This window comes from Pseudomonas umsongensis (assembly GCF_002236105.1).
GTDB classification, from domain to species: domain Bacteria; phylum Pseudomonadota; class Gammaproteobacteria; order Pseudomonadales; family Pseudomonadaceae; genus Aquipseudomonas; species Aquipseudomonas umsongensis.
The window spans coordinates 1153432-1353286 of sequence record NZ_NIWU01000002.1 but is presented as its reverse complement, the minus strand read 5'-3'; the positions used below and the strand labels follow the sequence as shown (position 1 = coordinate 1353286).

Sequence of the window (199855 nt, the reverse complement as noted above, 5' to 3'; positions counted from 1 at the left end):
TGACCTGATCCTGGTCGTCCGGCGCCACCAGTTGCGGCGGGCTCCAGAAGGCGGTTTCGCGCAGGCCGCCGCTTTCACCTTCCGGCAGCAGGCCCGGCGACCAGTGGGTCGCACCGGCAATCCGATGGAATGGCGCCACCGCCCCGCCATTGACCACAAAAATCTTGCCGCCGGCGAAACGAATATCTTCGGGACTGGCCTGCAACTGCTCGGCGGCAATCGCGGCGAGGCGATCGCGGATCTTCAGCGCGGCCTTGTAGACGGCACCGGCCACAGCGCCGGCGAAGCGGCTGGAATAGTTGCCCGAGGCAATCGACCAGGCGTCCTTCTGGGTGTCCAGTTCGACGTTGACCACGATGGATTCCAGCGCCACCCCCAGCACTTCGGCGACGACCTGAGCGACGGTGGTTTGATGGCCCTGCCCTTGCGGTGCCGAGGACACGTGCACACTGACGTCACCCAATGGGCCGACGTTGATGGTGGCGGTGGCGACAGCGCCGTTTTTCGGACCGGCCTTGCGCCGCTCTTCGGGTGTCATCGCGGTGGTGATGTAGCCCATGTTGGAAATCGAGGGTTCGATGACGGCGGCATAACCGATGCCATAGATTCGGCCTTCGGCACGCGCCTGATCACGACGCTTGAGCAACTCGTCGAGACCGCCATCAGCGACTGCCAAGGCAATGCCTGCCTGGTAATTGCCGGAGTCGAGCAACGCACCGGCGGCCGCGCGATAAGGGAAGGCATCGGCCGGCACCAGGTTGCGGCGGATCACATCCAACGGATCGAGCTGCAACTGCACGGCGATGTGTTGCAGCAGCCGCTCCAGGGCGAAATACACCTGCGGGCCACCAAAACCACGGTTCAGGCCGGAAGGGGTTTTGTTGGTCAGCACCACGCGGTTGCGCACTTGCAAATTGCGGATCGCGTAGGCCCCCGTCAGGTTGCCGTGCATGCGGTAGAACGTTGCAGGTTCGGGCGCTCTCAGGTAGGCACCACAGTCGTCGATCTGGTCATAACGCAACGCGGTGATACGGCCATCGGCTTCTACCGCCGCTTCAATCTCGGTCACCCGATTGGTCGCAGAAGAAGCCCCTTGAAGATGTTCCAGACGGTCCTCGACCCACTTCACCGGTGCGCCGACTTTGCGTGACGCCAGGCCCATCATCACGACGTAAGGGAACACGCCTTGCTTGATGCCAAAGCTGCCGCCGGAATCTTTCGGTGTGCGCAAACGCAAGCGGTTGCCAGGCACATTCAGTGCCCGGGCCATGACCGTGTGCAGCGCATAGGGACCCTGGAAATTGGCCAGCACGTCATAGATGCCAGTGGCGCGCTCGTACTGAGCCAGCACCACATAGCATTCAATGGGTGTGCAGGAACTGCGCGGAAACTTCACTTTGAGCGAGACCTTGTGCGGCGCCTGCTCGAACGCCTGTTCCGGCTCGCCATAGCGAAAGTGCCGTTCGTTGACCACGTTGCTGCCGACCGCTTCGTGCAGGATCGGCGCCTGTTCGGCGGTGGCCAGTTCAGGATCGATGATCGGCGACAGCCGCTCGTATTCAACGCGCACACCTTCGATGGCGTCCTCCGCCAGATAGCGGCTCTCAGCGATCACCACGGCCACCGGCTCTCCGACATAACGCACCTTGTCGACGGCGACGCACCAGTGCTCCATCGGCTGACGTACACCTACCGGGAAAGGCAGCGCCCAGCGTTTGACGTCTTCGCCGACCAGCACGCCGTGCACGCCTTTCATCAGCAGCGCTTTGGAGAAGTCCACCGAGGTGATCCGCGCATGAGCGTGGGGCGAACGGATGATCGCCGCATGCAGCGTACCCGGAGGAATGGCAGCGTCATCGGCATAGCAGCCGAGGCCGCGCAACAATGCGGCGTCCTCGACCCGGGCCTGGCGGGCGCCGATGTGGCCGGTCTGGCTTTCGGTAGCAGGTTGGAAACTAGTCATTTTTTCGCGGCTCTTGTTGTTTTGCAGCGCGATAGCGTTAGAGCCGAGTGTGTGAGAAAGGCGCAGGGAGCGCCTTGCCTGGGGAGATGGAGTTCTGCGCCAGGGTCTGAAAATTTGCCTTAGCGTCTGATTTTCAGGATGGGGACCGGCCAGGCTAGCCGGTCAGGGATAGGCAAGCGGGATGACGCAGGAACGCTTCGATTTCTGCATAGGGCATCGGTTTGGCAAAGTAATACCCCTGGAAGACATCGCAGTGACTGCCCGTCAGGAAATCCACCTGGGACGCCGTTTCCACCCCTTCGGCGACCACCGTCAGGCTCAGGTGGTGTGCCATGGAGATGATGCCCTGAGTGATGGCGGCATCATGACGATCAGTGCTGATTTCCTGAATGAACGAGCGGTCAATCTTGATCTTGTCGATGGGCAAACGCTTGAGGTAGCTGAGGCTGGAAAAACCGGTGCCGAAATCATCCAGCGCAAGGCGCACCCCCAACGCCCTCAGCCGATGCAACGTCTCGATCGCCTGTTCAGCGTTATGCAACAGAAGTGACTCGGTGATCTCCAGCTCCAGCTGCTCACCACGCAGGCCATGTTTCTCCAAGGTGGCTTGGACACACTGGACAAAATGGCCACGCTGAAAATGCATCGGCGAAATATTCACCGCCATCGAGATGCCCGTGATGCCCTGCTCGCTTAGCTGGCGCAGCTGCGCGCAGGCCGTATCGAGCACCCAAAGGCTCAGCGGGATGATCTGACCACTGTCCTCTGCCACCGGCACAAAAACCGCGGGTGAGATAAATCCTTTTTCCGGATGCTCCCAGCGCAGTAACGCTTCGATCCCGACCACCCGTCCCGTGCGCGCGTCTATCTGCGGTTGATAATGCAGCTTGAACGACTGGGTTTCGATAGCCTTTTGCAGGTCATTGCGCAGGCTCGCATGCTCACAAACGCGCTGATTCAGATCGCTGGTGTACCACTGAAAGTTGTTGCGCCCGTGCTGCTTGGCCTTGTACATGGCCATGTCAGCCTGCTGGATCAGCTGCATCGGCTGCTCGATGTAGCCATCGCTCAGGGTGATGCCGACACTTGCACTCACATGCAGGTCAATACCCTGGATGCAGTAGGGTCTGGCAATGCAGGCCATCAAGCGCTCGGCCACCGGTACAACGTCCTCATCACGAAGCAGGTCCGGCAGCAGCACGATAAATTCATCACCGCCCATGCGCACGATGGTATCGCCGGGACGAACCTGCTGGGTCATGCGCTGCACCACCTCGATCAGCACCTGATCGCCGAAGTAGTGCCCGATCGAATCGTTGATGGATTTGAATCCATCCAGATCGATGCACATTACCGCCAGACGACGCTTGCGCCGACGACTGATGTGACAATCCAGAATCAGCCGGTCTTCAAGCGAAACACGATTAAGCAAACCGGTCAGCCGGTCATGGCTGGCGTTGAAGCTCAGTTGGCGCTCGTAATGCTTCTGCTCGCTGATGTCCCGGGCTATGCCAAACACCCCGACGATCTCGCCGTTGACCATGATCGGCAGGTTAGAGATGTCCAGGGTCAGCAGTTTTTCACTCTCGTCGAATACCCGTGCCTCGAAACGTTGAGGTTCTCCGGCGCGGGCTGCGGAAAAATGCTGGGAGACCCGTTGCAGGTCTTCTTCGAGCACCAGATGGGAAAAGTGATGGCCAATGAAATCGGTTGCGGTCTGCGGTTTGAGCTTCAGCCCTGCTGGATTCACACTCTGGATGTTGCCGGCCAGATCGAGGGCGAACACCGGGTTGGGGTTGTAGGTGAACAATGAGCGAAAACGTTGTTCGCTGGCCTCCAGGCGCTGGCCGTCACGCTCATGGCGGATCGCAACGACTGCCAATTGGGCTGCAAAGGCCAGTCGTTGAATCTGCGCCTCGTCCGGCGCATTGACGCGGTTCTGGTACAGGGCAAATGTACCCAACACGTTGCCCTGATGGGAGAGCAAAGGCACCGACCAGCAGGAACGCAGGTTATGCCCCAACGCCAGGCTGCGGAAACGCTCCCAGTTTGGGTCCCGGGCGATGTCTTCGGTGACCACCAACTCGCGCCGGAACGCTGCGGTGCCGCAGGTGCCTTCCCGGGGACCAATGGCCATTCCATGAATCGCCTCGCTGTACTCGACCGGCAGGCCGGGCGCCGCGCCGCTCAGCAAGTGTGTGCCCGCGGCATCAGTGAGCAGGATAGAGCAGAAGGTTTCGGGGGCCTGTGCGTCGAGCATCTGGCAAATGGCGCAGAGGATGTCGCCCAGATGATGGTCGGTCGCGATCATGCCGAGAATGTCACGTTGCGACTCGGCAAGTGTCTTGCTGTGAGAGCTAGGACGAGTATTCACGATTGTTCCTGAAGACTCTCGAGGTCGTCCGTCTTCAGAGAGCCTGAAATAGTGGGCGGCCGATCACTGTCCACTAGTGCGTCGGACGCGCACTCTATAGAGCAGCGACTCGCTAAAAAAAGACTCAGATCCAACATAAAAAACCGTATCAGATGACCGCCGTCTGGCTGACTTCGCTTTCTCGACGTGCGGCACTTTCTCGGCCAAGGCGAGGCCGCTGGCGCCAACGCGCACCAAGCGACAGACGGCCGTCCTGCTTACCATCCTGCGATCCTGTGCATTCCTTTGCGACTCAATGAAGTTGCCGTTGCCTCTGTAGTTCCCGCTTCAACCAGATGCTTGCCGGTTCTACACCTTGCGAACATCGAACCTCATAATTGCGTCCACTTATACTGCTTTTAGTGGCTGCAAGATCAATGAAGTCTTCTGCACTGTTCAACATGTTCTTGCCTTCGAGGTAATCCAGCTTCTTCTCCAGGTGCGCCCGAGCGCGGGGACCTGGGTATTCGCTTCCATTGCGCACAAACTGACACTCACTGCGTTCGACAAAATCCAGCAAGGCCTTTATCTCTCGAGTGGTTTGAGGTGTGACTTGAGCCTGCACACCCGTGACGATTGCGACGAGGCTGATACCCGCAGCCATCATCAATTGGCTGATAAGCCGCGCCGTGCCACCTACCCACATCCGCATGATTCATCCTGGTCACGAAAGTAAAATGAAGGGAGTGACCTCCAGTATTTTCTCGCTATAACATTTTCTCCAGCCCGATATTGCTGCTGAGCCACGAACTGAAGCGTCGCCACCACCCCCCCGGCTCAGTGGTCAACGTATGTTGTTTGCCGTCATCCTCGGTGACCCAGACCAGCTGTGTATTTTCCAGCAGGACATGATAACTGAGAGGGGGTGCCATGCCTTCCAGGGCCAGTTCGCGCACCCGTCCGGCGAGTTGCGGGTTATCCACCAACACCCCGACTTCGGTGTTCCACAATAATGAGCGCGAATCGAAGTTGTACGAACCAATGAAAGCTTTCTGCTGGTCGAAAATCATCGCTTTGCTGTGCAGGCTGGAATCGGAACTATTGGAGGATCCGTTGTGAAAAAGGTGTGGTCCGTTGTCGCTGTCTCCATTGTCGCCGGACTGGCGGCGTAATTCGAACAACTGCACACCATGCTTGAGCAAGGTTTTGCGATAAGGGGCATAGCCACCGTGCGCGGCAGGCACATCGGTGGCTTCCAGTGAATTAGTCAGCAAGCTGATCGACACGCCAGCGTCGGCACGACGGGTCAAGTACACCAACCCCGGTTGGCCGGGCACCATGTAGGCAGAAACCAATATCAGCTCCTTGGTGACCCCGTTAAGCTCAGGTGCCAACTGGGTGGTCAACAGCAAGTGCGGGGCTGGTTCGCCCTTCGACAAAACCTTACTCGGTGCATCCCACATCGCCTGGTTCCAGGCCCAGATCAGCTCGCGGCGCCAGACAGGCAGGCGCGGGTGAGTGGTGTAGGTCATCAACTGCTGGTACAGAGCAGGATTCTGTTTACGCGTTTCCTCGAGGGATTCGTCCAGTCGGGTCCGGGTATTTTTCAGGTCCCTGGTCGTTGGCCGGGTCGAGAGAAACTGCTCGATCGGCTTGCTCAGGGCACTGTTCCAGTACTGGTCAAAACTATGACCCAACTGTTCTGCAACCGGGCCGACACTGAGCATGTCGATGTCGGTGAAATTCTTGTTGGGCTCGGCATCGAAATACTCATCCCCCAAATTGCGCCCTCCGACGATTGCCACGCTGTTGTCCACCACCCACAATTTATTGTGCATGCGCCGGTGTTGCTGCGACAGGTTCAACAGCCGGCCCATTGTTCGCGTCACGACAGTGCTGCGGCCCAAATGCAGTGGATTGAACACGCGGACCTGAATCTGCGGGTGGGCAGCCAGCGTCGCAATGATTCGTTCCAAGTCATCGCTGGTCGTGTCATCGAGCAAAATCCGCACGCGGACTCCCCGGTCGGCGGCGTCGAGCAGCTCGCTCACCAGTATCCGCGTAGTGATACCGTCGTGGACGATGTAATACTGCAAGTCGAGGCTGCTTTGGGCGTTACGGATCAGCTCGGCGCGTGCTGTGAAAGCCTCTGCACTATCGGATAGCAAGCGAAAGCCCGATTGGCCCTGATGGGGGGCTACCTGGGTCTGAATAGAACGACCGAATGCCGAATCCCTCGCAGGCAACGCCTGACTGGGTTCGTGAGGGACATTGAGTGTCGTGCAGCCACCCGATAGCAAGGCGAGTAACAGGAGAGCTGGCAGCGGCTGTTTGATTCTCACGGAACGTACACCGGGTGCTGGCGATCAGGGATGCCGGATCCCGCAGAATGGACAGTGGGTATCCATCAGCATTCGGGTCGTATCGACCTTGCACACTGTTTCTTCGATCTGCAGTGTTGTTTTTGGAGCGTAGTTCATCCGCTGGCAATTGAAGTATTTGCCCCAGGCGAAAAAGATCGCACCGTCAGCAGTCGGTAAGAAAAAAACTGACTGCCAAAGATTATGAAAATGACACCGCGACGCATTTTCGTACTCACTCTCTTCATTCAGAAGCTGGCGTCGAAGCCACAGCAGTGGTTAATCCGACGCTTCAGCCAATAGAGGAAAAAGGCAACGCCTTTGTGTTGAACAGATCGACCCATTGCTTCTTCAGATTGCCTTAAGGCTTGGCAGGCAGGGTACTGGCTCTTTCGAAGCATCCATCTGTCGAGGCCACCATGACACGCCACTCAACGCCACAGCACTACGGACAACTGACGATCACCCTGCACTGGCTAATGCTGCTGTTGTTTGTCGGTGTATACGCTTGTATCGAAATCAAGGGGTTGATGCCGCGCGGTGGCCATTTGAGGAGCTTTTTTCTGGGGCTGCATGGATTGTTCGGCCTGAGCATCTTCGCCCTCGTCTGGGTTCGTCTGCTCGCACGCCGTCTTGCGCCGCGCCCGCCTATCGCACCGGCTTTGCCCGCCTGGCAAACCGGCATGTCACACTTGATGCATTCGATGCTGTACATACTGATGATCGCCACACCCCTATTGGCTTGGCTGCTGCTATCGGCAGAAGGCAAACCGATGCCCTATTTCGGTTTTTTCCTGCCCTCGCCGATAGAAGTTGATCCGTCATTGGCCAAGCAGTTCAAGCACTGGCACGAACTGCTTGGGAGCACCGGTTATTGGTTGATCGGACTGCACGCGGCGACCGGGTTGATTCATCATTACTGGGTGGGTGACAACACGTTGATCCGCATCCTGCCCAGACGTTGATTCAGCGCCAATCCAGATAGCGAAACAGCTCCTCTTCCTGATCAAAATGCATTCGCACAAGCGTATCCAGCCGAATCAACTGGTGCTGAATCTCATCTGCCGATGCCGTTTCGGGGGCGGCACAGAAGTCACGGCTCATGCGCGCCAGCAGATGGATCAGGCGAAAGATCTCCCGGTGTGCGTGGCTCATGGCTGACATGGGATCCTCGCCTGGCATGCTTTGCGTCAGTTGCGGATACAGTGTGTTTTCGTCTTCACGTTCATGGCGTGCCAGGGTTGTTTGCAGCTTGTTGACCAGCGCCTGCAAATCCGACTGTGCTTGTGCCAATGGACGCCGGGCAAAATCAATGGCCAGTTGATGCAGGTCGCTGAGTACTGAAGACAATGCCTTGTGCTCGTCCTGCAGGTGATCGATCTGTTGCGCTGCCAACTTTTGTTGGCGCACTCCGCGCAGTGGCCCCAATGCACGCAAGGCGTTGATGATGATCGCCACATCGATGCCCTCTTGCACCACGGCACCGATAAGCGGCGGCAGATAACCCAGGGCCGCCACCACCATGGCCAGCAACGACATGCCCATGCCGACCAGCACACCCTGGCGGGCGATGTGACGGGTTTGGCGGGCAATGTCCAATGCCTCCACCAGACGATCGAGACGGTCTACCAGCAGCACCACACCCGCGGCTTGTGCAGAAGCCGTGGCACCACTGGCCCCCATGGCCACGCCGACGTTGGCCGCCGCCAACGCGGGGGCATCATTGATGCCATCGCCGACCATCAAGGTACTGGCGCGCAAACACCCTTCCTGCACCGCTCGCACTTTGTCCTCCGGGATCAGCCCTGCTCGCAGCTCGTCAATCCCGGCGGACAGCGCAACCATTTCGGCGGTTTCCAGGCGATCGCCAGTGAGCATGACGATCCTCTCTATGCCCCGGGCGCGCAGGCGGCGCAGGGTTTGTGGTGTTTCTCGACGCACGTTGTCCGAAAACACCAGCAGGCCGGCAAGTTCTCCATCCACGTCAATAAAGCTTCCACTGCACGCCAGGTAATCCATATGGCGCAACATGGCTGCGCCCCAGTCGGACGCAGGTGCGTCGGCATGAGCAAAAGACAACGTGCCGAAACGCACCCGCCTGCCATCGACCACCCCGCAAAGGCCGGCGCCCGGACTCTCATCCACCTGTCGGGGGATGCTCAGAGGCAATTGACGCTGGCGCGCGGCGTCGACAATGGCCTGGCAGATGGGGTGCGTCGAGGCCTGCGCCAGCGAAGCGGCCAGGCCAAGCAAACGCAAGGGGTCGGCAAGTCCATTGACCTCGATTGATTGCAGACGGGCATGGCCGCTGGTCAGTGTTCCGGTCTTGTCGAGAAACACCTGTTTGACACCGGCCAACGCCTCCAGGGTCGCGCCGTCCTTGATCAGTATTCCGCGCCGCGCCGCCCTCGAAATGCCTGACATGATCGAAATCGGTACCGCCAGTATCAACGGGCACGGCGTGGCTACCACCAATACCGCCAGCGCTCGCAAGGGATCGCCACTCAGTTGCCAGGCCGCTGCGGCAATCAGCAAGGTCAACGGGATGAAGAACAACGCATAACGGTCGGCCAAGCGCACGAATGGCGCGCGTGAACGTCGCGCCTCCTCGGCCAGCCGAACGATCCCGGCATAGGTGCTCTGTGCGGCCGTTCGCGTGGCGCTCAACAGGAGGGGTGCACCGACATTGGAAACACCACTGTGCAGTTGCTCGCCTTCTCGACGAGTGACGGGCAACGATTCGCCGCTGAGTGCCGATTCATCCAGTTCGGCGGTGGGGCTCAGCAGGCGCCCGTCGACCGGTACCACCTCCCCCAGGCGCACCAGCAATGTTTGATTGGGCTGGATCTGTTCTACGGGGATCTCGCGCAACCCGCCCGCCTCCTGCAACCAGGCAAAACGTGGCGCCCGGTCGATGAGGGCACGAAGCTCACGTTCGGCGCGTTGGCTGGTAAAAAACTCCAGGGTACGTCCGCTGGCGAGCATCAAGGCAATCACCGCTGCCACCAGTGTCTGCGCAAAGGCCAGGGCGGCGGTGATCGACAGCAACGCGATCATGTCTACACCGGCCTCGCGCCGGGCCAGACGCCTGACGATCTCGACCAACAGTACCAAGGCCATCACCACGCTTCCTGCGGCCCAGCACATCGACGCCCAGTCCGGTCTTTGCCAAAGGTGTGCAACACCCCCCGCCAGCAGCGTCATGGCGCTGAGCAGGAGCAGCGCGGGATCCAGCCATTTACTGAACATGGAGGTGATTTCCTCGAAGGGCAATTCACGTTGTCGAAGCAAAAACGCCCGTGGCCCATTGAGGTAAAGCTTAGGTCTCGATTGTCTATCGTGTCCGTTTTGGTTGATGGACAGAGGCCTTGGCCAGTGACGAGGTGACAGCGGTATCGGAGCAAACCGTTTTTGCCCTCTTTCTGATTTATATCAAGCGAGTTTTGGGCATTCCCATGGACATTAGAGTCAGCGTTCGCACCATCGCATGGGTGAATGACGCTGGCTTTGCAAGGTCAGCGCCGGGTTGTTTTTTTCAGGGCGGACGGGTGTACGGAATGTTTTGAGCCTGCCCTTTAACCAAGAGGAGTCGTGAAAAATGAGCAATTCCGTGAAAAAAATGCCGATCCAGACCGAAGACAAATCAAGCCAGCATCCAGCGACCTCAGACTTTTGGCGGCCCCTGGAAAAACTGCGGCAACAGGTCGATCACCTGTTCGACGAGTTCAATCGCGGTTCTGGGCTATCGCCCTTCAGCCGTGGGTTGTTTGATGTCGAGCCCTTCTGGCGGCGCGAACTGAGCGGCCATGGCCTGCCTGCCGTGGACATCACCGAGAAAGACAAGAGCTTCGAAATCACTGCCGAACTCCCCGGCATGGATCAAAAGAACATCGAGCTCAAACTGTCCAACGGCAACCTGATCATCAAGGGGGAAAAGAAAGAGGACAAGGAAGAGAAAAGTAAGGGCTATCATCTTAGCGAACGTCACTATGGTTCCTTCGAGCGCACGTTCAGCCTGCCCAAAGGGGTCGATGCCGAGAAGATCGAAGCGAGTTTCAGCAAAGGCGTGCTGAGCATCTCGTTGCCGAAAAAGCCCGAAGCCATGAAGGCCGACAAGGTCGTGCCGATCAAGGCCGATTGACCGCGTAGCTGCCCCCCTGCCGGGAAACCGGCCGGGGGGTTGTTCTTCGGTCGCTTGACCACGACCCTTGTACGCCAGTGCATCAGGATTGGCGTAAGCTGAGCGTGAATACACCTTCATCCGGCGGTTGCCTCCGAGGTCACGGTACATGCGCTTTCTTTTCGAAGTTTCAGGTAAGGCGCATTTCATATCCCGCCTCCAAGGAGCCGCTGCATGCTGACCCTGCCCCCGCTTCTTTTTGCCCTCAAAGGCACTGAAATCTACGCCGGCCGCGTCGCTCAACGGCTTGGTTGCCAACTGGCACGCCACGAAGAGCGTGACTACGAAGACGGCGAACATAAATGCCGCCCGCTGGATCCGGTTGGCGGTCGTGACGTCGTGGTGTTCCATTCCTTGTATGGGGATGGCCAACAGAGCGCAAACGATAAGCTGTGTCGCTTGCTGTTCTTCTGCGGTGCGCTCAAGGATGCCGACGCTCGTCATGTGCAAGTGGTGACGCCCTACTTGTGCTACGGGCGCAAGGATCGCCGCAACCAGCCTCAGGACCCGACCATAACGCGTTATGTAGCCGCCCTTATTGAAGCCAGTGGCGTGGATCGCCTGATCGCCCTGGACGTGCACAATCCGGCAGCGTTTGACAACGCCTTCCGCATTCCAACCAGGAACCTGCAGTGCACCGAATTGTTCGCCGGGCATTTCGCCGGGCTGGTCGACGACGCCGAAGTGGTTGCGGTTTCCCCCGACTCAGGGGGTAGCAAGCGCGCCGAGCAGTTTCGTCAAGCCCTGGAACGGCAACTGGGGCGTCCGGTTGGCAGTGCCCTGATGGAAAAGCACCGCGATCACGCCACGCTGACGGGCACTCTCTTGATCGGTGAAGTCTCAGGCAAGACAGCCATTGTTTTCGACGACCTGATCAGCACGGGTGAAACGCTGACGCATGCCGGCCTCGCCTGCCAAACGGCGGGTGCCGCCCGACTGTTCGCAGCCGCTACCCATGGTTTGTTTACCGCAGGCAGTCGGCTGTTCGACCGGCCTCTTTTTGAACACATTGCGATCGCTGACTCCGTGCCGCCGTTTCGCCTGCCACCTGACTGCGCCACGCGTCACCTGCAGATACTCGACAGCACGGCCCTGACCGCCGCCTTGCTGGCGGAAAATGCTGCCTTTGATCCTGCCTGAGCATTCGCCCGCCCCACCAGGCGAGCGGAACCCCGAGACGACTTCAAACCGCCAGTACGCTGCAGGGCACTTGATACAGGATATGTTCGGTCGTACTGCCCAGAGGATGCTCCAGGCCTTGGTACTGGGTTCTGCCCATCACAATCACATCCACATGATTCTGGCTGGCAAATTCACTGAGTGCCGTGACGGGGTGACCCAAGACGAAATGCCGGCGGTCGGCGGGCACCCCGTATTGCCTGGCGAATGCAAGAAACGACTTTTCCAACGCTTTGCGCACCCCTTTACTCAACGCTGACAGCTTCAAGCTATCGCTCAGCTCTTCCAGGTAGTCTTCTGACATTTCATGGGCATAGAGCAGGTGCAATTCGGCATCACACTGGATGGCCAGGCTGGAGGCCTGTTGAATGATGCGGCCATTGAGTTCGCTGTGCCCGGACTCGCCAGCCGACACGTCCACTGCCGCCACCACCTTGCGGGGCAAGGCGTGACCGGCCCCGCCTACCAGATAAACCGGTACTGGACACTGGTGCAGCAGGCGCCAGTCCAGCGAGTTGAAGAGCGCGCGTTTGAGCACGGATTCATGTTGGATTTCCTTGATCAACAGGTCGGGCTGTAATTCTGCGACGTAATCCAGAATGCCTTGCTTCATTTCATCAGCCCAGGCCACCTCGCTGGTCACGTCGATTCCTTTGCCGCGCAGTATTTTTTCCTGATCCTTCAGCCAATCGCGATGGTCCTGCAGGTAACGTTCCCGGGCCTTTTCCCGGTCGCTATCTTCGAGCAGCGACAACAATTTCAACGATGGAACCAGGGCCGCGATATGCAACCTTGCGCCACTGGCCCGGGCCAATGCCGCAGCATGGGTGATGGCCGGAGAATGACCCAAGGCAAGGTGGATGATGAGTAACAACCGTCGATACTGGCTCATGATTCGACTCCGGGTGTGAGGTCGACGCTATCGCGATACTCCGGCACCGACACCGACCACCCAAGTTCCAGGCTGATACGGCGGCGCAGCGCATCCGATGCGTTTGGCTCGCCATGCACCACAAATGTGTGCTTGGGCGGGCGCTTGAAGCCACGCAACCACTGCATGATTTCATCGGCGTCAGCATGCGCCGACAGGGTTTGCATCGGCACCACCTCAGCGTTTATCGGCACCTCCTTGCCATGGATACGCACCGTTCGAGAGCCCGCTACAATTTGTGCCCCCCGAGTGCCACCGGCCTGAAAGCCCGGCATCAACAGCGTGTTAAGCGGATTGGGAGCCAGCGCCTTGAGGTGGTGGACAACGCGCCCGCCGGTCGCCATGCCGCTGGCGGCGATAATGACCGCCGGGGTGCGTTGCTGATCAAGCGCTCTCGAATCCTCGACCGTGCGGACGAATTGCGCCACATGGCACATACCCTCGCAGTCCTCCAGGGATAACCTGTGCTCGCTGCGAAACCGCTGGTACAGGCCCGTGACGTCGGTGGCCATCGGGCTGTTCAGGTAGATGGGAATATCAGGAATCGCACGTTGGCGTTTCAATTGATAAAGGTGGTACATCAGCAATTGGGCGCGTCCCACCGCGAAGGATGGCACCAGCGTAATACCCCGGCGCAACGCGGTACGGTTGATGACCTCAGCCAATTGCTGTTGCGGCGATTCGTCTGGATGTCTACGGTCGCCGTAAGTCGACTCCACCAGCAGGTAATCCGCCTGTTCGACGGTTTGCGCAGCGAACATCAAAGGATCGTCAGGTCTGCCCAAATCCCCTGAAAACACCAAGGTCTGGCCATCGGCAATCACTTCCACCGTCGCTGCCCCCAGAATGTGCCCGGCGCCCCGCAGCTCAATGGTCATGTCAGGGACAATCTGGACACTGTGGTTCAGCTCCACCGGCCGTAACAACTTCAGTGCATGCTCAGCATCTTGCTCGGTGTAAAGCGCCAATGCCGGGCTGTGCTTTGAAAAGCCATGCCGGTTGGCGAACTCAGCCTCTTCTTCCTGCAACCGGCCACTGTCCAGCAGCAGGATTTTCACCAGCTCACAGGTCGCTGGCGTGGCATATACCGGGCCGCGATAACCATTGCGCACCAGTACCGGCAGATAGCCGCTGTGATCAAGATGGGCATGGGTCAGCACAATGGCGTCGAGGTCGTTGACCGGAAGCTGGAACGGGTCGCGGTTGTGTAATCGCAGTTGCTTGTAGCCCTGGAACAGACCGCAATCGATCAACACATGTTGGTTACGATGTTCCAGCAAGTACTTGCTGCCCGTGACCGTGCCCGCGGCACCCAGAAATGTGATTCGCATGGCCGTTTCCTTGCGCTTGCAGGGGAGCGCTATTGATCGCGCCTTTTGCACCCAGGCAAGTTGATTTTTATCAACTGTGAGCGACAGTGCCCCTTTCAGTCCGGTGGGGGTGATGGCTTGACGATCATCAAACTGCACGGGGCCCTGTTCAATACACGCTCAGCAGTACTGCCAATGAACGGGTCTTTGCCGTAGTGATAAACGGTGCCCAACACCACCACGTCGAATGCATTCTGTTGCGCGAAAAGCACGATGACCTTGTGGGGGATACCGGTCAGCGAGTGTCGGCACGTTTCTTTTATGCAATAGCGCTCAGCAAGCGCTTCGAAGGCTTCTTGCTGCGCATCTTCGATCGCGTCCCTCAAACTGTCATCAAGACTGTCTATCGGCACACTCAATGGTGCATCGCTTATTACAGACCAATGGCTGACGTTGAGTACGTGCAGCGCGGCACCACAGCTTGCCGCTAAGGTAGACGCCACATCGAGTATTCGGTCATTGAGGCCCTGCGTCAGCTCTTCCAGATGGGACAGATCGATCGCTGCGAGGATTTTCAACGGCTTGGGGTGCGCGGCACTGGTCACCAGGTGCAAGTGCGCAGGACATGCGCGCAGCAAGTGCCAGTCCAAAGGTCGATGAAAGGCCCGGTCGAGTGTCGGCACGTAATGAGTATCCTTGATCACCAGATCCGGATGAAAGTCATTCACGTACTCAAGCACGTGCGTCAGGCTCGATCTGGCCCAGACTACTTCGGTGGTCACCTGCATGCCGATGCATCGTTTGAAGCGGGCTTGTTGCTCCAGCCACTGCCGATGCACTTGCAGATAACCTTCCCGCGCCTGGGCCATCGCCTCATGGTCGAGCAGACCCGCCACCGCCAGTGCCGGGACATAATCGAACGCGACAATATGCAAAAACGCACCGGTCGCGCAGGCCAGTGCATAGGCACGCTCAAACGCCGGGGTAAGGGTCATTTCGCCGGGGGCTATCAACAGAATGCGTTTGAGTTTGAGCATCACGTGCCTCTCCCTGAAACGTTCACTGCAAATGCAGTGACCCAAGTATCGGGCGGTACACATTGGGAGCACTGATTTTTGTCAAACAAATCGCTGGCCGTACGCCCTTCCCGTGCTCATGGAGAGATTGTTGATTTACCTCAACCATTTTCCTGCGCCCAGGCGTAGAAAAATACTGACCGGCCATCATCGTTCGTCCCTGGTCGATGCCACGACGCAGAGCCACGCCCATGAAAAAGAATCACCAATGGAACCTGTCTTACTTCGCGATAGCGTTTGTCGTGCTGACCCTGGTTCAAATTCTGTTTTTAGAACGCAATGTCGTGCAAAACATTCCGTACAGTCAGTTTGTGCAATTGCTCAGCGAGCAGAAGGTCAGCGATCTACGGGTCGAGAAAGATCAGATCAGCGGCAAACTGCAAGAGCCTATCAACGGGCATAACCAGTTTTCCACGGTGCGGGTGGATCCGGCGTTAGCGGCTGAACTGGGTCGTTCGGGCGTCGGATTCACCGGGGTCAACGAAAACACGTTGCTCAATGGCCTGCTGGGCTTGCTGCTGCCTTTTGTCCTGATCATGGTGATCTGGCATTTCCTGTTTCGCGGGCTGGCGGAAAAGCAAGGTGTCGGAGGATTGATGAGCATCGGCAAGTCCCGGGCCAAGGTATTTGTGCAGCGCGAGACCGGCGTGACCTTTGCCGATGTGGCCGGCATCGATGAGGCCAAGGCCGAACTGGTGGAAATCGTCTCTTTCCTCAAGGACAAAGCCAAATACTCACGCCTGGGGGCGCATATCCCCAAAGGCACTTTGTTGGTCGGCCCTCCGGGAACCGGCAAGACCCTGGTGGCCAAAGCCATCGCCGGTGAAGCCGGCGTGCCTTTTTTCTCGATATCGGGGTCCGAGTTTGTCGAAATGTTCGTGGGCGTAGGCGCCGCCCGAGTGCATGACCTGTTCGAACAGGCGCGCCAGGCGGCACCTTGCATCATCTTCATCGACGAACTGGATGCACTGGGCAAAATGCGCGGCGTCGGTGCGTTTGGTGGCAATGACGAAAAAGAGCAGACCCTTAATCAATTACTGTCAGAACTGGACGGGTTCGATCCCCGTGAGGGCGTCGTGCTGCTGGCCGCGACTAACCGGCCAGAGATTCTCGACCCGGCGCTGCTGCGGGCCGGACGGATCGATCGGCAGGTGCTGATCGATCGCCCCGATCGAAAAGGCCGCCAGGCAATCCTCAAGGTCCATCTGCAAAAAATCACTGTGGAACCCGCGATCAATGCCGAACAGATTGCCGACCTCACCACCGGCTTTACCGGTGCTGACTTGGCCAATCTGGTCAACGAGGCCGCCATCGTCGCCACGCGTCGTGGAGCGCAAGCGGTCGGTCTCGACGACTTCACGGCCGCCGTGGAACGCATCGTTGCAGGGATTGAACGCAAGAGCAGTGTGCTGCGCCCCGAGGAACGCCAGGTGGTGGCGTATCATGAGATGGGGCATGCCCTGGCTGCCAGCAGTCTTCCGGCCATGGATCCGGTGCACAAAGTGTCTATCGTGCCTCGCGCGATTGGCTCGCTGGGCTATACCCTACAGCGTCCAACCGAAGATCACTTCCTGATCAGTTGCCAGATGCTCAAGGACCGGATCGTTGTCCTGATGGCCGGGCGCGCTGCCGAATACCTCGCTTATGGCCAGATTTCCACTGGAGCTGCCGATGACCTGGCCCACGCAACAGATATCGCCCGGCAATTGATCACCCGGTTTGGCATGAGCGCCGAGCTCGGCCAGTCCGTGCTGGAGCGACAAAACACCACGTACCTGGGTGAACGCATGCCGGCGCAGGGTGATAAAGACTATTCGGAACAGACAGCCAGGGAAGTCGACCTGGGTATTCGCGCCCTGCTCGATGAAGCCTATGGACGAGCCAAGGCGTTGCTCGAAAGTCGTCGAGCCGATCTGGACGCCGGTGCCCATCTGTTGCTTGAAAAGGAAACCTTGTCGCCTGAAGACTTTCCAGCGCTCATACCTGTACAGCGTCCTCCCGATTCATCTTAAATACCCCGTAAAAATGGAGTCTTGCCATGCTGGCAGTCACGCTGATCAATACGCTGGTGGTCATCATCGTTGTAGTGATCCATTACGAATGTCTGTTGCGCTTGAACGATTGGCTGCCTCGGCTCAAGTTGTGGAGCCGCTTCAGAATTGTCGTCGGGGTATTTGGTGCCCTGCTGGCCCATGCGATAGAGGTCTGGTGCTTCGCGCTGGTTTATTACCTGATGGTGCACTCCGGCCGATGGGGCGGCCAATGGGGCGGCCTGACGGGCAACTTCGACGGTACGCTGATGGACTGCGTCTACTTTTCCTTCACGACCTACACGACGATCGGCTTCGGCGATATTTCACCGGTGGGCAACCTCAAGTATTTGACCGGCTTGCAGGCCCTGACCGGGTTGGTGCTGATCACGTGGACCGCATCCTTTCTGTTTCTTGAAATGCAGAAGTACTGGAAGCGCAAGTAATGGTTTTGTCGCCGACCTCCAGTCAGTTGGTTACTCTCGGTGTCCATTGCCAGTTGAGGATTTCGGGCATGTCCTGTCCATGCTCAATGAGGTAGAGCTTGTGTTTTTCCAGGATCGACCAATAGCGTGAGCGCGCGTCTCGCAACTGATCGTGCAACCGGGGCACCCGCTCGATGACGTCCAGCGCCAGCCGAAAACGATCCAGGTTGTTGAGCACTGCCATGTCGAACGGCGTCGTGGTCGCGCCCTCCTCAATGAAGCCCCGCACATGAAAACTCTCATGATTGGTGCGCTTGTAAATCAACCGGTGAATCAGCGCGGGATAGCCATGGAAGGCGAAGATGACCGGTTTGTCGACGGTAAACAGTTCGTTGAATGCCGTGTCCGGTAAACCATGGGGATGCTGGAAGGAAGGCTGAAGCACCATCAAGTCGACGACATTGATCACCCTCACCCGCAAATCCGGTACGTACTCACGCAACAAGGTCACGGCGGCCAGGGTTTCCAGGGTTGGCACATCGCCGGCGCAGGCCATGACGACGTCCGGGTCGTCGTCCTCGTGGCAGGCCCAGCCCCATCGGCCGATACCCGCCTGGCAATGGCGCAGGGCAGCGTCGATTTCCAGCCACTGCCATTCCGGTTGTTTACCGGCGACGATGACGTTGATGTAGTCGCGGCTTTTGAGACAGTGGTCAGTCACCGAGAGCAGGCAATTGGCGTCGGGCGGCAGATAGATGCGCACCACGTCCGACTTTTTGTTCGCCACCAGATCGATGAAGCCCGGGTCCTGGTGGGAGAACCCATTATGGTCCTGGCGCCAGACATGGGAGGTCAGCAGCAAATTCAGCGAGGCGATCGGTTTGCGCCATGGCACCTCGGCGGCGGTTTTCAACCATTTGGCATGCTGGTTGACCATCGAATCGACGATGTGGATAAAGGCCTCGTAACAGGACAGCAATCCATGGCGTCCCGTCAGCAGATACCCTTCGAGCCAACCCTCGCACACTTGTTCACTGAGAATTTCCATCACACGACCATCGGCCGCCAGATTGAGGTCCTCAAGCTCCAGCGGGTCCATCCACGCCTTGGCGCTGACGTCATAGACCGCATCGAGTCGGTTCGAGGCGGTTTCATCCGGGCCAAACAACCGAAAGTTGCTGGCGCCCAGGTTGTTTTTCATGACGTCGCGCAGGTAGGTGCCCATGACCCGTGTCGCTTCGGCCCGCAGGGTGCCGGGGGCGTTGCACTTAACCGCATAGTCGGTAAAACGCGGCAGGTTCAAGGGGCGCAACAAGAGGCCGCCATTGGCATGGGGATTGGCGCTCATGCGCCGCTGTCCGGTGGGCGCCAGGGCGGCCAGCTCGGGGAGCAAGGTGCCGTTGGCATCGAACAATTCATCAGGCCGGTAACTGTTGAGCCATTCCTCCAGCTGGCGCAGGTGCAGCGCCTGGCGGAAATCGGCCAGAGGGACCTGATGTGCCCGCCAAGTCCCCTCGACCCGATGACCGTCGACAAACTTCGGCCCGGTCCAGCCCTTGGGCGTGCGCAGTACCAGCATCGGCCAGAGTTGGCGCTCCGATGGCTCATTCTGCGGATGCTGGCGCGCAACGCGCTGAATCTCGGCAATCTTGAGCGTGATCGTGTCCAGTGTCCTGGCCAGCGCCTGATGCACCGCCATGGGGTCATCGCCTTCGACAAAATAGGGATCGTAGCCATAGCCATACATCAGCGCCGACAGCTCGTCCTCGCTGATTCTGGAGAGCACCGTGGGGTTGGCGATTTTGTAGCCGTTCAGATGCAGGATTGGCAGCACCGCGCCGTCACGCGCGGGGTTGAGGAACTTGTTGGAGTGCCAACTGGCCGCCAGCGTCCCCGTTTCGGCCTCGCCATCACCGATCACGCAAGCGACGATCAAGTCGGGGTTATCGAACGCCGCACCGTAGGCATGGGCCAGGCTATATCCCAGTTCGCCGCCCTCATGAATCGACCCTGGGATTTGCGCCGACACATGGCTGGAAATGCCATACGGCCAGGAAAACTGCCGAAACAGACGGACCAGGCCATTACTGTTGCGCTCCACCGAGGGATAGCACTCGGTAAAAGTGCCTTCCAGATAAGTCTGCGCCACCACCGCCGGCCCGCCATGGCCAGGACCGGCGATGAACAAGATGTTCAGGTCGTGCTGGTTGATCAACCGGTTGAGGTGCGTGTAGATCAGGTTCAATCCCGGCGTCGTGCCCCAATGGCCCAGTAACCGTGGCTTGATGTGCGCCAGGGCCAGCGGCTCCTTCAGCAACGGGTTGTCCTTGAGATAAATCTGCCCGACCGCCAGGTAATTGGACGCCCGCCAATAGGCATCCAGCCCTTCCAGTTGCTCGGTACTCAGACAGTCGCTCATCGCAATTCTCCAGTCGTATCCCGTACACCGATCAATAGGTTGATTCTGTGGGTCTGCAAGCGTTCAGACTTGATTTACCTCAAGTTTCAACGCCGCTCTGATTCTTATCTGTAACAAAGCCGGATCAGGGTCCATTCGTCTGATCACTCAGTTCCAGGCGTCTATTCTCAACGCCCAGCGGCAATAGACACTATGCTCAATAGGCTGATATCGAGGGCTTCCATGTGACTGAAACTCGATCGTATCGCGATCAACATCTCAAAACGGCGTGCTCCAGTTGCAGCGTATTGGAGCTGTGCCTGCCGTTAGGCTTGACCGGTGCGGAAATCGAGCGCCTGGACACGCTGATCATTCAACGGCTCAAGGTCAAAAAGGGCTCGGCACTCTACCGCGCAGGCGATCCATTGCGTTCGCTGTATGCCGTGCGATTGGGTTCATTCAAGACCAGCGTGCTTTCAATCGACGGTCGCGAGCAGGTCACCGGGTTTCAGATTCCAGGTGAAATGCTCGGCCTGGACGCCATCAGCACAGAACAGCATACCTGCGATGCGGTTGCCCTGGAGGACAGCGAGGTCTGCCCCATCCATTTTGCCCACCTGGAAAAACTTGCCCGAGAGTTGCCTTCATTGCAGCACAACCTGAACAAAATCCTCAGCCGGGAAATCGTGCGTGATCACGACATGATGATGATGCTGGGCAACATGAACTCGGATGAACGGTTGGCCGCTTTTTTGCTGAATATGTCGCAACGCTTGAACTCCCGTGGTTATTCGTCGCGCAATTTCGTGCTGAAAATGCGCCGGGAGGAAATCGGTTCTTATCTGGGCCTGCGCCTTGAAACCGTCTGTCGGGGCATCGCTCACCTGCGTGACCAAGGTTTGGTGGAAATAACCGGCCGCGACGTCAACATTCAGGACATGGATGGACTCAAGCAACTGATAGTGGGCTGTCATCGTCACCTGAGTTGAAACCTGCCGCCTGGAGTGTGTTCATGCGTGCCATGGTCCTGCATCGCCCCGGCCAGTCACTGCAATTGCAAGAGCGCCCCATTCCCACGCCCGACTCACAGCAGCTGCTGATCAAGGTCCTGGCGTGCGGCGTGTGCCGCACCGATCTGCACCTGGTGGATGGCGAATTGCCCCAAGCGCGGCTGCCACGCGTGCCGGGGCATGAAATTGTCGGCGAAGTCACGGCCGTCGGTGCCGACGTCGCTGCCGAGTGGATCGGCCGGCGGGTAGGCGTGCCCTGGCTGGGCTGGACCTGCGGGCACTGCGTGTTCTGCCGTTCGGGACGAGAAAACCTCTGCGATAAGGCCCGGTTCACCGGCTGCCATCTGGACGGAGGGTATGCCGAGTACACCGTAGCCGACGCACGTTTTTGCTTCCCGATCCCTGAGTCACTTTCCGACACCCAGGCCGCACCGCTGCTGTGCGCCGGACTGATTGGCTTTCGGGCCCTGCAAATGGCCCGAGGCGCCCACCATCTGGGCCTCTATGGTTTTGGCGCGGCAGCACACCTGGCCATTCAGATCGCCCGTGGACGTAAACAGAAGGTGTATGCCTTCACCCGTCCAGACGACAGCGAAGGCCAGGCTTATGCCCGGTCGCTGGGTGCCGAATGGGCCGGGCCCTCGGATCAACCTCCGCCGCATCTGCTCGATGCCAGCCTGATTTTCGCCCCGGTCGGTGCCTTGGTGCCACTGGCACTGGCGGTCACCGTCAAGGGAGGCTGCGTGATTTGCGCCGGCATCCATATGAGTGACATTCCCGCCTTTCCCTATCGGCTGTTGTGGGGCGAGCGCAGCGTTCGATCGGTCGCCAACCTGACCCGTGAGGATGGCACAGCGTTTTTCGAAGCACTGCAGCACACGCCCGTTCACTCTGACGTCACCTGTTTTGCCCTGGACGATGCCAATCAAGCGCTGGAACGGTTGCGGAGCGGGCAGTTCAACGGCGCAATCGTACTCATACCCTGACGCGCTGCCTGACCGCCAGGATGCTCCCTGGCACCGAGTACAGCGCCCGCTCGGTATTGCTGCCGATCAGCCGGTCGATCCCAACCCGATGCACAGTGCCCATCACCACCACGTCAGCCAAATACTCCTCGACGAACTCACTGATCACCGGCACAGGCAACCCCATGACGAAATGGCGTCGTTCCGGCGGCACGCCGTAGCGCTCCGCCAATGTCACGAACGCCTGGTGCAAGGACTGACGCAGCTCCTCGATAACGTCCACGCCCCACCCTCCCCCGGCCAGTGGCGCATCGCTGTTGAAGAGGGGTGACAGGTCATAGGCGTACAGCAGGTGTAACGGCGCGTCGCATTGCAAGGCCAGGGCATTGGCGGTCTGGATGATGGTGTCATTCAAGCCGCTGATTTGAGTCGCTGGATCGAAGGGGTCCACGGCTGCCACGATTCGATGCGGCAAGCTGTAGCGGACATGGTTGACCAAGTGCACGGGGACCGGGCACTCACGCAACAGGTGGCAATCGAGTGGCGTGATGAATACTCGCTTGAGCACCGGTTCAAGGCTGACATCCTTGATCAGCAGGTCGGGCTTCAGATCCTCGACCGTTTTCAGTATGTCCAGCAACGGATGGGTGGTGAAGACGGCTTTGACTGTCACATCCAGCCCCATATCGTTGAGCCGATCGAGCTCTTCGGCCTCCCAGCGGCGGTAGCGACGCATATAGCGTTGATGCTCTGTGTCGTCGACTTTCTCGGCCCACAAATGAACCACTGGCACCGGTTCGGCAAACACCCGTACATCCAGGACTGCGCCGGCGGCCTTGGCCAGCGCGACGGCACGCTGTTCGGCGGGAGAGCGTTGCAGGTTTTGATCGACGATCAGCAGCAACCGTTGATATTGACTCATCACACACCTCCATTCGATCCCGGTCATCACTCGCCGGCATGCTTCAACACTGCGCCCTGATCCCTCTCGCGTGCTTGATGTAAATCAACCCGCACGCACTGACGCGCCTGACGCCTGTCTCTGATCCAGATCAAATTCCAACCTGGACAGCAGGGTAAAAAGAACTCGAGCGCGGATTTTTTGCCGCCCGCACGTCCTTGAAACTGCACTGGAGGAATACCCCATGCTCACTGTCAAAGACCACAATGATCGGGCTGCAGCCGCCTATGCCGCCGTCGATGGCCAATACTGGATTGAAGCACTCAGGGACGGCCGCCACGTGTTGATCCGGCCACTGACGGAACAGGACCGCGACCGTGAATATGACTTCATCAAGCGGCTGTCTCCCGAATCCAGGCACATGCGTTTTCTCGCACAGATCAACGAGCCCGGCACGACGATGCTCAACCAATTGATGGACACCGACAACAAACAGCGCGTGGCCTATATCGCCCTGGTCCACGATAACGGGCAACTGATCGAGGTTGGCATCAGTCGTTATGCGGCCACCGGGGAACATGAATGCGAATGCGCCGTCACGGTCGCCGATCTGTGGACGCACCTGGGCCTGGGCACATTGCTGATGACGCATTTGATCGAGGCCGCCCGCCGCAACGGCTTTCGCCAGATGTATTCCGTGGACGCCGCCAGTAATGCGCCCATGCGCGACCTGGCCAAGGCACTTGGCTTCGAGAGACAGTGTGATCCTGACGACAGCCGCCAGGTCATCCATCGTCTTCACCTGTAGAAAAGTCGCCCCGCGATGTCTCGGCCAACGGCTCATCGCGGGGCGTTCCCCACATCAGGATTGCAGCATTTGTCGCGGCTTGATCGCCAATACACTGCACGGTGCCTGATGCAGCAGGTGCTCGGCCGTGGTGCCCAGCAACTTGCTCAAACCCTTGTGCTGCACCGTGCCCATGACAATGACATCGGTGCGGTGTTCGGCGGCAAACTCACAGATACTGGGCACGGGCGCGCCTTCCCTGAAGAAACGATGCTGCACAGGCACGCCGTGGCGTTCAGCGATGGCCGCAAACGCCTCCTGCTGAGCCGTTCCCAACATTTCATACACCCCGTTAGCCAGTTGCAATGCGCCAAAGCCCATGTCCTGGGCATATACAACCGTCCAGTCATACACATGCAGCAGGTCAAGATCGGCATCGCAGATCGCGGCCAGTTTCGCCGCTGCGTCGATAATGTGGTCGTTGAACACCCGGTCCTGATCCTCATCGCGCATTACATCGATGATGGCCAGCACATGACGCGGCCGCGGATTCAGCGGCGTGGTCACCAGATGCACCGGCACCGGGCAATCACGCAGCAGTTGCCAATCCAGCGGCGTGAAAAACACGCGCTTGAGCGCCGATTCTTCATGGGCGTCCTTGATGATCAGCGTCAGTGGCATCTCGTTGATAAAGTTGAGGATCTCTGCATAAGGATCCTGTACCCACACCACCTCGCTGGTGACCTCGACGCCATGCTTGCTCATCAATCCGGCCTGATCCGCGAGCCATTGCCGATGAGTTTGCAGATAGCCATCCCGGGCCAGGCTGAATTGCTCCGGGGCAAACAACCCGGCTACCGCCAACGCCTGTGAGTAGTCGAACGCCACGATGTGCAACGGCAAATGCATCGCCTGCGCCAACGCCGCGGCCCGGTCGAACGCCGGGGTATGCTTCATGGTTGAAGGGGCGATCAGGAGTAAACGTTGAGTCTGCGACATGGGGCACCTCGGCGCGCGGCCATTTCAATCCGGTAGTAGATGCTCAGATTGATCGATTGTTGTTGCGCCCCCTTGATATTTGTCAGTGATACGCACGATGTCCGTCAGTTCAGGCTCATCCCCGCCCACATTGCCAGTGTCAGCAACACCTGGCCCGGAATCACGTAGGCGGCGAAACGACGTCCGCCGCTGACCCACGCCACCACGCATTTGCTGACTGAGTTGCTGCTGATCGCTATCAACAGGGGCCCGACGATAGCGTCGAACGGTAAACGGCCGGACTTGGCCAACGTGGCAATCGACGCCGTCGAGGAATGTGCATCGGCAAAACCTGAGATCGTGGCGGTGAGCATGACCCCCATCTGGCCAAAATGGCTAAGCATCATGGATGAAACAAAGGTGATACCGGTCATGGCCAACGTGACGATCAGGGCCAGCTTGAGGTTGAACGCACCTCCGACCTTGATCGGCTGGTTGGCGCCGGCCGTCGGCTTGGGGAGCATCAGGCACAAGCCATATAACGCTGCCGCGACAGCACCGCCGATCAGGGGCCCCCACATGTGGCGCAGCAGACCGGTGTCGACCGCCCCCAGGATCAGGCCGACCTGGGTAACGGTGGCCATGTTGGACAGGATCGCGGCCGCGCTCAGGAGCTTTATGTCGTCGGGCTGCCGGGCGACGAGATGGCCCATGGCGGCGATCGTCACGGCGCTGGAGGCAAACCCGGAGGCAATGGCGCTGATGGGGTAACCGTAGCGGATACCCAGGGTACGCACTGCAATATGCCCAATCGCCCCCACTGCCATCAGCAACACGGTCAGTGTGCAAATGGTGCGCAAATTGATCGCAGCATAGGGGCCGATAAAACGATCCGGCGCCAAGGGCAGCACGACCAGCGCAGCGGTCAGCAGGATCAGGCCGTCACCCAGCTCGGCATCGGTCAATTGACTGCGGGCGAAGTAGTGCAATTTCTGTCGATAGGCCAACAATCCCGCGATGGCCACGCCAATGGCAATCGCCAGCGTCGGCCAGGCACCACACAGCCCACCCAGTATCAGGACACTGAGCAGGGCCACTTCACTGGTCACACCGGGATCGTCGCCAACGCTGCGCCAGTACGCTACGGTGAAGAGCACGCCGAGGATGATCGCGACGATGCTTATCAGCAGGTTGCCACCGAGCTGCATCGCCACATAACCCAGCAATGCAGTGATCGCATAGGTGCGCAAACCGGCACACGCACGGTTCTCCTCCTGCCCTTTGTGCCGTTCGCGCTCAAGGCCGATGAGCATGCCAATTCCCAGCGCAGCAGCGGCACCCGCCATCCCGAAGGTTTCATTCATTGGGTTGTCACCTGCACAAGCCCGGCCCCGTGCTGGCCCACGTCCTGCTGACTACACGAGATCGGTGCGAGCCTGCGGTATTCGGCTGGCACGGGCTGCCGAGTCTCGAGCATTCGGCCAGACATGGGGGGCTTCGATACGTGCCTTGAGCTGATCAACGAATGCCTGCGCTTGCGCCAGGCTATTGAAATTCACTTCCAGGGCATCAATGCACACGCCCCAACAATGGCTGGCGGGTTTCTCCGTGATATCAATGAACATAAATACCTCCATCCGACAACGAGAATCACCCCGTGCGCAATCGGGCACAAATTGGCAATGGCGTCCGGCACCAGCACGCAATCCAAAGACTGCACCGCCGTGACAGGAGAAGGATTGATAATGGTCAACTAATTCTTCACTGGACGCGGCTTTGGGCAACCGCACGTCGAGCGATAGCGTCCGTCCCCCTCTCATTTGACAAAGATCAAGTCCACCCTCCCGGCCGCAAGCACCATGATTGCAAGGTTCAACTGCCCAAGGCCTCGGTTATTTGGGGCAAGCCAACGCGCGATTACCGACCGGAGATCCGTCATGTCTGATCAATCACGTTTCATGCTGATCGTTTCACCGTTGATGGAAAACAGCCCTGCCTTCGACCGGGCCGCCGCATTGGCCAAGGCTTCGGACGCGGCACTGCACATCGTAGCGTTCGATTACCTCGAAGGGCTGGCGACGGCTGGAATGGTCAACGAACAGGCGCTGGAACAGATGCGGCTGGGTTATGTCGAGCGCCATCGCCAATGGCTTGAGGACCAGGCTAGACCACTGCGCAAAATTGGCGTTCACGTCACCACGGAAGTGGTCTGGGTGGAGAGGCCCTTGCAGGAAATCCTCATCCATCTCAAGGAACAACCGATGGCCGTATTGATCAAGGCACTCGAACATGAGTCCCTGCTGTCACGCCTGATGTTTACTCCACTGGATATCCACTTGTTGCGTGAATGCAAGGTGCCGCTGCATTTTGTCAGCCATATGCACCATGCTTTGCCGCGCAAAATCGTCGCTGCAGTCGACCCTTTTCATCGTGATGACCAGTATGCAGATTTCAACGACAGGATTTTGCGCGAGGCGTCAAAACTGGCCGCCATTTGCAACGCCGAGCTCGACGTGGTCTACGCCCACGATCTTTCATCGATCAGCGCAGATGAATTTGGCTTCAGTAATGGTTCGGCATTTTTTTCTTCGAGCAAAGCCAAAACCCTTTTCGATGCGCAAGCTGAAGCGTTCCGCGAGCTTTCTCAGCGCAACGGTATTGGGCCGGAGCGCCAGCACATGATCATGGGCAATCCGGCCAAGGTGCTTTCCAGCTATGTCGGGGCCTATGACACTGATGTCATTGTCATGGGGCGCGTCGGCCACGGCGCCATGGAGCGTTTGGTTGGCAGCACTGTGGAACATCTGCTGTACAAGATGCCCTGCAGCGTGTGGGTGATTTCACCCGAAGACATCTGAACGATGGATCTTTGCCGATCAGAAGAAACACCTGACGGGAGAAAGAGGAATGAGCGCTCAACCGATTAAAGCCGCCCACCTGCTTCTTGTCTGCCTGCTTTCCCTGGTATCCGCCGTCGCGGGAGCCGACACGCTTGAACGGGTGCGCAACAGTCACTCGGTAGTGCTGGGGTATGTGCCTGACTTCGCACCGTTCAGTACCCAGGACGGTGATAAGGCCAGCGGATATGCGATCGATCTCTGTCAGGGCATCTTCAACGCACTGAAAACCGAGTTGAACCTGCCTTCACTAAAAGTTCGTTATCAGCCCGTTGGATTGGGCGAAGAAACCAGCGCCGTCAGCACTGGAAAAGTCGACATTCTCTGCACCCCGACGCCGGCAACACTGGAACGTCGGAAAACAGTCAGCTACTCCATTCCTGTCTACACGGCCGGCCTATCGGCCGTGGTCAACAAAAAGGCGCCTAATGCGCTACTCAGGGTGCTGAAAGGCGACGTGGTCAAAACCGGCCCAAGCTGGCGTACAGACGTCAATCGCGCATTGGCCAACATGACGTATGCCACGATTGCTGGCGGCGTCACCGAGCAGTGGATCAATCAACAGATACGATCCCTGGGCGTGGTCGCCACACTCGTCACGGTGCAAGACGCGGCCGCGGGCCTCAAGCGTGTTGCCGATGGCAAGGCAGATGTTTTCTTCGCTGAACGCACAATGCTCAAACATGAGCTCACCGACCAATACGTCACCGGAAATCTCGTATTGCTTGATCGCATCTTTGAGTACTCAACGACCTCGATGATGCTCGATCGTGATGATGAAAACTTCCGACTGTTAGTTGATAGCGCGCTAAGCGAGATGTATCGCAGTGGTGAGATTGAGCGCCAATATGACAAACACCTGGGAGGCGTCAGTGATACCTCCCGAATGTTTTTCAACCTCTATGCCCTTCCTTGATGACGACAGGGGTCAAGGGGAAGCTCACGGCGGCGGGAGCTTTCCAGCCAGCGGGTGTTTAACAGGCGCGTCCAAGCCTCAGACGCGCCAGGTTAACTGTCTACCGCGCCATCGCCGTTACTGCTTCGTCCCCGGCAGCAGTTCAAAGTCCGGGGTGAATGGGGTCATGGCGGCCATCAGTTGGGCGAACGGTTTGCGATCGCCTTCAAAGGTTGCCTTGCCGTCCGCGACGAGCTGATCGAAGCTGGTCTGCCTGGCCATCACGCCTTCAAGCGCCGAGCGATCGAGGGTGAGGGTCAGGTCGGGTTTTTTTGCCTGCTGGCCCTTGATGCTGGTCAGCGTTGAATTGCTCAGCTCCACCACGAATTGTTCGCCATTGTCCGGGGTCTTGAGGTTCAGGACGAAATGCAAGTCCGCAACCTTGCTGCCATCCAGGCTGATGCCGAGATATTCGAGCCACAACTCCGTGCTCATGGCGCGGATAAAGTCCGGCCCGCCAGATCTTGGCGCCCGGCCGTTGGGCATGCCGTTGCGCAACTCATAGGCCGCCGCCAGGAAGCTGTTGCGCACGCCGGCACTTTCCTTCTGATAGCCCACCTGCTCATAGACGTCCGCCAGCAGGTCCTTGGCCTGGGTGTTTTGCGGCTCGGCGTACACCAGCTTATTGAGAATCTCATAGGCTTCACGGTATTTGCCTTGATCGTACAAGGCTTTGCCCTTGGCCATGATCTTTGCAGCCCCGCCCATCATTTCAACGTACAGCGGAGCCGAATCCTTCGGTGACAGCGGCATCAGCGTGGCCGGGTTGGCATCCCAATAACCCAGGTAGCGGTTGATTACCGCGCGGCTGTTGTGTTCTTCCGAGCCGTGATAGCTATGCGTCGCCCAAGTGTTCTTGAGGCTCTCGGGCAACTTGTAGACATTGTGGATCTCGTTGATGGTGACGCCCTGGTTCGCCGCATGCAGGACGGCGTTGTTCAGGTTGGCATAGGCGTCGCGTTGCGCGCGCATCACTTCCTGGATTCGTTCATTGCCCCAGCGCGGCCAATTGTGCGCGGCAAGCATCACATCCGCCTGCTGGCCGTAGCGATACAGGGCGTTGTTGATGTTCTTCGACCACACCAGCGGATCGCGCACCAAGGCACCGCGCAGGGTGTAGATGTTGTGAATGGTGCCGGTGACGTTCTCGGCCGCCCAGAACGCCTTGAACTGCGGGAACCAGGTATTCATTTCCGACGGTGCTTCGGTGCCTGGCGTGTTCTGGAACTCCATTTGCACCCCGTCGATTGTCACGCTTTCGAAATCCTTTTCGATGTATCGATTAGGTTCGATCAAGCCGATGTTGCCGGAGGCGGCGTTTTTGCCGATCGCCATGTCGACATGACCGTAGGGACTGCGTGGCAACAGCAGGCCGTATTGAAAGAACGCGCGTCGATTCATGGCATTGCCGGCGTATACGTTTTCAGCGACCGCATGCTCCATGAAGCCCACGGGGGCGATCAGCGCGACCTTGCCGCTGCGCACGTCCGCTTCCTCGACTACGCCACGGACACCGCCAAAGTGGTCCGCATGGGAGTGAGAAATCACCACGGCCACCACCGGGCGCTTGCCCAGTTTTTCATTGATGAAATCCAGCGCCGCCCTGGCGGTTTCCTTCGAGGTCAGGGTGTCGAAAACGATCCAGCCGGTGTCGCCCTTGATGAACGTGATATTGGCCAGGTCAAAGCCGCGGATCTGATAGATCCTGTCTGGAACCACTTCATACAGACCATAGGCCATGTTGAGCACGGCCTGCCGTTGCAACGAGGGATTGACCGTGTCGAAGTCCTTGCCCGCGAGCAGGAAATCATAGCTGCCCATGTTCCAGGCGACGTTCCCCGCATCGGCCATGATCTTGTTGTAGGCCGGCGCTGCGATGAAGCCTTTCCTGGCTTCTTCAAAATCGCGCTTGTCTGCAAAAGGAAGCGTGTTGCGCACACCTTTCTGAAATTCGACGGTGTAGGTCGAGGGCGGTTTGCCCTTGTTGTCGAAATGGTTATCGACATGCTCAATCGCGGCCGGTACGGCAGTTGTCTGAGCAGCAAAAATGCTGGGGTTGAAGCCCGTGGACAGTGCGATGGCCAGCGCGCAACTGAGGGTCTTGTTGTTCATGAAATGTTCCTTCGCCAGAGTATCGATGCCTTGATGGCGCGGGTTTGCTCTTGTTCGTCTTGACCCGCCTGGCAAGGAATAGCATATTCATTTGATTACGAAAAATTCCGTTTTACTTGATATCGATAACATTAAGGTTATGACATGACCCCGCGCCGCCTACGTCAATTCCTGGCACTGATCGAACATGCCCATTTTGGTCAGGCGGCCAAAGCGTTGGGCGTTTCGCAACCTGCGCTGAGCAAAAGTATCCAGCTGCTGGAACAGGAGCTCGGCGTTACGCTGTTCGATCGGCGCACCGACGGTGTGACCCTGACGGCGTTCGGCCAGGTGCTGCAGGCCAAAAGCCAGCGCTTGTTGATGGCTGAAGAGGACCTTCGGCGGGACATCGCCCTGCTGGCAGTGGGCGACATCGGCACACTCAAGGTGGCCTTGGGGCCGTACCCCAGTGTCATCAGCGGCTATCGCGCCATTGCCCGGTTGCACGCCCGCCATCCCAACCTCAAGGTGACGGCCCATGTTGCCGGTTGGCGAGAAGTTGCGCAGCAGGTCGCCAACGGTGTAGTGGATCTGGGGATCGCTGAAATCAGCGCGTTGCAAGGCGAAAAAGAATTCAAATGCGAGCTATTGGGTGAGCATCAGGGACGCCTGTTTTGCCGACCCGACCATCCGCTGCTTGCGCAACGCTCCCTGAAGCGGGCGCAAGCACTCGATTACCCTTGGGTGGCGTCGCGTATTCCGTCCCGCCTGGCCGGCCTTATACCGCCCGCGACATTAGGCTGCGCCGGTGCCTATGACACAGTGACAGGCGATTTCGTGCCGGCGATTGAAATTGACGTGCCCATGCAGATCGTTCAATTCGTGGTGAACAGCAACGCGCTGGCAATCGGCACGTTGACGGCCTTTGAGCGCGAGTTGCTGGCGGGTGAAATCATACCGCTGCCGCTCCACGATCAGGCGTCGTATATGCATTACGGTTTTATCTCCCTCAAGGAACGCTCGCTGCCTCCCGCCGTCGAGGCTTACATGCGCGAAGTGCGGGCGGTGGAAGAGGACGTCACGCGGCGGGAACGGGAACTGGCCGCGTTGATGATGAGGTAGCGCAAAATCAGTAATTGAAGTCATGCGCCAACTCTTTTTTGCATCCACTGCGCCAAGGCCCACCCCGATCGTTTCCATCAGATGGGTATGGCCCCTGAGGGCTTCGCGCCGCGCCTATGACTTCATCTGCATAGCGATTGCCAAGGAGAACCTCAACGTCAAGATACTTAAGCGTGAAGCCCACATTCGCAAAGTCTGGCATGACAGGATCCAATTCGAGGTCGCGGGTGAAGCTGACAAAACCGTAATCTTCAGCTCAGTCTTCTGAAAGGTCGCCCCCCTTACCCTCTTCATCAAACGTGGCAACATCTCCTGATTGCTCCGTCATCCGACTGACAGGGAACACAGCGTCATGCGACCTGAAACTTCTAGACGAACCTTTGTGAAGGGGCTCGCCGCCACCGGGATTCTCGGCGGCCTCGGGCTATGGCGCACACCTGTCTGGGCGATTACCAGCCCGGGCGAGGCGAATGTCCTGGCCGGTACCGACTTTGACCTGTTCATCGGCGAAACCCCGGTCAACATCACCGGCAACCGGCGCACCGCGATGACCATCAATGGCGGTATTCCCGGCCCCCTGCTGCGCTGGCGCGAAGGCGACACGGTTACGCTGCGGGTGAGGAACAAACTCAATGCCGATACCTCCATTCACTGGCACGGCATCTTGTTGCCGGCCAACATGGACGGCGTACCGGGGCTGAGTTTTCACGGCATCGAACCCGGTGGGATGTATGTCTATCAATTCAAGGTCAGGCAGAACGGCACGTACTGGTATCACAGTCATTCGGGGCTTCAGGAGCAGTCAGGCGTCTACGGCCCGCTGGTGATTGATGCGAAGGAGCCGGAGCCGTTTGAGTACGACCGCGATTATGTGGTGATGCTGACCGACTGGACCGACGAAGATGCGGTCGGCTTGATGAAGACGTTGAAAAAACAGTCGGATTACTACAACTACAACAAGCGCACCGTGGGCGACTTCATCCACGACGTCAGCGAGAAAGGCTGGGGCTCCACCGTCGCAGATCGAAAGATGTGGGCCGAAATGAAGATGAATCCCACAGACCTGGCCGACGTCAGCGGCGCGACTTACACCTATTTGTTGAACGGCCAGGCGCCTGACATGAACTGGACCGGTGTATTCCGTCCCGGAGAGAAACTGCGCCTGCGCTTTATCAACGGCTCCGCCATGACCTACTTCGACGTACGCATTCCCGGCCTGAAAATGACGGTGGTCGCAGCGGACGGCCTGCATGTCAAACCGGTGAGCGTCGACGAGTTTCGCATCGCGGTGGCAGAGACGTTCGATGTGATCGTCGAGCCGACCCAGGATGCCTACACCCTGTTTGCCCAGTCGATGGATCGTACCGGCTACGCCCGCGGCACGCTGGCGGCGAAGGTGGGTTTGTCCGCGCCGATCCCTGCCCTAGACCCGAGACCACTGGTGACCATGGATGACATGGGCATGGGCGGTATGGATCACGGCAGCATGGGCGGCGACATGGCGGGCATGGATCACAGTCAGATGACCGGCATGGACCACAGCTCAATGCAAGGCATGGCCGGCATGGATCACAGCGGCATGACCGGCATGGGCGAAATGCAGTCCCATCCCGCGACCGAAAACAACAATCCGCTGGTGGACATGCAAGCCATGACCACTTCACCCAAACTCGATGACCCTGGCCTCGGCCTGCGTGACAATGGTCGTCGCGTCCTGACCTATTCCGACTTGCGCAGCACCTTCGCAGACCCGGACGGCCGCGACCCCGGCCGCACCGTGGAACTGCACCTCACTGGCCACATGGAAAAGTTCGCCTGGTCGTTCAACGGCGTGAAGTTCTCCGACGCTGAACCGCTGCGCCTCAAGTACGGCGAGCGAATCCGCATCGTATTGGTCAACGACACGATGATGACGCATCCCATTCACCTGCATGGCATGTGGAGCGACCTTGAAGACGCGAACGGCGAGTTCATGGTGCGCAAACACACCATCGACATGCCGCCAGGCTCACGGCGCAGTTATCGGGTGACTGCCGACGCGCTCGGCCGCTGGGCCTATCACTGCCACCTCCTGTACCACATGGAAATGGGCATGTTCCGTGAAGTTCGCGTGGAAGAATGAGGCGCTACCCATGATCAGGATTACTCCGATTTTTCTGGCGCTCGTGACCGCGAGCCTGACACTGTCATCGGCAATGGCCGCCACAAACGATATGCAGGGCATGGATCATAGCCAGATGCAGGGCATGGATCATAGCCAAATGCAGGGCATGGACCACAGCCAGATGCAAAGCATGGACGACGGCCAGATGCAGCCTGCCGCGCCTGCCGAAAGCCGCACGCCGATTCCGGCGTTGACCGATGCCGACCGCGCCGCCGTGTTCGTCAGCCCCCATGGCCATAACGTCCATGACTCCGCACTCAACTATTACTTGCTTGCCGACAAGCTCGAATGGCAGGACGCTGATGATGGCAGCACCCTGGCCTGGGATATCTCGGGTTGGATCGGCGGCGATATCGACCGCCTGTGGCTGCGCTCGGAAGGCGAACGCACCAATGGCAAGACTGAAGATGCGGAGGTCCAGGCACTGTGGGGCCACGCCATCTCCCCGTGGTGGGACGTAGTGGGCGGCGTTCGCCAGGATTTCAAACCCGGCGACCCACAAACCTGGGCGGCGTTCGGCGTGCAAGGCATGGCCCTGTACAACTTCGAGACCGAAGCCACGGCCTTCATCGGTGAAGGTGGCCAAACCGCCGCGCGCCTGGAAGGCGACTACGACATCCTGCTGACCAACCGACTCATTTTGCAGCCAACCGCCGAACTTAATGTCTACGGCAAAAACGACCCGCAACGAGGCATCGGTTCCGGCCTGTCCAACACTGAAGCGGGCCTGCGCCTGCGGTATGAAATCCGCCGGGAGCTTGCCCCTTACATCGGCGTGACCTGGAACCGCACCTACGGCAAGACAGCCGATTATGCCAGGGAAGAAGGCGAGGATCGCAGTGAGGCACGCCTGGTCCTTGGTGTTCGGCTGTGGTTCTAGTACACGTTAACTACAATCAAAAAAATGACCGCTTGAAGCGGTGAGAGGCCTTGTATGCGATTGATCAAAACCAACGCTGTTGCCATCGCACTTTCCAGCGCGCTGCTGATGAGCACCTTCGCTCAGGCGCACCCGAAATTGCTCTCCTCCACCCCGCAGGAAGGCGCGGTCGGCCCGGCCCCCGCCAAGATCGAGCTGCACTTTTCCGAAAACCTCATGACCCAGTTCTCTGGCGCGAAACTGGTCATGACCGAAATGCCGGGCATGGCCCATGCCCCGATGCCCATGAAGGCCAAAGTCTCTGGCGGCAGCGACCCGAAAACCATGGTTATCACGCCGCTCTCTCCATTGCCCGCTGGTAGCTACCAAGTCGATTGGCGCGCGGTGTCGTCGGACACTCATCCGATCACAGGCAACGTTTCGTTCAAAGTGAAATAACTGATGAGCGACTGGGCCAGCATTGCCCTGCGCTTCGGCTTGTACATGGATTTCATGCTGCTCTTTGGCATGGCACTTTTCGGGTTGTACAGCCTTGAAGGACGAAAGCGAGTGTCGGGGGCCGTGTTGCCGTTTCGGTCCATGCTGGCGGGGACGACGGTGCTGGGTGTACTCATGTCTGTCGCCAGCATGGTACTAATGGCGAGCGCCATGAGTGGGGAGTCGGACTTCGCCGAGCTGCACCCGCATATTGAAATGATGGTATTGGAGACGGACGTAGGCTTTGCCTGGGTCGTGCGCATCATCGCGTTGGTTGTTGGCGGTTCAGTGGTGCTGCTCCACCAACGTGCACCTGTCGTTAGCTTGTCAGTCGCAACTATTGCCGGTGGTATAGCCCTGGCCAGTCTCGCCTGGAGCGGTCATGGGGCGATGGATGAGGGCAGTCGTCGTTATTGGCATTTTGCGATGGACATACTGCACCTGCTGGCGGCAGGCGCCTGGCTGGGTGCATTGGTCGCCTTTGCCAGGATGGCAATGCTCGACACGCTGCAAACAGCAGAAAGCATCAAGTTGCTGGCCCGGGTCGTCAACCGATTCGAATCGGTGGGCGCTTTGATCGTAGTCGTGATCACGGTCACAGGCGTCGTGAACTACCTGTTCATCGTGGGTCCAGAACTCGATGCCGTGCTGCTAAGCACCTACGGGACTTTGCTGCTCATCAAAGTGGTGTTGTTTGCCGGGATGTTGGTGCTGGCCGCGTTGAACCGATTTCACCTTGGCCCGCTTTTGCAACGGTCGTTGCGGGAGGGGGAGTATCGAGTGGCGGCTAATGCGTTAAGGCGCAGCGTGTTGGTCGAGTTATCGGCAGCGGTGTTGATTGTGGGGCTGGTGGCCTGGTTGGGAACGTTAAGTCCTGATATGGAGACCGCAGTAACCTGAGCAGGGAGTGAGGCCGGTAAAATGCAGAGGGGCAGGATGTTTTACCCGCCCCTCCCCGGTTGCCTAACCCCGCACGAAAGCAAGCAAATCGGCGTTGATGGTTTCGGCGTTCGTCGTGGGCATGCCATGCGGGAAGCCCGAATAGGTTTTCAGCGTGCTGTTTTGCAACAGCTTGGCTGACAGGAGCCCGGAGTTTTCATAAGGCACGATCTGGTCATCATCACCATGCATCACCAGCACCGGGATCGTGATGCTTTTCAGGTCTTCGGTGAAGTCGGTCTGGGAAAAGGCCACGATCCCGTCATAGTGCGCCTTTGCACAACCCATCATGCCTTGCCGCCACCAGTTGGCGATGGTGCCTTCGGACGGTTTCGCACCCGGGCGGTTATAACCGTAGAAAGGCCCGGCCGGGACGTCGCGATAGAACTGGGCGCGGTTGGCTTTGAGTTGTGCCTGCAAGTCATCGAAAACCGATTTCGGCAGCCCGCCCGGATTGCTTTCAGTCTTGACCATCAGCGGCGGTACGGCGCTGATGATGGCGGCCTTCGACACGCGGTCCTCGCCGTGCCGAGCAATGTAGTGGATGACTTCACCGCCGCCGGTGGAGTGCCCCACATGGACGGCCCCCTGCACGCCAAGATGGTTGACTACGGCTGCGACGTCATCGGCATAGTGATCCATGTCGTGCCCGTCCCAGACCTGGCTGGATCGCCCGTGGCCGCGCCGATCGTGTGCTATGACCCGATAGCCGTTGGCCAGGAAAAACAGCATCTGCGCATCCCAGTCGTCTGCGCTGAGTGGCCATCCGTGATGAAAGAAAATCACTTGGGCGTCCCGTGGACCCCAGTCTTTGTAAAAGATCTCGACACCGTCCTGCGTAGTGACATAACTCATGCTCGCATCTCCTGTGTGGTAGGGAGGCCATGACCAAAAGCATTAAACCTGGGCCGCTTGGCTGCCCAATGACTTTAGGTTTAAAGTCAACTTTAAGGTCAATAGTTTTTTGGGTGGACTATGAGAATAGGCGAACTGGCGAAAATCAGCGGATTGGCGCCTTCACGCATCCGCTTCTACGAAGCGAGCGGCCTGATCAAGTCTGTCGCGCGCAAAGCCAATGGGTATCGCGACTATGCACCGGACACGGAGTGGGTGTCACCGTTGCGCGCGCTGATCCTGCAACAGCTCGCCAATGCCTGTCGCACTCGCCAATATCGCCGCTGGATTGAAAAGCGTTCGACGTGACTCGACGCATGCCTGGGTGATGTCGCATCAATCGCCTGGGGCCTCGACTACGCATAGGCGTATCTGCCGTAGCTCGGTAAACTAGCGAGCAAGCTAGTCGGGGCATTTTTTCAATTCAGGAATCAACGTGGCCAAATCTATTGAGGACAATGCGTCTCTCGAGTCTTTTTCGCTCGAGAGTCCCTCCCCGCTGTATGCGAGGGTCAAGCAAATCATCATGCAGAAGATTCGCTCCGGTGCCTGGTTGCCCAATTCCAAGGTGCCGTCGGAAAGCGAATTGCTGAATTTGTTGGGGGTCAGTCGCATGACCATCAACCGCGCCTTGCGCGAGCTGACCATTGAAGGCTCGCTGGTACGGATGCAAGGGGTTGGCACCTTCGTTGCGGAGCCCAAGGGGCATGCCGCATTGTTCGAGATCCACAACATCGCCGAAGAAATCGAGGCCAGGGGTCATGAACATCGCTGCGAAGTGATCGTGCTCGAAGAGATGCCTGAACGGGCTCGTGCTTCGATGCCCTTCCCCCTCGAAGGGGTCAAGCGCCTGTTCCATTCGGTGGTGGTGCATCACGAGAATGGCGTGCCGGTGCAGATCGAAGAACGCTTCGTCAACGCCGAGGTAGCACCCGCTTACCTGCAGCAGGACTTCACCAAGATCACGCCTTATGCCTACCTGATCCAGTTGGCGCCGTTGACCGAGGGCGAACATGTGGTCGAGTCGATCCATGCCAAATCCGCCGAGTGCAAGCTGTTGCAGATAAAACGCTATGAGCCGTGCCTGTTGATTCGCCGCCGTACCTGGGCAGCCAAAGGCCAGGTCGGCTGCGCGCGACTGGTCTATCCGGGGTCGCGTTATCGACTGGAAGGCAAGTTCGGTAATTGATCCCACGGGTCGAGCGGCCCCCGCTTGCCGCTCGACCTGCCTGTTGTTGCAGATACCCTGCCGACATTGTTACCGCCACCGCCCGGAGTGGCAAAAAGGTGACATTTCGTCGTTCCCCGCCGCACAAAAGTGTTACGGATTGCTCGTCTTCGCATCAGCTTATCGCAAAGTTGCAACAGAATTTTCTTTCCACCTCGCATGAGCCATTTTTTCTTTGATCTCTTAAGTCATTGAATTAATTCATATTATTTGACTTTTAAGTTTTTCCTCAGGTCGTAAATTCAGATTTTGGCCCCTCACTTGCATTCACTTGTACATACAGGTTGATATAAGCGCAGATAGATAAGCTAAACCGCGCCGCCAACCCGCTAACCAGTGAATGAGAGGAGATGACCATGACCGCCAAGACCACCCGCCTGCGTGACGTCGAAATCCGCGCTGCCCGCGGCAACAAGCTGACCGCCAAGAGCTGGCTGACCGAAGCTCCGCTGCGCATGCTGATGAACAACCTCGACCCGGAAGTCGCCGAGAACCCCAAGGAACTGGTGGTGTACGGTGGTATCGGTCGTGCGGCGCGTAACTGGGAGTGCTACGACAAGATCGTCGAGAGCCTGACCCACCTCAACGACGACGAGACCCTGCTGGTGCAATCCGGCAAGCCGGTCGGTGTGTTCAAGACCCACGCCAACGCCCCGCGCGTCCTGATCGCCAACTCCAACCTGGTACCGCACTGGGCGAGCTGGGAGCACTTCAACGAGCTCGACGCCAAAGGCCTGGCCATGTACGGCCAGATGACCGCCGGCAGCTGGATCTACATCGGCAGCCAGGGCATCGTCCAGGGCACCTACGAAACCTTCGTTGAAGCCGGTCGCCAGCACTACAACGATGACCTGAAAGGTCGTTGGGTCCTGACCGCCGGCCTCGGTGGCATGGGTGGCGCTCAGCCTCTGGCTGCCACCCTGGCCGGCGCTTGCTCGCTGAACATCGAATGCCAGCAGAGCCGTATCGACTTCCGTCTGACCAGCCGTTACGTCGACGAGCAAGCCAAAGACCTCGACGACGCTCTGGCGCGCATCGCCAAATACACCAAGGAAGGCAGGGCGATCTCCATCGCCCTGCTGGGTAACGCGGCTGAAATCCTCCCGGAACTGGTCCGTCGCGGCGTGCGCCCGGACATGGTCACCGACCAGACCAGCGCCCACGACCCACTGAACGGCTACCTGCCGGCTGGCTGGACCTGGGAACAGTACCGCGACCGCGCCATTACCGATCCGGCCATGGTGGTCAAGGCCGCCAAACAATCGATGGCCGTGCATGTCCAGGCCATGCTGGATTTTCAAAAGCAAGGCATCCCGACCTTCGACTACGGCAACAACATCCGTCAGATGGCCCAGGAAGAAGGCGTGGAAAACGCATTCGATTTCCCAGGCTTCGTACCGGCCTACATCCGTCCACTGTTCTGCCGTGGCATCGGCCCGTTCCGTTGGGCTGCACTGTCGGGCAACGCTGAAGACATCTACAAGACCGACGCCAAGGTAAAAGAGCTGATCCCGGACGACGCCCACCTGCACAACTGGCTGGACATGGCTCGCGAGCGCATCAGCTTCCAGGGCCTGCCGGCACGTATCTGCTGGGTTGGCTTGGGCCTGCGCGCCAAGCTGGGCCTGGCGTTCAACGAAATGGTGCGCAGCGGTGAGCTGTCGGCGCCCATCGTGATCGGTCGCGACCACCTGGATTCCGGTTCGGTCGCCAGCCCGAACCGCGAAACCGAATCGATGCAGGACGGTTCCGATGCCGTGTCCGACTGGCCACTGCTCAACGCCCTGCTCAACACCGCAAGCGGCGCGACCTGGGTGTCCCTGCACCACGGCGGCGGCGTCGGCATGGGCTTCTCCCAGCACTCGGGCATGGTGATTGTCTGCGACGGTACCGATGAAGCGGCCGAGCGTATCGCACGCGTGCTGCACAACGACCCGGCGACCGGCGTCATGCGTCACGCCGATGCGGGCTATCAGATCGCGATCGACTGCGCGAAGGAGCAGGGGCTGAACCTGCCGATGATTACCGGTAAATAACGCACCCCTGTAGGAACCGGCTTGCTGCGGGCGGCGCTCCGACGATGGCGGTTCGCCTGCCCCACCGGGGTGCCTGCATCGCCAGCAAGCCGGCTCCTACAGAAATCCCCCCATACGAGGAAACTGCCATGAGCAGCAGCCCGTTTACCCAACAACTGCAAGGCGTTCGCGTGCTGGACTTGAGCCGCGTCCTGGCCGGCCCGCATTGCACCGCGATGCTGGCGGACCTTGGCGCCGACGTGATCAAGTTCGAAGTGCCGGGACACGGCGATGACAGCCGTCACCTGGGTCCCTTCAAGGACGGCGAGAGTGTTTACTTTGGCCTGATCAATCGCGGCAAGCGCAGTGTCGAGATGGATTTCAAGTCCACCGAAGACCTGGCCCGCCTGTATGAACTGGTGCGCGACGCCGACGTCGTCGTGGAAAACTTCCGCCCCGGCGTCACCCGTCGCCTGGGCATCGATTTCGATACCCTCAAGCAATACAACCCCAGGCTGATCTACGCGAGCATCTCCGGCTTCGGCCAGCATGGTCCGCTGTCAACCAACCCGGCCTATGACATCGTCGCGCAGGCGATGTCCGGGCTGATGAGCGTCACCGGTTTTGCCAGCACAGGACCGACCCGCAGCGGCGAGGCCATCGGGGACTTGTGTGCCGGGGTCTACGCCGCCTGGGCCATCAGCTCGGCGTTGTTCGCCCGCGAGCGGCACGCGCCGGGCCCGCAATACATCGACGTCGCCATGTTCGATGTGCTGTTCAGCCTGCAAATGACCGGCCTGTCCAATCTCTTTGCCAATGGCGTCGCGCCGGGCCTGGTCGGCAACCGCCATCCGGTGTCGACCCCCTTCGATACCTATCGCGCGGCGGATGGCCAGGTGGTTATTGCGGTCGCCAGCAACAAACTGTTCCAGCGCCTGTGCGAATGCATGGGCAAGCCAGAACTGGCCAGCGACCCACGCTTCGTCGATGACCCGCAACGCACGCAAAACGAGCCGGCCTTGCGCGCCGAAATCGAACACTGGACCGGCCAACTGAGCGTCGACCAGGCCTGCGACACGCTCCTCGATGCCGGCGTACCGTCCTCCCCGGTGTGGAACCTCGCCCAGGCGGCCGACAGCGAACAGGCACAGGTTCGTCAATTGCTGGTTCGCCCCGCGGGCTGCGAGCAGCCACTGGTGCCGCAACCGGTTTTCTTCAATGGCCATAAACCCCACGCCCTCACCCTCGCCCCTCGCCTGGGCGCTGACAACGAGGCATTCGGACTGAAAAAACAGGAGATTTCCCATGAACTTTGAACTGGACCAGGTCGAACTGGCCGTTATCGAAACCGCTGAAAAACTGGCCCGCGAGGTGATCCAGCCGCGCGCCCAGCATTACGACGAAACCGAGACGTTCTGTGCCGAGAGCTTGCAAGCCCTGGCTGAACTGGGTGGCATGGGCATCAACCTGCCCGAAGAATATGGTGGCCTGGGCATCGGCAGTCTGGCGATGAGTCGCGTGGTCGAAGCCGTCGCCGGCGCCTGTGCCTCAACCGCGTCGGCCCTGACCGCGCACTTCCTGGCGACCGACTCGATCCTGATCGGCGGCACCGAAGCGCAAAAGCAGGAATGGCTGCCCCGCGCTGCCAGCGGCGAGTTGCTCGGGGCATTTGCCCTGACCGAACCGGCCGCGGGCTCCAACCCGGCCGACATGCGCTGCCGGGCGCAGGCTGAAAACGGCGGCTGGAGAATCCGTGGCAGCAAGCACTACATCACCAACGCCCGTGAAGCCGGTTTCATCGTGCTCTACGCCAAGACCGACGCCGACGCCGGGCACAAGGGCATCAGCGCCTTCATGATTCCCCAGGGCACTGCGGGCATCAGCTTCTCCAGCCCGGAAAAAACCATGGGCCTGCGCGGCAGCACCATCTATGAACTGGCCCTGGATTGCTGGCTGCCGGCATCGGCACTGCTGGGCAGCGAAGGCGCCGGTTTCAACACCGCCATGGCCGTACTCGATCGCGGCCGCGTCGAAGTCGCCGCCATGTCCCTGGGGGTTGCCAATGCGGCGTTGCAGGCAAGCCTTGCCTGGGTGCGCGAACGGCAGATCGGGCCCAAGCCGCTGGCGGCCTATCAAGGCACCCAATGGCGCATCGCTGACATGTACGCGCAGCTGGAAGCGGCTCGCATGCTCACCTGGAAAGCCGCCGCGCGCCGTGACAGCGGCGAACGCTTCAGCCTGGAATCGGCCACTGCCAAGTTGTTCGCCGCCGAATGCGCCGGCTTCATTACCGATGCCGCACTGCAACTGCACGGCGGCTACGGCTACATCCGCGACCTGCCGCTGGAGCGCTATGTGCGCGACGCACGGATCCTGCGGATTTTCGAGGGCACCTCGGAAGTGCAGAAAATCATCATTTCGCGAAGCGTACTCGACGCCCAGCGCTAACCAGGCAAAAACCGGGGCCTGACTTGCAGGCCTCATCCCGAATGTCCCCACCTGAGAAGGCTGTCGTATTCCACGACACCCGAGAGGAACCGCCATGTCCGCCTCCAAAGAAAGTGCGCAGCGCAAGTCGTATATAGAACGGCGATCCATCGATTACATTCCCGAATCCGAGCGCCATGGACGGCTGCTCAGTCAGTTCACCCTTTGGTTCGGCGCCAACCTGCAAGTCACCGCCATCGTCACCGGAGCCTTGGCCGTGGTGCTGGGCGGCGATGTGTTCTGGTCGCTGATCGGCCTGCTGATCGGTCAACTGCTGGGCGGCGCGATCATGGCCTTGCACGCAGCCCAGGGCCCGCAGCTGGGCCTGCCGCAAATGATCTCCAGCCGTGTGCAGTTCGGTGTCTACGGCGCCGTCATCCCCATCGTTCTGGCCTGCCTGATGTACGTGGGATTCTCCGCCAGCGGCTCGGTGCTCGCCGGCCAGGCTATCAGCCAGTTGCTAAACGTCAGTGATGGCACCGGCATTCTCATTTTCGCGGCGATGATCGTCGTGCTGACCGTGCTGGGCTATCGCACCATCCACTGGATCGGACGGCTGTCGAGCCTGATTGGCGTGGTGTCGTTTTTCTACCTGTTCTACCGCTTGCTGTCGGCCCACGACATCGGCGAACTGCTGGCCAACCGGCACTTTTCCCTGAGCAGTTTTCTGCTGGCGATCTCGCTGTCGGCCTCCTGGCAGATCGCTTTCGGCCCCTACGTCGCCGACTATTCGCGCTATCTGCCGAGAAGCACATCGGCCCTGAAAACCTTTCTCGCCGTTGGGCTGGGATCGGTCATCGGCACCCAGATCTCCATGATCTTCGGTGTGTTCGTCGCCGCGCTGGCGGGGGATCAGTTCGCCGGGCACGAGGTGTCCTACATCGTTGGCCTGGGTGCAAGTGGCTTTGTGGCGTCGCTGCTGTTTTTCAGCATCGTGTTCGGCAAGGTCACCATCACGACCCTCAACGCCTATGGCAGCTTCATGTCACTGGCAACCATCGTCAGCGGTTTTCGCGGCAATCAGGAAATTTCCAGGGTGTCGCGCCTGCTCTACATCCTGGTCATGGTCGGCGCGGCGACAGCACTGGCCTTGATGGGCCGCCACTCGTTCCTGCATGACTTCTCCGCCTTCATCCTGTTCCTGCTGGCGTTTTTCACCCCCTGGAGCGCGATCAACCTGGTGGACTTCTACCTGGTGACCAAAGAGCGCTACGACATTCCGGCCCTGTCGGATCCTGATGGCCGCTACGGACGCTGGAACCTGCCCGGCATCGCGGTGTACACCCTCGGCGTGGTGATCCAGATGCCATTCATTGCCACCAGCTTCTACACCGGCCCGCTGGTAGAAACCCTCGGTGGCACCGATATCTCATGGCTGATCGGCCTGATAGTGCCCGCCTTCATCTACTACTGGGTGGCACGGGGTTCGCACCAGCGCGTGCCTTCGCGGCTGATTCTTCCGCAAGAGTCCAATCCGCTCTGATCCGGCTGCAGGGCGGCGCGCCAGGGCCGCCCTGTCCGTAACCCTGAACAATCACTTTTTCCCTGATGAAACCACCATGCTTGCAATCGACGCCTCCACCCATTCGCCACTCAGCGCTCGCGACCGGCTGGTTCGCGCTGCAGTCGAGCTATTCGCAACACGTGGCTTCCAGGCCATTGGCTTGCGTGACCTGGCAAGTCACGTCGGGTTGCAGGCCGGGTCGCTTTACCACCACATCGAAAATAAACAGTGCCTGTTGTTCGAGCTCATCGAATCCGCTTTGTCCGACTTGCTGATCATCACCAGGCGTCGCATGAAAGGCGCCAAAACCCGCGCCGAACGGGTACGTCGCTTTGTCCAGGCCTTCGTAGGCTTTGCCTTGACCGAAAAGCACCGATTGATCCTGGTGACCCGCGAGTTCGTGAACCTCGACGAGGCCCACAAACACCACGTCGACAAGTTGAAGCACGCGCACCGTGCGATGTTGAGCGACATCATCGCCGATGAACATGCACGCAAAGACAAACCCCATGCCGAGACCTGCCTGATCACCCATGCAGTGATGGGTATGCTCTATGGCCAGTTGCACTGGAACGAATTGGAGATTGCTGAACGGCAGCTGACGGAACTACTCACGGGTTGCGTCCTGCGCATTATCGCAAGAGACGGCCTGAGTGCCGACCTGACTTCAAGTGATCACAATGCGCAGCACTGGTTTGTCGATCCGAAGAGCGCACATGCGCACTTGAACCTCAAGCCATGATGCGAGGCTTGCAGCGGGGCTGTGCAGGCTACGTCAGCTCAAAGCGCTCTAACGCGTAATCCTTGCCGGCCAGGGTCAGTTCAAAAATGGTGGAGCCGAACGTCCCCCTTGTGACTTTTTGCTTCACAAGACGTTTGGCCTGGAGTTGCTTCAGACCGGTTTCGACTTCCAGCGTGCTGAGGGAGACAAGCTTGCAAATCGAGTCCAGATTTGCAACTTTCCTGAAGTTTGCATGATAGGCCAGCGCTTCCATCAACAGCGTCTGGTTTTCCGTGAGCCGTGGAAACTGAGGGTTGTTCTTTTTGTAAATTTTTCGCTCTATCTCGTGTAACTCGCCGTCCGTTCCTTCGGTGATGCGGGCGTAGAAAATCGCGACAGACAGCGTACCGATTAAAATCGCGATAATCATCAGCAGCGACCAATTCGGCATTGGCGTTTCCAGTAAAAGCCAATCCCAAAAAAACAGCAGCCAGCCCGTGGTAACTGTCAGCAACGTCAGGTCGAAGTAAGTGTCGAGCAGCGTCATGGCAACCCCGGCGACCAGGAAAATTCCCGCCGGGTAGGCCATGGCCTTGAACATGAACGGAGAATGCTTGCCTTGTGCTGCCATGCTACTCGTCTCGAGTATGGAAACAGATGTAATCAGCATAGCAGCGCAAAAGTGCTCGTCTGTCTTGCAAGTTCAGTTATCGATCCAGCAAAGGTGCCAGCAGTGCACACATGCCCCGCCAGTGCGAACCCTCCCAGTAAATCCGTTGGCAGCCGTCGCAGCGCAGGAAGTGCGAATAGAGCGCGCCAACCCGTGGCGGCACCTGCAAGCGGGCCAGTTCCGCGCTGATCTCGTGCAGCGGCAGGTTGCAATGAAGGCACAGGCTGAACGGTCGAGCGCTACGCGCCAGGTCCAGGCGTTCGTAGATTTCACGCAGCTGCAACGACGGCTTCAAAGCGTGCACGTAACAGCCGTGGCTGATGATGCGCCGCTTGAGCAGCTCGCGGTCGCGGGTCAGCACGATGCGCCCTTGCGTTGCTGCGATCTCGGCGATCTCGCCATCCTCGAAGCCATTGTCGTAGAGCGTGTCGAAACCGCTCATGCGCAACAGGCTGGCCAGCCCACCCAGGTGCGCATCAGCGACGAAGCGCAACACCCGTAAAGGCTGCGCACGCACCTTCAGCAGCGGGCTGATGTCCAGCGCTTCGAACTTGGGATACACCGCCAGCCGGTCACCATCGATGATCACCCGATCCAGGCCCACCGACTCACCGTTGAGCAGCACCAACTCGACCTCCGTGTGCGGTATCCCGAGCGCCTCGATCATGTGCTTGACCGTCGCCCCTCGCGCGCACTCGCAGGTGAATGACTGCCGCCGCCGCTCGGCCGGCAGGAAATCGTTGAGCTCCTCGTAGAAGCGGAAGGTTGCGCTGGTCATGCTCAACAGTATGGCAGGACTGCAGGGTGAGCGAGTCCAGTGCGAACATTTGCAATACGGCGCGTTTTCATCAGATCGAATAGGGTTTGCCCGGAGGATCTTTAGGTGAAAATCAACTAACTCAAGCGACGGGCTAACTGAACTTTAAACAATATATCCCGCATACTTAGCAATCGAGTTGAGCGGGCAAGAAAACGCAATAAGGCAACTCGATTTACTTCACCAAGTTTGGAGGTATTCCTCTGCGCGTTACATTGGTGCGGACGGAAAGGCGCAGGCAGGCATGGCATTGAACGTGGCAGATGCTCACGCGCTTCATTGCCGGCAACGCAACCACCAGGAACTAACGCAGGTCATTCAACACGCAGTGTATCGGCCGCGTTACAACTTAATATAGATGCCATGGAAGAACAGCGCCAGTGATATGGAGTCAACTTACGCAGTTGCATGAGCGATCAGCAGCCGTTCCAGTAAGTAATGCCAGCGCGATCTAGCGTCAACAATCTGGCTGGCAGGATTCGCAATTAGCTGTCGCGTGCATGAAGTCGGTAAGTGAGCTTCCGGTTGACGGGCGGGTAAGGCCAAGAACGCCCTTGCCGCCGCCCCAATAAAAAACTGTACTCACGCACAGGAAGACTCTCATGCACACCATTCGCAACACCTTGGTGGTGGTGGATTGGCAGCAGTCCAGCGACCTGATCCTGAACCGGGCCAAAATGATTGCCAGCGCTACCCAGTCGCACCTGCACCTGCTGGCTTGCGACAAAGGCAATCAACATTCCTCCTACATGAACGACATGCAAGGCGCCCTGGTAAAGGAGGGTTACAGTGTAAGTACCCAGCAGGCCTGGCAAGGGAGTCCGTACAAGACCATCATCGCCGCCCAGCAAGCGCAAGGCTGCGGCCTGGTGATCAAGCAGCACCTGCCCGACAACCCGCTGATAAAGGCCCTGCTTACCCCCGAGGACTGGAAGCTGCTGCGATACTGCCCCAGCCCGGTGCTTATCGTAAAAACCACAAGGCCCTGGACCGGTGGCGCCATTCTCGCGGCCATCGATGCTGGCAGCAGTGACATGGAACATCGCGTCCTGCATTCCGGCATCGTCAGCCACGGCTATGACATCGCCACACTGGCCGGGGGCACGCTGCACATGTTGAGTGCCCACCCCTACCCCATGCTGTCGGCGGCCGACTCCGTATTCCAGCTCAAGGAAAGTATTCAGGCGCTCTATCGCGAACTGTGCAAGACATTCCAGGCCGAATTCGACGTCAGCGACGAACGCCTGCATATCGAGGAAGGTCCTGCCGAGGTTCTGATCCCGTACATCGCGCACAAGCTCGAAGCGGTGCTCACAGTGATCGGTAGTGTGGCCCGCACCGGACTGTCTGGCGCATTGATCGGCAACACCGCCGAGATGATCCTGGACACCCTGGACAGCGACGTACTGGTGCTCAAACCGGACGACATCATTACCCACCTGGAGGAACTGGCCGCCCCATCACACGGTACATCGGCAGACACTACGACATCCTCCTGGCCGTATCACCACCATAACCATCGGCCACATACTTAAGAGCCCGACAAGCAGTCTAGCCAGCTATCCCACCGACGTCGCCCTTGCAGCCCGCGCCGGTTCACGGGATGTCACCAGGCCGATGAAGGAAATCGCCAACGCCAGGCCGATGGTCGCGCTCACTTCGGTGCGGTGCTCGGGCGTGATCATCATCACCGCCAGCGCCGCACAGATGAACAGGATGACCAACCAGGTCAGCCATGGGAACAACCACATGCGAAAGGCCAGTTCGACCTTCTGCCGACGCAACATGCGTCGCATGCGCAGTTGTGACACGGCAATGGCCAGGTACACCAGCAAGGCGATGGCGCCGGAACTGGCGAGCAGAAACTCGAACAGGCCGGCGGGCATGAAGTAGCTCCAGACAGTGATCGCGGCGCCCAGCACCGTGCTGGCGATGACGGCGGCACGCGGCACGCCTTCGGAGGAGGTCGCCTTGAGCGCCTTCGGTGCGTCACCACGACGGCCCAGCGAGTACAGCATGCGCGAGGCAATGTAGATCGAGGAGTTCATGCAACTGGCCACGGCGATCAGTACCACCACGTCCACCATGAACTTGGCGTGGGGAATGTTCATCAGCTCAAGCGCGCGCTGGTAGGAACCCACGGAAGCCAACAGCGGATCATTCCAGGGCACCACGGAGATCACCACGAAAATCGACAACAGGTAGAACACCCCGATCCGCCAGATCACCGAGCGAGTGGCCTTGGCAATGTTTTGCGCGGGGTTATTCGATTCGGCAGCGGCGATGGTGACCGCCTCCGTACCGATGAAGCTGAACATGATGGTGATGAAAGCGCCGACCACCGCGGACAAGCCGTTGGGGGCAAAGCCGCCGTGCTGGGCCATCAGGCCGCTCAAGCCGCTGACCTGGCGATCGGGAACCCAGCCCATCAGCACGGCAAAACCCACACCGATGAAACCGATGATCGCCACGACCTTGGCCATGGCGAACCAGAATTCGAACTCCCCGTACTTGGACACACTGAACAGATTGGTCACCACCAGGGCGATGATCGAACCCAGGGCGAACAGCCAGGCATCGACCTGGGGAAACCACTGGTGCAGCACATGGCCGGCCGCTAGGGCTTCGATGGGAATCACCAGGACCCAGAACCACCAATAAAGCCAACCGATGGTAAACCCGGCCCAGCGCCCGATGGCCTGGTCGGCATAGGTAGAGAACGATCCGGTATCGGGATTGGCCACCGCCATTTCCCCGAGCATGCGCATGACCAGCACGACCAGCAGGCCGGAGAACAGATAGGCCAGCAAGACGGCCGGGCCAGCGGCGGCAATGGCATGCCCCGACCCGACGAACAGGCCGGCACCAATGATGCCGGCGATGGAAAGCATGGTGACGTGACGAGGCTTGAAGCCCTGCGCCAATTGGCCGTTCGAATCCTTGAAACTGGGGCTTGTCATTGTGGGCACCGCGGCAAAAGATGCGCCACCTTACCCGGCTTTTCCGCCAAATCAATTACCTGATCACGCCACCTCCGTACCTGATCTCGACACGGGACCCGTGTTCGGTCGCAAACAGAACTGATCAGTCATCAACGGCTGGTCCCTTGTCTTCGGCCACAGTCATCGCCGTCGCAGATACCTGGCCTGCCGATTTTCTCTTGCGCCGACCCTACCGCTGCCTGCCTCCAACACTGCCTATGTTCGCTACCGAACAGACTTCGCGCCGCTGAACACCCCACACTCATCACTGGAATGCTGCGCCCGGCGGCGCAACGCCCGCACACCTGGCCTGGCGTAGAACCGCCTTCATTCCATATGCGATCTGCGCTGCGCGGGTCGTACGAAGGATTTCATGCAAAATATCCTGACTCGCACGCTGTCCAGCCTGTGGCGCTCACCGACCATCTGGCTCAGGTGGAGTGCCGCGCGACACAAGTTCGAGTACGAGCCCATCCTGCGTTCCGACCTGTTCAATGCGCAGCAGATGGCAGATCACGGTATCGTACTGGCCCGCCAACATGTGCTTGGGCGTCTTTCAAGAAAGGACGCCTTGCTGGGCCGCCTGACTGACAACCAGCTGCTGCTCGAACGCAGCTGCGCGGCGCTCAAGACCGTACAACTTTCCAGCCGACGCGCCACCCCTGCGGCGGAATGGCTGCTGGACAACTTCTACCTGATCGAAGAAAACATCCGTACCGCCAGGACCCACCTGCCCGACGGCTATAGCCGCGAGCTGCCCCGCCTGGCCGAAGGCCCTTCGACCGGCCTGCCGCGGGTCTACGACATCGCCCTGGAGACCATTGCTCATGGCGATGGCCGGGTCGACGCGCAAAGCCTCAATTGTTTCATCGCCTCTTATCAGACCATCACGCCGTTGGCCCTGGGCGAGCTCTGGGCAATCCCGATCATGCTACGACTGGCGCTGATCGAGAACTTGCGGCGCGTGGCATCCCGGGTAATGGCCAACCGGGAAGACCGCAACCTCGCCGATGACTGGGCCGATCGGTTGATCGAGATTGCCGAGCGCGACGCCAAGAGCGTGGTGTTGACCGTTGCCGACATGGCGCGCTCGGCACCGCCGATGACCCCCTCATTCGTTGCGGAACTGGCCCGCCGCCTGCAAGGGCAAAGCGCCGCGCTGATATTGCCCATGGCATGGATTGAACAAACGCTGAGCGAGTCCGGCTTCACCGTCGAACGCCTGGTGCAGATGGATGCCCAGCAGCAATCCGGTGACCAGGTGTCCATCAGCAACAGCATCGCCAGCCTGCGCTTGCTGGCAGCGACCGATTGGCGCGAGTTCGTCGAGCTGCTCAGTCATGTCGAACAGGTATTGTGCACGGACCCGGCAGGCGTCTACGCGAACATGGACTTCGCCACCCGCGATCGTTACCGCCATGTGGTCGAACGCCTCGCCCGGCATTGCGTGCAGTCAGAAACCATGGTGGCAGAAGCGGCCATCGAACTGGCCGCGACCCCACAGTCCACGGGCCACGTGACCGGGCATGTGGGTTATTACCTGGTGGCTGAAGGGTTGCCCCACCTTGAGCAGGCGCTGCACGCCAGCGTGTCGCTGCTCGAGCGCTGGAAGCGGCTGTTGCAGAGCGCCCCGCTGAAGTTCTACCTGGGCCCTGCACTGCTGCTGACACTGTTGCTGGCCTGGCCATTTCTCAGCAGCGCTTACTACAGCGGCACGCCCATCTGGTGCCTGGTGCTGCTCGCCGTGCCCGCGCTGTTGATGACCAGCCGTCTGGCGATCGGGTTGGTCAACTGGCTGGTGACCCTCACGGTAGCCCCGTCGCTACTGCCGCGCCTGGACTACAGCAAGGGCATACCGGTCGAGGCGCGAACGCTGGTCGTAGTGCCGACGCTGTTTGCCAACGCTGGCGACATCGAGGCCCTCGCGGAAGGCCTCGAAGTGCGGTTTCTGGCCAATCGCGATGCCAATCTGCATTTCGCCCTGCTCAGTGACTTAATGGACGCCCCTGCCCAAGTGATGCCCGAGGACGCCGAGCTGCTTGAACTGGCGCGTCAACTGATCGATGCGCTGAACCACAAGTATGCCGATGGCCAGGACGACCGGTTCTTCCTGCTGCACCGGCCCAGGCAGTGGTGCGCCACCGAGCGGGTATGGATGGGGCATGAACGCAAGCGCGGCAAGCTCGCCGAGCTCAACGCCTTGCTGCGGGGCAAAGGGCAGGAGCGTTTTGCGTTGATCGTCGGGGATATCGCTCCGCTGAGTGCGGTGCGCTTCGTCATCACCCTGGACACCGATACCTTGCTGCCCCGGGATGTCGCGCGTCAGTGCATCGGTACCATGATGCACCCGTTGAACCATCCGGTTTTCGATGAACAAAGCGGCAAGATCGTCAGTGGCTACGCCATCCTCCAACCCCGCGTGGGAATCAGCCTGCCGAGCACGGCACGTTCCACCTATGCCCGCCTGTTTGGCAGCGATGCGGGTATCGACCCCTATACCCGCGCCGTCTCTGATGTTTATCAAGACCTGTTCCGCAACGGTTCCTTCATCGGCAAGGGCATCTATGCCGTCGACGCCTTCGAACAGGCGCTCGAAGGCTGCCTGCCCGACAACCGCATCCTCAGCCATGACTTGATCGAAGGCTGCTACGCCCGCTGCGGGCTGCTCAGCGATGTACAGCTGTATGAGGAGTACCCGTCGCGCTACAGCGCCGATGCCAAACGTCGCCATCGCTGGATTCGCGGAGACTGGCAAGTGCTGTACTGGGCCTTGCCGTGGGCACCCAAACCCCAGGGAGGCTTCGCGCCCAACCGCCTGAGCAACCTTGCCCGCTGGAAGATCTTTGACAACCTGCGCCGCAGCCTGGAACCAGGCGCTTTCCTGACCATGCTGGCCTGGGGCTGGTTGGAAACCAACGAAGCCGCCTCCTGGACATTGGCGGTGGTCATCCTGGTCTTTCTCCAACCCTTGCTGCAATCGGTACTGGCGCTGGTACAGAAACCTGCCGATATTCCATTGGGACAACACCTGAGTGCGGCATTGCGGACCTCGGGCCAGCATTTCATGCGTGCGCTGCTGTCGATTGTCTGGTTGCCCTCCGATGCATTGTTGAGCCTGGATGCGATTGGCCGCTCACTGTGGCGCATGCTGGTCAGCAAACGCCGCCTGCTGCAATGGCAACCTTCTCGTGAAGTGGAGCGCTCCAGTGGCAATACTCTGCCGGGCATGTATAAAAGCATGTGGATTGCCCCGGCGCTGGCGCTGATCCTGTTCGCTGCCCTGCTCCCCTCCGTCGCCGTACTCGCACTGGCGGCACCCCTGCTGCTGGTGTGGTTGGCGAGCCCGGCAATTGCCTGGTGGATCAGCCTGCCGACTACACCGGTCGGCTTTAATCCGTCAGCACAGGACCTGCGATTCCTGCGCATGCTGTCACGCCAGACCTGGGCGTTCTTCGATCGCTATGTAGGCCCCGAGGACAACTGGTTACCGCCGGACAACGTCCAGGAGATCCCCAAGCCGACCATTGCCCATCGAACCTCACCGACCAACATGGGCATGGCCTTGCTCTCTCACCTGGCGGCCCACGATTTCGGCTATTTGAGTACCGGGCTCTTGCTTGAACGCATCACTGCCATGCTTGAAAGCATGACCGGTCTTGAGCGTCACCATGGGCATTTCTACAACTGGTACGACACCCAGACACTGCAGCCGCTGGCGCCTCGGTATGTGTCTACCGTAGACAGCGGCAACCTGGTGGGCCTGTTGCTGACCCTGCGACCGGGGCTGCTGGGGTTGGCCGACACGCCTCTGTTCGATCAGCGCACCCTTGGCGGTCTGGCCGACACCCTGGATGTGCTGCAACAGGCGCTACAAGACGCGAACCTCGACGACCGCACCGTGCTTGAACTGCGCGCGAAGGTGGACTCGGCGATTGTCCAGGACACCCCGGACAGCTTCCTGCAAGTACTCGATCAGGCGGATGCCTTGGCCATCGACACTGCGCCCCCCTCTGCTGAAGAAGTCCACTACTGGCTCCAGGCATTACAGGCACAGTGCACTGAGCTGCGGGCAGAACGACTGCGCTTCACGCTGCCGCCGGCACCTGCCCAGGCCAAGGCAGCGAAACCGACACCGACGACATCAACCAGCAGCCTGCGGCAACTGGCCGAGCTCGATTGCACGCTGTGGCCGCCCGCTGATCAGGCGCAAGTGCAGGTGGTACAACGCCTGGCTCGCGCACGCATCATCCACCTTGAACAACTGGCCGAGTTGTCCGCGTCACTGGCCAGCATGGACTTTACGTTCCTCTACGATGCACAACGCGACCTCTTCTCGATAGGCTACAACGCCGACGAACGCCGGCTGGACAACGGCTACTACGACTTGCTCGCGTCAGAGGTGCGCCTGACCAATTTCGTGGTCATCGCCCAGGGCCAGTTGCCGCAACAGGCCTGGTTCACCCTTGGGCGCTTGCTCAGTAACAATCGAGGCGTGCCGGTACTGCTTTCCTGGTCCGGCTCGATGTTCGAGTACCTCATGCCTAACTTGATCATGCCCAGCTATGAAGGGACGCTGCTGGAGCAGACTTGCCGCGCGGCCGTCGCCTTGCAGATCGAACATGGCCACCAGTTGGGCATCCCCTGGGGCGTGTCCGAGTCGGGTTACAACACCCTCGATGCTCACTTCAATTATCAGTATCGGGCGTTCGGTGTTCCAGGCCTTGGCCTCAAGCGCGGGCTGGCCGAGGACACCGTGATTGCGCCGTACGCCAGCGCCCTGGCGCTGATGGTCGAGCCGCAAGCGGCCTGTCGCAACCTGCAACGCCTGGCGGCCCAGGGGTCGGCCGGCCGCTATGGCCTGTACGAGGCGGTGGACTACACCGAGGCACGTTTGCCACGCGGCCAGCGTTATGCGGTCGTGCGCTCGTTCATGGCGCACCATCAAGGCATGAGCCTGCTGGCCCTCACCAGCCTGTTGCTGGACCGGCCCATGCAGCGACGTTTCGAATCGATCCCGGCCTTCCAGGCGACCGTCCTGCTGCTGCAGGAGCGCGTACCGAAAACCGCCGCGCCGTACCTGCATGCGACCCAGGCGCCTGCCAACGGGGAAAACGGCACGCAGGAAACCCGGCTGCGCGTGTTCGCCGATCCCGGGCGCAAGCGCCCCGCCGTCCAGCTACTCTCCAACGGCCGTTACCACGTCATGCTCAGCAGTGCCGGCGGCGGCTACAGCCGCTGCAACGACATCGCCGTGACCCGCTGGCATGAAGATGCGACCCGCGATAACTGGGGCATGTTCTGCTACCTGCGCGATGTCAGCAGCGGCGCATTCTGGTCTTCGGCCCACCAGCCGACCCTGCACCAGCCAGAAAGCCACGAGGCGATTTTCAGCGATGCCCGGGCGGAGTTTCGTGTGCGCGAGCTCGACTTCGATACGCACACCGAGATCGTCGTGTCTCCCGAAGACGATATCGAACTGCGCAGACTGCACATCACCAACCGCGGCCGCGTACGGCGCAGCGTGGAGATCACCACCTACGCCGAGGTGGTGCTGGCGCCGGCCATCAGTGATGCCATGCACCCTGCCTTCAGCAACCTGTTCGTGCAGACCGAACTGGTGCCGGCGCTGCAGGCCATCGTGTGTACTCGCAGGCGGCGTTCCAGTGAGGAAGCCGTGCCTTGGATGTGCCACCTGCTGGCCGCCCATGGCGTGGACATCGACGCGATTTCCTACGAGACCGATCGAGCCCGGTTCATTGGTCGCGGACGCAACGTTGCCGCACCGGCGGCGCTCGATGGCAATGTCAAGACGTTGTCCGGCAGCGCAGGCTCGGTGCTTGACCCGATCGTGGCCATCCGCTGCCGTATCACCCTGGAACCCGGGCAAACAGCGACCATCGACCTGGTGACCGGCATCGCGGACAGCCGTGAGGGCTGTCTGTACCTGATCAATAAATACCGCGACCGGCACCTCGCCGATCGTGTTTTCGACCTGGCATGGACCCACAGCCAGGTGTTGCTGCGCCAACTCAATGTATCGCAGGAAGACGCCCGCCTGTTTGAACAGATGGCCGCGTCAATCCTTTACGCCAATGCCGCGTTGCGCGCGGAAAACAGCGTATTGATGGCCAATCGACGTAATCAGTCGAGCCTCTGGGGACAGGCGATCTCCGGGGACCTGCCCATCGTCCTGCTGCAGATCGCCACCGTCGAGAACATCGAGCTCGTCCACCAGTTGGTCAAGGCCCATGCCTACTGGCGGCAAAAGGGGCTGATAGTGGATCTGGTGATCTGGAACGAAGACCAGGCCGGCTATCGCCAGCAACTCCAGGACCTGATCATGGGCGTGGTGACATCCGGCAGCGAAGCCTCGCTGATCGACCATCCGGGGGGCATTTTCGTGCGTCCGGCCCAGCAGTTGTCCAATGAGGATCGCACGCTGATCCTGTCGGTGGCGCGCCTGGTGCTGAGTGAAGACAAAGGCGGCATTGCCGAACAGATTCAGCGGCGTCATGCCAGCCCGGTATACCCGGCGCTGGTCCCTCTCCTCAAGCGCCAGGCAAAGGCGGCCGCTGCCTTGCCCGTTGTCGAAGGTTTGCTCCTGGGCAATGCCTATGGCGGCTTCAGTGCCGATGGCAACGAGTACGTCATGACCTTGCAGCCTGGCAGGCCGACGCCAGCGCCATGGGCCAACGTGCTGGCCAACCCGCACTTCGGCACGGTCATTTCCGAAAGTGGTGGCGCTTACACCTGGATGGAAAACGCTCACGAATTTCGCCTGAGCCCCTGGCACAACGACCCGCTCACCGACGCCAGCGGCGAGGCGATCTATGTGCGTGATGAAGAAACCGGGCATTTCTGGTCCGTGACGCCACAGCCTTGTCCCGGCACTGGCGCGTACCGCACTCGACATGGCTTCGGCTACAGCGTCTTCGAGCACGATGAAGACGGTATCCACACCGAGTTGTGGGTGTATGTGGCGCTGGACGCATCGATCAAGTTCTCGCACTTGCAGGTTCGCAATCGCTCGGGCCGCGCCCGACGCCTGTCGACGACGTGTTATGTCGAGTGGGTGCTGGGCGACTTGCGCAGCAAATCGGCGATGCATGTGGTGACGGAAGCCGACCCCACAAGCGGCGCCTTATTCGCCAGGAACGCCTATTCGATCGAGTTTTGCGAACGGGTGGCGTTCCTTGATACCGACTCGACCGACACCACCCTCAGCGGCGATCGCACCGAGTTCATCGGCCGCAACGGCAGCCTCAAGGCCCCTGCCGGACTGCAGCAGGCACGCTTGTCGGGCCGTACCGGTGGCGGCTTCGACCCTTGCGCGGCGATTCAGGTTGCCGTGGACCTGGACAACGGTGACGACCAGGACGTGGTGTTCCGGCTCGGTGCAGCCAGGGACACGGCGTCAGCCTTGCGCCAGGTTCAACAGTACCGCGGCCTGGGAGCGGCAACCGCGCAACTCGAGGCGGTTCGCGAGCATTGGCGTTCGCAGCTGGGCGTGATCCAGGTCCAGACCCCCGACCCGAGCATCAACGTCATGGTCAATGGCTGGCTGATGTACCAGGTGATCGCCTGCCGCTTCCAGGCCCGCAGTGGCTACTATCAGTCCGGCGGGGCCATCGGCTTTCGCGATCAACTGCAAGACAGCATGGCGATGATCCATGCCGATCCCGCCAGCGTGCGCGGCCATTTGTTGCTGTGTGCAGCCCATCAATATGCCGAAGGCGACGTGCAACACTGGTGGCACCCGCCGCTCGATCGGGGCGTGCGCAGCGGCTGTTCGGACGACTATCTGTGGCTGGCGCTGGCGACCAGCCACTATGTCAGCGTCACTGCCGACCTCAGCGTGCTGGCTGAACCGGTGGGTTACCTTGAAGGCCGCCCGCTCAATGCCGGGGAGGAGTCCTATTACGACCTGCCGGGCAAGTCGCACCTCGAAGAAAGCCTTTACCAGCATTGTGTACGCGCCATCGAACACAGCCTGCAGCGCGGCAGCCACGGCCTGCCCTTGATCGGCACGGGCGACTGGAACGACGGGATGAACCGGGTCGGCCATCTGGGCCGTGGGGAAAGCGTGTGGCTGGGCTTCTTCGGCTTCGAGGTGCTGCAACAGTTCGCCATCACGGCGCAACTGCACGGCGACCCTGTTTTCGCACAGCGTTGCACCCAGCAGGCTGCCTTGCTGCAGGCCAGCCTGGAAGAGCATGCCTGGGACGGTTCATGGTACCGGCGCGCCTGGTTTGACGACGGCCAGGTTCTGGGCTCGGCCAACAATGACGAATGCCGCATCGACTCGATCTCGCAAAGCTGGTCGGTACTCTCGGGGGCAGCCTCGCAAACGCGGCGCCGCACGGCCATGGCATCACTGGAGCAGCACTTGGTACGCCCCGACACAGGCGCGGTACTGCTGCTCGATCCGCCCTTCGACGCAGGCGTGCTGGAGCCCGGCTATATCAAGGGCTATGTGCCGGGCGTACGGGAAAATGGTGGCCAGTACACCCACGCCGCAGTCTGGGCCGGCATGGCTTTCGCCGAACTTGGCGACAACACCAGGGCCTGGCGATTGCTCGACATGATCAACCCCGCGGGCCATGAAATCGCCAAGCGGATCGATACCTACAAGGTCGAGCCCTACGTCATGGCGGCCGACGTCTACGGCACCCCGCCACATGCGGGCCGCGGGGGCTGGACCTGGTATACCGGTTCCGCCGGCTGGACGTACCGCTTCATCGTCGAGTCATTGCTCGGTTTGCAGCGGGTCGGGACTTCATTGCATATCGAGCCGTTGCTGGCGCCGGGCTGGGCGGGCTACACGCTGCACTACCGCCATGGGGTGACGACTTACCATATTGAAGTGCGACCCGGCACGACCACCACGCTTGCGATCATGCTGGACGGCGAGCTGCTGGGCCAGGACGCGCTGCAATTGTCAGATGACGGCAGGGACCATCAGGTGCTGGTGACCTGCCCGGTCAAAGCGCATCAGCCGCCATTGCCAGGGTACGACAGAACCGTCGAAACCGATCTGGAGCGCTGAGGTGCCGCGCGCTTGACTCACCCGGGTTCAGGCATCAACGCCTGGGCCCTGATGGCGCGCGCTTTGGAGTAACCTGTCCCCCTCAGGGAATTCTCCCTCGAAGGGTGGCTGATATGTTTGTCGTACCCAAGCCACAACAGAACTACCTCCTGGCAGCCCTTCCGGCGCCAGCGCTGGAACGCCTGCTCCCCCACCTGGAGCCTGTCGAACTGTCACTGGGCGAAGTGCTCTATGAGTCCGGTGGCGCCCTTCAGCATGTCTACTTCCCCACTGATGCCATCGTGTCGCTGTTGTACGTGATGGAGAACGGCGCCTCCGCCGAGATTTCGGTGGTCGGCAACGAAGGCCTGATCGGCGTTGCCGTGTTCATGGGCGGCGAAAGCACACCCAGTCGAGCCGTTGTGCAAAGTGCCGGGCAAGCTTTCCGGCTACCCGGCCAGCAACTCAAGGACGAGTTCAACCGCCATGAAGAAATGCTGCTGCTGATGCTGCGCTACACCCAGGCACTGATCACGCAGATGGCCCAGACGGCGGTGTGCAATCGTCACCACGCCATCGACCAGCAGCTGTGTCGCTGGTTGCTGCTGTCGCTCGACCGCCTGCCGGGCAATGAACTGACCATGACCCAGGAACTGATCGCCAACATGCTTGGCGTACGCCGCGAAGGCGTGACCGACGCCGCCGGCAAGCTACAGCGCCTGGGCGTCATCGAATATACTCGGGGACACATCAAGGTCCTGGACAGGGCTCGTCTGGAGGAGCTGAGTTGCGAATGTTACGCCGTGGTCAAGAGAGAAACCGAACGCTTGCTGCCCTACTTTCCGATACGGCGCGACAAACGAAAGGAGTGAAACCTGTGACGGACACCCTCAATCCAGGCAGATTGAAGATGTTAGCGGTTTGTGCCGCGATGCTGGCGGCAGGCCAGTCGCTCGCGCAGGATCACCTAGAATCGATCGTCAGCGACGCCGTGCGCCCCGTCATGCACGCCCAGGGCATTGCCGGCATGGCCGTCGCCGTCACCGTCAACGGCAAACAGCAATATTTCAACTATGGCATAGCGTCAAAAGAGACCGGCAAGCCGGTGACGCAAGACACCCTGTTCGAGATTGGCTCGGTCAGCAAAACCTACACCGCCACCCTCATCGCCTACGCCCAGGCCACCGGCAAACTGGCCTTGACCGATAAGGCCAGCAAGGTGCTGCCGGCTTTGCGCGGCAGCGCGTTCGACCACATCAGTGTGTTGCAGCTAGCCACCTACACCGCCGGCGGGTTGCCCCTGCAATTTCCTGCCGAGGCGGATTCGGCCGATAAGATGCTCGGCTACTACCAGCAATGGAAACCGGTATATCCCGTCGGCAGCCAACGGCTGTATTCGAATCCCAGCATCGGGTTGTCCGGCTACCTCGCCGCCCAGGCCCTGGGTCAGCCCTTCGATGACGCCATGGAAAACACCCTGCTGCCCCAACTCGGGCTGAAACACACCTGGACCAAGGTGCCGCAGGATCAAATGGCGCTGTATGCCCAGGGCTACGACAAGGCGGACAAAACCGTGCGGGTCGGGCCGGGAGCGCTGGATGCCGAAGCCTACGGGGTGAAAACCAGCGCTGCGGATTTGATTGGTTTTGTTCAGGCCAACCTCAAACCGGCAAGCCTGGACAAACCCTTGCAACAGGCCATCGCCTTGACCCATACCGGTTACTACAGCGTCGGTGATATGACCCAGGGACTGGGGTGGGAGATGTACCGTTACCCGATCACACTGGATCGACTGCTGGCGGGTAACTCGACGCCAATGGCCATGCAGGCGCATCAAGTGCAGTGGCTGAATCCGCCGCAAGCGCCGTCAGGGAATGTGTTACTCAACAAAACCGGGTCGACGGGTGGGTTTGGGGCTTATGTAGCGTATGTGCCCTCGAAGGACATGGGAGTTGTGATTCTGGCCAACAAGAATTATCCGAATGCAGAGCGGGTGAAGATTGCTCATCAGATTCTGAGCGCTTTGGCCCTGTAGGAGCGAGCATGTCGAATCGTCGCACCGTCGCGATGGTCGTGAACGATAACGCGTAAAACCAGATGCTCCGCGTCGCCCTCGAGTTTTTCGCGAGCATGCTCGCTCCTACAGAGGATTAGCGCTATTGCGGGGGGGCGATGTTGTCCAGCGCCTGATTTACCAGTCACTCCCACCCACTGGAAAACCTGTTTCCAGCGCCACCCAGACTAATCATCCGGCATTTCCGGTGGCTTGGCCGGTTTTGCCGGCTTGGCGTTTTTGGCAGCCTTGGCAGCCCCTTTTGGCGGTGGGGTTTCGGCAACCGGTGGTGGGGTTGGCGCTGTGGCTTCCTTCTCGGTCGCCGGCAAGGCATCGATGGTGGCGAAGATTTTCTTCAGGTCGACCGACTTGGATTCTTCCCCTGAGCTTTCAAGTTTCTTCTCGCCGTCCTTGCCCACCAGGATCACTTTGGGCAAGGCGCCGGCCCCTAGTTTCAGCGCACGGATCAACGCCATAGTGTCCTGTTGGCCGAGGTCCTTGCCGTCCAGTTGGCCGGACATGTTCAGCACGCTGTACACCCGGATGTTGCGGTCGGCGACACCCTGCTTGTTGGCGGGATCTTCCAGCGACTTTTTCAGGTTGACCCAGACGGGGTCGGCGGTGCTCGGGGCAATCACGATCAGCGGCCGGGCCCTGCCCTTGTCGATATCCAGAGGTGAATCGCCATCGGCGGCGAACAAGGGGCCAGCAATCGCCAGCAAGGTAGCCAGGGTCAGTGACCTGATGAGCATGCGCATCTCCTTTTGATATCCACGCTCTAATGATTGCGCATCGCGGCGTTCGTTCCGGTGACGCTCGGCAAATGTGTTTCGCCTTGCTCCAAGCTTAGGCGAGGGCGGTCATTGCGCAACAGGCTGGACTAATCTGAAAACATGTCCTGAATCGATGCGAGGGACCGTCATGAGCGCCCGGTTGAACCACACCATTGTCTGGTGCCGCGACAAGCACAGGTCGGCACATTTTCTGGTCGAACTCCTCGGCTTGCCGCCTCCAGAGCCTTTCGGGCCGATGCTGATCGTCAGGCTCGACAACCAGGTATCGCTGGACTTCTACGACAACGATCCGCCGATCGCCTCCCAGCATTACGCGTTCCTGCTCGGCGACGACGATTTCGACCGGGCGTTCATTCGCCTGCAGGTAAACGGGCAGCCATGGTGGGCCGATCCGGGCAAGCGGCGGCCAAATGAAATCAATGACCATGGCGGAGGACGGCGGGTGTATTTCGACGACCCGGATGGGCATCTACTGGAGATCTTCACCCGCGAATGAGGCCCCTTCCCTGGCGGCCACTCAACCCTGCATCAGGAAGGCGCCTGGCGGAACCCGTTTTCGCAGCTTCTTGCAGCTACCGGCGGGGGGCTGGTGGCCCGGTGGGCGATCAGGAAACCAGATGCGGCATTGACCCGGCGGTGGCCAATGGCCGCGTGGAATCGCAATCTCATCGGACACGGGCCCTGGCTCGGCGGCAGCCACCTGAAATTGTCCTTCTGGCCGTGGCGTGGCAGTCGCCGCAGAGTCGGCCACCCGAGCGAAATTGCCGGCAAGCGGCCCCGTGTTCTCCAAGGCTGGTCCAGCCGCGGCGAGTTCTGCTTCGCGGCGACTTTGCGCCTCCTCCTCGCGTGCCTTCTGCAAGGCGAGCAGGTCCTCCTGGGCCTTGGGTGGGGTCCCCGAAGCCTGGGCCTGCTGCGCCGCCTGGATCAGTTGGAAGTTGCGGTTGCGCAACTGGACATTGCCACCAACCCGCATGTTCGAGCGCATCGCCAGGGTTTCAGCTTGCTGATATTGCCCCTGTTGCAGGCGCAGCACACCGAGGTAATGCAGGGTCGCGGGATTGTTCGGCTGGATATGCAGGGCACGCTCCAGCGTGGCTGCGGCCTGGTCCAACTGGCCATTTTCGTACTGGCGAGAGGCGGTTTCGATCAGGGTGGTGGATGCGCTGTTACTTTGCGCGGGCGCTGTTCGCTCGCCAGCCTGCGAGTAAAGCGACGCGATGGCGCAGCACGCCAGGATGAGGCTCGGCAGAAAACGCTTGGTTGGCATCAGGGGCAGACTCAGCTGATCTCGGACGGCACCGCCATGAAAGCAGGCCACCAGCACTGCTCGGAAACTCCGATACAGGGCCCCTGTTGACCCGGTTATCGCCATGAAGTTCCCGAGGCAACGCCCCCTTCACGCCGTGTTCGACTCGTCAATCTTCCAGTCAATCCCTGGACTTATAAAGATCATTAAAATTTCCAGCTTAAAAAAAAATGAACTATACCCAACTGGGCAAGTTTGCCTGCCATGACAGATCGTCAAAACAGACCAGGAGCCACTGGGCATGAATGTTTTGAAAGTTGCTGCAAGCGATGCCGTCCTGAATTGTTTCCATACCTCTCGCCCGATTGTTGCCCTGGATCAGACCGACTTTACCGATGTCGCCGCCGCGGTGCTGACCGTAGACGATGTAATGGGTGGCGCGCTGGATGCCATTCAACGAACAGGCTTCGACATCCCGCTGTTTCTGGTGGTGCCTCGCGGCGGTGCCGGCAATCGGGCACTGGATGTCTACAAGCGCCTGCACGAGGTAATCCTGCTGGTCAACGGTGTGTTCGACCTCTCCAGCTACAACGCCGAGTACTACGGCAACCAACTCGAAACCGCCGCCAAGGCCTACGAAGAAAACTTGTTGCCGCCCTTCTTCGACGCCCTCAAGCACTACACCGAGGCCGCCAATGCGACCTTCGCCTGCCCCGGTCACCAGGGCGGCCAGTTTTTTCGCAAGCACCCCGCCGGCCGCCAGTTCTTCGATTTCTTTGGCGAAACCCTGTTCCGTGCCGACATGTGCAACGCCGACGTCAAGCTCGGCGACCTGCTGATCCACGAAGGCCCGGCCCTGCAGGCGCAGAAGCATGCCGCGACAGTGTTCAACGCGGACAAGACCTACTTCGTGCTCAACGGCACATCGGCGTCGAACAAGGTGGTCACCAATGCCCTGCTGACGCCTGGCGACCTGGTGCTGTTCGATCGCAACAACCATAAATCCAACCACCAGGGCGCATTGATCCAGGCCGGTGCCACGCCGGTGTACCTGGAAACCGCGCGCAACCCCTACGGCTTTATCGGCGGCATCGACGCCCACTGCTTTGAGGAAAACTACCTGCGCGAACTGATCAATGAAGTCGCCCCGGACAAGGCCCGGCTGCCGCGGCCATTTCGCCTGGCGATCATTCAGTTGGGAACCTATGACGGCACCATCTACAACGCTCGCCAGGTGGTCGACCGCATCGGCAAGTTGTGCGACTACATCCTGTTCGACTCGGCGTGGGTGGGCTACGAACAGTTCATCCCGATGATGAAGGATTGCTCGCCCATGCTGCTCGAACTGGGTGAAGACGACCCGGGTATTTTCGTCACTCAATCGGTGCACAAACAGCAGGCCGGCTTCTCCCAGGCCTCGCAGATCCACAAGAAGGACCGCCACATCAAGGGCCAGCCGCGCTACTGCAATCATGCGCGGTTGAACAACGCGTTCATGGCCCAGGCCTCCACCAGCCCGTTCTACCCGCTGTTCGCCTCGCTGGATGTGAACGCGCGTATCCACGCCGGGCGCAGTGGCTTGCGCCTGTGGGAAGACTGCGTGAAGTTCGGCATCAACGCGCGCAAGTTGATCCTGGAAGCCTGCACCCTGGTGCGCCCGTTCGTGCCGGAAACCATCGACGGGCGCCCATGGCAGGATCACCCCACCGACGCCATCGCCAGCGACCTGCGCTTCTTCGAATTCCATCCCAAGGATCGCTGGCACGCCTTCCCCGGCTATGCCGACAAGCAATACTTCATCGACCCTTGCAAGCTGCTGTTTACCACTCCCGGCATTGACCCGATTGACGGCAGCTACACCGACTTCGGCATTCACGCCGGCATCCTCGCCAACTTCCTGCGCCAGAACGGCATCGTTCCGGAAAAGTGCGACCTCAACTCGATCCTGTTCCTGCTCACGCCCGCCGAAGACTGGGCGAAGATGGCCCATCTTGCCGCGCAACTCGCACGCTTCGAACAGTTCATCAGCGATGACGCGCCCATGAGCCGGGTACTGCCGGCCATCTATGCACGCTTTGAAGACCGCTATCGCAACTACACGATTCGCCAGCTCTGCCAGGAAATGCACGATCTCTACCGCAGCCATAACGTGCAGCAATTGCAGAAGGACATGTTCCGCAAGGAGCACTTCCCGAAAAAAGCCATGAACCCGCAACAGGCTCAAATCGAATTCATCCGTGGCAATGTCGAACTGGTCGCGCTGGCCGATGCCGATGGCCGTGTCGCTGCCGAAGGCGCGCTGCCCTACCCGCCCGGCGTGTTGTGCGTGGTGCCGGGGGAAATCTGGGGGGGTGCGGTCCTGAAGTATTTCCTGGCGCTGGAAGAAGGCATCAACGCGTTGCCCGGGTTCACCCCGGAACTGCAAGGCGTGTATCTGCAAGAGCAAAGTGGCCGTACCCGTGCCTATGGGTATGTGCTCAAGACCTGATCCGCGACACTTGAACAGGGCAAGGAGTGTGCGATGGCTGATTCAAGCAAGAAAATGGGCCTGATGGGGCTCACCACGCTGGTCACGGTCAACATGATGGGTTCAGGCATTATCATGCTTCCCACCAACATGGCCCAACTCGGTGCAGTCTCGCTATTGTCGTGGATTTTCACGGCGATCGGTTCGATGGCCATCGCTTATTGCTTCGCCCAGTGCGGGGTGTTCTGCTCACGTTCCGGCGGGTTGTCCGCCTACACCGAGGAAGCCCATGCGAAGTCGGGGTTCTTCCTCTGCTCGTACCTGTACTTCCTGTCCCTGGCAATCGCCAACGTCGCCGTCGCGATCTCGGCGGTGGGCTACATGAGCGCCTTCCTGCCCTGGCTCAGCAGTGGTGCAATCCCGCTGTTCGTCGGCACGGTCGCGCTGATCTGGATCACCATCATCGCCAACTTCGGCGGCCCGAGCATCACCGGCAAGATCGGTGCTTTCACCGTGTGGGGCGTGATCATTCCGGTGGCGGGCCTGAGTATCATCGGCTGGTTCTGGTTCGACGCCAAACTGTTGGAAGCCGCCTGGAACCCCAACAACCTGGCCATCTCCGAAGCCATCGGCAAGGCCATCCCCCTGACCCTGTGGGCATTCCTGGGCATGGAATCGGCAGCCCAGGCCACCGATGCGGTGGAAGACCCCAAGCGCAACGTACCGCTGGCCTGCCTGTTCGGCACCCTGGGCGCCGCCACGGTCTATGTGCTGTCGACCACCGTCATCCAGGGCATCATTCCCAATGCCGAGCTGGCCAATTCCTCGGCACCATTCGCGCTGGTCTACGCCAAGATGTTCAACCCGTTGGTGGGTAACATCGTCATGGCCCTGGCGATCATGGCCTGCATTGGCTCGCTGCTGGGCTGGCAATTCACCCTGGCACAAACGGCGAAGATGACCGCCGACCAGAACCTGTTCCTCAAGCTGTTCAGCAAGGTCAACGCCAGCAACGCACCGGTGATCGGCATGATCGTCTGCGGCGTGTTGCAGACAATCATGGCCGTGTCGACCATCTCACCCGATGCCGCTGCGCAGTTCAGCAAACTGGTCAGCCTGGCGGCGGTGACCAACCTGATCCCCTACATAACGGCGCTGACCGGCTTGCTGGTGATCATGCACAAAGCCCAAGTGGGGCCCGCGGTGTACTCGCGCAACCTGGTGGTGCTGCTGGTGGCGGTGGCCTACTCGTTGTACGCCCTGTATGCCTGCGGCAAGGATGCGGTATTTGGCGGCACACTGGTGCTCGCCTTGGGTTACCTGCTCTATGGTTTCCTCGCCAAGCGTTTCGTCGACGTGCCAGCCGCCGTCCAGGCCAGGACCGGCAATGTTTAGGCATCGCAACCAGGATTGCACCGACATTCCTACACGGGGGAACCGGACATGAACGCACCCTTTGCAAAAACCACACGCCTGCTGCTCGCCCTGGTGTTTACCGCGCTGCCCATGGTGGCGGGTGCCAACACCCTGGAGCGCATACGCGCCAGCAACGCCTTTACCCTGGGCTACGTGCCTGATTTGGCGCCCTTCAGCGTTGCGCAGGGCGACAAGGCCAGCGGCTATGCCATCGACCTGTGCCTGAAGATCGCCGACAAGCTCAAGACCGAACTCGACCTGCCCAACCTGCAGGTGCGCTACCAGCCCGTCACGTCTGCCGAGGAGACCAGCGCGGTGAAACTGGCCAAGGTCGACATCCTCTGCACCCCCACCCCGCCTACCCTCGAACGGCGCAAGACCATCAGTTACTCGATACCGGTATACACCGCCGGCCTCTCGGTGCTGGTGCGCAAGGATGCCGCCGAACCGCTGCTCAACGCGCTCAACGGCAAGGAAGCTATCCCCGGCCCGACCTGGCGGGCGACAATCAACCGCGGCCTGGCCAACCAGACCTTTGCCACCATCGAGGGCGGTGTAGTCGAAGACTGGATTCGCGAACAGATGCGCATGCTCGGCGTGATCGCTTCGCTGGTGACCGTGGCCAATACCGAAGAAGGGGCCGGGCTGGTGGCCGCGCGCAAGGCCGATGCGTTCTTCGCCGAACGCATGTTTCTGAAAAACCAGGTGGAAAAAGGCGGCGCCAACAATGACCTGATGGTCCTGGACCGCATCTTCGAGTACGCCCCGGTAGCCATGATCGTCGAACGCGGTGACGAGGACTTCCGCCTGCTGGTGGATATGGCACTGAGCGAGGCCTATCGTTCCGGCGCCATTGAGCAGGCTTACGACAAGTACTTGGGCGGGATCAACGAGACGATGAAAAAGCTGTTCAAGGTGTATGCACTGCCTTGAACTGCATTTTTTTTGTGGGAGCGAGCCTGCTCGCGATGGAGGTCAACGATGACGCGGGAAGCCTGACACCCCACGTTATCGTTGACGTTTTTCGCGAGCATGCTCGCTCCTACATTATTAGAACGATTAGAACGCCAGTTTGTAGCCGATCAGTACCAGCATCGTCGCCAGGCAAGGGCGCAACCATTCATCGGAGATGCGCCCGGTCAGGTGGCTGCCCAGGTAAATCCCCGGCAACGAACCGACCAGCAAGTAACCGAGCACGTGCCAGTCCATATTGCCCATGCTCGCATGGCCAAGGCCGGCGACCAGGGTCAGGGGCACGGCGTGGGCGATTTCCGTGCCGACCAGGCGGCGGGTCGGCAACAACGGATAGAGGATAAACAACGCCACGGTGCCCAGGGCTCCCGCGCCGATCGAGGTCAGCGCGACCATGGTGCCCAGCACCAGGCCGGTGATTACGGTCAGGACATTCAGGCGCGAGCCGCTGGGCTTGTAGTTGCCTCCGGCGCGCTTGTGGGCGAAGTCGAGCAGGCGCTTTTTGAACAGGATCGCCAGCGCCGTGGCGAACAGGACAAAACCCAAGGCCTGCTTGATGATCGCGTTCATCGCGTCGGGTGCTTCGTTCAGGCTGCTGAGGAACCACAACGTCAACATCACCGCGGGCACGCTGCCGAGGGTCAACCATCCGGTGATCGACCAGTCGATATTGTTGTTCTTCCTGTGGACCAGCACGCCACTGGACTTGGTGATGGCCGCGTACAGCAAATCGGTGCCGACCGCGGTGGCCGGGTTGATGCCGAACCACAGCAGGATGGGCGTCATCAATGAACCGCCACCCACGCCGGTCATGCCGACGATAAAGCCGACCACCAGCCCGGCCACGACCAACCCGATATTCAACAAATCCATTGAAACATCCACAAAAACTGCAGGAAATAACTGGCCCGCAGCATAGCGATATTTCTTATAACCAGTTATATCGATGCGATCTATCTTTATGCCCTGTTCGCATCCCGCCCTGTTTGCATCCTGCATCCCGCCCCTGTAGGAGCTGCCGCAGGCTGCGATCTTTTGATCTTCAAAAACAAGATCAAAAGATCGCAGCCTGCGGCAGCTCCTACAGGTGGTCATTCGTCGCGACGCCGAGCGGAACAGTCATTGCACCGGCAGAAAATTCAGGAACAGCAGGCTCTGGGCATAGTTCAAGCCGATCCGCCGATAGCGCTCGTCGAGCATCTGGGTCAAAAGGTCCAGTCGCGCGACGATCTTGCCAAACTCCACGGCGAAACTCAGGTTGCTGCCCTCCTCCGAGATTTCGTTGGAGAACAGCATGGGCTGGCCGTCCTTGGTCTGCCGCTGGCTGAGAATCCAGGTAGCGATTTCAATGTTGCGCGCGGCGTTGCTGACGAACGTCGGGTTGATCGCGTCCGTCATGTAGAACTCCAGGCGATTGCCGTGGGCGGTGACCAGCATGCTGCCAATGGCATAGATGAACGCACCGACGCGATCGCCGAGAAACTCCGGGCTCATGGCAAACCGCAGCGCTGCCAGGTCCTTCTTGCCCCCAAGCGTAGGCAACGGCTGCTGCTGCTCAATGGCCATGCGCACCTGTTTGCCCGCGGTCCGGGCATCGAGGAAGCCGGATTTCTTCAACTCCTCGGGGTTGCGCAGGTACAGCTTGCTCATCAGCAGGTAAAGGCTGTCGAGGTTGTCGCGCATGGCCAGCGTCGCCATGCGGTCGACACTGGTCTGCAGGAACTCCTGGGGTTTGCCATCGCGTATCTGGGTGAACAGGTCGTTGCCTGGTTGATGACTGCAACCGCTGGCCAGCAACAGCGACAGGCCACCCAGTAGCAGGCCGATTGAGCGAATGATGTGGGGTGAAACTCGAGCCATGGGTGATGAACTTGGCATGGGCCGACGGGGGGATCGCCGTCGGCTGGCAATGGATAGAGCCGCAAGTTGCGCAAAAGTGCGGTGACGAGCGTCGCCAATCGATCACCGGCACCTGTGGGAGCGAGCCTGCTCCGGGCGGCGTTCCGACGATGAACCTGAGAGCGCCGTGGGGGTGTCAGGTTTCCCACGTCATCGTTGACGCCCATCGCGACGGTGCGACGATTCGACATGCTCGCTCCTACAGCCACCCGGATGGAACCCGAGGGGCTATCCTGATGCCAACAGAAATAATGACCAGAAGGAGCAAAGCATGCGTACCCAGCAATTGGCCGGCACCCGGGTACCGGTCATCGGCCAGGGCACCTGGCAAATGGGCGAGGACCCTGCCCGCCATCAAGAGGAGGTCGCCGCACTGCGCCTGGGCATCGACTTGGGCATGACTCTGATCGACACCGCCGAAATGTATGGCGAAGGCGGTGCCGAACTAGTGGTGGGCGACGCCATCGCCGGCCAGCGCGACCAGGTCTTCCTCGTCAGCAAGGTCTACCCGCACAACGCCAGCCGCCAGGGCATTCCCCAGGCGTGCGAGCGCAGCCTGCGACGGCTGAAGACCGACTCCATCGACCTGTACCTGTTGCACTGGCGCGGCCAGTATCCCCTGGAAGAAACGGTAGAAGCCTTCGAACGCCTGCGTGAAGCCGGCAAGATTGGCCGTTGGGGCGTGTCCAACTTTGATCTCGACGACCTGCAAGAGCTCTCGACAGAGGGCTGTGCCACCAATCAAGTGCTCTACAACCTGGAGGAACGTGGCATAGAATTTGATCTATTGCCCTGGTGCAAGGAGCAACGCATGCCGGTCATGGCTTACTGTCCGATCGGCCAGGCAGGGAAAATGCTGGCCAATGCTACGCTCAAACAAGTAGCTGCCCGCCACGACGCCACGCCTGCCCAGGTTTCCCTGGCCTGGCTGCTGCGCCAGGACGGCGTGATCGCCATCCCCAAGGCCGTCCGCCCCGAACACGTGCGGCTCAATGCGCAAGCTGCGCAGTTGAAGCTGGAGGCTGGGGATCTGGAGGCGCTGGACCAAGCGTTTCAGGCGCCCAAACGCAAGCAGCGGTTGGCCATGGTCTAAGCCATCGCGGTGTCAGAGGGCTTCGACATGAGAAGCACCGATCAACCGGACGCCTTTAACCTGCAACGCTTCGTCCAGGCGCAGAACCCGGTGTTCGACCGGGTCCAGGCCGAACTCGAAGCCGGCCACAAGCGCAGTCACTGGATGTGGTTCGTTTTCCCGCAGTTCGCCGGGTTGGGTGACAGCGAAATGTCCCGGCGCTTCGCGATCCGTTCCCGGGAAGAAGCGCAGGCCTACCTAGAACACCCGCTGCTGGGTGTCCGGCTGCGCACGTGTACCCAACAGGTGCTGAACATCCGGCAGCGCTCGGTGGCAGCGATATTCGGCCACCCCGACGACCTGAAATTTCGCTCCTCGATGACCTTGTTCGCCCAGGTCGCGGACGACGACAGTCTCTTTCATCAAGCCTTGAACCAATACTTTCACGGCATTCTGGATGACTGGACCCTGTCGCTGATGGACTCAAAACAAGCCAAGTTGCCCCCCCACCAGGGTTGAGAAATCGTCATCGACAAACGGCAGGATAGCGTCTGCCACCGGTTGCAGTTGCCGGGTGATGTAGTGGTCGTAGTCGATGGGGGCACTGCGGATCTCCAGCGGCTCGGGGCCGGCGACAGTGATGACGTAGCTGATCCAGCCGCCATTCTGGTACTGCCGCGGGCGGCCCTGGCGATCGTTGTAATCGTCGGCAATCCGCGCCGCCCGTACATGGGGCGGGACGTTGCGCTGGTAGTCGTCCAGCGTGCGGCGCAGGCGCTTGCGGTAGATCAGGCGGTCGTCGAACTCACCGGCCAGGGTCTTGCGCACATACTCGCGCACGTAGTCCTGATAGGGTTTGCGGTGGAAGATCAGTGAATACAGCTCCTGCTGGAATTGCCTGGCCAGCAGCGACCAGTCGGTGCGCACGGTTTCCAGGCCCTTGTAGACCATTTCGTCGCTGCCATCGGCGCGCGTGACCAATCCGGCGTATCGCTTCTTGCTGCCCTCCTCCGCGCCGCGAATGGTCGGCATCAGGAAGCGTTTGTAGTGGGTTTCGAACTGCAACTCCAGCACGCTCTCCAGGCCGTACTCTTCACGCACGTGCTCACGCCACCACTGGTTGACGTGGTCGACCAGCGCGCGGCCGATCTGCGCGGCCTCCTGCTGGCCGTGGGCGCGGCGCAGCCAGACGAAGGTCGAGTCGGTGTCGCCGTAGATCACCGTATGGCCCTGGTCTTCGATCAGCTTTCGGGTGCGCAGCATGATCTCGTGGCCACGCAAGGTAATCGATGACGCCAGGCGCGTGTCGAAGAAGCGGCAGCCACTGGAACCGAGCACGCCGTAGAACGCGTTCATGATGATCTTCAGCGCCTGGGACAGCGGCGCATTGTGCTCACGCTTGGCGGTTTCCCGGCCTTCGGCGACCCGGGCGACAATGGCGGGCAGGCAATGCCGGGTGCGGGAAAACCGCGCCCCGCGAAAACCCGGTACCGAGTCCTGGTCATCGGGGTGCTTGAGCCCTTCGATCAAGCCTACCGGGTCGATGAGGAAGGTACGGATGATCGACGGATAGAGGCTCTTGTAGTCGAACACCAGCACCGACTCGTACAACCCCGGTCGCGAGTCCATGACAAATCCGCCAGGGCTCGCTTGTGCCGGCTTGCTGCCCAGGTTTGGCGCAACGAAGCCCTGGCGATGCATCAACGGCATGTAGAGGTGGGTGAACGCCGCCACCGATCCGCCCATGCGATCGGCTGGCAACCCGGTGACACTGGCCCGCTCCAGCAGGAACTTGAGCAGCTCGGTCTTGGCGAAGATCCGCGTGACCAGCTCGCAGTCCTTGAGGTTGTACTTGGCCAGCGCCGGCTTGTCCTCGGCGAACATGCGGTTGATTTCATCCATGCGCTGGTACGGGTTATCAATCGACTTGCCTTCGCCCAGCAGGGTTTGCGCGACGTTTTCCAGGCTGAACGATGGGAAGCTCCAGGTCGCCGAGCGCAGGGACTCGATGCCGTCGATGATCAGCCGGCCGGCGGCGGATGCAAAGTAATGATTGCCGCTGCCGTGTTCGCGCCATTGCATTTCCTCGCCGCCTCGCCCCAGTTTCAGCGGCACGGCCAGGCGCCGGGCGTGTTCATGCAAGACCCGCAGGTCGAACTGCACGACGTTCCAGCCAATGATCGCGTCAGGGTCGTGGCGGGCAAACCATTCATTGAGCTTCTTGAGCAGCAGGGTTCGCGATTCGCAGTATTCGAGCTGGAAATCCACCGCGCCGTGGTCGCCATTGGGCGGGCCGAGCATATACACCTGACGCTCGCCGCAACCTTCAAGAGCAATGGAATACAACTCGGCCTGGGCGGTGGTTTCAATGTCCAGGGACACCAGTTTCAGGCTGGGACGGTAGTCGGGATCGGGTTTCATCTGCGCCTCGAGCAGCAGGCCATCGCCCCCCGGCGTGCCGCCAAAGCGTACTGGCGCGGTGATGAACCGCTCCATCATGTAGCGCTCCGGCGGGCGCACATCGGCCTCGTACACCTCGACGCCCGCCCTGCGCAGTGCGGTTTCCAGGCGCATCAGTTGCCCGTGCTGCTGGCAATACAGGCCGAGTACCGGGCGATGTTCAAAGTCCTGCAGGGCCAGGGGCTTGAGCTCGACGTTTTTTTCGTCGCGCAACAGCGCCTCGGCCTGCCCGCGCTGATCGGCCGGGATAAACGCCACCGACGGCTGATGCGGCAGGCGGATGCGCCGGGGACCGCTATCGGTCGCCAGCCAGAACTCGACTTCGGTGCCCGCCGGCGTGTCGCGCCAATGCCGGGTCAGGACGAAGCCCTGGGGTAAATCCACCACTGCAGACCTCGGGTTTTGTTCAAGCGAGTAATTCTACGCGTCATCCAAACCTGTAGGAGCTGCCGCAGGCTGCGATCTTTTGATTTTGATTTACAGGCGCAAGATCAAAAGATCGCAGCCTGCGGCAGCTCCTACAAAGGCTGCGATTTTTTCGGGTTCGGAAAAAATCCGCCGAATGACGTTTTTTGTGTGCTATCTGCCGCTTTTGCCCTTGCCCTGAACGCCTGGGTCTACGATTCTTCAAGGACAACGACAACACCCGGAAAACCGCCATGAAAACCGTCGCGCAACTGCTCAAGTTGAAAGATCAAAAGAACCAGGAAGTGCACCAGATCAAACCTGATCACATGGTGCTCGAAGCGCTGATGAAGATGGCCGAAAAAAACGTCGGTGCCTTGCTGGTGGTGGAGAATGACGAGGTACTGGGCATCATCAGTGAACGCGACTACGCGCGCAAACTGGTGCTGCATGGCCGCTCCTCTGTGGGCACGCCGGTACGCGACATCATGGTATCGCCCGTCATCACCGTGGACACCCATCAAACCGTCGACACCTGCCTGGGCATCATGTCCGACAGACGCTTGCGTCACCTGCCGGTGGTGGAAAACGGCAAGTTGATCGGCCTGCTGTCGATCGGCGACCTGGTCAAGGAAGCCATCGCCGAACAGGCCGAGTTGATTCGCCAGCTGGAGCAGTACATTCGCGGCGAATAGTACGGGTACACTGCAAATCCCCCCACATTATTAATTTGTGGTGATCAGGCAGGCCAATGCCTGGCAAAGACCGGCGCCAATATCGGATGCCGGTCAATGCGTTCCAGCCAGGCGGAAAAGCCCGGCCGGGTTCGGCGCAAATGCTCGCGGCTGCCGCCCCAGCGTGTGACCACGGCCGCCAGCACATCCAGCGCGCCCGGAGCCTCTTCACCCAGGTACAGCTCAGCGGAAAACTGGTCGGCAAACACTTCCCAGCTCCAATGCAAGCGCTGCCGGGTACCGGCCATGAGGTTTTGCCGCGAGGCTTCATCAGCATTGGCCAGCCAGCGTTCCGGGTAATCGATGATGCCGATGGCCGCATAACAATTGCTGACGATGAACGCCAGGCCCCGAATGGCCTGGTCACGCTCGGCAGGGTCAGCCGGTAACAGGTTCGACTCGGGAAATGTCAGCCCGAGATGAATCAGGATCGCCGCGCTCTCCGTGAGGACACTGCCGTCGGGCAGTTGCAGCGTCGGAATCTGCTTGAGCGGATTGAGCTTCTCCAGTGCCTGGGCCGCCTGCGGGGACGTTTCGACATCAATGAAGCGATAGGCGATCTCACACAGCTCCAGGGCGGCCTCGATCGCAGCCGCGCCCGAGTTCTGGTGTCCGTAGAGTTGATACATACATACCTCCTGGTTGGCCGCGATCAGCACCAGCTATCCAGTGTAGAAGGCGCCATCGACCACGACCCGAGCGTCCGACGACTGCACCATCACGCCCACGAACGGTACCGCACCGCCCCTATCAATAGCGTCGATGTTCACCATCACGTCAATGAAGTTCTCTAAAAAAATCCACGGCGTAACATCAGCTCCATACCAAACAACTACACCCCGGAGCACACGATCATGAAACGCCAAACTCTCCTCAGCATTGCTTTCTCGGTTTTCGCAGTTAACGCTTTTGCCGCTACCTCTGTTCAGCCTGTCGTGGCTGAAGGTGGCTCGGATCGTCTGATTGAAAGCCGGGTGGCCGAGGGTGGTTCGGATCGCTTGATCGAGAATCGCGTGGCTGCCGATGGTTCGGATCGCCTGCAAGGCAACACCGTCGCCGCCGATGGCTCCGACCGCCTGCAAGGCAACACCGTCGCCGCCGATGGCTCCGACCGCCTGCAAGGCAACACCGTCGCCGCCGATGGCTCCGACCGCCTGCAAGGCAACACCGTCGCCGCCGATGGCTCCGACCGCCTGCAAGGCAACACCGTCGCCGCCGATGGCTCCGACCGCCTGCAAGGCAACACCGTCGCCTAACCCCTTCGCTTCACCGCACCCACAAAAAGCCCGGCCTGATCAGCCGGGCTTTTTCATGCCTGTTAAAACTCGAAAGTCATACAGCGTGTGGACGTTCGCCAATATCTTCAGCCTGCCCGCGCCATGCAGCGCTTGTAACGCTCATCGACGCGCTTGGCAAACCAGGCAGTGGTGAGCTTGCGGGTGATTTTCGGGCTTTGCAGCACGATGCCCGGCAGTACCGCGCGCGGCAGGGAACGACCTTCGGCCTGTTCAGCCAAGGCGAAAACCCGCTGATAGAGCTCGCTGTCCTCGAACGCCAGCGTGTTGCCCTCCTCCAGTTGATCCCTGATCGTCGGATTGCGCATGCCCAACTGCTTGCCCAAGGTGCGCACCGCCAGCTCCGTGGTGCCAGGCATGATCGAACCGTAGCGGACCAGGTCGCCATCCAGCGCGAGCGGGATGCCCGAGGCCCGGCTCACGGCGTTCTGGAAGCCAGCATTGCGACTGGCGTACCAACCGGCATTGAAATCGGCGAAGCGGTACAACGGCTGCTTGTAGCTCGCCGGATAACCGAGCAGATGCGCGATGCCGAAGTACATGCCGCCACGGCGGGTAAAGACTTCACGCCGTATCGAGCCTTCCACCGGATACGGATAGCTTTTGGCCTGCTGTTCGGCAAAGTCGATGCTGACCTGCATCGGCCCGCCGGTGTGCACCGGGTTGAAGCCTGCGAACAGGGTCTTGCCCATGGGCACCATGCCAATGAAGTCATCGAAAATCGCGCTCAGTTCCTTTTCGCTGCGGGCGGCGTTCAGCCGGTCGCTGTAGGTTTTACCGTTGGGCGAACTCACCCGCAGTGCACCGCTGACCAACAGTTGGGGGATATGCGCCTTGGCCGCCCGGCGATCGATCTCATCCCGGGCGATCTTGCCCAGCCCTGGCACGCCGGGATCCACCTGGAAAGTCGACTCCTGCTCGGTGACCGCCAGCACCGAACAGAGGTTTTGCGTGGTCGGTGCGATGTTCTGCGCAGCAAACGCGGCGTAGATGTCCGTGGCCCACCCTTGGCGATCGACGGTTTTGGCCGGCAGCAAGCGCACGATTTGCGCCTTGACCTCGGCGGGCTTGCGCGCCGCGGTTTCCTGGGGTCGCTGACTGCTGCAACCGGCCACCACCAGTAACGCGGTGATGCTCATGATCAATCGATGGGCTTGCATGTTGCTCCAGGGCGTTCGTTGAACCGGGTTAACCATACGATCAATGCATGGCGCAGGCTATGACCGTGGCGCGAACCCGGCTGTTCCTCAGGTGCCGATGAAAAACGCTGGCCGCTGCGCAAGGCTGGACCATACTTGCAGCACACGGCAAGAGGACGGGGTCATGCAGCGTAGCGATGTGTTGATCATCGGCGCCGGCCCGACGGGGCTGGTGCTGGCGCTATGGCTGAGCAAACTGGGGGTTCGCGTGCGGATCGTCGACAAGACTTCTGCACCGGGCACCACTTCACGGGCACTGGCGGTGCAGGCGCGCACGCTGGAGCTGTATCGCCAGCTGGACCTGGCCGACGCCATCGTACGCGACGGTCATCAGGTCGCGGCCGCCAATTTCTGGGTAAAAGGCCAGCCCGTGGCGCGCCTGCCGTTGAACCGCGTCGGTGAAGGCCTGACGCCCTACGCCTTCCTCGAAATATTCCCGCAGGACGAACACGAACGGCTGCTGATCGATCGCCTGCAAACCTTCGGCATCACGGTGGAACGCAACACCGAGCTCGAAGGTTTCGAGCAAACCGATGACGGCATCAGCGCCACGCTGCGCTTGCCCGACGGCCAACAGGAAACCTGCCAGGCCTGCTACCTGGCCGGTTGCGACGGCGCCCGTTCGATCGTTCGCAAGACCCTGGACACCGGTTTTCCAGGCGGCACCTACCAGCAGGTTTTCTACGTCGCCGACGTGCACGCCAGCGGCCCGGCGTTCAATGGCGAACTGCATGTGGACCTGGATGAGGCGGATTTCCTCGCGGTATTCCCACTGGCTGGCAGCGGCCGGGCACGCTTGATCGGCACCGTGCGCGACGAACGCGCCGAACAGGCGCAAACCCTGCAATTTGACGACGTGAGCAGTCGGGCCATCGAGCATATGCAGGTCAAGGTCGAACAACTGAACTGGTTCTCGACCTACCGCGTGCATCATCGGGTGGCGGATCACTTTCGCAGCGCACGCGCCTTCCTGTTGGGCGATGCCGCCCACGTGCACAGCCCCGCGGGAGGCCAGGGCATGAACACCGGGATTGGCGATGCCATCAACCTGGCCTGGAAACTCGCGGCGGTACTGAGCGGTGGCGCCGAGGCGAAATTGCTCGACTCCTACGAAACCGAGCGCATCGCCTTCGCCCGCAAGCTGGTGGCCACCACCGACCGGGTGTTCACGTTCGTTACCGCCGAGGGGCCCATGGCGGATGTGTTGCGCACGCGGCTGGCGCCCTTGCTGATTCCGAAAATGGCCTCGTTCGAAACCACCCGCGAATTCCTGTTCCGCACCGTGTCGCAAATCACCCTGAACTATCGCGCCATGCCCTTGAGCACAGGCGTTGCCGGGCAGGTGCATGGTGGCGACCGCCTGCCCTGGGCGCACGACGGTGAAGGTGACAATTTTGAATCGCTCAAATGCCCGACCTGGCAGGTGCATGTGTATGGCGACACCAGCGACGAGATGATCGCCTGGTGCCACGAGCACCATCTGCCGCTGCATGTGTTCAGCTGGCGCCCGGCATTCGAAACGGCCGGCCTTGGGCGCAACGGGTTCTACCTGCTACGGCCGGATACATACGTGGCGATTGCCGAAACCTGTTCGGACCCGAAGGTGATCGAACGGTATTTTCGCGACCGCGGGATCCGACCGTACTTTGGTGCGCCCTGATTTTAGGTTGGGGTATTTGGATTGGGTGTATATCCGTTGCTGCGGTAACGGCCACCTAGGGTTTCGCCCTTACGGCGAGTCACTTGGAAAAACGGAACGCCGCCCGGCCCCAAGTAACCAAGGGCTCTTGCCCCTGGCGTTCGGCCCCTCGCTGGGGCTCGGGGAACCCTCGCTCCGGCCTCTCGATGGGGCAAGAAAATCAAAAGCCAGATCAAGATCAAAAGCCAAAGCGAGGCGGCCTTAAAGCCGACCTGATCGGGAGCCGTGCGCATTGATCGTTCCCACGCTCTGCGTGGGAATGCCGCCAGGGACGCTCCGCGTTCCACTGACGACGCAAGGCTTGAGTCCTGCGCACATGTGACGCGGAGCGTCACAGGATGCATTCCCACGCAGAGCGTGGGAACGATCATTGGCGGTAACCGGAAAAGTCAGGTCTGCTTTAAGGCCGCCTCGCTTTTGATTTTGATCTGGATGCCCCGTTAACCACGATGGCCGAACGCAGGCATTGCGCAGTGGGGAAACCGGCAGGACGCCGGTTTAGCCGCGCTGGGCCAGGGACGGCCCATCGCGGCGACCCACGGAGCAATGCCGGAGTGAGGGCATGCCGAGCCTTAGCGAGGCACCGAGTGGTGGGGCAAAGCCTTTTGGTTCCTTTTTGCTGGGCCGGCACTCCGGCGTTTGAAAAAGTGAGTCGCTGTAAGAGCGAAACCATAGGAGGCCGTAACCGCAGCAATGGATATGTACCCCTAGACCGCGTCATCGTTCTTCGCCGGCAAACCTGGCTCCTACAAGGGTTGTGGTTGTTTTCAGATCCCCGCCAGTGCCAGGTCCATCGCAAAATACGTGAAAATCAGATCAGCCCCGGCCCGCTTGATGGCGCCCAGGCTTTCGCGCACCACGCGATCTTCATCGATAGCCCCGGCCTGTGCGGCGAACTTGATCATCGCGTACTCCCCGCTCACCTGATACGCCGACAAGGGCAGGCGCGAGGCTTCGCGAATGTCGCGGATGATGTCGAGGTACGCTCCGGCCGGCTTGACCATCAGCGCATCGGCGCCTTCCTGTTCGTCCAGCAGCGACTCCCTCACCGCCTCACGACGATTCATCGGGTTCATCTGGTAGCTTTTGCGATCGCCCTTGAGCGCGCTGCCGCCAGCTTCGCGGAACGGTCCGTAGAGCGCCGAGGCGAACTTGGTCGAATAGGCCATGATCGCCGTCTGGGTGAACCCGGCGGCATCGAGCGCCCGGCGAATAGCCTGGACCTGCCCGTCCATGGCGGCCGATGGGGCAATCACGTCAGCACCGGCACGGGCAGCAGCCACCGCCTGTTTGCCGAGGTTGAGCAGGGTCTGGTCGTTATCGACCTCAAGGTTGTGCATCACGCCACAATGCCCGTGGTCGGTGTACTCACAAAAACAGGTATCGGACATCACGATCATTTCCGGCACGGCGTCCTTGGCGATGCGCGACATGCGCGACACCAGGCCATTGTCGTTCCAGGTGTCGCTGCCATTGCTGTCCAGGTGATGGGACACGCCAAAGGTCATCACCGACTTGATCCCGGCACGGGCATATCGCTCGATCTCCCCCGCCAGCTTCGATTCCGGAATGCGCATCACACCGGGCATGCTCTTGATCGGCACGAAATCGTCGATTTCTTCTTCGACGAAAATCGGCAGTACCAAGTCGTTCAAGCTGAACTCGGTTTCCTGGAACAGACTGCGCAGGCTTGCATTGCGGCGCAGACGGCGTGGGCGTGCTTCGGGGAACTGACTGGACATGGAGATGCCTCAAAAAACGAAAAACAAGACGAAAGTCGTAGAGGGGGCAAAGCTTATGCCCTGCAAGGTGCAGGGCACAAATCACCCGGGAGAAATTACCCTTACCGCACCCGCAATAATCGCTCCTGCACAGGTCGGGTCAATCAAAGGGCCAGCGTGCCGTCGATACAGGTCACCACCGCCCCGCCGATCCAGATTTCCTCCCCCACCTGTTCCACCTGGATGCGCCCCGCGCGGCCCATCGTCAATCCCTGGCTGACCACGTAGCGGGCCGGCGCCAGCCCTTCACCGAGCAGCCATTGGGCAATCCCGGCGTTGAGGCTGCCCGTGGCCGGATCCTCGGGCATACCGTCACCGGAGATGAATGCGCGGACTTCAAACTGCGCTTCATCGCCATCGCGTTCCGCATGCCACGGCGCGATGACACCCACGGCGAGGCCGAGCATGTGCGAATGGTCCGGTCGCAAGTCCAGGACTTGCTGGCGATCCGCGAGCATCACCGCCAGCCAGCCCGCACCGTTATCGACCCATTGCGCGCGGACAATCGCCTGCGGCTCCAGCCCCAAGCCCAAGCACACACGCGTCATCAGAGTGGCGTCCACCGGCCCGGTCTTGAGCAGTGGCGGAGCGAGAAACGCCAGCTCCGCGCCCTGCCGACGAACCCGCACCAGGCCGACACCGCACTCCTGGATAATCTCTTCGCCCTTGGGCACACCGCCAGCTTCAAGCCAGGCATGGCAAGTGCCCAGGGTCGGATGTCCGGCGAATGGCAACTCCTTGAGGGTGGTGAATATCCGCACCCGATAATCGGCACGGGGATCCTGCGGTTCCAGGATGAACGTGGTTTCGCTGAGATTGGTCCAGGTCGCGAACGCCGCCATGCGTTCATCGCTCAGCTTGTCGGCAGCAAACACCACCGCCAGCGGATTGCCTTTGAGTGGTACGCGACTGAAGACATCGACTTGCTTGAAATTGAATGAATGCATGGCCGTCCCTGGTCCTGATCAGATCAAATCGTTTGGCTTGGGGATTTCCAGCCCGCGCTTGACCGCCGGCCGTGCCAGGAATTTCTCCAGCACCCGCGTGACGTTGGGGAAGTTCTGGATGCCGACCAGGTCGCCGGCTTCATAGAAACCGATCAGGTTGCGCACCCACGGGAAGGTCGCGATATCGGCGATGGTATAGCGTTCGCCCATGATCCAGTCGCGCCCTTGCAAGCGTGCATCGAGGACACTGAGCAGGCGTCGGCTTTCCTCGACATAGCGGTCACGCGGACGCTTGTCTTCGTAGTCCTTGCCGGCGAATTTATTGAAGAAACCGAGCTGGCCGAACATCGGGCCAATGCCGCCCATCTGAAACATCAGCCACTGAATGGTCTCGTAGCGCGCCGCCGTTTCCTGGGCCAGCAATTGCCCGCTCTTGTCGGCGAGGTAGATCAGGATCGCCCCGGACTCGAACAGCGGCAACGGCTGGTCGTCCGGACCATGGGGATCGAGAATGGCCGGGATCTTGTTGTTCGGGTTCAGCGACAGGAACTCGGGCGACAGCTGGTCGTTGGTGTCGAAGCCGACGCGATGGGGCTCATAGGGCAGGCCGATCTCTTCGAGCATGATCGAAACCTTGACGCCATTGGGGGTCGGCAAGGAATACAGTTGAATCCACTCAGGGTAGCGTGCCGGCCATTTGCGGGTGATGGGGAACGCAGACAAATCGGTCATGGGAGCCTCCACGAGAAATTGAGAATGCCGATCATAAAGGAGATGACCCGGACTGCGGCGCCTGGCGCCATGATTATCGCTGATGGTCAAGATCAAGCGAGATAACTGTGTTTGTCTGACCGCTCGTGTAGGGTGTCCATAATTTCGCAACATCCTGTCGATAACCTTCGCTGCAACCCGCCAAAGGTTACCGGTAAAGTGCTGCGCTCTCGGCCGGAATCGAACCAAACGGGCTTCAGGGGACTCTGAGTAATGTCCCTTTGATACGGAACGGCTCCACGACATGGAAAACACCCGACGCAGGAAAGTCGCGGTGCAAAGGTTTGTCAGCCTTAACCCAATGCGCTGAAGAACCTTTTATTCAATGATCAATCCCTTGAAATTCACCCGACACTTTAAACATCGTGCGTATTTGCTCCTGCCCGCCTTGCTGGCAGCCAGCACGTTGTTTTTGACGCTGGAGTCCAGCGAAAGCCGCGCCCAGCCGGTGGATGGCACCCAGACCCTGGTGTTCCTGCGCCATGCGGAAAAGCCCGAGGGCGGCCTGGGCCAGCTCAATTGCCAGGGCTTGAACCGCGCCATCGACCTGGCCACCCTGCTGCCAGAAAAATTCGGCAAGGCCGACTACGTGTTCGCCGCCAACCCGACGCGCAATGTCGAGGAAGGCGAACTGGACAACTCCTACAGCTACATCCGCCCCTTGATGACCATCAGCCCCAGCGCGATCAAGCTCGGTTTGCCGGTGAACATCAACTTCTCGGCCAACGACACCAGTGACCTCGCCGATGAACTGCTCCACGACAAGTACCACAACTCGGTCATCTATACGGCCTGGTCCCACGGCTATCTGCCAGAACTGATCAACAAGGTCGCCGGTGAAGCCGTCGGCAAGAAACAGAAGATCACCGAGGACTGGGAATCGAGCGACTATGACTCGCTGTACGTGCTGACCCTGACCTGGCACAACGGCAAGGCCAGCTTGCAAAGCCATAGCTACAAGCAGGGGCTGGATAACGGGCAGGAGAGTTGCCCGACCTGATTTTGGGGTGCCTGATAGGACGCCTTCGCGAGCAGGCTCGCTCCCACGGTAAATCTTCGGCGTACACAAATTCGGCGTTTATTGAAGATCTACTGTGGGAGCGAGCCTGCTCGCGAAGGGGCCGGCAAGACCACCCTCACCCGCGCTGAATGCCCCGCTCGCGCAAATACTCCAACACTGCCCCCCGCTCCCCGGCAAACTCGATCCGCGCCCCTTTCTTCTCCCGCTGAAAGGCATACATCGGGTCGTAATACTCAACCAGCAAGCCCTCGATCCAGCCCCGGTGCAAATCCACCGCACCACTGCGCCCTTGCTCGGCCAAAGCCTCTTCCATCAGGATCAGCATGCGCCGGTGCCGCTCGCCGCCCAGTCGCTTTTGCACATTGTCCAGGCTCGCCAGCAAGCGCTCGGAAAACAGCGCAAAACCTTCCTCGCCATGCACCGCGATGAACTCTGCACACAGGTCCACCACGTAATCGCGCAAGATTCGCTCGATCCGCCCCTCCAGGCTGTCTTCGAGCCAGACCATCGGGAACTGCTGCATGCCCTGGTACAGCGGCAGTGGCAGTGCACAACTGCCGACCGCGCGGCTTTCGTCTTCCAGCACGAACTGTTCGAAACCGCGGGCACGCTTTTTCAGCACGTCCACGGCCAGGCGGTTTTCGAAGTCGATGTTCGACGGCTGGGCAGTTACGCGCTTGCCGAAACTGGAACCGCGATGGTTGGCATGTCCCTCAAGGTCCAGGCCGTTGTCCAGTTGCGTGAGCAGCTCGGTTTTACCGGTGCCGGTCATGCCGCCCAACAAGACGAAATCGCATTGGGCCACGGCCTGGTCCAGGGTTTCCAGCAAGAAGGTGCGCATGGCCTTGTAGCCGCCGCCTACCCGCGGATAGTCAATGCCCGCCTCGTCCTTGAGCCATTGCTGGACGATCTGCGAGCGCAGGCCACCACGAAAACAATACAACAGGCCATCAGGATGGGCCCGGGCAAAATCCGCCCAGGCCTGGATGCGCTCGGCCTTGGTGGTGCCGGACACCAACTGATGGCCCAGCTCAACCGCCGCCTGCTGCCCGTGTTGTTTGTAACAGGTACCAATACGCTGCCGTTCGTGATCATTCATCAGCGGCAGGTTGACCACGCCGGGAAACGAGCCCTTGAGAAACTCGACCGGCGCACGAGCGTCCATCATTGGCCGGTCGTTGAGAAAAATGTCGCGGTAATCAGTACAGTCGACGGGCATCACGACACCTCGACCGCGCGGCTCTGTCGCTCGACCAGTTCACCGATTGGCGTCAGGCTCAGCCCCAGTTCGGCGGCAACCGCGAGGAAGCCGGCGTTGCCCTCGGGCGTCACGGCAACCAGCAGGCCACCGCTGGTTTGCGGGTCGCACAGCACCCGCTTGTGCAGTTCCTGGAGACGCCCGAGCTTGTCGGCGTAGCTGTCGTAATTGCGCAATGTGCCACCCGGCACACAGCCCTGGTCGATGTAATACTCGACGCCCGGCAAGCGTGGCACCCGTTCATAGTCGATGCGGGCGGTGAGGCCGCTGCCATCGGCCATTTCCACCAGGTGCCCAAGCAGGCCGAAACCGGTGACATCGGTCATTGCGGTAACGCCGTCCAGCTTGCCAAAACGGCTGCCGGGTTTGTTCAGGGTGCACATCCAGTCGCGGGCCAGGCCCACATCGGCGCTGCGCAATTTGCCCTGCTTTTCGGCCGTGGTGAGCACGCCGATGCCCAGGGGCTTGGTCAGGTACAACAGGCAACCGGCCGTGGCCGTGTCATTGCGCTTCATGTGGCGCTTTTGCACCAAACCGGTGACGGCCAGACCGAAGATCGGCTCCGGTGCGTCGATCGAATGCCCGCCCGCCAAGGGAATCCCGGCCTCATCGCACACCGAGCGCCCGCCGCGAATCACTTCCCGGGCAATCTCTGGCGCCAGCACATTGACCGGCCAGCCAAGGATCGCGATCGCCATCAATGGATCGCCACCCATGGCGTAGATATCGCTGATGGCATTGGTGGCGGCAATGCGGCCGAAATCGAAAGGATCATCGACGATCGGCATGAAAAAGTCGGTGGTCGACACCACGCCACGTTCCTCATCGATGGAGTAAACCGCCGCGTCATCACGCGAGGCATTGCCGACCCACAGTTTCGGATCAAGATTCTGCGCCCCGCTGCCGGCCAGAATCACTTCCAGCACCTGGGGGGAAATCTTGCAGCCACAACCAGCACCATGGCTGTATTGGGTCAGGCGGATCGGCTCGCTCATGGGGGCACCTCTTGGGATCAATGGGGCCGATTCTACCAGAGCCGCCACTGCCCAAGTGGGCGCCGCCTGCCGGAATGCGCGGATGACATGCACCGTCGGACAATCCGAATGAATTTTCCCAGCGCCCAACGATCCCTCTATGTACAACAGGGAGGAACAAAGGCTCTATGAACAACGCAAAACTGTTCGTCATTGAATACACTCTTCATGGCGTCCCCAAGTCGTTCATCATCCGTCTGGACAAAATGGACAACGCGGAGGCCTGGCATTGGGCAAGCTGCGACGCGGGGGTTGGACGCATCCCTCGCTTTGGCCGTGAAAAAGTGCAAAAGACCAGCAAACCGATGGCAGAAAAATTCGGCGTGGAGAACGTCAAGTGGCGCCCGGCCGGCTAGCCGGGCAGCGATCAGGATTGGGGGGAAGAAAATGACTTCGACACTCGTCAGCAGCCCTGCACATCTGGACTACGGTCTGGATACGTTGTTCGGCCGCGTCACCCGCAGCACCGAGTGCCGGGTCGGCCTGGAACAGGTCGAAGGTGATCCGACGCGCTTTGCAGTGAGAGTCCCGGCGCCTTTGCCGGACGATCTGGAGCAGGCCAAGACGGTGGTGGTCAGGGTCGATGGTCGACGCCTGGCGGGCACCGTGCGCCACAGCGAACGGCAGGATGACGACAGCCTGAAACTGGAAGTGGAGCCCGACTAGGCCCCACGTTCCTGTGCACAAGGGTCAGTGCGCACACTTGCAGCCTTGATGGGCGCACTCTTCGCCGTGCTCGTGGTGCTTGGCACAGGCTTCACAGCAGTAATGCTTGCCGTGACGCACGACAGGATGTTCACCGAGCTTGCAGTTGCACTTCGGACAGTCACAGATGCTTTTTTCATCGGTCATGGCGCAGACTCCTTTGGCAGTGGTCGTCGGCGGGCTGGATGAGCAGCCCGTTGTACCAGTGTAGGAGTTGATCAGGAGGCAGGCCGCCTCAAGCGTTCAACCCGTTACCCGACTGCTGCTGCGATACATCAATACCAGGGCCAGGCCCAATAGCACCATCGCCAGCACCCGACTCCCCGACAACTCGATCGCCGGATTGCCCAGCCAGCCGAAATTATCGATCAGCATCCCCATCCCCAGTTGCCCGACGATCACCGCCACCGTCGCCACCGCCGTGCCCACCCGTGGCACCGCCCCCACCATCACCATCATGTAGACCACACCGAACAGCGCCCCGCCGAGCTGCCACTTCGGCACGTCCAGCAGGCTCACGGCGTGAGCCGGTTCGAAAAATACGATCAGTAGCCCGGTCAGCACCGTCCCCACCACGAAAGTGAGCAAACTGCTGCGCAACACGCCAACCGTTTCACCCAGGCGCCCGTTGATCGCCGCCTGCACGCTCAGGATCGCACCGGCCGCCACGACCAGCGCCAACAAAATAATCAGACTCATCATCAACCCCGTGCAATCAGGACAAGTGCCGCGACAATCAGCAGCAAGGCCAGCCAGCGCTCAGCGTTGACTTTCTTGCGGGTGGTACCGAACCAGCCGAAATGGTCGATCAGCACACTTTTGCCGACCTGCCCGGACAGGATCGCGATCATCGTCATCGCAATGCCGATGTGCGGTGTGGCCAGCGTCAGCACCACGACATAGACCGGCCCGAGAAAACCGCCGATCAATTGCCAGCGCGGTAATTGGCTCAGCGCCGGGCCCTGTTGCGGGCCGCTGAGCAGCAACAGGAAAAACAGAATCGCCGAGCCGACGCCAAAAATACTCAAGGTCGCCCATAAATGACCGACCTGAATGCCCAACGGCCCCAGCAACCCGGCCTCCACGGACAGGCCCATGCCCGCCAGGATCACCAGGGGCAGCAGCAACAGGCGCAGCCCTGGCCGAGCGGTCGGCGTTGCAACGGCAGCGACGCTGTCGAGAGAAGAAGACTGCACGGTAAAACTCCGTTCAAGGAAACATGGCGCGCATTATCGATTGTCACTTCTGTGCGATAAATGGGAGCATCTGGACAACACTTTTGCGCAACGCGCACAGCAGGACTAACGATGCACGGCCTCAACGAACTGGGTTTCAAGGCACTCCGGCTATTTGTCGCGGTGCTCGACCACGGCAGCTTTTCCGAAGTAGCCCGCCGCGAGGGCGTGGCGCCCTCTTCGATTTCCCGCCAGATCCAGTTGATGGAACAGGCCCTGAACCAGCAATTGCTTTACCGCCACACGCGCGCCGTCACGCCGACCGAGGCCGGACGGCTGCTGGGAGAACACGCGCGATTGGTACTGGTGCAACTGGAAGAAGCCGAACAGGCCCTGCAGGAACAGCAAAGCGAGCCGAGCGGACTGGTGCGGATCAACGCGCCGGTGGTGTTCGGCCAGCGGCATCTGACCCCGTGGCTGGGGCAGTTGTGCGCCCGTTATCCGAAACTGCAACTGGATATCCAGCAGACCGACAGCTACGTCGCCCCCCTGCAGGAAGGCGCCGACCTGCTGTTTCGCATCGGCCCCCTGCACGACTCCAGCATGCAGGGGCGAATACTGGCACCACAGCGCTTTCAGGTCGCGGCGAGCCCGGCGTACCTGCAACGCTACGGCACGCCGCGACACCCTGACGATCTCGCCGCCCATCAATGCCTGGCCTACAAAGGGGTGGCAGGCCTGCAACGCTGGTTTTTCCGCAAAGGCCAGCTGCCATGGACCCCCTATGCGGTGAAAGGGCCGATCACCGGCAACCACGCCGACACCCTGACCCAGGCCGCCGTGCAGGGCCTGGGGCTGGTGATGTTTCCGTCATGGTTGATCGGCGAGGCGGTGCGCAACGGCACGCTGGTGCCGGTGCTGGGGGACTACCAGGTCTCCAACAGCCTTGAGCCGCAGCAGATCGCCGTGCTCTGGCCCGGCAGCCGCCGCCTGTCGGTGAAAGTCAGGACGGTGATCGACTTCTTTGTCGAATGCTTTGGCGAAGTCCCCTATTGGGACCTGTAGGAGCCGGCTTGCTGGCGAGGCGATGGGTGAAATCAGAGCACCATCGCCGCTATCCAGCCAAACACCAGCAATGGCAGGTTGTAGTGCAGGAAAGTCGGGACCACGGTGTCCCAGATGTGGTGATGCTGACCGTCGATGTTCAGTCCAGAGGTCGGGCCCAGGGTCGAATCCGACGCTGGTGATCCGGCGTCGCCCAATGCACCTGCGGTCCCGATGATAGACACGATGGCAATCGGGCTGAAGCCCAGCTGCACGCACAAGGGCACGAATATCACCGCCAGGATCGGCACGGTGGAAAATGACGAACCAATCCCCATGGTCACCAACAACCCGACCAGCAACATCAGCAAGGCACCGACGGCCTTGCTGTGGCCGATCCACGAGGCCGAGGTCTCGACCAGCGTCTGCACCTGCCCGGTGGCCTTGATCACTTCGCCAAAACCGGAAGCGGCAATCATGATGAAACCGATCATCGCCATCATCTTCATGCCTTCGGTGAACAGGTCATCGGTGTCGCGCCACTTGACGATGCCCGACACCGAAAAAATCAGGAAGCCCACCAACGCGCCAATGATCATCGAATCAAGCAGCAACTGAATGATGAATGCCGCGGCAATCGCCACGCCAGCGACAATCAGGCTCAGGGGGTTGTACTGCACCGCGACCTGCTCGACCTGCTCGATCTTTTCCAGGTCGTAGACGCGCTTCTTGCGGTAACTGACAAACGCGATCAGCAGGCCCACGAACATACCCAGTGCCGGGATACCCATGGCATGGGTCACGTTGATGCCACTGATATCGACGCCACTGCGGGCGACGTTGGCCAGCAGGATTTCATTGAGGAAAATGTTGCCAAAGCCCACCGGCAAGAACATGTACGGGGTGATCAGGCCGAAGGTCATGACGCAGGCGATCAATCGACGATCCAGTTGCAGCCGGGTCAACACATACAGCAGCGGCGGCACCAGCAACGGAATGAACGCGATGTGAATCGGCAGGATGTTCTGGGAAGCGATGGCCACGATCCACAACAGGCCGATCAGCAGCCATTTGACCTGGCCACCGCCACTGGCATGCTGCCGGTCGACCATCGCCAAGGCCCTGTCCGCCAAGGCATGGGCCAGTCCGGATTTGGCAATCGCCACCGCAAACGCGCCGAGCAACGCATAGGACAATGCCACCGTTGCCCCACCGCCCAGGCCGCTGTTGAACGCCTTGAGCGTCGCGTCGATGCCAAGGCCACCGGTCAGCCCCCCAACCAGCGCCCCCACGATCAGAGCGATTACCACATGCACGCGGGACAGGCTGAGTATCAGCATGATGCCGACCGCGGCAATTACTGCATTCATTGTCGTTACCTCTGGGCAAGCGAAAAGAGTCCGGCCGGCAGTCTGCGAGCGCCGTCTACGGATAAAGGAATGGGTTTTATTAGAGGGCGCGCACTTTGCCGGACGGCTGCCGCCTTGTCAAAGCCAACACTGCACCTGTAGGAGCTGCCGAAGGCTGCGATCTTTCGATCTTCAGCGCCTTCAAGGAGGTTGAAAGTCAAAAGATCGCAGCCTTCGGCAGCTCCTACAGGGGATAATTCGATATTTGTGGGGCGGCGTAAAGAAAGGCCGATCGCGGCCGTTACAGAGCAAAGTCGCAGATATTTATCGAATAAGGACGCGTCCATGTCGCTCAGACAACTTTCCATCCAATGGAAAATCACCCTGTTGGCCGGGTTATGCCTGGCGGGCATCGTGACCCTGCTGGTGGGTCTTTCGCTGTATCGCATGGAGCATAGCTCCGCACTGGTGAAAGCCTCGAGCATGGAGATGCTGACCGAAGCCGCCCAGGCCCGGATCGAGTCCCAGGGTGAAAACCAGGCGCTGATGATCCGCCAGCAGTTCATGGACGCTTATCAATATGGCCACGGTTTTTCGCGCCAGGTGCTGTTTCTGCGCGAGCAGGCGGAAAAGCGCTTCCTCGATGCCTTCGACCTGCGCGAAGACCTGACCCGCCAGGTCAAGTCGGCCTTGCAAGCCAACCCCGAGCTGCTGGGCCTATCGCTGGTTTTCGAACCCAACGCACTGGACGGCAAGGACGATCTGTTCAGCGGCCAGGCCGAACTGGGGAGCAACGACAAGGGCCGTTTCGCCCTCTATTGGTCGCAACCGACACCGGGCAAGGTGACGTCCATGGCGCTGCCCGAAAGCGACATCGCCGACACGCGCACCGGCCCCAGCGGCGAACCGGCCAACGCCTGGTTCACCTGCCCGCGCATCCGCCTCGCACCCTGCGTGATCGAGCCGTACTTTTATATGATCGACGGACAGAACGTGCTGATGACCAGCATCGTTTTCCCGCTGATGGTCAATGGCAAGGTCATCGCCTCGCTATCGGTGGACATCAACCTCAACAGCCTGCAGGCGATCAGCCAGAGCGCAAGCCAGAAGCTCTATGACGGCCAGACCAGCGTCAGCATCGTCAGCCCGGCCGGTCTGCTCGCCGGTTACAGCCTGGATGCCAGCAAACTCAGTCAGCGCCTGGAAGCGGTGGACACCACCACCGGCGCCGAACTGATGCACATGCTCACCACCAACAGCAAGACCGCCAGCCTGCACAGCCATCAGCAATTGAAAGTGCTGGCGCCGTTCCAGCCGATTCCCGGCGGCAAAGCCTGGGGCGTGCTGCTCGATGTGCCGGAAAAAGTCCTCGTCGGCCCGGCTGAGGCCCTGAAAAAACAACTGGATGACAGCAACACCGCCGGCACGCTGACCGAACTCGGCCTGGGCATCCTCGCGGCGCTGATCGGCTTGCTGCTGGTTTGGCTGATGGCGCGTAGCGTGACCCGGCCAATTCTCGGCGTGGCGCACATGCTCCAGGACATCGCCAGTGGCGAAGGTGACCTGACCCGCCGCCTGGCCTATGACAAGCAGGATGAGCTGGGGCAATTGGCTGGCTGGTTCAACCGTTTCCTCGACAAGCTGCAACCGATCATTGCCGAGGTCAAGCGCTCGGTACAGGACGCCCGCGGCACGGCGGACCAGTCGTCCGCCATTGCCACCCAGACCAGCGCCGGCATGGAGCAGCAATACCGCCAGGTGGACCAGGTGGCGACCGCCTCCCACGAAATGAGTGCCACCGCCCAGGACGTCGCCCGCAGCGCCGCCCAAGCGGCACAGGCGGCACGGGATGCCGATCAGGCCACCCGCCAGGGCCTGACCGTGATCGACCGCACCACCACCAGCATCGACAACCTCGCCGCCGACATGAGCGCGGCAATGGTCCAGGTCGAAGGCCTGGCGGCCAACAGCGAGAAAATCGGTTCGGTCCTGGAAGTAATTCGCGCCATTGCCGAACAGACCAACCTGCTGGCCCTCAATGCCGCCATCGAAGCCGCCCGTGCCGGTGAAGCCGGGCGCGGTTTTGCCGTGGTGGCCGACGAAGTGCGCAACCTGGCGCGCCGCACCCAGGAATCGGTCGAAGAAACCCGCCTGGTGATCGAACAACTGCAAAGCGGCACCCAGGACGTGGTCGGCTCGATGGGCAACAGCCACCGCCAGGCCCAGGACAGTGTCGAACAGGTTGGCCAGGCCGTGACGGCGCTGCAGCAGATCGGTGACGCGGTCACCGTGATCAGCGACATGAACCTGCAAATCGCCAGCGCCGCCGAAGAGCAAAGCGCCGTGGCCGAGGAAATCAACCACAACGTGGCGACCATCCGCGACGTCACCGAATCGCTGTCGGGGCAAGCCAATGAGTCGGCGCGGGTAAGCCAGTCGCTCAATCGCCTGGCCAATCAACAGCAGAGCCTGATGGACCAGTTCCGCGTCTAACCAACCCCCCCATCAACTGTGGGAGCGAGCCTGCTCGCGAAAGCGGTGTGTCAGCCAACGTATACGTCAGCTGATATAAAGCTTTCGTGAGCAGGCTCGCTCCCACAGGTCTATATGAATCCGCACAACCGGTCAGTTGCCTGGAACCTGCGCGGCGTTTCGGTATCGAATCTACCGATACCGCGCCCCACCATTCAAACAGCCGTTTCGCGGTTGTTGCCACTGGGGCCGTCGATACACCTACATGCCCTTGAGTGGCTGTCAGCGCTCGGGTAATGTCATCAGACCCATAGGACAGAGCACGCCCATGACTTCCAAGCTGGAACAACTCAAACAGATGACCACTGTTGTTGCCGATACCGGCGACTTCGAAGCAATCGCTCGCGTCAAACCCGTGGACGCCACCACCAACCCGTCGCTGCTGCTCAAGGCGGCGTCGATTCCCGCTTATGCCGAATTGCTGAACGCCTGCGTCAGCGACTGCAAGGGCGATGTAGGCCTGGCCAGCGACCGTTTTGGCGTCGCGGTGGGGCAGGAAATCCTCAAGGTGATTCCTGGCCGCATTTCCACCGAAGTGGATGCACGCCTGTCGTTCGACACGGACGCCGTCTTGAAGCGCGCGCATCGTCTGATCGAGCTGTACGAAAACGCCGGCATCGGCCGTGACCGGGTGCTGATCAAGATCGCCTCCACCTGGGAGGGCATCCGCGCTGCCGAGATCCTGGAAAAGGAAGGCATCCAGACCAACCTGACCCTGCTGTTCTCGTTTGCCCAGGCCGCTGCCTGTGCCGACGCCGGGGTATTCCTGATTTCGCCGTTCGTGGGCCGCATCTACGACTGGTACAAGAAAGCCACCGGTAACGACTTCGTCGGCGCGGACGATCCAGGCGTGCAGTCGGTGACCCGCATCTACAACTATTACAAGGCCAATGACTACAAGACAGTGGTCATGGGCGCAAGCTTCCGCAATCTCGGCCAGATCGAGCAACTGGCCGGCTGCGACCGCCTGACCATCAGCCCGGACCTGATCGACAAGCTGGCGGCAGACACCGGCAAGCTGGAGCGCAAACTGGCGCCGGGCAATGCCGGTGAAGCGCGCTTGAACCTCAATGAAGCGCAATTCCGCTGGCTATCCAACGAGGACGCCATGGCGACCGAGAAACTGGCCGAGGGCATTCGCCAGTTCGCCCGTGACCAGGAGAAGCTGGAGGCGTTGTTGCAGGCCAAGCTGTGATCTGAATCGGCGAATTGCAAAAAGGGCGAACCTTGGTGGGTTCGCCCTTTTTTGTGCGTCCTGATTGGATGTGGCGATCTTTCTGACGCCTTCGCGAGCAGGCTCGCTCCCACAATGTCCTTCGTATTACGTAACTCGCTCCCCTGTGGGAGCGAGCCTGCTCGCGAAGGGGCCAGCCCGGCCAACCATCAATGCCGCTCCAGCGCATTCACCAGGTCATGAAAGGCTTCACGATTGGAGTCGTTCAGCCCCATGAGGATCTTGTGCGCTTCCAGCACCTTGATCCGCACCACTTCTTCCGACTGATCCTGATCAGGCAGGTCGTCCAGGCATTCCGGGCATGGCACTGGCTGGTCGACGATGTTGAACACCTGCTCGAACCCCATCGACTGCAACAGACGGGTGATGTCTTCGTGGGTGGTGACCACGGTCGGCAGCAGCCCGACCTTCTGCCGCGACAGGATCGACAATTTGGCCAACAGGCCCAAAGTCGTGCTGTCGATGCTGCGGGTCTCGGTCAGGTCGATCACGATCGCGTTGAAATTCAACGCGGTGAAGATCCGATCAATAGTCGCATCCAACGCCGAACACAGGGTCAGGCGAACTTCACCGACGAATTTCAGGACAAAGGTGCCGTCCTGTTCGGCGAACTGGATTCTACCGGTACTCATCAAAGATTCCTGCTCAACACCAACAGGGCGATATCATCCGGCATCTCCCCTAGCGTGGCCAATCCAAAAACCTGCCGCAGGCCATCCAGGCTGCCGCCCGCCGCCTTGACCCGTTCGGGCAACGCAGCTTCTTTTTCTTTGAGTGTGGGTTCTGGCAAAAGGTCCAGAATGCCATCTGACATCAGCGTCAGGCTGAACGTCGGCGGCAACTCCAGCACGTGATCTTCGTAGGTGGCTTCATTGAAGAGGCCTACCGGCAGACCACGCCCTTGCAGATAACTGACACTGTCGGGTGTGTACAACACAGGCAACGGCAAATGACCACCGATGCTATAGGTCAACAAACCTGTCTCCTCGTCGATGACTCCACCGACCATTGTGACGTGTTTGCCCAGCTTACAACTGATCAGGCCCCGGTTGATATGCCCAAGCACCTCAGACGGCTTGAATTCCGGCAAGGTACCGCTGCGCTTGGACTCGAACAACAGGCGCGTGGTCATGAATTTCAACAGCACAGTGACAAAGGCTGAAGAAGCACCGTGCCCGGAAACATCCGCCAGGTAGAACGCCACGCGGCGCTCGTCGACCCGGAAATAGTCGACAAAATCCCCCGACAGGTACAGCGACGGGATGATCTGGTGGGCAAACTTGAAGTCGTTGATGGCCCAGGGGCTGACCGGCAGCATGTTCATCTGCACCTGGCGACCGGCGTTCTGGTCTTCCTGGAGCAGGTTCAGGCTGGCGGCGAGCTCGCGGTTGGCCTTCTCCAGCTTCTCGCGATAGCGCTGGTTTTCCATCAGCAGGCGCGCACGATCCAGGGCCCGACGCACAGAGTGCTCGAGCACGGCCAGATCTTCGAGAGGCTTGATCAGGTAATCCGCCGCGCCCAGGCGCAAGGCCTCGACCGCATCGTTCATTACGCCGGCGCCCGACACCACGATCACCGGTGTTTGCGGCGAAAGCTCGGTGACCTGGCGGATGAGTTCGAGTCCGCCCATCTGTGGCATGCGCAGATCGCAGATGACCAAGTCGGGCTTGTCTTGCTCGAATACCTGAAGACCCTGCTGACCGTTGCTGGCCTGCAGGACGCTGAAACCACTGTCTTCCAAATAGGCCGCGAGGCTCGCGCGCACTACCTCGTCATCATCGATTATCAGCAGCGTGGCACTGGTTTTTGGCATGTGGGCAAACGGCGCCAGAATTAGGTTGGCGTAGCGGCGCGGATTTTGGCCCGGCTCTGACTACTGGATTCGCTTTCTAGCCTCTCTGGCGCACTGTTTTCGAGCATTTACCCGATCCACACGTACACCAGAGGTGCCCTTCTAAGGCGCAGACGGTACTCCCATCCGCGAGGCGTTTCAAGCTCACGCCGATGGTCGCTTGGCGCCGGCACTTTTGAAATCACCGGGAGTTATAAGAACCGTCCTGACCGAAACCCAATGAAAGGTCCTGGCGAACGACAAAAATGCAGAAGGCGGCTCGATGGCCGCCTTCTTTTTACCGCTGTGGATCAGAAATCGTCTTCGACCTGACCATCCTTCACCTTGAATTCGCGGTTCTGCAGATAGGCGTTGCGGATGAACGTGTACTTGTCGCCCGTAATCAACTTCTCGGAGGACAGCAGGTCCGCCCGGGTATCGACGATGTTCAGGCCGAAGATCGAATTACGCACCGGCACGTCGTTGATGTACGGATAAGGACCGGTGTAGCTATCGACGAACTTGGATGGCGCATCACGCACGGTGCTAGGCCCCAGGAGCGGCAGCATCACATAAGGCCCGCTGCCCATGCCCCAGTAACCGAGGGTCTGGCCAAAGTCTTCGTCGTTGCGGTGCAGCCCCATGTGGGTACCCACGTCGAAGAAGCCCAGCACGCCGAAGGTGGTGTTGAAGATCAGTCGCGCGGTGTCGACACCCGCGGCGGTGGGCTTGGCCTGCAGGATATCGTTGGCGAGGTTGGTCACGTCGCCGACGTTGCGGAACATGTTGTGGATGCCATCTTCAAGAAACTGCGGTGTCACGAACTGATAGCCCTGGGCCAGAGGCTTGAGGGCATAGGTGTCGACGAAGTCGTTGAACTTGAAGATCGGACGGTTGATGCCTTCCCAAGGATCATCTTCCGAGGCTGCCTGCGCAGCAAACGGAATCAGCAGCGCACCGGCGCATACACAAAGCCGAGCGAGAGGATTGCTCCAGCGCATAAAAAAACTCCTTGGACTATACCGTCGCCGGACGCTTGGCCCGGCGCAAAGGCTGCCAGTATAAGACGATTCGGCCACTTTAGGCAGCATGGGGCCCGTCCCCGCGCACGATCTTGGCAGAATGCGAGCAATTCACAACAGTGTCACTCAACTGTCACCGTCGCCCTCTAGCCTTGAGACTATTTCAGGGACGTTGATATGCCGCACGCCGAAACCACCCCGCAAAATGCGCCGAACCTGACTGCCGTGCTGTTCGGGCTGAGTGGCTGCCTGGTGGATTTCGGTGCCCGCACGCGCCTTCAGGGCAACCCAGGCACTGATCACGCACAAGCCACCCCCGGCGCCCTGGACAGTCTGATCAGCCTGCAGCGCCAGCAAATCCCCTGCGCCTGGCTCGATGAGCTCTCCCCCGCCATCAGCCAGGCATTGGCCGGCGGCCTGCCGCAATGGATAAGACCTTCGCAATACGCTGAAACAATCAAACCCTGGCCGGCGCCCGATGCGTGTTGGCAAGCCTTGATGGCGCTGGACATCGAAAGACTCGATGGCTGCGTGCTGGTCAGCGGCGAACCACGACTGCTGCAATCGGGACTCAATGCCGGCTTGTGGACCATCGGCCTGGCGTCCTGTGGCTCGCTCTGCGGGCTTTCGCCCGAGCAATGGCAGGCATTGTCCGCGCAGGAGCGCGACATCAAGCGCAGCAAGGCAACGGTGCAGCTGTTCGGCCTGGGCGTGCATTCGGTAATCGATCACCTTGGTGAACTCGACACTTGCCTGGCCGACATCAGCTTGCGTCGGCTCAAGGGCGAAAAGCCCTGATTCAGATCATGCAGGTTACGCGCGGGTGGATTAATCTAAAGGTAAGCCATAGACCTTTGGCGCGCCGTCGCGGTCTATGCCAGTGCCTATCGATAAAAGGAAGAACGCCATGTCTGCCCGCGAACTGCAAGAACAGCTCAATGCCCTGCGCGAGCAATTGGAACAGAATCCTCCGCTGACCGACGCAGAGCGTGACGACCTGCGCGAACTGATGCAGAAGATCGAATTTGAGCTGGAGCTCGAAACCAAGACACAGGACTCGAGCCTCGCCGATAACGTCAACCTGGCTGTCGATCGCTTCGAACTCGAACACCCGACCCTCGCCAGCACGCTGCGCCAGATTGGCACGGCCCTGCACAGCATGGGAATCTGAACCAAACGCAGAAATCCCCTGCAGGAGCGAGCATGCTCGCGATGGAGGTCAACGATAACGCGGGAAACCTGATGCCCCGCGTTGCCCTCTGGTTTTTCGCGAGCATGCTCGCTCCTACACAATGAATCGTTACTGACGGACCAGGCGATGGTTCGGCAGCTGCACCTCTTCGGTACTGCGATACGGATTGATATCCAGCCCACCCCGCCGCACATAACGCGCATACACCGTCAATTTCTCCGGTTTCAGCAACCGCTGCAGATCAAGGAAAATCCGCTCCACGCACTGCTCATGGAAGTCCGAGTGCTGGCGGAAGCTGACGATGTATTCCAGCAGGCTTGCGTGATCCAGCGCCGCGCCACGGTACTCCACCGCCACGCTGCCCCAGTCCGGCTGACTGGTCACCGGGCAATTGGACTTGAGCAAATGGCTGTGCACGCTCTCCTCGACAATGCGCGACTCATCGCAACGCAGCAGTTCCGGGCGCGGGTGCTCGTAGTTGCTGACGCTGATGTCCAGATCGTCAATGCACACGCCGGGCAACGCCACCACGCCTTCGGCCTCGACCTCTTTCAGGCTGCGGATGCGCACGCCCACAGGCTTGCCGGCCGCGGCCGACAGGTCCTTGGCCAGGGTCGCTTCAAGACTCGCGGTGTCGGCGAACGGCGTCTGGTTCAAGGAGTTGAGGTAGAGCTTGAACGACTTCGACTCGATGATGTTCGGCGAATCCGCCGGGATGCTGAACTCGCCGATCGCCACCACCGGCTTGCCCGATGGCAACAACCACGACAGTTCGAAGCAATTCCAGAAATCCACGCCCTTGTACGGCAGTGTCTGAGCCGTCAGGCCGAGCTCGGCCCACTTCGCGGTACGCGGGATCGGGAACAGCAGGGACGGCGTGTAAGTGGCGATGTATTCGCTGGATTTGCCCAGCGGCGAGTGTTCGGCTGCGGGATGCATGGCGGAAACCTGACTGAAGAATCAGCGGATTCTACCAGCCTTTGCCGCAGCCTTTGAGTGCTTACTGACTGACAGTCAACTTGCCGACCATGCCGGCCTGGTAATGACCGGGGATGTTGCAGGCAAATTCCAGGCGAGTGGCCTTGCTGAAGGTCCAGGTCAGCTCGGCGGTCTTGCCAGGCGCCACCAGCACGCTATTGGGGTCGTCGTGCTGCATGGCATGCCCCATTCCGGCCATGGCGCCGTGGTCCATTGCCTTCATGCCGGTAGGCGTAAGCATGCCGCTCTGTTGCATCTGCAACATTTCCTGTTGGTGCCGGGCATGCATCGCTGCATCGCCGAGGTTGAATTCGTGCAGCAACTGGCCTTTATTCACCAGCACGATACGCACGGTCTCCCCTGCCTTGATCTCGATAGACTTGGGGGTGAATGTCATGTCAGCCATGACCACCTCCACGCTACGGGTCGCCTTGGCTGCCGGGGCCGGTTGACCAAAATCATAGGTAACCTCTGGAGCCGCCCAAACCGGCGAACCCAGTGCCAACAGACAGCTGGCCAGCAACACGGATTTACGCAAAAACATCGAAGTACTCCAACAAGATTAAGGTTCAGCCTGTGGAAAACTCTAAACTGTCACCGCTGCCCTTTACCTGACAGCCAAATTACAACTTTGTCAGCAAGGCCCGCAGCCTCGTCGCCCACGGTATAACGCTGTCGTTCCATTTAGCCCGAGTCGCCCATGAAACTGCTGATCGTCGAAGACCAACCGAAAACCGGCCATTACCTGCGCCAGGGCCTGACCGAGGCCGGGTTCAATACGGAACTGGTGGCCGACGGCAGCACTGGCCAGCAACTGGCCTTGAGTGGCGACTATGCCCTGCTGATTCTCGATGTGATGCTGCCCGGCCGCGACGGCTGGCAGATCCTGCAAGCGGTGCGCAGCGCCGGCCTCGACACGCCAGTGCTGTTCCTGACCGCCCGGGACGCCGTCGAGGACCGGGTTTATGGCCTGGAACTGGGCGCCGACGATTACCTGGTCAAGCCATTCGCCTTCTCCGAATTGCTCGCCCGGGTCCGCAGCCTTTTGCGCCGTGGCAGCAGCACGCCTCAGGAAACCAGCCTGCAACTGGCCGACTTGCGCCTGGACCTGATCCGCCGCCGGGTCGAGCGCGGCGGCCAGCGCATCGACCTGACCGCAAAGGAGTTCGCCCTGCTGGAAATGCTTCTGCGCCGCCAGGGCGAAGTCCTGCCCAAATCGCTGATCGCGTCCCAGGTCTGGGACATGAATTTCGACAGCGACACCAACGTCATCGAAGTCGCGATCCGCCGCTTGCGCTTGAAGATCGACGACGAGTTCCCGAACAAACTGATCCATACCGTGCGCGGCATGGGCTATGTGCTCGAAGAGCGCCAGTGCTGATGCGCCGGCTGTCCTTGAGCGCTCGCCTGGCCCTGTTATTCGCCGCATGCACCGCCGTGGTCTCGCTGTTCGCCGGCGTGCTGTTCAGCCGCGCCAGCGAGGCGCACTTCATCGAGCTTGACCAGCAGTTGCTCGAGGACAAGCTGATTGGCTTGCGACGGGCATTGCCGGACATTCAATCAAGCCAGCGTGACGCCCGGCTGGCCGACGAGTTGAGCCGGCAGGCCGATCTTTCACTGCGCATCAGTGGCAGCGATGGCCGCCGCTGGTATGACAGCTCCTCCAACCTGCCGCAGACCTTGCCGCGCCAACCCGGACTGTCCACGGTGAGCCACGATGGCACCGACTACCGCGTGCTGAACGCACCGCTGTACCCCGACACACCCGATTCGCCGCAATTGAGCTTGCTGCTGGACATCACCCATCACCAGCATTTCCTGCAGCGCATGCAACACCTGATCTGGCTGACCGTCGGCCTGTCCGCCCTGGCCACCGCCCTGCTCGGCGCCTGGGCCGCACGCAGCGGGCTGCGACCGTTACGCCGCATGAGCGCAGTCGCCAGTGGTGTCTCGGCGCAATCGCTCAACGCACGCCTGCCGGAAGAAGACATGCCGCCGGAGCTGGCGGAAATGGCCCACCATTTCAACGCCATGCTCGGGCGTCTCGACGACTCCTTCCAGCGCCTGTCGGCGTTCTCCGCCGACATTGCCCATGAACTTCGCACCCCGCTGTCAAACCTGCTGACCCACACCCAGGTCACCCTCACCCGCCCCCGCCCCCTCGAGGATTACCGCGAAGCGCTGCACAGTAACCTCGAGGAGCTGCAATGGATGGCGCAACTGGTCAACGACATGCTTTACCTGGCCAAGGCCGACCACGGGCTGTTGATGCCCAAGCGCGAACCGTTGGAGCTGGCAGAGGAAGTGGACCTGTTGCTGGAGTTTTTTGCGCCCCTGGCCGAAGACGCGCGAGTGACGTTGAGCCGTGATGGCGATGCCCGCCTGCAAGGCGACCGCAACATGTTGCGCCGGGCGCTGTCCAACTTGCTGGACAATGCGTTGCGCTTTACCCCGGCCGGGGGTGAGGTTCGGGTGCGGATCAACGACCAGGCCAAAAGCTTGAGCCTGTCGGTGGAAAACAGCGGTGAAGGAATTCCGGCAGATCTGCTGCCACGCCTGTTCGATCGCTTCTACCGCGCAGACCCGGCGCGCCATGAAGGCAGCAGCGAGCATGCGGGATTGGGGTTAGCGATTACCCAGTCGATTGTCCGCGCCCATGGTGGGCAGATTCGTTGTGAATCGGAAAATGGGTGGACGCGGTTTGTGATTGAGTTACCAAAGGGAGAATGAGGCCAGCAGTCCTGACCCCCTTCGTCGGAACGCCGCCCGGAGCGAGCTTGCTCCGGGCGGCGTTCCGACGAAGGCGGTGTAACGGCTTACGAATAGCGCAATGCGGTAGCCGGCTCGACCTTCGCCGCCCGCCACGCCGGGTAAACCGTGGCCAAGAAGCTCATGACAAACCCCGCCGTGCAGATCAGGGCCACGTCCGCGCCCTGCAACTCAGAGGGTAGGTTGCTGACGAAATACACGTCGGAACTGAAGATGTGCTGGCCACTGACCCGCTCTACCCAGCCGACCATGGCGCTGACGTTCAACGCCGCAATCACGCCCAACACCCCACCGATCAATGTGCCGACAACCCCGATCACCGTACCCTGCACGATGAAGATCGCCATGATCTGCCGTGGCGTGGCGCCGATGGTGCGCAAAATCGCGATGTCCGCACCCTTGTCGTTCACCACCATGATCAAGGTCGCGATGATGTTGAACGCGGCCACCGCGACAATCATCAGCAGCAACAGGCCAATCATGGTTTTTTCCATCTTCATGGCGCTGAACAGGCTGCCTTGGGTGTGGGTCCAGTCGTCAGCCTTGTAGGCTGCGCCGAGGGCGTTTGCGATGTCGCCCGACACTTGCGGCGCCGCATACATGTCCTTCACCGCCAGGCGCACGCTCTGCACCTGATTCGGCTCCCAGTGCTGCATTTGCGCGGCATCGGCGAGGTGGATCAGCGCCATCGAACCGTCCAGTTCGGCACCGACCTTGAACACGCCGACCACGTTCAGCCGTTGCATGCGCGGGGTGATACCGCCCGGCGCGTTGCTGACTTCCGGCACGATCAGGGTGATCTTGTCGCCCACGTTCAAGCGAAAACGGCGCGCGGTGATTTCGCCGATCACCACACCGAACTCACCCGGTTTCAGGGCATCCAGCCGCCCCTGGACGATGTGCTTGGCGACGATCGACACCTGGCCTTCCAGCGCCGGGTCGACGCCACTGACCTGGATCGGCTGCATGGTGCCCTTGTAGGACAGCATGCCTTCCATCTCGGTGAACGGCACGGCGGCGGTCACTTGCGGATTTTTCATCGCGGCGGCGGCCACCGGCTGCCAATCGTCGATCGGATTAACGCCGACGATGGTCGCATGCGGCACCATGCCGAGGATGCGCGAGCTCATTTCGCGCTGGAAGCCGTTCATCACCGACAGCACCACGATCATCGCCAGCACGCCCAGGGCGAGGCCGATCATCGAGGTCATCGAGATGAAGGAAACGAAGCGATTGCGGCGCTTGGCGCGGGTATAGCGCGTGCCGATAAAGATCGATAACGGTCTGAACATTCGCTGGGGCACCGTATAAAAATAAAAGACCCGACGGACTTTTCAGTGCCGTCGGGTTTCAACCCGTCAGATAGGCGTCAGGCAACCTTCCTGCAAATGCAGGACGCGGTCCATCTGGCGGGCCAGGTTCATGTCGTGGGTTACCACCAGGAACGCCGTGCGCATCGAAGTGCTGAGTTCCAGCATCAAGTCCTGGATACCCTGGGCGGTGTGGGCGTCGAGGTTGCCGGTCGGCTCGTCGAGCATCACCAGGCCGGGGTTGTTCACCAGGGCACGGGCGATGGCCACGCGCTGGCGTTCGCCACCGGACAGCTCGGCAGGCTTGTGCTCCAGGCGATGGCCCAGGCCGACCCGCTCCAGCAACGCCGTGGCACGCTTGCGCGCCTCGGGAATCGCGGTCTTGCCGATCAGCAGCGGCATGCAGACGTTTTCCAGGGCAGTGAATTCCGGCAGCAGGTGGTGAAACTGGTACACGAAGCCCAGGGCACGGTTACGCAACAGGCCGCGCTTCTTTTCGCTCAGCGCCGACAGTTCTTCACCGTCGAGCCAGACGCTGCCCTTGGTCGGCGTATCGAGGCCGCCCAGCAGGTTGAGCAAGGTACTCTTGCCCGAGCCCGACTTGCCGACGATCGCCACACGCTCGCCCGGGTGCAACTCCAGTTGCAGGCCCGCCAACACTTCCACTGACTCCGGGCCTTCCTCGTAGGATTTGCCCAGGCTGCGGCAGCTCAAGATTGCTTTATCACTCATGCGCGACTCACTCATAACGTAGCGCCTCCGCCGGCTGGGTGCGCGCGGCACGCCAGGCGGGATACAGGGTGGCGAGGAAACTCAGGACCAGCGCCGCACAGCAGACCATGACCACGTCCTGGCTCTGCACTTGCGACGGCAGGTAATCGATGAAATACACGTCGGCATTGAGAAACTTGTGGCCGATCAGGCCTTCAAGCGCCGAGATCGCTGCGCTGACGTTGAGCGCGGCGAAAATCCCGACCACCGCGCCGATGGCCGTGCCGACCACGCCGATGACCGTGCCCTGGACCATGAAGGTGCGCATGATCGTGCCCGGCGTGGCGCCGAGGGTGCGCAGGATCGCGATATCGCCCTTCTTGTCGTTCACCACCATCACCAGCGTGGAAATGATGTTGAACGCGGCGACCGCAACGATCAGCAACAACAACAGGCCGATCATGGCTTTTTCCATGCGGATGGCCTGGTACAGGTTGCCGTGGGTGCGGGTCCAGTCGCGGGCGTAGTAGCGGTCTTCGCCCAGCTCGCGGGCGATGCTCCACGCCTCACGCGGCGCCTGGAACAGATCGTCGAACTTCAGCCGCAGGCCCTGGACCTGGTCCGGTTTCCAGCGATGCAAGCGCGCCAGGTCCTGCAGGTTGGTGATGCCCAGGTAACCATCGAGCTCACCGGCGCCGACATGGAAGATGCCGACCACGGTGAAGCGCTTCATGCGCGGGAACATCCCGGCGGGCGTCACAGTGACCTCCGGCGCCACGAACGTCAGCTTGTCGCCCACGGCCGCACCGAGCTTGGCCGCGGCCTTGTCACCGATGACGATGCCGAATTCGCCCGGCGCCAGGTCGTCGAGTTTGCCCTGCAGCATGAAGTTGTCGATGATCGACACCTGGCGTTCCTGCGCCGGGTCGATGGCATTGAGCAGGATCTTGTTGACCTTGCCGTTGTTGGTCAGCAACCCCTGCATTTGCGTGAACGGCGCCACGGCCGCTACCTGCGGGTTCTGCTTGACCTTGGCGGCCAGGCCTTGCCAATCGCTGATCGGCTCGCCGGATTCGATGGTCGCGTGGGGCACCATGCCCAGCACGCGGGTACGCATCTCATGATCGAAGCCGTTCATGACCGACAGCACCACGATCATCACGACCACGCCAAGGGCGAGTCCGATCATCGAGGTCAGGGAAATGAATGACACAAAATGATTGCGACGCTTTGCACGGGTATAACGCGTGCCGATAAATACGAAGAGAGGTCTGAACATGTCGGGGCTTGTTCGGAGGGAAAAGGAACGTCCTTGTGGCGGGGGTCGATAACCAGCTTTACACTCAGACCACCGCCGCTACCATGGGTTCGCCATGTCGACATTAGATGAAGAAGATCGCCGCGAATACTACCGTATCGAGGACATGATCGCACTGGAAATTCGGCCCCTGTCCGCCCTTGAAGCCGCAGGGCAGGAAGTGTTGCAGGATGCTTCCCCGCTATTCAATCTGCTCAGCGAACTGCACCTGAGCGAATTCGAGTCGCAACACCTGCTGCGCCAGATCAGCGAGCGCGACCGCAACCTCGCGGCGTTCCTCAAATCCCAGAACAAGCGCATCGACCTGCTCAGCCAGGTGATCGCCATCACCGTGCTCGGGCAGATCGGCGTCCCCCAGCCGGTGATCATTTCCGAAGGCGGCATCGACTTCCAGCACCCGACCCCCATCGCCGCCGACGCGCGCCTGTCGATCAAGCTGGTGCTGATGCCCCAGGCCCTGGGCCTGTTGCTGCGCGCACGCGTCACCCACTGCGACCGCAAGGGCGAGGGCTACGACGTCGGCACCGAGTTCGAACACTTGACCGATGCCCAGCGACAACTGTTGGCGCGCTACATTTTGCAAAGGCAGGCCCAGGAACGACGCCTGGCCCGCGAACTGAACGAATCAGGCATTTAAATTAAGGAACGATCGTGACCCTCATCTACGGCCACCGCGGCGCCAAGGGCGAAGCACCGGAAAACACCCTGACCAGCTTCCAGCAATGTCTCAAGCACGGCGTGCGCCGTTGTGAACTGGACCTGCACCTGTCCATGGACGGCGAGCTGATGGTCATCCACGATCCGACGCTCAAGCGCACCACCGACCGGCGCGGCAAGGTCGTGGAGCACACGGCGGCAGAGTTGGTGACCTACGACGCGCGCAAGGGCGGACCGGGCTGGATCACGCCGTGCCCGATTCCAACCCTGGAAGAGCTGTTCGAGAAATGCGATTTCGAGCACTGGCAGCTGGAAGTCAAGAGCGCGTCACGCACCCGCGCCGCCACAACGGTGCTGGCGATTCGCGAAATGGCGCAACGACATGGCCTGTTGGACAAGATCACCATCACGTCGAGTTCACGGGAAGTATTGAAGGCGGCGCTGGACCTGGTGCCGGACGTGTCCCGCGGACTGGTGGCCGAATACGCCTGGCTCGACCCGTTGAAGGTTGCGCAAGGCTATGGCTGCGAGATCCTCGCGTTGAACTGGACCCTGTGTACGCCGGAACGCCTGGAGAAGGCGCAGCGCCAGGGGCTGCATGTGTCGGTGTGGACAGTCAACGAACCCGCGCTGATGCGCAGGCTCGCTGATTTCGGCGTTGACAGCCTGATTACAGACTTTCCCGGTTTGGCCACTGCCACGCTCGAGAATTGCTGAAATCGGTCTCCCCGGCCGGCTCAGGCCACCGGCCGGAGCCGCTCAAAAAAGCCGGTTGAGGCCGTCGTACGCGGCAACCCGATAGGCTTCGGCCATGGTCGGGTAGTTGAACGTGGTGTTGACGAAGTACTTCAAGGTGTTGAGCTCGCCGGGCTGGTTCATGATCGCCTGGCCGATGTGCACGATCTCCGACGCCTGGTAACCGAAGCAGTGAACGCCCAGCACTTCCAGGGTTTCACGGTGGAACAGGATCTTGAGCATGCCTTGCGGCTCGCCGGCGATCTGCGCCCGCGCCATGCTCTTGAAGAACGCCTTGCCCACTTCGTACGGCACCTTGGCCTGGGTCAACTCCTGCTCGTTCTTGCCGATCGAACTGATCTCCGGAATGGTATAGATCCCGGTCGGCACGTCATTGACGAAGCGCCAGCTGCCGTTGTCGACAATGCTGCCAGCGGCCGAACGGCCCTGGTCGTGGGCGGCACTGGCCAGGCTCGGCCAGCCGATGACATCGCCCGCGCCATAGATGTTCTGGATGCCGGTGCGGTAGTTCTCGTCGACTTCGATCTGGCCACGACTGTTGACCTTCACGCCGATGTTTTCCAGGCCCAACTGATCGGTGTTGCCCGTGCGGCCGTTGCACCAGAGCAAGGCGTCGGCCTTGATCTTCTTGCCAGACTTGAGGTGCAGGATAACGCCGTTGTCCACGCCTTCGACGCGGTCGTACTCTTCGTTGTGGCGAACGGTGATGTTGTTGTTGCTGAAGTGGTAGCTCAGGGCCTGGGAAATTTCCGAGTCGAGGAAGCTCAGCAACTGACCGCGGTTATCCACCAGCTCGACCAGTACACCCAGGCCACTGAAGATCGATGCGTATTCGCAACCAATCACGCCGGCACCGTAGACGATGAGTTTGCGCGGGGTGTGGCCGAGGCTGAGGATGGTGTCGCTATCGTAGATACGCGGGTGATGGAAATCGATGTCGGCCGGGCGATAAGGGCGCGAACCGGTGGCGATGATGATGTGCTTGGCCACCAGTTTTTCCACCACGCCGTTGGCGCAGACCACTTCGATGGTTTGCTCGTCGGCGAAACTGCCGGTGCCGAAGAACACGTCGACGCGATTACGGGCGTAGTAGCCGGTGCGCGAGGCGACTTGCTTGGAAATCACTTTCTCGGCGCTTTTCAACACGTCCGGGAACGAGAACCAGCGCGGCTCACCAATGGCCCGGAACATCGGGTTGGTGTTGAACTGCATGATCTGCCGGACCGAGTGACGCAGTGCCTTGGACGGGATGGTGCCCAAGTGAGTGCAGTTGCCGCCGACCTGGCGACGGCTATCGACCATCGCGACCTTGCGCCCTGCCTTGGCGGCGTTCATTGCCGCGCCTTCCCCCGCCGGGCCGGAACCCAACACCACCACGTCGTAGTTGTAGACAGCCATGCGTACTCCTCAGAACAGGCCGCGGCACCAGCGGCACCTGCGGCTAAATCACGCCAATCTGTGGCATGAAGGAACAATTTGGGGTCCATGCAGAACCCGGACACAGTCTATAGAAGCGTCAACGCCGCGCACATTAACCCTTGGTCGCGTCGTAGGCTAGTTTTGCCTGCACTACAACGCCAGGTTTCAATGCCCGAATCGCCGCAATCACTCGGTTTTCCTGCCACTCAAACGCTCAAAGGCGTGACTGCTGCGTGTGACGAAACCTGTATCGGCACGCATCACAAAAAATGCGCCGATGTCGTGTTTTTCCGCGTAGTCCCAACCCTGCTCCGGGCCGAGAATCAGCAACAGCGTCGATAAGCCATCGGCCATCAACGCTGAAGGATGAATCACCGTGACAGACGCCAGGTTGTGTGAGACCGGTAAACCTGTGCGCGCATCGAGGGTGTGGGAAAAGCGCTGGCCACCCTGCACGAAATAGTTACGGTAGTCACCCGAAGTCGACAGGCCATAACCGTCGATGGCGATGATGCGCTCGGCCACCTGTTGATCGTCGCGAGGTTCTTCCACAGCGATGCGCCATGCGGTGCCGTCGAGTTTCCTGCCGGCGGCCTTGAGTTCACCGGTGGCTTCGGCAAGATAGTCGTGGATGCCCATGGCCGTGAGCTTCGCGGCAATCGTGTCCAGCGCATAACCGGCGGCGATACTGTTGAAGTCGACTTCCACGGCGGCGTCCTTGCATAGCTGCTCGCCGTCAATGCGCAGATGATCGTGACCGACATGTTGACGCACCTCGGCCAGCGCCTGTGCAGTGGGGATTTTTTCTTCACGGGCCTGTGGGCCGAACCCCCAGAGATTGAGCAGCGGCTCGACCGTCAAATCGAAAGCGCCTGCACTTTGCATGGACAGCTGCTCGCCGACGCGGACCAATTGCAGGACCGACGCAGGCATTACCCGACAGTGGTTGGCCGGTAATGCGTTGAATTGCGCGATGTCCGAGTCGCTGCGATAGGTCGATAAGTGCCGGTCGACCTCCGCCAGGATCTTCTCGACCTCGACCTGGACGTCTGCCGGGGCAGGAAGACCGGCGTGACGCACGTACTTGACCGAATACGTGCTGCCCATGGTTGGACCGCCGAAGCTTTCCAGGGAATCGCCATTGCCGCAGGCGGACAAGGTGCCGATCAGCACCAAAAGACCATACCGTCGCCAGGTCAACAAATCTCCCCCCAATCATTCCCGGACACAACGCCAGGCTCAGCCATTATGCGATACAAATGTGGGAGCGGGCTTGCTCGCGAAGGCGGTGCACCAGATGACAACAATGCCGTCTGACACACCGCCTTCGCGAGCAAGCCCGCTCCCACAAGGGATTTGTGGTGTGAGGGTATCGCGCGCCTCAACGATCCGCCATCTTCAACGATTGGCTCCACCCTCCCCCCAACGCCTTGTACAACGTCACCTGGTTGATCTCCCGCGCCAACTCCAGTTGCGCCCACTTCTGCTGCGCATCAAACAATGAGCGCTGGGCATCCATGGTAGAAAAATAGCTGTCCAGCCCCGACTCGAAACGCAGGCGAGACTGGCGGTAGGCTTCCTGATAATCCCCGACCAGTTTTTTCTGGAACTCGACCTGGGTGAGCATTTCCTGCCGGGCGTTCAAGGCATCGGCCGCTTCTCGAAATGCATTCTGCACCGTGGCTTCATAGGCCGCCGCCTGGCCGGCGAAGCGGGCATGACTGGCGTCCACTTGCGCCCGCCGCGCGCCCCCGTCGATCAAGGGCAACGAGCCGGCCAGCGCCACCGACCAGAACTCGGCCGGACCACTGAGCAATTGGGAAAACTCCCCGGTCAGGCTGCCCAGCGCCGACGTCAGGGAAAAAGTCGGGAAGTACGCCGTACGGGCCGCGCCGATATCCGCGTTGGCTGCACGCAACTGCGCCTCGGCCGACATGATGTCCGGCCGTCGCTCAACCAGCGCCGAAGGCAAACCCGCCGGCACGTCCAGGGTCGCCAACTGCTCACCCAGCGCGCCGGTCGGCAGCAACCCCACCGGTACCGGTTGCCCCACCAGCACCCGCAGCGCGTTCATGTCCTGCGCCACTTGCATGCGATAGGTGTTGACCTGCACCGCCGCCGTGTTGGTTTGTGCATCTGCCTGGTGGACATCGATCCGCGCACTGGAACCGAGGTTATAACTTTTGCGCAACAACTGCCCGTAGCGGTCCTGGGATTGCCAGGTGTTCTGCGCAAGGTCGAGCAAATGCTGATTGGCCTTGAGGCTCAACCAGGTGCTGGCAACTTCGCCGATCAGCGCCAGCCGCGCCGTTTGGTAATCCGCCTCGGACGCTTCGAACCGTGCCCCCGCGGCATTACGCTGGCTGCGGATACGCCCGAACAAGTCCAACTCGTAGGAGGTAAAGCCGGCCGTTGCCTGATAGGTGTTGGCGATGCTGCCCGCCGTATCGCCGCCTCCCGGTGTGCGCACCAATGGCGGTAACTTGCTGCGACCGGCGTAAGTGTCGATGCCGATCGTAGGAAAAAGCCCTGAGCGCGCACTGTCATACCCGGCCCGCGCCTCCTCGACGCTGGCCGCGAACTGTCGCAGGCTGCGGTTGTTGGCCAGGGCCATGTCAATCAACTGGCGCAGGCGCTCGTCGACCACAAAACCGCGCCAATCCTTATCGAACGCCTGCTTGCCGTTACAGCATTCACCGGCCGTGTTCGCCGGCCACTGCTGGTCGATCGGTGCCTCGGGTTTCTCGTAGGTCGGTTCCAGCGAGCAACCGCCAAGCAAAAACAAGGTCATGAAACATGAGGTGGGTAGGCAATGGTTCATGGCGCGCACCTAAAAACGTTGGCCGAGCAAAGCTCGCAAGGGGGAAAGAAGCAACGACCACAGACCCGACCGCTCGACACTGATGTGCGGCACAGCCGGTTTGCGCGAAGGAACACTGATCGGCCGCCAACGAGGCGGCGAGACATGGCTCGGCGTCTTGAGCGGCTTGACGGAACGCGGCGCCAGACTTTTTTCGCCCAGTAGCGAGCGCTGCAGCAAAGTGCCAAAGGCCTGTGCCGGCTCGGCCTTGCTGACGACATTGATGGTCGCGTCGCTGAACAACCGCGCGATCAGGCGCTGGCGCACCCCTTCATCAAGGTCGGCGAAACGCAGGCCCAATTGGTCCTCGCCGTGATTGCGCATGACTTCGACATCGAGCCAACCCAGCTTGTCGATCCAGATCTGACCGCACAGCCCCGGCTTGATCGAGGCAGCGAAGGCGCAATTGAGCGACGCGCCACTAAGGGAAATATCCACCAGGCGCCCCGCCAGGACCTTGCCGCCGAAACGAAACCCGGTGGGTTTATCGAATGGAAAGCGCTCTTCGCCATGCAAGCGTGGGCGGTCGACACAGGCCACCAGGGTCGCGAGGTTGTACACCAGCGCAACCACCGTCCAGCAGAGATTGAACAGCATGTTGCCGTCGAACGAGGCAGCCGTGCTGATGGCGATATAGGCGCCAAACTGCGAAAGCAAGGTCAAGGCCAGGAAGAACCCGAACAGCTTCCAATGCACCATGGTTTTCGTCCGGTCGAGGCCCTTGGCGGTGACTTTGAACGGGCGCCCGAACGGTCGGATCATGGCGCTGGCGATGGTGGCAGTGACCGCCAGCGAGGCAACGATCTGCGTGACCTCGGTGAAAATCGGCAAGGTCCGCCGGTCCGTCACCCAGGTCCCATAGCCCCAGAACGCAATCAGCGCCGGCATGCCGAACGCCAGGAAATCCAGCGGATTGGCGTAGAACCCAGCGATGCCGAAGTACCAGTACAGCACCGGCGACACCAGCATCATCAAGATGAAGGGTTTGGAAAACCAGTGCATCAGCCCATGGATATAGTGCAGCCGGTCATTGAGCGTGTAGCCGCTGCCGCGCAACGGCCCCTCCTTGAGCAATGCCACCTGGATCGTGCCCAGGCACCAGCGCCCACGTTGATTGATGTACTCGGTCAAGCCTTCGGCAGACAAACCAATGGACAGACGCTCATTCAACCAGCGGGTGACATAGCCTTTTTGCAACAAACGGTAAGTGGTGTAGATGTCTTCGCACACCGAGCCTGTAGGAAAACCGCCGATTTCGGTAATCAGATCGCGCCGCACTACGAAGGACGTGCCAACACAAAACGCCGCATCCCAGCCATCCTTCGCCGGCTGGAACACATCGAAGAACACCCGTTGCTCATCCACCCAACAGGCCGACGTGCCGAGGTTGTGCTGGATCGGATCGGGGTTGTAGTAGAACTGTGGCGTCTGCACCAGGCCGACCCTGGGGTCGTCGAACAGCCCCAGGGTGCGCAAGAGGATCGGCTGCTGCGGCGCAAAGTCGGCATCGAGCACGAGGATGTACGGCGCATTGCTGAGGGCCGCCGACTGACGCAGACCGTTGTTGAGGTTGCCGGCCTTGGCGTGGGAGTTGTCGGGGCGCCGCGCGTACTGCACGCCCATTTGCGCACAGTAGTCGCGCAGCCAGTCGCGGCGGGTGTCGTCGAGTACCCAGATGGTGAAGTTCGGGTAGTCGATGGCCTGGGCGGCAATAATGGTTTTTTCGAGGATTTCCAGGCCTTCGTTGTAGGTGGCGATGAAGATGTCCACCGCAGGGACCGCGCTGCCTTGCTCTCTGAGCCGGCGTTCACCGGCATCGGCATCTGTGCGGTGATCCGTCCGACAGAGCATCACGACAATGGAAAACAGCGTGTAACCAATCGCCAGCATCTCGAAGAACAGGAAGGTGTAAGCCCACACCGTAGCGAATCCGGAATGCCCATCGGGCAAGGTGTCGCGAATCCGCCAGGCCGCATAATTGATCAGCAGGAAGGCGGTGATGGCACCGAAACCGACCCGCGCGGCCCATTGATCACGGTGGGTCAGGCAGGTGAACAGAATCACCGCTGCCAGCGTCCAGAAATTGATTTGCAGCAGTTGCAGCGAGTCCAGTGCCTGCATGTCAGTCAGCCTCTCGCAAACCGGTAAAGGGATTGACGCCGGTGGCGGCAATGGCCACCCACGCTGTGGCGCCCAGGTGAGGCAGGTGGTAGTAGAAAAAATCGTTGCTGACCGAGTCCGGGCCTATGGCCAGCCCGGTACTGATGCGTTCTGCCGGTGTTGCGAACAGCCAGCCGTTGCCGGCCTGCTGGGCCAGCAGCACGCTCCACAACGGTTGCGCCTTGTCACTGAGCCCGCTCAAGCGCGCCACGGCAGCGGCCTGGGCGGTGCCCTCGGTCCACAGGCCATCGGGATCGCGATTGAAACCGTAACCTTCGCCGGCACGGTGAGCGCGGTCGATGAAGGCGAAAACGCGCCACCAGTCCTTGGGTGGCTCATGCAGGGCGATCAACGGCCAAATCTGCGCATCCAGCCCCGAGCGCACGCGGTCCGAGGTCTGGCCGTCCGCGCCCGTGCCGATCAGGAAACGCCCTTCCCCGGCGTCCCATTGGCTGGAGACAAACTGCCGGGCAATTTGCGCTTGCTTTGCCGCCTCCTGATTTGGGGCCACCGCGTCGAGTGCCGACCACGCCGCCGCGAGGTCGACATTGTGCTCGGTGGATTTCCAGTTCTGCTGGACCTGCTTGTCAAAGTACCCGTAATAGCCACCACTGAATCCGGCGGGCGCTTGCCCGTCGTAGGTGTTTTGCTGCGACCAGTGCAGGGCTTTTCGCGCGGCTTCCAGGTAGGACGCCTCACCGCTCTGGCGAAATGCTTCCAGCAGCGCCAATGCCGCCCAGGCTTGATTGCCGGTGGCGCTGCTGACTTGATAGGCGTCCTGGTTCCAGGCATTGCGCTCGACACTCCAATAGCCCGGCAACTTCATCGACGGCGCCGCCACCGGGCCGGCGGCGTAGGCGTTGCGCAGGCGTCCGTCCCGGTACTCCGGGTCATGGCCTGTGGCGAACGCCAATGCATCGGCGATCCGCCGCGCCGACCCGGCCTTGCCGCAGGCAAACAAGGCAATGCTCGCCAGTGCGTTGTCGTAGGTGAACGCCACGCCGCGCAACGCCAGGATCGGCGCAGGCTGGCCATCCAGCGGCGGATAACTGGCTACCAGCACCGGCCCCGCCGGCTGCGATGTCACGGCCTGATCCAGCGCCGCACAGGTCATTGCCGCCAGTTGCGGTTGGGCTTGTGCAGCCCATCCGCTTGCCGTGCCGATCATCAACATCAGCCCCACCATCGCTCGCAATACAATGCTCATGGCCGCGACACCTCGGCACTGGCCCACAACCCCGGGTTGCAGGTCATGGCGCGCTGGCTGTCCGTGAGGTCAGCGGCAAAGGTGCCGACCACGTACACGGAATTTTGCTCGGCATAGGGAAACGGCACGCTGTAGGTATTGGCGCGGATATCCGAGGCGCTGGACAACAACTGCACCACACTGGCCTTGAGGGGCTGGTCGAGGCCGCGAATTTTCACGGTGAGCACGCTGTCGCGGTCGATCTTGCTGGCCATGCGCTCGGGGAACACCGCGATCACATAGCTCTGCGCGCAATCGGTGGCCCGCAGCAAGGTCGAACCGGCCTGCACCAGCGTGCCTTGGGGCGCCAGCAGTTCCTGGACAGTACCGGGCGAATACGCCACGACGTCGTAGCCGGCCATCATCCGGACGCGGTTCTGCTCGGTTTCGATCAGTTGGTTGAGATTGTCGAGTTCCTGTTGATAGGTCACCCGGTTGCGCGCCTGATTCTCCAGGCTGAGTTTCAGCGTGGTCATTTGCGCGCTGAGATCGAACATGCGCAGTTGATCGGGATCGAGGTACACCTGTTTATTGGCGGCACTGACGTCACCATCGGTGATCCGCAACTGCGAACGGACCGACTCGGCCGCGCCTTGCAACGAAGCCAGCTGCGCTTTCGACGAAGCCACCACCGCACCACTGACCGCCCCTTGGACGAACAACTCGAGATTGCGCTCGACCGTTTCCTGGGCATCGATCAACCGCGCGCTGGCGGCACTGTTCTCGGCTTTCAAGGCTTTTTGCGTGTAAAGCTGGCGGGTGTGAAACGCGGCCTGGTAACGCTGGCTGGTTTTCTCCAGCTCCTCGTAATAACGCTGATCGTGCTCGGCCTGGCTGGCCGAAGACGACAGCTGTTGCTCCAGGGTCAGGCGCCGGGTTTGCAGGGTCAGCAAGGTTTCCTGGTTCGCCCGCGGATTTTCCACCACGGCAATCTTCTGGCCCTGGCTAAACGTCACCCCGGGCTTGACCGCCAGGGAACTCACCACGCCATCGATCGGCGTGGTCAACAGAATCACCGGCGCATTCAAAATCGCCCGGGTGGCAGAGGCCGACACCAGCGGCATGAGCAAGGTCGAGAGCAACAGCCAGACGATAAACCCCAGCACACCCAATCCCACCAGGCGCGGTAACAGCGATAACAACTTCGAGCGTTCTTGCGCCATGTTCAACTCTCCCGATAGACCAACCGCATAACAGCCAGGCAATAGCAGGCCTGACTGCGAAAACACTTTTGGCAGGGTGAGCAAACGCAATTGATCGCTGGACGGCAATTAAGCCGACGCTGATTGATATGATTTTTATTGTGAGGTGAGCGGGAATGGGATTCCCGTCTTTTTGGAGAGTTGCTGTGGAGCGTGACTATTGTGTTGCCCGAGGCAGAGCGGGCGGTGTCATTGGCGACACTAGATTCAGTGCCTTGGGGTGTCAAGTAAATGAATGGAGCAATTAAATGGCGTCAAATATGTAGCGGCCCGATGATTGGATCCACATAAGCCGTTTCAGCTGAGTTGATTGCCAAGCTGTTATTTTTACTAGTGATTTTTATTTTTTATTGCGAAATGAACTTTGTATCGATTTCTAGATAATTCTTAAATTTTTAGTGGAGAGATTAAAACGATATAAGTCACCCGTGATCGGCTTGTAGAACAACCTGTATTCAGGCGTTGGTGCGTTTAAGGGAATCAAGTACAAATGAAAACGGCACCTTATGGTGCCGTTCACATTTCTGCGCTTATTGGCTTGGCGAACAGATCTCCCCTGGGACACGCCAGATTTTTACTGAAATTTACCTGGGCCGATTCCAGCATGGGATGGCCAAGCATTAAATTACCTAAGCTCCACTAGTGCAAACGCAATCGCTCCCCAAACCACAATGACGCACGTCAGAATGGCCTTCGCTTTTAGCAGTCGCTTCAAGTTCAAAGGAAAGTTACGGAAATCATCAGGATCAAGATCCCCTGCACGAAGTCTCGGCCCAGGCCACATCACCACAAAGGTGATCTTTGCAACTAACATAATCCGACTCAGCCATCCGCCTCGCATCAATCCTGCAGCGCTAATAACGATATCGCGACTACCGCTCAAGGCCTCAACAAGGCGCTCCAAGTGACAGCGACTCAAGTACAGACTGTAAAAAAAGCTCACGTAACTCAGAAGGATTGGGCCAGCCACAAGCCAAAAAGCTAGCCAAGACGCCCAAAATTCTTCGGAGGTCATGGCCAATTTTTCTCATAGAGTATTTCCCCTGCTAGCTCACCTCCTTTACTGCCAACAGTCGTCCCCCCCAACGCGCCAACCCCAACTATTGCTGCGACACAAACGACACCACCTATACCTGTAGAGACTGGAATATCCACCAAGCTCCTTATATTTTTACCAGTAAGCATGCAACCACCAGCCAAATTGCACCACCAACCAGTATCACCGCATCAACTTGCAGAAGTCGTTTTAGATATGGAGGAAAGTTTTCAATATCGACAGGGTCCAGTTCACCGAGGCGGATTGACGTTTTTGGCATCATTACCACTCCGGTAATTTTGGTCACTAAGAGAAAGCACCCAAACCAACCCTGTTTCCGCAGACCTGGCCCCCAAATATAGATACAACGACTGTTCTTCAAAGCCTCCATCATGGCATCCAGGTGACGTCCCAGGTATAGGGCGTACGCGAAACTCACAAATCCCAGCAGTATTGGCCCGCCATTGAAAATCAGAGCCGCCCAGACAGGCCAACTGCTGTTCATGGCTGCATAGCCTCATACAGTGTCTCACCGATGACCTCTCCCCTTTCACCTCCATCGGTCGTACCCACCCAAGCCCCAACACCTATAAGCGTAGCGACGCAGACAACCCCTCCAATACCTGTAGTGACTCCAAGTGCCAGGCAGATTGGACCACTGGCAACCAGGCCTAGCCGTGCGCCCAGAATGCCGCCACCGGTGGACCCTAGAAATTTCCCCCCTTCAGTAAGCTTAACCTTCTCGCAAGCAGCGCCAGAATCCCCGACACAAACCGCCTGTATGGCCAACAATGAAGAAACCCCGCCAATTCCTATACCGATGTATCCACCAGTGCTCATGTACTTGGCAGCCCGACTGACCGCATTCACATGAGTCGCATAACCCGGTATCTGCCCAGGCGCCCCGGCCTTGTCCCAGTGGTGCACCAGGCTACGACTGGAAATGCCGAGGGCAGTCTTCAATTTGGGATGATCACCCAATGTGGTCACCCCACGAAGGCGCGTGGAATTCAGTAGATGGGCTTCCAGCTGGGCGAGCAGGCGCTGGCGCTCGGCGAAGAATTGCGGTGATTTAAGATGGCCGTGTTGGCGATAGGTTGCTTGATGCAGACGTTCCATCGCTTGAAGGGTGTCACGCAGTCGGGAAAGGTGCTTTTCCATCACCGCTGCACTGACACCGAGCCAGGTCGAAGTCTCGCCGGTAAAACTGGCGATTTCGGCGCCGTGGCGAAACATGAATTCCGCTTCTGTTGGCGTCAGGGGATCGAGGGCTGCCTTGACCTGTTGAGCGGTTTGCATGAGTTGGGCTTCCTGGTAGGTACAGGAAGTGTTGCTCGGATCGCTCAGCACGATCATTGAACCGGCTTTGAGGTCGCTTCGATCAGGGTTGAGCGCCTGGAACTTGCTCATGGTCGCGTGTTGGCGCGAGGGGAAAAGCGTGGCTTCCAGTTGTTCGCGGGTCATGCTGTTGGGGACAACGTAGAAGCCGGGTTCCGGTAGGTCTGCTTTGTTGAATGCGGCTGGTGCCGGATGACTGGAAGGAGCGAAACCGGATTGACGTGGCACTGCTGGCTGGGTGCTGGCAGTTGAAGCAGTTGGCTCAGCCGCTCTTCTGGACACCGGCGGTGCAGCGTCCGCTTTCGTGTAAGTTGCCGTGAGCACCGTGGGGATCAGACCGGCTCTACAAGGGCAGTTACTGTAGCTATCCAGCGTGCCAGCCATGGGCCTTCCATGACTGGTCATATACGAGATGCCACCGACGATCCGATAGGTCTTTCTGTCCTTTCCACAGGTGACTCGATCACCATCGCAGGCGTGGGCAACGCCATACATCATGATCCGGGTGTCACCATCAAGAACTGTACCGCCACAGGTGGTTCGGTCATTCAAACCGATGAAATGTCCTTCTCTCATTGAATTTCTTCTCCATGACTTCCGGTAGAGTCCAGAAGGTTTACGCCGAGGGGTTGCGACCGTCAGTTGCGTCAGCATTCAAGCAACGCCGCACTGAGACAGCCTTGGGCAGCGCCAGACTTGATCGCTCAGTCCGCGATAGCTGGCAGAAAATCCTTAACCATCGACTCCCCTTCGCGCGCAACAAACACCAAGCCGTCCTGCGGCGTATTGATGATCTCGTCGCCATTGCTGAGCAAGCTGCCGACCAACGCCACATCATTGTTAACCTGCCCGGCGCCTGTGATGATCTGCGCCGTACTGCCATCGACATACATGACGTAGTCGCCTTTGCGCGCTCCACGCACCGACTGTCCATTTTCCAGCTTGAACTCCTGCAGTCCGGTCCCTTGCTGGATCACTCCGCCGTTACGGGTATGACTGCCCTCGGTGGCAAAGCGGAAGATGGCGATGGCGGGATGTCATCAAGGTATGCCTGCTGTTCGCGAACAGTCGCCTGGGTTTCCTCATCGAATCGCGCAATGTGCTGCTCAGTGAAGTGCGGGGTGTCCAGGCTGCGGAGGTATTCTGGGGAAACAGCATTGCCATACAAGAACTAAAAGGGTGCATTCATTTCAAACTCCTTATCCTTGGAAGGGTGTTCAGAAATAATGCAGCGGACGCTAACAGCGTTGCGAGCCTCACGGCAGGGTCAAAAAGACGATTCAGAAGTTTCGCCGAAAGAAACAATCCTTTTCCTACAAGAGTCTTTCTAAAGAGCATTTATTCCGTAAGAAAAAGTCTTCACGCACAAACAAAAACGCCCCGACCTAAGTCGGGGCGTTTTCACGTGCAGCTAAAGGAGCTTAGCGCGGGAAAGCTGGCGGGTTTACACCGGCCATGTCTTCCATCACGCGAACCACCTGGCAGCTGTAACCGAATTCGTTGTCGTACCAGACGTACAGTACAACGCGGTTATCCTGGGTGATGGTCGCTTCAGCGTCCACGACGCCTGCGTGGCGCGAGCCAACGAAGTCGGTGGAAACCACTTCCTGCGAATTGACGTAGTCGATCTGCTTGTGCAGGTCCGAGTGCATGGCCATCTGGCGCAGGTACTCGTTGATCTCTTCGCGGGTGGTGGCCTTTTCCAGGTTCAGGTTCAGGATGGCCATCGACACGTTTGGCGTAGGAACGCGAATCGCGTTGCCGGTCAGCTTGCCCTTGAGCACTGGCAGTGCCTTGGCGGCTGCGGTGGCGGCACCGGTCTCGGTGATTACCATGTTCAGCGGCGCGGCGCGGCCACGACGGCTGCCCTTGTGGAAGTTGTCGATCAGGTTCTGGTCGTTGGTGAACGAGTGAACGGTTTCGACGTGGCCGTTGACGATGCCGAACTTGTCATTCACAGCCTTCAGCACCGGCACGATGGCGTTGGTGGTGCAGGATGCGGCCGAGATGATCTTGTCGTCAGGGCTGATGTCGCCATGGTTGATGCCGTGCACGATGTTCTTCAGCGCGCCCTTGCCAGGTGCGGTGAGGATCACGCGGGCAGCGCCCGGGCAGGCCAGGTGCTGGCCCAGGCCGTCGGCGTCACGCCATACACCGGTGTTGTCGACGATCAGTGCGTTCTCGATGCCGTACTGGGTGTAGTCGACTTCGGTCGGGCTCTTGGCGTAGATAACCTGGATCAGGTTGCCGTTGGCGGTGATGGTGTTGTTGGCTTCATCAATGGTGATGGTGCCATCGAACGGGCCATGAACCGAGTCGCGACGCAGCAGGCTGGCACGCTTGACCAGGTCGTTCTCGGCGCCCTTGCGCACGACGATGGCGCGCAGGCGCAGGCCGTCGCCGCCACCGGTTTTTTCGATCAGGATGCGCGCCAGCAGACGGCCGATACGACCGAAGCCGTACAGGACAACGTCGGTGCCTTTGCGGGCGGAAGCGTTCTGCTGGCCAACCACGTCTGCCAGCTCTTCACGCACGAACTGCTCGGCAGTACGGCCATTGCCTTCAGCCTTGAACTTGGCTGCCAGCTTGCCCAGGTCTACCGAAGCGGCGCCGAGCTTGAGCTCGCTCATCGCCTTGAGCAGCGGGAATGTTTCGTGGACGGACAGCTCGGTATCGTCGGTTTGACGGTGACGAGCAAAGCGGTGAGCTTTGAGAATCGCAATGACTGAACGATTGATCAGGCTGCGGCCATAGATCGAGCTCACCACATTGTTATTGCGGTAAAGCTGACCGATAAGCGGAATCATCGCTTCTGCGAGTGCTTCACGGTCGATCCATTCACCAAGACACTGGTCGGGCTTCTGAGTCACGGGAACCTTCCACATGTAGGGGCAGAAAAAAGGGGCTACATTATGCCGCCGCGCGCCTCGTGTAGCAATGCGCGCTTGTCGCACCGCCAGTAACAAAATCCCTTTCAAAAAAATCGCGCACCGCTGAAACCCAATGAAACCGGGGCCTCCAGCTTCGTCAATTTTTTGGGTACAGCGCAACCTTGTCCGTAACCATCCGTAACACCGGTTGGTTTTGCCACTACATAATCGCTAATTTCCGGTAAAAAACACCGCGATTTTGTCTTTACCACTACATTTCTCCTTACCCACGTAATAGACACATCAGCGACTGACAGCCGGCACCCGGGACCGCTACAATTACCGACTTTGTCGCAACGCTTGGAGCTCAACCTTCCGTGCCCGTTCTGCGTCTACCGCTTCTCCCTGCCGCGGCAGGTAAACAGCACTGGGGCAACCTGCCCGGTGCCGCCCTGAGCCTGGCCATCGCCGAGGCCGCCAGCGCTGCCAAGCGCTTTACCCTGCTGCTCACAGCCGACAGCCAAAGTGCCGAACGACTGGAACAGGAGCTGGGTTTCTTCGCCCCGGATTTGCCCGTGCTGCATTTCCCCGACTGGGAAACCCTGCCCTACGACCTGTTCTCGCCGCACCAGGACATCATTTCCCAGCGCATTTCGGCGCTTTATCGATTGCCGGAACTGAGTCATGGCGTGCTGGTGGTGCCGATCACCACTGCGCTGCACCGCCTGGCGCCGACCAAATTTTTGCTCGGCAGCAGCCTGGTCCTGGACGTCGGCCAGAAGCTAGACGTCGAGCAAATGCGCACCCGCCTCGAGGCCACAGGCTATCGCTACGTCGATACCGTGTACGAACATGGCGAATTCACCGTGCGCGGCTCCTTGATCGACCTGTTCCCGATGGGCAGCAAGCTGCCTTATCGGATCGACCTGTTCGACGACGAAATCGAAACCCTGCGCACCTTCGACCCGGAAAACCAGCGCTCCATCGACAAGGTCGATTCGGTCAAGCTGCTGCCGGCCAAGGAATTCCCGCTGGAGAAAGAAGCCGTCACCCGCTTCAAGGCACGGTTTCGCGAGCGCTTCGATGTCGACTTCCGGCGCTGCCCGATCTTCCAGGACCTGAACAGCGGGATTACCCCCGCCGGCATCGAGTACTACCTGCCGCTGTTCTTCGAAGAAACCTCGACGCTGTTCGATTACCTGCCTCAGGACACGCAAGTGTTCTCGTTGCCAGGCATCGAGCAGGCCGCGGAAAATTTCTGGAACGACGTGCGCAATCGTTATGAAGAGCGGCGCGTCGATCCTTCGCGTCCTTTATTACCGCCTGCCGAGTTGTTCCTGCCAGTAGAAGACTGCTTCGCCCGCCTGAAAAACTGGCCGCGAGTGGTCGCCAGCCAACAGGATGTGGAGTCCGGCGCTGGCCGCGAGCGCTTCCCCGCAAGGGAATTGCCGAACCTGGCCATCGAAGCCAAGGCCACCCAGCCGCTGGCGGCGCTCTCGGGTTTCCTCGACGAGTTCCCTGGGCGCGTGCTGTTCACCGCCGAATCCGCGGGCCGTCGCGAAGTGCTGCTCGAACTGCTGGAACGCCTGAAGCTGCGACCGAAGACCGTCGACAGCTGGCCGGACTTTGTCGCCAGCAAGGAGCGCCTGGCGATCACCATCGCGCCGCTGGACGAAGGCCTGCTGCTGGATGATCCGGCCCTGGCGCTGGTCGCCGAAAGCCCGTTGTTCGGCCAGCGCGTGATGCAGCGCCGACGCCGTGAGAAGCGCGCCGACGCCAACAACGACGCGGTCATCAAGAACCTCACCGAGCTGCGCGAAGGCGCGCCGGTGGTGCACATCGATCACGGTGTCGGCCGCTACCTGGGGCTGACGATCCTAGAAATCGACAACCAGGCCGCCGAATTCCTCACCCTTGAATACGCGGAAAACGCCAAGCTTTATGTGCCGGTGGCCAACCTGCACCTGATCGCCCGCTACACCGGCAGCGACGACGCCCTCGCCCCGTTGCATCGCCTGGGCTCCGAGACCTGGCAAAAAGCCAAGCGCAAGGCCGCTGAACAGGTGCGCGACGTCGCGGCTGAATTGCTCGATATCTACGCACGCCGCGCCGCTCGTGAAGGGTATGCCTTCGCCGACCCGAAAGCCGATTACGCCACCTTCAGCGCCGGCTTCCCGTTCGAAGAAACGCCAGACCAGCAAACCACCATCGAAGCGGTGCGCGAAGACATGCTCGCGCCCAAGCCGATGGATCGCCTGGTGTGTGGCGACGTCGGCTTCGGCAAGACCGAAGTGGCCATGCGCGCAGCGTTCATTGCGGTGCACGGCGGTCGCCAGGTGGCGATCCTGGTACCGACCACCCTGCTCGCCCAGCAGCACTACAACAGCTTCCGCGACCGCTTCGCCGACTGGCCGGTGAGCGTGGAAGTGATGAGCCGCTTCAAGTCGGCTAAAGAGGTGAACGCGGCGATCGCCGACCTGGCCGAAGGCAAGATCGACATTGTCATCGGCACGCACAAGCTGCTGTCCGACGATGTGAAAATCAAAAACCTGGGCCTGGTGATCATCGACGAAGAACACCGCTTCGGTGTCCGCCAGAAAGAACAGCTCAAGGCGCTGCGCAGCGAAGTCGACATCCTCACCCTGACCGCAACGCCGATTCCGCGCACGCTGAACATGGCCGTGTCGGGCATGCGCGACCTGTCGATCATTGCCACGCCGCCGGCCCGTCGCCTGTCGGTGCGCACCTTCGTCATGGAGCAGAACAAGAGCACGGTTAAAGAGGCCCTGCTACGTGAGCTGCTGCGCGGCGGCCAGGTCTATTACCTGCACAACGACGTCAAGACCATCGAGAAATGCGCCGCCGACCTCGCCGAACTGGTACCGGAAGCGCGGATCGGCATCGGCCACGGGCAGATGCGCGAGCGCGAACTCGAACAGGTGATGAGCGACTTCTACCACAAGCGCTTCAACGTGCTGATCGCCTCGACCATCATCGAGACCGGCATCGACGTGCCGAGCGCCAACACCATCATCATCGAGCGCGCTGACAAGTTCGGCCTGGCGCAGTTGCACCAGTTGCGCGGTCGGGTCGGTCGCAGTCACCACCAGGCCTACGCCTATCTGCTGACGCCACCGCGCCAGCAGATCACCGCGGACGCGGAAAAGCGCCTGGAAGCGATCGCCAACACCCAGGACCTCGGCGCGGGCTTTGTGCTCGCCACCAACGACCTGGAAATCCGCGGCGCCGGCGAATTGCTTGGCGACGGCCAGAGCGGGCAGATCCAGGCGGTCGGTTTCACGCTGTACATGGAAATGCTCGAGCGCGCGGTGAAGTCGATCCGCAAGGGCGAACAGCCCAACCTCGATCAACCGCTGGGCGGTGGTCCGGAAGTCAACCTGCGCGTACCGGCGTTGATTCCCGAAGACTATCTGCCGGACGTCCATGCCCGCCTGATTCTCTACAAGCGCATCGCTTCGGCCACCGACGAGGACGGCCTCAAGGACCTGCAGGTCGAGATGATCGACCGTTTCGGCCTGTTGCCCGAGCCGACCAAGAACCTGATGCGCATCACCGCACTGAAATTGCAGGCCGAATTGCTGGGCATCAAGAAAGTCGACGGCGGCCCGCAGGGTGGTCGAATCGAATTCGCGACACAAACCCCGGTCGACCCCCTGACCCTGATCAAGTTGATCCAGAGCCAGCCCAAGCGCTACAAATTCGAAGGCGCGACGATGTTTAAATTCCAGGTCCCGATGGAGCGCCCGGAAGAACGCTTTAATACTGTAGAGGCGCTGTTTGAGCGTCTTATCCCGAAAACTGCTTGAAGGACGCCGCATGCGCCTGTTTCGCTCACTGACCTTGTTGATAACCCTGGTCGCCCCTTCGGTGTTTGCCGATGACCTGTATCAGATTGAAATGATTCTGGTGCGGCAGAATGCCGTGCCGGCGATTATCAGCCGTGCCGCGCCGGAAGACTGGGCCGCAGGCGCGCAAACCGTCAGCCCTGACAGCCTGCGCACGCCGAGCCTCAACAACGAAGTGGAAAAACTCACCGCCAGCAATGAATACAGCGTGCTGCTGCACAAGGCGTGGCAGCAGACGCTCGGCGAGACACCGGTCAAGGTGGCGGTCAGCGACGGCAAGGAACAGTACGGCCAGTACCCGATCGAAGGCACCCTGAACCTGACGCTGGGACGCTTCACCGATGTAGATGCCGATTTCTGGGTCAACCAGTTCAACGAAGACGGCCTGGTCACCGCCAGCGAACGCCTGAAACAGGAAAGCCATACCAAGAACGGCCAGCTCAATTTCCTCGACAACGGCCACCTGGGCCTGCTGATCAAGATCACCTCATTGACGGCGCCCGCTCCCCGGGAAGCCCCTGAAGTCGTCCCGGACTGATCGAGCCCCCCATGTCCGCGACCCTGAGCAAACCCCTGGCACCTTCCTGGGTCAGCCGATTCAAGGAACAGAGCCTGGAGCGCGGTCGCCGGTATGCCCTGGAGAATCGCGTCAGGATCGTCGAGGTCGGCGACGCGACGATCACCGCGGCGTGCGAAGGCTCTGGCGGTAACGTTTACCGTCAGACCATTCGCCTGCGCGAGTCGGCCAAAGGCACCTTGCTGATGGTCGATGCCACCTGCTCCTGCCCGGTGCACAGCAACTGCAAACATTGCGCAGCGGTGCTCCTGCAAATCCAGGAAACCCTCGACTACCCCGCCGCCGCCAAAGACGCCGAACTCCTGGAAAAACTCCAGGCGGTGCTGGAAAACCGCAGCCCCAAGGCACCACCGCAAGTGCTGGTGGACAACGTGCAACCGGTACCGCGCCTGTGGCTGGCGAGCATTGAGTTCAGCGCCTTCGAACCGCGCAACGGGCGAATGCAGCGTTACATCCAGCATCGCGCGGCGCTGTCTTTCGGTTACCTGGACGAGTACGTTTCAGGCCAGAAGAATGCCGACATCCTGATTCGCCAGGAGACCCAGACACTGCGGATAAAACGCCACCCGGACGTCGAACAGTCCTACCGGGAGCAGCTGCGAATCCTCGGTTTCAAGATCGCCACCCGGCAAAGCAAGGCCCTGCCGGAAAGCGCTGGCGAACTGTTCGAGATGGTCAACGACAGCGCCTGGCTGACCTTCACCCTCAATGAGTTGCCAAAGTTGCGCACCCAGGGTTGGGAGCTGCAGATCAACGAGGACTTCGGCTTCGACCTGACGGCCGTGGACGACTGGTACGCCACGGTCGAACAGGTTCCGGAGCGCGACTGGTTCGACCTGGAGCTGGGGATCATCGTCAATGGCGAGCGGCTGAGCCTGTTGCCGATCCTGTTGAACCTGATGCGCTCCCACACCGAACTGCTCAATCCGGAACGCCTCGCTCGCCGGCGCGACGACGAGCTGATCCTGGTCAACATACCCAGCCGGCCGAACGCCGAGCACGGCCCCCTGCAAGTCGCCCTGCCCTTCGGCCGCCTGAAACCGGTACTGGCGACGCTTGGCGAGTTCTACCTTCAAGAACCTGGCGAAACCACGCTGCGCCTGAGCAAGGCCGACGCCACGCGTCTCAACTCGCTGGAAGACCTGCCACTGCTCTGGGAAGGTGGCGAGCAGATCCGCAGCTTTGCCCAACGCCTGCGCGACATCAAGGACTACACCGCCTCGGCGCCGGACGGGCTGAACGCGACACTGCGCCCCTATCAGCTCGAGGGCCTGAGCTGGATGCAGTCGTTACGCCAACTGGAAGTCGGCGGCATCCTCGCGGACGACATGGGCCTGGGCAAAACCCTGCAGACCCTGGCGCACATCCTCAGCGAGAAAAACGCCGGTCGCCTCGATCGCCCCTGCATGGTGGTGATGCCCACCAGCCTGATTCCCAACTGGCTCGACGAAGCGGCGCACTTCACTCCGCAACTCAAGGTACTGGCACTGTACGGCGCCAGTCGCAAAAAACATTTCGACAACCTCGCCGATTACGACCTGATCCTGACCACCTATGCCTTGCTGCCCAAGGACGTGGAACGCCTGGCGGCGCAGCCCTTGCACGTGCTGGTACTGGACGAAGCGCAATACATCAAGAACCCCAACAGCAAGGCCGCCCAGGCTGCCCGTGAGCTCAATGCCCGCCAGCGCCTGTGCCTGAGCGGCACGCCACTGGAAAACCACCTGGGCGAACTGTGGTCACTGTTTCACTTCCTGCTGCCGGGCTGGCTCGGCAACGTCAAAAGCTTCAACAGTGATTACCGGGTGCCCATCGAAAAGCGCGCCAGCGAAGTCAGGCTTCAACACCTCAACAGCCGGATCAAACCCTTCCTGCTGCGTCGCACCAAGGAACAGGTGGCAACCGAGTTGCCGCCGAAAACCGAGATCATCCACTGGGTCGAACTCAACGAAACCCAGCGCGACCTGTACGAAACCATGCGCCTGGCCATGGACAAGAAAGTCCGCGACGAAATCACCCGCAAGGGCGTGGCGCGCAGTCAGATCATCATCCTCGAGGCGCTGCTCAAGCTGCGCCAGGTGTGTTGCGATCTGCGCCTGGTCAATGAAGCCACCCTTCCGGCGCGGGGCAGCACCTCGGGCAAGCTCGACAGCCTGATGGAAATGCTCGAAGAGCTGTTCGAGGAAGGCCGCAAGATTCTATTGTTCTCGCAGTTCACCTCAATGCTGGCATTGATCGAAGAAGAACTGAACAAGCGCGGCGTGCCCTACGCGCTACTGACCGGACAGACCCGCGACCGTCGTACACCGGTGAAGGAATTCCAGAGCGGCAAGCGTCAGATTTTTCTCATCAGCCTGAAGGCCGGTGGTGTTGGCCTGAACCTGACGGAAGCCGATACCGTGATCCATTACGACCCCTGGTGGAACCCGGCAACGGAAAACCAGGCCACCGACCGCGCCTATCGCATCGGCCAGGAAAAGCCGGTGTTCGTCTACAAACTGATCGCGCGCGGCACGGTGGAAGAGAAGATCCAGCACCTGCAGAAGGAAAAATCCGACCTGGCGGCGGGCGTGCTGGATGGACGACAGGCCGGGGACTGGAAGTTGCAGAGCGATGACATCGAGGCGCTGTTTGCGCCGTTGCCGGATAAGCTGGAGAAGCGTTAAAGTTTGCAGCGCCTGACAAATAGTCTTCGCGAGCAGGCTCGCTCCCACAGGAATGTCACCGAACCTGTGGGAGCGAGCCTGCTCGCGAAGGGAGCGACTCGGTATATCGGCTAGTCAGCCCGGAGCACCCGCGCCAACGTAGACCTCACCCTAACCATCCCCTCTCCTAACGCTCGCTCGATCTCTGTCATGCTGATCACCGATGCCGACTTGCCCGCTGCCGGATTCACCACCAGCGCCAGGCAGGCGTAATCCAGCTGCAGCTCGCGGGCCAGGGCCGCTTCGGGCATCCCGGTCATGCCAACGATGTCGCAACCATCGCGCTCCAGGCGCAGGATCTCGGCGGCGGTTTCCAGCCGCGGACCCTGCATGCAGGCATAGACGCCCCGATCGCTGAAACCCGCGCCTTCGACCACCAGCGCTGCAATCAAGCGCTGGCGTAGCGATTCGCTGTAGGGGTAGGTGAAATCGATATGGGTCACCGGCTCCAGGTCATCGGCAAAGTAGCTGTGCTCGCGGCCACTGGTGTAGTCGATCAATTGATGCGGCACGCAGAAATGCCCGGTACCCATCGCCCCGTTGATGCCGCCCACTGCGTTGACTGCCAGGATGGCCTCGGCACCGGCCTGCTTCAGCGCCCAGAGATTGGCGCGATAATTCACCCGATGCGGCGCAAAACGGTGCGGGTGACCATGACGGGCGAGAAACAGCACTTCGCTGCCGGCATATTCGCCAATCTGCACTTCTGCAGACGGCGCACCGTAGGGAGTGTCCAGCGCCAATGACTGGCGAATCTGCAGGCCTTCCAGCCGGGTCAGGCCGCTGCCGCCGATAATCGCGTAAACCGTCATGGCGCCCCCTTCTCAATCGATAAGTTGTGCATCCCTGAGCGCACCGACGGCCGCCAACCAGCGCGGGTCCTGGCGGTATTCGGTGCTCGCATGCGCCTGGCCGCGCATCCGTGCAATGCGCGCCGACGGCTTGACCTGCAAACGCTGGGCGGCACTCAAGGCCAGTTCGGCGGCTGCGCGGTCGTTGCACACCAGGCCCATGTCGCAGCCGGCGGTCAACGCCGCTTCGATACGGCTGGCGGCATCGCCCACCACGTGGGCACCGGCCATGGACAGGTCGTCGCTGAAAATTACCCCGTCGAACTGCAGTTCGCCCCGCAGGATGTCCTGCAGCCAGCGCCGCGAGAAGCCCGCCGGCTGGGTATCGACCTGTGGATAAATAACGTGGGCAGGCATGACGGCGGCCAGCTGTTTGCTCAACTTGGCGAAAGGCACCAGGTCATGGGCACGAATCTGCTCGAGGCTGCGCTCGTCATTGGGGATCGCGACGTGGGAATCCGCCTCGGCCCAGCCGTGGCCAGGGAAATGCTTGCCGGTGGCGGCCATGCCCGCGCTGTTCATGCCGCGAATGAAAGCACCGGCCAGCAGCGCAGCACGCTGCGGATCCGCTTCGAACGAACGGGTCCCGACCACGGCGCTGCGCTGGTGATCGAGATCCAGCACCGGGGCGAAGCTCAGGTCCAAGCCAACGGCAAGCACCTCGGTGGCCATGATCCAGCCGCACTGTTCGGCCAGGTATTCGGCGTTCGGGTTGTCGGCAATGGCGCGCATCGCCGGCAGGCGCACGAAGCCCTGGCGCAGGCGCTGGACCCGCCCGCCCTCCTGATCCACCGCCAGCAGGAGGTCGGGACGAATGGCGCGGATCGCCGCGCTCAACTCGCGGACCTGGCGCGGATGTTCGATGTTGCGGGCGAAAATGATCAGGCCGCCCACTTCGGGCTGGCGCAACAATTGGCGATCTTCAGCCGTCAGCCAGGTACCGGCGACGTCCACCATCAACGAGCCTTGCAGGCCAGCAGTCATAACAATTCCTTGATAACGATAAACCCGGCTCGCAACGATACGCCGCCCTGGGCTGCACCCGGGAGGTCGGCGATCATCGGTGGGAACGGGTTCAAAACGAGAGTCGGCATGGGCGGCTAGCTTATCGGATGCCAGCTGCCGCGCCCACCCATGAGCGGCTAAACCTTGGCGGCAACCGGTGTCGATTTGCTACGAGGACGCAGTTGCGCGGTGGCCATGGCCGAGTCGGTGACACCGGATTCGGCACGCATGCCGGCTGCCAGGAACGGCACCATCAGGCGCATGACCTGCTCGATGGAGGTATTGACCCCGAAGTCGGTTTCGGCGATGGCGCGCAAGGCCTTGATACCGGACATACTGAACGCGGCCGCACCCAGCATGAAGTGCACGCGCCAGAACAGTTCGATCGGCGGGATGCGCGGGGCAGCCTCGTTGACCAGCAACATGTAGCGGCGAAACACCTTGCCGTACATATCTTCCAGGTAGCGGCGCAAATGCCCCTGGCTCTGGCTGAAGGCCAGTCCGAGCAATCGCATGAAAATGGACAGGTCGTTGCCGCTGCGTGGCTGCACCACCAGGGCTTGCTCGACGAGGATTTCCAGCAATTCCTCGAGCGAAGGCTTGTTATCTGGCTTGGCCTGGCGCCGCTCCAACTCTTTATCGAGGCTGATGCAGAATGGCCCCAGGAAGCGCGAGAAGACGGCCTGGATCAGCGCCTTCTTGGAACCGAAGTGATAGTTCACCGCCGCCAGGTTCACACCCGCTTTGCTGGTGATCAAACGCAACGAGGTTTCGGCGAAACCTTTTTCCGCGAACAACTGCTCGGCAGCATCGAGAATGCGTTCAACGGTTTCCGACTGGGCCATGGCTACTCCGCCTGACAAACACTTGTTTGAAACATACGTTTCAGCCCGTGCGTTGTCAAGTCTGGCAGTTCGTTTCGGGAATGGTCGGTCATGCATTTAACCACACAACCGCAAAGCTTCCATCAGCCGGTTGAGCGACCGTCTGGCGGCGCACAAAAAAAGGGGCATTGCCAAGACCGTTCCACTGTATATAATCCCAGTCACTGTATAAAAAGACAGAGCGATCAATATGCTAAAGCTGACGCCACGCCAAGCCGAGATTCTGGCCTTTATCAAACGCTGCCTGGAAGACAACGGCTACCCGCCGACCCGCGCGGAAATCGCTCAGGAACTGGGTTTCAAATCGCCTAACGCGGCAGAAGAACACCTCAAGGCGCTGGCCCGCAAGGGCGCGATCGAGATGACTCCGGGAGCTTCGCGCGGTATTCGCATTCCCGGTTTCGAGGCCAAGGCCGACGACTCCAGCCTGCCAATCATTGGCCGCGTCGCGGCTGGCGCGCCGATCCTCGCCCAGCAACACGTTGAAGAGTCCTGCAACATCAACCCTGCGTTCTTCCACCCACGCGCCGATTACCTGCTGCGCGTGCACGGCATGAGCATGAAGGATGTGGGTATCTTCGACGGCGACCTGCTGGCCGTCCACACCACCCGCGAAGCCCGCAACGGCCAGATCGTGGTTGCGCGAATCGGCGACGAAGTCACCGTCAAGCGCTTCAAGCGCGACGGTAGCAAAGTCTGGTTGCTGGCTGAAAACCCCGAGTTTGCCCCTATCGAAGTGAACCTGAAAGATCAGGAACTGGTGATCGAAGGCTTGAGCGTCGGCGTCATTCGCCGCTAAAGGAGGCTTTATGCAGTTCCCCTACACATCACAGCAAGCACAACTGCCACTTCAGTTCGAGGCATTCATGGCACAGCCAATGGCGCCAATCCTGAAGGAAGTGGAGTCGCCCTGGAGCGCCGAACCCGAAGTGTTCAGTGAACTGTCTTTGCGTGGTGCAGCCGGGAACTGCCTGAACCTTCTGGCGCCGATCCTGCGCGAGCTCAGCCAGGACCAGGATGCTCGCTGGCTGACCCTGATCGCCCCGCCTGCCAGCCTGACCCAGGCCTGGCTGAGGGATGCCGGACTCAATCGCGAACGCATCCTGCTGCTACAACCCCGTGGCGCCCAAAGCGCCCAGCAACTGACTTGCGAAGCCCTTCGCCTTGGTCGCAGCCACACAGTGGTCAGCTGGCTCAACCCGTTGAGCAAAATCTCACGGCAACAACTGATCAGCGCCGCCCGGACCGGGGACGCTCAAAGCCTGAATATTCGACTGGGTTAACGGCACACGCTGAACGCGAGGGGCTTCTGCAAGGATAGAGAAGCCTATTGAAGGCAGTGCCGGAAAAACCGACAGGCGGAGATCAATGAAGGACCCGCGCCCCCTCTTCCTTCTCGAATTCACCTTCAACCATACGTCCCGCCATCTGCACACCGACGCTCAACATCGCCTTGGCGACTTCCACGTGCTGGCCTTGCAGGAACGCCTTGGCATCCTCGGAGAAATCCAAAGTAACCAGAGAACCCTCGTCCTCTGCCCTGCGCAGTTCGATTCGGCCGTCTGGTAACTCGACAATTTCTAGAAAGGACGTTGGCATAAAGGTCTGTTCTCCACGGAAGGCGAGCATTATATAGGCATCAGCCGAGCTTCGCTCGGGATCTTGACCAGATACCCTTGCAAAAATGACTCGGCAGCCGAGCAAACAACCCCAAGGGTCGCCTGCTGCGCTGTTTAGTTGATCAGCACTCGTTCAAGCCTTCGCGAAAACGGATGGCCAGGCTTTTCAGGTTTTGCCGCCAGCTCTCCAGCTCCTCACGACCCAGCTCCTGAGGTGCCTCTTCTTCATCGAGATTTACCGCCACGATCAACGGCTGCGTCACATCACCTTTAGGCTTGCGCGGCGCTCGAGGCGGCTGGAACAACGCAGCATGGGCAGCCAGCAACTTGGCCAGCCAGGTTTCCGGGTTGTTGGCCAGCTCGACCATCTCGGCCATTTCCGGAATGGCGATACTTTCCAGCACTTCGCGGGTCAGCAACGATTCGGCCCGGGAAGCATTAGCCTGGGGCAAACGATAGAAACCGGCGATTTCGTGACACAAGCCCAACAAGGCTCCGTAGAGATGAAACAACGCCGATTCTCGCTCCGCCTGGATCAGCGCCAAGGCATTCATCGCCCGCCCCTGTTCGGCCTTGGCGAGCGCTTCCAGCGACAGGCCGGCGAAATAAATCTTCTGGTTGGTACGGGTATAGAGTTCGTGGGCCATGACGGCAGCCTCCACAACGAAATAATTGCTTCACGCAGGTCAGACAGTGTCGTGGATCAACTCCTTCTCCCGCAAGCATTGTCTGATCCCGAATGACACTCCCACTCAATAAATTGCCACCATCCTTGTGAATGAAACCGCTCCTTGCAGAAAAAGTGCACCACTCCCGATCAGGGCGGCCGACCCCGCGTCAAAGCCTGTGGGAAATGGTTGTCTGAGTACATATCCATTCCTGCGGTAACGGCCACCTAGGGTTTCGCTCTTACAGCGACTCACTTTTCAAAACCGGAAACACCAAAAAGTAAGCAAAAGGCTTTGCCCCACCACTTGGTGCCTCGCTAGGGCTTTGCTCCGTGGGTCGCCGCGATGGGCCATCCATGGCCCAGCGCGGCTAAACCGGCGTCCTGCCGGTTTAGCCACTGCGCAATGCCTGCGTTCGGCCATCGTGGTTAATGGGGCACCCAGATCAAAAACAAAAGCGAGGCGGCCTTAAAGCCGACCTGACTTTTACGGCTGCACCTAATTCCTTGTGGGAGCCAGCCTGCTGGCGATGGAGGTCAACGATAACGCGCCCTGTCTGGATGAACGCATTGCCTGGTAGTCCATCGCCAGCAGGCTGGCTCCCACAATGGGATCGCGGACAGCCCTGCAATCAGGTCGGCTTTAAGGCCGCCTCGCTTTCGCGGTTGATCTTGATCTGGCTTTTGATTTTCTTGCCCCATCGAGAGGCCGAGTGAAGGTTCTGGGCAGTGGGTAAACCGGCATGGATGCCGGTTTAGCCGCGCTGGGCCAAGGATGGCCCATCACGGCGGGCCCACGGAGCAGGACCGGAGCGAGGGCATGCCGAGCCTTAGCGAGGGGCCGAACGCCAGGGGCAAGAGCCCTTGGTTACTTAGGGCCGGGCGGCGTTCCGTGCTTCCAAGTGACTCGCTGTAAGAGCGAAACCATAAGTGGCCGTTACCGCAGGAATGGATATGTACGCGTCAACAAACAATAGATCGTCTGCCAGGACGCCTTCGCCGGCAAGCCGGGCTCCTACAGTAAATCGGGTATGTCCGCGAGGGATTGGTCGGCTGGCGGGCCGCCTTCGCCGGCAACCCGAAACTCCGCAGACAACGGGCACAAAAAAGCCGCATGAAAACCCGAAGGTTCTCATGCGGCTTTTTCGGTTTGGCGACTTTTACGCCTTCGCAGCCGGCCGCTTGTCCTCGACCTTCCACTTGCCACCGTCGTAGAACGCCTTCCAGCCAGTCGGCTTACCGTCGACTTCGGACTGTACGTATTGCTCCTTGGTCTTGCGGCTGTAACGGATCACGGCAGGCAGGCCATCCGGATCTTTCTTTGGCGCTTCGCACAGGAAGTGGTACTTCGGATCGATCTCATCCTTGTGCGGCACGATCTCGAGCACCAGCGGTGCGCGGGTCTCGCGGTTTTTCGGGAACTGGCTGGCGGCCAGGAACAGGCCCGACGCACCGTCGCGCAGGATGTAGGTGTCGTTGACCTTTTCGCATTTCAGCTCAGGCATCTTCACCGGGTCCATCTTCGGCGGCGCCGCATCACCGCTTTTCAGCAGTTTGCGGGTGTTCTTGCAGGTCGGGTTGGTGCAACCGAAGAACTTGCCGAAACGGCCGGTCTTGAGCTGCATCTCGCTGCCGCACTTGTCGCATTCCAGGCTCGGACCTTCATAGCCCTTGATGCGATAGGTGCCCTCTTCGATTTCATAACCATCGCAATCCGGGTTGTTACCACAGATGTGCAGCTTGCGCTTCTCGTCCAGCAGGTAGGCGTCCATTGCCGTGCTGCAGATCGGGCAGCGGTGCTTGCCACGCAGCACCAGCGATTCCGACTCACCCTCGTCGTCTGCGGCGATTTCATCGCCCGGCACCAGGTTGACGGTCGCCTTGCAGCGTTCTTTCGGTGGCAGGCTGTAGCCCGAGCAACCGAGGAATACGCCGGTCGACGCGGTACGAATCTGCATCGGACGCCCGCAAGTGGTGCACGGAATATCCGTCATCACTGGCTGGTTGGCGCGCATGCCACCGTCCGGACTCTCGGCTACCTCGAGTTTCTTCTTGAAGTCGCCGTAGAACTCATCGAGCACGTTTTTCCAGTCGCGTTCGCCCTGGGCCACGTCGTCGAGGTGCTCTTCCATGCCGGCGGTGAAGCCGTAGTCCATCAGGTTGGAGAAGCTTTCGGCCAGGCGCTCGGTGACGATGTCGCCCATCTTTTCCGAATAGAAGCGACGGTTGTGCAGCGCCACGTAGCCGCGGTCCTGGATGGTCGAAATGATCGCCGCGTAGGTCGAAGGACGACCGATGCCGCGTTTTTCCATTTCCTTGACCAGGCTGGCTTCCGAGTAACGCGCCGGTGGCTTGGTGAAGTGCTGGGTCGGATCAAGCTTGATCAGCTTCATCGCGTCGCCCTGGGCCATGTCCGGCAGTACGTCGTCGTCGCCCGGCTTGGCGATTTGCGGCATGACGCGGGTGTAGCCGTCGAACTTGAGGATACGGCCCTTGGCACGCAGCTCGAAGTCGCCGGCACCGACGGTGACTGTGGTCGACAGGTATTGCGCCGGCAGCATCTGGCAGGCGAGGAACTGGCGCCAGATCAGCTCGTAGAGGCGCTCTGCATCACGCTCCATCCCCGACAGCTTGCTTGGCTCAGTGTTGGCGTCAGACGGACGAATCGCTTCGTGAGCCTCTTGTGCGCCTTCCTTGCTGCTGTAGACGTTCGGGTTTTCCGGCAGGTACTTCTTGCCGAACTCGCTTTCAATATAAGTACGCGCCATCGCCACGGCATCGGCCGAGAGGTTGGTGGAGTCGGTACGCATGTAGGTGATGTAGCCGGCTTCGTACAGACGCTGGGCCATCATCATGGTTTTCTTCACGCCAAAGCCCAGGCGGTTACTCGCGGCCTGCTGCAAGGTGGACGTGATGAACGGTGCCGACGGCTTGCTGCTGGTCGGCTTGTCTTCGCGCTTGACGATGCTGTAGCTGGAAGACTTGAGTTTCTCCAGCGCCGCCATGGCCTGGGCTTCGTTGAGCGGCTTGAAGGCTTCGCCCTTCTCCCGAGCCACGTCGAAACGCACGGTCGCGCCCTTGGCGGTGCCGAGGTCGGCGTGGACTTCCCAGTACTCTTCCGGGATGAACGCGCGGATTTCACGCTCGCGCTCCACCACCAGCTTCACGGCAACCGACTGCACACGACCGGCGGACAGGCCACGGGCGATCTTGGCCCACAGCAGCGGCGACACCATGTAACCCACCACGCGGTCGAGGAAACGACGCGCCTGCTGGGCGTTGACCCGATCGATGTCCAGCTCGCCTGGCTGGGAAAAGGCTTCCTGGATCGCCTTCTTGGTGATTTCGTTGAACACCACGCGCTTGTAGCGGCTGTCGTCACCACCAATGGCTTCGCGCAGGTGCCAGGCAATGGCTTCCCCCTCGCGATCCAAGTCGGTTGCGAGATAGATGGTGTCAGCATCCTTGGCGAGCCGGCGCAGCTCTTCGATGACCTTTTCCTTGCCCGGAAGGATCTCGTACTTGGCTTTCCAGCCGTGATCGGGATCGACACCCATGCGCGCGACCAGCTGCTTGCGCGCCTTTTCCTTCGGCGACAAGGCCGGCGCTTCGCCCGCGGCAGCCTTGCCGCGCTTGGCGGCTGGCTCTTTGCTGGCGCTAGCCGAACCGCTGGTGGGCAGGTCTCGGATATGGCCGATACTCGACTTCACCACGTATTCGTTGCCCAAATACTTGTTGATGGTCTTGGCCTTAGCCGGGGATTCCACAATGACCAGCGATTTGCCCATGGATCAGAAAATTCCTGAATTCTAGAAGTGAAAGGCGGTTGGCGCCTGACGCGGCACCGCTATATATAGTGGCTACAAGGTGAGGTCAAGCGCAGGGTTTTGCGCGCACTCAGCTTATGGCTTGTTAAAAAGGCTTGGCTCGGCTTGCACCAAAGCAAAGCGCGGCACCTGTTCGCCGTCAACCTCGACCGACTCCAGGAACATGCTCAAGGGGCGTACCCAAAAGCCGTAATCGCCATACAGGGCTTGGTAGAAGACCACTTCTTCCTCGGTTTCCGAATGCCGCGCGACACTGAACACACGGTACTGCGGACCTTTGTAATGTTGGTAGAGCCCAGGTTGTATCGGCATGCTTCGGCCCTCACTCAAATCAGCTTTAAATAAAAAATAAAAAAATCCGCAAAAACAAAAACCGGGGCACTTGGCCCCGGCTTCCGTCAACGCAACGCTTAAACGCGTTCGAAGACGGTGGAGATGCCTTGGCCGAGACCAATGCACATGGTGGCTACCCCAAGGTTGCCGCCATTCTGCTTCATCACGTTCAGCAAAGTGCCGGAAATCCGCGCACCGGAGCAACCGAACGGGTGACCCAGGGCGATCGCGCCGCCGTGCAGGTTAACCTTCTCGTTCATCTTGTCGAGCACTTTCAGATCTTTCAACACTGGCAAGGCCTGTGCGGCGAAAGCTTCGTTGAGCTCGAAGTAGTCGATGTCGGAGATACTCAGACCCGCACGCTTCAATGCTTTGTGCGTGGCCGGTACTGGACCATAGCCCATGATCGCCGGGTCCACACCTGCCACTGCCATCGAGCGGATTACCGCCAGAGGCTGGATGCCCAGGTCCTGCGCACGCTGCGCCGACATCACGATCATGCACGAGGCACCGTCGGTGATCTGCGACGAAGTACCAGCGGTCACGGTGCCACCCTTTGGATTGAAAGCAGGCTTGAGAGCCGCCAGGCTTTCCAGGGTAGTTTCCGGACGAATGGTTTCGTCGTAGTCGAAGGTTTTCAGGAAACCGTTCTCGTCGTAGCCCTGCATCGGGATGATTTCGTCCTTGAACTTGCCTTCCACGGTCGCCTTGTGGGCGAGTTGGTGGGAGCGCAAGCCAAAAGCGTCCTGCTGTTCGCGAGTGATGCCGTGCATCTTGCCCAGCATTTCCGCGGTCAGGCCCATCATGCCCGAAGCTTTTGCCGCGTACAGCGACATGTGCGGGTTCGGATCGACACCGTGCATCATGCTCACGTGACCCATATGCTCGACGCCGCCAACCACGAAAACGTCACCGTTACCGGTCATGATCGCTTGCGCAGCCGTGTGCAGGGCACTCATCGACGAGCCACACAGGCGACTGACGGTCTGGCCGGCCGAGGTGTGCGGGATCTGGGTCATCAGCGACGCCATGCGCGCGATGTTCCAGCCCTGCTCCAGGGTCTGGTTCACACAGCCCCAGATCACGTCTTCAACTTCAGCTGGGTCGACCTTGACGTTGCGTTCCAGCAGCTTGCTGATCAGGTGCGCCGACATGTCTTCGGCGCGGGTGTTGCGGTGCATGCCGCCCTTGGAGCGGCCCATCGGAGTACGACCGAAGTCGACAATCACGACGTCTCTTGGATTCAAGCTCATAAAATTTCACTCTCGCTCAAAAGTTGGGACGCTTAACCGAAGAACCGCTGGCCGGTCTTGGCCATTTCACGCAGTTTTGCGGTCGGGTGGTACAGCGCGCCCAAATCAGCGTACTGGTCAGCCAGGGCAACGAACTCTGCAACACCGATCGAATCGATGTAGCGCAGCGCACCGCCACGGAATGGAGGGAAACCGATACCGTAGACCAGGCCCATGTCGGCTTCGGCGGCGGTTTCGACAATGCCGTCTTCCAGGCAACGCACGGTTTCCAGGCACAGTGGGATCATCATCCAGTTGATGATGTCTTCATCGGTGACTTCGCGCTGTTCAAAGACGATTGGCTTGAGCACTTCCAGAACCGATGGGTCGGCGACTTTCTTTTGCTTGCCCTTCTTGTCGGTCTCGTAGGCGTAGAAGCCCTTGCCGTTCTTCTGGCCCAGGCGCTTGGCTTCGTAGAGCACGTCCACGGCCGAGCGAGTGTCGTCCTTCATGCGGTCCGGGAAGCCTTCAGCCATCACGTCGCGACCGTGGTGGCCGGTGTCGATGCCGACCACGTCCATCAGGTACGCCGGGCCCATCGGCCAGCCGAACTTTTCCATGACCTTGTCGATACGGACGAAGTCCACACCGGCGCTGACCAGCTTGGCGAAACCGCCGAAGTAAGGGAACAGCACGCGATTGACCAAAAAGCCCGGGCAATCGTTGACCACGATCGGGTTCTTGCCCATTTTCTTGGCGTAGGCAACGGTAGTGGCCACTGCCAGCTCGCTGGACTTCTCACCACGGATCACTTCCACCAGCGGCATCATGTGCACCGGGTTGAAGAAGTGCATGCCGACAAAGTTTTCCGGACGCTTGAGGGCCTTGGCCAGCAAGGTGATGGAAATGGTCGAGGTGTTGGACGCGAGGATGGTGTCCTCCTTGACCTTGTCTTCGACTTCGGCCAGTACGGCTTGCTTGACCTTCGGGTTCTCGACGACGGCTTCAACCACCAGGTCCACGTGACCGAAATCACCGTAGGACAGGGTCGGACGAATGCCGTTGAGCACTTCAGCCATTTTCGCGGCGGTCATGCGGCCCTTGTCAACGCGGCCAACCAGCAGTTTGGCGGCTTCGGCCAGCCCCTGCTCGATACCGTGCTCGTTGATGTCCTTCATCAGGATCGGCGTGCCTTTGGACGCCGACTGATAGGCGATACCGCCACCCATGATGCCGGCGCCCAATACGGCAGCCTGCTTCACGTCCTTGGCGATTTCGTCGTAGGCCTTGGCTTTTTTCTTCAGCTCCTGATCGTTCAGGAACAGGCCGATCAGGCTCTGTGCAGCGGCGGTCTTGGCCAGCTTGACGAAACCGGCGGCTTCGATTTCCAGGGCCTTGTCACGACCGAAGTTCGCGGCTTTCTGGATGGTCTTGATCGCTTCGACCGGGGCCGGGTAGTTCGGGCCCGCTTGACCGGCCACGAAACCCTTGGCGGTTTCGAACGCCATCATTTGTTCGATTGCGTTCAGCTTGAGCTTTTCAAGCTTCGGCTGGCGCTTGGCCTTGTAGTCGAACTCGCCGGAAATGGCGCGCTTGATCATTTCCAGCGCAGCTTCCTGGAGCTTTTCAGGGGCAACCACGGCATCGACGGCACCGACTTTCAGCGCGTCTTCAGGACGGTTTTCCTTGCCGGCGGCGATCCACTCGATGGCGTTATCGGTACCGATCAGGCGCGGCAGGCGCACGGTACCGCCGAAGCCCGGGTAGATGCCCAGCTTGACTTCCGGCAGGCCGATCTTGGCCTTGGTCGACATGACGCGAAAGTCCGCTGCCAGGCACATTTCCAGACCACCGCCCAACGCGATGCCATTGATCGCGGCGACAGTCGGGACGTTGAGGTCTTCGAAATCGCTGAAAATCTTGTTGGCTTCGAGGTTGCCAGCCACAAGCTCTGCATCCGGCAGCTTGAAGTTGTCGACGAATTCGGTGATGTCGGCGCCGACGATGAACACGTCCTTGCCACTGCTGACGATCACACCCTTGATCGAAGCATCTGCCTTGATGGCGTCCACGGCCTGACGCAGTTCGTTCAGGGTTAGACGGTTGAACTTGTTGACGGACTCACCCTTGAGGTCGAACTTCAGTTCGACGATGCCACTTTCAAGAGCCTTAACCGTGATGGCTTTACCTTCGTAAATCATCAACTGATCTCCACGATATGGAAGCTGAACAGTACACGCCGGACGCAGGCGGATGGCTGGCAGGGACGTCACTCGTCGATGCTACGCCTATCCACCCGGCACACCCGCCAACGCGATAGTCGGGATTCTGTAGGAGCTGTTTGTCGTACAAACGCTCATTTCATACGCCCGTTTGATTTGGGTACGCCACCTTCACGGAAATTCCGACAATTGTCAATCGCCCAAAGTGTGGGTTGAGAGGCGACTTGGCGGTCATTTCTGTAGGACGAAGGCCTGCAACACGAGGTTGCATGAGCAATCATTCATAGAATCAATCTTTAGAAAATTCGCCCTAATTCACTGCAGCCTTTGTTTAACAAGCTACGCTGGCGAAACCTGGGGAAAAAACTGAACGCTTTTGGCGAATGCCCAGCGTAAGATCAGCCCAAACCGAATTACCGGCCTGCCTGGCCAACCCGCCCGATGACGTTGTCGGGCTTTTTATTGCCTGCAAAAAATCACGCGCGCCCTTGTAGGAGCTGCCGCAGGCTGCGATCTTTTGATCTTGCTTTTAAAAAATCGAAAGATCGCAGCCTGCGGCAGCTCCTACAGGGGATGGGGGTGTCTGCGGGGTTCAGGCCAGCGCCTTGAGGGTAGCATCGATATTTTGCAAAACGGCTGCGTCGCCCTTCTCTCCCCAATACAGGGTGATCATCTGCTTGTCAGCCTCGACCTTGTAGACGTTGTCTGGCAATTTTTCGAAATGATTTAGCAGTGCCCGATCCTCGCAGGGTTCCTGCCATTGGTTGACCCACAAACCCGGTGATTTCTGCCAATAACTCCAGCACGCCGGCTGATTGCCCCGCCGTGGTCGGTGGTACTGCGCACAAGGGTTTGGCGGTTCCTGGACGAGCCAGTGCGGCCATTCCTGAGGCGCCAGCTGCATGGCCAGGCCAATGCGTCGCGCCTCCATGCGCAGGGCCATGCGACCACTCTGATGGCGCGAGGGTCGCAGCCATGCCAAGGGGCTCAACACCACCAGCAGGATTGACACCACTATCCAGACCGTCATATCTGTACTCCCGATTCTTGATGAGCGCATTGAGTCACTTTGGAAACACTGCGCTTGAAACCAGCCATACTTACCAATATTGCAACCCTCAGGAGGAGCACCTCATGCCCTACAACCACATTCTGGTCGCTGTAGACCTGACCGAAGAGTGCGACCCTGTCATCCACCGTGCTCGCGAGCTGGCGGTGAGCAACGGGGCGAAATTGTCCCTGGTGCATATCGTCGAGCCCATGGCCATGGCCTTTGGTGGCGATGTGCCAATGGACCTGTCACAACTGCAACAACAGCAGTTCGACCAGGCCAAGGAGCGACTCGATCGCCTGATCGTGAAATACCCTGAGCTCTCCAGGGAATACAGCCACCTGACCTACGGCCAGCCACGCCAGGAAATCCACCACCTGGCCAAGGAGCAAGGGTGCGACATGATCGTGGTCGGCAGTCACGGCCGCCATGGCCTGGCACTGCTGCTGGGCTCTACGGCCAACGACGTGCTGCACGGTGCGCCTTGCGATGTGCTTGCAGTGCGCCTGCAAAGCAAAAGCTGACAACACCGCCCCCTGTAGGAGCGAGCATGCTCCTACAGGGGAGGATTTGCGTTGCATATGAAAAGCCCGGCGTTCACGTGCGTGAAGCCGGGCTTTTTTATTGCCGGATCAATCAGGCATCCAGCTCGGCCCAGCGCTCGACCATGATGTCGAGTTCAGCCTGCAACTGCGCAAGCTGAGCAATCACCGCGGCGGTTTCCGCAGCCGGACGCAGGTAGAAGCCCGCATCGGCCATCTGCCCCTCAACCGCGACGATCTGCTGTTCCATGGCTTCGATCTGCCCAGGCAACGCTTCCAGCTCTCGCTGCACCTTGTAGCTGAGCTTCTTCTTCGCCACTGGCGCCTCGACGGCGGCTGCAACAGGCGCGGGCTCGGCCTTGACCACGGCGGAGTTGAGGTCGGCCTTGCCGGACTTGCTCTCGGTCACGCCCAGCAGGCGCGGCGAACCGCCCTGGCGCAGCCAGTCCTGATAACCGCCAACATACTCGCGAACCTTGCCTTCACCTTCGAAGACCAGGGTGCTGGTAACCACGTTGTCGAGGAATGCCCGGTCGTGGCTGACCATCAACACGGTGCCGTTGAAGGTCAGCAACACTTCTTCGAGCAGTTCGAGGGTTTCAACGTCGAGGTCGTTGGTCGGTTCGTCGAGCACCAGCAGGTTCGCCGGCTTGCTGAACAGCTTGGCCAGCAACAGGCGGGCACGCTCGCCACCGGACAGCGCCTTGACCGGCGTGCGGGCACGCTGTGGGCTGAACAGGAAGTCGCCGAGGTAGCTCAGCACGTGGCGGCTCTGGCCGTCGATATCGATGAAGTCGCGACCTTCGGCGACGTTATCGATCACGGTCTTTTCCAGGTCCAACTGATGGCGCAACTGGTCGAAGTAGGCGACGTCGATCTTGGTGCCTTCTTCCACCTTGCCACTGGTCGGCTGCAGGCCACTGAGCATCAATTTCAGCAGCGTGGTCTTGCCGGTGCCGTTGGCGCCGAGCAGGCCGATACGGTCGCCGCGCTGCAGCACCATGGAGAAGTCCTTGATCAGGAACGGACCACCCGGGTGAGCGAAGCTCACGTTCTCGAGCACCATCACCTGCTTGCCGGACTTGTCGGCCGTTTCCAGCTGGATGTTGGCCTTGCCGGTGCGCTCACGACGCTCGCTGCGCTCGACGCGCAGGGCTTTCAGCGCGCGTACGCGGCCTTCGTTACGGGTACGACGGGCCTTGATGCCCTGGCGAATCCACACTTCTTCCTGGGCCAGGCGCTTGTCGAACAGCGCGTTGGCGGTGGCTTCGGCGGCCAGCTCGGCTTCCTTGTGCACCAGGAAACTGGCGTAGTCGCCGTTCCAGTCGATCAGGCCACCGCGATCCAGTTCCAGGATGCGGGTCGCCAGGTTCTGCAGGAAGGAACGGTCGTGCGTGATGAACAGCACGGCGCCCTGGAAATCCTTCAGCGCCTCTTCCAGCCAGGCGATTGCACCGATATCCAGGTGGTTGGTCGGCTCGTCGAGCAACAGCAGGTCTGGCTCGGACACCAGGGCCTGGGCCAGCAGCACGCGACGACGCCAGCCACCGGACAATTCGGCGAGGGTCTTGTCCGCCGGCAACTGCAGGCGACTCAGGGTGCTGTCGACCAAGGTCTGCAAACGCCAGCCGTCGCGGGCTTCGAGGTCGTGCTGGACGTGCATCAGCTTGTCCAGATCGGCATCGGTGACGCAGTTCTGGCTCAGGTGGTGATACTCGGCGAGCAACGCGCCGACACCGTCCAGGCCTTCGGCAACCACGTCGAACACTGTCCGCTCGTCGGCTACTGGCAATTCTTGCGGCAATTCGCCAATCTTGAGCCCGGATGCGCGCCAAACCGAGCCGTCATCGGGCTTCTGGTCGCCCTTGACGAGCTTCATCATGCTGGATTTGCCAGTGCCGTTGCGGCCGATGATGCACACCCGCTCTCCACGGGCGATCTGCCAGGACACCTTGTCCAACAACGGCATAGCGCCGAAAGCAAGGGACACATCGCTGAATTTGAGCAGGGTCATGAGCTTCTCCAAAAACCGGGCGCGCATTCTACCTGAAACGGGGCTCCAGCAGGCCGGCAATTTCACCTTCGCAGCACTCTGCACAACAAATGTTGCGAACTGATGCAGACCGGTCGGCAAAGCTTTCGCCCGTTGCTGGCAAAAGGCTAAGCTACAGATAATCAGTGCGGGCATTGCCAGCACTTGTCATGTTTTTTCTGTCCGGACGTCTCATGCGCAGTCGCCTTCTCAATTTTTTGTCATGTTTTCTACTTTCTGCCGCTGCCGTTCAATCCGCACAGGCGGTGGACCTGTCTACCCAACGCCAATACTACGATGAAGCCAAGCGCGCCCTGGCGAAGGGCGACACAGGGCCGTATTTCCGCTACAGCCAGGCCCTGGCCGACTATCCGCTGGAGCCGTACCTGGCTTACGACGAGCTGACCGCGCGCTTGAAAACCGCGAGCAATGCCGAGATTGAGAAGTTCCTCGCCGAACACGGTGACCTGCCCCAGGCCAACTGGATGAAGCTGCGCTGGTTGCGCTGGCTGGCGGAACGCGGCGACTGGGCGACCTTCGTCAAGTACTACGACCCCAAGATGAATTTCACCGAACTGGACTGCCTCAACGCGCAGTACCAGATCAGCCACAACCAAAAGACCGAAGGCTACGCCAACGCCAACAAGCTCTGGCTGAGCGGTAAAACGCAACCGGCAGCCTGTGATGCCCTGTTCGGCATGTGGGCCGCCGAAGGCCAGTTGACCGAGCAGAAGCGCTGGGAACGCGCCAAGCTCGCCGCCCAGGCACGCAATTACCCACTGGCCAACAGCCTGGTCAATGGCTTGACCACCCTGGCCCCCCGTGGTCGCCTGCTGGTCGATGTAGCCCAGAATCCCGAGCTGCTCAATTCGCCGTCGCGCTTCGCCCCGGCCGACGAACCGATGTCGGACATTGTCAGCCTCGGCCTGCGCCGCTTAGCCCGTCAGGATCCGGACAGGGCCATGGCCCTGCTCGACGGTTACGCCAGCAGCATGCACTTCTCGCGCGACGAAAAAGTGGCCATCGCCCGGGAAATCGGGCTGACCCTGGCGCGACGTTTCGACAGCCGCGCGCTGGACATGATGACCAAATACGACCCGGAACTGCGCGACAACACGGTGTCTGAGTGGCGCATGCGTTTGTTGCTGCGCCTGGCGCGCTGGGACGATGCCTACCAGTTGACTCGCCGCCTGCCCCAGGACCTGGCCACCACCAACCGCTGGCGCTACTGGCAGGCCCGCAGCCTGGAACTGGCGCAGCCGCAAAACCCCGAGGCACTCAATCTCTATAAGAGCCTGGCCCGCGAGCGCGATTTCTATGGCTTCCTCGCCGCCGACCGTTCGCAGTCGCCGTATTCACTGAACAACAAACCGCTGGTGCTCAGCCAGGCACTGATCAACAAGGTGCGTAACACCCCTGGCATACGCCGCGCCCTGGAGTTTCATGCCCGCGGACAGATCGTCGACGGTCGCCGCGAGTGGTATCACGTCAGCCGCCACTTCAGTCGCGATGAAATGGTTGCCCAGGCGAAACTGGCCTACGACCTGAAATGGTATTTCCCGGCGATTCGCACCATCAGCCAGGCGCAGTACTGGGACGACCTGGACATTCGCTTCCCGATGGCCCACCGCGACACCCTGGTGCGTGAAGCCAAGGTCCGTGGCCTGCACTCAAGCTGGGTATTTGCCATCACCCGCCAGGAAAGCGCCTTCATGGAAGATGCCCGTTCCAGCGTCGGTGCGAGCGGCCTGATGCAATTGATGCCGGGCACCGCCAAGGAAACCGCGCGCAAGTTCAGCATTCCGCTGGCCTCGCCGCAGCAGGTGTTCAACCCGGACAAGAACATCCAGCTGGGCGCGGCTTACCTGAGCCAGGTTCACAGCCAGTTCAACGGCAACCGCGTCCTCGCCTCCGCCGCCTACAACGCCGGCCCCGGCCGCGTGCGCCAATGGCTGCGTGGTGCCGATCACCTGAGCTTCGACGTCTGGGTGGAAAGCATCCCGTTCGACGAAACCCGCCAGTACGTACAGAACGTGCTGTCGTATTCAGTGATCTACGGCCAGAAACTCAACTCGCCGCAACCGCTGGTGGATTGGCATGAGCGGTATTTCGACGATCAGTGAGTTTGATTGAAGCAAGGTCAAAAGATCGCAGTCTGCGGCAGCTCCTACGGGGTGTACACCGTCCCACTGTAGGAGCTGCCGCAGGCTGCGATCTTTTGATTCTGATTCTCAAATCCAAATGGCATCCCACAAGGGATATTCGCCAACCCTGGAAACCAACCCGGCCCGCAACGGATTCATGACGATATACCGCGCAGCTCCCTTGATATCCTCATCACGCCGTAACGCGCGATCGTAATACCCCCGCTGCCACAATCGCCCCTGCTCACCGCGCACCAGATTGATCGAACGGCTGCTTCTGGATTTGATGCGGCACATCAACTCCGCCAGGGACCCATTTTTCAATTCAATCAGCCAATGCAGGTGATCCGGCATTACGACCCAGGCCATGGAAGTGACCGACGCGCTTTCATCAGCGCAGCGCAGTTGATCCACCAAAAGACGACCCAAACGCCAATCAGCAAATACCGGCTGGCGCTGTTGAGTGACTGTTGTCAGCAGATAGAGGCGACCCTGTTCAGCAAATCTGGACTTGCGCAGGCGACACCCATTTGCGGCGATGGGCATTCCGTTGCCCTCCCTGAATATGCGGATTGCACAAGATTAGCCCACTGAGATGAGACCGCTGATATGCGCAATTTCTGCATATTTCAGAGCGCCGTTACCGGGTGAGTTACTGGGTCGGTTACTGGGTCGCTCAACAACTCCATCTCACGAAACCTCGCGTTTATCACTGAACTGCAACGCCGCCAACCGTGCATACAGCGCGTTGCTCGCAATCAGCGACTGGTGCGTGCCCACTGCCACCAACTTGCCCTGGTCCATCACCGCAATGCGATCGGCGTTTTTGACGGTGGCCAGGCGGTGGGCGATGACCAGGGTGGTGCGGTTTTTCATCAGGCTGGGTAATGCCTGCTGGATCAGGTGCTCGCTCTGGGCGTCGAGGGCGCTGGTGGCTTCGTCCAGCAGCAGGATGGGCGCATCCACCAGCAACGCGCGGGCGATGGCCAGGCGCTGGCGCTGGCCGCCGGACAAGCCGAGGCCGCCGTCGCCCAGGTGCGTCTGGTAACCGTTGGGCATGGCTTCGATGAAGTCGTGGGCATAGGCGATTTTTGCCGCCTCGCGGACCTCCTCCGAGGTCGCCGTCGGGTTGCCGTAGCGCAGGTTGTCTTCGATGCTGCCGAAAAACAGCGCCGGGGTTTGCGACACCAGTGCAAAGCAGCGCCGCAGGTCCAGCGGATCGAGTTGGGTCAGGGGCACGCCATCGAGCAGGATGCGCCCTTCGGCGGGGTCGTAAAAGCGCAGCAGCAGGTCATACACCGTCGATTTTCCCGCCCCGGACGGCCCGACCAACGCCAGGGTCTCCCCGGCCTGAATGGTCAGGCTCAGGCCGTCGACGGCGTAGCTTTCAGGGCGCGATGGGTAGCTAAAGCGCACATCCTGCAACACCAGGTCACCCTTCACCCGCTCGGGCAAGGTCACCAGGCCAGTGGACGGCGGCTGGATGATGTTCTGCGCCCGCAGCAATTCGGCGATCCGTTCTGCCGCGCCCGCTGCGCGCTGCAACTCGCCGATCACCTCACTCAAGGTGCCGAACGCACTGCCGACGATCAGGCTGTAGAAGACAAACGCCGCCAGCTCACCCGCGGAAATCCGCCCGGCAATCACGTCCATGCCGCCAACCCAGAGCATCACGCCGACGGCGCCCAACACCAGCACGATCACCAGGGTAATCAGCCAGGCGCGCTGAAAAATACGCTTGCGCGCGGTGTCGAACGCCTCCTCCACGGTGACGGCGAACCGCTGTTCGTCCTGGGCCTGGTGGTTGTAGGCCTGCACGGTCTTGATCTGGCCCAGGGTCTCGGACACGTAGCTGCCGATGTCGGCAATCCGGTCCTGGCTCAGGCGCGACAGGCTGCGCACCCGGCGGCCAAAAATCAGGATCGGCGCGATCACCAACGGCAAGGCGACCACCACGATGCTGGTGAGTTTTGGATTGGTGACAAACAGCAGGACAATCCCGCCAATCACCATCAGCAAGTTGCGCAGAAACAATGACAGGGACGAGCCGATCACCGATTGCAGCAGCGTGGTATCGGCGGTCAGGCGCGACTGGATCTCGGAACTGCGGTTGTCCTCGTAGAAACCCGGGTGCAGGTACACCAAATGGTTGAACACCCGGCGACGGATGTCGGCGACGCAACGCTCGCCGATCCACGACACCAGGTAAAACCTCGCAAAGGTGCCGACCGCCAGGCCGATCACCAACAACATGAACAGAGCGATGGACTGGTTGAGCAAATGCGGGGACTGGGTCATGAAACCCTGGTCCACCAGCAGTCGAATGCCCTGCCCCATGGACAAGGTAATACCCGCCGTGACGACCAGCGCGAACAGGGCGCCCAGTGCCTGCCAGCGGTAAGGTGCGATGAAACGACCGGCCAGGCGGAGCGCACGACGGTGACGAACAGTGAGCATTGGCATCATCCAGAAAGGAGCCATAAACAGGACCAGCGTACACCGACCAACAAGGTGCAATGGCTGAATCAGAATGAGTCAGGTTAATTATGACCATGCAGTCTAGTGCCTAGACAGTATTGGTCTAAAGTTCGGGTAGCCATGTCGGGATATTTCTGGTCGACTGGCGATGCCGTTCAGGAGCGATCGCAGGGAGTTGTCACAGCCTGGTCACCTGACGGTTTTAATCTAGGCACACAACCTGATGAGGAGACAGGCCATGTCCTTGCAACAACGCAGCGATGACAAGATTCAAGTGATCCGCACGCAGCCAGACCAGTCTCTGGGATGCTCGATAATCGATGAACAGGGCCGCGAAGTACCGATCACTGAAAAGATGATCCAGAAAGCGTGCAAAGAACTGGAGAAGCGATTGGTCAAGCCTGCCGAAGAGAAGTGATGTAACCACCGTCTTCATTGACCCGGCCCTTTGAGGGCCGGGTTTTTTATTGGCGGATATTCAAATGACCGTCGCGCCCAGCGCCGCCACGATCTGCTGCAACGCTGGCGCATCCCCGTCGATACGCACCTGCAACCCGTCGATCTCCCGTCGTGACGGGTAGTTCTTGCGCAACACATCGAACGCCGCACGCTGCTCGCTCACACGGCCGACCAGGCTGCGGCGAAAATCCGCATCGTCACGGCGCGGGTCGTACACGCCACGGCACAACATCGCCAGGGCCCACGCCGGGTCGGTATCCCCGCTCAAGGTCACCTGCGACAGCCACGGGGCTGGCAGCAAGTCGCCGAGGCTGACCTGGGGCGCTTGCCCGAGGAACTCGCAGTACGCCTGATAGATCTGCGCCGTGCCGCGCTGCTTGCCATCGAGGCTGTACCCGGCAATGTGCGGCGTGGCCAGCACGCAGAGTTCGGCCAGGGCCACATCGACTTCGGGCTCGCCCTCCCAGACATCGAGCACCGCCTGCAGGTCTTCGCGCTGCAGCAGCACCTCTCGCAAGGCGGTGTTGCCCACTACCGGGCCACGGCTGGCGTTGATCAGCCAGGTGCCGGGCTTGAGTTGGTTCAGGCGGCGTTGATCGAACAGGTGCCAAGTGGGCTGGGCGCCCTTGCGGGTCAGCGGGGTGTGCAAGCTGATGACATCGCACTGCTCGATGATCTGTTCAAGGCTGACGTAGTCGCCACCCTCGGCGGCCTGGCGTGGCGGATCGCAGACCAGCACCTTCCAGCCCAGCCCCTGCAGGACCTTGACCAGTCGTCCCCCGACCTCACCAGCACCCACCACGCCGTAGGTGCGTTGGGTCAGGTCGGCGCCTTCGATTTCAGCCAGGGTCAGCAGGCTGCCGAGTACGTAGTCGACCACGCCCCGGGCGTTGCAGCCCGGCGCGCTGGACCAGGTGATGCCGGTCTGTTGAAAGTACTCCAGGTCCAGGTGATCGGTGCCGATGGTGCAGGTGCCGACAAAACGCACCTTGCTGCCTTCGAGCAATGCACGGTCGACGCGGGTGACCGAACGCACCAGCAGTACATCGGCCTGTTCGACGGTGGCGCGGTCGATGGAACGCCCCGGCACCCGGCGGATTTCACCGAATGTCTGGAAGAAAGCGTCGAGCAGGGGGATATTTTCGTCGGCAACGATCAGCATGTCAGGCTCCTTTGGCGGACCGGCAGTGTAGGCGTAGTTGATGTCTTGCGCCTAGCGCCGATGCCCTCCCCGATCATCGATCACTGATCACCGATCCCTTGTAGGAGCGAGCATGCTCCGGGCGGCGTTCCGACGATGAACCTGAGAGCGCCGCGGGGTGTCAGCTTTCCCACGTCATCGTTGACGTCCATCGTCGGAACGCCGCCCGGAGCATGCTCGCTCCTACAGAGGGAGGGGTGGGATTACAAATCCCCAACACAGTCTTTTCCTGACCGCTGCGTCAACGCGTAGAATGCGCAGCCGCGCATGAACAATCTTTGGACGCTTTGCCCTTGAATTCCGTGACTTCCCACACCGCCAGCCCTTCCCTCTCCCGCCCCGCCCGGGTCCGCCTGGAGCTGAAAAACCTGCTCGGCCTGGCCTTGCCGATCATGATCGCGCAACTGGCCACCACGGCGATGGGTTTTGTCGATGCGGTGATGGCTGGCCGGGTCGGGCCGCGCGACCTGGCGGCGGTGGCGCTGGGCAACTCGATCTGGGTGCCGGTGTTCCTGTTGATGACCGGCACGTTGCTGGCCACCACGCCGAAAGTCGCCCAGCGCTTTGGTGCCGGGACCCACAGCGAGATCGGCCCGATCGTGCGTCAGGCGCTGTGGCTGGCGTTGGTGGTGGGCCTGATCGCGACCGGCCTGCTACTGGGCGCCGAGCCGGTCCTGCGCGTGATGAAGGTCGATCCCGAACTGATCGGCCCCTGCATGCAGTACCTGCACGGCATCGCCAGCGGCCTGCCTGCGGTCGCGATCTACCATGTGCTGCGCTGCTTCAGTGATGGCCTGGGCCGCACTCGCCCGGCGATGGTCCTGGGCCTGTGCGGCCTGGCGCTGAACATTCCGCTGAACTACGTGTTCATCTATGGCCACTTCGGCGTGCCGGCCATGGGCGGCGTCGGTTGCGGCTGGGCCACGGCGATCGTGATGTGGGTGATGGCCCTGGGCATGGCCGGCTGGGAGCGCTGGGCGCCGGCCTATCAATCGAGCCAGCTGTTCAGCCGTTTCGATTGGCCACAATGGTCGGTGATCAAGCGCCTGCTGGGCATCGGCCTGCCTATCGGCATTGCCGTATTCGCCGAGTCGAGCATCTTCGCCGTAATCGCCCTGTTGATCGGCAGCCTCGGCGCCACCGTGGTCGCCGGTCACCAGATCGCCCTCAACTTCAGCTCGCTGGTGTTCATGATCCCCTACTCCCTGGGCATGGCCGTGACCGTGCGGGTCGGCCAGGCGCTGGGGCGCGAGCAACCCCGTGAAGCGCGTTTCGCCGCAGGCGTCGGCATGGGCACGGCGTTGGCGTACGCCTGCCTGTCGGCGAGCATGATGCTATTGCTGCGTGAGCACATCGCGACGATCTACACGGCGGACCCGACGGTGATCAAGGTGGCGGCGATGTTGATCGTGTATTCGGCGCTGTTCCAGTTTTCCGACGCGATCCAGGTCACGGCGGCCGGCGCGTTGCGCGGCTATCAGGACACCCGGGTGACGATGATCCTGACCCTGTTCGCCTACTGGGGCATCGGCCTGCCGGTGGGCTACGCCCTGGGCCTGACCGACTGGCTGGGCACGCCAAGCGGCCCGAGCGGTCTGTGGCAGGGCCTGATCGTCGGCCTGAGCTGCGCGGCGCTGATGCTGTCGATCCGCCTGACGCGCAGTGCACGCAAGCGGATTCGCCTGTAGGAGCGAGCATGCTCCGGGCGGCGTTCCGACGATGGACGTCAACGATTACGCGGGGAGCCTGACACCCCGCGGCGCCCTCGGGTTTTTCGCGAGCATGCTCGCTCCTACAAGGGCTTTGTGGGTCAGTTGGATTTTTTGCGGATCCAGTAGAGGTAGGTGCCCGCGTCTTCATGCTGCCCTACCAGTTCATGGTCGAGAAACACACAGAACTTGGGGATATCGCGGCGGGTCGACGGATCGGTGGCGATCACCTTGAGCAGGCCGCCAGGCACCAGGTCACGGATGTGCTGGTGCAACATCATCACCGGCTCCGGGCAGTTGAGGCCGGTGGCGTCGAGGGTGCCGTCTACCGGCTTATCAAGCATTTCACTCATGATTAACTCCTGAAACTTGCCGGCATTGTACACCGCTGACTGATCGTTCCCACGCTCTGCGTGGGAATGCCGCCAGGGACGCTCCGCGTTCCAGCTCTGGATGTGACGCAGAGCGTCACGGAATGCATTCCCACGCGGAGCGTGGGAACGATCGGTACAGGGAGCCGGGTTGCTAGCGGGATTTCGGTTTCTTTACGTCCAGCCGGCGCAAATGGCAGGTCACTTCCTCACGGTCGTGGTACAGCTGCTTGCAGCCGATCTCCACGCGAATGCCCCGGGCCTTGAAACCCTCGGCAATACGCTCCAGCAAGCGCTTCACCTCGGCGTAACGCTGCTTCATCGGCAGCTTGAGGTTGACCACCGCCTCGCGGCAATGCCCCTCGCCGATCCACTCCTCGAGCATCGCCGCATTACGCGCCGGCTTCTCGACGATGTCGCAGACCATCCAGTCCACCGGCTGCTTGGGCTTGAAGGTGAAACCGTCGGCCATCAAATGCTGCACCAGGCCCGTGTCCATCAAGCTTTCAGCCATCGGGCCATTGTCGATGGCGGTCACCAGCATGCCGCGGTTGACCAGTTGCCAGGTCCAGCCGCCAGGCGCAGCACCCAGGTCGACCCCGGTCATGTCGCTGTGCAGGCGCTCGTCCCATTGGTCGCGCGGAATGAAGTGATGCCAGGCCTCTTCGAGCTTCAAGGTCGAACGACTCGGCGCCTCGCGCGGGAATTTCAAACGCGGAATGCCCATCGGCCACATCGCCGAATTGTTCGACTCCGCCAGGCCGACGAACACTTCACGGCCGCTCTTGAACGTCAGCAACAAGCGCGGCTTGTTCGCGTCGTCCACCAGCTTGCCGGCGCCAATCAGCGCCTTGCGCAACGGGCCTTCGAATTTCTTGCAGAAGTTCGACAGCTCCTTGCCATCATTGGTATCGACCACTTCCAGCCACAGGCTGCCGCAGGTCGGAAAATCCGCCAGGTGCGCGAGAATCACGCTGATGCGATCACTCTCCGGCAGGTCGATGAAAATCCCCCGGGCCCACTGGCGCGGGAAAATCAGGTTGGCAAAACGCTGCCCGCGCATCAGGCGCTCGGCGCCGTCTTCTTCGGTGCAGACAAACTCGGCGCAGGCGCTGGCGGCCTTGGCCTTGGCATAACCGGCCACGTTCAGTTGGGCGGCGAGGTCGGAAATCTCGGAACAGACTTCACCTTCGAAGCCCGGCCGGCAATGCATGAAAAGGGTGTTCATTCTTACTCCTGGGCAGAGGGCGAGACATTCAACCCCTGCGCGATGCCCAGACTTGCGCTAACGCAATGTCTGTCACGAAAACCGGCGCATGATAGCCGACTTCGGAACCTCGGACTTGCCCATAGAGTCCAGTTATTAGCCAGCAACTTCAAACAGGGCTAGGTTTAATGCTCTGCCCGTCCCCTCAGTCCGCCACCGTGCGGACTCAAAGGAGTGATCGTAATGCCGTCCCTCGATAGCCTGAACACCCTTAAAACCCTGCAAGTCGACGACAAGCTCTATCACTATTACAGCCTGCCGGAGGCCGCCAGAAGCCTCGGCGACCTGGACGCGCTGCCCATGTCGCTCAAAGTGCTGCTGGAAAACCTGCTGCGCTGGGAAGACGCCAAGACCGTCACCGGCGCCGACCTCAAGGCCATCGCCGCCTGGCTCAAGGAGCGCCGCTCCGACCGCGAAATCCAGTACCGGCCGGCCCGGGTGCTGATGCAAGACTTCACCGGCGTGCCCGCCGTGGTCGACCTGGCCGCCATGCGCGCGGCGATGGCCAAGGCCGGCGGCGACCCGCAGCGGATCAACCCGCTGTCGCCGGTGGACCTGGTGATCGACCACTCGGTGATGGTCGACAAGTTCGCCACCAGCAGCGCCTTCGAACAGAACGTCGACATCGAAATGCAGCGCAACGGCGAGCGTTACGCCTTCCTGCGCTGGGGCCAGAGCGCCTTCGACAACTTCAGCGTGGTGCCGCCGGGCACCGGCATCTGCCACCAGGTCAACCTCGAATACCTGGGCCGCACCGTCTGGACCAAGGACGAAGACGGCCGCACCTACGCCTTCCCCGACACCTTGGTCGGCACCGACTCCCACACCACCATGATCAACGGCCTCGGCGTACTCGGCTGGGGCGTCGGCGGTATCGAAGCCGAAGCGGCGATGCTCGGCCAACCGGTGTCGATGCTGATTCCCGAAGTGATCGGCTTCAAGCTCACCGGCAAACTCAAGGAAGGCATCACCGCCACCGACCTGGTGCTGACCGTCACCCAGATGCTGCGCAAGAAAGGCGTGGTCGGCAAATTCGTCGAGTTCTACGGCGACGGCCTGGCTGACCTGCCGCTGGCCGACCGCGCGACCATCGCCAACATGGCGCCGGAGTATGGCGCCACCTGCGGCTTCTTCCCGGTGGACGACGTCACCCTCAACTACCTGCGCCTGTCTGGCCGCCCCGACGCCACGGTGAAACTGGTCGAGGCCTACAGCAAGGTGCAAGGCCTGTGGCGCCAGCCAGGCCAGGAACCACAATTCACCGACAGCCTGGCCCTGGACATGACCAGCGTCGAAGCCAGCCTGGCCGGCCCCAAGCGCCCGCAAGACCGTGTGTCGCTGCCGAATGTGGCGCAAGCCTTCAGCGACTTCGTCGGCCTGCATCTCAAACCCACCAGCAAGGAAGAAGGCCGCCTGGAAAGCGAAGGCGGTGGCGGCGTAGCCGTGGGCAACGCGGACATGGCCGGTGAAGTGGACTACGAGTATGAAGGCCAGACCCTTCGCCTGAAAAACGGTGCGGTGGTGATCGCCGCTATCACCTCCTGCACCAACACCTCCAACCCGAGCGTGATGATGGCGGCCGGGCTGGTGGCGAAAAAAGCCGTGGAAAAAGGCCTGCGCCGCAAACCATGGGTAAAAAGCTCCCTGGCCCCGGGCTCGAAAGTGGTCACCGATTATTACAAGGCGGCCGGCTTGACGCAGTACCTCGACACCCTGGGTTTTGCCCTGGTCGGCTACGGCTGCACCACCTGCATCGGCAACTCCGGGCCGCTGGCGGAGCCCATCGAACAAGCCATCCAGAAGGCCGACCTGACCGTGGCCTCGGTGCTGTCGGGCAACCGCAACTTCGAGGGCCGGGTCCATCCGCTGGTGAAAACCAACTGGCTGGCCTCGCCGCCGCTGGTGGTCGCCTACGCCCTGGCCGGCACCGTGCGCATCGACCTCAGCCAAGAGCCCCTGGGCGAAGACCAGAACGGCAAGTTGGTGTACCTGCGCGACATCTGGCCCAGCAGCCAGGAAATCGCCGAAGCGGTCGAACAGGTCAACACCGCCATGTTCCACAAGGAATACGCCGAAGTATTCGCTGGCGACGAACAATGGCAAGCCATCGAAGTACCGCAAGCGGCCACCTACGTCTGGCAGGACGACTCGACCTACATCCAGCATCCGCCGTTCTTCGACGACATCGGCGGCCCGCCACCGGTGGTCAAGGACATCAGCGGCGCACGCATCCTCGCCCTGCTCGGCGACTCGGTGACCACCGACCACATCTCCCCCGCCGGCAACATCAAGGCCGACAGCCCGGCAGGCCACTACCTGCGCGAGAAAGGCGTGGAACCGCGCGACTTCAACTCCTACGGCTCACGCCGCGGCAACCACCAGGTGATGATGCGCGGCACCTTCGCCAACATCCGCATCCGCAACGAAATGCTCCATGGCGAGGAAGGCGGCAACACCTACTACATCCCTACCGGCGAAAAACTGCCGATCTACGACGCCGCCATGCGCTACCAAGCTACCGGCACCCCGCTGGTGGTGATCGCCGGCCAGGAATACGGCACCGGCTCCAGCCGCGACTGGGCCGCCAAGGGCACTAACCTGCTGGGGATCAAGGCGGTCATCGCCGAAAGCTTCGAACGCATCCATCGCTCGAACCTGGTGGGCATGGGCGTACTGCCCCTGCAGTTCAAGCTCGACCAGAACCGCAAGAGCCTGAACCTGACTGGCCGGGAAACCCTGGACATCCTGGGGCTGACGGGCGTTGAGCTGACACCACGGATGAATTTGACCCTGGTCATCACTCGGGAAAACGGTAGCCAGGAAAAAATCGAAGTGCTGTGTCGGATTGATACGCTGAATGAGGTGGAATACTTCAAGTCGGGGGGGATCTTGCATTACGTGTTGCGGCAGTTGATTGCCTCGTAATCGCGTGGCTATAGCTGTTGATGCTTCAGGTGCCGTTCTTCGTTAGCGGCGCCTGACGCCCCCCTTACAACCTGCCCACCACCATGCGGAGCCAGGCTTGAAACGGCGAAGGCATCATCACAGCCAACCAATCTCTCCCGGCCCTACCGGAACAACTGTGGGAGCGAGCCTGATCGCGAAGGCGGCCTGACAGCCAACCCATCTCCCGCGGCCCTCCCCAATCAACTGTGGGAGCGAGCCTGCTCGCGAAGGCGGCCTGACAGCCAACCCATCTCCCGCGGCCCTCCCCAATCAACTGTGGGAGCGAGCCTGCTCGCGAAGGCGTCCTGACAGCCAACCCATCTCCCGCGCCCCTACCCGATCAACTGTGGGAGCGAGCCTGCTCGCGAAGGCGTCCTGACAGCCAACCCATCTCCCGCGGCCCTACCCGATCAACTGTGGGAGCGGGCTTGCTCGCGAAGGCGGCCTGACAGCCAACCCATCTCCCGCGGCCCTCCCCAATCAACTGTGGGAGCGAGCCTGCTCGCGAAGGCGTCCTGACAGCCAACCTGTGGCTTGTTGACCGCGTACATATCCATTCCTGCGGTAACGGCCACTTATGGTTTCGCTTTTACAGCGAGTCACTTGGAAAAGCCCGTAGGAGCCAGGCTTGCCGGCGAAGGCGTGCTGGCAGACGATGATTGTCTTTCAGGTGTACATATCCGTTCCTGCGGTAACGGCCACCTATAGTTTCGCTTTTACAGCGAGTCACTTGGAAGAGCCCCAAGTAACCAAGGGCTCTTGCCCCTGGCGTTCGGTGCCTCGCTAATGCTCGGCATGCCCTCGCTCCGGTCCTGCTCCGTGGGTCGCCGCGATGGGCCATCCTTGGCCCAGCGCGGCTAAACCGGCATCCTTGCCGGTTTACCCACTGCGCAGAACCTCCACTCGGCCTCTCGAGGGGGCAAGAAAATCAAAAGCCAGATCACAATCAAAAGCGAGGCGGCCGACCGGCCGGCCTGATCGGAAGCCATACACATACCCCCTGTGCTGGTTTGTCAGCGATGACGGCCCGACGCCAACCCATCACTTCCGAATACACCCAAATCCACTGTAGGAGCTGGCTTGTCGGGCCGCCGCATCGCAGCGATGGCGGCCTAATAGCCAACCTGGATTTTGTTGACCGCGTACATATCCATTCCTGCGGTAACGGCGCCTAATGGTTTCGCCCTTACGGCGAGTCACTTGGAAGAGCCCTAAGTAACCAAGGGCTCTTGCCCCTGGCGTTCGGTGCCTCGCTGATGCTCGGCATGCCCTCGCTCCGGTCCTGCTCCGTGGCCCGCCGCGATGGGCCATCCTTGGCCCAGCGCGGCTAAACCGGCATCCATGCCGGTTTACCCACTGCGCAGAACCTCCACTCGGCCTCTCGAGGGGGCAAGAAAATCAAAAGCCAGATCACAATCAAAAGCGAGGCGGCCGACCGGCCGGCATGATCGGAAGCCATACGCATCCCCCCCCCCCGCAGGAGCCAGGCTTGCCGGCGAATGCGTACTCACAACCAATGACCGCCTTACAGGTGACACACGAAAAAAGCACCTGCCTGGCTACCTGGAAAGCTTTATAACTGAACCCAAAACAATATTTCGTGGCCCTGCCCCAACCCATAAGCTCAAGAAATGCAAACCCCTGCCGATAATCAGGGCAATACGCTGTGGTAGGGTATTTTAGAAATGTGTCGTTATGGGTTTAGCGTATGAAAGAGATTTATCTATTGATCGAGCACGGCATCGATCAAGGCGAAGTGTATGTTCTTGGTTGGTTCGATGATGAGAAAAGGGCGAAGGAAGTCGCCGAGGAAAAAGAGTGGGAGGCGTATCGCGAAGCCTTGAAAACAGGACACGCCTGGTCAAATCACAAGCCGTTAGCGCCGGATCAAACGGAGTACCGTCGATTCTGGATCAAAGAGGTTTCCAAGTTTGATCGCGTCCCCGTCCCAAGGTCCTCGGCCGTTCATTGAGCCTCGCGCACGTGCTGACGCATCCCAGCAGCATCTGCGATTTGCTTTCCGATAGCCCGCCGTCGCAGCCTGGCCGAGCGGCCACCGGACAACCTGATGTCGAATGCACGCGGCTCCCTGTAGGAGCCAGCGGTGCGGAGATCTGACTTGCCGGCGAAACCTCCCGAAAGTCCAACGCACTACTCAAGCCCGCCATCGCCAGCGCGACAGCCCTATGTCACCCACACTTTATGCGCTGGCTGTTCAGCCCATACTCTCTGAAGGGAACAGCATTACCCACAAAATGCTGACTTTGTGGGGGACCACATCCCTGTGCTCAATACTCGCGTTATAGAAATGACCGGTACTACGTCAAACCGCAACTAATACTCAGTATCACCTTCGATCTTGAAATGCATGACCCACCCCCTTATCGAAGTAACCAGGGCCATCAGAGGCATCAACATCAACAACGTCACAGCGATCACGGGCCAACTTGTCATATGCTTCCCCTTTTTCCAGCAGGATTCGGCAACGCGCCCTTAAACGAACTTCAGCCACCTTTAAACATAGTCACGCACTCTGTTTTACGCACTAAGACACAGCATCACAATTGCAGAAGCACGGCCATATCTGCCTAAATGCCCCACATTAAAGCGAGCTCACCCGAAACAAGGAAACGTTCATGCTCGTCATGCCCTGGCCATACCTGACACTCCTCTCTGCCGGCTATGTCCTGGCCCTCACCTACGGGCAAATTACCGCCCAGGCGAGCATCGCCATCATCCTGTTGCTGCTCACCGGTTTCGCCGCCCGGCAACAACACGCCCGCTACGTCCGCTATCTTGGTCATGCCATATTCATTCTCCTGGCCCTCACCCTCGCTCTGCATTGGTGGCCGGGGTTTCAAAACGCCAGGATGATCGATCAGGAGCGCTTCACCGAGAACGCCGTGCCGTTCTCGATGTATCTCAACCTGGATAAACCGCTGATAGGCTTCTGGCTGTTACTCGTGTGCCCATGGATCATCGGCCGCCACTCATTTATGCAAGCGATAAAAGCAGGCGCCCTGACCCTCAGCCTAACGGCACTCGTTACGCTCGGGGGAGCATCGCTGCTGGGAATCGTAGAATGGTCGCCGAAATGGCCGCCGCAGGCATGGCTGTGGATAAACAACAACCTGCTACTGGTGACGCTAGTAGAAGAAGCGCTATTTCGCGGCTACATACAAGGTGGCCTGAGCCGGCGCTTCCAACACCTGCACTACGGCGAACACCTTGCCCTGTTAATCGCTTCTCTATTATTCGGGCTGGCGCACTGGGGGGCCGGTTGGGAGTGGGTTTTGCTGGCGACCCTGGCGGGCGTCGGTTACGGCCTGGCCTATCGATTCGGCGGACTGGCCGCTGCAATCTCCACACATTTCGGTTTAAATCTGCTGCACTTCGGCTTATTCTCTTATCCAATGATGGCCACATGAGCCATCATCCCTCGCACAACCCCAAGTCCTGACCGACTGGACAAATTTTGTCAAAATGCCCTTCCCGATGGCAAAAACGGCCGATTATCGGTAGGGAACTATGCGACTTGACTCCTGTCCTGCCCAACGTTTAACCTCCCGCCCCACGAATGGAAGCAATCTGCCCTACATTGGCGGATAGTCCTCTGAAAATGAATTCAAGCAACGCGTTTATCGCGCCGTTGTGCTGTGCGGTAAATCATGCTTAAGCCTCGCTCCCCCCTACAGATCAAAAAATCCGTCATTTTTGCCTTGGTGCTGCGTGAAGCGCGGTCGCGTTTCGGCCAACGGCGCATGGGTGCTATTTGGACGCTGATCGAGCCGATTTGCCACCTGTTGATTCTCAGTGTGTTATTCGGCCTGCTTCGCGGACGATCGGTGACCGGCATCGACTTTCCAGTCTTCGTGTTGGTTGGCATGGCGCCTTTTCTGACATTTCGCAACACCGCGTTGCGGCTGATGAATAGCCCTAAAGAAAATCGCTCACTGTTTGCCTATAAACAGATTAAGCCGCTCGATACTTTTATTGCCCGCGTTATAGTGGAGTTCAGTATTTCAGCGTGCGTGTACGCCATTCTGGTGTTTGGCTTCGCTTGGTACGGTTTCGATATGTCCATCAAATCCCCTATTGAATGGATGCTGACCATTCTGCTCGGGGTTTTTTTCTCATTTGGCTTGGGGATGTTGTTATCGCTGATCGCTCATGCCTTGCCCAGCAGCACGCTATTTCTGCGGATGATGTTTTTCCCGCTGTACTTCATTTCGGGCGTGTTCGTCCCTGCTGCTTATCTGCCACACACAATGCTTCCTTTGCTTCTACTCAATCCATTTCTACACTTGCTGGAACTAATTCGCTCCGAAATCTTCCCCCACTACGTTCCGGTTGATGGGGTTTCGGTGCAGTACGTGATTGCCTGTACCCTGATTTTGCTATTTGTTTCCCTTGGCACTTACAGGGTTCGTCGACTGCATTTGATTTCCACCAAGAACGGCTAACGGTAGGCTTCCTGTGTTCGAACTTAGAAATATCACAAAGTCGTACCTGACCCCTAAAGGTCGCCGTCACGTGTTTCGCGACTTGTCGCTGAAGATTCCCGCTGGCAAGAACATCGGACTGATCGGCCGTAACGGTGCCGGCAAGTCAACCTTAATGCGCCTGTTAGGCGGTGCCGACGTGCCAGACTCCGGTACCATTGTAACCGACAAGAGCATCTCCTGGCCCGTCGGATTGTCCGGTGGCTTCCAGGGCAGTATGACCGGTCGCGAGAACATCAAATTCGTCAGTCGAGTCTATGGCGCCGAAGGTGACGCAATGCGTCAAAAGGTCGCGTACGTTCAAGACTTCGCCGAAATCGGTAACTGGATCGATGAGCCGGTCAAAACCTACTCCTCCGGGATGCGCTCGCGCCTGGCCTTTGGCCTAAGCATGGCCTTCGACTTCGACTATTACCTGATCGACGAAGTTATGTCGGTGGGTGATGCCCAGTTCAAGCGCAAATGTGCTGACGTGTTCCAAGAGCGCCTGCAGAAATCCAAAATGGTGCTGGTTTCCCACAACATGTCCGAAATCCAAAAACTCTGTGACGTCGTGTTATTGGTGCGCGATGGAGGAATCCAGATTTACGACGACGTCGCCGAAGGCATCAAGGCTTACCACAGCTGACCCCCCCTTATATCGCAGCACCGTTCCACTTCAAGGATGCATCACATATGAGCAGTACGGGTAAACTCAAGGGCTGGCGCCTGGCAATTGGTTTGGTGGTTCTGCCACTGGCCTTGGCGGCCATCTATTACGGCATGTTCGCTATCGACCGTTATGTCAGCTCCGCTCAGGTGGTAGTCCGCCAGGATGGCGGTAATCAGGGCGCCGCAATGCCCGGGCTGGCCACCTTGCTAACCGGCACTAACCCGGCCTCCCGGGAAGAAACCCTTTACCTGCGCGAATACATCGTGTCGATGGACATGATGTTACTACTGGAAGAACGTCTGCACTGGATCGAGCAATACGCAGCCCAGCGCAACGATATTTTCTTCTGGCTTGACAAAGATGCCGAGCGCGAGGACTTGCTCGAGTACTACCAGCGCATGGTCTCCGCGCATTACGACGAAACTACCGGCCTGCTACGGGTCGAGGTGCAAGCCTTTACCCCTAAACTGTCTGAGCAGATGCTGCGCACCATTCTTGAAGCCAGCGAACACTTCGTCAACGAAGTAAGTCACAGCATTGCCCGTGAGCAAATGAACTTCGCCAAAGGTGAGCTGCAAAACGCGCGCACCAATTACGCCGAACGCAAAACCGAACTGATCGACTTCCAGAATGACAATAAGGTCCTGGATGGCGGCAACACTGCACAAAGCCGCGCCACCATCATTGCCGATCTCGAAGGCCAATACACCAAAGAGCAGGCCGTACTCACCGAAATGCTCTACAAACTGCGGCCTGATTCGCCACAGGTCAAACAGCAAAAACAAAAGGTCAGCGCTATCACCCAGCAACTGGCCAAGGAAAAACGTCTGCTGGTCTCGTCGCCTGACGGCTCCCAGTTGAACGTCGTCGCCTCACGCTTCCAGCAATTGACCCTAGACGCCGGCATCGCTGAAGAAAGCTACAAAACCGCAGTCGCCGCCCTCGACAATGCCCGTATCGAGGCGAGCAAGAAAATCCGCACCCTGGTCACCGTGGTCAGCCCGAATAGCCCACAACTGGCCCTGTACCCCGAGCGTCTTTACAACCTGGCAACCATCTTGCTTGCCCTGCTCATGTTGTACGGCATAACTCGCTTCATCCTGGCTTCGATCGAGGATCACCGTGATTAAATCCCTTGTAATCTCCCACAAGTTCAACCTGACACTGGCAGCATTGACCCTGGCAACCCTGGGTCTCGCCGGATGTGGTGGCACCTTGTCGGGCGCCGGCCCGTACAAGGGCGATATCGAAAGCAAAAACCAGCCGTACAACCTGGTCGAGATCAGCGCTAACACCATTGCCCCGTACATGCGTGGCGCAGTTCGCCCGGTGCAATCGAGCATCGCCAAACCAGTCGCTCCCTCGGCGCGATTGATGGCCGGTGACATCCTCAACGTATTGATCACCGACAACGCACCGGAAGGCTCGGCGCTGTTTGCACCGCTGTCAGCTGGCGGCACGCAGCTCAAGACCCGCATCGACGACCAGGGCATGATCTCCTTGCCCTACGTCGGCCGTCAGTTCGTCGCCGGCATGACGCTCAACGAAGTTGAGAACATGATCCGCAGACAGCTCAAAGGGGTGACCACCGACGTGCAGACCCATGTCGAACTGGTCGGTGATTTGTCGGGCTCGGTACTGGTAGCCGGTGCGGTTAAATCCCCTGGCCGTTTCAGTACCCTGCAAGGCCCACTGACACTGCTTGACGCCGTCAACCAAGCTGGCGGTCCGGTAATGGAGCCACATCTTGTCAACGTCACCGTACGTACAGGCAGCCAGGTTCAGCAGTTCAACTATGAAGACGTTTTAGCCGGTAACAACATGGTGTTGCGCCCAAATTCAGAAGTGGTACTGGACCGCGCGCGCCAGCGCTTTGTTGCCATGGGCGCGGTGGGCGAGCCTGGGTTGAAAGATCTGCCGGCGCAAAATACCAGTTTGCTTGACGCTCTGGGGAGCGTCGGCGGCCTGAGAGAAGCAAATGCCAACCCGGAAGGCGTATTCGTATTTCGTATGGGCGAAGAGGCCAACGCGAAACCAACTGTCCTGCGCTTGGACATGCGCGACCCATCAGCACTGTTCTATGCCCGTCAGATCATGATTAAGCCGGACGACACTATATACGTGACTAACGCAGCGATTTATGAATGGCAAAAAGTCATTTCGCCAATCGTGCAGACCATGTTACTTGGCCGCGCCATTGGCGTAGCAAACTAATTATTAAACTTTCGAATTAGAGAACTTTATGCGCATTGCTTTTTCCAGAATTTCCGGTACTAGCACCCCTCCAATGCAGGCACTCCCTTTCCAGACAGGAGTTCCACTTTCAGCGGGAAATACTCTACGCGAACACCTGAAATTCTCCGATCTTGTTGGCAACAACGGCAATATGATTCACCGTTCCGCCATGATTCAAATGCTTGATTTCAATCGAAGCCAATCAAGTCAAATCGACCTATTCCGCTTCATTAAGTCTTACGGGTCACCAGAGCTGGCAGCCCAAGCGCTCAATGAAAACTTCGATGGCTTGATGATCACGATGTCCAACATCCTGCGTGGTGATGCAACCGAGCCAGGTATTGCGGAGCTCATTGAGAATCTTACGATTAAGGTTTGGTGCGTCGGGATCGGTTTGCAAGATACACTTCCCACCGGCGAACCAGATTCAATCGACATTAGCATTTTGAACCTTCTAAAAGTACTCGACAAGAAGGCCGAACTATTTGGGGTGCGAGGAGAGAACAGCCTTGAGTGGGTAAAAAGCATAGGAATCAAGAATGCTGCCGCTATCGGCTGCCCTAGCATGTTTGCATATCCGAAAAACGTACTATCAATCAAACCCCCGAAAGATCTCAACAAAATCTTGACTGCTGGCCATCTCGCGTTAAGCACCTACAAAAAAAGCCGCGGACATAAGCTAATGCGCGCTTTCCGCAATAAGAGTGCTGATTATGTATTTCAAGGCGAGCTCAAACAGTTCGCGGAAATACTCGACACTCCTGATTCTTTCAACGAAGCACTGCAACAACCTAGCTCCCTACTCATAAACCAACAAATCGAACAAAAAACAGGTGAAACATCACCGTTTGAAAAGTACTACTCGTTTGTTGATTGCGGCTCTTGGAGACAAGCGTGCAGTCAATATGACGTGTACGTAGGCGAGCGCATCCACGGTGGTGTCGCCGCAATTCAAGCAGGCGTACCAGCTCTTATATGCTTCGCGGACGCCCGCATTGAAGAGTTGACCGGCTTTCACGGTATCACCTCATGCTCCCTGGATTATCTGGATAGCGTGGGCGTGGAAGACGCAGTAAGAGAAAAACTGACAGACGAATCTATTGGTATTTTCCATGAGATCTATCGTCATCGTTTGAATAACTTTGAACGAGCAATCAAAGATAGCAACCTAAAACTCAACAACCGAATCTCCTAAACGCACACTTCCTGTGAATAAATTGAATACAATAGCCGAGATACCTAATCCGACCCTGACAGTAATAATCCCGCTACGCCTAACAGAACAGCGCATGGATTTGCTGGACAGAATCAATTACTACCAACTGGACTCCGAACTACCTCCAGAGGTAGATTTTATCGTCATTGATGACGGCTCACCTGACAAGCTCTATCAAGAAATCCAGAAGAAAGCGAGCGATAGAACTACGGTTTACAGGACCGGAGCAAAACCGTTCCAAGATTTCAGCTTGGCGAGAGCGCGAAACTTTGCAGCGCAAAGAGCGAAAGGTCAGTTCTTGATGTTTCTTGATGCAGACTTGGTTCCCTATCCAGGCTTCTTCAAGGATATTCTGAGAGAAATACACGTATCAGACTTGAAAAATCAAGTTGATCAATTTCTCATGTTGCCCGTGATTTACCTCACAGATCTCGGCTTTGATAACATGCAAAAAATGGCGCCCGCTCACTGGCGCCCGTATTTTATTAACTCTATGCTGAAAAACAACAGCGAAGAGATTGAAAAATTTTCTTCGGGTACATCTGTAGTTGTACTCGACCGGCATTATTACCTCTCGCGAGGCGGGCAAGACGAGCAATTCGAAGGCTGGGGTTTCGAGGACTACGAATTTGCAACAAGACTAATTCGAAAGGTCCGAAAATTCCCTCTTCCAAGTAACTGGCTATCTATGGCCGGCAACTTCATGAAAATAAACAAATATGATGGTTGGAAAGCAACGTATCGCTTGTATGGCGATTGGATGGCTGCCAAAGGCATCTATATGTTTCACTCACCTCATCCTATCGAAGTAAAATATCATCGACGCAAAGATATCAACTTGCGATATCTACAGCATCGAATGGCAGACTTTGTTAAAACTGGCGTAGAACACGACCCCTTGCCTGCTCTAGAGCACGGCAAAACCCTGCTCATGCGTAGAAACCCGTTTAGTTGCCAGAGAGAGTTTGCTCCTTTCTTGGGAGAAATTGTCCAAACAACCGAGTTTGAGTTTGAGAATGAAGAGTACTTCAGCGAATTCCTTCAAGACCAAGGCATTGATAGAGTTGTCTTCGGCAATCCGTACAGCAACGAAAAACTGCTAAGCCTCTATCAGTGGTGCAAGAATACTGGATTCCCGTTCATTGTATCCGAACGTGGCGCGTTGCCAGGCGCGGTATACCATGACCGCAGTGGTTTTCTGAATGACAGCGCCAACTACAAAGAAGACCGCTGGAACTTTAATCTAGACAGCAAAGATCACGATGAAATAACCTCTTATATTGAGGAAGTCAAAGAAGGCAAAGAAAATCTTGAGCGTCAATCAGATCGAGTTGATACGTTCGTACTGCGCCAACGCCTAGGTATAAAGCCAGGTCAAAAAGTTCTTTTTGTCCCATTCCAACAACCAAATGACACCGTTATTCGCTATTTTTCCGGCCCAATAGAGAGCTATGAAAATTTCCATGCGAAAATCTGTTCACTCGTGGAAGAGCTCGGACCTGACTGGAAAATCTTATATAAAAAACATCCCGTTGAAGACGATATTTCCGAAATTCCGGGTGCAATAGCAGTTCATGATGTAAACCTTCACGACTTGCTAGATTTATGCCACAGCGTCGCACTGATAAACTCGGGGACTGGTTTGTATGCGATGATGTACGGCAAACCTTTATATGTCTTTGGTAACTCTTGGTACGCAAGCGAAGGACTTTGTGTAACAGTTAGCAACCCCGATGAAGCCGCCAATTTAATAAAAGCAGGCTTTGAAGTGGACTACGAAAAGGTTCTTCGCTTTGTCAAATACTTACGCTTCGACTTTTACTCTTTTGGCGAAATGGTGACACGTCGCGCACGCTATGAAGATGGCACTCCTATCACCGCCACCACAGAAATCAATTATTACGAAATACGTGGCTTTACTGAAAACACCCGAAAACTGCAAAGAAAACCAGCTATAATCCCGACTACTAGCCCTTTGTTCGATAGATACAAAGGTGGAAGTGGTCAAATCATTCATGGCAATACAACTAGCGTCGCGGCCAATACAGCACCAAAGGTTGTGAGTAAAGCCCCTGAATCTAAACCCACTGCACCCAACAGTACGACTGCACCCAACACTACAACTGCACCCAACAGTACGACTGCACCGATTACGCCTATCGCAACAGATGTCGCAGTTGTACGTTCCTATAGCTATGATGAATCCATTAAATATGGCACAGAATGCTATCAAAAAGGAACCTTTGCAGAGTCTGCGAAACACTTTGACCGTGCCGTTGAATTAAATTCTGCTCACCTCAAAACACTTCGAATGGCAGCAGAGGCTCATATATCAGCCGGCAGCAAAGATGTAGCAATCATTTATTTGACTCAGGCATCGAAGATTGCACCAGAAAATAAGAATGTAGCTAAACGCTTAAATGGATTGACGGCTCCAGCATGGCGCCGCACTTTTACTTTCAGTTCTCCATTTCCAGTATCAATGACCTGACAGTAAATTAATTACCCCGCCTCAATCAGTAGGCGGGGTAATATTCAGCTTAGGATTACGCTCTTTAAAATTTCACCCCAGATGCTCTCTATCCCAAGTGACGCCAGATCTGACGATTCGTATTGGATTACCAGAAATATCCCCATTACCTTGTTGGAAGGTCCCAGAAACCACTGACCTAGTACCAACAATGGAATTTTCCCCAATGCGAGCACCTTTCAGAATGGAAACATGCGCAGCCAGCCAGACATGATCATCAATGATACGTCGGCAGCATAGTTAATACGCCCCCATCCAAATCCATGATTGGGTGACTATCCGTACTCCGAATTTCTACACCGTTAGAAAACATGCAATCTTTTCCAATAGCAACCTTTGTACCCTCGTTGCAAATAATCCTCGCACCACCCTGTATTTTCACCAATTACAAAACTATTACAAACCCCTTTCTTTACCAGTACATGACCGAAAAATCGCACCCCAACCTCAAGCCTTATAACGCTATTACTAGATGAGATCTTTATCACTAGACATTTCATAATAACGCCGGATGAAACTTCTATTTTGTTATTGTCGCCAGTGATTACAATTTTATTTTGACTTACAAATCTTGCGCCTTCCGTACAAATGAAACTATCTATATCAGAGTCACATAAAATTAAATCAATCACAACATCCTCTCAAAAGTCAGCTCCATTGAAAGCCAGCATCTGGAAGCGCGCAACGCGTTCAGATCAATCCACTATACATTTTTTCCAGATACACCTACCTGCTGCTTTCACTAGCATCTACTCTCACAGCCACTCACGGCATTAGCCACACCAGAGGTTAAACGCATGAAAAGAATTCTTGTCACCGGCGGTGCCGGCTATATCGGTTCACACACCTGTGTCGAACTTATGAACGCAGGCCATGAAGTTTTCATCTACGACAACTTTTCAAATAGCTCTCCTATTGCAATTGAAAGAGTTGAGAAAATCACTGGGAAAGCCATTAGATTTATTCAAGGTGACATTCTTGACCAATATCTTTTAGAGAATACAATAAAAGCAAGTAATTGCGACACAGTAATACATTTCGCGGGTTTAAAATCCGTAGGAGAATCGGTCAAACAACCGATAAATTACTATGAAAACAATGTAGTCGGAACGCTGACACTATTAAAAGCAATGACTAACTGCAACATAAATAAATTAGTTTTTAGTTCGTCAGCAACTGTTTACGGCAACCCTAAATTTCTTCCGCTTACAGAAGACCACCCTCTATCCGCAACCAACCCTTACGGCAACTCAAAACTGATCATAGAAGACATTCTGCGTGACATACACATCTCATCACCCGATTGGAGCATAACAATACTCCGCTACTTCAATCCCGTTGGCGCGCATTCTAGTGGCTTGATCGGAGAAGACCCAAGAGGCATCCCTAACAACCTGATGCCATATGTTGCACAAGTCGCAATAGGTAGACTCGCAGAACTAACAGTATTCGGAAATGACTATGATACAGCAGATGGTACAGGCGTAAGAGACTACATACACGTCTCAGATCTTGCTAAAGGTCACCTGAAGGCAATTGAGCAAATTGGCATGCCTCAGTGCTCTGAAATCAATTTGGGCACAGGTGTCGGATATAGCGTAATTGACGTAATCAATGCGTTCAAGCGCGCCTCCAATCGAGATATCCCATTCCGTTTCGCAGAGCGACGAAATGGTGACATCGCTACATGTTTTGCAGATCCAAAGCTTGCAAAAGAAATTTTGGGATGGGAAGCCGAACTCGGAATAAAAGAAATGTGTAATGATCACTGGGCGTGGCAGCACAAAAACCCTGAAGGGTACGGCGTGGTTTGATATTGATCCGTACGTGATATCTACATATCTCTTCAGCACTCATTAACTTACTAAACGTAGAAATAATGATTAAAATTAATAATGATATCTCTTGCTCCAACACCGCCCCCTTCGTCCTTTTTGGCGGCATCAACGTCCTCGAGTCCCTCGACTTGGCTCTGACCGCATGCGCCGAGTACGTTCGTGTCACCGAAAAACTGGGCATTCCTTACGTCTTCAAGGCCAGCTTCGACAAAGCCAACCGTTCCTCCATCCACTCCTATCGTGGCCCTGGCATGGAAGAAGGTCTGCGTATTTTCGAAGCAGTCAAGGCTGAATTCGGCGTACCGGTGATTACCGATGTTCACGAGATTTATCAGTGTGCACCTGTCGCCGAAGTGGTCGACGTATTGCAACTGCCTGCATTCCTGGCTCGCCAGACCGACTTGGTAATGGCCTTGGCCAAAACTGGCAAGCCAGTGAACATCAAGAAACCTCAGTTCCTGAGCCCATCGCAAGTGCAGAACATCGTGCACAAGTTCAAGGAAGCCGGTAACGACCAGTTGATCCTGTGCGACCGCGGCACATGCCTGGGTTACGACAACCTGGTAGTGGACATGCTGGGCTTCGGCGTGATGAAGCGTACCTGCGCGAACCTGCCGATCATTTTCGACGTGACGCACGCTCTGCAACAACGTGATCCGTCGGGCGCTGCATCGGGTGGTCGCCGTGAGCAGGTGGTTGAATTGGCCCGCGCCGGCATGGGTGTTGGCCTGGCTGGTCTGTTCCTGGAAGCTCACCCGAACCCGGATCAAGCCAAGTGCGACGGCCCAAGCGCCCTGCCACTGGATCAACTGGAGCCGTTCCTGGCGCAGATCAAGGCACTGGATGACTTGGTCAAATCGTTCCCGCCACTGAACATTGCATGAAGCCAAATCTTTTGAAACAAGGATTGTGAACATGGCAAGTACAGAACAACGGGTCGCGATTGTCATTCCGGCTCGCTACGGCTCGACCCGCCTGCCGGGCAAGCCGCTGGCTGATATTGCCGGCAAACCGATGGTGCAACACGTTTACGAACGCGCCCTGCAAGTAGCCAATTCTCATGTGGTGGTTATCGCCACTGACGACGAACGCGTTGCAAAAGCGGTGCAGGCGTTCGGTGGGGAATGCGTCATGACCTCGCCGGATCACCCATCAGGCACCGACCGCCTGGCAGAAGTCATGGTGCAGATCGATGCGGACATTTACATCAATCTGCAAGGCGATGAACCACTGGTGCGTCCAGCGGACATCGAGGCGCTGGCTGCAGGCATGCTCGCTGATGCAAACGTAAAGGTTGGTACTTTGTGCCACCCGATCGAAGCGCACGAAGCCGGCAACCCCAACACCGTGAAAGTGGTGCTGGCCAATAACGGTAATGCGTTGTACTTCAGCCGTTCGCCGATTCCTTACCCACGGGACGGCGAAGTCGCTCACTACCTCAAGCATGTCGGTGTCTACGGCTACCGTCGCGATGTGCTGGCCGACTACAGCAGCCTGCCACAGCCGATGCTGGAGCATGCGGAGAAGCTGGAGCAACTGAGGCTCATGGCCGCGGGTTACTGCATTCGGGCGTACCAGGTCGAACCAACCGGCCCGGGTGTAGATACACCTGAGTGCCTGGAGCAAGTGCGGGCGCTGATGAGCGGCCAAACTCCTGCCCCACGACCAACTCTCAACGACATTCGCCTGGTGATCACCGATGTGGATGGCGTGCTCACCGACGGCGGCATCTATTACGACGCCACGGGCGAATGCCTGAAACGCTTCCATGTGCGTGATGGCATGGGCATGCGGCTGCTGGAAGAAAACGGCGTGCGGGTGGCTGTGTTGTCCGGGCGTGATTCGGCAACGCTGCGCAAGCGCGTGGCTGATCTGGGCATTACCCTTTGCCAGTTCGGTGTAAAGGACAAGCTGGTGGCCTGTAACCAGTTGATAGCGGAAGCCGGTGTTGCTGCCGCACAAACGGCGTGCATTGGTGACGATTGCATTGATCTCCCGGCCTTTGCAGCGTGCGCCTTGTCGTTTGCCGTAGCGGATGCGCCGGTGTATGTGAAAGCGGCGGCCACCCATGTGCTGAATGCGGTGGGAGGTACCGGCGCGTTCCGTGAAGTGGCGGACAGTATTCTGTTTGCTCAGGGCAAGGATGCGGTACTGGGCACTGCGGCGGGTTATGCGCAGGTAATGGCGAAGATGGCACAATAAGAACAAAAAACGTTTAAAGGATAACGAGACCGAAGTTGGTCCCCGTTGTCCTTTGCTCAGATTAAATGTCATGCAATCGGTACATAAATCCCACATTTGTAGTCATCACTTATCCCCCGATGCTGTTCGCCCGATTCTTTTCCGAAGCCAGCAGCGCATGATACGTTTCAACGCACAAGCCTAAAGATTTTATCTTTACCCCAAACCCATCCACTTCCGAAAATCGACGACCTCGGAGCTCTGGTCGAACTGAACATCATGGCCGCGCCTCTTGACCCGTTGCTTTTCGAGCTCCTCTCAATAATCCCTGAAACCGAGAGAATGTTTTGTCTTAGGAGCGTAACGGCTTTTATCGTTGGCTAAAGCGGCTAAAGCGGCTAAAGCGGCTGAAGCCTGAGCATTTCATAAAATTTCCGGATTGTTCGGATGAAGCCACCGCACTGCCGGTTCAAGAACTCTACTGTTTATTGGACGGTTATCATTTGTTGCACTACTGTCCACATCAAGTTTTGACGCCTCGATTTATCTCGTGCTCCGGTAAAATCTAGGCATAGTTTAATGCCCAAAGCCCTTTCTAACGACTCTGTTTTGCTCAAGCATCTGCCTGAGAAGATGCTGAGCGAGAGCGAGTCGGATAAGGGCAAGATCGTTCATCTGGAAGAAGAAAAAGCGCCGCCTTTCGGGCTAAATCAGAACAGACAGCCGGCCCCACGCCCCCGTAAACTTCCTTATTTAACGAAACTGAATCGTTGCCGAGCCTGTCGAAGAGACTTGAAGACGAGGCCTTAGCGCCGTCCAGGCGATGGGGCAAACGCAAGCATCTTCCCGCCGATCTACCACTAATTCATGATCTGCTCGATCACGAACTGACCTGCAGTTGAAGTCGCAGTCGCAGTTGAGCGAGAGTCAAAAGAAGGGCATTTAGCATCATCACGAAAGCCGACAGTAGAGCATCATGCCGGTATTGGCACAGTCAAATACATGACTGGAGAACACCCAACCTCAGTGACGACTCAAATTACACTGGGCAAAACCATTAGCTACCGGAGTACCATCTGTATAAAGTAGGTGCGCTACACCGAAATCAGTTACTGCCCGATCGACAACAGTGCGACAGAGGGTGCGATAAGCCCCTTCGGTATGGGAAGCTGAAATTAGATACTCAACGACACTTACAATAACGCGATGGCGAGCGCTGAGTTATATCGTTTGGCCGAGACAACTAAAGCCAATGACCAAGAATTCTATGCGTGGTTGCGCCACACATGATCGCCTGCCATAAGTTTCCAGCCTAATTGACTTCGAGGCAAAGCTGCAAACTCAAAAATACTCACAGCCCCCAGATGTAACATGCGAACTCATGGAGCGCTTACTAAATTCTAGTATCAGCGTTATTTAAAACGATGCCTTCGCTAGAGGAATTTTTGGGAGGACTTTAACCATTCAGGCGCTCGCCACTTCAGCCAAAGAGGATAATCGCCCCCGCCAAACGCCATTTACCCATCGACGACAACACACAACTTATAAGCTTTTAGATTCATCGAAGCTGAATTTTTATTACCCACTCAAAGTTAATTCTTCACTACCCCCCAAAAAAAACCAACCAAACAAAGCCACCAACAATACCAAAAAACATAGCAACAAACAGACCATTTCAAATTAACTCAATAATCGAATCTCGAGTTAATCTAATCCTTTTGTACTGTCGCGGAAACAGCATTTTTTTAATTATTTTCTCCTCAATAATATCAATAGCTTCTTCTGGCTTATCGAAAGGCACTCCGGCCAAATCATTAGCATCGAATCGCCACCACTTAATTTTAAGTAACCGCTCGATCAATATTTCGGAGAAGCGATAGCGGATGACCTTGGCTGGAACGCCAGCAACTATAGCATACGGAGGAACATCTTTAGTAATGACTGCACCTGCGGCTAAAATAGCGCCATGGCCAATTTCTACGCCCGGCAAAATTGTAACATTAGCTCCGATCCAGACATCGTGGCCTATACCCACATGAGTTGACTGCTCAGGGGTATATTTGAGAAATCCCTCATCGGGATTCTCTAACCAGCGTTTAGCACTGGCTCCCGCATATTGAAATGGGTGAGTCGAAAGCCAATCAATAGGATGAGTTCCGTCCCCCACCGTTAGGCCAGGAGCGATCGAACAATATCGACCAATCCTCTTCAAACCTCGACCGATTCTTGCTGGCCCCCTTATATACGTATAACACCCGATCTTTCCTGCGAGATCTAGGTGGCAGTTGAACCCTATAGGGGCTTCGATGTCTATTTTCGCACCTCGACCTATGGAGGCATTCTCCCCAAATGAAATTCGATGCGCCTTAAGTTGCCGTAGAAGATCCGCGTCCAAATTGCCACCCCCAATTACATAGCTTCAGTTATAATTTTCTACTGCCATATAAATATTACACGCCTTACAACTTACACTCCTTAACCCTTACGCCTCGCAAGGCTGCAAGATCACAACAACACTAATATTCTTTACAATTAGTACCAAAGTATAGAGAACCATTGAGCACTAACGAGTTTTTTTCCAATCAATTGAGACAGCCTGTTAGCACACAGCCCCCTGCTCGCCCGCTAAATCAGTCGCATACAGCCACCCTGCAACTACTGACAAGCTTTTTTATAGCACCGCTGACGATTGGTGGAGGGAAGGGGGCCAAGCCCCCTAGCCTGATTGAAATTTGAGCACCTTCTTTTATTGGTAATACTAACCCCTAATAACACCAAACAAATACAGAGAGCGCTTCCGTACTCCGTTGACTGAGATTAGCTACTGGATACAGTATTTGAAATATTACTGAAAACGCCTCAGTCAAAAATCTCAACAACTCCCACCACTTCATCACCTTCATCCGCCGTAACCGGCAACGCCCGAATTTTGTGCTCCAACATATAAACCTCTGCCTCGGATAACTGAGTTGAAGCCTTTACGGTGTGTGGATTCGGCGTCAGAAATGTCTCGACGTTTTCATTCACAACACCCGGGTTGTCTAGCAACGCACGGCGCAGGTCGCCGTCGGTGACGATGCCGACAAGTTTGTCGTTGTCCATGACCAAGGCGAGCCCCAGGCGGCTGGAGGTCATGACCAACAAGCAGTCGTGAAATGAAGTGGCGCGGGAGACTTTGGGAATGTTGGTATGCATCACGTCGTTGACGCGAGTGAGAAGTTTGCGGCCGAGGCTGCCACCGGGGTGGTAGCGCGCGAAGTCCATCGGTTTGAAGTCGAGGGCACTGATCAGAGCCACAGCCAAGGCATCGCCCATGGCCATGGTGGCCAACGTGGAGGTAGTGGGTGCCAGGTTGTTCGGGCAAACCTCGCGCTCAACCGAGATGTCGAGCCAGATGTCGGCGTGCTTGGCCAAGGTAGACTGGCCGTTACCGGTCATTGCAATGATCTTATTGCCGAATGACTTCAGACTAGGGATCAGCTTGATGACTTCTTCGGTTTCGCCACTGTAGGAAATCAAGATCAGCACATCGATCGGTTTGAGCATGCCTAGGTCGCCGTGGAAGGCTTCGGCTGGATGCAGGAATAGGCTTGGAGTGCCAGTGGAGGCAAAGGTGGCAACCATTTTCTGGCCGATCAACCCAGATTTACCCATGCCGCATACCGCTGCACGACCTTTGCAACTGAGGATCAGTTCGACCGCACGCTGGAATTCGCCATCCAGGCGCTCCGCCAACTGGCTGATGGCTTGCGCCTGGGCGCTGAGGGCTTCTTTGGCTATTGGAAGGTGATTCATGGGGGGACCTTATCGTTCCTTGATTTTGAAGGCGCGTATGGTAACGGCTCAACACCGGTCAGGGAACGTAGATAGTCTTCCGTATGTAGGAAATTTCCTAGGAACAGGCCGTTGCGCGCCAGATAATTGGCAATCAACGGGCGGAATCCGTACTATCGCGCCTCGTCTGAACCGGGGAGACAAAGGTTCGGGCGTGCTTTCGAGTGGTCGTAGACAGTTGGAAATCATGGATATCGAATCAAAGCGACATGGAATGTTTGACCGCGAAAATGTGTTCTGGTGGGGCCGTGGCACCCTTGAAAAACGCTTGAGCCATGTGCTCGGCCACCCTCTGGATGAATACAGCATCACGACCCGGGACCTTGAGTCCAATGCCTCGTTCGTCGACTACGTACGCCATCATCACCTGACTCACCAACCTAGCGGCGCGACGCTGGAAGTGGTGGAAAAGTCGATCCGCAAGTTGCTGTTCATTTCCAGCCTGGAGTCGCGTTTTTATCGTGAGCGCGGAGCGTTGGCGGGCGGCGTGCACTTCAAGCATCCAGGGTGCCTAGGGGTTATTGAAACTCCCCGAGAAAGCCTGATCTTCACGCGCTTCGTCAAAGGACGGGCGCCGGGGATGGTGAAGATTGCGCCGCAGATTGCCCAGGGCATTGCGGAAATCGAAAAACTGTCCCATCAGTACCTGCAACTTGCCAACTGGCGGCGACAGTATCGGTTCTGGGAAATGGATTATTTTCGGCCTTGGTATCTGCTGCGCTGGCGTTTCAATTTTGTCCGCTACCTGCCCTCTCTCAAGGAATTGCCTGCCGACGATGTGCGATTTCAAGGCCTGGCGGAGCGCTTGCGGCGCTTGCAGCCGGCGCTTCGTCGTGCCCAGTCCCGCGCCCGTGACACCCAGCGTTGTTTTTGCCATATGGATTACCTGGCCAAGAACTTCTTTGTCTCGCCTGAGGGCTTGCAGATGATCGACTGGAGCGAGGTGAAGATCGGCCGGATCGGTTTCGATGGTGGCGCTTACCTGAGTGCGGTCTTCCGTCAAGGTGAAATGGCACGATTTGCCAAGGTTCGCAGCGAATTCTTGAACGCTTATGTCGAGGCGCTGGATGAGCGATTCGACCAGCAGAGCGCGTTGCGCAATGTGGATTACTTTTTCTTACAGAACGCGCTGTGGCATTTCTTGAGGCCCAAGACCATTGCTGACTATCAGCGACGGGGCAAGCTGGATCTGTTGCATGAGAAGTATGAGTACTTGTTGGCGCTGCCTTTGAATTCGGATCGTTAGGCGAGTCGATACACAGGATCTTTGTTTGAGGTGAGGACGCCTCGCTGGCAAGCCAGCTCCTACAGGGGGGGCTTGGTTGATGAGAGGGCGTCTTCATGCCGGAGGATTTGCGAGCGTGATTACTCTTGCGGATCGAGATTATCCAGCGCCCGATTCACCGCCATATCGGCCAGCATGATCACTTGCTGAATACCCAACAACATACTGCGCTGCGGCCCATCCACGAATGTTGCGAAATCACTGGCCATAACACTGGCGGACGCCAGGGATTCGCAAGCGTGTGCCAGCAGCGTTTCGGTGTCGATGCCTGGGGCGATGTAGAACATCGTGCTTGGATTGTGGGGCGCGAGGGATTTGAGGATCGCGGGTTTGAGATGCGGGTCGATTTCTGATTCGGGGGGATTAGGGGAAGGTTTGGGCATTGTGGAACTCCGTTTGGTGATTGGAGCTGCCCCATCCGTTTCCAGACGAAGGGGTGGCAGCTGTACGCAGGCTGGAAACACGGGCAAACGGCAACCCGGTAGACACTGAGGTCTCCCGCGCACAGCCGCCATAACGGAGTGCACACATTAAAAGCGCGCAATCATACGTTATGAGGGGCGCTTTGGCGCCGTTTACACTTCGGGGTTTCCAGTCCCGGCCGCTGATTTGACAGCGGCGGACAAAGGCTAGAGATGCCGCTTCCGAGGGACAACCTGAAAGGGTTGTGGGATGTTTCTTCGCAGGTTGAGTGAATCCAGGCGGTTTGGATTGGCTGGGATGGACGTCTTCGCTGGCAAACCATCTCCTACATCCTAAGGAAAAAAAACCGTCATCTAGGGCTTTTCCCTACAGACAGCCGTTTCTCCAAGTGGCTTAAATTCGCTTACAAGCAAGGACGCATCTCAACCATACACTCGCAGCATTACAAGGCAGCCGAGTACGATGCGTTATCTAATCTTCATCCTCATAGCCATGATCGTTGTCACCCTCGCGGCATCGCTGTATGGGTGGTATTGCCACCTACGAGATGACGAAGACGACCTGTATTACTCGCCCGAAAATCCTGTCGATTCAAATCACCCACGTACGCCTTGCATACAGCCAGCGGCAAGGCCTCGACAGCGTGATCACGCTAGCACGCCGAAGCCTTCGCCTAGCGCTTCAGGCGATCTGTCCGCCCACTGAACCCGCCCTTGATGCACCGAGTGATTGCCTTGGGCCGGCCTTCTATCTTGAACGGTGTCATCGCGTCATTTGGCGGGGACACGAGAACACCGGTATCGGACGTGCCGGGGTCTTCGCTGGCAAGCCAGCTCCTACAGGGTCGGCGGTTGGCTTTTTTTGGTTGTCAACCGCGCGGCAAGCGTTGTGGATGCCACTCATCGGGCCGTTGATTGGCGGGGCTGCAGGTACGATGGGAAATGTCGATTTATGTGAAAAAGTCGTCAGATTCTTCCTACTTTTATGAATGGCTACCCTACGTTTGTATTATCATTCGCGCCAAATTTCATTGAGCATTTCCTCCAGGTACGCGCACTGATGCGCGCCTGAGTGATGATTGCGCCCGATATGGATATCCGCTGTTTTTTATGGACAATGTCGCTCCACCGCGTCGCTCTTTGCTGATTCTGTCTAAAGGTGCGCAACAAATCCCTACCCTCCCCGCGCTGTTGCCTGAGTATCGGCTGCTGTGTGGAACGGTGGGCGACATTGCCCGGGCCGATGATGTGTTGGCGTGGGGGCGCAAGCCCAGTGCGTTGCGTGCCAAGGAAGCAGCCGATGCTGCCGGGTTGCCGCTGATCACGGTCGAAGACGGTTTTTTGCGCTCCGTGGGCCTGGGTGCTGAAGACCCGCCGTTGTCGCTGATCGTCGACCCGCTGGGCATCTACTACGACGCCACCGCCCCTTCTCGCCTGGAACAATTGATTGCGCAGCCGCTGACGCTGGCGCAGTCGGATCGTGCCCGTGCCTTGCAAGCGAGCTGGTGCGAAGAACGCGTTTCGAAGTACAACAGCGCGCGGATCGAAACCTGTGTATTGCCGCAACCTTGCGTGCTGGTCGCTGATCAGACGCGGGGCGACGCTTCGCTGCAAGGCGCCAGCGCTGCTGATTTCGAGCACATGCTCGAAGTCGCGCTGGCCCGTCACCCGCAGTGTACGGTGGTGGTCAAGGTTCACCCGGATGTGGTGGCCGGGCGCAAGCAGGGGCACTTTGATCTGGCGAAGCTGCGCAAGCATCCACGAATTCATCTGATCAGCAAAAACGTGCACCCGGCGGAGCTGCTGTCGGCCGTTCAGGCGGTGTACGTAATGACTTCGCAACTGGGCTTCGATGCCCTGTTGTGGAACGTGCCGGTGCACACTTTTGGCATGCCGTTCTATGCCGGCTGGGGTTTGACCGTTGATGCGCTGCCGGCGCCTGAGCGACGTCAGCCGGTCAGTCTTGAGCAGTTGCTGCATGCCGCGCTGGTGGAATACCCACGCTATGTCGACCCGGAAACGGGCGCGCCGTGCCAGGCCGAGACGGTGCTGGCGTGGTTGGGTTTGCAGCGACGGATGCGCAGTCGCCTGCCCCACAGTTTGCAGATGGTTGGCTTCAGCAAGTGGAAGCAGCCGTTGGTGCAGGACTTTTTCAACGGTTCGTCCATCCGGTTTCTCGGGCGTTTTTCCCGTCGTCGCGTGGCTGCTCCGGTGATCACCTGGGGTTGCCAGCACGATACGCCTCTGTCCGGGAAATTGGGTCGCCACCTCGGCCGCGTCGAAGACGGCTTCCTGCGCTCCGTCGGCCTGGGCGCGAAGAAAACCCGCCCCCTGTCTTGGGTGTTCGACGACCTGGGCATTTACTACGACGCCACCCGCCCTTCGCGCCTGGAACACATATTGCAGAACGAGCCCTGTGCACCGGGCTTGTTGCAGCGGGCGGCGGCCTTGCGGGAAGCGATCTGCGCGGCCGGCGTGACCAAGTACAACCTGCCTGGCACGCCGTGGAAACGCCCGGCCGGTGTTGAGCGGGTGATTCTGGTGCCGGGCCAGGTGGAGTCCGATGCGTCGATTCGTTATGGCGCGCACCGGATCCGCCGCAACCTGGATTTGCTCAAGGCGGTGCGCGAGCGTCATCCGATGGCGTGGCTGTTGTACAAGCCGCACCCCGAAGTACTGGCCGGCACACGCGAGGCCGGCGTAGACGAAGAACGCACCAGCGACTGGTGCAACCAGGTGGTGGGCGATGTGCCTTTCCACTCGCTGTTGTCCGAGGTCGACGAGGTGCATGTGCTGACTTCGCAATCGGGCTTCGAAGCTTTGTTGCGCGGCGTGCCGGTGACCACGTATGGCCAGCCGTTCTATGCCGGCTGGGGATTGACCGAGGATCGCGACCTGAGCCCGGACGTTCAGGCGCGACGAACCCGGCGCCTGAGCCTCGACGAGCTGGTGGCCGCAACGCTGATCCGCTACCCGACTTATGTCAGCCGCATCACCCGAAAATTTACCACTCCTGAACGCACGCTTATCGAGATCCAGAACTGGGATGAAGTACCAACGCAAGGAAGAACTCCAACATGGCGAGAGATGATTCGGCGTTTGCTCCTTACGGTTTTGAAACCACGCCTCAGGCAATCCTGATTCCCAAGCAGCGCTCCCTGCGACCGGTGCCGGTGAAGCCGCGCAACTCGTTCCTGTTCTTGCAGGGCGTCAGTTCGCCGTTTTTCGCGCGCCTGGCGCAAGCCCTGCGAAACGAGGGACAGCAGGTCAAGTCCGTCAGTTTCAACATGGGCGATACCCTGTATGGCAGCGGTGCGCGGGTGTATTACTCGGCGCGCCCCGAGCAGTTGGCGGATTTCTACAGCCACTGCTTCAAGACGGAGCACATCACCGACGTGGTGCTGTTCGGCGATTGCCGGCCGGTGCATCAACCGGCGGTGACGCTGGCCAAGTCGCTGGGGATTCGTGTGCACGTGTTCGAGGAAGGTTACTTCCGGCCGTACTGGATCACCCTTGAGCGCAACGGTGTGAATAATCACTCGCTGCTGCCCCGGGACCCGGAGTGGTATCGCGAGGTGGGCAAGTACATTCCGCGTTATCACAACGGCAACGAGTTTCGCCTGTCGTTTGCCTCCCGGGCGCTACACGATGTGATGTATCACGTCGGTGGCGCGCTGAACAAAGTGGTGTTTCCCCATTACAAGACCCACGCGCCGTTCAACGCGGCGGTGGAGTATGCGGGCTACATTCGCCAGGGCATTCGGCTGTTGAGTGCCAAGGGTCGCGATTCCGAGGTGATCAGTGAGGTGGCGCGCAATCGCTACCGCACCTTCCTGCTGCCCTTGCAGTTGGACAGCGATGCGCAGATCCGCGATCACTCGCCGTTCCGCCACATGAAGGATGTGCTCAAGCACGTGATGGGCTCGTTCGCCCGCCATGCCGGCAGCGATGTGCGGCTGGTGGTGAAGAACCATCCGTTGACGCCCGGTATCGTCAACTATCAGCGCATCACCCGGCGCATTGCCCACAAGCTGGGCATCGAAGACCGCGTGGACTTCCTCGAGAGCGGGCACATGCCGACGCTGCTGTCGCACGTGGCCGGCGTGGTCACGGTCAACAGTACCGTGGGCGGCTCGTCGCTGATGCACAACGTGCCAACCATCGCCCTCAGCGACCCGATCTACAACCTCAAGGGGCTGACCCACCAGGGCGGCCTCGACGCGTTCTGGGACCACCCGGAACCCCCTGACTCCACGCTGTTTCAACGTTTTCGCAGCACGGTCATTCACACCACGCAGGTCAACGGCGGCTTCTATACCCGCTGTGGCATCGACATGGCGGTGAACAACTCCCTGGAAGTGTTGATGGCGAAGACCTCGAAGATCGAACAGTACCTATGACGCTGCACAAGTCTCCACGCTGCATTCTCATCACCGGTGCCACAGGCGGCATCGGTGGTGCCCTGGCGCCTGCGTATGCGGCGCCGGGGGTGACCCTGATCCTGCAAGGCCGGCGCCTGGATCGCCTGGAAGAAATGGCCGCGCAGTGCCGCGCCCTCGGTGCGCGGGTGTTGCTGCAGCCGCTCGACGTCCAGGACCTGGAAGCCTTGCGCCGCTGGATCAGTGAGATCAGCGAGAGCGAGGCGCCGGACCTGATCATCGTCGGCGCCGGGGTCAACACCTCCGCAGGCGACAATGGCGAGGGCGAAGTCTGGGCGCTGTCCCAGGCGCTGATCGAGATCAATGTGTTGGCGGCCCTGGCCACGGTGCAGGCCGCATTGCCGTTCATGCGCGCGCGCAAATCCGGGCAGATCGCCCTGTTCAGTTCGCTGGCCGGCTGGCGCGGGTTGCCCGCCACGCCGAGCTATAGCGCGAGCAAGGCGGCGATCAAGGCCTACGGCGAAGCCATGCGCGACCTGGTGGCGGTGGACGGGGTGAAGATCAACGTGATCATGCCTGGCTACGTCGAATCGAAGATGTGCTTTGAGATGCCCGGGCCCAAACCCTTGCTCTGGGCACCGGACAAAGCCGCGCGCAGGATTCGCCGCGGCCTGGCGGCGAACCAGGCGCGGATCAGTTTTCCGTTCCCGCTGAACCTTGGATGCTGGGCATTGGGAGTCATTCCGCCACGGCTGTCGTCGATCATTTTGCGGTGGCTGGATTACGGTGCCTGATGTGTTGAGTAGTGCGTTTGGCTGGGTGGTTGTGCTCGGTTTTCTGTTGTCGTGCGGGTTCGAAAGACTGTTGGTGCCCTACCCCGGCTGGCGTCGCCCGCTGCGCGCCTGGCTGTTGCACGCCGGTGCCTGGGCGTTCGCCGTCGGCTTGCTGTACCTGATCACCGGCCGCGCCTGGTTCAGCGCGGTGAACGTGTTAGCCCTGTGGCTGTTGATCGTGTTGGTGAGTAACGCCAAATATCATTCGCTGCGCGAGCCCTTCGTGTGCGCCGACTTCGAATACTTCAGCGATGCGGTGCGTTTTCCGCGCCTGTACCTGCCGTTTTTCGGCATCGGCAAGGCGATTGGCCTGGCGTTGCTGTTTGTGGTCTACCTGGGCTGCGGGCTGTATTTCGAGCCGGTCGGCACCAATGCCCACGCCGTGGCGACGGGCACCTTGCTCGGGGGTTTGGCGTTGCTCTGGCTAGGTGGCTTCAAGCCCCTGAAGCCGACCTTTGACGCTGGCCTGGACCTGGGTCGCTGGGGCCTGGCGGCCAGTTTGTGGACGTACTTTTTTGCCGCTCGCCGTCCGGTGGCCCTGGCATCTTTGAACTCGCCGTTCCTTGGCGAGGAAGCACGCCCCATGGCCGATGCCACCCTGGCGGACCTGGTGTCGGTGCAGAGCGAATCGTTTTTCGATGCGCGCAGGCTTTGGCCCGGCGTTCGTGGGCAGGTCCTCGAACAGTTCGATACCTTGCGGGGTGAAGCGCTGGCCCAGGGCCGTTTGCAGGTGGCGGCCTGGGGGGCGAATACGGTGCGGACCGAGTTCGCCTTCCTGACCGGGATCAAGGTCGACCAGCTCGGCGTCCATCGCTTCAATCCCTATCGCCACCTGGCGCGCCAAGGGGTTGCCAGTGTCGCGCTGGAACTCAAGCGCCGAGGGTATCGCACGGTGTGCGTGCACCCTTATGTGGGCAGTTTCTACGGTCGCGACAAGGTGCTGCCGGCGCTGGGCTTCGACGAGTTCATCGACGTGCGCAGCTTCACCGAGCAGCAGAAGGCCGGTCCGTTTATCGGTGACTGCGCCGTGGCCGACAAGATCCGCGAATTGCTCGATGCGCCGGGTCGCACGCAGCCGTTGTACATCCATGCCATCACCATGGAGAACCATGGGCCGTTGCACCTGGAAAACGTCGAGGCGACTGATCTCGCGCAGTGGTTCGACCGTCCTCTGGCTGAAGGCCTGCGCGACCTGGCGCCGTATGTGCGCCACCTGGCAAATGCCGACCGCATGCTCGGCCAGTTGCGCGAGCACTTGCTGGCCCGCGATACGCCGGCCGGGCTGTGTTTCTTCGGTGACCACGTGCCGATCCTGCCCGACGTGTATGGCGCCCTGGGTGAGCCGGACGGCGATACCGAGTATTTCATCTGGTCCAATCGCGTGCGTAGCGCCAGTACTCCGATGGATATGGGGGTCGAGCATTTGGCCAAGGCGTTTATCGATCACCTGGCGTCGGTAGGCGATGCAGCGTGAACCCGTGCAGATCGTCCTGGCTTCCAGCCTTTCGGAGCGCGAGCCTGCGATTGCACGCTGGATCACCTCGGGGCGCGGCTCGCTGGCGTTCATCCTCGGCGATGAAGAATGTCGTCATCGCCTGTTGGCGGACGGGATCAATTGGGATCGGGTGTTGATTGCCTATTGCAGTGAAGGCGCTATCGGTTACGCGGCGTTCAAACACCATCGACGCGGGCCTTTTTCACCTGGCCCCGCGCCCTTCGTGCGTGAGTTCGGCTGGCTGGGGGGCTCGCTGCGCTATGGGTTGTTCATGATCAGCGAGTGTCGCGAGTGGTACTACGGGTTTTACCTGTATGGCTTGCGCGTGCGCAAAGTCGCCCGCCGCCAGGGCGTTGCCAGTGCCTTGCTGCAGGCCGTGTGCGAGCAGGCTTTGGGCTGCGGGCAGGAAAAAGTCGAGCTGGAAGTGCAAGCGAAAAACCTCGCCGCACGGACGTTCTATGCCCACCACGGCTTTGTGTCGATACGCACCATGAGCTGGCTCAGCCGCCTGGTGCCGATTCCCACTGTCATCAATCTGCGTCGCACGTTGTCGCCCCCTTCACGAGTGCCCTCGAAATGAATCGACCCGTCGCCCTTGAGTCCCTGGTTGAAGGCCCCGGCTGGGTGGGCATCATGTCGCAATGGGTGATGTGGAAAGTCTTTCACCTGGGCGAATTTCTCGACCCTGAAGGAACGCCGCAGTGGTTGTGGCGACGCGGTCGACAGCGGCCGGCGGGGTTGAAGGCGATTTCCGGGATCGGCTACAAAAGCTCGTCGGACCACGCCCGGGTGCTGTGCAAGCGCTGGGGGATTCCCTATGTGGCGCTGGAGGACGGCTTCTTGCGTTCTTCGTCGCTGGGGGTGGAAGGCGATACGCCGATGTCGATGGTGGTCGATCCGATCGGCATTCACTACCTGGCCGATCGGCCGTCGCTGCTGGAAAACATCCTGCAGGTGCCGCACACCTTGAGCGATGCAGATTTGGCCACCGCGCGGGAGTTGATTGCGCTGATGCGCAGCAGCGGCATCGGCAAGTACAACAATGCGCCGGACTTGAGCGATGACGATCCGCTGGGGCGTGAGCGGCCGTTGGTGCTGGTGGTGGACCAGACCTACGGCGACTTTTCGATTCCCGGTGGCGGGCTGTGTGAAGCGGACTTTATCCGCATGCTCGACGCGGCGCTGGCGGAAAATCCCGAGGCGGATGTGCGGGTGCGGATTCACCCGGACTGCGTCAACGGCCACAAGAAAAGCTGCCTGCTCGACGCCGCGCGCGAACGCGGCCTGGTGCTGGAAAGTCGCCATGTGTCCTGGGCTTCCCTGGCGCGCCGGGCCCAACGGGTGTATGTGGGCACCAGCCAGGCCGGGCTTGAGGCGTTGATCCAGGGCATCCCGGTGACCTGTTTCGGACTGCCGTTCTATGCCGGCTGGGGCTTGACCGATGACCGCCTGGCCATCCCCCGTCGCCAGGCACGCCCGACCCTGGAGCAGTTGGTGGCGGCGGCGTATATCCGCTATTGCCGTTACGTCGACCCGCTGACCGACCAGCGCTGCGACGTGATGACCGTGGCCCGCCAACTGGCCCGGCAGAAGCAGCAGGACAGCCTGTTTGCCGGTAGCGTGACGGTGGTTGGCGTGCCTCGGCGCGAGCGGTCGGCGCTGCGTGGGTTGCTCAATAGCCGCTGGGGTCGCTTGACGTTCGCACGCGACAACGCCGATCTGATCCCGGCGGTGGCTCGCGAAACGGGGAAGCTGTTGGTGTGGCATGCGCGCGAATCGGGTGAGCTGCAAGCCCGTGCCGAGGCGCATGGCGTGCCGTTGTGGCGTATCCGCCCGGATGCGTTGGAGTTGCCGTGCGGGGATGAACAACCGCTGGCGCAGATACGTGGTTTGCCTTGCAGCCCGCAGCAAGCCCAGGCACACAACGCCCGCCCCAAAGCCGGCTTGCTCGAGAGCTGCGCACGTTATCGACAGATTCGGCGGTACCTCAAGGGGATGTTCGTACGCGGCGAGCACTGTAGGAGCGAGCATGTCGAATCGTCGCACCGTCGCGATGGTCGTCAACGATGACGCGGGGTGCCTGGTAGCCCGCGGGGCTCTCTGGTTCATCGCGAGTATGCTCGCTCCTACATTGGATTGGGTACAGCCGTGAGTGGCTGGTCGGCTATAAGGCCGCCTTCGCCAGCAAGCCGGCTCCTACAGAGGGAAGTGCGTACGGCTCCCGATCGGGACACCTCGCTTTGCCTTTTGATCTTCTTGCCCCCTCGATCGGAGTGCGGCGAGCACTGTAGGCGCGAGCATGCTCCGGGCGGCGTTCCGACGATGGTCGTCAACGATGATACGGGGTGCCTGAAACCCCGTGGTGCCCTCAGGTTTTTCGCGAGCAGGCTCGCTCCTACAGGGGATCGCGGACAAGCCTGCAATCAGGTCGGCTGTCAGGCCGCCTCGCTTTTGATTGTGATCTGGCTTTTGATTTTCTTGCCCCCTCGAGAGGCCGAGTGGAGGTTCTGCGCAGTGGGTAAACCGGCATGGATGCCGGTTTAGCCGCGCTGGGCCAAGGATGGCCCATCGCGGCGACCCACGGAGCAGGACCGGAGCGAGGGCATGCCGAGCATTAGCGAGGCACCGAACGCCAGGGGCAAGAGCCCTTGGTTACTTGGGGCTGTTCCAAGTGACTCGCTGTAAAAGCGAAACCATAAGTGGCCGTTACCGCAGGAACGGATATGTACACCTGAAAGACAATCACCGTCTGCCAGAACGCCTTCGCCGGCAAGCCTGGCTCCTACAGTAAAAGCGAAACCCTAAGTGGCCGTTACCGCAGCAACGGATATGTACACCTGAAAGACAATCATCACCTGCCAGGACGCCTTCGCCGGCAAGCCTGGCTCCTTCAGTAAAAACGAAACCCTAGGTGGCCGTTACCGCAGCAACGGATATGTACACCTGAAAGACAATTATCGCCTGCCAGGACGCCTTCGCCGGCAAGCCCGCGATGGTCGTTAACGATGACGTGGGGCACCTGACACCCCGCGGCGCTCTCAGGCTCATCGCGAGCATGCTCGCTCCTACAGGGGGTAAGCGTATGGCTTCCGATCAGGCCGGCCGGTCGGCCGCCTTGCTTTTGATTGTGATCTGGCTTTTGATTTTCTTGCCCCCTCGAGAGGCCGAGTGGAGGTTCTGCGCAGTGGGTAAACCGGCAGGACGCCTGTTTAGCCACGCTGGGCCAGGGATGGCCCATCGCGGCGACCCACGGAGCAGGACCGGAGCGAGGGCATGCCGAGCCTTAGCGAGGCACCGAACGCCAGGGGCAAGAGCCCTTGGTTACTTGGGGCCGGGCGGCGTTCCGCTCTTCCAAGTGACTCGCTGTAAAAGCGAAACCATAAGTGGCCATTACCGCAGGAACGGATATGTACACCTGAAAGACAATCACCGTCTGCCAGAACGCCTTCGCCGGCAAGCCTGGCTCCTACAGTAAAAGCGAAACCCTAAGTGGCCGTTACCGCAGCAACGGATATGTACACCTGAAAGACAATCATCACCTGCCAGGACGCCTTCGCCGGCAAGCCTGGCTCCTACAGTCAAAACGAAACCCCGGGTGGCCGTTACCGCAGGAATGGATATGTACACCTGAAAGAAATTGGTCGGCTGCCAGGACGCCTTCGCGAGCAGGCTCGCTCCCACAGCAGATCGGGTACAGCCGCGAGCGCAGGGGTGCAGCGTTACAGCTTCTGCAGTTCCTGCGCAACAATGGCCACGGTCTGGGCGATTTGTTCGGGGGTGTGCAGGCAAGAGACGAAGAAACGCACGCGGGCGGCTTTTTCCGGGACGGCCGGGTGCAGGATCGGCTGGGCGTTGATCCCGCGTTTGGCCAGGGCGCTGGACAATTGGGTGGCCTTGACCGAGCTGCCGGTGATCACCGGAATGACTGCAAGCCCGGTACTGGTGCCGGTATCCAGCCCCGCCTCGCGGGCCAGGGCAAGGAACTGCTGGCCGCGGGCCTGCAAGGTTGCCACGCGCTCGGCGTCGTGGGCCATGCAACGTACGGCTGCGAGTGCCGCCGCCGCCACCGAGGCCGGCATGCCAACGCTGTAGAGAAAACCCGGCGCCATGAACTTCAGGTGCTCGACCAGGGCCGACTCGCCGGCAATGTAACCGCCGCAGCTGGCCAGGGTCTTGCTCAGGGTGCCCATCCAGATGTCGACGTCTTTGCCCGCCAGGCCGAAGTGCTCGCGAATACCCTTGCCATTGGCCCCCATGACACCCAGCGAGTGGGCCTCGTCGACCATCAGGAACACCTTGTGCCTGTTCTTCAGCTCGACGAAACGCGGCAGGTCCGGGTAGTCGCCATCCATGCTGTAGATGCCTTCGAGCACCACCAGCACCCGCTCGAAATGCTGGCGCTGATCGCCCAGCAGACGATCGAGGGCTTCGACGTCGTTGTGAGCGAAGCTCAAGCGACGCGCGCCGGACAACTGGATGCCTTGCAGCACACTGTTGTGGATAAGTTCGTCGTGGATCACCAGGTCCCGCGGGCCAAACAGGTAGCCGATGGTGGTGACGTTGGTGGCATGCCCACTGACGAAGGTCACGGCGTCATCCACCTCGTACAAGCGAGCCAGTTCGGCTTCCAGCTCGCGATGGATCGGCCGGTCGCCGGACACCAGGCGGCTGGCCGACACCGACGTGCCGTAGTGATCGATGGCCGCCTTGGCCGCCTCGGCAACCACCGGATGACCGGAGTAACCCAGGTAGTTGTAGCTGGCGAAGTTGACGAAGCGCTGCCCCTGGATCGTCGTTTCGGCGCCCGCCAGGCTTTCATGCAACTTGAAGAACGGATTGGCCAGGCCAAAGCGCGCAGCGCCGTCATGCATGATCCGCAGTTGCTGATAACCAGGATGCTGATCGAAGCGGTAGAACTGCTCCGGCACCGCTCGCGCATGGCGGCTCACGTCCGCCAGCGAGGCTGGCGGCGCGCCGTCGCCGGTTTGCCGCTGGCGCCGTTCCAGGGCTTGCTGGATCAGCTTGTCTTTCATCGAAGCGCCAAGCCCTGGTGAACTTTTTGAGGTCATAGTCAATTGATCAAACGAGATAGTTGAGAATCAGGGTCGCGCGCGCCCTGGCGGACCTGGGCCAGCTCAGCTTCAGACAATTCGGCGCCATGGCGAGCCAGGGTCAGCGCCTGCAGGTTGTCTTCGGCAACGGGCGCGGCCTCGGCGTCCTGGCTGCCGCGCAGCAGTTCAAGAATGCGCACGGTCAATTTGGCGATGCTGGAGGTTTCGCTCAGCTCCATCACCGGCAAGCGAATGCCGAAGCGCTCCTCCACCGCCACCACCAGCTCCACACTCATCAACGAGTCCAGCCCCAGTTCCTGCAGCGGTCGGTTGCTGTCGAGCTTGCTGGTCGGCATGCGCAGGATCTCGCTGATTTCCTGCTTGAGCATTTCGGCGAACAGTTCGGTGAGTTCCTGGTCGTTCATCTCCAGCAACAGGCGCTGGATGTCATCGACGTTGCTCTCTTCCTCTTGCTCGCCACTGTGCAGCCGCGCCAGTTCACTGAACTTCGGCGAACCCGCAGCCGGCAGGAAGCGCGACAGGGCTTTCCAGTCGAGCTCCAGCACACCCAATCCGGAGCGCTGTTGCAGCAGCAAGCGTTCGAGGGTGTCGAGGGCCGCTTGCGACTGCAGGGCCGCGCCGCCCATGCGACTTTGCAGGGCGTCCTTGATGTCCTGGTTGCGCGCCAGGAACCCGGCATCGTCAATCGCCCCCCACAGCACCGCCGTGGCCGGCAAGCCTTGCAGCAGGCGATGACGGGCCAGGGCTTCGAGCCAGTGGTTGGCCGCCACGTAGTTGGCCTGCCCCGGATTGCCGAACAGGGTCGTCGCCGAAGAGAACAACACGAAGAAGTCCAGCGCCAGGTGCGCGGTCAGTTCGTGCAGGTACTGCGCGCCCTTGGCCTTGGGTTCGAGCACCCGTTGCAATTGCGCCTGGGTCAGGTTGCGGACCAGCCCGTCTTCAAACACGGTGGCCGCGTGCACCACGCCACGCAGCGGCGCCTTGGAGGCTTCGATACTGGCCAACACGCTGCGCAACTGGGCGCTGTCGGTGATGTCGCAAGCCAGCGCCTGGACCTCGATGCCCTGCTCGCGCCAAGCCGCCAGCGCCGGTTGTGCTTCTTCCGTGGCCGCGCCGCGACGGCCGAGCAATGCCAGGTGCCGCGCGCCCTTGTCGACCAGCCATTGCGCGGTACGCAGGCCAAAACCGCTGAGCCCGCCGGTCACCAGGTAGGTGCCGTCGGCGGCGAGTTGCAAGGCCGGTGCCTGTGCCAGCGGCGCACGGAACACCTGTTGGATCGGCGTGCGGTAGGTGACGACGATCTTGCCGATCTGCCGCGCCTGCTGCATGTAGCGGAACGACTCGACCACATCGTTGGCGTCGAATTCACGGTACGGCAACGGACTGAGGATGCCGTCGCGGAACAACTGCATCATGTCGGCGAACAGGCGGCGGGTCAGGTCCGGGCGCTCGCTCATCAGTTGGTCGGCGTCGATGCCGAAGTAGCTGATGTTGTTGCGGAACGGCCGCAGGCCAATCTTGGTGTTCTGGTAGAAGTCGCGCTTGCCCAGTTCGAGGAAGCGCCCAAATGGCTTGAGCACTTGCAGGTTGCGGTTGATAGCCTCGCCCGCCAGGGAATTGAGCACTACATCAACACCACGGCCGGCGGTGATCGCCAGGATCTCGTCGGCAAACGCCAGCGAGCGCGAATCGAACACGTGCTCGACCCCGAGCAAGCGCAGGAAGTCGCGTTTTTCGTCGCTGCCAGCGGTGGCGTAGATCTCGGCCCCGCACCATTTGGCGATCTGGATCGCGGCGATGCCGACACCACCGGCGGCACCGTGGATGAGGATTTTCTCGCCTGGTTCCAGGCGCGCCAGGTGGTGCAGCGCGTAGTACACAGTGAAGAAGGTGCTCGGGATGGTCGCCGCCGCCTCGAAGGACATGCCCTCGGGGATTCGCGCCACCGCATTGGCATTGGTGACCAGGCGGTTGGCGAAGCTCGATGGACCAAAGCCGACCACCCGGTCGCCCGGCTGGAAGTCACCTTCGACCTGCGCACCCTTGGCGCGCACGACACCGGCGAATTCAAAACCCAGGGTCGGGCCGGAGAACCCGTTCTCGATGGCTTCGTCGGACAACAGGCCGAGGGCATACATGACGTCGCGGAAGTTCAGGCCGGTGGCCTGGACCGCGATGTCCAGTTCATCGCCCTTCGGCACCATCGGCTCGTGGGCTTCCCAGCGCAGGTTGCGCAACTGGCCCGGCAGTTCGAAGCCGAGGCTGACCTGGGTCGCGGTTTGTTGCAGGGCGCTGGCATCCAGCTGATCAGGGCGCACTCGCAGGCGAGCCACGTAACGATCGCCTTCGGCACTGATAGCCAGTTCGGTTTCGTCATCGGCATTCAGCAAGGCCGGCAGCAACGCGTCGACCCCGGCGCCTTCGGCCAGGTCCAGCAGACGCACGCGGCAACCCACGGCTTCGTTGGCCAGGGTGCGACCAAAGCCCCACAACGCCGCATCGGCAACGGATGCCAGGCTCCCTGCGACCTGTGCAGCGGCTGGCAGCAAATGCACTGCCGCACCTCGGGTCAGCAGCCAGCAATCGGGGCTGATGCCCGCCTGCTCGCAGGCCTGGGTCAGTGCCGCGGCCAGCATGCAGCGCCGCGCCTGGTCATCCAGGCCCTGGCTGCCGAACAGGCCGCTGAGCAACAGCACGTGCTGGGGCGCCGCCATGGCGCGCAGTTGCTCGGCCAGGTCCTGGGCCGACGCCGGCGCCAGCCAGTCAATACTTTGCCCTTGCTCGCGCAGGGCGGTGGCCAATTGCTGGGCGAAGGCGTGTTCCGCGCCCTGCTCATCGGCCACCAGCAACCAGCGCTGGGCCGGCAGTGGTTGCGGCTCGAATGCTGCCGCCGCTGCGGCCGCGCCCACCAGCAGGTAGCTGCCGCTGGACATGCCCGGGCACAATTCCAGCGCTTCGCCGACACTCAGGCCGTGACGACGCAGTTCCTGTTGCCAGAAGCCCGGGCGCTGTTGCACCGACAAGCTGCCCTGGCCCTGCCCGGCCAGCCACCACGAAGGTTGCGCGCCGAAGACGAAATCCGCCCAACGGGCCGGGTGCTGCGCCAACAACATCAGCTGGCCACCGGCCGACAAGCGCGCCGCGCCATGAGTCAGTCCTGCGCTGATGGCCTGCAGCGGCGCCAGGTCGGAGGCGACCAGCACCAGGTCGAAGCCCGCGGCCGGTACGGTCGGCTGTTGCGCGGCGTCACCCAGGCTGAGCAAGCGCAGGTCCGGGAAGTCGGCTTGCAGCAGGCTGGCCGGGTCCAGGTCGTCGGCGCTGTACTGGTAGTCGACTCGGTCGAAGTCCAGCTGCGCACAGAGTTGCGCGGCGAAAGGCGAACCGCCGAAGCCGAGCTCGAGGATGCGCAGGCGCTGGCCCGCCGGGAGCACGGCCAGGCGTTGTTCGATATGGTGTGTGATCGCGTCCAGCACGGCGTGATAGCCGCTGGCGCCCAGCACCTGACGGGCCAGTTGCGCGGGCGAGGTTTCACGGGGCAGCAGTGTTTCGATCTGCACCGCGCCGCTGACCAGGTCCAGCAGGTGGATACCGATACGGCCCACCGAGTGAATGATCTGGAAATGCTCGGGATAACTGCGGAACAGTTCCTGCCAGATGTCCTGGGCGCTGGGCATCTCGCCCTGATCGACCAGCTGCCAGTTATCGCCGCTGGCAACCAGGCTGCCGTCGTCCAGGGCCTGCTGCAGCAGATGGTCCAGGTAGCCCGAGAAACCTTGCGCGTCAGCCTGCCAGGTTGCCCGTTGCGCCGCGCTGAGCTGGCCGCCGAGGGACGCGATGGCCTCCAGCACGAAACTGCCGCACAGGCTGTCGAGCAGTGGATCGACTTCCTGGCTGTAGCGCATCAGGGTCGGTTCATCGCTCACCGACGCCAGGCTTTGCGCCAGGGCGCTGTGCAAGGGCGCACCCGGTTGCGGTTGCGCGCGGGCGACCAATGGATAGGGTTTGGCGATACCGGCGAAATCCACCAGCTTCAGGTCGCCGCTGCGATCCTTGTGCAGCTTGACCGCACGGAAACGCGCGTCCTTGATGCACACCACGGCACGGCCCTGGGCGTCGAACAGGGTGAAATCCGCCAGCAGCGAGTGCTCCGAGCGACGCACCAGGCGCACCTTGGCCAGGCACGGTGTCAGGCTGCCCGCGGCGAAGTTGATGCGCCCCAGTTTCACCGGAATGAATGCCAGGCCGTTACGCGCCTTCGGATCGCGGCTGAGCAACTGGGTGATCAGCTGGAACGCGCTGTCCAGCAACGCCGGATGCAGGTGCAGGGCCGCCAGCTCCGACTCAATCACGCTCGGTGGGCTGAGTTGCGCCAGCACCTGGTCACCGTCGATCCAGCCGGCTTCGATGGCCTGGTAGGCCGGGCCGTAGTTCAGGCCGACCGCCGTGGTCAGTTGCAAATGTTCAGTGCGGGTGAAATCCGCGGCACGGGTCGGCAGCACGGGCGCCGGCTCGTTGAGCAGCACACCACGGGCCTCACCCGGCAGGCGGGCAACCACGTGGCGGGCCCAGGGTTCTTCCTGGGAGGTGCTGCGCGACACGATCGACACGGTGCCATCGCTGCTGTCGATCTGCACACGCACGCGCTTGCTCGACTCGGCGTGCAGCACCAGCGGGCTGTGGATTTCCAGCTCTTCGATGTCGACGAATTCGCCCGGCTGGTAGCACTGCGCGGCCGCCAGCACCAGCTCGGTGAAACCGGCGCCGGGGAACAGCACGGCATCGCCGACCTTGTGGTCTTCAAGGGACGGGAACAGTTGCGTGTCCAGGCGATTGTCCCAGGTCAGTTCGTGGCCGGGCACCGCATGACCCAGCAGCGGATGCACCCGATCGTGGTACAGCGTGCGCGCCGACTCCGGCGTGTCGCCGTGCCAGTGGCGCTCGCGCTGCCAGGCATAGTTGGGCAGGCGCACGAAGCGCCCGGTGCTCGGGAACAGGCACGCCAGGTCGGTATCGGCGCCACTGATCAGCACCTTGGCCACCGCGCGGGTGACCATTGCCGGCGCGTCGTCGTGGCGCTTGAGCGTGGCGATCACCACGCCCTGTTGCTCGCGTGCCGCCAGGGCATCGCTGACATAGCTGCGCAGGATCGGGTGCGGACCGACTTCGACGAAGACGTTGTAGCCCTGCTCGCACAGGGTCTCGCTGGCGGACTGGAACAGCACCGGGAAACGGATGTTCTGCCACCAGTACTCGGCGTCCAGGCGTTCGCCATCGAGCAAGCCACCGGTGACCGTGGAATACATCGGGATCGTGCTGGCGCGCGGCGCGATATCGCGCAAAGCCTCGACCACCTGTTCGGCGATGACGTTCATGGCCGGGGAGTGGAAGGCGTAGTCCAGGCCAAGACGGCGCACGAACACCTGGCGCTCGGTCAATGCCTGCTCCAGACGCTCAAGCCCCGCCAGGGAACCGGCAACGGTGGCGCCCTTGAAGCTGTTTTCGCCGGCGACGACCACGTCATCCAGGCCCAGCTCCAGCAGCAGGTTGGCGGTGTCACTGCCCGACAGGCCCACGGCGGACATCTGCCCGGAACCGGCGGTCAGTCCCTGCAGGCGACTGCGGTGGTAGATCACGCGGGTTGCATCGACCAGGCTCAGGGCGCCACACGCCCACGCTGCTGCCACTTCGCCAACGCTGTGGCCCATCACCACCTGCGGCACCACGCCTTTGCTTTCCAGCATGCGGGTCACGCCCACTTGCAGCGCGAACAGCGCGGGCTGGGCCAGTTCGGTCAGGTGATAACGCTCCTGGCCGTAGTCGCCCGCCAGTTCCTTTATCAGCGAATAGCCCGACAGTGGCTGGAACACTGAATCGACTTCCGTCACCGCGGCATGGAACACCGCATCGGCGAGCAGCGCCTTGCCCATGCCCTGCCACTGCGAGCCATTGCCGGAGTACACGAACACCGGGCCCTTGGCCTGATCCAGCGCGCGACCGCTTTCGACCACCGAGCTCAAGGCCGACACAGCCGGGTCAAGGGCGAAATCCAGCAGCGCCTGGGCGCTTTGCTGTTGATCGGCCTCGAACACCACCACGCGCTGCGGATGCAGGTCGCGACGCAGCATTGCCTGGTACGCGACGTCGTACAGACCGTCTGCCGGGTGATCGCCCAGGTGCTGGGCGATGCTTTCTGCCATGGCCGCCAAGCCGGCGCTGTCCTTGGCCGTGACCATCAACGGCACCGGGCCTGCCGGGACAACCGGCGGTGTTACGTCCGGCGTGTGGCTTTGCAGGATGACGTGGGCGTTGGCGCCACCGAAACCGAAGGAGTTGACCCCCACCACCAGCGTGCCACTCGGTTTGAGGGCGTGGTTGCGGGTGGCGACGTTTAGGTTGAGGTCGGCGAACGGAATACGCGGGTTGAGGTTCTTGATGCCGATGGTGGCCGGCACCTGGCGCTCGGTGACGCAGTACAGCGCCTTCATCAAGCCGGCCACACCGGACGCGGCTTCCAGGTGACCGATGTTGCTCTTGACCGAGCCGATCAACAACGGCTTGTCCGCGCCGCGTACCTGGCCCAGCGCCAGGCCGATGGCCCGGCTTTCGATGGGGTCGCCCACCGGTGTACCGGTGCCGTGGGCTTCCAGGTAATCGATGTCGGCCGGTGAGATCCCGGCACTGGCGTAGGCCTGGGTCATCAAGGCCGCCTGCGCGTCGGCGCTCGGCACGGTCAGCCCGGATTTGCGCCCGTCGGTATTGACCGCAGTGCCGGCGACGACGGCGAGGATCTGGTTGCCATCGGCCACTGCCTTGTCGTAATCCTTGAGGTAGAACAGCCCTGCCCCTTCGGAACGCACATAACCGTCGCCGGCTTCGTCGAAGACGTTGCAGCGCCCTTTGCGCGACAGCATCGAGGCCTTGGAGAAGATCAGGAAGCCAAACGGGTGCAGGTGCAGGCTGATACCGCCGGCCAGTGCCTGGTCGATATCGCCGCTTTGGATGGCCTGGCAAGCCTGGTGGAACGCCACCAGCGACGAGGAACACGCGGTATCGACCGCCATGCTCGGGCCGTGCAAGTCATAAAAGTACGACAGGCGATTAGCCGCGATGCTGAAGGTGTTGCCCGTGGCCGTCGAGGCATCCACCAACGACAGGTCATGGGACAGGCGATACGCATAGTCGGTACTGGCAATGCCCAGGTACACACCGCAATTGCTGCCGCGCACGCTCGAGGGTTTTACCCCGGCGTTCTCGAACACTTCCCAGCCCAGCTCCAGCAACAGGCGCTGTTGGGGGTCCATGATCGCCGCTTCGCGCGGAGAAATGCTGAAGAAGCCAGCATCGAAGGTAGAGATGTCGCCCAGCGTACCGGCCGCCAGGGTGTAGGCGGTGCCAGGGTTGGCCTTGTCGGGGTGGTAAAACGCATCTCGGGACCAGCGGGACGGGTCGACCTGCGTGATGAAGTCGTGCCCTTCCAGCAGGTTCTGCCAAAAAGTTGCGGAAGTGGAGCCTGGAAAACGGAACGAAGCCCCAATAATTGCAACTTTTTTACGCATGACTTAATCCACCTTTTTATATTCTCAACGGTCCCGCCATCACTTCGTGCGATGGGTGTGTCGAACGCCCTCATGGGTTCAACATAACGTTGAGAAACTTGCTAAATTCCGTTGGGTAGTGACTCTGTATTTATTATTAGGAGTACTTTTTCTGCCCGGCATCGACTCCAGTGCCCTTTCCAGGGTGAACCACTAAAGCGCCAGCGCCGGGGGCGGAAAATCATACGCTGAGCGCCCTCCGAGGGAAACCCTTACAAACCGTTACATTACGACCCGTCGTCGCCTAGCTGCTTTGATCGACACCTGGCGATCGGCAAAAAAAATAAATTCAATAAAGCCGCTGCACGGCCGACAACCTGTCAAAGCCTTGCGGATTAAACAAGCCATGCGTAATAACCAGCCCATTACACAACGCGAACGGACCTTTCCGGCTCAGCAACGGTTGATTTCCACCACCGATGCCAAGGGCATGATCACCTACTGCAACGACGATTTTGTCGAGATCAGCGGGTTTTCCCGTGAGGAATTGATCCGTGCGCCGCACAACCTGGTGCGTCACCCCGACGTTCCCGCGGCGGTCTTCGCGCACATGTGGGGCACACTCAAACAAGGCTTGCCATGGATGGGCATTGTCAAGAATCGCTGCAAGAGCGGTGACCACTACTGGGTTAACGCCTATGTGACGCCGATCTTCGAAGGCAATCAGGTGATCGGTTACGAGTCGGTGCGGGTCAAGCCCACCGCCGAACAGATTCGCCGCGCCGAAGCGCTCTATCAACGCATCAACCAGGGCAAGTCGGCCGTTCCTTCTTCGGATAAATGGATGCCGGTCCTGCAGGACTGGTTGCCGTTCATTCTGGTCAGCCAGTTGAGCTTCATGATCGGTGCGACCTTGAACTCGCAGTGGGGCTTTGCCTTGGCGGCCGCTCTTTCGGTGCCACTGGGCCTTTTGGGCCTGGGCTGGCAGCAACGCGGCATCAAGCGTTTGCTGCGCCTGGCCGAGCAGACCACGTCCGACCCGCTGATCGCGCAGATGTACACCGACAGCCGCGGTGCCCAGGCACGCCTGGAAATGTCGATCCTCAGCCAGGAAGCCCGCCTGAAAACCTGCCTGACCCGACTGCAGGACACCGCCGAGCACCTGACCGACCAGGCGAAGCAATCCGACGCCCTGGCACACAACAGCTCCACCGGCCTTGAACGCCAACGCGTCGAGACCGAACAGGTGGCCACCGCCGTCAACCAGATGGCTGCCACCACCCAAGAAGTCGCCAGCCACGTACAGCGCACCGCCGACGCCACCCAGGAGGCCAACCGCCTGACCGGTCGAGGCCGCGACATCGCCGGGGAAACCCGCGAAGCCATTCAGCGCCTGTCGGTGGTGGTGGGCGAAACCGGCCTGACCGTGACCCAGCTGGCCAAGGACAGCAATGAAATCGGCGGCGTGGTCGATGTGATCAAAGGCATCGCCGACCAGACCAACCTGTTGGCACTGAACGCGGCCATCGAAGCGGCGCGCGCCGGCGAGATGGGGCGTGGCTTTGCGGTAGTGGCGGACGAAGTTCGCCAACTGGCCCAACGCACCAGCGAATCCACCGGGCAGATCCACGCCCTGATTGCCAAGCTCCAGCAAACCGCGGGCACCGCGGTGCAGACCATGGAAGCCGGGCATCGCCAGGCCGAAGAAGGTGTGGCACGAGTGTTGGAAGCGGACCAGGCCCTGGTGGGGATCAGCGAAGCGGTGGCCAACATCACCGACATGACCACCCAGATCGCCGCCGCGACCGAAGAGCAAAGCGCCGTGGCCGAAGAAATCAGCCGCAACATCAGCAACATCTCGGCACTGGCGGACCAGACCTCGGAACAGGCGCAGAACTCGGCATTGCTGAGCGAAGAACTGACCAAGACCGCGAATACCCAGTACTCGTTGGTGGAGCGGTTTAACCGCTGACCTGCCCCTCCCTCCCACGGGCAGCAAAAAGCGGAACGCGGAGCGTCCCTGGATGCATTCCCACGCGGAGCGTGGGAACGATCGGGGGCGCGTCGTTCCCTCTGGCCGCAAAGGCGGAACGCGGAGCGTCCTTGGATGCATTCCTTGCTGCGCGTGGGAATGATCGGGGTGCGAGGCTGTTGATCTTGATCGTTCCCACGCTCTGCGTGGGAATGCAGCCCGGGACGCTCCGCGTCCCAGTCGCGCCGCAGTATGTAGTGGTGCACGTCAATACCAGCGCTGAATCTCGATCAACCCGTCCAACCCCGCGTAGTTCCTCGCACTCGAGTAACGCCAGTGCTCCGGCAAGTCCACATACCCCCGCTTCACCGGGTTGTTGTGGATGTAATCGAGTTTCTGGCGCATCACCGACTCACTGAAAACCATTTCCGCGTGCGAGCCTTCCTGCCACAACTGGTACACCCGATCCTGCTTGTGCGCCCGCTTGCTGAAGCGCAGTCGCTGTAGGGCTCTATCCGCCCCCTTGCTTTGCAGGTCGTTGATGATCTGTCTCGCGGTATAGGATTTGAACTGGCTCAGGGACTTGCCCAGGTCAGGAGCCTGGGCAACGAAGTGCAGGTGATTTTCGAGGACCACATAACCAAACAGCTGCAGGCTGTGGTGGGTTTGCTGGTAACGCCAGCAGTCCAGCAGGTGGTCGACGATATAGGGGCGGATGAACAGCGGGAGCCATTCCATGAGGGTACAGGTGAGGAAGTGGGGTTTGTCAGGCTCAGTGATGGAGTAACGGCTTCGGCCCATGGGATTCGTCCTTGAATCTTGCGGTGCGGCGGGATGGAACGCGGAGCGTCCCTGGCATTGCGCCGATCTTTCGAATGGCGTCGCTGCGCTAACAGGCTTCGCAACTGTCACTTTTGACAGTTACCCACCATTCCAATTGAGCTTAGATTGGCCTTGGAAGGCAACGCCTTAATCAATCAACCTCAAGGAATGGGATATTCACAATGAACAACAAACGCAGACTGCAAACCCTAAAAAAAGTGCGCTCTCTAAAAACCAATGACATCTTCAAGTGGCGCTTCAACGCTGAAGGCGAATTCATTGAGGCAAGTGATACAGGTGCATACCTATGGGAAGGCAGGCCAGGCCAGTTTTACTGGGTATGGGAGGGTTGGACCGGCTCTCATGACACCAACGATATCTTTTTTTATGACTTCTCCATCCCCTATGTAGACGATGAAATCATAGACCGCAGCTTCACTCTCGGTACAGGTGGACTGACCTTTGATCATGCTTTTTCAAAAGGGAACGGACAGCTCGACGTCGCCCCTGCGCATTCAGCAACGGTTCATATAAAACTCGACCCAAAAACCCGACAAAGCGAGGGCTATTTCGAAACAGTCTTCCTGGGCATTCATCAATCGCCCGAAGGCAAGTTCTCTTTCGAACGAAAAATCCCCTGACCTGGTGATGAAGGCGTGGCACCCCTGTGCCCGCCTTTCTAAAAACTCATTTCAAACTCACAATCTTCAGCTAACAGCGCGAACAACATCCACAACGCGCTTTGCAGCCAACGCCAGATGCTGCTCATGGCTAAACCCCGACGCCTTCAACGGCTTCAAATCATGATCCCCCGCCACCAGCCAAAACACCTCGATACTCGGTGACAGCGCGTAGCCCTCGACCGCCTCGCGATTGCCCAACGCATCCCGCTCGCCCTGCACGATCAACGTGCGCGTCTTCAACGCCGCCAGATGCTCCACCCGCGGTTTTTCCGGTTTACCCACGGCATAAAATGGATAACCCAGGCACACCAGCGCATCGGCACCCAACTCATCGGCGAGCATGCTGGCGACCCGTCCGCCCATGGACTTGCCGCCAATGGCCAGCGTCCCAGTGACATGGCGTCGCACCTGGTCATACACCTCGCGCCAGC

General features: G+C 59.8%; 151 protein-coding genes and 4 pseudogenes (1 of these 155 cut by a window edge). 79 read left to right on the top strand and 76 right to left on the bottom strand.

What is annotated here, in order from left to right:
- The 4 genes from PSUM_RS16540 to PSUM_RS16525 all read right to left on the bottom strand — a co-directional run.
- On the bottom strand, positions 1-1963 hold a 1963-nt coding region (locus tag PSUM_RS16540), incomplete at its 3' end, for a xanthine dehydrogenase family protein molybdopterin-binding subunit (protein WP_093935786.1).
- 154 nt (positions 1964-2117) lie between these two features.
- Complete coding sequence (locus PSUM_RS16535) at positions 2118-4337, bottom strand: putative bifunctional diguanylate cyclase/phosphodiesterase (protein ID WP_083348594.1); 2220 nt, start codon at positions 4335-4337, stop codon at positions 2118-2120.
- A 292-nt stretch (positions 4338-4629) separates the two neighbouring features.
- Complete coding sequence (locus PSUM_RS16530) at positions 4630-5028, bottom strand: YfeK family protein (RefSeq protein WP_020800297.1); 399 nt, start codon at positions 5026-5028, stop codon at positions 4630-4632.
- Between the two features lie 55 nt (positions 5029-5083).
- Positions 5084-6658, bottom strand: a complete 1575-nt coding sequence (locus PSUM_RS16525; RefSeq protein WP_083348593.1) for a phospholipase D family protein — start codon at positions 6656-6658, stop codon at positions 5084-5086.
- Between the two features lie 437 nt (positions 6659-7095).
- On the opposite strand from PSUM_RS16525, the gene PSUM_RS16520 reads away from it, so the two are divergent.
- Positions 7096-7641, top strand: a complete 546-nt coding sequence (locus tag PSUM_RS16520) for a cytochrome b (protein WP_083348592.1) — start codon at positions 7096-7098, stop codon at positions 7639-7641.
- Position 7642: 1 nt separating this feature from the next.
- Here the strand turns inward: PSUM_RS16520 and PSUM_RS16515 are convergent, their stop codons facing one another.
- Positions 7643-9925: a heavy metal translocating P-type ATPase gene (locus tag PSUM_RS16515; RefSeq protein ID WP_083348591.1), complete on the bottom strand. Its 2283-nt coding sequence runs from the start codon at positions 9923-9925 to the stop codon at positions 7643-7645.
- Positions 9926-10274: 349 nt separating this feature from the next.
- Here PSUM_RS16515 and PSUM_RS16505 point away from each other — a divergent pair, with 349 nt between their 5' ends.
- The gene (locus PSUM_RS16505; protein ID WP_020800305.1) at positions 10275-10817 is read left to right on the top strand and encodes an Hsp20/alpha crystallin family protein; all 543 of its coding nucleotides are present in this window, start codon (positions 10275-10277) and stop codon (positions 10815-10817) included.
- 213 nt (positions 10818-11030) lie between these two features.
- A complete protein-coding gene (locus PSUM_RS16500) occupies positions 11031-11996 on the top strand; it encodes a ribose-phosphate diphosphokinase (RefSeq protein ID WP_083348589.1) in 966 nt (321 codons plus the stop codon).
- Between the two features lie 43 nt (positions 11997-12039).
- Here the strand turns inward: PSUM_RS16500 and PSUM_RS16495 are convergent, their stop codons facing one another.
- The 3 genes from PSUM_RS16495 to PSUM_RS16485 form a co-directional block, all read right to left on the bottom strand.
- The gene (locus tag PSUM_RS16495) at positions 12040-12927 is read right to left on the bottom strand and encodes a universal stress protein (RefSeq protein WP_083348588.1); all 888 of its coding nucleotides are present in this window, start codon (positions 12925-12927) and stop codon (positions 12040-12042) included.
- Complete coding sequence (locus tag PSUM_RS16490) at positions 12924-14297, bottom strand: MBL fold metallo-hydrolase RNA specificity domain-containing protein (RefSeq protein WP_020800308.1); 1374 nt, start codon at positions 14295-14297, stop codon at positions 12924-12926. Before PSUM_RS16490 ends, PSUM_RS16495 begins: the two co-directional genes overlap by 4 nt.
- A 95-nt stretch (positions 14298-14392) precedes the next feature.
- Positions 14393-15313, bottom strand: a complete 921-nt coding sequence (locus PSUM_RS16485; protein ID WP_083348587.1) for a universal stress protein — start codon at positions 15311-15313, stop codon at positions 14393-14395.
- Positions 15314-15543: 230 nt separating this feature from the next.
- Here PSUM_RS16485 and ftsH point away from each other — a divergent pair, with 230 nt between their 5' ends.
- Both ftsH and PSUM_RS16475 read left to right on the top strand, forming a co-directional pair.
- On the top strand, positions 15544-17364 hold the full coding sequence (gene ftsH, locus PSUM_RS16480; protein WP_083348586.1) for an ATP-dependent zinc metalloprotease FtsH: 1821 nt from the start codon (positions 15544-15546) through the stop codon (positions 17362-17364).
- Between the two features lie 26 nt (positions 17365-17390).
- A complete protein-coding gene (locus PSUM_RS16475) occupies positions 17391-17828 on the top strand; it encodes a potassium channel family protein (RefSeq protein ID WP_083348585.1) in 438 nt (145 codons plus the stop codon).
- Between the two features lie 22 nt (positions 17829-17850).
- Here PSUM_RS16475 and PSUM_RS16470 read toward each other — a convergent pair whose 3' ends face one another.
- The gene (locus PSUM_RS16470) at positions 17851-20226 is read right to left on the bottom strand and encodes a phosphoketolase family protein (RefSeq protein WP_083348584.1); all 2376 of its coding nucleotides are present in this window, start codon (positions 20224-20226) and stop codon (positions 17851-17853) included.
- 224 nt (positions 20227-20450) lie between these two features.
- Here PSUM_RS16470 and fnr point away from each other — a divergent pair, with 224 nt between their 5' ends.
- Positions 20451-21194 carry a fumarate/nitrate reduction transcriptional regulator Fnr gene (gene fnr, locus PSUM_RS16465; protein ID WP_083348583.1) on the top strand — a complete coding sequence of 248 codons (744 nt, stop codon included), beginning with the start codon at positions 20451-20453 and terminating at the stop codon, positions 21192-21194.
- Between the two features lie 23 nt (positions 21195-21217).
- Positions 21218-22201 (top strand): zinc-dependent alcohol dehydrogenase family protein, encoded by a 984-nt coding sequence (locus PSUM_RS16460; protein WP_083348582.1) that lies wholly within the window; start codon positions 21218-21220, stop codon positions 22199-22201.
- Here the strand turns inward: PSUM_RS16460 and PSUM_RS16455 are convergent.
- Positions 22191-23102 (bottom strand): universal stress protein, encoded by a 912-nt coding sequence (locus PSUM_RS16455; RefSeq protein ID WP_020800315.1) that lies wholly within the window; start codon positions 23100-23102, stop codon positions 22191-22193. The genes PSUM_RS16460 and PSUM_RS16455 overlap by 11 nt on opposite strands.
- A gap of 223 nt (positions 23103-23325) precedes the next feature.
- On the opposite strand from PSUM_RS16455, the gene PSUM_RS16450 reads away from it, so the two are divergent.
- Positions 23326-23889, top strand: coding sequence for a GNAT family N-acetyltransferase (locus tag PSUM_RS16450; protein WP_083348581.1), 564 nt, complete (start codon positions 23326-23328; stop codon positions 23887-23889).
- A 54-nt stretch (positions 23890-23943) separates the two neighbouring features.
- Here PSUM_RS16450 and PSUM_RS16445 read toward each other — a convergent pair whose 3' ends face one another.
- The 3 genes from PSUM_RS16445 to PSUM_RS16435 form a co-directional block, all read right to left on the bottom strand.
- On the bottom strand, positions 23944-24867 hold the full coding sequence (locus tag PSUM_RS16445; RefSeq protein WP_083348580.1) for a universal stress protein: 924 nt from the start codon (positions 24865-24867) through the stop codon (positions 23944-23946).
- Positions 24868-24971: 104 nt separating this feature from the next.
- Positions 24972-26210: an MgtC/SapB family protein gene (locus PSUM_RS16440; protein WP_083348579.1), complete on the bottom strand. Its 1239-nt coding sequence runs from the start codon at positions 26208-26210 to the stop codon at positions 24972-24974.
- A gap of 51 nt (positions 26211-26261) precedes the next feature.
- Positions 26262-26471: a hypothetical protein gene (locus PSUM_RS16435; protein WP_083348578.1), complete on the bottom strand. Its 210-nt coding sequence runs from the start codon at positions 26469-26471 to the stop codon at positions 26262-26264.
- A 312-nt stretch (positions 26472-26783) separates the two neighbouring features.
- On the opposite strand from PSUM_RS16435, the gene PSUM_RS16430 reads away from it, so the two are divergent.
- Entirely contained in the window at positions 26784-27704 is a 921-nt protein-coding gene (locus PSUM_RS16430; protein ID WP_083348577.1) for a universal stress protein, read from the top strand.
- 49 nt (positions 27705-27753) lie between these two features.
- Positions 27754-28659 carry an amino acid ABC transporter substrate-binding protein gene (locus tag PSUM_RS16425; RefSeq protein WP_083348576.1) on the top strand — a complete coding sequence of 302 codons (906 nt, stop codon included), beginning with the start codon at positions 27754-27756 and terminating at the stop codon, positions 28657-28659.
- Positions 28660-28776: 117 nt separating this feature from the next.
- Here PSUM_RS16425 and PSUM_RS16420 read toward each other — a convergent pair whose 3' ends face one another.
- The gene (locus PSUM_RS16420) at positions 28777-30810 is read right to left on the bottom strand and encodes an alkyl/aryl-sulfatase (protein ID WP_083348575.1); all 2034 of its coding nucleotides are present in this window, start codon (positions 30808-30810) and stop codon (positions 28777-28779) included.
- Between the two features lie 144 nt (positions 30811-30954).
- On the opposite strand from PSUM_RS16420, the gene PSUM_RS16415 reads away from it, so the two are divergent.
- The 6 genes and pseudogenes from PSUM_RS16415 (at position 30955) to copD (ending at position 36332) form a co-directional block, all read left to right on the top strand.
- Positions 30955-31911: a LysR family transcriptional regulator gene (locus PSUM_RS16415; protein ID WP_083348574.1), complete on the top strand. Its 957-nt coding sequence runs from the start codon at positions 30955-30957 to the stop codon at positions 31909-31911.
- Positions 31912-31962: 51 nt separating this feature from the next.
- Positions 31963-32080, top strand: a pseudogene (locus PSUM_RS31350) (transketolase family protein); the annotation flags it as partial.
- A 183-nt stretch (positions 32081-32263) separates the two neighbouring features.
- Positions 32264-34033 carry a copper resistance system multicopper oxidase gene (locus tag PSUM_RS16410; protein ID WP_033044952.1) on the top strand — a complete coding sequence of 590 codons (1770 nt, stop codon included), beginning with the start codon at positions 32264-32266 and terminating at the stop codon, positions 34031-34033.
- 10 nt (positions 34034-34043) lie between these two features.
- A complete protein-coding gene (locus PSUM_RS16405) occupies positions 34044-34955 on the top strand; it encodes a copper resistance protein B (RefSeq protein WP_020800325.1) in 912 nt (303 codons plus the stop codon).
- A 54-nt stretch (positions 34956-35009) separates the two neighbouring features.
- Entirely contained in the window at positions 35010-35393 is a 384-nt protein-coding gene (gene copC, locus PSUM_RS16400; protein ID WP_033044954.1) for a copper homeostasis periplasmic binding protein CopC, read from the top strand.
- Between the two features lie 3 nt (positions 35394-35396).
- Complete coding sequence (gene copD / locus PSUM_RS16395; RefSeq protein ID WP_020800327.1) at positions 35397-36332, top strand: copper homeostasis membrane protein CopD; 936 nt, start codon at positions 35397-35399, stop codon at positions 36330-36332.
- A 63-nt stretch (positions 36333-36395) separates the two neighbouring features.
- Here the strand turns inward: copD and PSUM_RS16390 are convergent.
- A pseudogene (locus PSUM_RS16390) lies at positions 36396-37238 on the bottom strand (alpha/beta fold hydrolase); the annotation flags it as partial.
- 108 nt (positions 37239-37346) lie between these two features.
- Between PSUM_RS16390 and PSUM_RS31940 the strand changes: the two are divergent.
- The 7 genes and pseudogenes from PSUM_RS31940 to PSUM_RS16355 form a co-directional block, all read left to right on the top strand.
- Positions 37347-37493: pseudogene (locus tag PSUM_RS31940) on the top strand (MerR family DNA-binding transcriptional regulator); the annotation flags it as partial.
- Positions 37494-37701: 208 nt separating this feature from the next.
- Positions 37702-38454: a histidine utilization transcriptional repressor HutC gene (hutC, locus tag PSUM_RS16380; RefSeq protein WP_042955793.1), complete on the top strand. Its 753-nt coding sequence runs from the start codon at positions 37702-37704 to the stop codon at positions 38452-38454.
- 395 nt (positions 38455-38849) lie between these two features.
- Entirely contained in the window at positions 38850-40529 is a 1680-nt protein-coding gene (gene hutU, locus PSUM_RS16375) for a urocanate hydratase (protein WP_083350133.1), read from the top strand.
- 128 nt (positions 40530-40657) lie between these two features.
- The gene (locus PSUM_RS16370) at positions 40658-41824 is read left to right on the top strand and encodes a CaiB/BaiF CoA transferase family protein (protein ID WP_083348572.1); all 1167 of its coding nucleotides are present in this window, start codon (positions 40658-40660) and stop codon (positions 41822-41824) included.
- The gene (locus PSUM_RS16365; protein ID WP_020798130.1) at positions 41814-42956 is read left to right on the top strand and encodes an acyl-CoA dehydrogenase family protein; all 1143 of its coding nucleotides are present in this window, start codon (positions 41814-41816) and stop codon (positions 42954-42956) included. Before PSUM_RS16370 ends, PSUM_RS16365 begins: the two co-directional genes overlap by 11 nt.
- 94 nt (positions 42957-43050) lie before the next feature.
- The gene (locus PSUM_RS16360; protein WP_020798131.1) at positions 43051-44478 is read left to right on the top strand and encodes a purine-cytosine permease family protein; all 1428 of its coding nucleotides are present in this window, start codon (positions 43051-43053) and stop codon (positions 44476-44478) included.
- A gap of 76 nt (positions 44479-44554) precedes the next feature.
- On the top strand, positions 44555-45241 hold the full coding sequence (locus tag PSUM_RS16355; protein WP_093935784.1) for a TetR/AcrR family transcriptional regulator: 687 nt from the start codon (positions 44555-44557) through the stop codon (positions 45239-45241).
- Between the two features lie 28 nt (positions 45242-45269).
- Here the strand turns inward: PSUM_RS16355 and PSUM_RS16350 are convergent, their stop codons facing one another.
- Together PSUM_RS16350 and PSUM_RS16345 are read right to left on the bottom strand one after the other, a co-directional pair.
- A complete protein-coding gene (locus PSUM_RS16350) occupies positions 45270-45851 on the bottom strand; it encodes a hypothetical protein (RefSeq protein ID WP_083348571.1) in 582 nt (193 codons plus the stop codon).
- Between the two features lie 76 nt (positions 45852-45927).
- Positions 45928-46668: a Mut7-C RNAse domain-containing protein gene (locus tag PSUM_RS16345; RefSeq protein ID WP_020798134.1), complete on the bottom strand. Its 741-nt coding sequence runs from the start codon at positions 46666-46668 to the stop codon at positions 45928-45930.
- Between the two features lie 641 nt (positions 46669-47309).
- On the opposite strand from PSUM_RS16345, the gene PSUM_RS16340 reads away from it, so the two are divergent.
- Positions 47310-48242, top strand: coding sequence for a universal stress protein (locus PSUM_RS16340; protein ID WP_020798135.1), 933 nt, complete (start codon positions 47310-47312; stop codon positions 48240-48242).
- Positions 48243-48266: 24 nt separating this feature from the next.
- Here PSUM_RS16340 and gabP read toward each other — a convergent pair whose 3' ends face one another.
- A complete protein-coding gene (gene gabP / locus PSUM_RS16335) occupies positions 48267-49667 on the bottom strand; it encodes a GABA permease (RefSeq protein WP_083348570.1) in 1401 nt (466 codons plus the stop codon).
- Between the two features lie 394 nt (positions 49668-50061).
- Between gabP and PSUM_RS16330 the strand changes: the two genes are divergently transcribed.
- The 3 genes from PSUM_RS16330 (at position 50062) to ampC (ending at position 60748) form a co-directional block, all read left to right on the top strand.
- Positions 50062-58734, top strand: a complete 8673-nt coding sequence (locus PSUM_RS16330; protein WP_083348569.1) for a glycoside hydrolase family 94 protein — start codon at positions 50062-50064, stop codon at positions 58732-58734.
- A gap of 113 nt (positions 58735-58847) precedes the next feature.
- Positions 58848-59585 carry a Crp/Fnr family transcriptional regulator gene (locus PSUM_RS16325; protein ID WP_083348568.1) on the top strand — a complete coding sequence of 246 codons (738 nt, stop codon included), beginning with the start codon at positions 58848-58850 and terminating at the stop codon, positions 59583-59585.
- Between the two features lie 38 nt (positions 59586-59623).
- Positions 59624-60748: a class C beta-lactamase gene (gene ampC / locus PSUM_RS16320; RefSeq protein ID WP_169840438.1), complete on the top strand. Its 1125-nt coding sequence runs from the start codon at positions 59624-59626 to the stop codon at positions 60746-60748.
- Between the two features lie 206 nt (positions 60749-60954).
- Here ampC and PSUM_RS16315 read toward each other — a convergent pair whose 3' ends face one another.
- Entirely contained in the window at positions 60955-61518 is a 564-nt protein-coding gene (locus PSUM_RS16315; protein WP_083348566.1) for a DUF4174 domain-containing protein, read from the bottom strand.
- A 169-nt stretch (positions 61519-61687) separates the two neighbouring features.
- On the opposite strand from PSUM_RS16315, the gene PSUM_RS16310 reads away from it, so the two are divergent.
- Complete coding sequence (locus PSUM_RS16310; protein ID WP_083348565.1) at positions 61688-62056, top strand: VOC family protein; 369 nt, start codon at positions 61688-61690, stop codon at positions 62054-62056.
- A gap of 21 nt (positions 62057-62077) precedes the next feature.
- On the opposite strand, the gene PSUM_RS16305 is transcribed toward PSUM_RS16310, so the two are convergent.
- Positions 62078-62827, bottom strand: coding sequence for a tetratricopeptide repeat protein (locus PSUM_RS16305; RefSeq protein WP_083350131.1), 750 nt, complete (start codon positions 62825-62827; stop codon positions 62078-62080).
- A 280-nt stretch (positions 62828-63107) separates the two neighbouring features.
- Between PSUM_RS16305 and speF the strand changes: the two genes are divergently transcribed.
- From speF to PSUM_RS16290, 3 genes are read left to right on the top strand one after another with little or no spacing between them, the layout of a single operon-like run.
- Entirely contained in the window at positions 63108-65294 is a 2187-nt protein-coding gene (gene speF / locus PSUM_RS16300; RefSeq protein WP_020798143.1) for an ornithine decarboxylase SpeF, read from the top strand.
- A gap of 33 nt (positions 65295-65327) precedes the next feature.
- Positions 65328-66668, top strand: coding sequence for a putrescine-ornithine antiporter (gene potE / locus PSUM_RS16295; protein WP_083348564.1), 1341 nt, complete (start codon positions 65328-65330; stop codon positions 66666-66668).
- Between the two features lie 48 nt (positions 66669-66716).
- Entirely contained in the window at positions 66717-67622 is a 906-nt protein-coding gene (locus tag PSUM_RS16290; protein ID WP_020798145.1) for an amino acid ABC transporter substrate-binding protein, read from the top strand.
- Between the two features lie 126 nt (positions 67623-67748).
- Here PSUM_RS16290 and PSUM_RS16285 read toward each other — a convergent pair whose 3' ends face one another.
- Positions 67749-68534, bottom strand: a complete 786-nt coding sequence (locus PSUM_RS16285) for a sulfite exporter TauE/SafE family protein (RefSeq protein ID WP_033041934.1) — start codon at positions 68532-68534, stop codon at positions 67749-67751.
- 246 nt (positions 68535-68780) lie between these two features.
- Positions 68781-69521, bottom strand: coding sequence for a hypothetical protein (locus PSUM_RS16280; protein WP_050511574.1), 741 nt, complete (start codon positions 69519-69521; stop codon positions 68781-68783).
- Positions 69522-69831: 310 nt separating this feature from the next.
- On the opposite strand from PSUM_RS16280, the gene PSUM_RS16275 reads away from it, so the two are divergent.
- Both PSUM_RS16275 and PSUM_RS16270 read left to right on the top strand, forming a co-directional pair.
- Complete coding sequence (locus PSUM_RS16275; protein WP_033040717.1) at positions 69832-70653, top strand: aldo/keto reductase; 822 nt, start codon at positions 69832-69834, stop codon at positions 70651-70653.
- A gap of 27 nt (positions 70654-70680) precedes the next feature.
- Positions 70681-71151 (top strand): DUF1810 domain-containing protein, encoded by a 471-nt coding sequence (locus tag PSUM_RS16270; protein ID WP_083348563.1) that lies wholly within the window; start codon positions 70681-70683, stop codon positions 71149-71151.
- Here the strand turns inward: PSUM_RS16270 and PSUM_RS16265 are convergent.
- Entirely contained in the window at positions 71116-73476 is a 2361-nt protein-coding gene (locus PSUM_RS16265) for a DNA polymerase II (protein WP_162276363.1), read from the bottom strand. The two genes, PSUM_RS16270 and PSUM_RS16265, sit on opposite strands and share 36 nt — an antisense overlap.
- A gap of 275 nt (positions 73477-73751) precedes the next feature.
- Between PSUM_RS16265 and PSUM_RS16260 the strand changes: the two genes are divergently transcribed.
- Positions 73752-74192 carry a CBS domain-containing protein gene (locus PSUM_RS16260; protein WP_007944798.1) on the top strand — a complete coding sequence of 147 codons (441 nt, stop codon included), beginning with the start codon at positions 73752-73754 and terminating at the stop codon, positions 74190-74192.
- Between the two features lie 44 nt (positions 74193-74236).
- On the opposite strand, the gene PSUM_RS16255 is transcribed toward PSUM_RS16260, so the two are convergent.
- The gene (locus tag PSUM_RS16255) at positions 74237-74860 is read right to left on the bottom strand and encodes a glutathione S-transferase N-terminal domain-containing protein (RefSeq protein WP_033042476.1); all 624 of its coding nucleotides are present in this window, start codon (positions 74858-74860) and stop codon (positions 74237-74239) included.
- A gap of 225 nt (positions 74861-75085) precedes the next feature.
- Here PSUM_RS16255 and PSUM_RS16245 point away from each other — a divergent pair, with 225 nt between their 5' ends.
- The gene (locus PSUM_RS16245; protein ID WP_083349355.1) at positions 75086-75487 is read left to right on the top strand and encodes a hypothetical protein; all 402 of its coding nucleotides are present in this window, start codon (positions 75086-75088) and stop codon (positions 75485-75487) included.
- Positions 75488-75594: 107 nt separating this feature from the next.
- Here the strand turns inward: PSUM_RS16245 and PSUM_RS16240 are convergent, their stop codons facing one another.
- A complete protein-coding gene (locus PSUM_RS16240; RefSeq protein ID WP_020799598.1) occupies positions 75595-76686 on the bottom strand; it encodes a DUF1615 domain-containing protein in 1092 nt (363 codons plus the stop codon).
- A gap of 43 nt (positions 76687-76729) precedes the next feature.
- On the opposite strand from PSUM_RS16240, the gene PSUM_RS16235 reads away from it, so the two are divergent.
- Positions 76730-78385, top strand: a complete 1656-nt coding sequence (locus PSUM_RS16235; RefSeq protein ID WP_331717103.1) for an FAD-dependent oxidoreductase — start codon at positions 76730-76732, stop codon at positions 78383-78385.
- Between the two features lie 806 nt (positions 78386-79191).
- On the opposite strand, the gene hemB is transcribed toward PSUM_RS16235, so the two are convergent.
- The 3 genes from hemB to PSUM_RS16215 all read right to left on the bottom strand — a co-directional run bounded on the left by hemB (position 79192) and on the right by PSUM_RS16215 (position 81884).
- On the bottom strand, positions 79192-80166 hold the full coding sequence (hemB, locus tag PSUM_RS16225) for a porphobilinogen synthase (RefSeq protein ID WP_020799433.1): 975 nt from the start codon (positions 80164-80166) through the stop codon (positions 79192-79194).
- Between the two features lie 143 nt (positions 80167-80309).
- Entirely contained in the window at positions 80310-81152 is an 843-nt protein-coding gene (locus tag PSUM_RS16220) for a PhzF family phenazine biosynthesis protein (RefSeq protein ID WP_033045193.1), read from the bottom strand.
- Positions 81153-81170: 18 nt separating this feature from the next.
- A complete protein-coding gene (locus PSUM_RS16215; RefSeq protein ID WP_033045192.1) occupies positions 81171-81884 on the bottom strand; it encodes a glutathione binding-like protein in 714 nt (237 codons plus the stop codon).
- A gap of 364 nt (positions 81885-82248) precedes the next feature.
- On the opposite strand from PSUM_RS16215, the gene PSUM_RS16210 reads away from it, so the two are divergent.
- Complete coding sequence (locus tag PSUM_RS16210) at positions 82249-82923, top strand: hypothetical protein (RefSeq protein WP_033045190.1); 675 nt, start codon at positions 82249-82251, stop codon at positions 82921-82923.
- 136 nt (positions 82924-83059) lie between these two features.
- On the opposite strand, the gene mnmH is transcribed toward PSUM_RS16210, so the two are convergent.
- Both mnmH and selD read right to left on the bottom strand, forming a co-directional pair.
- Positions 83060-84163 carry a tRNA 2-selenouridine(34) synthase MnmH gene (gene mnmH / locus PSUM_RS16205; protein ID WP_083348559.1) on the bottom strand — a complete coding sequence of 368 codons (1104 nt, stop codon included), beginning with the start codon at positions 84161-84163 and terminating at the stop codon, positions 83060-83062.
- The gene (gene selD, locus PSUM_RS16200; RefSeq protein WP_083348558.1) at positions 84163-85197 is read right to left on the bottom strand and encodes a selenide, water dikinase SelD; all 1035 of its coding nucleotides are present in this window, start codon (positions 85195-85197) and stop codon (positions 84163-84165) included. The genes mnmH and selD overlap by 1 nt, the downstream gene beginning before the upstream one ends.
- 167 nt (positions 85198-85364) lie before the next feature.
- On the opposite strand from selD, the gene PSUM_RS16195 reads away from it, so the two are divergent.
- Together PSUM_RS16195 and PSUM_RS16190 are read left to right on the top strand one after the other, a co-directional pair.
- On the top strand, positions 85365-85592 hold the full coding sequence (locus PSUM_RS16195) for a DUF6555 family protein (protein ID WP_020799440.1): 228 nt from the start codon (positions 85365-85367) through the stop codon (positions 85590-85592).
- 31 nt (positions 85593-85623) lie between these two features.
- Entirely contained in the window at positions 85624-85902 is a 279-nt protein-coding gene (locus PSUM_RS16190; protein ID WP_033045186.1) for a hypothetical protein, read from the top strand.
- Between the two features lie 24 nt (positions 85903-85926).
- Here the strand turns inward: PSUM_RS16190 and PSUM_RS16185 are convergent, their stop codons facing one another.
- From PSUM_RS16185 to PSUM_RS16175, 3 genes are all read right to left on the bottom strand, one after another.
- Positions 85927-86088 (bottom strand): Prokaryotic metallothionein, encoded by a 162-nt coding sequence (locus PSUM_RS16185; protein ID WP_020799442.1) that lies wholly within the window; start codon positions 86086-86088, stop codon positions 85927-85929.
- 96 nt (positions 86089-86184) lie between these two features.
- A complete protein-coding gene (locus PSUM_RS16180) occupies positions 86185-86643 on the bottom strand; it encodes a DMT family transporter (RefSeq protein ID WP_020799443.1) in 459 nt (152 codons plus the stop codon).
- Positions 86643-87137, bottom strand: a complete 495-nt coding sequence (locus tag PSUM_RS16175) for a DMT family transporter (protein ID WP_020799444.1) — start codon at positions 87135-87137, stop codon at positions 86643-86645. Before PSUM_RS16175 ends, PSUM_RS16180 begins: the two co-directional genes overlap by 1 nt.
- A gap of 111 nt (positions 87138-87248) precedes the next feature.
- Here PSUM_RS16175 and PSUM_RS16170 point away from each other — a divergent pair, with 111 nt between their 5' ends.
- On the top strand, positions 87249-88181 hold the full coding sequence (locus PSUM_RS16170; protein WP_020799445.1) for a LysR family transcriptional regulator: 933 nt from the start codon (positions 87249-87251) through the stop codon (positions 88179-88181).
- Positions 88182-88213: 32 nt separating this feature from the next.
- On the opposite strand, the gene PSUM_RS16165 is transcribed toward PSUM_RS16170, so the two are convergent.
- A complete protein-coding gene (locus PSUM_RS16165) occupies positions 88214-89530 on the bottom strand; it encodes a Na+/H+ antiporter family protein (RefSeq protein ID WP_020799446.1) in 1317 nt (438 codons plus the stop codon).
- A gap of 324 nt (positions 89531-89854) precedes the next feature.
- On the opposite strand from PSUM_RS16165, the pseudogene PSUM_RS32645 reads away from it, so the two are divergent.
- The 3 genes and pseudogenes from PSUM_RS32645 to tal form a co-directional block, all read left to right on the top strand.
- Positions 89855-91144: pseudogene (locus PSUM_RS32645) on the top strand (methyl-accepting chemotaxis protein); the annotation flags it as partial.
- A 102-nt stretch (positions 91145-91246) separates the two neighbouring features.
- Complete coding sequence (locus PSUM_RS32640) at positions 91247-92002, top strand: methyl-accepting chemotaxis protein (protein ID WP_404821803.1); 756 nt, start codon at positions 91247-91249, stop codon at positions 92000-92002.
- Positions 92003-92309: 307 nt separating this feature from the next.
- A complete protein-coding gene (gene tal, locus PSUM_RS16155) occupies positions 92310-93236 on the top strand; it encodes a transaldolase (protein ID WP_020798472.1) in 927 nt (308 codons plus the stop codon).
- A gap of 188 nt (positions 93237-93424) precedes the next feature.
- Here the strand turns inward: tal and rssC are convergent, their stop codons facing one another.
- The 3 genes from rssC to PSUM_RS16140 form a co-directional block, all read right to left on the bottom strand.
- Positions 93425-93907 carry an anti-sigma factor antagonist RssC gene (gene rssC, locus PSUM_RS16150; RefSeq protein ID WP_020798473.1) on the bottom strand — a complete coding sequence of 161 codons (483 nt, stop codon included), beginning with the start codon at positions 93905-93907 and terminating at the stop codon, positions 93425-93427.
- On the bottom strand, positions 93907-95088 hold the full coding sequence (rssB, locus tag PSUM_RS16145) for a two-component system response regulator RssB (RefSeq protein WP_020798474.1): 1182 nt from the start codon (positions 95086-95088) through the stop codon (positions 93907-93909). Before rssB ends, rssC begins: the two co-directional genes overlap by 1 nt.
- Positions 95089-95417: 329 nt before the next feature.
- Entirely contained in the window at positions 95418-96107 is a 690-nt protein-coding gene (locus PSUM_RS16140; protein ID WP_020798475.1) for an MlaA family lipoprotein, read from the bottom strand.
- A gap of 198 nt (positions 96108-96305) precedes the next feature.
- Here PSUM_RS16140 and pcrP point away from each other — a divergent pair, with 198 nt between their 5' ends.
- Both pcrP and PSUM_RS16130 read left to right on the top strand, forming a co-directional pair.
- A complete protein-coding gene (pcrP, locus tag PSUM_RS16135) occupies positions 96306-96926 on the top strand; it encodes an HAD superfamily inactivated hydrolase PcrP (protein WP_020798476.1) in 621 nt (206 codons plus the stop codon).
- 109 nt (positions 96927-97035) lie between these two features.
- Entirely contained in the window at positions 97036-97299 is a 264-nt protein-coding gene (locus tag PSUM_RS16130; protein WP_020798477.1) for a DUF4404 family protein, read from the top strand.
- Between the two features lie 129 nt (positions 97300-97428).
- On the opposite strand, the gene queF is transcribed toward PSUM_RS16130, so the two are convergent.
- Positions 97429-98259 (bottom strand): NADPH-dependent 7-cyano-7-deazaguanine reductase QueF, encoded by an 831-nt coding sequence (queF, locus tag PSUM_RS16125; protein ID WP_020798478.1) that lies wholly within the window; start codon positions 98257-98259, stop codon positions 97429-97431.
- A 61-nt stretch (positions 98260-98320) separates the two neighbouring features.
- Positions 98321-98842, bottom strand: a complete 522-nt coding sequence (copI, locus tag PSUM_RS16120) for a copper-resistant cuproprotein CopI (RefSeq protein ID WP_020798479.1) — start codon at positions 98840-98842, stop codon at positions 98321-98323.
- Between the two features lie 156 nt (positions 98843-98998).
- On the opposite strand from copI, the gene PSUM_RS16115 reads away from it, so the two are divergent.
- Entirely contained in the window at positions 98999-99679 is a 681-nt protein-coding gene (locus tag PSUM_RS16115; RefSeq protein WP_020798480.1) for a heavy metal response regulator transcription factor, read from the top strand.
- Positions 99679-101028, top strand: a complete 1350-nt coding sequence (locus PSUM_RS16110; protein WP_042955478.1) for a heavy metal sensor histidine kinase — start codon at positions 99679-99681, stop codon at positions 101026-101028. The genes PSUM_RS16115 and PSUM_RS16110 overlap by 1 nt, the downstream gene beginning before the upstream one ends.
- An 86-nt stretch (positions 101029-101114) precedes the next feature.
- On the opposite strand, the gene PSUM_RS16105 is transcribed toward PSUM_RS16110, so the two are convergent.
- The 3 genes from PSUM_RS16105 to PSUM_RS16095 all read right to left on the bottom strand — a co-directional run bounded on the left by PSUM_RS16105 (position 101115) and on the right by PSUM_RS16095 (position 104367).
- Positions 101115-102359, bottom strand: a complete 1245-nt coding sequence (locus PSUM_RS16105; RefSeq protein ID WP_033039795.1) for a lipoprotein-releasing ABC transporter permease subunit — start codon at positions 102357-102359, stop codon at positions 101115-101117.
- Positions 102360-102425: 66 nt separating this feature from the next.
- Positions 102426-103109 (bottom strand): lipoprotein-releasing ABC transporter ATP-binding protein LolD, encoded by a 684-nt coding sequence (gene lolD / locus PSUM_RS16100; protein ID WP_168757547.1) that lies wholly within the window; start codon positions 103107-103109, stop codon positions 102426-102428.
- A gap of 7 nt (positions 103110-103116) precedes the next feature.
- Positions 103117-104367: a lipoprotein-releasing ABC transporter permease subunit gene (locus PSUM_RS16095; RefSeq protein ID WP_042955475.1), complete on the bottom strand. Its 1251-nt coding sequence runs from the start codon at positions 104365-104367 to the stop codon at positions 103117-103119.
- A 94-nt stretch (positions 104368-104461) separates the two neighbouring features.
- Here PSUM_RS16095 and PSUM_RS16090 point away from each other — a divergent pair, with 94 nt between their 5' ends.
- Together PSUM_RS16090 and PSUM_RS16085 are read left to right on the top strand one after the other, a co-directional pair.
- The gene (locus PSUM_RS16090) at positions 104462-105043 is read left to right on the top strand and encodes a PilZ domain-containing protein (RefSeq protein ID WP_083348557.1); all 582 of its coding nucleotides are present in this window, start codon (positions 104462-104464) and stop codon (positions 105041-105043) included.
- Positions 105044-105057: 14 nt separating this feature from the next.
- Positions 105058-105780 carry a glycerophosphodiester phosphodiesterase gene (locus PSUM_RS16085; RefSeq protein ID WP_020798486.1) on the top strand — a complete coding sequence of 241 codons (723 nt, stop codon included), beginning with the start codon at positions 105058-105060 and terminating at the stop codon, positions 105778-105780.
- A 42-nt stretch (positions 105781-105822) separates the two neighbouring features.
- On the opposite strand, the gene sthA is transcribed toward PSUM_RS16085, so the two are convergent.
- The 10 genes from sthA to PSUM_RS16025 all read right to left on the bottom strand — a co-directional run bounded on the left by sthA (position 105823) and on the right by PSUM_RS16025 (position 119965).
- Positions 105823-107217, bottom strand: coding sequence for a Si-specific NAD(P)(+) transhydrogenase (sthA, locus tag PSUM_RS16080; RefSeq protein ID WP_020798487.1), 1395 nt, complete (start codon positions 107215-107217; stop codon positions 105823-105825).
- A 207-nt stretch (positions 107218-107424) separates the two neighbouring features.
- Entirely contained in the window at positions 107425-108441 is a 1017-nt protein-coding gene (locus PSUM_RS16075; protein ID WP_080725284.1) for an FAD:protein FMN transferase, read from the bottom strand.
- Between the two features lie 178 nt (positions 108442-108619).
- On the bottom strand, positions 108620-110059 hold the full coding sequence (locus PSUM_RS16065; protein ID WP_020798489.1) for an efflux transporter outer membrane subunit: 1440 nt from the start codon (positions 110057-110059) through the stop codon (positions 108620-108622).
- Between the two features lie 9 nt (positions 110060-110068).
- Positions 110069-112219 (bottom strand): glycosyltransferase family 2 protein, encoded by a 2151-nt coding sequence (locus tag PSUM_RS16060; RefSeq protein ID WP_083348556.1) that lies wholly within the window; start codon positions 112217-112219, stop codon positions 110069-110071.
- A gap of 1 nt (position 112220) precedes the next feature.
- On the bottom strand, positions 112221-113465 hold the full coding sequence (locus PSUM_RS16055) for a hypothetical protein (RefSeq protein WP_083348555.1): 1245 nt from the start codon (positions 113463-113465) through the stop codon (positions 112221-112223).
- Positions 113462-114667, bottom strand: coding sequence for an HlyD family secretion protein (locus tag PSUM_RS16050; protein ID WP_033040050.1), 1206 nt, complete (start codon positions 114665-114667; stop codon positions 113462-113464). The genes PSUM_RS16055 and PSUM_RS16050 overlap by 4 nt, the downstream gene beginning before the upstream one ends.
- 1202 nt (positions 114668-115869) lie before the next feature.
- Positions 115870-116247, bottom strand: coding sequence for a hypothetical protein (locus PSUM_RS16040; protein WP_083348554.1), 378 nt, complete (start codon positions 116245-116247; stop codon positions 115870-115872).
- Entirely contained in the window at positions 116244-117656 is a 1413-nt protein-coding gene (locus PSUM_RS16035) for a PAAR domain-containing protein (RefSeq protein ID WP_141195507.1), read from the bottom strand. Before PSUM_RS16035 ends, PSUM_RS16040 begins: the two co-directional genes overlap by 4 nt.
- A 128-nt stretch (positions 117657-117784) precedes the next feature.
- Positions 117785-118057: a hypothetical protein gene (locus PSUM_RS16030; protein ID WP_231989902.1), complete on the bottom strand. Its 273-nt coding sequence runs from the start codon at positions 118055-118057 to the stop codon at positions 117785-117787.
- A gap of 444 nt (positions 118058-118501) precedes the next feature.
- A complete protein-coding gene (locus PSUM_RS16025; RefSeq protein WP_033043386.1) occupies positions 118502-119965 on the bottom strand; it encodes a glyceraldehyde-3-phosphate dehydrogenase in 1464 nt (487 codons plus the stop codon).
- A gap of 362 nt (positions 119966-120327) precedes the next feature.
- Here PSUM_RS16025 and mfd point away from each other — a divergent pair, with 362 nt between their 5' ends.
- Genes mfd through PSUM_RS16010 form a run of 3 tightly spaced genes read left to right on the top strand, consistent with a single transcriptional unit; the run spans position 120328 to position 127059 of the window.
- Positions 120328-123777, top strand: coding sequence for a transcription-repair coupling factor (gene mfd / locus PSUM_RS16020; RefSeq protein ID WP_083348552.1), 3450 nt, complete (start codon positions 120328-120330; stop codon positions 123775-123777).
- Between the two features lie 10 nt (positions 123778-123787).
- The gene (locus PSUM_RS16015; RefSeq protein WP_083348551.1) at positions 123788-124354 is read left to right on the top strand and encodes a CsiV family protein; all 567 of its coding nucleotides are present in this window, start codon (positions 123788-123790) and stop codon (positions 124352-124354) included.
- A gap of 11 nt (positions 124355-124365) precedes the next feature.
- A complete protein-coding gene (locus tag PSUM_RS16010) occupies positions 124366-127059 on the top strand; it encodes a DEAD/DEAH box helicase (protein WP_083348550.1) in 2694 nt (897 codons plus the stop codon).
- Positions 127060-127169: 110 nt separating this feature from the next.
- Here PSUM_RS16010 and PSUM_RS16005 read toward each other — a convergent pair whose 3' ends face one another.
- The 3 genes from PSUM_RS16005 to PSUM_RS15995 all read right to left on the bottom strand — a co-directional run bounded on the left by PSUM_RS16005 (position 127170) and on the right by PSUM_RS15995 (position 129799).
- Entirely contained in the window at positions 127170-127910 is a 741-nt protein-coding gene (locus tag PSUM_RS16005; RefSeq protein WP_083348549.1) for an S-methyl-5'-thioinosine phosphorylase, read from the bottom strand.
- A 12-nt stretch (positions 127911-127922) separates the two neighbouring features.
- The gene (gene nagZ / locus PSUM_RS16000; protein WP_020798500.1) at positions 127923-128933 is read right to left on the bottom strand and encodes a beta-N-acetylhexosaminidase; all 1011 of its coding nucleotides are present in this window, start codon (positions 128931-128933) and stop codon (positions 127923-127925) included.
- A gap of 158 nt (positions 128934-129091) precedes the next feature.
- Positions 129092-129799 carry a TetR/AcrR family transcriptional regulator gene (locus tag PSUM_RS15995; RefSeq protein ID WP_020798502.1) on the bottom strand — a complete coding sequence of 236 codons (708 nt, stop codon included), beginning with the start codon at positions 129797-129799 and terminating at the stop codon, positions 129092-129094.
- Between the two features lie 229 nt (positions 129800-130028).
- Here PSUM_RS15995 and lexA point away from each other — a divergent pair, with 229 nt between their 5' ends.
- Positions 130029-130637 (top strand): transcriptional repressor LexA, encoded by a 609-nt coding sequence (gene lexA / locus PSUM_RS15990; RefSeq protein WP_008064450.1) that lies wholly within the window; start codon positions 130029-130031, stop codon positions 130635-130637.
- A 10-nt stretch (positions 130638-130647) separates the two neighbouring features.
- The gene (sulA, locus tag PSUM_RS15985) at positions 130648-131121 is read left to right on the top strand and encodes an SOS-induced cell division inhibitor SulA (RefSeq protein ID WP_020798503.1); all 474 of its coding nucleotides are present in this window, start codon (positions 130648-130650) and stop codon (positions 131119-131121) included.
- 82 nt (positions 131122-131203) lie between these two features.
- On the opposite strand, the gene PSUM_RS15980 is transcribed toward sulA, so the two are convergent.
- The 7 genes from PSUM_RS15980 to PSUM_RS15950 form a co-directional block, all read right to left on the bottom strand.
- Positions 131204-131437: a hypothetical protein gene (locus PSUM_RS15980; RefSeq protein WP_083350130.1), complete on the bottom strand. Its 234-nt coding sequence runs from the start codon at positions 131435-131437 to the stop codon at positions 131204-131206.
- 142 nt (positions 131438-131579) lie between these two features.
- Positions 131580-132104, bottom strand: coding sequence for a DUF6586 family protein (locus PSUM_RS15975; protein WP_020798505.1), 525 nt, complete (start codon positions 132102-132104; stop codon positions 131580-131582).
- A gap of 1180 nt (positions 132105-133284) precedes the next feature.
- Positions 133285-135912, bottom strand: coding sequence for a type I DNA topoisomerase (gene topA / locus PSUM_RS15970; protein ID WP_020800560.1), 2628 nt, complete (start codon positions 135910-135912; stop codon positions 133285-133287).
- Between the two features lie 114 nt (positions 135913-136026).
- On the bottom strand, positions 136027-136263 hold the full coding sequence (locus PSUM_RS15965) for a DUF1653 domain-containing protein (RefSeq protein ID WP_020800559.1): 237 nt from the start codon (positions 136261-136263) through the stop codon (positions 136027-136029).
- A gap of 98 nt (positions 136264-136361) precedes the next feature.
- On the bottom strand, positions 136362-137537 hold the full coding sequence (gene fadA, locus PSUM_RS15960) for an acetyl-CoA C-acyltransferase FadA (RefSeq protein WP_033045454.1): 1176 nt from the start codon (positions 137535-137537) through the stop codon (positions 136362-136364).
- Positions 137538-137569: 32 nt separating this feature from the next.
- On the bottom strand, positions 137570-139717 hold the full coding sequence (fadB, locus tag PSUM_RS15955) for a fatty acid oxidation complex subunit alpha FadB (RefSeq protein WP_033045453.1): 2148 nt from the start codon (positions 139715-139717) through the stop codon (positions 137570-137572).
- 613 nt (positions 139718-140330) lie between these two features.
- Positions 140331-140768, bottom strand: coding sequence for a hypothetical protein (locus PSUM_RS15950; protein ID WP_083348548.1), 438 nt, complete (start codon positions 140766-140768; stop codon positions 140331-140333).
- A 104-nt stretch (positions 140769-140872) separates the two neighbouring features.
- Between PSUM_RS15950 and PSUM_RS15945 the strand changes: the two genes are divergently transcribed.
- The gene (locus PSUM_RS15945; protein WP_020800555.1) at positions 140873-141313 is read left to right on the top strand and encodes a universal stress protein; all 441 of its coding nucleotides are present in this window, start codon (positions 140873-140875) and stop codon (positions 141311-141313) included.
- Positions 141314-141425: 112 nt separating this feature from the next.
- On the opposite strand, the gene PSUM_RS15940 is transcribed toward PSUM_RS15945, so the two are convergent.
- Entirely contained in the window at positions 141426-143345 is a 1920-nt protein-coding gene (locus tag PSUM_RS15940; protein WP_083348547.1) for an ATP-binding cassette domain-containing protein, read from the bottom strand.
- A gap of 212 nt (positions 143346-143557) precedes the next feature.
- On the opposite strand from PSUM_RS15940, the gene PSUM_RS15935 reads away from it, so the two are divergent.
- Positions 143558-145486 carry a transglycosylase SLT domain-containing protein gene (locus tag PSUM_RS15935; protein WP_083348546.1) on the top strand — a complete coding sequence of 643 codons (1929 nt, stop codon included), beginning with the start codon at positions 143558-143560 and terminating at the stop codon, positions 145484-145486.
- A 108-nt stretch (positions 145487-145594) separates the two neighbouring features.
- Here the strand turns inward: PSUM_RS15935 and PSUM_RS15930 are convergent, their stop codons facing one another.
- Both PSUM_RS15930 and PSUM_RS15925 read right to left on the bottom strand, forming a co-directional pair.
- Positions 145595-146053: an REP-associated tyrosine transposase gene (locus PSUM_RS15930; RefSeq protein ID WP_083348545.1), complete on the bottom strand. Its 459-nt coding sequence runs from the start codon at positions 146051-146053 to the stop codon at positions 145595-145597.
- Positions 146054-146197: 144 nt separating this feature from the next.
- Positions 146198-147964 (bottom strand): ABC transporter transmembrane domain-containing protein, encoded by a 1767-nt coding sequence (locus tag PSUM_RS15925; protein WP_083348544.1) that lies wholly within the window; start codon positions 147962-147964, stop codon positions 146198-146200.
- 259 nt (positions 147965-148223) lie between these two features.
- Between PSUM_RS15925 and PSUM_RS15920 the strand changes: the two genes are divergently transcribed.
- A complete protein-coding gene (locus PSUM_RS15920) occupies positions 148224-148403 on the top strand; it encodes a PA1571 family protein (protein ID WP_083348543.1) in 180 nt (59 codons plus the stop codon).
- Positions 148404-148463: 60 nt separating this feature from the next.
- Here PSUM_RS15920 and pdxB read toward each other — a convergent pair whose 3' ends face one another.
- Positions 148464-149606 (bottom strand): 4-phosphoerythronate dehydrogenase PdxB, encoded by a 1143-nt coding sequence (pdxB, locus tag PSUM_RS15915; RefSeq protein WP_083348542.1) that lies wholly within the window; start codon positions 149604-149606, stop codon positions 148464-148466.
- Positions 149607-149938: 332 nt separating this feature from the next.
- Between pdxB and PSUM_RS15910 the strand changes: the two genes are divergently transcribed.
- Entirely contained in the window at positions 149939-151333 is a 1395-nt protein-coding gene (locus PSUM_RS15910; RefSeq protein ID WP_083350129.1) for an MATE family efflux transporter, read from the top strand.
- Between the two features lie 122 nt (positions 151334-151455).
- Here PSUM_RS15910 and tusA read toward each other — a convergent pair whose 3' ends face one another.
- Together tusA and rlmM are read right to left on the bottom strand one after the other, a co-directional pair.
- The gene (gene tusA, locus PSUM_RS15905; protein WP_083348541.1) at positions 151456-151707 is read right to left on the bottom strand and encodes a sulfurtransferase TusA; all 252 of its coding nucleotides are present in this window, start codon (positions 151705-151707) and stop codon (positions 151456-151458) included.
- Positions 151708-151879: 172 nt separating this feature from the next.
- The gene (gene rlmM, locus PSUM_RS15900; RefSeq protein ID WP_020801362.1) at positions 151880-152953 is read right to left on the bottom strand and encodes a 23S rRNA (cytidine(2498)-2'-O)-methyltransferase RlmM; all 1074 of its coding nucleotides are present in this window, start codon (positions 152951-152953) and stop codon (positions 151880-151882) included.
- A gap of 222 nt (positions 152954-153175) precedes the next feature.
- Here rlmM and acnA point away from each other — a divergent pair, with 222 nt between their 5' ends.
- From acnA to PSUM_RS15850, 9 genes are all read left to right on the top strand, one after another.
- The gene (gene acnA, locus PSUM_RS15895) at positions 153176-155917 is read left to right on the top strand and encodes an aconitate hydratase AcnA (RefSeq protein WP_083348540.1); all 2742 of its coding nucleotides are present in this window, start codon (positions 153176-153178) and stop codon (positions 155915-155917) included.
- A 1729-nt stretch (positions 155918-157646) separates the two neighbouring features.
- Positions 157647-157910, top strand: coding sequence for a hypothetical protein (locus tag PSUM_RS15885; protein ID WP_020801156.1), 264 nt, complete (start codon positions 157647-157649; stop codon positions 157908-157910).
- A 664-nt stretch (positions 157911-158574) separates the two neighbouring features.
- Complete coding sequence (locus PSUM_RS15880) at positions 158575-159366, top strand: CPBP family intramembrane glutamic endopeptidase (RefSeq protein ID WP_083348539.1); 792 nt, start codon at positions 158575-158577, stop codon at positions 159364-159366.
- A gap of 240 nt (positions 159367-159606) precedes the next feature.
- The gene (locus PSUM_RS15875) at positions 159607-160401 is read left to right on the top strand and encodes an ABC transporter permease (protein ID WP_083348538.1); all 795 of its coding nucleotides are present in this window, start codon (positions 159607-159609) and stop codon (positions 160399-160401) included.
- A gap of 70 nt (positions 160402-160471) precedes the next feature.
- A complete protein-coding gene (locus PSUM_RS15870) occupies positions 160472-161068 on the top strand; it encodes an ABC transporter ATP-binding protein (protein WP_231989901.1) in 597 nt (198 codons plus the stop codon).
- 47 nt (positions 161069-161115) lie between these two features.
- Positions 161116-162222, top strand: coding sequence for a KpsE/RkpR family capsule polysaccharide export protein (locus PSUM_RS15865; protein WP_083348536.1), 1107 nt, complete (start codon positions 161116-161118; stop codon positions 162220-162222).
- A complete protein-coding gene (locus PSUM_RS15860) occupies positions 162215-163306 on the top strand; it encodes a polysaccharide biosynthesis/export family protein (protein ID WP_083348535.1) in 1092 nt (363 codons plus the stop codon). Before PSUM_RS15865 ends, PSUM_RS15860 begins: the two co-directional genes overlap by 8 nt.
- A gap of 28 nt (positions 163307-163334) precedes the next feature.
- Positions 163335-164522, top strand: a complete 1188-nt coding sequence (locus PSUM_RS15855; RefSeq protein WP_083348534.1) for a polysaccharide pyruvyl transferase family protein — start codon at positions 163335-163337, stop codon at positions 164520-164522.
- A gap of 94 nt (positions 164523-164616) precedes the next feature.
- A complete protein-coding gene (locus tag PSUM_RS15850; RefSeq protein ID WP_083348533.1) occupies positions 164617-167034 on the top strand; it encodes a glycosyltransferase in 2418 nt (805 codons plus the stop codon).
- A gap of 72 nt (positions 167035-167106) precedes the next feature.
- Here the strand turns inward: PSUM_RS15850 and PSUM_RS32635 are convergent, their stop codons facing one another.
- Positions 167107-167295: an acyltransferase gene (locus PSUM_RS32635; protein WP_414896144.1), complete on the bottom strand. Its 189-nt coding sequence runs from the start codon at positions 167293-167295 to the stop codon at positions 167107-167109.
- Between the two features lie 575 nt (positions 167296-167870).
- On the opposite strand from PSUM_RS32635, the gene galE reads away from it, so the two are divergent.
- From galE to kdsB, 3 genes are all read left to right on the top strand, one after another.
- Entirely contained in the window at positions 167871-168887 is a 1017-nt protein-coding gene (gene galE, locus PSUM_RS15845; protein ID WP_083348532.1) for a UDP-glucose 4-epimerase GalE, read from the top strand.
- Positions 168888-168952: 65 nt separating this feature from the next.
- Positions 168953-169795: a 3-deoxy-8-phosphooctulonate synthase gene (kdsA, locus tag PSUM_RS15840; protein WP_083348531.1), complete on the top strand. Its 843-nt coding sequence runs from the start codon at positions 168953-168955 to the stop codon at positions 169793-169795.
- A gap of 31 nt (positions 169796-169826) precedes the next feature.
- Entirely contained in the window at positions 169827-171113 is a 1287-nt protein-coding gene (gene kdsB, locus PSUM_RS15835; protein WP_083348530.1) for a 3-deoxy-manno-octulosonate cytidylyltransferase, read from the top strand.
- Positions 171114-172767: 1654 nt separating this feature from the next.
- Here kdsB and PSUM_RS15825 read toward each other — a convergent pair.
- The gene (locus tag PSUM_RS15825; protein ID WP_162276362.1) at positions 172768-173259 is read right to left on the bottom strand and encodes a CatB-related O-acetyltransferase; all 492 of its coding nucleotides are present in this window, start codon (positions 173257-173259) and stop codon (positions 172768-172770) included.
- A gap of 692 nt (positions 173260-173951) precedes the next feature.
- Complete coding sequence (locus PSUM_RS15820) at positions 173952-174887, bottom strand: KpsF/GutQ family sugar-phosphate isomerase (protein ID WP_083348528.1); 936 nt, start codon at positions 174885-174887, stop codon at positions 173952-173954.
- On the opposite strand from PSUM_RS15820, the gene PSUM_RS15815 reads away from it, so the two are divergent.
- Positions 174886-176172 (top strand): phosphotransferase family protein, encoded by a 1287-nt coding sequence (locus tag PSUM_RS15815; RefSeq protein ID WP_231989900.1) that lies wholly within the window; start codon positions 174886-174888, stop codon positions 176170-176172. The genes PSUM_RS15820 and PSUM_RS15815 overlap by 2 nt on opposite strands.
- Positions 176173-176291: 119 nt before the next feature.
- On the opposite strand, the gene PSUM_RS15810 is transcribed toward PSUM_RS15815, so the two are convergent.
- Entirely contained in the window at positions 176292-176594 is a 303-nt protein-coding gene (locus tag PSUM_RS15810; RefSeq protein WP_083348526.1) for a DUF6124 family protein, read from the bottom strand.
- A gap of 1149 nt (positions 176595-177743) precedes the next feature.
- On the opposite strand from PSUM_RS15810, the gene PSUM_RS15800 reads away from it, so the two are divergent.
- Genes PSUM_RS15800 through PSUM_RS15775 form a run of 6 tightly spaced genes read left to right on the top strand, consistent with a single transcriptional unit; the run spans position 177744 to position 185410 of the window.
- A complete protein-coding gene (locus tag PSUM_RS15800) occupies positions 177744-179774 on the top strand; it encodes a capsule polysaccharide biogenesis protein (protein WP_083348524.1) in 2031 nt (676 codons plus the stop codon).
- Positions 179711-181033, top strand: coding sequence for a capsule polysaccharide biogenesis protein (locus PSUM_RS15795; RefSeq protein ID WP_083348523.1), 1323 nt, complete (start codon positions 179711-179713; stop codon positions 181031-181033). The genes PSUM_RS15800 and PSUM_RS15795 overlap by 64 nt, the downstream gene beginning before the upstream one ends.
- Entirely contained in the window at positions 181030-181806 is a 777-nt protein-coding gene (locus PSUM_RS15790) for an SDR family NAD(P)-dependent oxidoreductase (RefSeq protein WP_020801326.1), read from the top strand. The genes PSUM_RS15795 and PSUM_RS15790 overlap by 4 nt, the downstream gene beginning before the upstream one ends.
- A 4-nt stretch (positions 181807-181810) precedes the next feature.
- Positions 181811-183319, top strand: coding sequence for an LTA synthase family protein (locus tag PSUM_RS15785; protein WP_231989899.1), 1509 nt, complete (start codon positions 181811-181813; stop codon positions 183317-183319).
- Positions 183309-183920, top strand: a complete 612-nt coding sequence (locus PSUM_RS15780) for a GNAT family N-acetyltransferase (RefSeq protein ID WP_083348522.1) — start codon at positions 183309-183311, stop codon at positions 183918-183920. The genes PSUM_RS15785 and PSUM_RS15780 overlap by 11 nt, the downstream gene beginning before the upstream one ends.
- Positions 183917-185410 (top strand): capsular polysaccharide export protein, LipB/KpsS family, encoded by a 1494-nt coding sequence (locus PSUM_RS15775; RefSeq protein ID WP_083348521.1) that lies wholly within the window; start codon positions 183917-183919, stop codon positions 185408-185410. Before PSUM_RS15780 ends, PSUM_RS15775 begins: the two co-directional genes overlap by 4 nt.
- A gap of 1649 nt (positions 185411-187059) precedes the next feature.
- On the opposite strand, the gene PSUM_RS15765 is transcribed toward PSUM_RS15775, so the two are convergent.
- Both PSUM_RS15765 and PSUM_RS15760 read right to left on the bottom strand, forming a co-directional pair.
- Positions 187060-188409 carry an aminotransferase class I/II-fold pyridoxal phosphate-dependent enzyme gene (locus PSUM_RS15765; protein WP_083348519.1) on the bottom strand — a complete coding sequence of 450 codons (1350 nt, stop codon included), beginning with the start codon at positions 188407-188409 and terminating at the stop codon, positions 187060-187062.
- Between the two features lie 2 nt (positions 188410-188411).
- Positions 188412-195968: a type I polyketide synthase gene (locus PSUM_RS15760; protein WP_083348518.1), complete on the bottom strand. Its 7557-nt coding sequence runs from the start codon at positions 195966-195968 to the stop codon at positions 188412-188414.
- Between the two features lie 385 nt (positions 195969-196353).
- On the opposite strand from PSUM_RS15760, the gene PSUM_RS15755 reads away from it, so the two are divergent.
- Positions 196354-197919: a methyl-accepting chemotaxis protein gene (locus PSUM_RS15755; RefSeq protein WP_020798776.1), complete on the top strand. Its 1566-nt coding sequence runs from the start codon at positions 196354-196356 to the stop codon at positions 197917-197919.
- Positions 197920-198186: 267 nt separating this feature from the next.
- On the opposite strand, the gene PSUM_RS15750 is transcribed toward PSUM_RS15755, so the two are convergent.
- The gene (locus tag PSUM_RS15750) at positions 198187-198720 is read right to left on the bottom strand and encodes an REP-associated tyrosine transposase (protein WP_020800676.1); all 534 of its coding nucleotides are present in this window, start codon (positions 198718-198720) and stop codon (positions 198187-198189) included.
- Positions 198721-198923: 203 nt separating this feature from the next.
- Between PSUM_RS15750 and PSUM_RS15745 the strand changes: the two genes are divergently transcribed.
- Entirely contained in the window at positions 198924-199382 is a 459-nt protein-coding gene (locus PSUM_RS15745; RefSeq protein WP_083348517.1) for a hypothetical protein, read from the top strand.
- Positions 199383-199448: 66 nt separating this feature from the next.
- Here PSUM_RS15745 and PSUM_RS15740 read toward each other — a convergent pair whose 3' ends face one another.
- Positions 199449-199855 carry the 3' portion of an alpha/beta family hydrolase gene (locus PSUM_RS15740; RefSeq protein ID WP_083348516.1) on the bottom strand. Its footprint extends 280 nt past the window's final position, so only the last 407 of its 687 coding nucleotides appear in the window; its start codon lies off the right edge, out of view — the gene reads right to left on this strand; the stop codon is at positions 199449-199451.

What these genes read in the sequence shown, in the direction of transcription:
- PSUM_RS15755 (WP_020798776.1), top strand. Translation starts at nt 196,354, where the DNA reads ATGCGTAATAACCAGCCCATTACACAACGCGAACGGACCTTTCCGGCT.
- PSUM_RS15775 (WP_083348521.1), top strand. Translation starts at nt 183,917, where the DNA reads ATGAATCGACCCGTCGCCCTTGAGTCCCTGGTTGAAGGCCCCGGCTGG.
- PSUM_RS16500 (WP_083348589.1), top strand. Translation starts at nt 11,031, where the DNA reads ATGCTGACCCTGCCCCCGCTTCTTTTTGCCCTCAAAGGCACTGAAATC.
- lolD (WP_168757547.1), bottom strand. Translation starts at nt 103,109, where the DNA reads ATGAGTGATAAAGCAATCTTGAGCTGCCGCAGCCTGGGCAAATCCTAC.
- PSUM_RS16370 (WP_083348572.1), top strand. Translation starts at nt 40,658, where the DNA reads ATGAGCAGCAGCCCGTTTACCCAACAACTGCAAGGCGTTCGCGTGCTG.
- PSUM_RS15875 (WP_083348538.1), top strand. Translation starts at nt 159,607, where the DNA reads ATGCTTAAGCCTCGCTCCCCCCTACAGATCAAAAAATCCGTCATTTTT.
- PSUM_RS16345 (WP_020798134.1), bottom strand. Translation starts at nt 46,668, where the DNA reads ATGACCAGCGCAACCTTCCGCTTCTACGAGGAGCTCAACGATTTCCTG.
- PSUM_RS16035 (WP_141195507.1), bottom strand. Translation starts at nt 117,656, where the DNA reads ATGAGAGAAGGACATTTCATCGGTTTGAATGACCGAACCACCTGTGGC.
- topA (WP_020800560.1), bottom strand. Translation starts at nt 135,912, where the DNA reads ATGGGCAAATCGCTGGTCATTGTGGAATCCCCGGCTAAGGCCAAGACC.
- copD (WP_020800327.1), top strand. Translation starts at nt 35,397, where the DNA reads ATGAGCGACTGGGCCAGCATTGCCCTGCGCTTCGGCTTGTACATGGAT.
- PSUM_RS16025 (WP_033043386.1), bottom strand. Translation starts at nt 119,965, where the DNA reads ATGTGGAAGGTTCCCGTGACTCAGAAGCCCGACCAGTGTCTTGGTGAA.
- PSUM_RS16180 (WP_020799443.1), bottom strand. Translation starts at nt 86,643, where the DNA reads ATGATGAGTCTGATTATTTTGTTGGCGCTGGTCGTGGCGGCCGGTGCG.
- PSUM_RS15750 (WP_020800676.1), bottom strand. Translation starts at nt 198,720, where the DNA reads ATGGGCCGAAGCCGTTACTCCATCACTGAGCCTGACAAACCCCACTTC.
- PSUM_RS16290 (WP_020798145.1), top strand. Translation starts at nt 66,717, where the DNA reads ATGAACGCACCCTTTGCAAAAACCACACGCCTGCTGCTCGCCCTGGTG.
- sthA (WP_020798487.1), bottom strand. Translation starts at nt 107,217, where the DNA reads ATGGCTGTCTACAACTACGACGTGGTGGTGTTGGGTTCCGGCCCGGCG.
- PSUM_RS16410 (WP_033044952.1), top strand. Translation starts at nt 32,264, where the DNA reads ATGCGACCTGAAACTTCTAGACGAACCTTTGTGAAGGGGCTCGCCGCC.
- PSUM_RS16495 (WP_083348588.1), bottom strand. Translation starts at nt 12,927, where the DNA reads ATGAGCCAGTATCGACGGTTGTTACTCATCATCCACCTTGCCTTGGGT.
- PSUM_RS16170 (WP_020799445.1), top strand. Translation starts at nt 87,249, where the DNA reads ATGCACGGCCTCAACGAACTGGGTTTCAAGGCACTCCGGCTATTTGTC.
- PSUM_RS15780 (WP_083348522.1), top strand. Translation starts at nt 183,309, where the DNA reads ATGCAGCGTGAACCCGTGCAGATCGTCCTGGCTTCCAGCCTTTCGGAG.
- galE (WP_083348532.1), top strand. Translation starts at nt 167,871, where the DNA reads ATGAAAAGAATTCTTGTCACCGGCGGTGCCGGCTATATCGGTTCACAC.
- PSUM_RS16210 (WP_033045190.1), top strand. Translation starts at nt 82,249, where the DNA reads ATGATCAATCCCTTGAAATTCACCCGACACTTTAAACATCGTGCGTAT.
- fadB (WP_033045453.1), bottom strand. Translation starts at nt 139,717, where the DNA reads ATGATTTACGAAGGTAAAGCCATCACGGTTAAGGCTCTTGAAAGTGGC.
- hemB (WP_020799433.1), bottom strand. Translation starts at nt 80,166, where the DNA reads ATGTCCAGTCAGTTCCCCGAAGCACGCCCACGCCGTCTGCGCCGCAAT.
- PSUM_RS15815 (WP_231989900.1), top strand. Translation starts at nt 174,886, where the DNA reads ATGGGGGGACCTTATCGTTCCTTGATTTTGAAGGCGCGTATGGTAACG.
- nagZ (WP_020798500.1), bottom strand. Translation starts at nt 128,933, where the DNA reads ATGACTGCTGGCCTGCAAGGCTCGTTGATGGTGGACGTCGCCGGTACC.
- PSUM_RS32640 (WP_404821803.1), top strand. Translation starts at nt 91,247, where the DNA reads ATGGAGCAGCAATACCGCCAGGTGGACCAGGTGGCGACCGCCTCCCAC.
- PSUM_RS16245 (WP_083349355.1), top strand. Translation starts at nt 75,086, where the DNA reads ATGAAACGCCAAACTCTCCTCAGCATTGCTTTCTCGGTTTTCGCAGTT.
- PSUM_RS16340 (WP_020798135.1), top strand. Translation starts at nt 47,310, where the DNA reads ATGCACACCATTCGCAACACCTTGGTGGTGGTGGATTGGCAGCAGTCC.
- PSUM_RS16405 (WP_020800325.1), top strand. Translation starts at nt 34,044, where the DNA reads ATGATCAGGATTACTCCGATTTTTCTGGCGCTCGTGACCGCGAGCCTG.
- PSUM_RS16330 (WP_083348569.1), top strand. Translation starts at nt 50,062, where the DNA reads ATGCAAAATATCCTGACTCGCACGCTGTCCAGCCTGTGGCGCTCACCG.
- PSUM_RS16435 (WP_083348578.1), bottom strand. Translation starts at nt 26,471, where the DNA reads ATGTTCATTGATATCACGGAGAAACCCGCCAGCCATTGTTGGGGCGTG.
- PSUM_RS16350 (WP_083348571.1), bottom strand. Translation starts at nt 45,851, where the DNA reads ATGGCAGCACAAGGCAAGCATTCTCCGTTCATGTTCAAGGCCATGGCC.
- PSUM_RS16445 (WP_083348580.1), bottom strand. Translation starts at nt 24,867, where the DNA reads ATGTCGCAGACTCAACGTTTACTCCTGATCGCCCCTTCAACCATGAAG.
- PSUM_RS16215 (WP_033045192.1), bottom strand. Translation starts at nt 81,884, where the DNA reads ATGACCGATTTGTCTGCGTTCCCCATCACCCGCAAATGGCCGGCACGC.
- PSUM_RS16420 (WP_083348575.1), bottom strand. Translation starts at nt 30,810, where the DNA reads ATGAACAACAAGACCCTCAGTTGCGCGCTGGCCATCGCACTGTCCACG.
- copC (WP_033044954.1), top strand. Translation starts at nt 35,010, where the DNA reads ATGCGATTGATCAAAACCAACGCTGTTGCCATCGCACTTTCCAGCGCG.
- fadA (WP_033045454.1), bottom strand. Translation starts at nt 137,537, where the DNA reads ATGAGCTTGAATCCAAGAGACGTCGTGATTGTCGACTTCGGTCGTACT.
- PSUM_RS16090 (WP_083348557.1), top strand. Translation starts at nt 104,462, where the DNA reads ATGTCGACATTAGATGAAGAAGATCGCCGCGAATACTACCGTATCGAG.
- ftsH (WP_083348586.1), top strand. Translation starts at nt 15,544, where the DNA reads ATGAAAAAGAATCACCAATGGAACCTGTCTTACTTCGCGATAGCGTTT.
- PSUM_RS15880 (WP_083348539.1), top strand. Translation starts at nt 158,575, where the DNA reads ATGCTCGTCATGCCCTGGCCATACCTGACACTCCTCTCTGCCGGCTAT.
- lexA (WP_008064450.1), top strand. Translation starts at nt 130,029, where the DNA reads ATGCTAAAGCTGACGCCACGCCAAGCCGAGATTCTGGCCTTTATCAAA.
- PSUM_RS15765 (WP_083348519.1), bottom strand. Translation starts at nt 188,409, where the DNA reads ATGACCTCAAAAAGTTCACCAGGGCTTGGCGCTTCGATGAAAGACAAG.
- PSUM_RS15810 (WP_083348526.1), bottom strand. Translation starts at nt 176,594, where the DNA reads ATGCCCAAACCTTCCCCTAATCCCCCCGAATCAGAAATCGACCCGCAT.
- PSUM_RS16325 (WP_083348568.1), top strand. Translation starts at nt 58,848, where the DNA reads ATGTTTGTCGTACCCAAGCCACAACAGAACTACCTCCTGGCAGCCCTT.
- PSUM_RS15855 (WP_083348534.1), top strand. Translation starts at nt 163,335, where the DNA reads ATGCGCATTGCTTTTTCCAGAATTTCCGGTACTAGCACCCCTCCAATG.
- PSUM_RS16315 (WP_083348566.1), bottom strand. Translation starts at nt 61,518, where the DNA reads ATGCTCATCAGGTCACTGACCCTGGCTACCTTGCTGGCGATTGCTGGC.
- PSUM_RS16060 (WP_083348556.1), bottom strand. Translation starts at nt 112,219, where the DNA reads ATGCAGGCACTGGACTCGCTGCAACTGCTGCAAATCAATTTCTGGACG.
- PSUM_RS16005 (WP_083348549.1), bottom strand. Translation starts at nt 127,910, where the DNA reads ATGACGGTTTACGCGATTATCGGCGGCAGCGGCCTGACCCGGCTGGAA.
- PSUM_RS15850 (WP_083348533.1), top strand. Translation starts at nt 164,617, where the DNA reads ATGGATTTGCTGGACAGAATCAATTACTACCAACTGGACTCCGAACTA.
- PSUM_RS15790 (WP_020801326.1), top strand. Translation starts at nt 181,030, where the DNA reads ATGACGCTGCACAAGTCTCCACGCTGCATTCTCATCACCGGTGCCACA.
- PSUM_RS15885 (WP_020801156.1), top strand. Translation starts at nt 157,647, where the DNA reads ATGAAAGAGATTTATCTATTGATCGAGCACGGCATCGATCAAGGCGAA.
- PSUM_RS16190 (WP_033045186.1), top strand. Translation starts at nt 85,624, where the DNA reads ATGACTTCGACACTCGTCAGCAGCCCTGCACATCTGGACTACGGTCTG.
- PSUM_RS16415 (WP_083348574.1), top strand. Translation starts at nt 30,955, where the DNA reads ATGACCCCGCGCCGCCTACGTCAATTCCTGGCACTGATCGAACATGCC.
- PSUM_RS16185 (WP_020799442.1), bottom strand. Translation starts at nt 86,088, where the DNA reads ATGACCGATGAAAAAAGCATCTGTGACTGTCCGAAGTGCAACTGCAAG.
- PSUM_RS16115 (WP_020798480.1), top strand. Translation starts at nt 98,999, where the DNA reads ATGAAACTGCTGATCGTCGAAGACCAACCGAAAACCGGCCATTACCTG.
- PSUM_RS16255 (WP_033042476.1), bottom strand. Translation starts at nt 74,860, where the DNA reads ATGTATCAACTCTACGGACACCAGAACTCGGGCGCGGCTGCGATCGAG.
- PSUM_RS16040 (WP_083348554.1), bottom strand. Translation starts at nt 116,247, where the DNA reads ATGAACAGCAGTTGGCCTGTCTGGGCGGCTCTGATTTTCAATGGCGGG.
- PSUM_RS16050 (WP_033040050.1), bottom strand. Translation starts at nt 114,667, where the DNA reads ATGGCGCAAGAACGCTCGAAGTTGTTATCGCTGTTACCGCGCCTGGTG.
- PSUM_RS16440 (WP_083348579.1), bottom strand. Translation starts at nt 26,210, where the DNA reads ATGAATGAAACCTTCGGGATGGCGGGTGCCGCTGCTGCGCTGGGAATT.
- PSUM_RS15995 (WP_020798502.1), bottom strand. Translation starts at nt 129,799, where the DNA reads ATGGCCCAGTCGGAAACCGTTGAACGCATTCTCGATGCTGCCGAGCAG.
- PSUM_RS16530 (WP_020800297.1), bottom strand. Translation starts at nt 5,028, where the DNA reads ATGCGGATGTGGGTAGGTGGCACGGCGCGGCTTATCAGCCAATTGATG.
- ampC (WP_169840438.1), top strand. Translation starts at nt 59,624, where the DNA reads ATGTTAGCGGTTTGTGCCGCGATGCTGGCGGCAGGCCAGTCGCTCGCG.
- PSUM_RS15760 (WP_083348518.1), bottom strand. Translation starts at nt 195,968, where the DNA reads ATGCGTAAAAAAGTTGCAATTATTGGGGCTTCGTTCCGTTTTCCAGGC.
- PSUM_RS15795 (WP_083348523.1), top strand. Translation starts at nt 179,711, where the DNA reads ATGGCGAGAGATGATTCGGCGTTTGCTCCTTACGGTTTTGAAACCACG.
- PSUM_RS16285 (WP_033041934.1), bottom strand. Translation starts at nt 68,534, where the DNA reads ATGGATTTGTTGAATATCGGGTTGGTCGTGGCCGGGCTGGTGGTCGGC.
- rssC (WP_020798473.1), bottom strand. Translation starts at nt 93,907, where the DNA reads ATGAGTACCGGTAGAATCCAGTTCGCCGAACAGGACGGCACCTTTGTC.
- PSUM_RS16450 (WP_083348581.1), top strand. Translation starts at nt 23,326, where the DNA reads ATGCTCACTGTCAAAGACCACAATGATCGGGCTGCAGCCGCCTATGCC.
- acnA (WP_083348540.1), top strand. Translation starts at nt 153,176, where the DNA reads ATGCCGTCCCTCGATAGCCTGAACACCCTTAAAACCCTGCAAGTCGAC.
- PSUM_RS16520 (WP_083348592.1), top strand. Translation starts at nt 7,096, where the DNA reads ATGACACGCCACTCAACGCCACAGCACTACGGACAACTGACGATCACC.
- PSUM_RS16280 (WP_050511574.1), bottom strand. Translation starts at nt 69,521, where the DNA reads ATGGCTCGAGTTTCACCCCACATCATTCGCTCAATCGGCCTGCTACTG.
- PSUM_RS15930 (WP_083348545.1), bottom strand. Translation starts at nt 146,053, where the DNA reads ATGCCCATCGCCGCAAATGGGTGTCGCCTGCGCAAGTCCAGATTTGCT.
- gabP (WP_083348570.1), bottom strand. Translation starts at nt 49,667, where the DNA reads ATGACAAGCCCCAGTTTCAAGGATTCGAACGGCCAATTGGCGCAGGGC.
- PSUM_RS16505 (WP_020800305.1), top strand. Translation starts at nt 10,275, where the DNA reads ATGAGCAATTCCGTGAAAAAAATGCCGATCCAGACCGAAGACAAATCA.
- PSUM_RS16110 (WP_042955478.1), top strand. Translation starts at nt 99,679, where the DNA reads ATGCGCCGGCTGTCCTTGAGCGCTCGCCTGGCCCTGTTATTCGCCGCA.
- kdsB (WP_083348530.1), top strand. Translation starts at nt 169,827, where the DNA reads ATGGCAAGTACAGAACAACGGGTCGCGATTGTCATTCCGGCTCGCTAC.
- tal (WP_020798472.1), top strand. Translation starts at nt 92,310, where the DNA reads ATGACTTCCAAGCTGGAACAACTCAAACAGATGACCACTGTTGTTGCC.
- PSUM_RS16455 (WP_020800315.1), bottom strand. Translation starts at nt 23,102, where the DNA reads ATGAGTCAATATCAACGGTTGCTGCTGATCGTCGATCAAAACCTGCAA.
- PSUM_RS15940 (WP_083348547.1), bottom strand. Translation starts at nt 143,345, where the DNA reads ATGACCCTGCTCAAATTCAGCGATGTGTCCCTTGCTTTCGGCGCTATG.
- PSUM_RS16310 (WP_083348565.1), top strand. Translation starts at nt 61,688, where the DNA reads ATGAGCGCCCGGTTGAACCACACCATTGTCTGGTGCCGCGACAAGCAC.
- PSUM_RS15925 (WP_083348544.1), bottom strand. Translation starts at nt 147,964, where the DNA reads ATGCTCACTGTTCGTCACCGTCGTGCGCTCCGCCTGGCCGGTCGTTTC.
- PSUM_RS16130 (WP_020798477.1), top strand. Translation starts at nt 97,036, where the DNA reads ATGTCTGCCCGCGAACTGCAAGAACAGCTCAATGCCCTGCGCGAGCAA.
- PSUM_RS16165 (WP_020799446.1), bottom strand. Translation starts at nt 89,530, where the DNA reads ATGAATGCAGTAATTGCCGCGGTCGGCATCATGCTGATACTCAGCCTG.
- tusA (WP_083348541.1), bottom strand. Translation starts at nt 151,707, where the DNA reads ATGAGTGAAATGCTTGATAAGCCGGTAGACGGCACCCTCGACGCCACC.
- PSUM_RS16240 (WP_020799598.1), bottom strand. Translation starts at nt 76,686, where the DNA reads ATGCAAGCCCATCGATTGATCATGAGCATCACCGCGTTACTGGTGGTG.
- PSUM_RS16275 (WP_033040717.1), top strand. Translation starts at nt 69,832, where the DNA reads ATGCGTACCCAGCAATTGGCCGGCACCCGGGTACCGGTCATCGGCCAG.
- PSUM_RS16235 (WP_331717103.1), top strand. Translation starts at nt 76,730, where the DNA reads ATGCATGGCGCAGGCTATGACCGTGGCGCGAACCCGGCTGTTCCTCAG.
- PSUM_RS16515 (WP_083348591.1), bottom strand. Translation starts at nt 9,925, where the DNA reads ATGTTCAGTAAATGGCTGGATCCCGCGCTGCTCCTGCTCAGCGCCATG.
- selD (WP_083348558.1), bottom strand. Translation starts at nt 85,197, where the DNA reads ATGAGCGAGCCGATCCGCCTGACCCAATACAGCCATGGTGCTGGTTGT.
- PSUM_RS16490 (WP_020800308.1), bottom strand. Translation starts at nt 14,297, where the DNA reads ATGCGAATCACATTTCTGGGTGCCGCGGGCACGGTCACGGGCAGCAAG.
- rssB (WP_020798474.1), bottom strand. Translation starts at nt 95,088, where the DNA reads ATGCCAAAAACCAGTGCCACGCTGCTGATAATCGATGATGACGAGGTA.
- PSUM_RS15965 (WP_020800559.1), bottom strand. Translation starts at nt 136,263, where the DNA reads ATGCCGATACAACCTGGGCTCTACCAACATTACAAAGGTCCGCAGTAC.
- PSUM_RS16355 (WP_093935784.1), top strand. Translation starts at nt 44,555, where the DNA reads ATGCTTGCAATCGACGCCTCCACCCATTCGCCACTCAGCGCTCGCGAC.
- copI (WP_020798479.1), bottom strand. Translation starts at nt 98,842, where the DNA reads ATGTTTTTGCGTAAATCCGTGTTGCTGGCCAGCTGTCTGTTGGCACTG.
- pcrP (WP_020798476.1), top strand. Translation starts at nt 96,306, where the DNA reads ATGCCGCACGCCGAAACCACCCCGCAAAATGCGCCGAACCTGACTGCC.
- PSUM_RS16105 (WP_033039795.1), bottom strand. Translation starts at nt 102,359, where the DNA reads ATGTTCAGACCGTTATCGATCTTTATCGGCACGCGCTATACCCGCGCC.
- PSUM_RS16470 (WP_083348584.1), bottom strand. Translation starts at nt 20,226, where the DNA reads ATGAGCGACTGTCTGAGTACCGAGCAACTGGAAGGGCTGGATGCCTAT.
- PSUM_RS16065 (WP_020798489.1), bottom strand. Translation starts at nt 110,059, where the DNA reads ATGAACCATTGCCTACCCACCTCATGTTTCATGACCTTGTTTTTGCTT.
- PSUM_RS16475 (WP_083348585.1), top strand. Translation starts at nt 17,391, where the DNA reads ATGCTGGCAGTCACGCTGATCAATACGCTGGTGGTCATCATCGTTGTA.
- PSUM_RS16220 (WP_033045193.1), bottom strand. Translation starts at nt 81,152, where the DNA reads ATGCATTCATTCAATTTCAAGCAAGTCGATGTCTTCAGTCGCGTACCA.
- PSUM_RS16460 (WP_083348582.1), top strand. Translation starts at nt 21,218, where the DNA reads ATGCGTGCCATGGTCCTGCATCGCCCCGGCCAGTCACTGCAATTGCAA.
- PSUM_RS16360 (WP_020798131.1), top strand. Translation starts at nt 43,051, where the DNA reads ATGTCCGCCTCCAAAGAAAGTGCGCAGCGCAAGTCGTATATAGAACGG.
- PSUM_RS15820 (WP_083348528.1), bottom strand. Translation starts at nt 174,887, where the DNA reads ATGAATCACCTTCCAATAGCCAAAGAAGCCCTCAGCGCCCAGGCGCAA.
- hutU (WP_083350133.1), top strand. Translation starts at nt 38,850, where the DNA reads ATGACCGCCAAGACCACCCGCCTGCGTGACGTCGAAATCCGCGCTGCC.
- mnmH (WP_083348559.1), bottom strand. Translation starts at nt 84,163, where the DNA reads ATGCCCGTCGACTGTACTGATTACCGCGACATTTTTCTCAACGACCGG.
- kdsA (WP_083348531.1), top strand. Translation starts at nt 168,953, where the DNA reads ATGATTAAAATTAATAATGATATCTCTTGCTCCAACACCGCCCCCTTC.
- PSUM_RS16195 (WP_020799440.1), top strand. Translation starts at nt 85,365, where the DNA reads ATGAACAACGCAAAACTGTTCGTCATTGAATACACTCTTCATGGCGTC.
- PSUM_RS16260 (WP_007944798.1), top strand. Translation starts at nt 73,752, where the DNA reads ATGAAAACCGTCGCGCAACTGCTCAAGTTGAAAGATCAAAAGAACCAG.
- PSUM_RS16055 (WP_083348555.1), bottom strand. Translation starts at nt 113,465, where the DNA reads ATGAGCATTGTATTGCGAGCGATGGTGGGGCTGATGTTGATGATCGGC.
- pdxB (WP_083348542.1), bottom strand. Translation starts at nt 149,606, where the DNA reads ATGCTGATCGTTGCCGACGAAAATATCCCCCTGCTCGACGCTTTCTTC.
- PSUM_RS16095 (WP_042955475.1), bottom strand. Translation starts at nt 104,367, where the DNA reads ATGTTCAGACCTCTCTTCGTATTTATCGGCACGCGTTATACCCGTGCA.
- PSUM_RS16270 (WP_083348563.1), top strand. Translation starts at nt 70,681, where the DNA reads ATGAGAAGCACCGATCAACCGGACGCCTTTAACCTGCAACGCTTCGTC.
- speF (WP_020798143.1), top strand. Translation starts at nt 63,108, where the DNA reads ATGAATGTTTTGAAAGTTGCTGCAAGCGATGCCGTCCTGAATTGTTTC.
- PSUM_RS16305 (WP_083350131.1), bottom strand. Translation starts at nt 62,827, where the DNA reads ATGCCAACCAAGCGTTTTCTGCCGAGCCTCATCCTGGCGTGCTGCGCC.
- PSUM_RS16425 (WP_083348576.1), top strand. Translation starts at nt 27,754, where the DNA reads ATGAGCGCTCAACCGATTAAAGCCGCCCACCTGCTTCTTGTCTGCCTG.
- PSUM_RS15980 (WP_083350130.1), bottom strand. Translation starts at nt 131,437, where the DNA reads ATGCCAACGTCCTTTCTAGAAATTGTCGAGTTACCAGACGGCCGAATC.
- queF (WP_020798478.1), bottom strand. Translation starts at nt 98,259, where the DNA reads ATGCATCCCGCAGCCGAACACTCGCCGCTGGGCAAATCCAGCGAATAC.
- PSUM_RS15975 (WP_020798505.1), bottom strand. Translation starts at nt 132,104, where the DNA reads ATGGCCCACGAACTCTATACCCGTACCAACCAGAAGATTTATTTCGCC.
- PSUM_RS15745 (WP_083348517.1), top strand. Translation starts at nt 198,924, where the DNA reads ATGAACAACAAACGCAGACTGCAAACCCTAAAAAAAGTGCGCTCTCTA.
- PSUM_RS15945 (WP_020800555.1), top strand. Translation starts at nt 140,873, where the DNA reads ATGCCCTACAACCACATTCTGGTCGCTGTAGACCTGACCGAAGAGTGC.
- PSUM_RS15935 (WP_083348546.1), top strand. Translation starts at nt 143,558, where the DNA reads ATGCGCAGTCGCCTTCTCAATTTTTTGTCATGTTTTCTACTTTCTGCC.
- sulA (WP_020798503.1), top strand. Translation starts at nt 130,648, where the DNA reads ATGCAGTTCCCCTACACATCACAGCAAGCACAACTGCCACTTCAGTTC.
- PSUM_RS16015 (WP_083348551.1), top strand. Translation starts at nt 123,788, where the DNA reads ATGCGCCTGTTTCGCTCACTGACCTTGTTGATAACCCTGGTCGCCCCT.
- PSUM_RS16365 (WP_020798130.1), top strand. Translation starts at nt 41,814, where the DNA reads ATGAACTTTGAACTGGACCAGGTCGAACTGGCCGTTATCGAAACCGCT.
- rlmM (WP_020801362.1), bottom strand. Translation starts at nt 152,953, where the DNA reads ATGAACACCCTTTTCATGCATTGCCGGCCGGGCTTCGAAGGTGAAGTC.
- PSUM_RS15800 (WP_083348524.1), top strand. Translation starts at nt 177,744, where the DNA reads ATGGACAATGTCGCTCCACCGCGTCGCTCTTTGCTGATTCTGTCTAAA.
- PSUM_RS15920 (WP_083348543.1), top strand. Translation starts at nt 148,224, where the DNA reads ATGTCCTTGCAACAACGCAGCGATGACAAGATTCAAGTGATCCGCACG.
- PSUM_RS15950 (WP_083348548.1), bottom strand. Translation starts at nt 140,768, where the DNA reads ATGACGGTCTGGATAGTGGTGTCAATCCTGCTGGTGGTGTTGAGCCCC.
- PSUM_RS16140 (WP_020798475.1), bottom strand. Translation starts at nt 96,107, where the DNA reads ATGCGCTGGAGCAATCCTCTCGCTCGGCTTTGTGTATGCGCCGGTGCG.
- PSUM_RS16430 (WP_083348577.1), top strand. Translation starts at nt 26,784, where the DNA reads ATGTCTGATCAATCACGTTTCATGCTGATCGTTTCACCGTTGATGGAA.
- potE (WP_083348564.1), top strand. Translation starts at nt 65,328, where the DNA reads ATGGCTGATTCAAGCAAGAAAATGGGCCTGATGGGGCTCACCACGCTG.
- PSUM_RS16485 (WP_083348587.1), bottom strand. Translation starts at nt 15,313, where the DNA reads ATGCTCAAACTCAAACGCATTCTGTTGATAGCCCCCGGCGAAATGACC.
- PSUM_RS15865 (WP_083348536.1), top strand. Translation starts at nt 161,116, where the DNA reads ATGAGCAGTACGGGTAAACTCAAGGGCTGGCGCCTGGCAATTGGTTTG.
- PSUM_RS16010 (WP_083348550.1), top strand. Translation starts at nt 124,366, where the DNA reads ATGTCCGCGACCCTGAGCAAACCCCTGGCACCTTCCTGGGTCAGCCGA.